The organism is [Pantoea] beijingensis (genome assembly GCF_022647505.1).
GTDB lineage: Bacteria > Pseudomonadota > Gammaproteobacteria > Enterobacterales > Enterobacteriaceae > Erwinia > Erwinia beijingensis.
Genome location: NZ_CP071409.1, coordinates 1 through 230,686 on the forward strand (window position 1 = coordinate 1; position 230,686 = coordinate 230,686).

193 protein-coding genes, 2 tRNA genes, 3 other RNA genes, 3 pseudogenes and 1 riboswitch (1 of these 202 cut by a window edge) are annotated in these 230,686 nt (G+C 49.5%); of the genes and pseudogenes, 118 read left to right on the forward strand and 83 right to left on the reverse strand.

Features of this window, described 5'->3' with window-relative positions:
• The 5 genes from dnaA to yidA all read left to right on the forward strand — a co-directional run bounded on the left by dnaA (nucleotide 1) and on the right by yidA (nucleotide 7,069).
• A complete protein-coding gene (dnaA, locus tag J1C60_RS00005) occupies nucleotides 1–1,407 on the forward strand; it encodes a chromosomal replication initiator protein DnaA (protein WP_128175237.1) in 1,407 nt (468 codons plus the stop codon).
• 4 nt (nucleotides 1,408–1,411) lie between these two features.
• A complete protein-coding gene (gene dnaN, locus J1C60_RS00010; protein ID WP_128175235.1) occupies nucleotides 1,412–2,512 on the forward strand; it encodes a DNA polymerase III subunit beta in 1,101 nt (366 codons plus the stop codon).
• Between the two features lie 157 nt (nucleotides 2,513–2,669).
• Nucleotides 2,670–3,755, forward strand: a complete 1,086-nt coding sequence (recF, locus tag J1C60_RS00015) for a DNA replication/repair protein RecF (RefSeq protein ID WP_128175234.1) — start codon at nucleotides 2,670–2,672, stop codon at nucleotides 3,753–3,755.
• A gap of 17 nt (nucleotides 3,756–3,772) precedes the next feature.
• On the forward strand, nucleotides 3,773–6,181 hold the full coding sequence (gyrB, locus tag J1C60_RS00020; protein WP_128175232.1) for a DNA topoisomerase (ATP-hydrolyzing) subunit B: 2,409 nt from the start codon (nucleotides 3,773–3,775) through the stop codon (nucleotides 6,179–6,181).
• Between the two features lie 78 nt (nucleotides 6,182–6,259).
• The gene (gene yidA / locus J1C60_RS00025; RefSeq protein WP_128175230.1) at nucleotides 6,260–7,069 is read left to right on the forward strand and encodes a sugar-phosphatase; all 810 of its coding nucleotides are present in this window, start codon (nucleotides 6,260–6,262) and stop codon (nucleotides 7,067–7,069) included.
• A 172-nt stretch (nucleotides 7,070–7,241) separates the two neighbouring features.
• Here yidA and J1C60_RS00030 read toward each other — a convergent pair whose 3' ends face one another.
• The 5 genes and pseudogenes from J1C60_RS00030 to J1C60_RS00045 form a co-directional block, all read right to left on the reverse strand.
• Entirely contained in the window at nucleotides 7,242–7,421 is a 180-nt protein-coding gene (locus tag J1C60_RS00030; protein WP_235859147.1) for a DUF943 family protein, read from the reverse strand.
• Between the two features lie 27 nt (nucleotides 7,422–7,448).
• Nucleotides 7,449–7,580 carry a DUF943 family protein gene (locus tag J1C60_RS00035; RefSeq protein ID WP_235859146.1) on the reverse strand — a complete coding sequence of 44 codons (132 nt, stop codon included), beginning with the start codon at nucleotides 7,578–7,580 and terminating at the stop codon, nucleotides 7,449–7,451.
• Nucleotides 7,573–7,686: pseudogene (locus J1C60_RS18600) on the reverse strand (DUF3289 family protein); the annotation flags it as partial. The pseudogene J1C60_RS18600 and the gene J1C60_RS00035, both read right to left, overlap by 8 nt.
• A gap of 18 nt (nucleotides 7,687–7,704) precedes the next feature.
• Nucleotides 7,705–8,094, reverse strand: coding sequence for a DUF943 family protein (locus tag J1C60_RS00040; protein ID WP_128175228.1), 390 nt, complete (start codon nucleotides 8,092–8,094; stop codon nucleotides 7,705–7,707).
• Nucleotides 8,087–9,334 (reverse strand): PAAR domain-containing protein, encoded by a 1,248-nt coding sequence (locus J1C60_RS00045; RefSeq protein WP_128175227.1) that lies wholly within the window; start codon nucleotides 9,332–9,334, stop codon nucleotides 8,087–8,089. Before J1C60_RS00045 ends, J1C60_RS00040 begins: the two co-directional genes overlap by 8 nt.
• Nucleotides 9,335–9,758: 424 nt before the next feature.
• On the opposite strand from J1C60_RS00045, the gene hdcC reads away from it, so the two are divergent.
• The 12 genes from hdcC (at nucleotide 9,759) to J1C60_RS00105 (ending at nucleotide 25,106) form a co-directional block, all read left to right on the forward strand.
• On the forward strand, nucleotides 9,759–11,105 hold the full coding sequence (gene hdcC / locus J1C60_RS00050; protein WP_128175225.1) for a histidine-histamine antiporter: 1,347 nt from the start codon (nucleotides 9,759–9,761) through the stop codon (nucleotides 11,103–11,105).
• A 33-nt stretch (nucleotides 11,106–11,138) separates the two neighbouring features.
• Complete coding sequence (locus tag J1C60_RS00055) at nucleotides 11,139–12,275, forward strand: histidine decarboxylase (protein ID WP_128175223.1); 1,137 nt, start codon at nucleotides 11,139–11,141, stop codon at nucleotides 12,273–12,275.
• A gap of 247 nt (nucleotides 12,276–12,522) precedes the next feature.
• Nucleotides 12,523–13,863 (forward strand): amino acid permease, encoded by a 1,341-nt coding sequence (locus J1C60_RS00060; protein ID WP_128175222.1) that lies wholly within the window; start codon nucleotides 12,523–12,525, stop codon nucleotides 13,861–13,863.
• Nucleotides 13,860–15,119, forward strand: a complete 1,260-nt coding sequence (gene hisS / locus J1C60_RS00065) for a histidine--tRNA ligase (protein WP_128175220.1) — start codon at nucleotides 13,860–13,862, stop codon at nucleotides 15,117–15,119. Before J1C60_RS00060 ends, hisS begins: the two co-directional genes overlap by 4 nt.
• A 266-nt stretch (nucleotides 15,120–15,385) precedes the next feature.
• Nucleotides 15,386–17,224, forward strand: a complete 1,839-nt coding sequence (locus J1C60_RS00070) for an ATP phosphoribosyltransferase regulatory subunit (protein ID WP_128175218.1) — start codon at nucleotides 15,386–15,388, stop codon at nucleotides 17,222–17,224.
• 176 nt (nucleotides 17,225–17,400) lie between these two features.
• Nucleotides 17,401–18,093, forward strand: a complete 693-nt coding sequence (locus tag J1C60_RS00075; protein ID WP_128175217.1) for a FadR/GntR family transcriptional regulator — start codon at nucleotides 17,401–17,403, stop codon at nucleotides 18,091–18,093.
• The gene (locus tag J1C60_RS00080; RefSeq protein WP_128175215.1) at nucleotides 18,090–18,968 is read left to right on the forward strand and encodes a 2-dehydro-3-deoxygalactonokinase; all 879 of its coding nucleotides are present in this window, start codon (nucleotides 18,090–18,092) and stop codon (nucleotides 18,966–18,968) included. The genes J1C60_RS00075 and J1C60_RS00080 overlap by 4 nt, the downstream gene beginning before the upstream one ends.
• Nucleotides 18,952–19,569, forward strand: coding sequence for a 2-dehydro-3-deoxy-6-phosphogalactonate aldolase (locus J1C60_RS00085; protein WP_128175213.1), 618 nt, complete (start codon nucleotides 18,952–18,954; stop codon nucleotides 19,567–19,569). The genes J1C60_RS00080 and J1C60_RS00085 overlap by 17 nt, the downstream gene beginning before the upstream one ends.
• Nucleotides 19,566–20,714, forward strand: a complete 1,149-nt coding sequence (dgoD, locus tag J1C60_RS00090) for a galactonate dehydratase (protein ID WP_128175211.1) — start codon at nucleotides 19,566–19,568, stop codon at nucleotides 20,712–20,714. The genes J1C60_RS00085 and dgoD overlap by 4 nt, the downstream gene beginning before the upstream one ends.
• A gap of 237 nt (nucleotides 20,715–20,951) precedes the next feature.
• Nucleotides 20,952–22,262 (forward strand): MFS transporter, encoded by a 1,311-nt coding sequence (locus J1C60_RS00095; RefSeq protein ID WP_128175209.1) that lies wholly within the window; start codon nucleotides 20,952–20,954, stop codon nucleotides 22,260–22,262.
• A 235-nt stretch (nucleotides 22,263–22,497) separates the two neighbouring features.
• Nucleotides 22,498–23,790, forward strand: a complete 1,293-nt coding sequence (locus tag J1C60_RS00100) for an MFS transporter (RefSeq protein WP_128175207.1) — start codon at nucleotides 22,498–22,500, stop codon at nucleotides 23,788–23,790.
• Between the two features lie 53 nt (nucleotides 23,791–23,843).
• Nucleotides 23,844–25,106, forward strand: a complete 1,263-nt coding sequence (locus J1C60_RS00105) for a YidR family protein (RefSeq protein ID WP_128175206.1) — start codon at nucleotides 23,844–23,846, stop codon at nucleotides 25,104–25,106.
• Here the strand turns inward: J1C60_RS00105 and J1C60_RS00110 are convergent.
• Nucleotides 25,087–25,455 carry a YceK/YidQ family lipoprotein gene (locus J1C60_RS00110; protein ID WP_164877259.1) on the reverse strand — a complete coding sequence of 123 codons (369 nt, stop codon included), beginning with the start codon at nucleotides 25,453–25,455 and terminating at the stop codon, nucleotides 25,087–25,089. The two genes, J1C60_RS00105 and J1C60_RS00110, sit on opposite strands and share 20 nt — an antisense overlap.
• Nucleotides 25,456–25,809: 354 nt before the next feature.
• Here J1C60_RS00110 and ibpA point away from each other — a divergent pair, with 354 nt between their 5' ends.
• Nucleotides 25,810–26,229, forward strand: coding sequence for a small heat shock chaperone IbpA (gene ibpA / locus J1C60_RS00115; protein ID WP_128175202.1), 420 nt, complete (start codon nucleotides 25,810–25,812; stop codon nucleotides 26,227–26,229).
• A gap of 69 nt (nucleotides 26,230–26,298) precedes the next feature.
• On the opposite strand, the gene J1C60_RS00120 is transcribed toward ibpA, so the two are convergent.
• The 6 genes from J1C60_RS00120 to J1C60_RS00145 form a co-directional block, all read right to left on the reverse strand.
• Nucleotides 26,299–27,216, reverse strand: a complete 918-nt coding sequence (locus J1C60_RS00120; RefSeq protein WP_128175200.1) for an EamA family transporter — start codon at nucleotides 27,214–27,216, stop codon at nucleotides 26,299–26,301.
• A gap of 21 nt (nucleotides 27,217–27,237) precedes the next feature.
• The gene (locus tag J1C60_RS00125) at nucleotides 27,238–27,738 is read right to left on the reverse strand and encodes a YbaK/EbsC family protein (RefSeq protein WP_128175198.1); all 501 of its coding nucleotides are present in this window, start codon (nucleotides 27,736–27,738) and stop codon (nucleotides 27,238–27,240) included.
• A gap of 78 nt (nucleotides 27,739–27,816) precedes the next feature.
• On the reverse strand, nucleotides 27,817–28,617 hold the full coding sequence (locus J1C60_RS00130) for a 2OG-Fe(II)-dependent halogenase WelO5 family protein (protein ID WP_128175196.1): 801 nt from the start codon (nucleotides 28,615–28,617) through the stop codon (nucleotides 27,817–27,819).
• Nucleotides 28,618–28,621: 4 nt separating this feature from the next.
• Nucleotides 28,622–29,329, reverse strand: coding sequence for a class II glutamine amidotransferase (locus J1C60_RS00135; RefSeq protein WP_128175194.1), 708 nt, complete (start codon nucleotides 29,327–29,329; stop codon nucleotides 28,622–28,624).
• Nucleotides 29,317–30,594, reverse strand: coding sequence for an ATP-grasp domain-containing protein (locus J1C60_RS00140; RefSeq protein WP_128175192.1), 1,278 nt, complete (start codon nucleotides 30,592–30,594; stop codon nucleotides 29,317–29,319). Before J1C60_RS00140 ends, J1C60_RS00135 begins: the two co-directional genes overlap by 13 nt.
• An 18-nt stretch (nucleotides 30,595–30,612) precedes the next feature.
• Nucleotides 30,613–32,082, reverse strand: a complete 1,470-nt coding sequence (locus J1C60_RS00145; RefSeq protein WP_128175191.1) for a hypothetical protein — start codon at nucleotides 32,080–32,082, stop codon at nucleotides 30,613–30,615.
• Between the two features lie 275 nt (nucleotides 32,083–32,357).
• Between J1C60_RS00145 and J1C60_RS00150 the strand changes: the two genes are divergently transcribed.
• A complete protein-coding gene (locus J1C60_RS00150; protein ID WP_128175189.1) occupies nucleotides 32,358–33,824 on the forward strand; it encodes an aminotransferase-like domain-containing protein in 1,467 nt (488 codons plus the stop codon).
• Between the two features lie 9 nt (nucleotides 33,825–33,833).
• Here the strand turns inward: J1C60_RS00150 and J1C60_RS00155 are convergent, their stop codons facing one another.
• The 8 genes from J1C60_RS00155 to J1C60_RS00190 form a co-directional block, all read right to left on the reverse strand.
• A complete protein-coding gene (locus J1C60_RS00155) occupies nucleotides 33,834–35,087 on the reverse strand; it encodes a valine--pyruvate transaminase (RefSeq protein WP_128175187.1) in 1,254 nt (417 codons plus the stop codon).
• 176 nt (nucleotides 35,088–35,263) lie between these two features.
• Nucleotides 35,264–36,238: a glyoxylate/hydroxypyruvate reductase GhrB gene (gene ghrB / locus J1C60_RS00160; RefSeq protein ID WP_128175185.1), complete on the reverse strand. Its 975-nt coding sequence runs from the start codon at nucleotides 36,236–36,238 to the stop codon at nucleotides 35,264–35,266.
• Nucleotides 36,239–36,310: 72 nt separating this feature from the next.
• Entirely contained in the window at nucleotides 36,311–37,594 is a 1,284-nt protein-coding gene (locus J1C60_RS00165; protein WP_128175184.1) for an MFS transporter, read from the reverse strand.
• A gap of 78 nt (nucleotides 37,595–37,672) precedes the next feature.
• Nucleotides 37,673–38,626, reverse strand: a complete 954-nt coding sequence (locus J1C60_RS00170; RefSeq protein WP_128175182.1) for a sugar kinase — start codon at nucleotides 38,624–38,626, stop codon at nucleotides 37,673–37,675.
• Between the two features lie 4 nt (nucleotides 38,627–38,630).
• Nucleotides 38,631–39,380, reverse strand: a complete 750-nt coding sequence (locus J1C60_RS00175; protein WP_128175180.1) for a sugar phosphate isomerase/epimerase family protein — start codon at nucleotides 39,378–39,380, stop codon at nucleotides 38,631–38,633.
• A gap of 265 nt (nucleotides 39,381–39,645) precedes the next feature.
• Nucleotides 39,646–40,677, reverse strand: coding sequence for a LacI family DNA-binding transcriptional regulator (locus J1C60_RS00180; protein WP_128175178.1), 1,032 nt, complete (start codon nucleotides 40,675–40,677; stop codon nucleotides 39,646–39,648).
• 216 nt (nucleotides 40,678–40,893) lie between these two features.
• Complete coding sequence (locus J1C60_RS00185; protein WP_128175176.1) at nucleotides 40,894–41,553, reverse strand: OmpA family lipoprotein; 660 nt, start codon at nucleotides 41,551–41,553, stop codon at nucleotides 40,894–40,896.
• A gap of 169 nt (nucleotides 41,554–41,722) precedes the next feature.
• The gene (locus J1C60_RS00190; RefSeq protein WP_128175174.1) at nucleotides 41,723–42,304 is read right to left on the reverse strand and encodes a DNA-3-methyladenine glycosylase I; all 582 of its coding nucleotides are present in this window, start codon (nucleotides 42,302–42,304) and stop codon (nucleotides 41,723–41,725) included.
• 264 nt (nucleotides 42,305–42,568) lie between these two features.
• Between J1C60_RS00190 and dnaT the strand changes: the two genes are divergently transcribed.
• A complete protein-coding gene (gene dnaT, locus J1C60_RS00195) occupies nucleotides 42,569–43,120 on the forward strand; it encodes a primosomal protein DnaT (protein WP_128175172.1) in 552 nt (183 codons plus the stop codon).
• A complete protein-coding gene (dnaC, locus tag J1C60_RS00200) occupies nucleotides 43,117–43,857 on the forward strand; it encodes a replicative helicase loader DnaC (RefSeq protein ID WP_128175170.1) in 741 nt (246 codons plus the stop codon). The genes dnaT and dnaC overlap by 4 nt, the downstream gene beginning before the upstream one ends.
• A 93-nt stretch (nucleotides 43,858–43,950) precedes the next feature.
• Here the strand turns inward: dnaC and ampH are convergent, their stop codons facing one another.
• Complete coding sequence (gene ampH, locus J1C60_RS00205; RefSeq protein ID WP_128175323.1) at nucleotides 43,951–45,033, reverse strand: D-alanyl-D-alanine-carboxypeptidase/endopeptidase AmpH; 1,083 nt, start codon at nucleotides 45,031–45,033, stop codon at nucleotides 43,951–43,953.
• Between the two features lie 226 nt (nucleotides 45,034–45,259).
• Between ampH and J1C60_RS00210 the strand changes: the two genes are divergently transcribed.
• The 4 genes from J1C60_RS00210 to J1C60_RS00225 all read left to right on the forward strand — a co-directional run bounded on the left by J1C60_RS00210 (nucleotide 45,260) and on the right by J1C60_RS00225 (nucleotide 50,993).
• Nucleotides 45,260–45,745 carry a nucleoside deaminase gene (locus tag J1C60_RS00210; RefSeq protein WP_128175169.1) on the forward strand — a complete coding sequence of 162 codons (486 nt, stop codon included), beginning with the start codon at nucleotides 45,260–45,262 and terminating at the stop codon, nucleotides 45,743–45,745.
• Between the two features lie 203 nt (nucleotides 45,746–45,948).
• The gene (locus J1C60_RS00215) at nucleotides 45,949–48,009 is read left to right on the forward strand and encodes an FUSC family protein (RefSeq protein ID WP_128175167.1); all 2,061 of its coding nucleotides are present in this window, start codon (nucleotides 45,949–45,951) and stop codon (nucleotides 48,007–48,009) included.
• A 131-nt stretch (nucleotides 48,010–48,140) separates the two neighbouring features.
• Nucleotides 48,141–48,503 (forward strand): hypothetical protein, encoded by a 363-nt coding sequence (locus tag J1C60_RS00220; protein ID WP_128175165.1) that lies wholly within the window; start codon nucleotides 48,141–48,143, stop codon nucleotides 48,501–48,503.
• 489 nt (nucleotides 48,504–48,992) lie between these two features.
• The gene (locus J1C60_RS00225) at nucleotides 48,993–50,993 is read left to right on the forward strand and encodes a hypothetical protein (RefSeq protein ID WP_128175163.1); all 2,001 of its coding nucleotides are present in this window, start codon (nucleotides 48,993–48,995) and stop codon (nucleotides 50,991–50,993) included.
• A gap of 1,044 nt (nucleotides 50,994–52,037) precedes the next feature.
• Here the strand turns inward: J1C60_RS00225 and J1C60_RS00230 are convergent.
• The 3 genes and pseudogenes from J1C60_RS00230 to J1C60_RS00240 all read right to left on the reverse strand — a co-directional run.
• A pseudogene (locus J1C60_RS00230) lies at nucleotides 52,038–52,294 on the reverse strand (transposase); the annotation flags it as partial.
• Nucleotides 52,295–52,389: transfer RNA gene (locus J1C60_RS00235), tRNA-Sec, on the reverse strand.
• 168 nt (nucleotides 52,390–52,557) lie between these two features.
• On the reverse strand, nucleotides 52,558–53,553 hold the full coding sequence (locus tag J1C60_RS00240; protein WP_128175162.1) for an acyltransferase: 996 nt from the start codon (nucleotides 53,551–53,553) through the stop codon (nucleotides 52,558–52,560).
• Nucleotides 53,554–53,885: 332 nt separating this feature from the next.
• Between J1C60_RS00240 and glyQ the strand changes: the two genes are divergently transcribed.
• From glyQ to J1C60_RS00355, 23 genes are all read left to right on the forward strand, one after another.
• Complete coding sequence (gene glyQ, locus J1C60_RS00245) at nucleotides 53,886–54,797, forward strand: glycine--tRNA ligase subunit alpha (protein WP_128175160.1); 912 nt, start codon at nucleotides 53,886–53,888, stop codon at nucleotides 54,795–54,797.
• Nucleotides 54,798–54,806: 9 nt separating this feature from the next.
• Complete coding sequence (gene glyS / locus J1C60_RS00250; RefSeq protein ID WP_128175158.1) at nucleotides 54,807–56,876, forward strand: glycine--tRNA ligase subunit beta; 2,070 nt, start codon at nucleotides 54,807–54,809, stop codon at nucleotides 56,874–56,876.
• A gap of 669 nt (nucleotides 56,877–57,545) precedes the next feature.
• Nucleotides 57,546–58,163 carry a winged helix-turn-helix domain-containing protein gene (locus tag J1C60_RS00255; protein WP_229655766.1) on the forward strand — a complete coding sequence of 206 codons (618 nt, stop codon included), beginning with the start codon at nucleotides 57,546–57,548 and terminating at the stop codon, nucleotides 58,161–58,163.
• 132 nt (nucleotides 58,164–58,295) lie between these two features.
• Nucleotides 58,296–58,535, forward strand: a complete 240-nt coding sequence (locus tag J1C60_RS00260; RefSeq protein WP_128175156.1) for a Flp family type IVb pilin — start codon at nucleotides 58,296–58,298, stop codon at nucleotides 58,533–58,535.
• A 196-nt stretch (nucleotides 58,536–58,731) separates the two neighbouring features.
• Entirely contained in the window at nucleotides 58,732–59,169 is a 438-nt protein-coding gene (locus J1C60_RS00265) for an A24 family peptidase (protein ID WP_128175154.1), read from the forward strand.
• A 12-nt stretch (nucleotides 59,170–59,181) separates the two neighbouring features.
• On the forward strand, nucleotides 59,182–60,069 hold the full coding sequence (locus tag J1C60_RS00270; protein ID WP_128175153.1) for a pilus assembly protein CpaB: 888 nt from the start codon (nucleotides 59,182–59,184) through the stop codon (nucleotides 60,067–60,069).
• 29 nt (nucleotides 60,070–60,098) lie between these two features.
• A complete protein-coding gene (locus tag J1C60_RS00275) occupies nucleotides 60,099–61,421 on the forward strand; it encodes a type II and III secretion system protein family protein (RefSeq protein WP_229655767.1) in 1,323 nt (440 codons plus the stop codon).
• The gene (locus J1C60_RS00280) at nucleotides 61,418–61,900 is read left to right on the forward strand and encodes a hypothetical protein (RefSeq protein ID WP_128175151.1); all 483 of its coding nucleotides are present in this window, start codon (nucleotides 61,418–61,420) and stop codon (nucleotides 61,898–61,900) included. Before J1C60_RS00275 ends, J1C60_RS00280 begins: the two co-directional genes overlap by 4 nt.
• 10 nt (nucleotides 61,901–61,910) lie before the next feature.
• The gene (locus J1C60_RS00285) at nucleotides 61,911–63,029 is read left to right on the forward strand and encodes a CpaE/TadZ family protein (RefSeq protein ID WP_182611427.1); all 1,119 of its coding nucleotides are present in this window, start codon (nucleotides 61,911–61,913) and stop codon (nucleotides 63,027–63,029) included.
• Nucleotides 63,026–64,306: a TadA family conjugal transfer-associated ATPase gene (locus J1C60_RS00290; RefSeq protein ID WP_128175149.1), complete on the forward strand. Its 1,281-nt coding sequence runs from the start codon at nucleotides 63,026–63,028 to the stop codon at nucleotides 64,304–64,306. The genes J1C60_RS00285 and J1C60_RS00290 overlap by 4 nt, the downstream gene beginning before the upstream one ends.
• Nucleotides 64,307–64,309: 3 nt before the next feature.
• Nucleotides 64,310–65,185 (forward strand): type II secretion system F family protein, encoded by an 876-nt coding sequence (locus tag J1C60_RS00295; RefSeq protein WP_128175148.1) that lies wholly within the window; start codon nucleotides 64,310–64,312, stop codon nucleotides 65,183–65,185.
• On the forward strand, nucleotides 65,185–66,024 hold the full coding sequence (locus tag J1C60_RS00300) for a type II secretion system F family protein (RefSeq protein ID WP_128175146.1): 840 nt from the start codon (nucleotides 65,185–65,187) through the stop codon (nucleotides 66,022–66,024). Before J1C60_RS00295 ends, J1C60_RS00300 begins: the two co-directional genes overlap by 1 nt.
• Nucleotides 66,011–66,748 (forward strand): tetratricopeptide repeat protein, encoded by a 738-nt coding sequence (locus tag J1C60_RS00305; protein ID WP_229655768.1) that lies wholly within the window; start codon nucleotides 66,011–66,013, stop codon nucleotides 66,746–66,748. The genes J1C60_RS00300 and J1C60_RS00305 overlap by 14 nt, the downstream gene beginning before the upstream one ends.
• Nucleotides 66,748–67,245: a TadE/TadG family type IV pilus assembly protein gene (locus J1C60_RS00310; RefSeq protein ID WP_128175144.1), complete on the forward strand. Its 498-nt coding sequence runs from the start codon at nucleotides 66,748–66,750 to the stop codon at nucleotides 67,243–67,245. The genes J1C60_RS00305 and J1C60_RS00310 overlap by 1 nt, the downstream gene beginning before the upstream one ends.
• Nucleotides 67,208–67,768: a tight adherence pilus pseudopilin TadF gene (gene tadF, locus J1C60_RS00315; RefSeq protein ID WP_128175142.1), complete on the forward strand. Its 561-nt coding sequence runs from the start codon at nucleotides 67,208–67,210 to the stop codon at nucleotides 67,766–67,768. Before J1C60_RS00310 ends, tadF begins: the two co-directional genes overlap by 38 nt.
• A gap of 3 nt (nucleotides 67,769–67,771) precedes the next feature.
• Nucleotides 67,772–68,143, forward strand: coding sequence for a hypothetical protein (locus tag J1C60_RS00320; RefSeq protein ID WP_128175140.1), 372 nt, complete (start codon nucleotides 67,772–67,774; stop codon nucleotides 68,141–68,143).
• Nucleotides 68,116–69,402, forward strand: coding sequence for a TadE/TadG family type IV pilus assembly protein (locus J1C60_RS00325; RefSeq protein ID WP_128175138.1), 1,287 nt, complete (start codon nucleotides 68,116–68,118; stop codon nucleotides 69,400–69,402). Before J1C60_RS00320 ends, J1C60_RS00325 begins: the two co-directional genes overlap by 28 nt.
• A gap of 474 nt (nucleotides 69,403–69,876) precedes the next feature.
• A complete protein-coding gene (locus J1C60_RS00330) occupies nucleotides 69,877–70,419 on the forward strand; it encodes a hypothetical protein (protein ID WP_128175136.1) in 543 nt (180 codons plus the stop codon).
• A gap of 61 nt (nucleotides 70,420–70,480) precedes the next feature.
• Nucleotides 70,481–70,996, forward strand: a complete 516-nt coding sequence (locus J1C60_RS00335) for a hypothetical protein (protein WP_128175134.1) — start codon at nucleotides 70,481–70,483, stop codon at nucleotides 70,994–70,996.
• A 13-nt stretch (nucleotides 70,997–71,009) separates the two neighbouring features.
• On the forward strand, nucleotides 71,010–73,583 hold the full coding sequence (locus tag J1C60_RS00340; protein ID WP_128175133.1) for a TcfC E-set like domain-containing protein: 2,574 nt from the start codon (nucleotides 71,010–71,012) through the stop codon (nucleotides 73,581–73,583).
• Complete coding sequence (locus J1C60_RS00345; RefSeq protein WP_128175131.1) at nucleotides 73,570–74,289, forward strand: hypothetical protein; 720 nt, start codon at nucleotides 73,570–73,572, stop codon at nucleotides 74,287–74,289. Before J1C60_RS00340 ends, J1C60_RS00345 begins: the two co-directional genes overlap by 14 nt.
• Before the next feature lie 3 nt (nucleotides 74,290–74,292).
• Complete coding sequence (locus J1C60_RS00350) at nucleotides 74,293–75,210, forward strand: hypothetical protein (RefSeq protein ID WP_128175129.1); 918 nt, start codon at nucleotides 74,293–74,295, stop codon at nucleotides 75,208–75,210.
• Between the two features lie 14 nt (nucleotides 75,211–75,224).
• On the forward strand, nucleotides 75,225–75,737 hold the full coding sequence (locus J1C60_RS00355) for a hypothetical protein (RefSeq protein WP_128175127.1): 513 nt from the start codon (nucleotides 75,225–75,227) through the stop codon (nucleotides 75,735–75,737).
• A 53-nt stretch (nucleotides 75,738–75,790) separates the two neighbouring features.
• Here J1C60_RS00355 and selB read toward each other — a convergent pair whose 3' ends face one another.
• From selB to fdnG, 7 genes are all read right to left on the reverse strand, one after another.
• Complete coding sequence (gene selB / locus J1C60_RS00360; RefSeq protein ID WP_128175125.1) at nucleotides 75,791–77,659, reverse strand: selenocysteine-specific translation elongation factor; 1,869 nt, start codon at nucleotides 77,657–77,659, stop codon at nucleotides 75,791–75,793.
• Nucleotides 77,656–79,035 (reverse strand): L-seryl-tRNA(Sec) selenium transferase, encoded by a 1,380-nt coding sequence (gene selA / locus J1C60_RS00365; RefSeq protein WP_128175123.1) that lies wholly within the window; start codon nucleotides 79,033–79,035, stop codon nucleotides 77,656–77,658. Before selA ends, selB begins: the two co-directional genes overlap by 4 nt.
• Nucleotides 79,036–79,048: 13 nt before the next feature.
• The gene (locus tag J1C60_RS00370) at nucleotides 79,049–79,660 is read right to left on the reverse strand and encodes a glutathione S-transferase (RefSeq protein ID WP_128175122.1); all 612 of its coding nucleotides are present in this window, start codon (nucleotides 79,658–79,660) and stop codon (nucleotides 79,049–79,051) included.
• 65 nt (nucleotides 79,661–79,725) lie between these two features.
• Entirely contained in the window at nucleotides 79,726–80,652 is a 927-nt protein-coding gene (gene fdhE / locus J1C60_RS00375) for a formate dehydrogenase accessory protein FdhE (RefSeq protein WP_128175120.1), read from the reverse strand.
• Nucleotides 80,652–81,302, reverse strand: a complete 651-nt coding sequence (gene fdoI / locus J1C60_RS00380; RefSeq protein ID WP_128175118.1) for a formate dehydrogenase cytochrome b556 subunit — start codon at nucleotides 81,300–81,302, stop codon at nucleotides 80,652–80,654. The genes fdhE and fdoI overlap by 1 nt, the downstream gene beginning before the upstream one ends.
• Complete coding sequence (gene fdxH / locus J1C60_RS00385; protein ID WP_128175116.1) at nucleotides 81,299–82,222, reverse strand: formate dehydrogenase subunit beta; 924 nt, start codon at nucleotides 82,220–82,222, stop codon at nucleotides 81,299–81,301. Before fdxH ends, fdoI begins: the two co-directional genes overlap by 4 nt.
• Before the next feature lie 13 nt (nucleotides 82,223–82,235).
• Complete coding sequence (gene fdnG / locus J1C60_RS00390) at nucleotides 82,236–85,283, reverse strand: formate dehydrogenase-N subunit alpha (RefSeq protein ID WP_164877258.1); 3,048 nt, start codon at nucleotides 85,281–85,283, stop codon at nucleotides 82,236–82,238.
• A 297-nt stretch (nucleotides 85,284–85,580) separates the two neighbouring features.
• Here fdnG and fdhD point away from each other — a divergent pair, with 297 nt between their 5' ends.
• Nucleotides 85,581–86,408 (forward strand): formate dehydrogenase accessory sulfurtransferase FdhD, encoded by an 828-nt coding sequence (gene fdhD, locus J1C60_RS00395; protein WP_375139773.1) that lies wholly within the window; start codon nucleotides 85,581–85,583, stop codon nucleotides 86,406–86,408.
• On the opposite strand, the gene J1C60_RS00400 is transcribed toward fdhD, so the two are convergent.
• Nucleotides 86,409–87,185 (reverse strand): DeoR/GlpR family DNA-binding transcription regulator, encoded by a 777-nt coding sequence (locus J1C60_RS00400; RefSeq protein ID WP_128175111.1) that lies wholly within the window; start codon nucleotides 87,183–87,185, stop codon nucleotides 86,409–86,411.
• Between the two features lie 175 nt (nucleotides 87,186–87,360).
• Here J1C60_RS00400 and J1C60_RS00405 point away from each other — a divergent pair.
• A pseudogene (locus J1C60_RS00405) lies at nucleotides 87,361–87,575 on the forward strand (transposase); the annotation flags it as partial.
• A gap of 199 nt (nucleotides 87,576–87,774) precedes the next feature.
• Here the strand turns inward: J1C60_RS00405 and J1C60_RS00410 are convergent.
• Nucleotides 87,775–88,770, reverse strand: a complete 996-nt coding sequence (locus J1C60_RS00410) for a LacI family DNA-binding transcriptional regulator (RefSeq protein ID WP_128175109.1) — start codon at nucleotides 88,768–88,770, stop codon at nucleotides 87,775–87,777.
• Between the two features lie 243 nt (nucleotides 88,771–89,013).
• Between J1C60_RS00410 and J1C60_RS00415 the strand changes: the two genes are divergently transcribed.
• From J1C60_RS00415 to J1C60_RS00455, 9 genes are all read left to right on the forward strand, one after another.
• The gene (locus tag J1C60_RS00415) at nucleotides 89,014–90,255 is read left to right on the forward strand and encodes an MFS transporter (RefSeq protein ID WP_128175107.1); all 1,242 of its coding nucleotides are present in this window, start codon (nucleotides 89,014–89,016) and stop codon (nucleotides 90,253–90,255) included.
• Nucleotides 90,256–90,273: 18 nt separating this feature from the next.
• Nucleotides 90,274–91,707 (forward strand): glycoside hydrolase family 32 protein, encoded by a 1,434-nt coding sequence (locus J1C60_RS00420; protein WP_128175314.1) that lies wholly within the window; start codon nucleotides 90,274–90,276, stop codon nucleotides 91,705–91,707.
• Nucleotides 91,708–91,826: 119 nt separating this feature from the next.
• Nucleotides 91,827–93,170 (forward strand): carbohydrate porin, encoded by a 1,344-nt coding sequence (locus J1C60_RS00425; protein WP_128175105.1) that lies wholly within the window; start codon nucleotides 91,827–91,829, stop codon nucleotides 93,168–93,170.
• Nucleotides 93,171–93,196: 26 nt separating this feature from the next.
• The gene (locus J1C60_RS00430) at nucleotides 93,197–94,150 is read left to right on the forward strand and encodes an aminoimidazole riboside kinase (RefSeq protein WP_128175103.1); all 954 of its coding nucleotides are present in this window, start codon (nucleotides 93,197–93,199) and stop codon (nucleotides 94,148–94,150) included.
• A 322-nt stretch (nucleotides 94,151–94,472) separates the two neighbouring features.
• Nucleotides 94,473–95,813 carry an aspartate aminotransferase family protein gene (locus tag J1C60_RS00435; protein ID WP_128175101.1) on the forward strand — a complete coding sequence of 447 codons (1,341 nt, stop codon included), beginning with the start codon at nucleotides 94,473–94,475 and terminating at the stop codon, nucleotides 95,811–95,813.
• A gap of 170 nt (nucleotides 95,814–95,983) precedes the next feature.
• A complete protein-coding gene (sodA, locus tag J1C60_RS00440; RefSeq protein WP_128175100.1) occupies nucleotides 95,984–96,601 on the forward strand; it encodes a superoxide dismutase [Mn] in 618 nt (205 codons plus the stop codon).
• Between the two features lie 315 nt (nucleotides 96,602–96,916).
• Nucleotides 96,917–98,422: a sugar ABC transporter ATP-binding protein gene (locus tag J1C60_RS00445; RefSeq protein ID WP_128175098.1), complete on the forward strand. Its 1,506-nt coding sequence runs from the start codon at nucleotides 96,917–96,919 to the stop codon at nucleotides 98,420–98,422.
• Nucleotides 98,419–99,417, forward strand: coding sequence for an ABC transporter permease (locus J1C60_RS00450; protein ID WP_128175096.1), 999 nt, complete (start codon nucleotides 98,419–98,421; stop codon nucleotides 99,415–99,417). The genes J1C60_RS00445 and J1C60_RS00450 overlap by 4 nt, the downstream gene beginning before the upstream one ends.
• 29 nt (nucleotides 99,418–99,446) lie before the next feature.
• Nucleotides 99,447–100,517, forward strand: coding sequence for a sugar ABC transporter substrate-binding protein (locus tag J1C60_RS00455; protein WP_128175094.1), 1,071 nt, complete (start codon nucleotides 99,447–99,449; stop codon nucleotides 100,515–100,517).
• Between the two features lie 231 nt (nucleotides 100,518–100,748).
• On the opposite strand, the gene J1C60_RS00460 is transcribed toward J1C60_RS00455, so the two are convergent.
• The 5 genes from J1C60_RS00460 to J1C60_RS00480 all read right to left on the reverse strand — a co-directional run bounded on the left by J1C60_RS00460 (nucleotide 100,749) and on the right by J1C60_RS00480 (nucleotide 106,287).
• On the reverse strand, nucleotides 100,749–101,111 hold the full coding sequence (locus J1C60_RS00460; RefSeq protein ID WP_128175092.1) for a YibL family ribosome-associated protein: 363 nt from the start codon (nucleotides 101,109–101,111) through the stop codon (nucleotides 100,749–100,751).
• A gap of 65 nt (nucleotides 101,112–101,176) precedes the next feature.
• Nucleotides 101,177–101,722 carry a mannitol operon repressor MtlR gene (mtlR, locus tag J1C60_RS00465; RefSeq protein WP_128175091.1) on the reverse strand — a complete coding sequence of 182 codons (546 nt, stop codon included), beginning with the start codon at nucleotides 101,720–101,722 and terminating at the stop codon, nucleotides 101,177–101,179.
• A gap of 63 nt (nucleotides 101,723–101,785) precedes the next feature.
• The gene (gene mtlD, locus J1C60_RS00470; protein WP_128175089.1) at nucleotides 101,786–102,934 is read right to left on the reverse strand and encodes a mannitol-1-phosphate 5-dehydrogenase; all 1,149 of its coding nucleotides are present in this window, start codon (nucleotides 102,932–102,934) and stop codon (nucleotides 101,786–101,788) included.
• 145 nt (nucleotides 102,935–103,079) lie between these two features.
• On the reverse strand, nucleotides 103,080–105,008 hold the full coding sequence (locus J1C60_RS00475; protein WP_128175088.1) for a PTS mannitol transporter subunit IICBA: 1,929 nt from the start codon (nucleotides 105,006–105,008) through the stop codon (nucleotides 103,080–103,082).
• Between the two features lie 565 nt (nucleotides 105,009–105,573).
• Nucleotides 105,574–106,287: a DUF3053 domain-containing protein gene (locus J1C60_RS00480; RefSeq protein ID WP_128175086.1), complete on the reverse strand. Its 714-nt coding sequence runs from the start codon at nucleotides 106,285–106,287 to the stop codon at nucleotides 105,574–105,576.
• Between the two features lie 603 nt (nucleotides 106,288–106,890).
• Between J1C60_RS00480 and J1C60_RS00485 the strand changes: the two genes are divergently transcribed.
• From J1C60_RS00485 to J1C60_RS00495, 3 genes are all read left to right on the forward strand, one after another.
• Complete coding sequence (locus J1C60_RS00485; RefSeq protein ID WP_128175084.1) at nucleotides 106,891–107,409, forward strand: hypothetical protein; 519 nt, start codon at nucleotides 106,891–106,893, stop codon at nucleotides 107,407–107,409.
• A gap of 300 nt (nucleotides 107,410–107,709) precedes the next feature.
• Nucleotides 107,710–109,452: an autotransporter outer membrane beta-barrel domain-containing protein gene (locus J1C60_RS00490; RefSeq protein ID WP_235859145.1), complete on the forward strand. Its 1,743-nt coding sequence runs from the start codon at nucleotides 107,710–107,712 to the stop codon at nucleotides 109,450–109,452.
• A gap of 430 nt (nucleotides 109,453–109,882) precedes the next feature.
• Entirely contained in the window at nucleotides 109,883–110,179 is a 297-nt protein-coding gene (locus J1C60_RS00495) for an HTH-type transcriptional regulator (RefSeq protein WP_128175082.1), read from the forward strand.
• Between the two features lie 67 nt (nucleotides 110,180–110,246).
• On the opposite strand, the gene J1C60_RS00500 is transcribed toward J1C60_RS00495, so the two are convergent.
• Nucleotides 110,247–110,828 (reverse strand): HD domain-containing protein, encoded by a 582-nt coding sequence (locus tag J1C60_RS00500; RefSeq protein ID WP_375139775.1) that lies wholly within the window; start codon nucleotides 110,826–110,828, stop codon nucleotides 110,247–110,249.
• Nucleotides 110,829–110,891: 63 nt separating this feature from the next.
• Between J1C60_RS00500 and J1C60_RS00505 the strand changes: the two genes are divergently transcribed.
• From J1C60_RS00505 to J1C60_RS00625, 25 genes are all read left to right on the forward strand, one after another.
• Nucleotides 110,892–111,350, forward strand: coding sequence for a MarR family winged helix-turn-helix transcriptional regulator (locus J1C60_RS00505; RefSeq protein ID WP_128175079.1), 459 nt, complete (start codon nucleotides 110,892–110,894; stop codon nucleotides 111,348–111,350).
• Nucleotides 111,351–111,466: 116 nt separating this feature from the next.
• The gene (locus tag J1C60_RS00510; protein WP_128175077.1) at nucleotides 111,467–111,895 is read left to right on the forward strand and encodes an organic hydroperoxide resistance protein; all 429 of its coding nucleotides are present in this window, start codon (nucleotides 111,467–111,469) and stop codon (nucleotides 111,893–111,895) included.
• Between the two features lie 190 nt (nucleotides 111,896–112,085).
• Nucleotides 112,086–112,709 carry a hypothetical protein gene (locus J1C60_RS00515; protein ID WP_128175075.1) on the forward strand — a complete coding sequence of 208 codons (624 nt, stop codon included), beginning with the start codon at nucleotides 112,086–112,088 and terminating at the stop codon, nucleotides 112,707–112,709.
• A 15-nt stretch (nucleotides 112,710–112,724) separates the two neighbouring features.
• Complete coding sequence (locus J1C60_RS00520; RefSeq protein ID WP_128175073.1) at nucleotides 112,725–113,345, forward strand: cytochrome b/b6 domain-containing protein; 621 nt, start codon at nucleotides 112,725–112,727, stop codon at nucleotides 113,343–113,345.
• A complete protein-coding gene (locus tag J1C60_RS00525) occupies nucleotides 113,338–114,102 on the forward strand; it encodes a molybdopterin-dependent oxidoreductase (protein WP_128175071.1) in 765 nt (254 codons plus the stop codon). Before J1C60_RS00520 ends, J1C60_RS00525 begins: the two co-directional genes overlap by 8 nt.
• 381 nt (nucleotides 114,103–114,483) lie before the next feature.
• Nucleotides 114,484–116,178: a kdo(2)-lipid A phosphoethanolamine 7''-transferase gene (gene eptB, locus J1C60_RS00530; protein ID WP_128175069.1), complete on the forward strand. Its 1,695-nt coding sequence runs from the start codon at nucleotides 114,484–114,486 to the stop codon at nucleotides 116,176–116,178.
• Nucleotides 116,179–116,272: 94 nt separating this feature from the next.
• Nucleotides 116,273–116,349, forward strand: a tRNA-Pro gene (locus J1C60_RS00535).
• Nucleotides 116,350–116,384: 35 nt separating this feature from the next.
• Nucleotides 116,385–116,514, forward strand: a non-coding RNA gene (locus tag J1C60_RS00540) — RtT sRNA.
• A gap of 35 nt (nucleotides 116,515–116,549) precedes the next feature.
• Nucleotides 116,550–116,679: non-coding RNA, RtT sRNA (locus J1C60_RS00545), on the forward strand.
• 36 nt (nucleotides 116,680–116,715) lie between these two features.
• Nucleotides 116,716–116,845, forward strand: a non-coding RNA gene (locus J1C60_RS00550) — RtT sRNA.
• A 726-nt stretch (nucleotides 116,846–117,571) separates the two neighbouring features.
• Nucleotides 117,572–119,182: a dipeptide ABC transporter periplasmic-binding protein DppA gene (gene dppA, locus J1C60_RS00555; protein WP_128176778.1), complete on the forward strand. Its 1,611-nt coding sequence runs from the start codon at nucleotides 117,572–117,574 to the stop codon at nucleotides 119,180–119,182.
• A 249-nt stretch (nucleotides 119,183–119,431) separates the two neighbouring features.
• The gene (gene dppB, locus J1C60_RS00560) at nucleotides 119,432–120,451 is read left to right on the forward strand and encodes a dipeptide ABC transporter permease DppB (RefSeq protein WP_128176780.1); all 1,020 of its coding nucleotides are present in this window, start codon (nucleotides 119,432–119,434) and stop codon (nucleotides 120,449–120,451) included.
• Nucleotides 120,452–120,464: 13 nt separating this feature from the next.
• A complete protein-coding gene (gene dppC / locus J1C60_RS00565) occupies nucleotides 120,465–121,367 on the forward strand; it encodes a dipeptide ABC transporter permease DppC (RefSeq protein WP_128176782.1) in 903 nt (300 codons plus the stop codon).
• Nucleotides 121,368–121,379: 12 nt separating this feature from the next.
• Nucleotides 121,380–122,366 carry a dipeptide ABC transporter ATP-binding protein gene (dppD, locus tag J1C60_RS00570; RefSeq protein WP_128176784.1) on the forward strand — a complete coding sequence of 329 codons (987 nt, stop codon included), beginning with the start codon at nucleotides 121,380–121,382 and terminating at the stop codon, nucleotides 122,364–122,366.
• Entirely contained in the window at nucleotides 122,356–123,360 is a 1,005-nt protein-coding gene (dppF, locus tag J1C60_RS00575; RefSeq protein ID WP_128176786.1) for a dipeptide ABC transporter ATP-binding subunit DppF, read from the forward strand. Before dppD ends, dppF begins: the two co-directional genes overlap by 11 nt.
• Before the next feature lie 458 nt (nucleotides 123,361–123,818).
• A complete protein-coding gene (bcsO, locus tag J1C60_RS00580; protein ID WP_128176788.1) occupies nucleotides 123,819–124,409 on the forward strand; it encodes a cellulose biosynthesis protein BcsO in 591 nt (196 codons plus the stop codon).
• Entirely contained in the window at nucleotides 124,400–125,197 is a 798-nt protein-coding gene (gene bcsQ, locus J1C60_RS00585; RefSeq protein WP_128176790.1) for a cellulose biosynthesis protein BcsQ, read from the forward strand. The genes bcsO and bcsQ overlap by 10 nt, the downstream gene beginning before the upstream one ends.
• Nucleotides 125,198–125,386: 189 nt before the next feature.
• Nucleotides 125,387–127,498, forward strand: a complete 2,112-nt coding sequence (bcsA, locus tag J1C60_RS00590; protein WP_128176792.1) for a UDP-forming cellulose synthase catalytic subunit — start codon at nucleotides 125,387–125,389, stop codon at nucleotides 127,496–127,498.
• 307 nt (nucleotides 127,499–127,805) lie between these two features.
• Nucleotides 127,806–129,935 (forward strand): cellulose biosynthesis cyclic di-GMP-binding regulatory protein BcsB, encoded by a 2,130-nt coding sequence (gene bcsB, locus J1C60_RS00595; RefSeq protein ID WP_128176794.1) that lies wholly within the window; start codon nucleotides 127,806–127,808, stop codon nucleotides 129,933–129,935.
• Between the two features lie 7 nt (nucleotides 129,936–129,942).
• Nucleotides 129,943–133,887 carry a cellulose biosynthesis protein BcsC gene (locus J1C60_RS00600; RefSeq protein WP_128176796.1) on the forward strand — a complete coding sequence of 1,315 codons (3,945 nt, stop codon included), beginning with the start codon at nucleotides 129,943–129,945 and terminating at the stop codon, nucleotides 133,885–133,887.
• 2 nt (nucleotides 133,888–133,889) lie between these two features.
• Nucleotides 133,890–134,336, forward strand: coding sequence for a cellulose biosynthesis protein BcsD (bcsD, locus tag J1C60_RS00605; protein ID WP_128176798.1), 447 nt, complete (start codon nucleotides 133,890–133,892; stop codon nucleotides 134,334–134,336).
• 13 nt (nucleotides 134,337–134,349) lie between these two features.
• Nucleotides 134,350–135,348: a family 8 glycosyl hydrolase gene (locus J1C60_RS00610; RefSeq protein ID WP_182611409.1), complete on the forward strand. Its 999-nt coding sequence runs from the start codon at nucleotides 134,350–134,352 to the stop codon at nucleotides 135,346–135,348.
• 235 nt (nucleotides 135,349–135,583) lie between these two features.
• Nucleotides 135,584–137,620, forward strand: a complete 2,037-nt coding sequence (gene hmsP / locus J1C60_RS00615) for a biofilm formation regulator HmsP (RefSeq protein WP_206612507.1) — start codon at nucleotides 135,584–135,586, stop codon at nucleotides 137,618–137,620.
• Between the two features lie 172 nt (nucleotides 137,621–137,792).
• A complete protein-coding gene (locus J1C60_RS00620; RefSeq protein WP_128176800.1) occupies nucleotides 137,793–139,070 on the forward strand; it encodes a dicarboxylate/amino acid:cation symporter in 1,278 nt (425 codons plus the stop codon).
• A gap of 367 nt (nucleotides 139,071–139,437) precedes the next feature.
• The gene (locus tag J1C60_RS00625; protein WP_128176802.1) at nucleotides 139,438–140,925 is read left to right on the forward strand and encodes a M16 family metallopeptidase; all 1,488 of its coding nucleotides are present in this window, start codon (nucleotides 139,438–139,440) and stop codon (nucleotides 140,923–140,925) included.
• Between the two features lie 258 nt (nucleotides 140,926–141,183).
• Here J1C60_RS00625 and J1C60_RS00630 read toward each other — a convergent pair whose 3' ends face one another.
• The 8 genes from J1C60_RS00630 to J1C60_RS00665 form a co-directional block, all read right to left on the reverse strand.
• On the reverse strand, nucleotides 141,184–141,825 hold the full coding sequence (locus J1C60_RS00630) for a glutathione S-transferase family protein (RefSeq protein ID WP_128176805.1): 642 nt from the start codon (nucleotides 141,823–141,825) through the stop codon (nucleotides 141,184–141,186).
• Between the two features lie 67 nt (nucleotides 141,826–141,892).
• Nucleotides 141,893–142,825 (reverse strand): 2-dehydro-3-deoxygluconokinase, encoded by a 933-nt coding sequence (gene kdgK / locus J1C60_RS00635; protein WP_128176807.1) that lies wholly within the window; start codon nucleotides 142,823–142,825, stop codon nucleotides 141,893–141,895.
• A gap of 829 nt (nucleotides 142,826–143,654) precedes the next feature.
• Complete coding sequence (locus J1C60_RS00640; protein WP_235859162.1) at nucleotides 143,655–146,597, reverse strand: autotransporter outer membrane beta-barrel domain-containing protein; 2,943 nt, start codon at nucleotides 146,595–146,597, stop codon at nucleotides 143,655–143,657.
• A gap of 61 nt (nucleotides 146,598–146,658) precedes the next feature.
• Nucleotides 146,659–147,219, reverse strand: coding sequence for a DUF1120 domain-containing protein (locus J1C60_RS00645; RefSeq protein ID WP_128176811.1), 561 nt, complete (start codon nucleotides 147,217–147,219; stop codon nucleotides 146,659–146,661).
• Nucleotides 147,220–147,233: 14 nt separating this feature from the next.
• A complete protein-coding gene (locus tag J1C60_RS00650) occupies nucleotides 147,234–149,642 on the reverse strand; it encodes a fimbria/pilus outer membrane usher protein (RefSeq protein WP_128176813.1) in 2,409 nt (802 codons plus the stop codon).
• An 8-nt stretch (nucleotides 149,643–149,650) separates the two neighbouring features.
• Entirely contained in the window at nucleotides 149,651–150,349 is a 699-nt protein-coding gene (locus tag J1C60_RS00655; RefSeq protein ID WP_128176815.1) for a fimbria/pilus chaperone family protein, read from the reverse strand.
• Between the two features lie 71 nt (nucleotides 150,350–150,420).
• Nucleotides 150,421–151,104, reverse strand: a complete 684-nt coding sequence (locus J1C60_RS00660; protein WP_128176817.1) for a DUF1120 domain-containing protein — start codon at nucleotides 151,102–151,104, stop codon at nucleotides 150,421–150,423.
• Between the two features lie 271 nt (nucleotides 151,105–151,375).
• Nucleotides 151,376–151,738 carry a winged helix-turn-helix domain-containing protein gene (locus J1C60_RS00665; protein WP_128176819.1) on the reverse strand — a complete coding sequence of 121 codons (363 nt, stop codon included), beginning with the start codon at nucleotides 151,736–151,738 and terminating at the stop codon, nucleotides 151,376–151,378.
• An 823-nt stretch (nucleotides 151,739–152,561) separates the two neighbouring features.
• Between J1C60_RS00665 and J1C60_RS00670 the strand changes: the two genes are divergently transcribed.
• On the forward strand, nucleotides 152,562–154,622 hold the full coding sequence (locus J1C60_RS00670) for an AsmA family protein (RefSeq protein ID WP_128176821.1): 2,061 nt from the start codon (nucleotides 152,562–152,564) through the stop codon (nucleotides 154,620–154,622).
• Nucleotides 154,623–154,668: 46 nt separating this feature from the next.
• On the opposite strand, the gene J1C60_RS00675 is transcribed toward J1C60_RS00670, so the two are convergent.
• The 3 genes from J1C60_RS00675 to J1C60_RS00685 all read right to left on the reverse strand — a co-directional run bounded on the left by J1C60_RS00675 (nucleotide 154,669) and on the right by J1C60_RS00685 (nucleotide 158,352).
• Nucleotides 154,669–155,991 carry an MFS transporter gene (locus J1C60_RS00675; protein ID WP_128176823.1) on the reverse strand — a complete coding sequence of 441 codons (1,323 nt, stop codon included), beginning with the start codon at nucleotides 155,989–155,991 and terminating at the stop codon, nucleotides 154,669–154,671.
• A 309-nt stretch (nucleotides 155,992–156,300) separates the two neighbouring features.
• Nucleotides 156,301–157,398: an inner membrane protein YhjD gene (gene yhjD / locus J1C60_RS00680; protein WP_235859163.1), complete on the reverse strand. Its 1,098-nt coding sequence runs from the start codon at nucleotides 157,396–157,398 to the stop codon at nucleotides 156,301–156,303.
• A gap of 54 nt (nucleotides 157,399–157,452) precedes the next feature.
• Entirely contained in the window at nucleotides 157,453–158,352 is a 900-nt protein-coding gene (locus J1C60_RS00685; protein ID WP_128176825.1) for a LysR family transcriptional regulator, read from the reverse strand.
• A gap of 335 nt (nucleotides 158,353–158,687) precedes the next feature.
• Here J1C60_RS00685 and J1C60_RS00690 point away from each other — a divergent pair, with 335 nt between their 5' ends.
• Nucleotides 158,688–159,683 (forward strand): alpha/beta fold hydrolase, encoded by a 996-nt coding sequence (locus tag J1C60_RS00690; protein WP_128176827.1) that lies wholly within the window; start codon nucleotides 158,688–158,690, stop codon nucleotides 159,681–159,683.
• 97 nt (nucleotides 159,684–159,780) lie between these two features.
• Nucleotides 159,781–160,404, forward strand: a complete 624-nt coding sequence (locus tag J1C60_RS00695) for a glutathione S-transferase family protein (protein ID WP_128177210.1) — start codon at nucleotides 159,781–159,783, stop codon at nucleotides 160,402–160,404.
• A gap of 282 nt (nucleotides 160,405–160,686) precedes the next feature.
• On the opposite strand, the gene mqo is transcribed toward J1C60_RS00695, so the two are convergent.
• Together mqo and J1C60_RS00705 are read right to left on the reverse strand one after the other, a co-directional pair.
• On the reverse strand, nucleotides 160,687–162,303 hold the full coding sequence (mqo, locus tag J1C60_RS00700) for a malate dehydrogenase (quinone) (RefSeq protein ID WP_128176829.1): 1,617 nt from the start codon (nucleotides 162,301–162,303) through the stop codon (nucleotides 160,687–160,689).
• A 328-nt stretch (nucleotides 162,304–162,631) separates the two neighbouring features.
• Nucleotides 162,632–162,874, reverse strand: a complete 243-nt coding sequence (locus J1C60_RS00705) for a DUF1158 family protein (RefSeq protein WP_128177212.1) — start codon at nucleotides 162,872–162,874, stop codon at nucleotides 162,632–162,634.
• A 470-nt stretch (nucleotides 162,875–163,344) separates the two neighbouring features.
• On the opposite strand from J1C60_RS00705, the gene mntP reads away from it, so the two are divergent.
• Complete coding sequence (gene mntP, locus J1C60_RS00710) at nucleotides 163,345–163,917, forward strand: manganese efflux pump MntP (RefSeq protein ID WP_128176831.1); 573 nt, start codon at nucleotides 163,345–163,347, stop codon at nucleotides 163,915–163,917.
• 372 nt (nucleotides 163,918–164,289) lie between these two features.
• Nucleotides 164,290–164,366, forward strand: a riboswitch (Fluoride riboswitch).
• Nucleotides 164,367–164,469: 103 nt separating this feature from the next.
• Complete coding sequence (crcB, locus tag J1C60_RS00715) at nucleotides 164,470–164,847, forward strand: fluoride efflux transporter CrcB (protein ID WP_128176833.1); 378 nt, start codon at nucleotides 164,470–164,472, stop codon at nucleotides 164,845–164,847.
• A gap of 53 nt (nucleotides 164,848–164,900) precedes the next feature.
• Here the strand turns inward: crcB and J1C60_RS00720 are convergent, their stop codons facing one another.
• The 4 genes from J1C60_RS00720 to J1C60_RS00735 form a co-directional block, all read right to left on the reverse strand.
• Complete coding sequence (locus J1C60_RS00720) at nucleotides 164,901–166,031, reverse strand: GNAT family N-acetyltransferase (RefSeq protein ID WP_128176835.1); 1,131 nt, start codon at nucleotides 166,029–166,031, stop codon at nucleotides 164,901–164,903.
• A gap of 141 nt (nucleotides 166,032–166,172) precedes the next feature.
• The gene (locus tag J1C60_RS00725; protein WP_128176837.1) at nucleotides 166,173–166,931 is read right to left on the reverse strand and encodes a hypothetical protein; all 759 of its coding nucleotides are present in this window, start codon (nucleotides 166,929–166,931) and stop codon (nucleotides 166,173–166,175) included.
• Nucleotide 166,932: 1 nt separating this feature from the next.
• Nucleotides 166,933–167,133, reverse strand: a complete 201-nt coding sequence (locus J1C60_RS00730) for a hypothetical protein (protein ID WP_128176840.1) — start codon at nucleotides 167,131–167,133, stop codon at nucleotides 166,933–166,935.
• Between the two features lie 131 nt (nucleotides 167,134–167,264).
• Nucleotides 167,265–168,620, reverse strand: a complete 1,356-nt coding sequence (locus tag J1C60_RS00735; RefSeq protein ID WP_128176842.1) for a cation:proton antiporter — start codon at nucleotides 168,618–168,620, stop codon at nucleotides 167,265–167,267.
• A gap of 204 nt (nucleotides 168,621–168,824) precedes the next feature.
• On the opposite strand from J1C60_RS00735, the gene J1C60_RS00740 reads away from it, so the two are divergent.
• Complete coding sequence (locus J1C60_RS00740; RefSeq protein WP_128176844.1) at nucleotides 168,825–169,715, forward strand: SDR family oxidoreductase; 891 nt, start codon at nucleotides 168,825–168,827, stop codon at nucleotides 169,713–169,715.
• Between the two features lie 77 nt (nucleotides 169,716–169,792).
• Here the strand turns inward: J1C60_RS00740 and J1C60_RS00745 are convergent, their stop codons facing one another.
• Genes J1C60_RS00745 through J1C60_RS00775 form a run of 7 tightly spaced genes read right to left on the reverse strand, consistent with a single transcriptional unit; the run spans nucleotide 169,793 to nucleotide 176,854 of the window.
• A complete protein-coding gene (locus J1C60_RS00745) occupies nucleotides 169,793–170,473 on the reverse strand; it encodes a cysteine hydrolase family protein (RefSeq protein WP_128176846.1) in 681 nt (226 codons plus the stop codon).
• The gene (locus J1C60_RS00750) at nucleotides 170,470–171,990 is read right to left on the reverse strand and encodes an ABC transporter ATP-binding protein (protein WP_128176848.1); all 1,521 of its coding nucleotides are present in this window, start codon (nucleotides 171,988–171,990) and stop codon (nucleotides 170,470–170,472) included. The genes J1C60_RS00745 and J1C60_RS00750 overlap by 4 nt, the downstream gene beginning before the upstream one ends.
• Nucleotides 171,987–172,682 carry a biuret amidohydrolase gene (biuH, locus tag J1C60_RS00755; protein ID WP_128176850.1) on the reverse strand — a complete coding sequence of 232 codons (696 nt, stop codon included), beginning with the start codon at nucleotides 172,680–172,682 and terminating at the stop codon, nucleotides 171,987–171,989. Before biuH ends, J1C60_RS00750 begins: the two co-directional genes overlap by 4 nt.
• Nucleotides 172,679–173,707 carry a formamidase gene (locus J1C60_RS00760; protein ID WP_128176852.1) on the reverse strand — a complete coding sequence of 343 codons (1,029 nt, stop codon included), beginning with the start codon at nucleotides 173,705–173,707 and terminating at the stop codon, nucleotides 172,679–172,681. Before J1C60_RS00760 ends, biuH begins: the two co-directional genes overlap by 4 nt.
• A gap of 12 nt (nucleotides 173,708–173,719) precedes the next feature.
• Nucleotides 173,720–174,640: an ABC transporter permease gene (locus J1C60_RS00765; protein ID WP_128176853.1), complete on the reverse strand. Its 921-nt coding sequence runs from the start codon at nucleotides 174,638–174,640 to the stop codon at nucleotides 173,720–173,722.
• Nucleotides 174,633–175,742: an ABC transporter permease gene (locus J1C60_RS00770; protein ID WP_128176855.1), complete on the reverse strand. Its 1,110-nt coding sequence runs from the start codon at nucleotides 175,740–175,742 to the stop codon at nucleotides 174,633–174,635. Before J1C60_RS00770 ends, J1C60_RS00765 begins: the two co-directional genes overlap by 8 nt.
• Nucleotides 175,743–175,750: 8 nt before the next feature.
• On the reverse strand, nucleotides 175,751–176,854 hold the full coding sequence (locus J1C60_RS00775; RefSeq protein WP_128176857.1) for a BMP family ABC transporter substrate-binding protein: 1,104 nt from the start codon (nucleotides 176,852–176,854) through the stop codon (nucleotides 175,751–175,753).
• 449 nt (nucleotides 176,855–177,303) lie between these two features.
• On the opposite strand from J1C60_RS00775, the gene J1C60_RS00780 reads away from it, so the two are divergent.
• The gene (locus J1C60_RS00780; RefSeq protein ID WP_128176859.1) at nucleotides 177,304–178,095 is read left to right on the forward strand and encodes a leucine-rich repeat domain-containing protein; all 792 of its coding nucleotides are present in this window, start codon (nucleotides 177,304–177,306) and stop codon (nucleotides 178,093–178,095) included.
• 196 nt (nucleotides 178,096–178,291) lie between these two features.
• Here the strand turns inward: J1C60_RS00780 and J1C60_RS00785 are convergent, their stop codons facing one another.
• Nucleotides 178,292–179,158, reverse strand: coding sequence for an aldo/keto reductase family oxidoreductase (locus J1C60_RS00785; RefSeq protein WP_128176861.1), 867 nt, complete (start codon nucleotides 179,156–179,158; stop codon nucleotides 178,292–178,294).
• 103 nt (nucleotides 179,159–179,261) lie between these two features.
• On the opposite strand from J1C60_RS00785, the gene J1C60_RS00790 reads away from it, so the two are divergent.
• Both J1C60_RS00790 and J1C60_RS00795 read left to right on the forward strand, forming a co-directional pair.
• A complete protein-coding gene (locus J1C60_RS00790) occupies nucleotides 179,262–180,167 on the forward strand; it encodes a LysR family transcriptional regulator (RefSeq protein ID WP_128176863.1) in 906 nt (301 codons plus the stop codon).
• Nucleotides 180,168–180,304: 137 nt separating this feature from the next.
• Nucleotides 180,305–181,636, forward strand: coding sequence for a hypothetical protein (locus J1C60_RS00795; protein ID WP_128176865.1), 1,332 nt, complete (start codon nucleotides 180,305–180,307; stop codon nucleotides 181,634–181,636).
• Nucleotides 181,637–181,639: 3 nt separating this feature from the next.
• Here the strand turns inward: J1C60_RS00795 and J1C60_RS00800 are convergent, their stop codons facing one another.
• Nucleotides 181,640–181,876 (reverse strand): hypothetical protein, encoded by a 237-nt coding sequence (locus J1C60_RS00800; RefSeq protein WP_128176867.1) that lies wholly within the window; start codon nucleotides 181,874–181,876, stop codon nucleotides 181,640–181,642.
• A 271-nt stretch (nucleotides 181,877–182,147) separates the two neighbouring features.
• Here J1C60_RS00800 and J1C60_RS00805 point away from each other — a divergent pair, with 271 nt between their 5' ends.
• Nucleotides 182,148–182,594 carry a nuclear transport factor 2 family protein gene (locus J1C60_RS00805; RefSeq protein ID WP_128176869.1) on the forward strand — a complete coding sequence of 149 codons (447 nt, stop codon included), beginning with the start codon at nucleotides 182,148–182,150 and terminating at the stop codon, nucleotides 182,592–182,594.
• A gap of 100 nt (nucleotides 182,595–182,694) precedes the next feature.
• On the opposite strand, the gene gorA is transcribed toward J1C60_RS00805, so the two are convergent.
• On the reverse strand, nucleotides 182,695–184,047 hold the full coding sequence (gorA, locus tag J1C60_RS00810; protein ID WP_128176871.1) for a glutathione-disulfide reductase: 1,353 nt from the start codon (nucleotides 184,045–184,047) through the stop codon (nucleotides 182,695–182,697).
• Nucleotides 184,048–184,176: 129 nt separating this feature from the next.
• Here gorA and rnz point away from each other — a divergent pair, with 129 nt between their 5' ends.
• Nucleotides 184,177–185,094, forward strand: coding sequence for a ribonuclease Z (gene rnz, locus J1C60_RS00815; protein WP_128176873.1), 918 nt, complete (start codon nucleotides 184,177–184,179; stop codon nucleotides 185,092–185,094).
• A 29-nt stretch (nucleotides 185,095–185,123) separates the two neighbouring features.
• Here rnz and J1C60_RS00820 read toward each other — a convergent pair whose 3' ends face one another.
• A complete protein-coding gene (locus J1C60_RS00820) occupies nucleotides 185,124–185,966 on the reverse strand; it encodes a 23S rRNA (adenine(2030)-N(6))-methyltransferase RlmJ (protein WP_128176875.1) in 843 nt (280 codons plus the stop codon).
• 475 nt (nucleotides 185,967–186,441) lie between these two features.
• Between J1C60_RS00820 and prlC the strand changes: the two genes are divergently transcribed.
• Together prlC and rsmJ are read left to right on the forward strand one after the other, a co-directional pair.
• A complete protein-coding gene (gene prlC, locus J1C60_RS00825) occupies nucleotides 186,442–188,481 on the forward strand; it encodes an oligopeptidase A (protein WP_128176877.1) in 2,040 nt (679 codons plus the stop codon).
• 8 nt (nucleotides 188,482–188,489) lie between these two features.
• A complete protein-coding gene (gene rsmJ / locus J1C60_RS00830) occupies nucleotides 188,490–189,239 on the forward strand; it encodes a 16S rRNA (guanine(1516)-N(2))-methyltransferase RsmJ (RefSeq protein WP_128176879.1) in 750 nt (249 codons plus the stop codon).
• 361 nt (nucleotides 189,240–189,600) lie between these two features.
• On the opposite strand, the gene uspA is transcribed toward rsmJ, so the two are convergent.
• The gene (gene uspA, locus J1C60_RS00835; RefSeq protein WP_128176881.1) at nucleotides 189,601–190,041 is read right to left on the reverse strand and encodes a universal stress protein UspA; all 441 of its coding nucleotides are present in this window, start codon (nucleotides 190,039–190,041) and stop codon (nucleotides 189,601–189,603) included.
• 528 nt (nucleotides 190,042–190,569) lie between these two features.
• Here uspA and uspB point away from each other — a divergent pair.
• Nucleotides 190,570–190,905, forward strand: a complete 336-nt coding sequence (uspB, locus tag J1C60_RS00840) for a universal stress protein UspB (protein WP_128176883.1) — start codon at nucleotides 190,570–190,572, stop codon at nucleotides 190,903–190,905.
• 92 nt (nucleotides 190,906–190,997) lie between these two features.
• On the opposite strand, the gene pitA is transcribed toward uspB, so the two are convergent.
• Complete coding sequence (gene pitA / locus J1C60_RS00845) at nucleotides 190,998–192,503, reverse strand: inorganic phosphate transporter PitA (RefSeq protein WP_128176885.1); 1,506 nt, start codon at nucleotides 192,501–192,503, stop codon at nucleotides 190,998–191,000.
• 240 nt (nucleotides 192,504–192,743) lie between these two features.
• Here pitA and J1C60_RS00850 point away from each other — a divergent pair, with 240 nt between their 5' ends.
• Entirely contained in the window at nucleotides 192,744–193,928 is a 1,185-nt protein-coding gene (locus J1C60_RS00850) for a BaiN/RdsA family NAD(P)/FAD-dependent oxidoreductase (protein WP_128176887.1), read from the forward strand.
• A gap of 179 nt (nucleotides 193,929–194,107) precedes the next feature.
• Here the strand turns inward: J1C60_RS00850 and J1C60_RS00855 are convergent, their stop codons facing one another.
• The 3 genes from J1C60_RS00855 to J1C60_RS00865 all read right to left on the reverse strand — a co-directional run bounded on the left by J1C60_RS00855 (nucleotide 194,108) and on the right by J1C60_RS00865 (nucleotide 197,208).
• Nucleotides 194,108–195,160, reverse strand: coding sequence for an aldo/keto reductase (locus J1C60_RS00855; protein WP_128176889.1), 1,053 nt, complete (start codon nucleotides 195,158–195,160; stop codon nucleotides 194,108–194,110).
• Nucleotides 195,161–195,214: 54 nt separating this feature from the next.
• Entirely contained in the window at nucleotides 195,215–195,808 is a 594-nt protein-coding gene (locus J1C60_RS00860) for an NAD(P)H-dependent oxidoreductase (RefSeq protein WP_128176891.1), read from the reverse strand.
• 473 nt (nucleotides 195,809–196,281) lie between these two features.
• On the reverse strand, nucleotides 196,282–197,208 hold the full coding sequence (locus tag J1C60_RS00865) for an AraC family transcriptional regulator (protein WP_206612508.1): 927 nt from the start codon (nucleotides 197,206–197,208) through the stop codon (nucleotides 196,282–196,284).
• Nucleotides 197,209–198,062: 854 nt separating this feature from the next.
• On the opposite strand from J1C60_RS00865, the gene J1C60_RS00870 reads away from it, so the two are divergent.
• A complete protein-coding gene (locus tag J1C60_RS00870) occupies nucleotides 198,063–198,911 on the forward strand; it encodes an SDR family oxidoreductase (protein ID WP_128176893.1) in 849 nt (282 codons plus the stop codon).
• A gap of 134 nt (nucleotides 198,912–199,045) precedes the next feature.
• Here J1C60_RS00870 and J1C60_RS00875 read toward each other — a convergent pair whose 3' ends face one another.
• The 7 genes from J1C60_RS00875 to J1C60_RS00905 all read right to left on the reverse strand — a co-directional run bounded on the left by J1C60_RS00875 (nucleotide 199,046) and on the right by J1C60_RS00905 (nucleotide 205,928).
• Nucleotides 199,046–199,750, reverse strand: coding sequence for a DUF2461 domain-containing protein (locus tag J1C60_RS00875; protein WP_128176895.1), 705 nt, complete (start codon nucleotides 199,748–199,750; stop codon nucleotides 199,046–199,048).
• Nucleotides 199,751–199,921: 171 nt separating this feature from the next.
• Nucleotides 199,922–200,887: a Csu type fimbrial protein gene (locus tag J1C60_RS00880; protein WP_128176897.1), complete on the reverse strand. Its 966-nt coding sequence runs from the start codon at nucleotides 200,885–200,887 to the stop codon at nucleotides 199,922–199,924.
• The gene (locus J1C60_RS00885) at nucleotides 200,884–203,424 is read right to left on the reverse strand and encodes a fimbria/pilus outer membrane usher protein (protein ID WP_229655771.1); all 2,541 of its coding nucleotides are present in this window, start codon (nucleotides 203,422–203,424) and stop codon (nucleotides 200,884–200,886) included. The genes J1C60_RS00880 and J1C60_RS00885 overlap by 4 nt, the downstream gene beginning before the upstream one ends.
• A 20-nt stretch (nucleotides 203,425–203,444) precedes the next feature.
• Nucleotides 203,445–204,242 carry a fimbrial biogenesis chaperone gene (locus J1C60_RS00890; protein ID WP_128176898.1) on the reverse strand — a complete coding sequence of 266 codons (798 nt, stop codon included), beginning with the start codon at nucleotides 204,240–204,242 and terminating at the stop codon, nucleotides 203,445–203,447.
• Between the two features lie 15 nt (nucleotides 204,243–204,257).
• Entirely contained in the window at nucleotides 204,258–204,800 is a 543-nt protein-coding gene (locus J1C60_RS00895) for a Csu type fimbrial protein (RefSeq protein ID WP_229655772.1), read from the reverse strand.
• Nucleotides 204,801–204,809: 9 nt separating this feature from the next.
• Entirely contained in the window at nucleotides 204,810–205,331 is a 522-nt protein-coding gene (locus tag J1C60_RS00900) for a Csu type fimbrial protein (protein WP_229655773.1), read from the reverse strand.
• 60 nt (nucleotides 205,332–205,391) lie between these two features.
• Nucleotides 205,392–205,928: a Csu type fimbrial protein gene (locus J1C60_RS00905; RefSeq protein WP_128176900.1), complete on the reverse strand. Its 537-nt coding sequence runs from the start codon at nucleotides 205,926–205,928 to the stop codon at nucleotides 205,392–205,394.
• 1,583 nt (nucleotides 205,929–207,511) lie between these two features.
• On the opposite strand from J1C60_RS00905, the gene J1C60_RS00910 reads away from it, so the two are divergent.
• Nucleotides 207,512–207,985 (forward strand): DUF2946 domain-containing protein, encoded by a 474-nt coding sequence (locus tag J1C60_RS00910; RefSeq protein WP_235859164.1) that lies wholly within the window; start codon nucleotides 207,512–207,514, stop codon nucleotides 207,983–207,985.
• Nucleotides 207,986–208,393: 408 nt separating this feature from the next.
• Complete coding sequence (gene copC / locus J1C60_RS00915; RefSeq protein ID WP_128177224.1) at nucleotides 208,394–208,747, forward strand: copper homeostasis periplasmic binding protein CopC; 354 nt, start codon at nucleotides 208,394–208,396, stop codon at nucleotides 208,745–208,747.
• A 173-nt stretch (nucleotides 208,748–208,920) separates the two neighbouring features.
• Here copC and J1C60_RS00920 read toward each other — a convergent pair whose 3' ends face one another.
• On the reverse strand, nucleotides 208,921–211,929 hold the full coding sequence (locus J1C60_RS00920) for an autotransporter outer membrane beta-barrel domain-containing protein (protein ID WP_128176902.1): 3,009 nt from the start codon (nucleotides 211,927–211,929) through the stop codon (nucleotides 208,921–208,923).
• Between the two features lie 566 nt (nucleotides 211,930–212,495).
• Here J1C60_RS00920 and J1C60_RS00925 point away from each other — a divergent pair.
• The 13 genes from J1C60_RS00925 (at nucleotide 212,496) to J1C60_RS00985 (ending at nucleotide 226,416) form a co-directional block, all read left to right on the forward strand.
• On the forward strand, nucleotides 212,496–213,146 hold the full coding sequence (locus tag J1C60_RS00925; protein WP_128176904.1) for a helix-turn-helix transcriptional regulator: 651 nt from the start codon (nucleotides 212,496–212,498) through the stop codon (nucleotides 213,144–213,146).
• Between the two features lie 4 nt (nucleotides 213,147–213,150).
• Nucleotides 213,151–214,482 carry a TolC family outer membrane protein gene (locus J1C60_RS00930; RefSeq protein WP_128176906.1) on the forward strand — a complete coding sequence of 444 codons (1,332 nt, stop codon included), beginning with the start codon at nucleotides 213,151–213,153 and terminating at the stop codon, nucleotides 214,480–214,482.
• A gap of 17 nt (nucleotides 214,483–214,499) precedes the next feature.
• Nucleotides 214,500–215,759, forward strand: a complete 1,260-nt coding sequence (locus J1C60_RS00935; protein WP_128176908.1) for an HlyD family secretion protein — start codon at nucleotides 214,500–214,502, stop codon at nucleotides 215,757–215,759.
• A gap of 24 nt (nucleotides 215,760–215,783) precedes the next feature.
• The gene (locus tag J1C60_RS00940; protein WP_128176910.1) at nucleotides 215,784–217,904 is read left to right on the forward strand and encodes a peptidase domain-containing ABC transporter; all 2,121 of its coding nucleotides are present in this window, start codon (nucleotides 215,784–215,786) and stop codon (nucleotides 217,902–217,904) included.
• Nucleotides 217,905–218,027: 123 nt separating this feature from the next.
• Complete coding sequence (locus tag J1C60_RS00945; protein ID WP_128176912.1) at nucleotides 218,028–218,342, forward strand: hypothetical protein; 315 nt, start codon at nucleotides 218,028–218,030, stop codon at nucleotides 218,340–218,342.
• Nucleotides 218,343–218,507: 165 nt separating this feature from the next.
• A complete protein-coding gene (locus tag J1C60_RS00950) occupies nucleotides 218,508–218,762 on the forward strand; it encodes a hypothetical protein (protein WP_128176914.1) in 255 nt (84 codons plus the stop codon).
• Nucleotides 218,763–218,856: 94 nt separating this feature from the next.
• The gene (locus J1C60_RS00955; protein WP_128176916.1) at nucleotides 218,857–219,393 is read left to right on the forward strand and encodes a fimbrial protein; all 537 of its coding nucleotides are present in this window, start codon (nucleotides 218,857–218,859) and stop codon (nucleotides 219,391–219,393) included.
• A gap of 62 nt (nucleotides 219,394–219,455) precedes the next feature.
• Complete coding sequence (locus J1C60_RS00960) at nucleotides 219,456–220,184, forward strand: fimbrial biogenesis chaperone (protein ID WP_128176918.1); 729 nt, start codon at nucleotides 219,456–219,458, stop codon at nucleotides 220,182–220,184.
• 31 nt (nucleotides 220,185–220,215) lie between these two features.
• On the forward strand, nucleotides 220,216–222,786 hold the full coding sequence (locus tag J1C60_RS00965) for a fimbria/pilus outer membrane usher protein (protein WP_128176920.1): 2,571 nt from the start codon (nucleotides 220,216–220,218) through the stop codon (nucleotides 222,784–222,786).
• Nucleotides 222,787–222,826: 40 nt separating this feature from the next.
• Nucleotides 222,827–223,864, forward strand: a complete 1,038-nt coding sequence (locus J1C60_RS00970; protein ID WP_164877280.1) for a fimbrial protein — start codon at nucleotides 222,827–222,829, stop codon at nucleotides 223,862–223,864.
• 16 nt (nucleotides 223,865–223,880) lie between these two features.
• Entirely contained in the window at nucleotides 223,881–224,306 is a 426-nt protein-coding gene (locus tag J1C60_RS00975; RefSeq protein WP_164877281.1) for a DcrB-related protein, read from the forward strand.
• A 639-nt stretch (nucleotides 224,307–224,945) separates the two neighbouring features.
• On the forward strand, nucleotides 224,946–225,905 hold the full coding sequence (locus tag J1C60_RS00980; RefSeq protein ID WP_242080466.1) for a winged helix-turn-helix domain-containing protein: 960 nt from the start codon (nucleotides 224,946–224,948) through the stop codon (nucleotides 225,903–225,905).
• A gap of 1 nt (nucleotide 225,906) precedes the next feature.
• Nucleotides 225,907–226,416 (forward strand): hypothetical protein, encoded by a 510-nt coding sequence (locus J1C60_RS00985; protein ID WP_128176926.1) that lies wholly within the window; start codon nucleotides 225,907–225,909, stop codon nucleotides 226,414–226,416.
• Between the two features lie 263 nt (nucleotides 226,417–226,679).
• Here the strand turns inward: J1C60_RS00985 and J1C60_RS00990 are convergent, their stop codons facing one another.
• The 3 genes from J1C60_RS00990 to J1C60_RS01000 form a co-directional block, all read right to left on the reverse strand.
• Nucleotides 226,680–227,276 carry a transcriptional regulator gene (locus tag J1C60_RS00990; RefSeq protein WP_128176928.1) on the reverse strand — a complete coding sequence of 199 codons (597 nt, stop codon included), beginning with the start codon at nucleotides 227,274–227,276 and terminating at the stop codon, nucleotides 226,680–226,682.
• A gap of 194 nt (nucleotides 227,277–227,470) precedes the next feature.
• Complete coding sequence (locus J1C60_RS00995) at nucleotides 227,471–228,121, reverse strand: hypothetical protein (RefSeq protein ID WP_128176930.1); 651 nt, start codon at nucleotides 228,119–228,121, stop codon at nucleotides 227,471–227,473.
• A 553-nt stretch (nucleotides 228,122–228,674) separates the two neighbouring features.
• On the reverse strand, nucleotides 228,675–230,686 hold the 3' portion of the coding sequence (locus J1C60_RS01000) for a TonB-dependent receptor family protein (RefSeq protein WP_128176932.1). The gene runs 157 nt beyond the window's last position; only the last 2,012 of its 2,169 coding nucleotides appear in the window; the start codon falls outside the window, past its right edge — the gene reads right to left on this strand; the stop codon is at nucleotides 228,675–228,677.

Consider the following 230,686-nt stretch of genomic DNA (forward strand, 5'->3'; position numbering starts at 1 on the left):
GTGTCACTTTCGCTTTGGCAACAGTGTCTTGCCCGCTTGCAGGATGAGCTACCTGCCACAGAATTCAGCATGTGGATACGCCCGCTACAGGCCGAACTAAACGACAACACATTGGCTTTGTATGCGCCTAACCGGTTTGTACTGGATTGGGTTCGGGATAAATATCTGCATAATATTAATGGGCTACTCAATGAGTTTTGTGGCACGGATACGCCGACGCTGCATTTTGAAGTCGGCACTAAGCCGAAGCCAGCAGCACAGCCTGTTAGCCAGCCGATTACCGCGAGTGCTCACTATAATGCGCCGCCCGTAGCCGCTGCAGGCGTCCGTCCGGCACCTTCACGCCCAAGCTGGGATACGGTACCCGCCCCGGCGGAACTCTCTTATCGCTCGAACGTCAATACCAAGCATAATTTTGATAATTTTGTTGAGGGTAAATCTAACCAGCTGGCTCGCGCGGCAGCGCGACAGGTCGCCGACAATCCTGGTGGAGCCTACAATCCACTGTTCCTTTATGGTGGGACTGGTCTGGGTAAAACCCACCTGTTACATGCGGTGGGGAACGGTATTATGGCGCGTAAACCCAATGCGAAAGTGGTTTACATGCATTCTGAGCGCTTTGTACAGGATATGGTGAAAGCGTTACAGAATAATGCTATTGAGGAGTTCAAGCGCTACTATCGATCTGTTGACGCGTTACTGATTGATGACATCCAGTTTTTTGCTAATAAAGAGCGTTCACAGGAAGAGTTTTTTCATACCTTTAACGCACTTTTGGAAGGTAATCAGCAGATCATCTTAACCTCGGATCGTTATCCCAAAGAGATCAACGGGGTAGAAGATCGTCTTAAATCGCGCTTTGGCTGGGGCTTAACGGTGGCTATCGAGCCACCGGAGCTGGAAACACGCGTGGCGATCCTGATGAAAAAAGCGGATGAGAATGATATCCGCCTACCGGGTGAAGTCGCTTTCTTTATCGCCAAGCGTTTGCGGTCTAATGTGCGCGAGCTGGAAGGGGCGTTGAACCGGGTGATCGCCAACGCCAATTTTACCGGTCGGGCCATTACTATTGATTTCGTGCGTGAGGCGCTGCGCGATCTGCTGGCGCTGCAGGAAAAGCTGGTCACCATCGACAATATTCAAAAGACGGTGGCGGAGTACTATAAAATTAAGGTAGCCGATCTGCTTTCCAAGCGCCGCTCTCGTTCCGTGGCGCGTCCGCGCCAGATGGCGATGGCGATGGCAAAAGAGTTGACCAACCACAGTTTGCCGGAGATCGGTGATGCTTTCGGGGGTCGGGACCATACGACTGTGCTGCATGCGTGCCGTAAGATCGAGCAGCTACGTGAAGAAAGTCACGACATTAAAGAAGATTTTTCCAATTTAATCAGAACATTATCTTCCTGACGCTATGAAATTTATTGTAGAACGTGAGCATTTACTCAAGCCATTGCAGCAAGTCAGCAGCCCGTTGGGAGGCCGTCCCACTCTGCCAATTCTGGGAAACCTGTTGCTGCAGGTGACTGAGGGCACTCTGCTGCTAACTGGTACAGATTTAGAGATGGAAATGGTGGCGCGTGTTGCGCTGTCGCAACCGCATGAGCCAGGTGCCACAACGGTGCCGGCGCGCAAGTTCTTTGATATCTGCCGTGGTCTTCCGGAAGGTGCAGAGATAAGCGTCGTGCTGGAGGGTGACAGAATGTTGGTGCGATCAGGTCGCAGCCGTTTCTCGCTTTCGACGCTACCCGCCAGCGATTTTCCTAATCTGGATGACTGGCAAAGTGAGGTTGAATTCACCTTGCCGCAGGCAACGATGAAGCGCCTGATTGAAGCCACGCAGTTTTCCATGGCTCATCAGGACGTGCGTTATTATCTGAACGGCATGCTGTTTGAAACCGAAGGCGAAGAACTGCGCACCGTGGCCACCGACGGTCACCGCCTGGCGGTTTGTTCTATGCCGGTTGGTCAGGCATTGCCAAATCATTCGGTGATTGTGCCGCGTAAAGGCGTGATTGAATTGGTTCGCTTGCTGGACGGCGGTGATACACCGCTGCAGATTCAGATTGGCAGCAACAATATCCGTGCGCACGTCGGTGATTTTATCTTTACTTCAAAGTTGGTTGACGGTCGTTTCCCGGATTATCGCCGCGTGTTGCCGAAAAACCCTGATAAAAACCTTGATGCCGGCTGTGATTTACTAAAGCAGGCGTTTGCCCGCGCAGCTATTCTCTCAAATGAGAAATTTCGCGGCGTTCGCCTCTATATCAGCGAAAATCAGCTGAAAATCACCGCAAATAACCCGGAGCAGGAAGAAGCGGAAGAGATCCTCGACGTGACCTATGGCGGCACAGATTTAGAGATCGGGTTTAACGTAAGCTATGTGTTGGACGTGCTGAACGCGCTGAAATGTGAAAATGTGCGGCTGCTGTTGACCGATTCTGTGTCCAGTGTGCAGATAGAAGATGCGGCCAGTCAATCGGCCGCTTATGTCGTTATGCCCATGAGATTATAATTGTCCGGGCTATCTTACTGGCTACTTTGGGATTGGGCAGTGCTCAAAATCCTCACGTACTGCGTGTACGCTCCGGTTTTTGCGCGCTTGCCGCACCCAAACTAGCTGCGACGATAACGCCCTGGATTGTAATGTTACTCGTGGGATTCAATAGAATATGGCTTTAACCCGCCTTCTTATCAAAGATTTCCGTAATATCGACGATGCGGATCTGACGCTTTCGCCGGGGTTCAATTTTCTGGTTGGCGCTAATGGCAGCGGGAAAACCAGCGTGCTGGAGGCGATCTATACGCTGGGCCATGGCCGCGCGTTTCGCAGTTTGCAATCAGGGCGAGTGATCCGCCATGAGCAGGATGCGTTTGTGCTGCATGGTCGGATTGACGGCGTAGAGCGAGAAACCACCGTAGGCTTAACTAAAAACCGTGCCGGTGATAGTAAAGTGCGCATTGACGGCAGCGATGGACATAAAGTGGCTGAGCTGGCACAGCTTCTGCCGATGCAACTGATTACTCCGGAAGGTTTTACGCTTCTAAACGGCGGGCCGAAATATCGCCGTGCGTATATCGACTGGGGCTGCTTTCATAATACGCCGGGATTCTTTAATGCCTGGAGCAATCTGCGGCGCTTGCTGAAGCAGCGTAATGCGGCATTGCGTCAGGTTTCTCGCTATCAGCAAATCCGCGCATGGGACCTGGAACTGGTGCCATTGGCCGAACAGATAAGCCAGTGGCGCGCACAATACAGTGAAGCGATTGCGGCGGATATCACCGCAACCTGTGCCCAGTTTCTCCCGGAGTTCCAACTGACGTTTTCATTCCAGCGAGGTTGGGATAAAGAGAGTGACTATGCAGAGCTGCTGGAGCGCCAGTTTGAGCGCGATCGTGCGTTAACTTATACCGCCAGTGGCCCACATAAAGCCGATTTTCGTATTCGGGCTGAGGGAACGCCGGTGGAAGATTTATTATCACGTGGCCAGTTAAAGCTGCTGATGTGCGCCTTACGCCTGGCGCAGGGTGAGTTTCTCACCAAACAGAACGGGCGACGTTGCCTGTATCTGATAGATGATTTTGCCTCTGAACTGGACGAAAGTCGCCGCCGCCTGTTGGCCGCGCGTTTGAAAGCCACTCAGGCCCAGGTTTTCGTGAGTGCCATCGGTACAGAACACGTCACCGATATGACTGACGAAAAGGGCAAGATGTTCCACGTGGAACAGGGTAAAATAGCGGTTCAACCTGAAGATTAAATGAGCGAGAAACGTTGATGTCGAATTCTTATGACTCCTCAAGTATCAAAGTCCTGAAAGGTCTTGATGCGGTACGCAAGCGCCCGGGAATGTATATCGGCGATACGGATGACGGCACCGGTCTGCATCACATGGTATTCGAGGTCGTGGATAACGCAATCGACGAGGCACTCGCCGGCCATTGTAAAGAAATTACCGTTATCATTCATGCCGATAACTCTGTTTCCGTGCAGGATGATGGCCGTGGTATTCCTACTGGTATCCACGAAGAGGAAGGGATTTCTGCGGCTGAAGTGATCATGACCGTTCTGCACGCCGGCGGTAAGTTTGATGATAACTCCTATAAAGTGTCTGGTGGCCTGCACGGTGTGGGTGTTTCCGTGGTGAATGCCCTTTCCCAGAAGCTGGAGTTAACCATCCGTCGCGAAGGTAAAGTGCATCAGCAGATTTATGTCCATGGTGTGCCGCAGTCACCTCTTGCTGTCACTGGTGAAACCGAAGCGACCGGTACGCGCGTGCGCTTCTGGCCAAGCCATGACACCTTTACCAACGTTGTTGAGTTCGAATACGAAATTCTGGCGAAGCGCCTGCGTGAACTCTCCTTCCTGAACTCTGGCGTTTCGATTCGCCTGGAAGATAAACGCGACGATAAAAACGACCATTATCACTATGAAGGCGGCATCAAAGCCTTTGTTGAGTATCTCAATAAAAATAAAACCCCGATTCACCCTAACGTGTTCTATTTCAGCACGGTTAAAGATGATATCGGTGTGGAAGTCGCATTGCAGTGGAATGATGGCTTCCAGGAAAACATCTACTGCTTTACCAACAACATTCCACAGCGCGATGGTGGTACGCATCTCGCGGGTTTCCGTGCGGCGATGACGCGTACGCTGAATGCCTATATGGACAAAGAAGGCTATAGCAAAAAAGCCAAAGTGAGCGCCACCGGTGATGATGCGCGTGAAGGGCTGATTGCTGTGGTGTCGGTTAAAGTACCGGATCCGAAATTCTCTTCTCAGACCAAAGACAAACTGGTTTCCTCTGAAGTGAAATCGGCCGTTGAGCAGCAGATGAACGAACTGCTGGCCGAATACTTACTGGAACACCCAAGTGACGCGAAAATCGTCGTGGGTAAAATTATTGATGCTGCGCGTGCGCGTGAAGCCGCACGTCGTGCTCGTGAAATGACTCGTCGTAAAGGCGCGCTGGATCTGGCGGGTTTGCCTGGCAAACTGGCAGACTGTCAGGAGCGCGATCCGGCGTTGTCTGAAATCTACCTGGTGGAGGGTGATTCTGCAGGCGGTTCCGCCAAGCAGGGCCGTAACCGTAAAAACCAGGCGATTCTGCCGCTCAAAGGTAAAATCCTCAACGTTGAAAAAGCGCGTTTCGATAAAATGCTTTCTTCACAAGAGGTTGCCACGCTGATCACCGCGCTGGGTTGTGGTATTGGTCGCGACGAATATAACCCGGACAAATTGCGCTACCACAGCATTATCATCATGACCGATGCTGACGTTGATGGTTCGCATATTCGTACGCTGCTGCTGACCTTCTTCTACCGGCAGATGCCGGAAATCGTCGAGCGTGGCCACGTTTACATTGCACAGCCACCGCTGTACAAAGTGAAAAAAGGCAAGCAGGAACAGTATATTAAAGACGATGAGGCGATGGATCAGTACCAAATCGCCATCGCACTGGATGGCGCCACGCTGCATACCAACGCCGATGCACCTGCGCTGGCTGGCGAGCCGCTGGAAAATCTCGTGGCTGAATTCAACAGCGCACAAAAAATGATTAAGCGTATGGAACGCCGTTTCCCTGTCGCGATGTTGAATGCACTGATCTACCACCCAACGCTGAGTGACTTAAGCCAGCAGGCTTCCGTTCAGAGCTGGCTGGATAGTCTGGTGGTGTACCTGAATGAGAAAGAGCAACACGGCAGTACCTATAACGGGTTAGTACGTGAAAATCTTGAGCAGCATATTTTTGAGCCTGTTCTCCGCGTACGCACGCACGGTGTTGATACCGATTACCCACTGGATACCGAATTTATGCTGGGCGGTGAGTACCGTAAAATCTGTGCACTGGGTGAAAAACTGCGTGGCCTTATTGAACAGGATGCCTTTATCGAGCGTGGTGAGCGTCGCCAGCCTATTGCCAGCTTTGAGCAGGCGTTGGAGTGGTTGGTGAAAGAGTCGCGCCGTGGTCTTTCCGTACAGCGTTATAAAGGTCTGGGTGAGATGAACCCGGAACAATTGTGGGAAACCACTATGGATCCGGATAGTCGCCGTATGCTGCGTGTCACGGTGAAAGATGCCATCGCGGCCGATCAGTTGTTTACTACGCTGATGGGCGATGCGGTTGAGCCTCGACGTGCCTTTATAGAAGAGAACGCACTGAAAGCGGCAAACATCGATATTTAAACTGTGCCACAATACGAAGAAGCAGCCCTAAGCCGGCTGCTTTTTTTTGATCAAGATGCGTAATCTGATGAGGAAATTATGGCGATAAAGTTGATTGCAATTGATATGGATGGCACGTTGCTGAACCCGAAACATGAGATTACGCCTCGTGTTAAACAGGCGATTGGTCTTGCACGCGAGCGAGGGGCCGCAATTGTGCTGGCGACAGGGCGACCTTTTATCGGCGTACAACGCTACCTGATGGAACTGGATTTACAACAGGATGGCCAGTTTTGTATCACCAATAATGGCGCATTAGTTCAGCGTGCAATTAATGGCGATTGTGTAGCCGAAGTAGCCCTGACTTTTGATGATTACCTCTATTTTGAACAACTGGCGCGTGAGCTAGGCGTTCATTTCCAGGCATTGACCAAATCGCTGTTGTACACCTCAAACCAGGACATCAGTGAATACACCGTTCATGAAGCCTGGCTCACCGGCATGCCGCTTCGTTACCGCAGCGTTGCTGAGATGGACCGAACGCTGACTTTCCCGAAAGTTATGATGATCGATCCGCCTGAGCGGCTTGATAAAGCCATTGCTCGTATTCCGCAGGAAGCACGCGAACGCTATACCATTATGAAAAGCTCGCCTTACTATCTTGAAATACTTAATAAGCAGGTGAATAAAGGGGCGGGGGTCAAAGCGCTGGCCGATCAGCTTGGGCTGTCGCGTGATGAAGTCATGGCTATCGGCGATCAGGAAAACGATATAGCGATGCTGGAATTTGCCGGCACTGGCGTAGCGATGGGGAACGCGATCGATTCAGTCAAGGCTGTAAGCCAGTTTGTCACTAAAACGAATATGGAAGATGGTGTTGCGTACGCGATTGAGACATTTGTGCTTTAAGAGCCTGTACACCATTCTGTATAACTGCCTTTTCGAAGTGGCCGCCCAGGCGGTCACCGAACTCAATAATAAAGTCGCTTATTGCCATACGCCAGTTCCTCAACGGCGCCGTCCGTTGGGAACTTCTTCTTGAAACGCGTATGGTTATCGATAAAACAGACCTGTATTTTGACTAAACCGAATCTACAGGCGAGTTTTTTTCTATGCATCGGGCATCTACGGCCATTTCGTCAAAGCAAAGCAGATTTGAATCCTGGTCTGTTCCCCCGTCGATACGATATCCCTCACCAAAGTCCCTAATGGCCACGCTGTAATCATCATCTTCCGGTATACCGTATTTAGCGTTGATCATGTCCTTATTAGCTTTCCACCAGGCTTTTCAGGTATGGAAGATACCTGGCCAGTATTGTATACCATCATGAACGGCAACAATCTCAACTGGCGTCAGGTACTGCCACAGCATATAGCCACAGGCCGCAGCGGCTACAATTCCTGTCAGTTGCTTATTCACCCCGTCTCCCGCTGATTTCTAAGGTAGCATTCATTTCAGTGATAAACGGCTTATACCTGTACAGATCCCAGCGCTGGAGAGTAAACCACAGCCGGAAGATACAAAACCTTTTCCATTTACAGTCTCACCAGTAGAACTGACCTGTATTTTGACTCCATCCAATCCAGCTAAGTGGTTTTTTTTCAATGCATCGGGCAGCAACGGGTATATCATCAAAGCATAACAAATCAGAATCTTCGTCCGTTCCGTGATCGATGCGATAGCCATCACCAAAATCCATAATAAATACTTGGTAGAAGCCATCTTTAGACTTGTGTGGAATCCCATATTTAGCTTTGATCATGTCCTTATTGGCTTCCCACCAGGCTATCTGACGGTTTTTCATGTACGGAAAATGCCTGACAAGCATAAAGTTTCTATGCACAGCCACAATCTCAACCGGCGTCAGGTACTGCCACAGCATATAGCCACAGGCCGCAGCGGCTACAATTCCTGCTATCAGTCGCTTATTCACCCCGCCTCCCGCTGATTTCTAAGGTAGCATTCATTTCAGTGATAAACGGCTTATACCCGTACAGATCCCAGTGCTGGAGAGTAAACCACAGCCGGAAGATACGAAACTCCCTGTATAGTGGGTTCTGTACATCGGCATCATCAAGTCCGAAGTGATCCTGAATACGGTAATGCACCTTTGCCCTGAAACTCTCCCCCTCAAATTCCAGCGACTCCAGCGTGATATGCGTCGACCAGGTATCATGGACGGTAATCACCAACCCGTTAGTCCGGTCGATCAGACGGTCAAATTTAGGCAACACCGCTGAATTAACTGCATCGAGATTCCCTTTTTCATCAAATAAACTGGCTTTTTTATCCAGCGGAATAAACCCATATTCATAGTTAACAGCCGTCTTTAAAGCTTTTTTAATTTTCAGCAAAGAACTCTGCTCTGAATGATCATTCAGAATCTGCTCTTTCAGCGCCCTGTCCAGCAACGAGCTGCTGTATGGTGTGCCGCTTTTCTCCTGCATGTGGTCAATCATTTCGGTAATGATATTTTTGTACAGACCCTGGAAGGAGAACAGCTTCGCCAGCTCACGGAACTCATCAAACATAATGCGCGCGCTTTCCTCCCGGCTGACCACGACCGGTGCACTTTTCGCCAGACTGCCCGGATAAAATCCGCCAAACGGGCTGGTGGGAGCTGATGGGACAAGGGTCAGCGTATTCGGGTCGACTTTCGCCGAGATATCTGTCAGACCAAAACGCCCTTTCAGCACCTCCGCGCTCAAATCGCCGTAATGCATGTCCTTCGCGTCATAGTCATCCATCATGCGCTGCGTGGCATAGATCCGCGCCGGCAAAGGCATTGGCTCAAGTCCCTTTGACTTCGCCTCACTCAGTTTTTTCTTCCGGTCAGCCTCCTCCCGCTCTGCCACCCTACCGGCATTACAGTTGCTGTCGTAGGTGTGCGTCTTGACTGACGGGATGAACCGGGCACGACACGGGCAGGAATTGTAGCTGTCCAACGAACCCGCCCACTCTTTCAGCTCTCCACCCACCTCGTAAGTATCCCCCATACCACCGCAGACACGAAACCGTCCCTCATGCTTACCGCAGGTCACCGGATCGCCCACTCTGACCCGCTGCCGCTCGATACCGCCGATTTCGTAGGTTTCATCTAGTGCGCCGGCAAGAATTCGCCCGCCACAGGTAGTTTTATCCAGATGGTAGAGAAAATAACCTTCGTTAGCCATACCAAATCCTTCTGTTTTACATGGTTATAAAGTCAGCGCATCATAGCGGGACATCACTAGTCGAGCCACATCGGAGGGAATGATTTACCATAACATCCATATTATGAACCGCTTGAAACCGACTGTAGTTGGCAACTTCATAGTGCACTCCGTCTTGCATTCTACAGGTTCAATATCTGAATACGATATTTCAGGCGGCGAGGTAACTCACAGCCTCTTTCCACGTTTCACTTTTATCGTTCAAATAAAATGGGACAGAGTCAAATACAGGACTTATGGACAAAAAACAATCAACCATCCCTTCTCTAATAGTTTACTTAACTATCAGAATTGATCTGAGTCATAAAAATAACCATTTTCGGTGATAAAAATAAATATGAATTAAGTTCAAACCTTCATTAATTTTAAATAATAGGAAACCATTATGGGAACAGTAAGCTCAGGCTCTGCTCATAAAATGGGAGTCATTGCTCTTACGTTAGTAACCGCCTCCAATATGATGGGGTCGGGGGTTTTTATGTTGCCCACTAACCTGGCAGGAATTGGCTCTATATCGATATGGGGTTGGGTATTTACCATTATTGGTGTAATTGCACTGGCTTTAGTTTTTGCTAAAACCAGTTTAGTGACGCCTCGTGCGGGCGGTATTGTTGCTTATGCCAGTGATGCATTTGGCCCCTTTATTGGATTTCAGACGACCGTTTGTTACTGGATAAGTGCATGGGTTGGTAACGTTGCTTTATTAGTTGCTGGTGTGGGTTATTTGAGTTTCTTTTTTCCGGAGCTTAAAAATCCAACCTATGGTTGTATCGCTGCCATCTTTATTTTATGGGCTTTTGTATTTCTTGCGAGCTTCGGCGCAAGGATAGCTGGCCGTGCACAATCTTTTACTGCAGTATGTGGCCTGATCGTTATTTTAGGCGTCGGCCTGATTGGCTGGTTCTGGTTTAATCCAGAGATGTATTCCGAAGTTTATAATGCGACAGGACGGAGTAACTCCTCTGCTATTGTTTCTGCAGCATCAATGGCGTTATGGGGATTCCTGGGGATCGAATCCGCCGTTGTTTCGACGGGGCAGGTTCAGGATCCGGAACGTACCGTACCACGGGCAACGGTGATGGGGTTACTGATTGCCGCCATCTGTTACGTGGGTAGCTGTACCGTCATCATGGGACTGGTCCCACATAACGTGCTGATCAACTCAGCAGCACCTTTCGCTGATGCTGCTCGTTATATGTTCGGTAATCTTGCCGGTAATATTGCCTCTGCACTCAGTATTATTGCTTGTTTTGGTTCCATTTCAGGTTGGCTGATCCTGCAATCTGAAGGCCCACGCGCGGGTGCTCAGCAAGGTCTTTTTCCTCAGTTTTTTGCGGATACCAATAAGCAAGATGTTCCAATGAAGAGCCTTATTTTTACCGGCGTCCTAATGAGCATTGTCCTGTTATTAACGGCCTCGCCAAACCTGGCTAAACAGTTTGAGGTTGTTATTTTAATGTCAGTTTTCGCTTCATTACTGCCTTATATGTATGCCTTAATTTCACTGCCTATTATCCTGGTATCGAAGAAAATGAACCGCGGTAGCTCTTTCATGTTTTATTGCACATTGGTTGTTATCGGCATGATCTACTGTATTTTTGCCTTACTTGGTTCGGGCGGTGACTCCATGTTCTGGGGCATACTGATGATGATGATTACTATTCCGTTATTCTCTTTCGTTGCTGTTGGTCGAAGTAAAAAAGGGAAGACCACGCTTTATTTAGATAAATGAAATCGTAAAAAAATGAATACAAGGAGTTAAAAAATGACATTATCTATAGCCGATCAAAACAAACTTGATGAATTCTGGTCATATTGTGTGAAAAATCAATATTTCAATATTGGTTATCCTGAATCTGCTGATTTTGATTATACGATTCTTGAACGTTTTATGCGTTTCTCAATCAATAACTGTGGTGACTGGGGAGAATACTGCAACTATTTATTAAACTCATTCGAGTTTGAAAAAGAAGTGATGGAGTATTTTGCTAATCTCTTTAAAATTCCGTTTGAAGAGAGCTGGGGATATGTTACCAATGGTGGTACTGAAGGAAATATGTTTGGCTGTTATCTGGGGCGTGAGCTTTTTCCTGATGGCACTCTTTACTACTCTAAAGATACACACTATTCAGTAGCCAAAATTGTCAAACTATTGCGTATTAAATCCTCTGTTGTTGAATCACAGCCAAACGGTGAAATGGACTACGGTGATTTACAGCAAAAAATTAAACGCGATGGCGAAAAGCATCCTATTATTTTCGCTAATATCGGGACTACCGTGCGTGGTGCTATTGATAACATCACGACTATTCAGGCGTTAATTAAAGATTTGGGCATTAAACGTGAGGATTACTATCTCCACGCTGATGCCGCACTTAGCGGGATGATTTTGCCCTTTGTTAACGATCCTCAACCGTTTAACTTTGCAGATGGGATTGATTCGATTGGTGTGTCTGGCCATAAAATGATCGGTTCTCCGATTCCCTGTGGCATCGTTGTCGCCAAAAAGAAAAACGTCGATCGTATTTCAGTCGAGATTGATTATATTTCCGCTCACGATAAAACCATTACAGGTTCTCGTAACGGTCATACGCCATTAATGATGTGGGAGGCCATTCGCAGCCATTCATGGAGCGACTGGCAGCGCCGCATTGAGCGGAGCCTGAATATGGCGAAATATGCGGTTAAACGATTCCAGGACGCTGGCGTAAAAGCCTGGTGTAACAAAAACTCCATTACCGTCGTATTCCCTTGTCCCTCTGAGGAGGTCTGGAAGAAACACTGCCTGGCGACGTCCGGTGACGTTGCGCACCTGATCGCGACGGCACATCACCTGGATTCCAGCAAAATTGATGAGCTGATTGACGATGTCATTGCCGACCTGAACAAACAGGCTGCCTGATAAAAGGGCAGTGATAAAACACTGCCCTCCAGCACGGGCGCAACCGTTGCCGAGACCAATCATTAGCGGTTGCGTTTCTCAGTCCCTGTTTTCGCGGGGACGCGCTCAGATTAACGCTTTGCCGACAGGTTGTAACGACAAATTACGTCCGGGATGTACGTCAATGGACTCAGGTGCATATGCGATAGCGTTTATTCCCCATCTTACGAGGACCGGCATGGATAAATTCCGCATAAAGAAGAATCAAATGGGCTTATTTGCCCTGACCATGATGACAGCATCAAACATGATGGGCAGCGGCGTGTTTATGTTGCCCGCTACGCTGGCGCGGATAGGTGCTATTTCCATTTGGGGGTGGGCACTGGCATTTTTAGCGATTGCCGCACTGGCGCTCATTTTTTGCAAAACAAGCGAATTATTTCCGTGTAACGGGGGCATCATTGCCAATATTACTGCCAGTTTTGGTCCTTTCGTTGGCCTGCAAATGACCCTTTTTTACTGGTTATCGACCTGGATCGGTAACTGCGCGCTCCTGCTCGCGGGAGTCGGTTATCTCTCTTATTTCTTTCCCTCTTTGCATAACCCGCTTTACGGAACCGGTGCCTGTATCCTTATTCTCTGGCTTTCCGTTATTTGGGGATTAAGGGGGGCAAAACTGGTGGGCTATACGCAGCTATTTACCGGCGGATGTATGGTGCTCGCTATCCTTAGCATCGGTGTTTTGGGCTGGGGGCACTTTGACGCTGAGCGTTATCATGCGGCCTGGAATCTCAGTGGTGTCAGTAATTATCAGGCTATCATCAATGCCGCAATGATATCGCTATGGGGGTTTTTAGGTATTGAATCTGCGTCGGTCTCTTTTAGTCAGGTTAAAAATCCTCGCCGTACTGTTCCCCTGGCAACGCTATTAGGATTAGGCATTGCCGGGCTGTGCTACGCCAGTTCAACCAACGTTATGATCGGCATACTTCCTCATCATGCACTGATCAACTCCTCTTCGCCATTTGCCGACAGCGCCTGCGCCATGTGGGGAACGAACGCCGGATTAGCTATTTCTGTTATGGTGGTTATCGCTTGTTTTGGTGCAATACCCGGCTGGCAAATCCTGCAAACGGAAGTCCCCAAGGCTGCGGCGGAAGAGGGGTTATTACCCGCATTTTTCGCCCGCACCAATCGCCATGGCGTTCCTGCTGGCGGGCTGGTATTTACGGCTTCACTGATGACCTTGTTGTTGCTACTCACGCTCTCCCCTAATCTGCAAAACCAGTTCACAACGATTATCACCCTGGCTGTCTCGGCAAGTTTGTTTCCCTACGCTTTTGCCGCGGTATCGCTGCCGGTGATGATCGCTCTAAATCACCAGAAAAAAAATACCACCTTTTATTACTATTGCTGCTTAAGCCTGGTGGCGTTGTGTTTTATTTCCCTCGCGTTCATTACCGAGAGTTCGTCAACCGTGGTATGGGGGATCGTTTTACAAATAGCCACGCTCCCTCTTTATCTCTTATACATTGCGCGGCGCCACCGACGGGAAAGTCGTGTCTCGCAGCAATCTCTCATCGGGCAATTAAACAAGGAGCTGTTATGAACAAGATTCAGGCCATACGCGGTATGCGTGACGTTCTTCCGGACGAAACCCCCATCTGGCAGTGGCTGGAGCGGAAGTTTCACCACATGGCTTTCCACTACGGATATCAGGAAATGCGTTTGCCCTTACTTGAACCTGTTGCTTTATTCGAACGTGCCGTTGGGGAAGCAACCGATATTGTATCCAAAGAAATGTATGATTTTACTGATAAAAGTGGTGAACACATAACGCTCCGTCCTGAGGGAACCAGCGGATGTATGCGTGCCGTGCTGGAAAATAATATGTGTTACAACAAATCTCAGCGTTTGTGGTATCAGGGGCCCATGTTTCGCTATGAACGACCGCAAAAAGGTCGGCTACGCCAGTTTACACAATTTGGTGTCGAGGCCTTCGGCATGTCCGGTGCCGATGTTGATGCCGAGCTGATTTTTATGGTTCGTGATCTGTTTGAGGACTTAGGTATTACGCAAAACGTTCGTCTCGAAATTAACTCGCTTGGGACGCCTGCAGAACGACTGGCACATCGTCAGCAGCTCGTGCAGTGGTTCACTGACCATAAATCACAATTAGACGACGACAGTCTGAAACGTCTGGCCGTTAATCCATTACGTATCCTGGACAGTAAAAATCCGGAAATGCAGGCGATAATTGAGCAGGCTCCGCGTTTACTCGATTTCCTTGAAGAAGAGTCACGACAGCATTTTGCGACATTGCGGAAGTTACTCGATGAAGCGGGCATCGCTTATCGCATTAACCCGCGTCTGGTCAGGGGATTAGATTATTATTCTCGTACTGTCTTTGAGTGGATCACCGATGATTTGGGGTCGCAGGGAACCGTATGCGGTGGTGGCCGTTACGATGGCCTTGCTGAGCTTTTTAATGGCAAGAAGCTGCCTGCCTGTGGTTTTGCTATTGGTATCGAGCGCTTAATATTGTTGCTGCAAGTGGTTTATGGCGACCAGAATCCACAGTGGCAAACTCATCCTGATGTGGTCATCACCAGTGAGATGGATGACGACGGTGTCTGCGCGCAACTGCTGGCCTGCACGCTACGACGTGACTTGCCGAGCTTGAATATATTAACCGACTGTAGCGATGCGAAATTAAAACGTCAGCACCAAAATGCGCTTAAAAGTGGTTGCCGCTATATTATTACCGTTAATGCGGACAAACAAATTCGCTTTTGGAATTTGCAGGATAATAGACAGGAAACATTAATAATCGAAGAGATAAAGAAACAACTGTTATCTTCATGATATAGATAAAAACGATCCATTATATCTGGGCGTTTAGCAGCAGTAAAATGGCAAGTCTGAAGGGCCCGGTAATTTGTTCAGGTAGATTGCCGGGCGGTGAATGGTGCTTCCGGATAAATTTTTAATACGGCTATTAAAATCATGGGTTGCAGAGTAAGAAGTGGGGAGTAAATTTCTTATTTTTTCTTTTATGGTTTCTGTGATTTTTAATTTTCTGATAAGCAATAATTAAATTTATTCTTTATTATAAGAATTGTGTTGTCGTTATGACGAGAAAAAGTAGATTATTTGTTGATGGCATTCCTCATCTTGTGAAACTGTCCGGTCATAATAATGGCGTTATTTTTAAGGATGAGAATGATTTCCGGAGTTTCTTTGATTGCATTGAAAATGCATTAACTATCTATGCGATAAAATTACATGCCTATAATTTGTCCGCCCGGAAAATTTTATTACTGCTCTCCGCACCAGATAAGGAACGACTGGGACGTTTTATGCAGTACCTGAGTAAGGGGTACTCTCAGGTTTTTAATCAACGCCATCAGCGGCATGGTACGCTTTGGGATGGCCGTTACAGCTGTTGCCCCGTCGAACCTAATGCCTATTTTTTATTAACGAAAAAATATGTCGAATGCCATTGTGTTGATGATTTGGGCCATCATAGTTTCGCCGGCGAGCCAGCTTCACGGGTTACTCCTCATGACGAGTATTTACGCTTGGGTGATAGCGCATCCCAACGGCTAACTGTTTATCAACGTTTTTGTCTGGGCAGGATAGGACCGGCGTTAATTACCCGTATTGAATCCGCTTTAACGCAAAACTGCTTACTTGCGACGGCGACCTATACTCAAACGCTTGAGCAGAAATACCAGCGAAATCTACGCCCACGGAAAATTGGTCGGCCAAAAAAGTACGAACATAATCCACTGGAAAGCTGGGAATGGCTGGGGAAGAAGGCCGGTTATCTGCTGCATCAGTACTGTTACCGTGAAATAAGAATCCCACTGCTGGAACAGCAAAATGAAAATACAGGCCACTCCTTTTCCGGCGAGTCTGACGCGTTATGTTTCAGTCATCAGGCACTATTGCGCGGTGATGGTACGATGGGATGTTTACGGTTGTTATCGCAACATCAGAGTTTACAAACGGAAACCCGTGTCTGGTATCAGGGCGCAATGTTCCGGCGCCAACATCAGCAAAATATAAATCAATTTCACCAGTTAGGTGTGGAAGCATTTGGCTATTCCGGCATTGGTATTGAAATTGAACTTATTTCTCTACAGTTTGATTTTTTTAAATCACTGCAAATACTGCCATTTATTGAATTAAAAATGAATACAATAGGAAGCACTGATGATTTCACGCGTTTTCGTAGCGAGTTGCGGCAATATTTTCTTCCTTACGCTTCTCTGTTTAATCCGCAGCAGCATCGCTGGTTTGCCTCGTCTCCTGAACGTTTGTTAACCGATAACGACATATTGATGCAAAGGCTGGCAGAGAAAGCGCCAAAACTGGATGACGTACTCTCTGCGCACTCACACGAGCGATTCACAAAACTTTGCACTTCCCTGACCGCATTAAATATCCCCTTTATCCACGATAAAAACCTCTTTCCGATTAATGACTACAACGATTTTCTTTTTGAATGGAATACCGATTCGCCACATAACCACGGCGTGCTGTGTCGGGGAGGGCGTTATGATAACAGCGCCAGTAGTCTCATTGGTCACCCGGTATCTGCTTGCGGCTTTGCTTTTATGCTGGAACCTATCATGCAGCTATTAAACAGTACTCAAAGAAGCAAGGGTTGCGGAAAGCAGGTTGATATAGTGCTCATTCCTGAGCAGGAGAGATCTCGGGATATTGCGCTATTGCTGGGACGCAAGTTGCGGCGCAATTTTCCTCACCTGAGTATTCTGAACGATTGTTCTACGCTACGTTTGTCCACCAGACAGAAAAACGCGCAACGCCAGGGGGCCAGATTCATCATTCTGATTGATGGCTGCGAGAATGAAGCCACATTCTGTGATGAAACCAACCATTTCTGGCAGCAGATTCCCCTTAGTGATGTTGTCGCCCACCTTAGTCACGCGCTAATGATGTAAAAAAATCGTGCTGATGTTGTTACGCTTGAATTGTCCGTTTTGTGATCTGCATTGTAGTACAATGTTATTATTTAGTACTACAATTTTGCCAACGGCCTATTCAGATTGCGTGATTTTGTCTCTCAAAGCGGTAATGTGTTGAGCAGTGTCATCTCTACTTGATGAGAAAACAGAACATGGAAAATCTCACTAAAACGGAACGCATTATCCTGACGCTTGGCGAAGAAATTGTATCCGGAAAGTATGTACCGGGTGCAGCTTTGCCCTCTGAAGCGGAGTTGTGCGAACAGTTTGGAACCTCGCGCAACATTATTCGCGAGGTTTTTCGTTCACTGATAGCCAAGCGGTTAATGGAGATGAAACGTTATCGCGGCGCTTTTGTTACTCAGCGTAATCAATGGAACTATCTGGATAGCGACGTACTGCAATGGGCATTAGCCCACGATCATGACCCGCGACTGATTGCGGCAATGAACGAAGTGCGTACGCTGGTTGAGCCCCAAATTGCACGCTGGTCAGCAGAGCGCGCAACGCCCGGAGATTTAGCGCAAATTGAGAACGCCCTGAACGATATGGTGAAAAATCATCTCGATCGTGAGGCCTTTAATCAGGCGGATATTCGCTATCACGAAGCCGTACTGGCATCAGTACACAATCCGGTGTTGCAGCAATTGAGCGTAGCAATCAGTCAGTTACAGCGTGCGGTTTTTGAACGCACCTATATGCCAGATACCGGCAATATGCCGAAGACGCTGGAAGAACATAAAGCTCTGTATGACGCCATCCGTCATCAGGACCCTGATGCTGCAGAGTTAGCAGCACAAAGTATGATTGCCAGCTCAACACAACGGCTCAAGGATATTATGTGACAAGCTATATCGCTATCGACTGGGGCTCAACGAACCTACGGGCCTGGTATTATCAGGATGGAACGTGCGTGGATGAACGTCGATCGGAAGCTGGTGTTACGCGCCTCGGTGAGCGTACGCCTGCTCAGGTATTTGCAGCTATCACCGAAGGGTGGCCAGTCAGCGACGTGCCCGTAGTGATGGCGGGTATGGTAGGCAGCAATGCGGGATGGATTAACGCTCCTTACCTCTCTTGCCCGGTTTCGCTTCGCCAACTGGCGTCACGGTTAACCCGTGTTGACGATAAAGCGTGGATTGTACCCGGCCTGAGTCTCGATCGCCCTGATAACCATAACGTGATGCGTGGTGAAGAAACACAGCTAGCAGGTGCCGTTCGTTTGGCACCCGCCACGGTATACGTGATGCCCGGCACGCATTCTAAATGGGTGCTAACGGATGGCGACAATATCAATGATTTTCGTACCGTAATGACCGGCGAACTCCATCATCTGTTGCTAAACCATTCGCTTATCGGTGCGGGTTTACCTCCCCAGCAGGCCGACGCGGAAGCTTTTCAGGCGGGGCTCGAAACGGGCGTAAATGACAGCAGTATCCTTGCGCGTTTATTCGAAGTCAGGGCATCACATGTTTTAGGCGCACGGGCGCGAGAATCGGTAAGTGATTTCCTTTCTGGGTTATTGATTGGTCATGAAGTGGCACTGATGCAGAAGCAGTTTGCGTGCGCTGAGCAACCCGTGACGCTGATTTCTGGCTCGTCACTGGCCCAACGCTACCAGGATGCAATGAATTTTACCGGAATCCCGGTACAACGACTGGACGGCGATGCGGCTTTCCAGCATGGCATGAGGAGTATTGTTGATGAGTTGGCCAACTAAAACGCCATTAATCGCTATTCTGCGCGGTATTAAACCGGAAGAGGCGAAAGCCCACGTTGGTGCGTTGATCGCTGCCGGTTTCGATGCGATTGAAATTCCGCTTAATTCTCCGGGATGGCAGCAAAGTATCGCTGAAATGGTACAGCTGTTTGGCGATCGTGCCTTGATTGGTGCGGGTACGGTACTTCATCCGGACAATGTTGATCACTTGGCCACCATAGGCAGCAAATTAGTGGTAACGCCCAACACCGATAGTGACGTCATCCGCCGTGCAGTTGCGCATAACATGATTGTTGCAGCGGGTTGCGCCACGGCATCGGAAGCTTTCACGGCACTCAAAGCGGGTGCACAGACGCTGAAAATCTTCCCTTCTTCGGCATTTGGTCCGGATTATATTAAGGCGCTGAAAGCGGTATTGCCGCCGGAAGTCCCGGTATTTGCCGTGGGCGGCGTTACGCCAGAAAACCTGAAGGATTTCATGATGGCAGGATGCATTGGTGCTGGTTTAGGAGGGGATCTCTACCGCGCCGGTCAGCCACTCTCGCGTACGCAGGAAAAAGCCGAGGCCTTTATTCGTGCCTATCAGGAGGCCGTACGATGAAAATTACTAAACTCACCACTTATCGCCTGCCACCGCGCTGGATGTTTCTGAAAATTGAAACGGATGAAGGCATTGTGGGTTGGGGCGAGCCGGTCATTGAAGGGCGTGCGCGCAGTGTTGAGGCTGCCGTACATGAGTTTTCCGATGTATTGATTGGCCAGGATCCGGCGCGGATTAATGATTTATGGCAGGTGATGTATCGCGGTGGATTTTATCGTGGTGGTCCCATTTTAATGAGCGCGATTGCCGGCATTGACCAGGCGTTATGGGATATCAAAGGCAAAGCGCTAGGCGTACCGGTCTATCAGCTACTTGGCGGATTAGTACGCGATAAAATTAAGGCCTACAGCTGGGTGGGGGGCGATCGCCCGGCAGATGTAATTGGAGGCGTTAAAAAACTGCGTGATATCGGTTTTGACACCTTCAAATTAAATGGCTGCGAAGAAATGGGGATTATCGATAATGCCCGGAAGGTCGATGCCGCAGTGGATACCGTAGCGCAAATCCGCGAGGCGTTCGGTAAAGAGATTGAGTTTGGTCTGGATTTCCATGGTCGTGTCAGCGCACCCATGGCTAAAATTTTGATTAAAGAGTTGGAACCGTATCGCCCGTTATTTATTGAAGAACCGGTACTGGCTGAACTCGAAGAGTACTATCCACGGCTGGCCGCACAAACACATATTCCGATTGCCGCCGGTGAGCGTATGTATTCGCGTTTTGAGTTCAAGCGTGTGCTGGAAGCGGGGGGATTAGCGATATTACAGCCAGACCTGTCACACGCTGGCGGTATCACCGAATGCCTTAAAATTGCCGGTATGGCAGAAGCTTATGATGTTGCGCTGGCGCCGCATTGCCCACTTGGCCCTATTGCGCTAGCGGCTTGTCTGCATATTGATTTCGTTTCACGCAATGCCGTATTCCAGGAGCAAAGCATGGGCATTCACTATAACAAGGGTGCTGAACTCCTTGATTACGTGATCAATAAAGATGACTTCAAAATGACTGATGGTCACTTCTGGCCGTTGAAAAAGCCTGGATTGGGCGTAGAGATTAATGAAGAACTGGTGATTGAGCGTAGTAAAAACGCACCTGATTGGCGCAATCCTGTCTGGCGTTATCCGGATGGTGCGGTTGCAGAATGGTAATGCTGTCTGGCTGACGTTATTTTTTGACTGGCTATGCGCATCACCGTGTAGCGTGATGGGCGTAGCCAATGCGAGTACTGTGCAAAACGGGAAGCTATTTATCCTGCCCTGTCGGTGATCTGCAGCGCGAAAGATAGCGGTTATAAAAAGTCTCTATTACGGGAATAAACACCCTCAGCGTAATAACAGGGTGTGGCGAACTGTTTTCGCTATGCCAGATCCGGAGATAACATTCTTATGAATACCGATCTGTACACCACAACGTTAAAAAAGCTTAATGCTAAAATTATCCCTTTTATTATTATTTGCTACTTTGTTGCGAACTTAGATAAAACAAATATCTCTATCGCAGCATTGCAAATGAATGCTGATTTGGGATTGTCCGCCAGCATGTATGGACTTGGCGTAAGTATGTTTTATATCTCCTATATTATTTTTGAAATACCCAGTAATGTTTTTATGACACGAGTTGGCGCACGTATCTGGATAGCTCGTATTATGGTGACATGGGGGATTGTCAGTGTCGGTATGTCTTTTGTTCATACCGCTAATCAACTCTATATTATGCGATTCCTGTTGGGTATGGCGGAAGCCGGATTCACTCCGGGTATCATATATTATATTTCCTGCTGGTTTCCGAAAAGTAATCGTGCGCGTGCGATGTCATTTTTCTATATGGGATCGGTTGCGGCTTCGATTATTGGCTTACCCGTATCCGGCTTGATCCTCAATATGCATGGTCTTGCCGAAGTGGCGGGTTGGCGCTGGCTATTTGCGCTGGAAGGCATTCCGGCGGTGATGCTCGGTCTGTTGGTCTTGCGGCGTCTGCCAGATACCCCGGCACATGCAACATGGCTGAGCCAGGAACAAAAAAACTGGCTACAGCAGCGTTTAGTACAGGATAGCGCAGGCGTTGAAATTGGGGCGAATCACTCATGGATCAGCGCGTTAAAAAATAAAACGGTGATGTTGTTAAGCCTGGTATGGTTTTTACAGGCGTTCGGATCGATTGGCATCACGTTATTTATGCCACTGATTATAAAAAGTATGGCTGCGGATGAAAGTAACTTTGTCATTAGCCTTTATTCAGCGGTCCCTTTCATATTTGCCTGCCTGTTTATGTATTTAAATGGCAGTCATTCAGACCGAACCCATGAGCGCTCCTGGCATATGGGGCTTCCTCTGATTTTATCCGGATTGTCACTCACGCTGGCGATATATTCAGGAAGCCTGATGGCTTCATATATTTTGTTGGTATTAACCGTTGGCTTTAACTTCGCATTAACGCCGATATTCTGGGCAGTAACGACGGAGAAATTGGCGGGTGTTGCGGCGGCGGCATCCATTGCTTTTATTAATACCATTGCCAATTTTGTTGGCCTTGGTTTACCCCCTGTGTTAGGGAAAATAAAAGATCTGACCAATAGTTACCATTATGGTCTGCTGATCGTTGCGGTCGCGCTCATTATCGGCGGAATCATTGGCATTTTGGTTTCCCGGCCTGTACGAACTGTGACGAATAAAACCGCCACGACTCACATTTCTTGAGGATGATGCATAAAACAGAACGGTGGGGCAGGCAGCGTATCTGCCCCATGTAACGCGTTGATTACGCATGAGCTGATGCTCTTTGCACAGTGCAGGCGATAATTTTAATCAGTAGCCAGGTCGCTCAGGCATAACAAATAAGCCTGTAGCGTAGGGTATGGTGAATTCACACCTTTTTTAACCGCAGTGCAGGGTGATGCAATTCCCTATACAAAACTTAGGAGATATAACGATTATGAGTACCTCTGTCATCGCGGAAAAACCTACACGTCGCCGTTATATAACGCTAATCATGATCTTTATCACTGTGGTCATCTGTTATGTAGACCGCGCTAACCTTGCAGTGGCATCAGCACATATTCAGGAAGAGTTTGGTATTTCTAAGGCCGAGATGGGCTATATTTTTTCGGCTTTTGCCTGGCTCTACACGCTCTGCCAGATCCCCGGCGGTTGGTTTCTCGATCGTGTTGGCTCGCGCTTAACCTACTTTATCGCTATTTTTGGCTGGTCGGTGGCGACATTACTTCAGGGATTTGCGACGGGCTTATTCTCTTTGATTGGCCTGCGTGCGATCACTGGTATTTTTGAAGCGCCTGCGTTTCCAACCAATAACCGCATGGTCACCAGTTGGTTCCCCGAACGCGAGCGTGCCTCTGCCGTTGGTTTCTATACATCCGGACAGTTCGTTGGTCTGGCATTTCTCACACCGTTGTTGATCTGGATCCAGGAGCTGTTGAGTTGGCACTGGGTCTTTATTTTGACGGGAGGAATAGGCATCGTTTGGTCATTTATTTGGTTCAAAGTTTATCAACCCCCGCGTGCCAGCAAAGGGATCAACAAAGCTGAACTGGACTATATCCGCGATGGCGGTGGATTGGTTGACGGTGATGCGCCAGCGGAAAGAAAGCAGCGTGTGGCACTGAGTGCTGCTGACTGGAAACTGGTCTTCCATCGTAAGCTGGTGGGGGTTTATTTGGGTCAGTTTGCGGTGACATCAACGTTGTGGTTTTTCCTGACCTGGTTCCCAAACTATTTAACGCAGGAAAAAGGCATTGCAGCATTGCAGGCGGGATTTATGACAACGGTTCCGTTCCTGGCGGCATTTTTTGGTGTACTGCTGTCGGGTTGGGTCGCCGATCGTCTGGTACGTAAAGGTTATTCACTGGGTGTTGCCCGTAAGACGCCGATCATCTGCGGCTTACTGGTTTCAACCTGTATCATGGGCGCGAATTATACCAACGATCCGATATGGATTATGGTGCTGATGGCGCTGGCTTTCTTTGGTAACGGTTTCGCCTCGATTACCTGGTCGCTGGTCTCTTCACTGGCGCCGATGCGATTGATTGGTCTGACCGGTGGCGTATTTAATTTTGTTGGCGGATTAGGTGGGATCACCGTTCCTCTGGTTATTGGTTATCTGGCGCAGGGGTATGGTTTTGCGCCTGCCTTAGTCTATATCTCGATTGTTGCTCTGTTAGGGGCGCTTTCTTATATTTTGCTGGTTGGAAAAGTGGAACGTGTAGGCTAAACGCATTGAATGATTTACCCTGAGGCAGTTCAACTGCCTCAGGGATTGCCACGATGAAACAACTCACATTTGACGAGCGCCATCATCAGCTCACTAACGTCAATGTCTGGACCGCCGATAGCCAGTGGCTGGTATATGATGTGCGGCCCAGCGGCGCTTCTTTTACCAGCCTGACGATTGAGCGCGTTCATGTTCTCACGGGGGAGACGGAAGTTCTTTACCAGGCAAAGGATGGTGCGTACGTTGGTGTCGTCACCGTTAGCCCCGATCTTCCCGCGCGTTATGTTTGTATCCATGGCCCGGAGCACCCTGACAGCAACTGGAAATATGACTTCCATCATCGACGTGGCGTGATTGTGCAAAATGGCCATGCCGAAAATCTTGATGCCTGCGATATCACACCACCTTTTACACCAGGCGCATTGCGGGGCGGTAGTCATGTTCACGTCTTTAGCCCGGACGGCTCGCGGATCAGCTTTACTTATAACGATCATGTGATGCATGAATACGATATCGCAGAAGATCTGCGTAACGTCGGTATCGCGCTGCCGCTTCATGCAGTTTGCCCGCCAAAGCAGCATTCGCGTGAGTATGACGGCAGTCATTTCTGTGTTCTTGTGAGTAAAACCACCGCCAGTCCAATACCGGGAAGTGATGAAATTAATCGTGCCTACGAAGAGGGCTGGGTGGGGCATCAAGGCTACCAAAAAACCGATGGTAGCCATCAGCGCTGGGCATTGGCGTTTATTGGTGACACGCTTTCCAGCAGCAGTGAAAAAGTGGCCGAAGTATTTATTGTTGATCTGCCTGAGCGCCTGAAAGATTACGCGTTGCCGGGCGTAGCGCCGCTGGAGGGGACGGAAACCACCTTGCCTGCGCCACCACGCGGCGTTGAGCAGCGTCGTTTAACCTTTACGGATAAACGACGCTTTCCTGGATTGGTGAGTCAGCCACGTCACTGGTTACGGGTATCGCCGGATGGGCGTTCGATTGCTTTTCTGATGAAAGATGATTGCGGCGTTGTACAGCTATGGACCATTTCTCCCAATGGGGGCGAGCCAAAGCAAATAAGCCAAAGTCACTATGATATACAGTCGGCGTTTAGCTGGCATCCTGACGGAAAAATGGTCGCATTTATCTGTGATAACAGCGTGATGCTGTGTGATATCGACAGCGGTGAATTGAAAAGGATAACGGCGCGGAATGAACACGCACCGTGCGGTGATGCCGTTGTATTTTCACCAGACGGTCAGTACGTCGCCTGGATGAATGATGTGAATGGCTTCCGCCAACTCTTTACTGCTGTGGTGAATTAGCGGCCAGCGGTGCAGCTTGACTCAGGCTATCCTGGGTAGCAGAAATTCTTTCGCTTTTTAAAACGCGCTCACGCGGGGAGTCTTCACTCTTATCGTCGTCAGCGCGCGCGTAGTCCCACGGAAGCAGGAGCGTGTCCATGACCGCTGAAAATGGCAGATCGATCGCCGCCAGCGGTTTGATCGCCCAACTGGTATCATCATTAACCAGCATCTCTGCGCTGGCTCGGGTGCCCGGATAATATCCCTGGCTGGCTCCAGTATGGGACATCACGCTGGAACAACCTGTCGTACTCGCTACGCAGCAGCAAGCGAACAAACTGGCTAAACGAATTTTCTTCATGGCTTTCATCATCATCATCCCTTCAGTCAAAGCATCACGCCCGGCTGGGTTTCATTACCGACGTGTAGGGCATATTCCCGGCGACTCTTTGGTCACTCGTACACGTTTACCGATAATACCCTGGTTAGCTTGTTGCAGCGGCAACGGTAGTTAACCAACGTTATATTGCCCCTGAGTGTATGACATTCAGTGCATTCTGGTTAAAAAAATTACTCTTCTGCTCTTGAAAGCCGACTGATTGTCACCATTTTTATAACACGGTCACAAAAGCGTACGCCGACAGGGTACAACTTGCGTGGCTGGCAACCTGTCCATTGTGGAAGGTTGTGCACAAATCTTGCTGAAATATCAGGAGTATTAATAATGCGTAATTTCGACCTTTCCCCTCTTTACCGTTCTGCTATTGGTTTCGATCGTTTGATTAATCTGCTGGAATCGAATCAGGGCCAGAGTAATGGCGGCTATCCTCCCTATAATGTGGAGTTGGTCAGTGAAAACCAATACCGAATTACGATTGCCGTCGCGGGATTTGCACAAAGCGAACTGGATATTACCGCGCACGACAATCTGCTGATCGTACGGGGTGCCCATGCTGAAGAGCAAACCGAGCGCCAGTACCTCTATCAGGGGATTGCGGAACGTAACTTCGAACGCAAATTCCAGCTGGCAGAGCATGTCCATGTGCGTGATGCTCGCTTAGAGAATGGTTTGCTGTATATCGATTTGGAACGTGTTGTACCTGAAGCAATGAAGCCACGTCGCATTGATATCCTCAGCGAATAGCGTCTTCAAACGTGCGCCGCGGAAAGCCGCGGCGTTTTAGCCTCTTACCGACAAGGGCGGCGAAGGCATTTAGCCTGTCCGCTCGGCAATGCGACGATGCGCAGGTGTCAGAAAGCCGCCGAAAACGTTCAACAGTAATCCCGCAATTATGATCAGTGCGCCAGCAATTTGTATCGGCGAGAGCATCTCATCCAGCAACAGTGCGGCGCTAATAATTCCCACAACCGGTACCAGTAGCGCCAGTGGCGCAACACGCCAGGTTTCATAGCGATTAAGCAAATCCCCCCAAATGGCGTAGCCAACAATGGTGGCGATAAAGGCCAGGTAAATCAGCGCCAGTATGGTTTGCGTATTAATATTCATCAGGCTCAGGATAATAGTCTGCTGTCCTTCATACAGCCACGAACAGGCGAAGAACGGGATGATGGGCACCAGCGCGCTCCACACCACCAGCGACATAATCGGTGCCTTGCTGTTACGCATGATGACCTTATTAGTAATATTGCCCAGCGCCCAGGAGAGTGCAGCGCCCAGCGTGAGCATCAGGGTTATCATGGTAATACCACCCATAGCCTGATTTTCCATACTCGCTTTTGCAAGCAGCACCATGCCGACACAGGCAATCAGAATACCGACGAAATGGTGCCACTTCAGTTTTTCCGATAACAACAATGCACCCAGCAGAAGAGTAAAAAATGCTTGTGCCTGAATCACCAGTGAGGCAATCCCTGCTGGCATTCCCAGTTTTATGGCCAGAAAAAGGAATGCGAACTGACCAAAGCTGATAGTCATGCCATAAACCACCAGCCATTTGATCGGGATTTTAGGTGGTTTGATAAAAAAGATGGCGGGAAACGCAACCAGCGTGAAGCGTAAACCGGCCAGTAAAAAGGGTGGCATATCGTGAAGTCCCAGCTTAATCACAACAAAGTTCACGCCCCAGGCAACCACCACACAGAGAGCCAGCAACATATCTTTGACAGACATTACTTTTTCCTTCTGTAACGCTTATTCAGCGTTAACCACGACGGGCGTGGAAATTTCACCCAGGCAGCTTTCGCCCACCACGCGGAAATAGTCTTCAACGTTCAGCGCGAGCGATTTGTCTAATTCGCCAGCGTTAAAAAATAGCGTGCCCACACTGCGTAAGCGATCGTCAACCAGCAGCGTTAATCGGTCATCAAAACTAAAAGGCGGTACAGCTCCCATAACACACTGCGTGAGTGCCTGCGCAACTTCTGGCGGGGCGAAGCTTGATTTCTTACCGCCGCTCCGCTTAGCCACCTCTTTGAAGTTCACCTTACTGTCGCCTGGTACGATAGCCAGCACGTAGCGTACGGGCTCTGCACCGGCAATCACCTGTAGTACCATCGCTTTGGCTGCCTGCTCGGGAGCATTGCCGCGAATGGCACTGATCAGCTCGGTTCGCCCTTCTGGCGGATGCTCGATAATCCGGTAATTCGCCTGTTTCTCATTCAGTAAGGCCAGTAATTTTTCAAAGGTTGTCATGCATAAACTCCTCTTGAGTCGCGTTGTCATTCCGGCTATAGCGTGCCGACAACGCGCATTATTTCGGCGAAAACGCGGCTAGCTCCAGGCAATGGCGTTCTTCATTTTTTTATCGGTCAAGCCAAAGAAGAAGCCCATAGTGATGCGCGTATCGCCTGAGACGCGATCAATCTCATGGTAATAAGCCGGATTGAAAATATAGATATCGCCCTGACGTGGCTTGAATTCACAGATTTCACATGCGTTAATCACATCGCTGTGATAGCCGAGTTCACCCTGAGTTTTAAATTTCTCATCCTCAGGTAACCATTTTTTCTTATAGATGCGCAGAGTTCCTCCGCTGTCGCACTCTTGCAGACAAACAACGCAACTGAGCTGATGGGCGATCTGTGTGACGACCAGTCCACTGCCGGCGGCATCGCGCACGATATGATCGTTGTGCAGCGGATTAGCAACACCGTCGGCGTGGAAACGCACAATTGAACCGGAGTATTCCCCAAGCTGCGGTTCCACAGCGGTTTCCAGCGTTTCCAACTGGAGCGCATGTTTTACCCACTGATAAACATTGTTTTTTAATATCGCTAGCGAGTCTGGTAATGCCGGTTGAATATCGCGCAGTTCGGTAAAATAATTTTCCGGTGCGGCAGTATGTTTAGCCAGATAGGGCCCGAGAGTGGTAAGGGCACCGTTAGAATAGTGAGAGACGCGAATTTTTTCGCGGCACTGGCGTAAGTTTTCTACGATGGCGTGGGTGTCATTAGGTTGCAGAAAACCGCGCATGACCAGTAGGGGTACGCGCGCGGTAACGATATCGTCAAGCCAGGTTCTTTCAATAAACATGGTGGGGTTAATGACGCGAATGTGATTAAAAATGGCCATGATTTCACTCCGCAAAGTTTACTTCATGTAGTTCATGATTATGCATACGGCGCCATTTCGACGCTTCGCCCAAGTGTGAGATGGTTTCTGATGAAATGTATGTCGTTTCCGCTGTTTGATAACAATTCAGCGTAAAATAGTGAGGATAGGGGGTGTCATCGGGATGCCATTGCCATGCCCAGGCTTTCTCTTTGGTGATAAAAAACGCGTTGCCCGCGCTGCCTCCCGGTGCGATTTGCGCCATTTTGTCGCTTAAATAACGCTGATTGAGATCGCCAGGCGTTATGTGATCAACGATGTATTCCAGATATTCCGCCGAATCAAACCGTGATTCCTTCAGCCCCAAATGTGGATAAATAGTGGGTAAAAACCCGTTATGCATCATGAACCACTCGGTTTCCCCACTGTTGCGCCGTAGCGGATGTGAAAACTGGACCCCGCTATTTTTGCTGAGCGTGGCGTGGCGAACGTGTACCGCTAAAAAACGCGTCTTGATGCGGGAGAAATCAATATCAGGTAAGGCATCAGCAAAGGTGCCGGTGCCGTGCAGAGTGCGGATTTCACCTTCATCCAGCCATAAACATCCCCAGCCGTTAGGATGTTGTTTAATCGGACCATCATGCTGCGCGGTTTCGCCACAGCTCATGGCACGGGCAGCTTGCATCACGTCGGCAACGGAAAAATCGCCGCGCGCTAAAATCATCCTGCACATTGTAAATCTCGCTGTTCCGGCAGTGGTTTAAGGGTGGAAATTACATTGAATACCGACATAACTTCATGCCGGTCGCGCGCTTCCAGACGCAATGTACCGAGGACACCGGCATGTCGTGTTAAGTCCGCATATAGCGTCGATCGGGTGGAAACGCTAAGTTGTGGCAGCTTTACCGGCGGTATGATGCATCCCTGTGGATGTTGATCTACCCACCGTTCCGCAGCGCTGAGCTGACTGGGTTGTCGCAGGCGAAGCTGGCCTATGGCTTTTTTTGCACTTCCCGGCGTTAAGCCGGTAAAAGGTTTGCCCTGCTCCAGATTAAATGCGATTTCGGCCCAGTTCAGATCCGTTACCTCTTTGACCAGATTAACAATGCCCATTCCTGACAGGCGAAATCCCATTTCAAGGAAATGCGCAACCCCATTCACCAGAATAAAATCGATATGAAATGCGCCCTGACGATAATCGAAGGCATCACAGCAGAGGTGCATTAAATCGGTAAAAGCCTTAGGCAATTCGTCGGCGGCGGTGGCGATGTGCCCGGATTCATAGAAACTGGTAATCCCTTCCGGCGTGGTGACCGGTTCAATCAGTTTCTGGCAGTAGGTCAGGGCATGGGGAACGCCATCACTGACAACACCTTGCAGCGAGTATTCTTCGCCCGGTAACCAGCATTCGACGATAAAGCCGGAGAAACTACGGCCACCGTAATTCATCGTGGTGACCAGCTTGTCGATCGCTTTATCCAACTGCTGCGGGGATTTCACCAGCCAGACGCCCAAGCCGCCGCCGCCATCAACCGGTTTAATGACGCAGGGATAAATCAACGCATCACTGGCGTCACGAATGCTCAGCGCCGAGGCGAAGAAACGGAACTCAGGCTGTGGGCAGGTTGGATTCATTTTATTCAGCGCCATACGCTGTGCGTATTTATCCGGCGGGATGAAACATTGTCTGTTGAGCGGATCGGCGAGCATTTCACGTACGCGACCAGCACTTTGGTTGTAAGCTTCGAATCCGGCCAACACAATATGTGGATGCTCAAGCAACCCCGCGTTCATATACGCTTGCATGACTTCGAACGGGCTCTCAGGGCGGTTAACGCGCAGAATCATATCGAACGGCAAGCTGAGGCAAACGGACTGGTAGTCCACGTAATCGCCCATTTCTGCCAACACGGTAAAAAAACCTTCGCGTTGTGCGACCTCACAGTAAGGATTCTGCCCGTCACGGGTTGCGCCTATTTGCAGGAAAATCTTTTTCATGGCTTTGGCCTTAGCTGATTAGCGTCCTGAAATCACTTCACTGACGGTGTCCTGAATAGCACCGTTATTAACCTGAATAATGGCCTTGTGTGGGTCATAGCGCAGCACGCGTGATAGCGGATCGTTATGCTTGCGTTCCAGCAGCGAACTGACTAACGGGCTGCGATAACACTGACGAAGCTGTTCAAGCGTTAAGCCGGACAGCGCTTCCAACTGAATGCGGAGCGCACGATCTTCATGGTTTTCATTGCCCAGCAGAGCGTGGATTGCGGCAGCGGAGCAGGGGATATCCTCTTGAGAAAGATAGTTTTCCAACAGCTTGCCTCCTTCAGTGAAGGGGGAATAGATCATGCAGACCAGCTGTTGCGTTGAGAGGCCAAAGGCGTCAACGGCAAATTGCTCAGCGCGTGCACGTTGTGCGGCAATAGCGGAGTTATCCTGATAACGTGCGGCCATTTCGGCGATCAGATGTGCGGGGAAATCTTTCTGCTGCATCAGTCCGAGCGCGAAGCGTACATATTCGCTCACGCCTTCGCTGTAGCTGCGCTGCAGCCGTGTTTCTGCGCGCAAACCGCGAATATGCGCCATTAGCGTGGGGTTACCGCAGTCAGATTCAGAAAAGCTGAACATTAATTCGTCAAAACGAAAATGCATAAATTCGCTCAGTAGCGCCCAGTGCTCGCCAGCTTCATAAGCGGTATCCTGATAGATATTGAAAAACAGAGGATCGCGTACCAGCTTGCAGGTAATACGGTGAGCCGGCATTACGTTGTCAGTCCCATAAATATGGCCGAAATAACGTGTTGCCACGCCGTCTAAGGTTTCAAGAAAGCCAGAGAAACCCCGGCGGTTTGCGGTGTCAGGGGCGTCAAACAGACGCGCAAGATGACGTGCCCAGGCGATATAAGCTGTCTGTTCTTCGGGGGAGTCACCGGTGATGATAATATCCACGCCGCCCTCGTAATGTGCGGCAAGGCCGAAAGAATTGACCATACTGAGGTTGCAGGCGTTGCAAAAGGTAGATCGTGCATCAGCCTGGAAGCGGTGCCCGTTCATCAACACATCAGTACGGTTTTGGCGGCGAACAGCGTTGGGCATAGGAAGCTGTGCGTCAAAAGGGCGAATAATCGGCCCGTCGGTCAGTAAGCATTCAACAAATGGATCACCGTATATATTCAATGCCTGATACACACGATCGATATTTTCCATCACGCGGTCGTTCATGCCGGCGTGGCGATTAGTGCTGATGCGCAGGCGGAACGTTTCGCCCTTTTCCTGCCATACCAGCCCCTGAATATAACGCACCCAGGCAACCATATAGCTGCTGTCTTTGCCGCCACCGTAAGCCAGCAATACTCGGTTATCGCTAATATTCTGCTGATTGGGCAAGGAAGTGATTAATCGCTGAGCGCATTGTCGCGCTGAATCAATAACGGCCTCCGAAAGCCAGACCTCCATATCTTTCATCATTTTCGAAAGATTATTCATTGTCACTTTTTCCTTTAGTCCATAGATATAAGATTACCCGGTGAAAGGTAAGTAAGAAGAATGACCTCATTGGAACGGCCGAAAAAAGAAAGAACAAGATACTGGCAATGAAATATCAGGATCTTATGATTATTTTTATCCCTAATAATTCGAGTTACAGCACGGTCAATAAAACTGCAATTCGCGATATGACGGCTATAAGCGCTTGATAGGTAAACTACTATCAAAGTAACCTGTTGAACACGCACAGATCAGAACGATATAGGGTGTAACAGATGTCCATTGCGGGAACAGATCGGGACAATCAAGCCAGCCGTTACCGACAAATAGCAGAGCAAATAAAACAGGCGATTCATGCCGGTACGCTCCTTCCCGATACGCGCTTGCCCTCTGTACGTACGTTGGCGACGCAGTACAACGTTAGCCTCACAACGGCGCTAAAAACCTTACGCACGCTGGAAGATGAACACTATGCTGTCGCCCGCCCAAAGTCGGGTTTTTTTGTTGCGCCTTTGCAGCGACCACAGCACGATCTTCTGGTGCCGGTCGAGCAGTCGAAGGAAGTGGCACCGCTTGATGAACAGACCGAACTGCATCTGGCGATGGTGGGGACCGATTGTCGGGTCAGGCTCGATCTGGCTAATGGTGCTTCCTCGCTTTATCCGGTGAAGAAAATGGGCCTGTTAATGCGGCAGTTGGGATATACCAAACCCTTTTTGTTAGGTGATACGGTAAAAGGCACCGGCTATTCACCGTTAAAAGCCGAAATAGCTCGCCGGGCGGTTGATTATGGCTGCAATATAAATCCCGATGATATTTTGATTACCAACGGTTGTATTGAAGCCCTATCGCTTTCACTGCGTGCGACGGTAAAACCTGGCGATGTAGTGGCCGTTGAGTCACCCTGTTATTTTGTGTTATTGCAAATGCTGCATAATTTAAATCTACGGGTGATTGAAGTCGAAGCTGGTCCGGAAGGGTATATCCACGTAGAGAAATTAACCGGATTGTTTAAGCGAAAAGCGGTGCAGGCGTTTGTCACGCTGGCGAATATTAATAATCCGCTGGGGAAAAGTATCCCTAATGAAAAGAAAGCGTATATTGCTCGCCAGGCTGATGAAAATGATGTGATCGTTATTGAAGATGATATTTTTGGTGATACGGCATTTGGCGAACGACGCCCTTTTCCGATGCGTGCCTTTAGCCCAAATGCGATTCTGTGCAGTGGCTTTTCGAAAACTGTGGCCCCAGGCATGCGTATTGGCTGGGTATGCAGCAGCAACTACATGCGTAAGATTGCATCGCTGAAATATACCTCGACGATGGGGACATCGGTGCTTTCGCAGGCGGCTATCGCGGAACTGCTGCGTAATGGAGGTTACGATGCACATTTACGCAAGCTGCGACGTGAGTTGTGCTGCCAAATTGGACAGATGCGCAATGCCGTGCTGCGTTATTTTCCTGCGGGGACACGGGTGTCTGATCCTGAAGGAGGCTATGTATTGTGGGTCGAGATGCCTGAACGGTCACTGAATGTGCGCACGTTATTTATCAAGGCACGCAACGCCGGCATTGGTATCGCACCGGGGCATATTTTTGCCACCGACCAGCGTTATGATCGCTGTTTCCGGCTGAACGCTGGTTTTGGCTGGAATGAAGAGGTCCATCAGGCGATAAAAATGCTGGCGCAGTGGTGCGAGCAGTCACTTATTGAACCTCCACCCCAGCAGGATAGCCGTTAACCTGCGGCCCTACATACCCTCGGCGTGCGCACGTTCAATCTCTTCAGCAAGAATTCGCACGCCCTTCTCAATGGTTTCACTGTCTGGCACATAGTTCATGCGCATGCACTGATGCGTATGTGCCCATTCATGTTCCAGGCCGGGGAAGAAAACATGGCCTGGAACCATCAGTACGCCCCGTTTTTTCAGTCGCTCGTACAGGACTTCGGTGGTTATGGGCAGATCTATGAACCACAGCCACAGGAAGATTGCTCCCTCTGGTTTATGAATCAGGCAGCGTTCTTCGGAGAGATAGCGACGAATAACCGCGATCGTCTGGCTTACGCGGCGCTGGTAAAATGGTTTTATTACCTCTTCGGATAAGCGCAGCAGATCGCCACGGTTAATCATCTCGGTGGCGATAGCAGGGCCGATGCTGCCGGGTGCCAGACTGATAATCCCATTCATGTTGCCGATGGCGGAGATGACTTTCTCGTCACCAATAATAATACCGCAGCGTGAACCTGGCAGGCCCAGTTTGGAGAGGCTCATGCACAGGATAATATTAGGATTCCAAAGTGGTCGGGCATCACTAAAGATAATACCCGGAAAAGGCACACCGTATGCGTTATCGATAAGTAGGGGGATACCGTGCTGCTGCGCCAGCAGATCAAGTTTCATCAGCTCATCATCGGTGATGACGTTTCCGGTTGGGTTTGTCGGACGTGATACGCAAATCAGCCCGGTATCGTCAGTGATCTTCAGATGTTCAAAGTCAACGTGATACTTAAATTGCCCTTCGGGCAGAAGCTCAATGTTAGGTTTTGCACTGACGAATAACCCTTCATCCAGACCTGCATCAGCGTAGCCGAGGTATTCCGGTGCAAGCGGAAAAAGGACGCGTTTTTTGCTGCCGTCGGCGCGGCGGCCGGCATAGAGATTAAACAGATAAAAAAATGCGCTTTGACTGCCATTGGTTAACGCGATGTTCTGAGGCGATATTTGCCAGCCCAGATGTTCACGTAACAGAGATGCAAGGGCATCCAGCAGCACAGCCTTACCCCGTGGGCCATCGTAATTACACAGTGCGTCAGTCAGCTTGCCTTCTGTATGCATCTGCTGCAAAAGCTGATGAAAATAATCATTCATCTCAGGGATCTGTGCCGGATTTCCTCCGCCCAGCATGACGGTGCCGGGCGTACGTAACCCTTCACCCATATCTTCCATCAGGCGTGTAATACCTGAATAGCGTGTAAATTTGTCGCCAAATACGGAGAAACTCATAGCCTGTTGATCGTTTGTTAATGGTAAATGAAGTCCCACCTTAACGTCCCTAAAAATGTGGCGCAATCGGAATATACGCTCATATATTCAGACGTCGGGAAGGATAGTGAGGTGGTGACCGGGCTGGCGATGGACGAGTGCAGAGGAAACTCGCTTCCTCTGCACTTGGTATGGCGTTACTTCAACAGTTGCGGGTTAACACAGTTTTTCTCAACGTTGCCGTTCAGGGCGGCAATCAGATTATCCACGGCATCACGGGCCATACCGTAGCGCGTTTCATGAGTTGCAGAGCCGATATGTGGCAGGGCCACAACGTTAGGTAATGTCAATAACGGCGAATCGGCGGGAAGGGGTTCCGTTTCGAAAACGTCCAGGCCTGCCGCATGGAGGGTGCCTTTCTGTAGCGCCGCGATAAGCGCTTGCTCATCAATGACGGCACCGCGGCCTGCGTTCACCAGGACCGCACTGGGTTTCATTTTTGCTAACTGCTCGGCACCAATAAGATGATGGGTTTCCCGGGTCAGTGGCAGACTGATGCAAAGGAAATCAGACTCTTTTAGCAGCGTATCAAGATCGCAATAGCGGGCATCGAAACGGCTCTCTGCTTCTTCATGATGCTTGCGTGCGTTGTACAGAATCGGCATGCCGAAACCGAGGTGCGCTCGCTGTGCCAGTGCCAGTCCAATGCGACCCATTCCCAGGATCCCCAGTTTTTTATGGTGCACATCAATACCAAACCAGGCCGGGCCGATGCTTTCTGTCCATTCCCCGGCTTTCACCCGTTCAGCAACTTCCACGACGCGGCGGGCGGAAGCAAGCACCAGTGCCATCATGGTATCGGCAACAGTCTCTGTTAACACGGTTGGCGTATGCATTAACAACACGCCACGCTGGTTAAGCGCATCAACGTCAAAATTGTCATAACCCACAGAAACGGTAGAAGCGGCTTTTAAGCGAGGCGTTTTTGCCAGAAATTCGCCGTCTACCTTGCCGCCAGAACCAAGAAGCCCCTCGGCGCTGTTAAAGGCATCCGCATATTTCGCCATATTTTCTGGCGTCAGACCGTCGATTTCAGTCACGGTGAAATGTTCATCCAGACGCTTACGTAAATCGTCGGGTAAAGATTTATACAGCACCACTGAAGGTTTCATGCGTTTCTCCCTGTCGAACTTTACTTAATCGTGAATTGCTGATGGCGGCTGGTTACCGCCACGAGTAATGTTTCAGGCATGCCTGGTGCCATTTACAGCGGATGCGCGTTTGTTATCCGCAGGCTTAACAATCAGTGTCAGCCACACCGCAACCAGCAATGCCGCACCCATAAAAACATAGGAGGCCGCGGGCGTACCGGTAGCACCGTTCAGGTAGCCGACAAACCATGAACCCGTAAATGAACCCAATGCTCCCATGCTATTAATCAGCGCCATGGCCCCGCCCGCAACGTTACGGGGCAGCATCTCCGGCACGATGGCGAAGAAGGGGCCATAAGGTGCATACATGGCGGCACCCGCGATCACCAACAGCGCATAGGACAGCCAGAAGTTACCGGAACCTACAAGGTATGAACCTAAAAACGCCAGCGCGCCAATTAACAGTAACGGCCAGACAAACAGTTTGCGGTTTTGTAACTTATCTGACGCCCAGGAGACGATAATCATTGCAATCGTTGCTGCCAGATAGGGCACTGCCGAAAGCCAGCCGGCTTCCACCATCCCCATTTCCGTGCCATTACGCAGAATCGAAGGTAGCCACAGTACAAAACCATAGACACCAATACTCCAGGCAAAGTATTGCAGGCAAAGCAGGATAACATTGCGCGATTTAAAGGCTTCACGGTAGTTAGGTACTGCCTTGATCCCTGCCTGCTCCTTCTGCAATTCGGCCTGTAAATCGGCTTTTTCTTTATCGCTCAGCCACTTCGCCTGCGTGGGTTTATCCTGTACCATAAACCACCAGGCAATCGCCCAGATAATGGCCGGGAAGCCTTCAATGATAAACATTTCCCGCCAGCCCAGAGCATCAATCAGATATCCCGATACCACCGACATCCACAGCACGGTCACTGGATTACCCAGTATCAGGAAGGTGTTAGCACGCGAGCGTTCGGATTTGGTAAACCAGTTACTGATATAAATCAGCATAGCGGGCATCACCGCAGCTTCCACGATGCCGAGGATAAAGCGGATTGCGGCCAGCATCGGGATATTACTGACCACTCCGGTTAACGAGGCGCAGCCGCCCCACAGAATTAAACACCAGAAGATTAATTTCTTCACGCTGCGGCGTTCGGCATAAATCGCGCCGGGGATTTGGAAGAAAAAGTAGCCGAGAAAAAATAGCGCGCCCAGCAGGGAGGACATGCCTTTAGTAATGCCTAAGTCATCGTTTATCCCGGCAGCGGAGGCAAAACTAAAATTCGCTCGATCGAGGTACGCCAGGCTGTAAGTAATAAACACGATGGGCATGATGTACCACCAGCGTTTTGGTGCAATGGTCTGTTTCATAATTGCTGTCCTCTGTTCCCCGTAATACTTCAGGCTGCAGGTTTATTGCCGGTGCCCGTGGGTCCGGTGTTCAATATCGGATTAGTCTTCGCCCAGTTCGGCACGCGTCGGCAGCCCTTCGCTATCGCCGATGACCTGAATGGCCAGAGAGCCGATTTTATTGCCGCGTTTAATCGCCTGCGGTAAGGATTTACCTTCCAGTAACGCGCTGATGACGCCAACCGCAAAGCCATCGCCTGCGCCAACGGTATCTACAACATTATCGACTTTGATGGCTGCAACCTGGCCCTTTTCGCCTTCGGCGGTTTTAAACCAGGCTCCGTCGCTACCGGTTTTAATAATGACCGCTTTGACACCCTTATCGAGCCAGAAATCGGCCATGGCTTCCGGCTGGCTGTATCCGGTAAGAACTTTTCCTTCCTTTTCACCGGGTAGGACCCAATCGGCATATTCAGCCAACAGGTTTAATTGCTTCACCATCTCACGCTCGCCAGACCACAGCACCGGACGTAAATTAGGATCGAAAGAGATAGTTTTTCCCAGGGAACGCATCTCTTTCGCAGCATACTTCGCTAATGCCAGCGAGGAGTCAGAAAGCGCGGCAGAGACACCGCTCAGATGTAAATGTCGCGCCGAACCGAAATAATCATGATTGAAATCGTCGATGGAAAGATGGCTGGCGGCAGAGCCTTTACGGAAATACTCTACGCACGGATCGGAGCCATCATCGACCTTTGATTTCAACTGGAAACCTGTCGGATAGTGGCTATCGATCGTAACCTGGCGACGATCAACGTTTTCTTTATCCAGTTGCTGGCAGGTAAAACGACCAAAAGAGTCATCGCCTACCCGGCTGACCCAACCCACTTTCAGACCAAGACGGGCAAGACCGATGGCAACATTAAGTTCCGCACCAGCAATACGTTTAATAAAACTCTCCGCTCTGGCCAGATCGCCGGTTTCACGGGCAACAAACATTGCCATGGCTTCACCAAGAGTGACGGCATCCAGCATGTTGTTTGCATCGGTGGTCATCAAATTACTCCTCTCGCAACAGGTTAACGTAATGGCGCGTTACGGCGACCAGATCGTCACCTTCTAACGGAAACTCGATACCGCGTGGCACATCTGTCGGCAACTGCCGCAGAAGGTCGCGCCAGAGGCGATCGGCATCATCCAGCGCGATAGCGCGGAAGGTATCATGATGCGGTATGGCCGCTTTGACATGGATATAGCTGACAACGTGTTTCAGGCTGCTGGCTGCTGCCGTGGCGTCCTCACCTGCCCATAACCAGTTGGCCATATCAAAGGTCATGCCGATCGGCATACGTATTTCACTGCTTTCAGCGAAAAACGCGTTGATGGCCTGCTGTCTGCCGCAAACGGTTTGGTCATTCTCGACCACCAGATGAACCCGATGCCCCGCAAGCTGCTGGCGCAGCGGTGCAAAATCGAACCCGGGTTGATAATGGCCGAGAGAGAATTTCAGGATCTGCGCATTCAGTTGCTGTGCTTCATGAAGATAATTGTCGAGATCCGGATTCAGACGGCCCTCCTGACTAAACAGGGGGGCAGGCACTGAGTAGAATGCGGTAAGCTGATGGTCAGCAATTGTCTGGCCCAGCGCGCTGCACTGGCGCAGTTCTTCTTCGCTCATCAATTCACGCCGTATTTCGACGCCATCGGCACCCGCTTCAGCAATAATCGGCAGCAGTGCCTGCTGACCTCCCAGCGCCTGAACCGTCTGGTGGCCGTAAGCGGCTGTCACTACAATAATTTCGCGTGTCATTCCTTTTTCTCCGGAACCAACCGTATCGAACAGAGCAAAACGTTAAATGGAACCGGTTCCAAAACAAAGCGCCAGAGTGTTGTTTTATGATCGTGCTCACGATGTCAATAAACGGTTGGATTGGGTGTAGGCCTTTTTCATCCTGATGATGTGGATTATTTCAGCGCCGCTGTTCAGCAGTCGACTAAAACATCTTAGCGCCACAGGTCGTCCGATCTCATCTGGCTTGCGGGCTATCAGTATATTGGGACACGCGACGTTCAGGCTAACGAGTAGAGTTGAACAGGGTCGAGCCGCGGACGATCAGTTCGCCGGAGAAAAGCTGTTCCCGTACCGGAGCGTTATCGCCCTCAATGCGTCGGATCACCTGCTCAAGTGCGGCATAACCAATTTGCCAGGTGGGCTGTTTTAGCGTGGTGATACCTACGCCGGCCAGTTCAGCCCATTCCAGTTCGTCAAAGCCAAGCAGGCCAACATCTTTACCCCATTGCAAACCGATACGACGCATTGAACGGGCAACCTGAAGTGTCAGTGCACCATTTGCCACCAGTACGGCGCAGCGCTTGTGATGATGGCGGCGAGTAAACTCCGTGAGTAAGATATCCAGCTTTTCACTCTGGTTTAGGGCTGTTTCCGCCTGTTCGCTCACTACGGAAGGACGGCCCTGAGTGGTATGCAAAAAAGCCTGTAAACGTTCCAGTCTGGTATTAACCTGCGCTAGCGGCTCACTGATAAACAGAATTGCCTCACAGCCGTTTTCCAGCAGGTGTTCGGTGGCGGCTGCCGTCGCCTCCTGATTATTCAGAGCAACAACATCACAGGCGAAGTCCGGGATTTTGCGGTCAATCAATACCATGGGGAGTTGTGATTGTTGCATGGTATTCAGTGCCTCTTCACGCATTCCCACGGCATTCACCACGATGCCCTCCACCTGATAACTACTGAGTAAATGCAGGTAATGTCGCTCCTGGTCTACTTCATTATTGGTATTACAGACCAGCAGGGTAAAACCCTGAGCACGACAGGCCGCTTCAATGCCACTTAGCACATGGACGGAGTAGGGGTTGGTAATATCGGCGATGATAAGGCCGATTAATCGCGTACGGCCACGTTTGAGCCCCCGAGCCATTTGATTGGGACGGTAGTCTAAGGCTGAAATTGCCTGTTCAATACGTTGTTTAAGATCCGCTGAAAGTGCATGGTATTCACCGTTTAAATAGCGTGAAACACTGGTTTTACCGGTTTTAGCTGTTTTGGCGACATCACTGATAGTAACTCTTGCGGCCTTGCGGTTCATGGCTTTCCCTTTATTCCGGTTTTGCCAGAGACTAGCACAGCTTTTTTCACTGGGGGTAATGCTGAGGCGTTTTACCATTTACCCCGTTGGTAGGGACAAGAGTGGCCTGCGGGGGAAATACCGTGTCATTTGGTGCCTCTTTTCCAACGTTTTGCACCAACAATGGAGGCAGGAGATAAATGTGGGGGCAAACATGTTGCCCCTGTTATAACGGCGTTACAGAGGGCTCAGCGTGATCTCTACGCGACGATTCTGTGCCTTTCCGGCTTCGGTGCTGTTGCTGGCGATAGGGTTCTCAGGCCCCATACCGCGGGTACGGATACGACTGGCGTCTACGCCCTGCGTGATCAGGGAACTGCCGACGCTGTCAGCACGCTGCTGAGACAGCGACATATTCAGCTTACGCGTACCGGTGCTGTCGGTGTAACCGATAATATTAACCGCTGTTTTCGGATACTCTTTCAGTACCATGGCAACGCCGGTCAGGGTGTTAGCTCCAGCAGGTTTTAGCGAACTGCTGCTGGAGTCGAAGGTCACGTTGCTTGGCATATTCAAAATGATGTTATCGCCATTACGCGTAACGCTCACGCCGGTTCCTTTCATCTTGTCACGCAGTTTAGCTTCCTGCACGTCCATGTAGTAGCCGATGCCGCCACCGAGCGCTGCACCTGAGGCGGCACCGATCAACGCACCTTTGCCACGATCTTTTTTCGATGAGGAGAGCACGCCGATACCTGCTCCTGCAAGTGCGCCAAGGCCAGCGCCAATCCCGGATTTCCCGGCTTCAGATTCGCCAGTGTAAGGGTTAGTGGTACAGCCTGAAATGGCAAGCGTACCGCACAACAATGTGGCAATGGCGATAATGTTTTTGTTCATGAGTATTCTCTCAAAATATATCCGTGAATGCATTTCCCGCATAAGCTGACGTAACAATCATCAGCTTCAAGAGACTTGGCCGCGAGCTCCATAGCGGTATGCGGGAATAATGTGCGAAAGCGGCATGATTATGCCGCCAGATGGTGAGAAAAATAGTTAGGATTAAGTCTTAAAATGTAACCTTCAGCGAATTATTATTATCGGGGTGACAAAAGCACTGAATAATATGATCGTTTACCAGACCGCACGCCTGCATAAATGAGTAGCAGGTGGTGCTACCGACAAACTTGAAACCCCGCTTTTTCAGTGCCTTTGACATCGCGTCGGAAACGTCTGTTGTGGCGGGAACGTCAGACAGGGTAGTGTGATGATTGATCTGCGGTTGATTATCAACAAAATCCCAAACGAAGCGGGCGAACTCTTCACCGCGGGCCTCCATGGCAAGATATGCTCTGGCATTAGCAATGATGGCGCTGATCTTACCGCGATGACGAATAATACCGCTGTCCAACATTAATTGCTCAATACTGGTTTCGTCGAGTAATGCGACGGATTGTGGATCGAAATTGTTGAACGCGCGGCGGTAATTCTCACGCTTTTTAAGCACCGTAAACCATGACAGCCCCGCCATTTGACCTTCGAGGCAGAGCATTTCAAACAGCGACTTTCCCTCAGTAACGGGGATACCCCATTCTCGATCGTGATATGCCATGTAGAGTGGATCCTGTGATACCCAACCGCACCGTTGCATTTTTTAAATTCCTTATTCCGGGATGCCTGGCATTGATATGGAAAATATTGAACAGTCACAATGGATGCAACATAACGCAAAAAATAAGACTAACATCGTGTTGTTTTTAGGTTCTATCCGGCACTGTTTTACTGTGAAGAGGCGAGCGAAAAATCGTTCTCGCTGTTTTATGCGATCTCTCTCGCTAATATTGTTAGAATCAACGGAAGATGGAGCATCGTACTCCACGTTGTATCGCCTGAAAAAACAACCAGAGATCGAATCATGTCTGTCAAACTCTTAACGCCTAACATCATTGCTCTCGACGCGTTTCACCACGATCCATCGGGTGCTCTTGCAGCGGCCGAGCGTGGGATGGTGGCGGTTTTCGACAATAATGCGCCTGCATTTTATGCGTTAACGCCCGATCGTCTCGCGCAGTTGTTGGCGCTTGAGGACGTTGCTGGCCGCGCCGTTTCTGATGTCGCGTTAGAGGATGGCCTGTTTAACGATGAACTTGCTCATCCTGCGGCGATTCCCGTGCCGTCGGGTAAATTTGTTATGTATGATGGCTGGCAACCGGATGATGACTTTATTCGTTTGGCCGCCGTCTGGGGCGTCTCATTAAATACAGCTGTTTCACCTGCTGAACTGGCCTCATTTGTGGCCTACTGGCGGGCTGAGGGCCGTGTATTCCATCATGTGCAGTGGCAGCAAAAACTGGCGCGTAGCGTGCAGTTAAGTCGAGCAGCCAGCGGCAGTCAGCAAAAACGCGACCTGAACCACATTCCTGAGCCAGACCAAGAGATTCCTAAAGGATTCAGAGGGTTAAGATGAAAAACAGTGCCGATTTGCTCAAGCGTATGCAGCGACTGATGCCTGCACACATCAAACCCAAGTTTACCAATGGTGCCGATCTTTTCGCCTGGAACCAGGAGCAGGGTCGGTTACGTTCTCAGGCTATTGACCGTGAAAACCGTGCGATGAAGATGCAGCGGATTCTGGGTCGCTCCGGTATCCGTGAGTTACATATCAACTGCTCGTTTGATAACTATCATGTGCAATGTGAAGAGCAGCAGTATGCGCTGGATTGTGCCCGACAGTATGCTGCTGATTTTGAAGGAAGTATATCCAGCTTTATCTTCACGGGTAGGCCCGGCACTGGAAAAAACCACCTTGCCGCCGCAATCTGTAATGACCTGATTCACCGCGGTAAAAGCGTGTTAATTGTTACGGTGGCGGACCTTATGTCGAGTATGAAAGGAACGTTCAGCGGTGCCAGCGGTAACACGGAAGAGAGCCTGATCAACGATCTGAGTACGGTCGATTTGCTGGTGATTGATGAAATCGGGATGCAGATTGAATCCCGCTACGAGAAAGTCATCATTAACCAGATCGTTGACAGGCGATCGTCGTCTAAGCGTCCGACGGGCATGCTCTCCAATCTTGATAGTAAAGGAATGGAGTCACTATTGGGTGAGCGTGTGATCGATCGTATGAGCCTGGGAACCAGTCTGTGGGTGGCATTTAACTGGGAAAGCTATCGTAGCCGGGTAACGGGTGAAGAGTATTGATATGTGCCGGGCGCTGAAGGAGGGCCAGTTGCAGAGCCCCTCCTGCGCGCATTTCAGCCGCCCGGCTAATCAATAGCAAAATTGTGTCTGGTCTTAGCCTTTAGTATTTGCTACCAAATCGGTCAATAAATCATTTACGCCATCGCTCATTGCTGTAAAACGACTTAGTGGAGAGCGGGTCACCACCACGAAAACCCCAACATTATATTGCGGTACCATCGCAATATAGGTGATAAAACCGCCGCCGCCGCCCGTTTTCTGGATGATTCCAGGGCGCCCTTCTTTTGGTGCCATGTAAACCCACCCCATCCCTAACGCATCAGCTTTGCCGGGAACATCCATGCCATCAAGGCGTGTTAACTGGCTACGTTTGTAAATGAGCGTCTGCAGACGATCTGCCTGTGCGCTACGGTGATGAATGTCAGAAGAAAGGAACTGCTGCATCCAGCGGCCCATATCATCCGGCGTGGAGTAAACGCCCCCGCTACCAATGGCCGCCAGCGTATTAATACAGGGGCTGGCTCCTTTTTCCGCGACCATAAGGCGCGAGCATTGCTCCGGAGAAGGGGTAAATGTGGTGTCCTTCATCCCCAGTGGACGGGTAATCTTTTCCTGTAACAGCGTGGGATAAGCTGTCGCTGAAGCACGAGCGAGCGCATCAGCGAGTAAATCATAAGCGAGGTTGGAATATCCTGCGCGTACTCCCGGGGGGACGGCAAGCCTGGCCGTTTGTAACCAGGTCCAGCGTTCAGCACGTGTCGGCCAGACAAAAACTGGACGGCTTGGCGCCCCGCCCGGTTGCTCCCGTGGTAAGCCGCTGGTATGCGTAGCAAGATTAACGAGTGTCATTGGCTGGCCAGCATAAGCTGGAACCGTTTTTCCTGGCTGCGCATATTTACTGAGTGGATCGTCTAAGCGTATACGACCTTCTTCCGCCAGTTTTACCATTACTTCACTGGTCATCAGCTTGCTTAACGAGGCGATACGGATCAGTGAGTCTTTTTGTGGACGAATGTTATTGCCCGGTCGTGTATCGCCAAAGCTGGCGAACACCCGCTGATTGCCGTCAATCGCAACCAACGCCATGCCCGTCGCGGCTGTTCCGTAAAAAATATGTTCTGCATAGCGGTCCACAATCTGTGAAGCCAGCAAAGGATCGGGTGAATTTAGCGCCATGGTGCGTAGCGGAAATGCAGCAACAACCAGTAGCAGTAAAGAAAAGAGTCGTGAGTTCAACAGGCATCCATCCAACGATTTAGCGAGATTAACTAGCAGTGTAATCAGTTCTTTTGTTGCTGGCACTAACGAGTTTATGACTTGAGTTACATAAATTGCTAGCTTGATTGCTAGCAATTTAAGCGCTAAGGTAATTGTGATTTTTAGCACAGTAAGAGAGGATATTATGGATTTCATTAAGCGGACAATTGCGCTGGCGATGGAGAATGTGGAAAAAGGTGGAAGGCCGTTTGCGACCGTTATCGTTCGCGATGGAAAGGTTATCGCAGAGAGTGCAAACCAGGCGGCACAAAGTCACGATCCCACTGCCCATGCTGAGATACTGGCAATTCGCGAGGCCTGCAAGGCATTGCAGACCGAAAATCTTTCCGACTGTGACATCTATATTCTCGCCAGTCCCTGTCCAATGTGCCTGGGCTCACTCTATTACTGTAGTCCACGGCAGGTGATTTATATCACCACGCGTGAAGAATACGCGCCGTTTTATCGTGACGATCGTAAGTATTTTGAGCTGGAAACTTTCTATGATGAATATCCTAAAGCGATTGCTAATCGTCGCCTGCCGATGAAGCACCAACATGATAATGAGGCGCTGGCGGTATATAAGCGCTGGCAGGATTTGAATGGGAATCAGAACAGCGAAAACGCCTAAAGGATAATGGAGATGTAAACCGCATCAGCGTCGGTGCGGTTGCATTCGATAAACGGATTTATGTTGTATGGTTTTCGGCTGGCGATTAATGATGCCGGGACAATTCCTTAGCACGGTAATAATTTGTATTAAAAATTAAAATCCCCGGTTAGGGGACTTCCGTTATCATGAGAAGAAAGGGCCGCGTGATGGATTAGTAGTATATGAAGTGGTTGTCTAAGAGTGCGGTTTTATTTTCTCTTAAAACCTGTTTTGCTGCGTTTTTGGCGTTATATATTGCTCTGGAGCTTAATCTTGACAGGCCTGCATGGTCGTTAACGACTGTATACGTGGTTTCACAGCTTTATTCCTCGTCGACGGTTTCCAAATCAGTGTTCCGCTTTCTCGGCACCGTGCTTGGTGGACTGTTCGTTTTCCTTATCTATCCTGCCACGGTACTTAACCCAATACTGTTTAGCTTCTGTGTATCAGTTTGGGTCGCGGGATGTCTGTATCTTTCTCTGCATGACCGTACTCCCAAAAGTTATGTTTTTATGCTGGCGGGCTATAGCGCAGCGATCATGGGTTTCCCTGATGTTGAAACGCCGCTTTCGATTACTTACACAGTCATCTCACGTATTGAAGAGATTACCGTCGCGATTATTTGCAGTAGCCTGGTGCATAGACTTATTTTCCCGGTCTCGATGCGTAATGTCCTCGAGAATAGCGTCAGTAACTGGTACACCGCCGCGCGAAAGCTGTGCCGTGAATTGCTGACGGTAGAAATCAAAGAAGACTCTTCGGAGCGGGAAGCGATTCTTATCCAGATGGCGGGCTATCCGGCGAATGTTGAAACCTTAATTACCCATTGCGTATTTGAGGGTGATGCTGCGCGGCAGCTTATCCGTCTGGTCACGGTTCAGTATCAGCACCTTTCTTATCTTGTCCCGACGTTGACCGCGATTGAGATTCGGCTTCGGCAGTTAACCGATCAAGGTATTGTTCTTCCTGATTTTGTTGAGATCACCTTTCGCCGGTTTCTAATATGGCTTAATGAGGGGGGAACGGATGATACTCAATCTGTCCAGCAGGACATCGCGCTGACGCAGGCAAATATCCGGCGTGCCTACCTCGATCATGCTCTTAGCGCGGAAGAGAACTTGCTGTTAGGCGGTTTGATGGAGCGTTTAGGTAATTTCGTTAAAATTACCGATGCTTATGCCAGCGTGGGTAAACGGGTAGATAATTTTGAGGAAAATACGCGTCGGATTAAACGCACTCGCGCGCATTGGTATGTCGATAAAGGCCTACTGATGCTCTCATCGTTTACTGCATTTCTCGCGACTTTCGTCACCTGCCTTTTCTGGATAGGGACGGGCTGGAGCGATGGTTCAACCGCGCCTATGATGGCGGCGGTGCTGTGTTCCTTTTTCGCAGGCATGGATAGTCCTATTGCGCCGATGAAGCTCTTTTTGAAAGGTGTCATTGTCGCTATCGTTATCAGCATCCTCTATTCGGCGTTGTTTATTCCGGAAACGGTATCCTTTGAGTCACTGATTATTTGCCTTGCTCCCGGATTATTCACGCTGGGATTGGTCATTGCCAACCCGTCAACTAACCTGCTTGGGCTTATTATTGCCACCCAAATTCCGGGGTTAATAGGTATGAGCCATCATTTTAAACCCGATCTGCTGCTGATTGTGAATGGGGCGATCTCAAGCCTGGTGGGTATCATCATTGCGGTTGTTATTACCGCATTAATTCGCAGCAAGCGACCTTCCTGGATTGCTCGCCGGGCATTTCGTCAAGGGATACGGGATCTGATTCAGTTCCTTTCCGAGATTCGGTTGAATAGCGCTTCACTCCGAGCACGTCAGCGATTTGTGGCGCGTATGCTGGATAAAGTGAACGTTATTTTACCCCGCAAGAAAATTGATCCGGCGCCTGATTTAGTCTCTGGAGGAAATTTAATCACTGAAGTGTGGATTGGCGTCAACTTTTACGATTTTTATGTAAAACATCAATCGTTGCTGGCTGTTCATGGTGTAGATATTGAGCGCTTATTTTATGAGCTGAATCGTTTTTTGAAAGCACGTTTAAAATCACTCCATGCTATGCCGCAACCTACATTGCTCAGCGAAATAAACCATCTGTTAATTCAGTTGGAAGGTTTGTGCGCCACGGACAACCAGCTCTATTCCCCTATGTTTTACTTATTCAATGTCCGCCTTTCGCTATTTTCCAGCCAGCGATGGCCAGAGATTACGGCGAGGGATGAGGCATGAATACGAGGCTCGGGAGTGTTATTCCGACTACATTCTAACCGCAGGCAACATATTGTGCGGTGCTTCTTGAATTTATGCGTAATCCTACTTAACTACATGTCTGTAAGTTAATACAAAAAAGGAAGTTAGTGATGAAAAAGACGATTATTGCGTTGTCCCTGGCGTTGATGACTTCTGGTGCATTGGCGGCTGAAGTGGTTCCACATGCAACGGACAAAACGGTGGAAAGCGCACAGCGCGGCGCGGATACGGCTAAAGAAAAGTTGCATCAAACGGAGCACCGTATTTCAGAGCATAAATCAAAAGCTGAACATAAGCTGAAAGATGGTGATACCTCAACCAGTGATAAAGTGAAGGAAGATGGTCAGAAAGCGTGGAACCGCACCAAAGAGGGTTCAGAAAAAGCGTGGGATAAGACCAAAGAAGGCAGCAAAAAAGCCTGGGACAAAACCAAGCAAGGCGCTGGCGATCTGAAAAAGAAAGTCACTGAATAACCGAGCCTTGCACAAGATCTATCCCCCCTCAGGGATTGAGGGGGAACCTTGTCATCCGTACCTGACACGCCATTCCTTGCCATCTCTGGCAAACAAAGAAGTCCTCTACCTTTCTATGCAACCAACAAAGCCTGAAAAAGCATAGAAACAGGAACCAATTACTCCCGTGAGATACTTAAGTCTTTTCTGGGACCAGATTGCCTGGCATTTGGCATTCATTATTCAGTCCTTTATTCGTGACTTTAGAGTCAACACCAGAACCATTTTTTATGATATTGCATAGCCAATAATCCGATATCGTCGCGGATTATAGCTGAGGATCGTGCGAGTTCAATGGTGAAGGCGAAAGAGCAATAAGCAGCTTTCCGCCGGGCGTTATCGTGATCCGGTGACAAAACCCCCGGCCGCTGGGTATATGCGGTGGGGAGTGACACAGCCGGGTACATGTTGTACCGGAAAACGTATCTGACTTTATCGACAGGAGCAACCATGCAGCCCATCTCATCCGGCCCGACCCACTTTACTTATCCGATCCAGCAGCCTGCAGCAGATGCAACGGCACATGCATCCGGCAGCAGCGGTGCCGGGAGACCCGAAGCTCAAAATGACACCTGGCCGCCCGCAGCATCACGCCCCCGCGGGCTGCTGCAACAAATTGCCGGGCTAAATAGCCTGGCTGGCCAGATGGAAACGCATGAAGGCCTTAGCATTGTAAACCGGCAAGTTGGGGTACTGCAGGCCGCACTTTCACAGGCTATTCCCCGGGAAATTGCCGACCTTGAAGGGCAAAGAGGCAGCATAGCGAACATGGACGGCAGCCTTGAGCGCCATATACAAACTTTGCGTAGTTATATGCCGCCTCTGTCTCAGCAGGCATATGACGCCACGCCTCAGCCCCCTCTTTCGTTGCAGTTGGCCGCCCTGACAACGCAAATAGGCCTTAATGGTTCCGTAGACAAACAGATACGTGATCTACAAAAGATCATCGTGTTTCAGCAGACGGGTACCGCTTCTTCAGGTAGGGAGGGGATGGGGGTGAACCTGTCATGGCAGGGGCCACCCCAGGCCCGTGTCGCCGCACCGCTGGCTCGACAGCAGGCTTCCGGTTCCACTCCGTCGTGGCAGGGTGCAGAATCGTCCCAGGCCGGCTCATCACGGACCCGGGGAGCTACGGATGATGACATCAGGAGACATCTGCGAACCCCGAATGGCACGCTGAGGTCTCAGGCTGTGATCCGCCAATCAATGAATGATGCCGGGCTTCCTGTCGGCCCGAATCGTATCAATGACCTGAGGAGAATGGAGCCGGATTACGTATCACGCAGGCCGGGGGCAACGGATGATCAAATCAGGGCGCATCTGCGCACCCCGAACGGCAGGCTTAAAAGCTGTGATGAGATTGTCCAATCACTGAATCAAGTCGGACTGGGTGCAGGTGACCGTCGTATTAATTTCATACTGACAGCGGCACCGGATTTCGTGCCGGCATCCATGAAGAGAGCAACGGATGATCAAATCAGGGGGCAACGGTTGAATCCGGACGGTTCGCTGAGAAGTGCTCCGACTATCGCCAGCAATCTGCGCGCGGCCGGGTTTGCTGTAGATGACCATCGCATCAGTGCTCTGCGGCACAATGAAGGAGGGGCAACACCTGCACAGACTTTGCCGAGGGCAGCGGACGCCCAAATTATGGCTCATCTGCGAACCCCGGACGGCGACATTAAAAGCCGTAAGGATATCGCCCAGGCACTGAACCAGGCCGGATTAGGTGCAGATTCCCATCGTATTGATTCACTGCGGCAAAGCCAACCGGATTTCGGGCCAGCATCCAAGCAGAGTGCAACGGAAGATCAAATCAAAGCGCATCTGTGGAATCCGAACGGCTCACTGAGAAGTACCGCTGCTATCAGCGCAGCAGTGCGTGCGGCTGGATTTGGTGTAAATGACCCTCGTGTCCATGAATTACGGAACGAGGAAATCAGAAAAACATCTGCACAGCCCCCGACCCTTCAGAGAGCTACGGAAGCGCAAATCAGGGAATATATGCGACGTCCTGACGGCTCGTTGAGAGGTGTTGATTCTATTGCCACACGTCTGCGTACGGCCGGGCTGACTGCAGATGAGGATAGCATCAAGGCCCAGCGGCGCCAGGCAGTAGAGGCAACACGTACAAATCTTTCGCAGGCAACGGAGGCTCAAATTCAGCAGCATCTGCTAAATGCGCAAGGTCTACCGAGAAGTACGAGGGAAGTCATCAGCGAACTGAATAAGGTTGGATTGAGTTCGGGTAAAAATCGCGTCGACAGCCTGCGACAAGCGGCAGGAAGCCGGAGGGCAACGGAGGATCAAGTCAGGCAGAATCTACGTAATCCGGATGGCTTATTGAAAAGTGCTACTGCTATTGCCTACGAGTTGCGTGCAGCTGGCTATTCTGTGGATAACAACATGGTCTCTCAACTGGTCAATAGTGAAAAGGCGAAACGGAGATAAGCCACTTTCCGTCGGGCGTTATCGTGACCCGGTGATGAAGCTCCGGCCGCAGGGTATGTGCGGTCGGGTGTGACACAGCCGGGCACATATCGTACCGGAAAACGCATCTGACTTTATCGACAGGAGCAATCATGCAACCCATATCCTCCGGCCCGGCCCACTTTACTTATCCGGTTCAGGAACCTGTGGCAGGCGCAACGGCGCATGCATCCGGCAGCATCAGTGATGGAAAACCCGCAGCGTCACGCCCGCGCGGGTTGTGGCAACAAATTGCCGAACTAAATAACTTGCTTGTCAGATGGAAACACCTAAAGGCCTTAAAATCATAGGTCGGTAGGTTGAGGTTTTGGAGGCCGGACTTTCACAGGCCATTCCCCGGGAAATTGCCGATCTTGAAAGGCAAAGAGGCAGTATTGGCGACTTCGACGGTTCCGTAGAAAAACAGCTACGTGATCTGGAAAGGATTATTTTTTTTAGCGGGCGAGTACGGTCTCTTCGAAAGGCGGGGGCGTGACTCCGTCGTGGCAGATACGACCACAGTCCCTTTTCAACACACCGCAGGCTTCCGACTTCGACTTGATTCCGTCGGAAGTAAGAGTGGGCCAGCGGAGGGCAACGAAGGATGACATCGAGGCGCATATGAGAAACCAGAAGGGCAATCTGAGAAGCCGTTCAGAAATCAACGCATCAATGCGTGCTGCCAATCTGGCTGTAGCTCCCCAGCGTATTGATGAGCAGTGAGTACGTGCGGATACGCAAAAAAGGGGCAAATGATGAGCAAATTAAACCGTATTTGCGTAATCCGGACGGTTCGGTAAAAACAACCCGGAACGCTATTGCTTCGTTGCATGCTGCCGGGCTGGGTGCATCCTCAGATCGCGTCCACGCTCTGCTGAGTAAGGAAAGGAATAAAGGGTGATAAGCCGCTTTCCCGGGCGTTATCGTGTCCTGGTGACTAAGCCCACCGGTCGCAGGGTATGTATGGTCGAGAGTGACACTCCGGGTATATATCGTACAGGAAATGTATCTGACGTTTCCGCTTCTTACCGCGTCCTGTGCCATCTGTTTTCCATGCGATGGCTTCATCACTTTTTTGCCATGGTTTCCTGAATAATTTCTGCTTTGAGGCGTTCCCCAGCATACATTTTTTTGAGACGGCGATTTTCGTCTTCCAGCTCTTTCAGGCAGGTCATCATCGAGGTATCTATACCGCCAAAACGTGAACGCCACGTGCAGAAACCGGCGTTGCTCATGCCATGTTCACGACACAGCTGCGCGACAGGTGTTCCGAAGAGATCGATTGGCGGAAGATCACAGGAGTCGAACCTGCCCGGGGCCGCTGGCGGTCCCAACTGGATTTGAAGTCCAGCCGCCTCACCGGAGACGACGATCTTCCATGATAGAAGAGGCCGGGAGTATACCATCGGTGGTAGAGACGTACCAAGCACGTCGCCGATTCGGTTTATAAAACGAATCGGCTATTAGGGTGAACCAGCATCAGAGCTCAGGTTTATTTATATAAGCTACAGGCCTGAATAGCTGGCGAGCCATGACACCGAAGGTATTAGCTCACCAGACGATGTTTGTCCAGCCGCTGCAGGCCCATCGCCAGCAACAAACTGCCGCCAAGCGTGATGGCAAAAACCAGTGGGATATCCAGCAGCGGTTGATTGACATGATCCCAATGCCGGGTGCGGATAAAATGGATAAACAGCGCGTGAAAACCATAAATGGGGAGTGAATAGCGTGAAATAAAAGCCAGACCGGGCAAGGGACGCTGATTGAGGCAATTTTTAAACAGGATCATCAGGCTTAGTGCAGCAATAAACACCAGCGGCCCGCAATAGAGATACCAGGTATCGGCAAAGGCGCCGTTAATCTGTAACGCCTTTTTGGTCCCGATAGAGATACCTGATATACAAACCAGGAACAGTAATCCTGCCAGCCCAGTGACACCACGCCTTTCCGTTTCCATGATGCCTAATGCGCGGCCCAGCAATGCATACAATACGTAATAAATGCTGTCACCGCTGATATAAAGGTTAACTGGCAACCAGTGAAACGAACCCAGTCGTTGATCAACCGTATTCGGATTGGCGATAATCCCCAGAATTAACACCAATAGTGCGGTATAGCCGGCCGTGATCGGCTTAACCTGAATCAGCGGTGATAGTAAATAAATCAGGATAATGGCGAAGAAAAACCATAGATGATAAAAAACGGGCTTTTGCAGCAAATGTTTAATAGAAATCCATTCGCTGATTGGTGTCATCCAGGTTATGTAGCTCAATGCCACGGCACTGTAAAAAAGTAGGCAGAGGACAATACGCAGGAAGTGACGTTTCTTCGCGCTGCGCTCACCGAAGAACAGGTAGCCTGAAATCATAAAGAAGAGAGGCACGCAGACGCGTGATGCTGAATTGAGTAAATTGGCAAAATCCCACTGATACTCGGCGAGTTGCGGGCTGTGATTAATATACCATGACGTGGTGTGAATCATGATGACCATCAGGCAGGCAACCGCGCGTAAGTTATCAATCCAGCCAATCTTTTGCGTCATTATTTCCTCATATTTGTCTGCACTTCAATTCATGAAAAAGAGTAATCAGCTAACGAAGAATCAACAACCACTGTGAACAGGAATCAGAATCGACCGAAGGCCTTCGCGTTGAGAAGCTCTCCTTAATCATGAGTGCAAAACAGGGAATGCGCAGGCGGTGGTATGACAAAAAAGGATAAGCCACAGGCCCGGAGAAAAAATGCTCTGCCGACTTGCGGCGAGTATTTTACGCTGATGGCGGGCGAATCAATATCACGGGCTGCATAACTGACGGTCAAAGGGTATACTGGCGCACACTTTTTTAACCCACTCGTATCGCGTGCGAACTCATCATGCAAAAGTTTGATACTAAGACCTTCCAGGGCCTGATCCTGACCTTGCAGGATTACTGGGCGCGCCAAGGCTGCACCATTGTTCAACCACTGGACATGGAAGTTGGCGCTGGCACCTCTCACCCAATAACCTGCCTCCGTGCGCTGGGGCCGGAGCCCATTGCTGCCGCTTACGTACAGCCGTCACGCCGTCCTACAGACGGGCGCTATGGTGAAAACCCAAACCGGTTACAACACTATTATCAGTTCCAGGTAATCATCAAACCGTCACCAGACAATATCCAGGAACTCTATTTGGGTTCACTGAAAGAGCTGGGTATGGACCCTACTATTCACGATATTCGCTTTGTGGAAGATAACTGGGAAAACCCAACGCTGGGCGCGTGGGGACTTGGCTGGGAAGTGTGGCTTAACGGTATGGAAGTCACGCAGTTCACTTACTTTCAGCAGGTCGGCGGTCTTGAGTGTAAGCCGGTTACTGGGGAGATTACCTACGGTCTTGAGCGTCTGGCGATGTATATTCAGGGCGTGGACAGTGTGTACGATCTGGTATGGAGTGATGGTCCTCTGGGGAAAACCACCTACGGTGATGTGTTCCACCAGAACGAGGTGGAGCAATCCACGTATAACTTTGAATACGCCGACGTCGACTTTCTGTTTACCTGTTTTGATCAGTACGAAAAAGAGGCTCAAAGCCTGCTAACGCTGGAAAAACCGCTGCCATTACCGGCCTACGAACGGATTCTGAAAGCAGCGCACAGCTTTAACCTGCTTGACGCACGCAAGGCAATTTCAGTTACAGAGCGCCAGCGCTATATCCTGCGCATTCGTACCCTGACGAAAGCCGTGGCTGAAGCCTATTACGCGTCCCGTGAGGCGCTGGGCTTCCCGATGTGTAATAACAAGAAATAAGAGGCAGCCATGACTGAGAAAACATTTTTGGTTGAGATCGGTACCGAAGAGCTGCCGCCCAAAGCGCTGCGTAGCCTTGCCGAATCTTTTGCTACCCATTTTACCGCAGAGCTGGATGCTGCCGATCTGACACATGGTGAAGTGAGCTGGTTTGCTGCACCACGGCGTCTGGCACTGAAAGTCGCTGGGTTAAGCGCCGCACAGCCGGATCGCGAAGTGGAAAAGCGGGGGCCTGCGATTGCCGCCGCCTTCGATGCCAGCGGCGTCGCGACTAAAGCCGCTGAAGGCTGGGCGCGAGGATGCGGTATCACCGTCGATCAGGCGGAACGTCTGAGTACGGACAAAGGCGAATGGCTGCTGTATCGCGCAAAAATGAAGGGTGAAAGCGCCCAGACGCTGCTGCCCGCGATGGTAAGCAACGCACTTGCAAAGCTGCCGATCCCAAAGTTGATGCGCTGGGGTGATAAAGAGACGCAGTTTGTTCGCCCGGTCCATACCGTCACGCTGTTGCTGGGCGATGAGTTAATTCCTGCCACAATTCTTGGTATTGAATCAGCCCGTGTCCTGCGCGGTCACCGTTTTATGGGTGAACCCGAATTAACGATCGACAATGCTGATCAATATCCGCAACTCCTGCTGGATCGCGGTAAAGTGGTTGCTGATTATGAAGCGCGTAAGGCAAAAATTAAAGCCGATGCGGAAGAGGCCGCGCGTGGCATTGGCGGACAGGCCGACCTAAGTGAAAGCCTGCTGGAAGAGGTGACGTCACTGGTTGAATGGCCGGTGGTTTTGACGGCAAAATTTGAAGAGAAATTTCTCGCGGTGCCGGCAGAAGCGCTGGTTTACACCATGAAGGGCGATCAGAAATATTTTCCTGTCTATGACAAAAACGGCAAATTATTGCCGCACTTTATTTTTGTCACCAACATCGAATCGAAAGATCCGCAACAGATTATTTCCGGCAATGAAAAGGTCGTTCGCCCGCGTCTTGCTGATGCGGAGTTCTTCTTTAATTCCGATCGTAAAAAACGTCTGGAAGATCATCTGCCACGTCTGGAAACAGTACTGTTCCAGAAAGAACTGGGCACGCTGCGTGATAAGACCGATCGTATTCAGGCACTGGCGGGTTGGATTGCTGCGCAGATTGGCGCAGATGTTAATCATGCGACGCGTGCCGGTTTACTTTCCAAGTGCGACTTGATGACCAATATGGTCTTTGAGTTTACCGATACTCAGGGCGTAATGGGCATGCATTATGCGCGTTTTGACGGTGAGGCAGAAGATGTTGCTGTTGCGCTGAATGAGCAATACCAGCCGCGTTATGCGGGTGACGATCTGCCCTCGAATCCGGTGGCTTGTGCGCTAGCGATTGCCGATAAAATGGATACGCTGGCGGGTATTTTCGGCATCGGGCAGCATCCAAAGGGTGATAAAGACCCGTTTGCGTTACGTCGTGCGTCGTTAGGTGTTCTACGGATTATCGTAGAGAAAAATCTGCCGCTTGATCTGCAAACGCTGACTGAGGAAGCGGTTCGTCTCTATGGCAGTAAGCTAAGCAATAATCATGTTGTTGATGATGTGATTGATTTCATGCTGGGCCGTTTTCGCGCATGGTATCAGGATGAAGGCTATAGCATTGATACGTTACAAGCCGTATTGGCGCGTCGTCCAACGCGACCTGCTGATTTCAATGAACGTATGAAAGCGGTTTCGCATTTCCGTACGCTGGAAGACGCGGCGGCGCTGGCTGCTGCGAATAAGCGCGTCTCTAACATTCTGGCAAAATCAACGGAAACGTTGAACGATAGCGTGCAGGCTTCGCTGTTGAAAGAAAATGAAGAGATTCAACTGGCCACTTTTGTTACGGCGCTGACCAGTAAGTTACAGCCCTGGTTTGCCGAAGGTCGTTATCAGGATGCGTTGATTGAGCTGGCCCAGTTGCGCCAGTCAGTGGATAACTTCTTCGATAAAGTGATGGTTAACGCTGAGGAACATGATGTGCGGATTAACCGTCTGACGCTTTTGGCCAAACTGCGTGAGTTGTTCCTGCAGGTAGCTGATATTTCGCTTTTGCAGTAACAATTACAGGATTAATAAAGGCTTTATAAGATATGCGGATCAGTAACGGCTACATTTGCTGGTACTGATTCGCACGCTTTTAATCTTTACAGAATAACGCCTACCGTACTCTCATGCTTTTCCTCTGCTTATCATTGCCACAAAATTTCAGCGAGTCTCATGTTGCCCCCTTCATCATAGATAATCCTTACTTAACGTAGAACAGCATCTCGTCGTTTGAACGCTGCGCTTTAATGAGATAGGTGATATCCCGGCGTATACGGGGAGATTCTTATTGCTGCACGCTTTTCAGTTCTCTACTGATACATTCATTATTGTTTGTGCATCAACCTTTCTTATTAATGGTATTCATTTTTTTTTAATATTAACAAAGGGATTGATCGGAAAACTCATAACATGATGAGGTAATAACCTAAGAAAATTACCTGTATATGAAACTTTTCATTTCATATATAAAGTAAAAAAATTCCTAAAATTATCTTATACGGCAATTAAATGAGATTTATTGTGAGGTGTTGAGGTTTTTTGTGAAATAATTGAGATGACCTGCCTTGTTAATTTCCTGTTCTCAGGGGTAGTATGGCTTTCCTTAAGAATTATCATGTTGATATATTATTCATATAAGTAAGAAAAAAAGTAGCGTGGTGAATTTTATGAAAGGGATTTTTCATGACAACGAAAGGGAACGATAAGGATGAGCAGGAAAGGGTCACTTTTATTCTGAACGGAAAAGTAAAATTCTTTCCTTCGCGGCGCTGTCTGGCAGCGGATGATGGCACTATTGTTGAACTGTCAGAAAATAGCTATCGCCTCTTATTCCTGTTGCTTAAAGGTAAAACAGATAAGCAAACATTAATAAACGAAGTATGGAGTGAGCAGCGTGGCTCGGTCAGCGAAAGTAGCTATTATGGTCAGCTCTATCTTTTACGTAAAGCATTCAGCCTCGCGGGGTTACCTAACTCACTTATTAAAACTATTCCACGTAAGGGCGTTAAGTATGTGGGGAATGTTTCTGAGGAAAGGATGACCGATGATGGGGAAAAAACCGATATGGCCGCCGGTGATCGCCCGGTAAATGAATGCGAGATGATAAAAGATGATGAGCCCGGTGTAATCCATGTTGATGAAACGGAAGCGATTATTGAAAGCAAGAGTCAGAATCCGGAATGGTATAACTCTCGCAGCTGGAATATCCTGGTTTCTTCGCTAGCCGTGCTGGCCGTTTGTTGGCTAACAACTCTGATTTTTGCCTTTGTCTTCTTCTTTATCGGCAATGGTAAACTATGAAAGTCTCGTAATGAAAATTGATAATAATTGAGAGTCAATTGAATGACTTTATCCTGCCGTTGCTATTCAATGCATCGGCTGACCCAGGAAGGGCAGTTTAATTTTAAAACTTAAACAGGATTAGAGGATAATATGAAAAATTACTTATTGGGGTGTTATATTTCGGCGCAGTTGAACATGGAAGAGCGTATTAAAGAGTTCGCGAAGAACCAGCGTGGTGTAACGGCGATTGAGTATGCGCTGATCGCGGTAGCGATGGCGACGCTGTTAGCCTCTGTACTGGGAGACAAAGACAAGGGATTCCTTGGTGCGCTGAACCATACGTTTGAGGCAATTGCTGCGGCTATTAGCAGCGTAACGATTGCGAAGTAATCGTGTTCTGGCAGAGGTGAGTACCTCTGCCTAACCTCAAAATATTAATAACGGCATCGCAAAATTTGGCATTGCAACTGATGGTAAGGTACTAACATCGACATGCTTACCCAGGCTGGTAGATCGTTCTGATGTGATAATAAAACCAGTACAGATGCAGCGGTGAGTATAACGGATACAGTAACAAGGTTGCAGGATGCACAGCTTACAAGTAATAAATTTTATAGCAGTTTGTGGTTTGCTCTTTTTTGTTAGCTGTAGCGATATTTTGCACAGAATCATTCCTAACCGAATTTTATTTTTTCTTGCCCCTTTAGTCTGCACACTGGCTTTGCTATCTGATCGCATGCCAAACCTCCTACTTTTTGTGTCTACACTCCTGGCTGGTTTTTTACTTTTTGCTCTCAAAGTATTCGGTGCGGGTGATATTAAGTTAGTCTCTACTCTTGCGTTAGCATGTACCCCGACGTTAATGGGGGAGTTTCTGATGCTGATGGTTATTTCTGGTGGAGTAGTCGCGCTGGGTGGATGCGTTTTCTTTTTTAAAAATGTAAAAAATAATGGTGTACCCTATGGCGTTGCTATTTCTTTCGCCTTTATTCTAACTTTTGCTATGGATGTTATTTTTATTTAAGGGAATATAAAAATGAATCAGAGGATTCTTTTTTTTCTCTCCATTACCATCATTGCCGTTGGTATCGTGGGGATCGCTTTACAGAAAAAGCCACAGCCTGAAGAAGAGGCTGTGGTTCCTTCGTCATCTCAACCGGTTGAACATACAATACTCATTGCTAAATCTCTGAGAAGCATAAAGTCTGGAGATACCTTAGAGCGTTCTGATTATCAAATGATACCTGTAAAAGTATCATCAGAGCTTAATGATCCTCGTGATATCTCATCTTTATCTGCATCTGATGGGTTGCGCGGATTTATGGTAAAAAACGATCTCAAAAAAGATGAAGTTATTATTCCTTCATCGGTAGTTTCTCCCAATAGTCCTGATTTTATGAAAGAAATGCTGAGTGAGAATGAAATGCCTTATGCTTTTCCAGTAAAGGAGATTGATGACTACCTACTTTCTACATTGCGGGTAGGGGATAAGGTTTCTTTATACATAAAAATAAAAGAAACAGATCGCTATAAAGAGTCACGTGTTGTTCTTGATGAAACACCATTTAACAATGAAGGGAGTGGTAGCAGGCGTACAGATAAAAATACACAGCCGTTATATACCATCAATCAGATCTTCGAACAGCTCACAGTACTGGAAAGTAAGCGTAAAGAGAAAGATGAGAATTCTAACGAATCACGTTATGGCACTAATTCTTCTTATGCGGGCACAATTATCCTTCGGTTAAATAAAGAACAATTGGCAAAGCTGAGAGTAATAGAGAATGTTGGTGAGATCTTCCTGCTCCCGGCAGGAAGCAGAACGGACAAATCATTAAAACGCATCAGAATGGACGAGGTATTACCGATGCTGCGTTCGAAAAGGGAAATACGATCGTTGAAGGAAGTAAGGGGACAACAGTGATTTCACGTAACGTCATACAAGAAAGAATAATGAAGAAAACGTTTCAGAAGATTATTTGCTTAATCGCTTTTTTATGTCCTTTGTTCTCTTTTGCCAGTGAAATCTATATGGCACCGGGCGACACACGAGTGATTCAGGTAAAGGATAACGTTGAAACCGTCTATATCTCCTCACCTGATGTGGCCGATTATGAGCTGATTAGCGATAAAAGCCTTGTCGCCTATGCAAAAAATCAGGGGCGTGCCGATCTGATTGTGTTCGATAAGAGTGGCGACCAGGTACTCAAAATGACGATCGTGGTTGACACTGTCTTGAGTGATATTGCTAAGAAAATTAATCAGGAGTTTCCTGACAGCACGGTTAACGTGTTGAAAATGGGCAAAAGTTATGTGGTTTCGGGCATGGTTCCGACTGAACAAGCAAAAGATCGTATTTATCAAATTGTTGGTGAAGGTACCGGGGCTGAGCGGATAGAGCACAAGAAGGCGGGAATGGGGCAGACAACCCCCTGGCTGAATGATGCTGAGTATAGGAATGTGGTTAATAAACTGGAATTACCGGTGACTAATCAGGTTAACGTAAAACTGTCAGTCGTTGAAGTGAGTAGAACCTTTGTTGATAACGTTGGGATCGACTGGGGAACTAACGGGGGAGGCGGCAATGGATTTGCGGCTGGTACTTTTCGTTTCGTAAAATTTAATGCTGATACGTTGACCAGCCTGGTTCGCGCTATCCGCAATGATTCGGTTGCTCGTGTGCTGGCAGAGCCTAATTTATCGGTTCTGTCGGGCGAAACGGCTGATTTTCTGGTCGGCGGTGAGGTGCCCGTTGTGACCTCTTCCCAGAATGGTAGTAACGTTGATTATAAAACCTTTGGTATCAAGCTAAATGTGGGAGCGAGGGTCAACAGTAATAAAAATATCCGCCTGACCCTCAGTGAAGAAGTCAGTAACGTTGATGAAACATATAAAATTGGCGTTGATAATAATCTGCCTTCTTTCCGAACCCGTAGTGCCAGAACCACTATCGAATTAGCCGATGGTGAAAGCTTTTTACTGGGTGGATTACTGAGTAACAACGATAAGGAATCGCTGAGAAAAGTTCCGTTCATTGGTGATGTACCCTTACTGGGTGCCTTATTTCGGAATGCATCCACTTCGCGTGAAAAGACCGATTTGGTGGTTGTGGCCACGGTAAATCTGGTTAAACCGATCACGCCGCGTGAAGTCGTGCTGCCGGATTTCAAAAGAACATCGACTCTGGCGCGCTTCTTCAATCTTGACGGTATTACCGATCGACGTGACAGAAAGCGTGCGCAGCAATTCATTGAAGATGGTGGGTTTATCAAATGAAGATATTTAATCTGTTTCTGGGGTGGTGGTTGACGCTAGCGGCCGTAGTAATGCCCTTTCCGCTATATGCTGAGCAAATAAGTGAGGGATTGCCGTTCCTTAAACCAGATGTCGTGCTTAGCACACCTGATACCATTACCAGAGAAGTCGCTGTAGGAAAAATAATGTCCCAGGTTAAGGGTGATTTTCGCGGTAGAATACTACTTATCTGGAATAACTCTCGTTTCAACGAAAGTGCGAATAAATTGCGGAGTGATTTAATTCAGCGAGGGATTGCACCTTATCGTATTGAGTTAGTTCAGGATGTTGGCGGCTATCGAAAATATAATAATAGCGGCATAAAAATTCATATCCAGCAAATGATAAAACAGCAACGTGAATGCCAGGACAAAAATTATAACTATAAATTTAATCGCTATAGCGATCAGGGATGTGCACTTGGTAACCTCCTCGATCGCTCATTAGTCGATATCTATTAAGGAAGATAAGGTGTTGCTATTTCAGTCAGATAAAGGACTTGGCTATCACTCACCAAAAAACCTGTTTTACGTTGTGTCATCGCGTAAGAACGTGGGCGAGACGCTATGCGAACAATTCCGTATGGCTGGCGTTGAGGCGGTTGAGCAGATTGCTATCGATATTACGCAGGTTGATGTGCTAAACATACCGACAAATGCGGATGGCGTCGTCATTGATGTTGGTAATAATGAAGATGTGAGCAATATTATTAATGCATTACGTGTTCATATTCCTCGGACTGTCTGGTGCTGCGTTGTTGGGGACAGTGATTCAATTTCAGTCGCGCAAAATTTTGCGGTTAACGATCTTCATTACTTTAACATCAATACACAATACGAAGCGATTATACATAATGCCATCGCTAAACGTGGTGCCGTGGTTAGTCGCTCTGCGGTTCATATCAGCATTCTGGGATGCAAAGGTGGGGTAGGAAGCACGACGATTGGTTACCAGCTAGCCAGCGCTATTTCTAGTCTGAAACGCTCTCCTGGGCTCTTTATTCAGGGCGCTGGCGGTTCAGTAGATCTTGATCTTGTGGTGGGCAAGAAATTGCTCAAAGAAATCACGCAGGTGCAAAAACACCTGGACGTCATCGGTGGACAGAGTGCCTGCTTCCCTGAGGTGTCAGAAGGTATAATGAAAGGATATAACTTCATCTTTTTTGAGCAGTCTATCCATTCAGCAAATAAAGAAAATTTACGTCAGGTTATCGAGAATTCTCATTGTATTGTACTGGTGATCGACCGTTCTATGTCAGCCATTCGGGTCGCTAAGAATGTCATTGAGAATATTGAGCAATTGCAAAAAATACGCAATATTTCACGGCGGCTCGTGATATGCCTTAACGATTCCCGTCCCGTAACGATGGGCGGATTGAATCAGGACGATATCAACTCGTTAATTAGAAATCGCATTGATACTCATTTTCCCTACAATAAAGCTACGCTTAATGGAAAATTAGAGCGTCTCTTAAGGACGCAATCCCCCCAGGAAGATTTAGTGAAAATTGTTCTGGGTAAGGCAAGGAAGAATAAATACACTTCTGCAACACCCAGTCTCTTCTCTCGAATCGCACGGAGAAAAGCATGAGTATTGCTATTGATGTTCAGGAAATCCTGCGCGAAGGTGTATTAAAAAATATCGAGCTCGATAAAATAGAGCAGTTAATTGACGATAGGATACAGTTGATCACGGAAATCAACCACGTCCTTGAACGTTTTGTTGAACAACAAAGAATTTATCTTGCGGGTAACAGTCAACAGTTGTTTGCAGAACAAATGGCTGATGAGATTGCCGGTTTTGGACCGCTACGTACTTTGCTTGATGACGATACGATCAGTGACATTTTAGTTAATGGCCCTGAACATATTTTTATTGAGCGTTTTGGCAAACTGGAACCAAGCACGGCGCGCTTTATCAATAACACTCAACTTACGGATATTGCGAAACGGTTAGTACAGCGTGTCGGGCGTCGACTAGATACGGGAAGTCCACTGGTCGATGCACGCTTGCCGGATGGTAGCCGCCTGAACGTTGCTATTCCTCCTATCTCATTAGATGGAACTGCTATTTCAATTCGTAAGTTTGGTAAGCACAATTTACAGTTCAGTGATCTTATTAGTTCTAATGCACTCAGCAGCCAGATGGCAAATTTCCTGATTATTGCCGCTCGTTGTCGTATGAACATCATTATTTCAGGCGGGACAGGGTCAGGGAAAACGACGCTCTTAAATGCGCTTTCAAAGTACATTGATGAAAGTGAGCGAATTATCACTATGGAAGATGCGGCAGAATTACGCCTAATGCAGCCCCATGTATTACGTATGGAAACTCGTTTAGCAGGCGTGGAAAATACGGGCCAGGTTACTATGCGCAACTTGCTTATTAACTCACTGCGTATGCGTCCTGATCGTATTATTGTAGGCGAGTGCCGAGGGGAAGAGGCATTTGAGATGTTGCAGGCAATGAATACCGGTCACGATGGTTCAATGTCGACCCTGCATGCTAATAGCCCACGTGATGCTATCTCACGCTTAGAAAATATGGTGATGATGGCCGGCATGAATATTCCGATGGAAAGCATCCGGCGAAATATCACCTCAGCGGTTAATCTGGTTATCCAGGTCTCGCGTCTGAACGATGGTTCCAGGAAAATAATGAATATCAGCGAAGTTATGGGAATAGAAGGAGATCGCATTGTTATGGAAGATATTTTCTATTTTAAAGGCGATAATGATCGTGATGAGTCCGGTAAGATAAAAGGTAATTTTATTTGTAATGGCCTGCTCATGCGTTCTTCAGTAATGAAAAATGCACAACTATTTAATGTTATTAATGAGTTGAAGCAAGTTTTTGGGATGGAGTAGAGTATGTTCTATTTTATCTTGTTAGCTGGATTGTTTTTCCTTGTTATGCATTATTTACGCATAAAACGGATAAATAATATTTTTCTCTCTGAGGTTAAAGACGAGCGCAGAGAGTCTGTCCTGATACGCTACTTTTCCGAGCTGTTTAATGAGTGGAGGAAATATGTCCTTGCTGACCGCTCAGCCAAGGGGAAACGAAAAAACATTATTACAATTTTTATTGTAGCAGGCATGATGTTCGTTAACTATAACTGGCTTTCCCTCAATTGGGGTGTCTTTATATTGCTTCTGGCTATCTGCATGTTTTGGGGGCAGATACAGCTTGGCAGGTTATCGCATATCCGCCATTTTGAGAAAGAATTTCCTAATGTGTTAACGATAATTAACTCGGCCGTCTCAGCAGGAAACAGCATTCACCAGGCTATGCATCGTTGCGGTAAGGAAGTGGGCGGTAATTTAGGGAAGACATTTAATCGTATTGACAGGCGTCTTAACGTTGGTGAGGACACCGAACGCGTTATGCTGGACGCATGGACTGCGTATCCCTATCGTGAATTTTATTTTTTTATCGTCGTAATGCAGGTCAGTATTGAGCGAGGGGGGCAAATTCGTTCTTTGGTAGGGCGCCTTTCACGTTCAATTAATAATGCGCGAAAGATGGAGCGTAGAAAGAAATCAATGACGTCAGAGGCTCGAGCTTCAGCTAAGATTGTCGCGATGATCCCGGTCCTTTTTTTTCTTGGGATGAAGTATCTCAGTCCTGAAAACTTTGATTTTATTATTCATGATCCTATAGGACGCTATATATTATATTACGTCATCATTAGTGAAATCATTGGCATGTCAATCATCTGGCTTTTACTTAAAAGGGCGGTCTAATGATTTTATTTTATCTGCTCATCTGTGCTGCAGGGATATTGATTTCTGTGTCTATTCTGTTTCATTCCAGACGTGTTTCTCATGACAGAAGAATCATTGAACATACGGAAGTTATTGATGGCAAAAAAAATATTACGGCTATTGATTATCATTCACTGATCGTGAGTAACTCACCGTATCTTACAGTACTGAGAAAAATTGATAATGACCTGCTAATGAAAATGAAGATAGTCGGTGTGATATTAATTTTTATGCTGGTAACAAATTGGCTATCAGGAAGTGATTTTTCCCTACGCGCGCTTTCACTTACTACATTGATTCTATTTGTTTTGGTGATTATCATTCCTTCTTTGTTATTGGGGCCAGGAATAAAAAGAAAAGCTAAGGAGATGATGGATGTTCTACCCTATTTTATTGAATTGGTAGCAGTATGTATTCAGTCAGGCATGACGGTTGAAAGTGCACTGAAATTCGTCAGTGAGCGTTTCTGGCACCTTAATCCCGATCTCTCGGCTCTCATGGGATTATTGGTTAAACGCGCTGAAATAGGCGGATTAGAAGAATCATTACATGAACTTTATAACTCTATGGAGATGACCGAGTTAAGAATGTTCTGTTCTACGTTACAACAGAGTGTACATTACGGGACATCGCTTTATGAACATCTTATGGATCTGTCACTTGATATTCGTGATCTTCAATTATTAAATACAGAAGAAAAAATTGGTAGTCTGTCGGCAAAAATGAGTATACCACTTATTATTTTTATTATGTTTCCTATTACCGTATTGATTGCTGCTCCGGGAATTTTAAGGATTGTTAAAAATGGACTTTTTTAAAAAAACATTGCTATTCATCACCTGTATGGTGTTTTTGGCTGCTTGCCAAAGCCCTAATTATAAAAATCCCGCCCAACAGAGTGAGCAGGAGGATATCCTGTTGAAATCCCAAAACTACACCGGTCTAATTAATCTTTATCGGGGTTATTTGAAAGAAAAAGATGACCCTGCAGTGAGATTAAAATTGTGCCAATATTATTATCTTGCTGGGGATTATAAGAGTTCGCTTTACTACTTGCAGCCGCTTTCAACTAAAGCCGATATCAATGTTTATACATTGCAGGCCAGAAATATGATCTCGTTAGGGGACTACAAGCAAGCGGTGCGCGTAACTGACCGGATGCTGCAGGCCAGCCCGCAAAGCGCGGAAGCCTATAATTTACGCGGAATAGCACTGGCGCTGTCAGGCGATTTGGCCGGTGGCGGTAATGCTATTCAAAAATCGCGAGAGTTCTTTATTGCGGACGATGTTGCAATCAATAATTTGGCGATGGTCGCATTACTTGATCAGCGCTATCAGGATGCTGTTGGGCTCTTGCTACCTTCCTATTTGCGCGGCCGCAAACAACCCCGATTATTACATAATCTTGTACTGGCTTTAGTGAAAAGCGGCGACTCGCGGTACGCTAAAGATATCATCAGAAATGAAAAACTTTCTGATTATCCAGATGAAGTGGTTGAGTCACTTGGCTATGTGGACACACTGAAACTGGGAGGTGCTTAATGCGGCTAAGCAAAAATTTTACTCAGGACCAGCGTGGGGTAGCGACCGTTGAGTTTGCACTACTCGCCGTAGTGTTTTTTATGATCCTTTTTTTCACCGCTGAAATTTCTCGTGTTGCTTATGTTTCCTCTGTTATCGACCTGGCGCTTTCTGAATCAGCAAAGTCAGCCAAGAATGAGCATGCTATATCAAAAGATGGCACAACTGATAGTAGCCGTTTTCAGCAACGATTATTACAGGATGGTGGGAGGTTATGGGGTTTTCTCCGCAATAACGATATGGTCAATATTGAGATTACCTATGCTGATTCAGTTGCCGAGATGATTGCCAGTGGTGGGCATCAGGGGAATGGTACTAACCAGGCATTAGCACGTTATCATTTGATCTATCAGTACAAGGCTATGTTTTTTCCTTTTCCTAAGAGCTGGGTTAATAGTTTATTAAACAGGGAGGTGATTTTTGTTCAGGAATATGAGCGTTCGAAATTTATGGATTGATCAGCGTGCTTCTGTAGCCGTCGAGTTTTCATTGATTTCTATTTTCCTTTTTATTTTTATTTTCTTTCTGGTGGATTTGGTACACCGGCAGGCGATGGTGGGTAAGCTTGATCGTGTCTCCTATTCTGTCGCCAGCGTCTTACGTGAACGGATCCAACTGTACGATCGGCGAGATAGAATATCGGTTGAAGAGTTTGAACAGGGGAGAGAACTGGCAAAAAAAATGTTAAAGGACATGAATCCAGATGCCGATCTTTCATCAGTTATTACTTCCATGCAGGTATGGTATCCCCCTTCTACGCCGGGCACTCCCCAGATTCATTTCTCTCATGGGGGAGACTGCGGCACAGGCTCTTCTTTTAACGATGCCGTAAAACTGGCGCCGGAGGGGAGTTACGGACGTAAAGTGCCCGTTTATCGTTTTAGTGTTTGTATGAAAAGCAATAGCTGGTTTCGGCGTCTTACCGCGGGCATAAAAGAAGAACCATTGCTGTCTTCAACCTCTATTGTCATGATTCGATAAGATATGCGAAACCTTTACTTTGTGCTTTATTTCATTGTTTGTTTCTCTCTGGAGGCGAGTGAAAATCATGCCATTATCTTTATTGACTCTTCATTTGCTAACCAGGCAAAGCTAGTTGAACAGATTAATCAGTCGCTGTTCTACAGTCCAACCTTACGTGAATCACTTGATGTCACGGTATTTGATACTAATAGCCAGCCCATGGTGTTTAACGGTGAAATAAATTATGTCCATGATGCTCAGGGAAAGCATATCGCACAATATAGACCAACCAGTCTGCCCGCTCTTTACTGTCAGTCAGCTGGAAAAGTGGTGCTAAATCTCACATTACAAGAAAAGGATCAGATATGTCTCTGTATCAAAAAGGATGCATGATACTTCGACAATTTTATCACGAGCAGCGAGGTGCATTTGCGCTCAGTTTTGTCATGTTATCCGGTTTTATGTTATCTCTGGCAGCGCTGGCGATCGACGGTTCACATTACATTACTGAACGTGCCCGCTTATCGGATGCGCTTGAACAAACATCCCTTGCTCTGTCTGCAGAGGATAACGGTGAAAACTCTCCCCGTAATCAGCAGTTAGCGACCTACTGGATCCAGGCCTATATGGTGCGAAGCAAAACGGTCTATACGCCCAAGGTAATTGTTAAACAGGGTAGCTCACTTAATAATAAATCAGTGAAATATGTTGAATACCGCGTGAGTGCACAAACCCTGCATAACTCCTGGTTTTCTTCCTCTTTTTTCCCCAGTTTTGAAAAAAATGTTGTGGTGGGTGACAATGGCGCCGCACGTAAGTTTCGTTCTAACCTTGACGTCGTATTCGTGGTCGATTTTTCCGGCTCAATGAATAATCCCATTAGTACCGGGCAAGGATCTAAACTTGATGAAGCGAAGAAGATCGTGTTGGACCTCGCCGACCAGCTCTATTCTTATAATGTCGATAACTCTGTTGCTTTTGTTCCTTTCGGGTGGGGAGTCAGGCGTGGAGATCAATGCCGCTTACCTTTTCAATTTAATGCTTCTTTTCCTGAAGTCCTCCCAATGGTTAACGATAACCTCGCGAGAGGAATTGATATAGATATAAATTATCGCGCGACGGTTAATGCTATTCCTGATGCGCATTTCGGCAAATATTTCCCGATGGATAAGGTGGCCATGGATTTTTGCCTGAATTTCATCAGATATAATCCGGGGCAGTTTCCTGCCACAACGATCCCGCTAAAAGGACGTAAAGATGCGGCGGATCTGGCACGAATCAAGACGATGACGGCCAGTGACCGGACCCTGGTAAGTGGTGGAATGTTAGATGGTATTAGTGTACTGGCAAAAGGGGATGCTGCACGAAAAATTATGGTTGTCGTTTCCGATGGGGAAGATTTCCCGAATACAAATATTACGCCGAATTTGGTCAATAATGGCATGTGCGACAAAATCAGAGAAATTTTAGCGACGCCTTTCTCTCAGGGGAAAATTGCATTTATCGCACTGGATTATAATCCAACATTTGACTGGACTGCGTGTGTTGGTAAAGGGAATTTTTATGAACCTAAAACGTTAAATGATTTTAAAGATGCAATGAACCATGCGGTATTTGAAGAAGTAGGGCATAACACTCTGAAAGACCGTTAATTAGATAGAGCAATGTTTTATCTCATGTTTGGGCAAGCGTCGGGGTTGGGCTGAGAATGGGGTTTTGCCCGGACAGAAAATAAGTCATGTTGATGTATCTCGCAATTATATAACTCGATTATTTATTAATAATATTTGATATTATTGAGAATGTAATTAAACACGTTACTTATTATATTAAAAATAAAAGTTACGGCAATGCGCCATCGTGGCATAGATACGTGTCCTTTTTTTGAAGGATAGGCATTCGATGATAAAAAATAAGGAATGATTGAGGATTAGCGAGATAGTTGAGGGTAGGCTGTGCGGCCTGTAGTCATTGTCATTATGGTAACGGGAATGGTTTCTCATTTTCTAACCGATGATGCCTGCATGCACAACGTACATCTTGCTAGTTCTCTCATGGAACGGGACGGCAGAAGTGCGGTGAATACGTAAATAAAAGTGAATTTTATATTATCTCAAGGATTGCGAATGAAAACTAAAGTAGCTCTTTCTGTTATTGCCGGTTTAGCATTTTCTGCGACTGCGTTTGCCAGTACGCCTGCCAGCTATGACACTAAGTTCAACGTAAGTGCAAACGTGCCGGATAGCGCGCACATCACCGATCCAGATGGCAAGCCTGTTACTGAAGTTGATGTAGTACTGGTTGCTTCGCCAAGTGGAAAGATGGAAGCGACCGTTGGCGATCTGTATCTGTGGAACAATGACGTTAATAAACTGGATGTTTCTCTGATATTAGACGATGCAGGTGTTGGCGCTGGCGCTCCGTTTACGCTGAAAAGCACCCAGGGCGGCACGCTGAATAAAATGACCTATAGCATCGAAACGATTGATAGCGCGGGTACTAAAAAATTCGCAACGTCTGGTGCTTCACAGGACTATACCCTGACTGCTAACGGTACTCATGGCGAGCACGAAGTTGCGTTCCACTTCATCTCTGATGAAGATTACGACAAATTGGGACAGGGCCATTATACCGGTGTTGTATATGCCAATGTGAATGCAAAAGCGTAATTCTCTTCGCTAATAATAATGACCGGTTAATTTAACCGGTCATTTTAAAACCGGAATTATTATGACCAAAGTTATTCAAGCGTTAATAATCTTCTGGCTTATGGCATGGCATAATGCTGCTCTGGCTGCTTATTCACCCAACGTGAACGTTGAGGTAGATGCTGAATCGATTGCTAAGATCGTTGTTTATTATCGTAACACCGCGATAATCAGCGGTGCAGAAGTAAATTTCCCCCTAGTGGTTAATGGTGTATCACAGCATTTCGAACGTACGTCCGATTTTTTTTATGTAGTAGGTAATGTAGAACAGGCAGACGTTACATTTACGGATACCTCGTTCGAGCTTTATGCCAGTAATGGCTCTGCTAATAAAATAAACCTTGCAGGTGATTTTATTTTTAACGGTAGCACGACAAACGCATTAGATACGTTGCGAGTGCCAGTGTTAAATAATATTAATGAAGCGAAAGTATCAAATGGTTTTAAAGTACATTTTAAATCGGAGCTGTTAGCGGGAAATTATGCCCAGGATCGTTATGCTAATACATTCACATTACTGATAAAATCTATACTATAAGATACAGGGATGTATGAACAAGAAAATAATCTTCGGTGCCATATACCTGGGAGGGGTGGCCTCGATCGCGCCTTATGCATTTTCTGCCAGCGATGTTATTTTGCCATCCGGGTTTGAAGATATATTCAACCAAAAGCAGAATGGTGTCTTCAGTGTTATCTATAACGATATCTCTATTGGTACGCTTAGCGCTGACTATGATTTAGAAAGCGTTACATTATACACGCCTCGGGTTATTGCCGAGCAAATCACAGCAAAAGATATGCCTGAGCTGAAAGAGAGCAAGCAGGCATTATTACATCAGCTCTCTCAGCCGTTAAAGCGAGTCAAGAAGCGGACCGTGCAGGATGATGGCATTGTTGTCTGGGTCAATGAGAAAGATGCCAGCCTGCATCTTGTGTTACCCGCAGCGATGTTTAAAGATCCAAGTGCACTGAACGATCGCACCTTTATTCGTTATACGCACCAACCCGGGTTTGTTCATAGCCATAATTTAAATTTTTTATCGGATAGTTATAGCGACAGCTTCAGTCTTTCCTCCGATGATACGCTTAATTTAACCGGTAACAGTTACGTTAAGGGATCGTGGAGTTATTCAGACGATATTAATTTTAATCTGGATGAGCTTGCGCTGTATCTTGAATATAACGCTAATCGCATGAAACTGGGACGACAGCGGCTAAGTGATGCACTGCTGTATAGTACACCTTCGTTAACGTACAGTTTCTTTAATCCAATGAGCTATGATGGCGTTTCATTGGGATACATGACAGATAACTATTTACAACCGGTTGAAGGTGCGGCTTCTCCAATACCACTTTATATGCCGATGGCAGGGACTGTTGAGGTGTATCGCAACGGCCGGATAATCGATCTGCAGCAGTTTCCCGCGGGTATGCAGCAATTGAATACCAATAGCTGGCCGGCTGGCGGTTATGACGTGGTGCTCGTATCAAAATTCGCCAACGGTAGCCGTGAAGAGAAGCATCTGCCCTTTTTTAAACGCAACGGTATGTTTCGTTCGGGCGACCTTGAGTACAGCATGCAGTTAGGTCGCTATGACTTACGGCAGGGGCACTTATTATCAAAGCGGAATAATGATTGCTATGACTGTAATCCGGCATTTCAGGATAGCAAAAAACGCGTTAATGATAACTACCTTGCTGGCGTGATGCTCGGCTATACCACTTCTTCGGCACTTTCCCTGGGAGGAGGTGCACTGCTGGACCATACTTTTGACTACTATAATGCCAGCGTTGATATTCCGCTCAACTATTGGTTTGCCGAGCGTCTCTATTCTGATGCGATCGTGGGCGGTGATGGTAGCTATGGTTACCAGGTTGGCGTCAGTAAAAATCTTTATGATCTGGGCGTGAACGTAAGTTACCGCAGTAATCGTTATAAAGGTAAAGAGGAAAATTATCGGCGTTTTGGTCTTGTGCCGGCTTACGATTTTGAGTATCTGCAGTTTGGTGTCAGTACTTTTCTGCCTTTCGATACCAATTTATCCGTGTTATATAGCATGAACTCGCTCTATCAGGATTATGGCCGTCAGGATAAGAGCAATTACCGGACATGGGATGTCACGTTGAACCGTGATTTTATTATCGACGATAATATCAACTTACGTGTTGATTTGGGCTATCACCAGGGAATTAACCGTTTTAATGGCAGTGGACAATACTCCTCGCGTCAATATACGGACGACCAGGTTTTTGCTCAATTAACTTTGGGCATGCGTGAGAAAAGTTATAATCATTACCAGTCCTTATACCTAAAATCCCGGCTTAGCGATAAAGGTGCCGATAATAATATCTATTCGGCGGATTATTCTCTTGACGTAAAAAATCCTGCATTCGACCGCGGCGGAAAGTATGCATTATCCGGCTCACTATCTAATGGCCCGAACTATCAGACTTCCAGCAATATTGGCGGCACTGTTGATAACAGCTTGGGTTATACCTCTGCGGGAATAAGCCGTTCGTACGGTAAGGGTAATTATCAGCAGTATTACCTGTCACAACGTAGTGGGTTCGCCGTTAGTCATGAAGGCGCTGCATTCGGCAAGATTGACAACAGTACAGCGCTGGTTGTTGATGCGACCGATCTACCTGAAGATCAGTACTTTGAAGTTCGCAATCAAAACTCAGGCTCTGTCATCGTCAAAGGTGGCAGGAAAACCACGCTCCCTGTTCAGCCTTATCAGAAGGTTGCACCGACTACTGAGCAAGTCTTCACCGGTGAGACTAACGCCTTCTACAACCTTGCTACCAAGTCCACATCAACATGGGCGTTACCAGGGCAGGTTTACAACGTCAAACTCGAGGCGAAGAAGAATCAAACGGTGACGGGCCGTATTTATTACGACGGGACACCACTAACCCATGCTCGCGTGGTGGGAGGAAATACGGTGACGGACGAAGAAGGGCTTTTTGTGGGTGATTTTGTTATCGGCATAAAAGACAAATTAACTTCGTTAAACGTAAAAAAAGATAGCCAAAATTACATATGTCCTCTGGATGATAAAAACATCAAGATGACACAAGGTATTATGCAAATTCGTGAGGTAGAGTGTGAAATTGAATAAGAAAATATTAGCGATATTGTCTCTTGGGATTGCGATGTTAACCGGTGCGAATAGCGCATCTGCAATAGAGGTTTATCCCATTATTAAAGATGTCAAAAGTGACTCACCAAGAGATAACTTTATCACGGTACGCTCGGCTTATCGCGCGAAGGACGATGTGAATAATCAGCGTTCAGAAACTCAGCAATATGAATTTGTCACGCTGGAAATGTTCGAAATAAAAAACCCGGGAGAAAATAAAGAGATCTTTGAAAAGGAGTTGGGTAAGACCGATCCTATCCTGATGTTTTCACCAACACGGTTGGTTATTCCCTATGGTGAAGAGCGTAAAGTAAGGCTGATGCCATTAAAAAATGTAGATAAAGAGAAGGTTTATCGCCTGCGAATTCGCCCCGCCTATCCGGAACAGGCATTAGAAAAAGGAAAAGTCCGTTTTGCGATTGGTTATGACGTTCTGATTCGTTATCTCCCTGCAGGCAAACATGAGCAGGGGATTAGTATTTCCTGTAACAGCAAAGAATGGACAATAACTTCGACGGGTAATGTACGCAGCGAGATGCGCAATCTGGTCATTGATGGGCGTAAGGGTGCGGTTAATTTTAACGTTTATCCAGGAACGGCGCGTAGCCTTCCGGTTAGCCGCACTCTGGCCTTCGAAATGGACAACAAAATGTATACCTATGATCAGTGCAAATTAAAGGAATAAGCGATGAAACGCATTATTTTGTCGATAATATTGCTCTTTAATACAGGCATTGCGAGTGCTGGAGATTGGGTACTACGCCCTGATGGCTCAGGAGGGATGCATATTCAGCAGGAAGGCGGTGGGCAAGCTTCCGCGCCTGACACGCTTTCCTGGCAGCAGACTACCGCCGGGGATGTTAGCCTGCAGATTATTCCTGCAGGGGCTGGCCGCTGTGAAGGCGGCGAGTTGACGGCTGCACCACTGAAAAATGTTCGAATTGCATTTAAGGCATCTTTATACGGTGTTTCTCAACGTCGTCAGGACATTGCCTGTGGAGAAACCGTATTAGTCCCGGCACAGAGCGTAGCCCAGCGTATTAATATACAAGCGATACCGGGTCACGAAAGATCAGGGGTAGCCAAATTAAGAGCGGCGTTTTCAACGCCTCGTGTGCTATTAGGTTATGCGAATTTTATTGGTGCAGAAGGGAGCGTTAATTCGAATGCTATCTACCTCGATTTAACGACCGTTCAGGCGAGTAGTGTCGTTGTACAGGCGAGCTTTAGTCCTGCTGCCATCTATTTCGGTCAGATTGTTGCTCAGAAAGACTTTCAGCAAAACACCACGCTGACCATTCGTAAAACTATAGATGCGGATAGTGCAGCATTACCTTATGAATTGCAGTTTGAATCGAGTCAGGCGAAAAACAATAGCTTTCAACTGAAGCCTTCAAATGGCGGTGAGTCAGTTCCTTATCAGATTACGGTAAATAATCAGTCGATGTTGCCGGGTTCAATTTATTCAGGAGTGATTCCTTCGGGGGCAGGGACGGCCGATGCTGTTAACGTTCTTTTTTCATTACCGGGGAAGAGCATTAATGGATTAAAAGCAGGTGTCCGCCTCAAAGATACGCTAACCGCTGTAATTACACCGAAGAGCTAGCCAGGGAAATGAAAATGGATAAATTTATGGTAAAAAATATTTTAGCATTGACGCTGTGTCTGTTAACAACTTCTGGTTATGCAGCTGTGCCGGTTAAAACGGATATTAATGTTGAAGCAGAAGTGAGCACCAGCGTACGCATTTATGTCGAAGGTAAGGATGTCACCGATGGCAGTTTTGGTGTCAAACTGGAAGATAAAAATGGATATATGAGTGCGATTACGCCACCCTTTTATTTTATCGGCAACGCGTCTACGGTTTCGATAAAGTTGTCCGGACCTAAAGCATTAACCTCTACGGAGGGTAATTTGATGAATGTGTCTACGCTTTATGTGGATAAAAGTAGCAACTCCGGTGTTTCGACCGCTTTTCCTTATAATAATATCGCGGTTTTCTCTTCGCTGGCGACCGTTCCCAGTAGTTACAATGGTCCAATGATAAGTTTTAAGTCCACCGACAAAACAGAAGTGATACCACTGGGAAAATATAGTGGAACCTATACTTTAACGGTGACACCTTCAACCTGATTTCAGTGCGGTCGGATATTATCTCCGCCAGACATCTTTTCACAGGCCGGTCATTATTGAGAGGCCTGTTTGCTTTCTGACTGGAGTGGGAAAAGAGCGCTGTCGCGCAGGCTGTGCTCGTTTCCCTTCCGCCGGGTAAAACCAATACGATCGAAATGCTCAAGGATTTGTATGGCCAGTTTGCGTCCAATATTGAGTTGGCTACGAAAATCCGCAGCGTTCACACTTCCCTGCTCTGCACATTGCTTACGAATAAGATCGGCGAAGATCGTTATCTGCTCACTGCGGTAATAGCGATCTTTGACGATCGCGACAATATCTCCCCGCTGGGCTGCGATGCGTAACACCTCTCGTACACGTAACTCTTCTTCCTGTAATGCATTAGCGATATCGCGTACCCAAAGAGCTTGGTCGTCAAACAACGCCAATGCATGCTGCCATATCTCTGCTTCGTTCTCAGCGAAATGTATTTCGAAACCAGGCAAATGTAACCAGCCAGAGCGGTTAATGATTTTACCGCTGATAACAAGTTCATCAATGAGTGCCAGTACAAGAGCTGCGGGTTGGTTTGGTAGTGCGATACGCCGCAGGCGGTCTCTTCCTGGTCCTGGCTGATCGTTATGATTCAGATGGAATGTTGTCAGCGCCGCCAGCAAGCTATCTCGCCATGTAGCTGCAGTCTGTTGTGAAAGTAAGTATTCATCGGCAACGATCGGCGCAACCTCAACGAATAACTCTTCCATCGCATGTGCAGTCAGCTGTCTTGCCCAGCCCAGTTCGGCAACCTCGCATGGCTGCTGATCCAGTCGCAGCTGGAGCGTCTGAGCATCATCTCCGACACTGGCTAATTGCCGTAGCCAGCGCAGATAGTCGGGCTGGCGCTTACCTCGATTCCTGGCGCGTAGCAGCACAACGCGAGCGGCGCCTAAGGTTTGCTGCGCGCCAATGTCGCGCAGGATTAATCGGTCGTTATCTGCCAGCCACAATGGTGCATCCAGCACCAGTTCCGCGAGCCCGTCAGCCAATAAAGACACCCGGCCCGTGATATGGCGTGCCGCATGATGAATATGCAAAGGTTGCCACTGTTTAAGCGGTTGTGTGTGCTCAATGGCTACGATAACCCGGTCAAATGGGTTCTGTTGACGTTCTTCAAGCAGCCAGTCACCGCGTGTTATATCTGATTTTTCCACGTCACCGCTAAGGTTTAGTGCAATGCGTTGACCTGCCTGCGCGTGTTCCGTTGGCTGATTTTGCGCGTGTAGGCCACGCACTCTTACGGACTTATTTGCTCCCGTCAGCCACAGTTTATCGCCTTGTTTAACCTTGCCGGCGAGCGCCGTTCCGGTCACGACCAAACCAGCGCCTTTAATACTGAAAGCCCGATCGATTGCCAGACGAAAACGTAGCGATGATTTGCGAGCAATGGATTTAAGGTCACGCAGATGATCTCGAAGCTCCGCGATGCCTCGTCCATCTTCAGTGCTGGTCGTAAAGCAGCGGAGGTCCTCCCACCCAAGCTGCTGCGTCAGAGCCAGCACTTGCTGTTCAACCTGCGCCACGCGTTCGGTATCTACGCGGTCAGCTTTAGTCAGCGCTACGCTCAGTGCAGGACGACCGATAAGCTGCAGGATAGTCAGATGTTCACGGGTTTGTGCCATGATGCCGTCATCGCAGGCGACAACCAGTAGAGCGTGGTCGATACCGCCGATACCGCTTAGCATGTTAGCAAGAAACTTTTCGTGGCCTGGTACATCAATAAAACCTGTCACCGTACCATCAGGCTGCGGCCAGTAGGCATAGCCAAGATCGATAGTCATCCCGCGCTGTTTTTCTTCCGGCAGACGGTCGGCATTGACACCGGTAATTGCTTGCAAAAGTGTCGTTTTACCATGATCGACATGGCCAGCAGTGGCGATAATCATGGTGCTAACATCCTGATAAGGTGGGCCTCGTCCTCCAGGCAGCGTAAGTCCAGCCAGAGGCGCCCTTCCTGGATACGGCCAATAACGGGTGTGCTACCCTGACGCCAGCGCTGTGCCAGCGCCTCCAGTGTGCTGCCACGACCATCTTTGGGGCTAAATGTGATGGCGACGCTGGGCAGACGATCTACTGGCAGTGAGCCGCTCCCGATTTGAGATAAGCAGTTGACGGCTTCAAGAGTGAAACGATCGCCCAGAGATTGACGCAGAGGGGGTAGCAGACGCTCAGCCTGCTGTGCGATATCGTTTTGGCTACGTGTTAGCAGGCGCAATGTCGGTAACGTTTGCACCAGCGTTTCTGGATGGCGATAGAGCTTTAACGTGGCTTCCAGTGCCGCCAGCGTCATTTTCCCCACGCGCAGTGCGCGCTTAAGAGGGTGCTGCTGTAACTGTGCAATAAGGGCTTTTTTACCCACGATAATACCGGCCTGCGGGCCGCCAAGCAGTTTGTCGCCCGAAAAGCTTACCAGGCTGACGCCTGCGGCAATCAGTGCCTGCGGCATAGGTTCTGCCGGTAAACCGTATTGACTAAGGTCAATCAGCGAGCCACTACCCAAATCGGTAATCACCGGTAACTGATATTCATTTCCCAGACCGGCCAGTTCGATTTCGTCTACCGCTTTGGTAAAGCCCTGCAGCTGATAATTGCTGGTATGGACTTTCATCAGCAGGCCGCTGTTTTCACTAATAGCCTGACGATAATCTTTCAGATGGGTACGGTTGGTGGTACCGACCTCAACCAGATGGCAACCGGCTTGTCGCATTACATCGGGAATACGAAACGCGCCACCGATTTCTACCAATTCGCCGCGAGAAACAATGACCTCTTTGCCGGGAGCGAGTGCGGCAAGCATTAGCAGTACCGCCGCTGCGTTATTGTTGACGATGCAAGCATCTTCCGCACCGGTCAGCTCGCAAAGTAGGGCAGCAATGGCACGATCGCGATGCCCGCGTCCGGCATCATCCAGCGCATATTCCAGCGTGACGGCACTACTCAGGCTGGCGGTTACCGCATCAATCGCAGCTTCGGCGACCAGTGCGCGTCCCAGGTTGGTGTGCAGTACGGTCCCGGTCAGGTTAAATACCGGCTGTAGCGCGCTACATTGCTGACGAGCCAGTATCGCGAGTGCCTGTTGTGGCCAGTCGCTATGCCATATCGGAAGTTTACCCTGTTGCGTGATGGTAGCGCGTGCTTCATCCTGCATCTGGCGTAGAACTTTTGTGACGGCGCGGTGCCCACACTGCTGAAGCTGTGTCTGCAACGCGGGCTCGCGCAGCAGACTATCAATGGAGGGAAGCTGGCTGAAAAGCGTATTCATAGAAACCGATGACTCAGGCTGTGGGTGGCACTGTGCGGGCAAAGCTCTCGCGCTGGAACATTTTCTCCACCAGTTTGACTAGCGTGGGGCGCCCAACGCACCAGTTCGGTGCCACATGACGAAAGTTAAGATAACCGATGGCACAAGCGGTGGCGATATCTGCCAGGGTTATGTGTGTGCCATTCAGCCACTCGCTTTTTGCCGCCTCATGCTCCAGAGCATCAAGGCCGCGACGAATTTTTTCACGTTGGCGTAGCAGCTCATTTGTCGATTGCTGGGCTGGAGGTAACATCTGATGGCGTACAATGACCAGCGCGGCATCACAGACGCCATCCGCTAATACCTCGATTTGACGAACCCGCAATGATTGTAGCGTGTCACGCGGAATGAGTGCGGGCGCGATATCCAGCGAATCGAGATATTCTGCAATGATAGCGGAATCAAACCAGGTTTGATCGTCGTTGACTACCAACGCCGGCACTTTACCCAATGGATTGTACTGTGGTACAGGGCTCTCTTCATGCCAGGGGGATTCATTGACAAATTCAAAAGTGATTCCTTTTTCCAGCATAATAACGGAGATTTTACGTGCAAAAGGGCTGGTGTAATTGCCAATCAGTTTCATAACGCGATCCTTTTAAAGAGGCCGGGATGATCGGATGGGTACAGGTACATCGCGTAATTCTGCAATTATTCTCCCGGAAACAGAAAGGGGTTCAGGCTGCTGCGGGCAAAACCTTCTTGCTCCATTCGAGCATCCAGTACCAGTGAGGCAAGATCGTCCGCCACAGGTTCGACAGCGGGATCCTTCTCCTGATAAAGCGTTTTCAGGTAAGTGCCGCAGTCGCCACAGCTTTCGGCTTTCACTGCTGCATTCTCGCTGTCCAGTGACCAGTAATGCAGATCACCCGTTTGTTCGCAATTACTGCATTTCGCACGGACCACATACCATTCACTCTCACAAAGATTGCAGTGAAGATAGCGTAAGCCGCCGTGCTGTACGCCCATATGAATGATACTGGTGACGGGCACGCTACCGCACACCGGGCAAAACTGGCGATGCTCACCGTATTCCGCGCGCGCTTTGCCTGGAATCAATGCTGCCATCTGCGCCCAGTAAATTGACAATGCTGCCCAGATAAAGGGCGCTTTATCGCTACTAACCTGGCTAAATTCACTTTCAAACATCGCAGCCGCCATGGCTTCCAGCTCCGATGACGACGCTTTTTCAAGGTTCTCCAGTACGGCCAGCGCCTGGCCGCTCATTTCAGGCTTCAGCTCGGCAATCAGTGAGTGCAGCAAGCGCTGCCAGTGTACGTCTCGCGGCAGGGTATGAATATCAAGTGGCGGTTTGCCACTGGCTGCCGTTTCAACCAGTCGGGCATGCAGATCCATCTCTAAGGGATGGTCATAAAGGACAATTTCTTGTGCCTCTGCGATGGCGGCGGCGAAGCGCAAATAATCGCCGAGTGGATTTTTGGCGGCCAGATCGCGTAGACGCGCTGCGCGTCGGCTGTATAAATTCTTTAGCCTGGGGAAAAGTAACGGCGGAATGATATCCGCCGTTTTTTTATCGCTTTTCTCCAGCTGTTCCTGCGGGATTATGCGGATGCTCATCAGGGGCGTTTTTCCTGTTGTTTCGGGCGTTGTTGTTGCGCGCGTACGGCGCGATACCAGCGTGGGTGATGATGTTTAGCCCATGCGGCAGGAACCCAACCTTCTACCATCGCCGTAATTGTACCTTTCACCCACAGCGCTGCGTAGATATGAACCATAATCACAATGATCAATCCCACGGCGGCCAGTGAGTGCACGACTAACGCCAGCCGTATTACCGGGATGGCAAAGGCGCCGGCAAAGTAAGGGCGCCAGATAACGATGCCACTCGCTAACAGCAATAATAAGCTGATAATAGCAGCCCAGAATACGCACTTCTGCCCAAAATTATAGCGTCCAGTGTCACCCACCTCCTGATTCATGGCAACTTTATGGATGTTTTTTGCCCAAATCAGATCTTCGCGGTTGATCAAATTGTGTTTCCAGTAACGGAAAAACATGATGATAAAGGAGGCAAACATTGCCACCCCGACGAAGGGATGCAGAATTCGCGCCAGTTGCGGCGTGCCTAATACGTGCATGAGCCAGTTGAACGAGGGAAAGAAGAACCCAAGCCCACTCAGGGCTGCGAACACAAAACAGAACGCGACAATCCAGTGATTGATACGTTCAGGCGCGCTGTAGCGTTGGATGCGATCGTGCTGTTTCATGACTCGCGTTCCTCCTCGTTATGGCGGGTCGTATCCTGATGCTCATCATCATGCTCTTCCTCTTCTTCAACCCGATTCGGGCCAACGCCGACATAGTGGAAGATACTGGCAGCAAAAGTGGCAGCAAAGCCGATAGCGGCCAGAGGTTTCCAGATGCCTTTCCAGAAGGTTACTGCCGGGCTAATACTGGGGTTGTTCGGTAACCCATGATATAGCTGTGGACGATCGGCATGATGAAGTACGTACATAACATGTGTACCGCCGACGCCTTCCGGATCATAAAGACCTGCGTTGTCATAACCGCGCGTTTTCAGTTCTGTGACACGGTCAGAGGCCAGCTGTTTCATATCTTCTTTGCTGCCAAAGTGAATAGCGCCTGTCGGGCAGGTTTTCACACAGGCAGGCTCCTGGCCAACGGTCACGCGGTCCACGCACAGCGTACATTTGTACACGCGGTTATCGTCTTTATTCAGTCGAGGCACATCAAACGGACAACCGGCAATGCAATAGCCGCAGCCGATGCACTGTTCCGACTGGAAATCGACGATACCATTGGCGTACTGGATAATGGCGCCTTCTGATGGGCAGGCTTTCAGGCATCCGGGATCCGCGCAGTGCATACAGCCATCTTTACGGATTAACCACTCAAGGCGTCCATTCTCTTCGACTTCAGAGAAACGCATCACCGTCCAGGATTTGGCCGTCAAATCGGCCGGGTTATCATAAACTCCGACGTTATGGCCGACTTCATCACGGATATCGTTCCATTCTGAGCAGGCCACCTGACAGGCTTTACAGCCAATACAGGTGGTTACGTCAATCAGCTTCGCCACTTCTTCCTGATGATTTCGCGCCTGCGGAGCAGGCGTGAAACCGTTAGTCGCGGAGCGGCGGATAATGTCTTGCGATTGATAAGGCATAAATAAATCTCCGCTACACTTTTTCCACGTTAACCAGGAACGCCTTAAACTCTGGCGTTTGCGTATTGGCGTCGCCGACGAATGGCGTGAGGGTATTAGCGATAAACCCCTTCTTCGCCACGCCCTGATAGCCCCAGTGAATCGGGATACCGATGGTGTCAACCTGCTTACCATGCACATCCAGCGTGCGAATACGCTTGGTGACCACCGCTTTGGCTTTAATATAGCCACGCTTCGAGCTCACCTTCACCGTATCGCCCTGAACAATGCCCAGTTTGTTTGCCAGCTTCTCACCAATTTCCACAAACTGTTCCGGCTGTGCGATAGCATTCAGCAACGCGTGCTTCGTCCAGAAGTGGAAATGCTCTGTCAGACGGTAGGTGGTGCCGACATACGGGAACTGCTCCGCTTTACCCATCGATTGCCGATCGCTTTCGAAGATACGCGCGGCCGGATTCGAAACGACATTAGGATGCAGCGGGTTGGTTCCCAGCGGTGTTTCAAACGGCTCGTAATGTTCCGGGAACGGCCCTTCCGCCATTTTATCAATCGCGAACAGGCGCCCCATCCCTTCCGGCTGCATAATGAAGGGGCCAACATCACTTCCTGGTGCGGCAGTGCTGTAGTCAGGGATATCTTGCCCATCCCATTTGGCACCATCCCAATGCAGTAGCTCGCGTTTAGGGTCCCACGGTTTTCCTTGCTGGTCTGCCGAAGCGCGGTTGTAGAGGATGCGGCGATTCAGCGGCCATGCCCATGTCCAGTTAAGAGTATTGCCCAGGCCTGATGGATCGGTATTGTCACGTCTGGCCATCTGGTTGCCCTGAGGCGTCCAGCTACCTGCAAAAATCCAGCAACCACTGGCGGTGGTACCATCATCACGCAGATGGGCAAAGGTACTCAACTGCTGGCCTTTTTTCACCAGCACGTTACCCTTGTCATCCAGAATATCGGCCAGCGCTTTACCGTTGCTCTCCATCGCCACTTCTTCTGAGGCGGGGTTTTCCGGTGTCAGATAATCCCAGGTCATATTCAGCACCTGTTCTGGCACAGCTCCGCCTTCACGCGCATACATCTCACGCATACGCGAATAGATGCCTGACAGGATCTCACCGTCATTGAGCGCTTCGCCCGGCGCATCTTGCCCTTTCCAGTGCCACTGTAGCCAGCGCGCGGAGTTAACGATGGAACCATTCTCCTCTGCGAAGCAGGTGGACGGCAGGCGGAATACCTCCGTCTGTATTTGTGACGGATCAACGTCGTTAAATTCGCCGTGGTTCTGCCAGAAGGTTGAGGTTTCGGTGTTGAGCGGATCGATCGTCACTAAGAACTTCAGTTTCGACAGCGACGCAATCACCTTCGCCTTGTTAGGGAAAGAGGCGACGGGATTAAAGCCCTGGCAAAGATAGCCATTAACCTTGCCTTGCGACATCATCTCGAAGTACTGCAGGACGTCGTAGCTTTTGTCCCATTTCGGCAGCCAGTCAAAGCCCCAGTTATTTTCTTTCTGCGCTTTATCACCGAAGAACGCTTTCATCATGCTGATAAAAAACTTGGGATAATTTCCCCAGTAGTTTACCTGGCCTGGTAATGTCGGTTTAGGCGTATTGGCCGCGAGATAGGTTTCCAGCGTGGTTTGTTTTTCCGACGGTAGCGTCATATAGCCTGGCAGGCTTTGTGACAGCAGACCGAGATCGGTCAACCCTTGAATATTAGAGTGGCCACGCAGCGCATTAATACCACCGCCCGCCATCCCCATATTGCCAAGCAGCAGCTGGATCATCGCCATAGTACGGATGTTTTGCGCACCGATGGAGTGCTGTGTCCAGCCTAGTGCATACAGGAACGATGCAGTGCGGTCGTGCACGCTGGTTTCTGCCAGCAGCTCACATACCTTGAGGAAGTCGGCCTGTGGCGTACCGCAAATATTACTGACCACGTCCGGCGTATAGCGGCTGACGTGTGTTTTTAGCATATTCCATACGCAGCGCGGATGGGTTAGCGTGGTATCTCGTTTGGCGTAGCCATTTTCATCCAGCTCGTAGTTCCAGCTGGTTTTATCATAACTACGTTGGGATTCGTCGTAACCGCTGAATAAGCCATCGTCAAAGCCATAATCTTCACGCACGATCAGGCTGGCGTTAGTATAAGCCTCGACATATTCACGGTTAATTTTATTGTTGGTGATCAGATACAGCAGAACGCCTGACAAAAAGGCGATGTCAGTACCGGAACGAATTGGCGTATAGAAGTCCGCCACCGATGCAGTACGCGTAAAGCGTGGATCGATGACAATTAATTTAGCCTTGTTATGGATTTTGGCTTCCATCGCCCAGCGGAAACCCACCGGATGCGCTTCTGCCGCATTACCGCCCATAACGATGATCAGGTTCGCATTTCGGATGTCAACCCAGTGGTTGGTCATCGCACCGCGACCAAATGTTGGAGCAAGACTTGCTACCGTTGGTCCGTGTCAGACGCGCGCCTGGTTATCGACGGCAAGCATGCCGAGCGAACGCGAAAATTTTTGGGATAAATAACCCGTTTCATTACTGGAAGCGGAAGCGCACAGCATACCTGTACTCAGCCAGCGGTTTACCGTTACGCCCGCATCATTCTGTGCGATAAAATTGGCGTCGCGGTCAGCTTTCATCAACTTAGCAATCCGCGTGAAAGCATCATCCCAACTGATACGCTGCCATTGATCGGAGCCTGGCGCGCGATATTCCGGGTATTTCAGGCGGCTTTCGCTGTGGACAAAATCGAGCAGGCCAGCCCCTTTCGGGCAAAGTGCACCACGGCTTACTGGATGATCCGGGTCACCTTCGATATGGAAGATGGTTTCTTTTGCATTTCTTGCGCCATCGCCGAGGCTGTACATTAACAGTCCGCAGCCGACCGAGCAGTAAGTACAGGTATTACGGGTTTCACGGGCGCGCAGCAATTTATATTGCCGTGTTTCCGCGAGCGCGACTTCAGGCGTAAAGCCGAGTAGCGCCGCCGTTGTTCCTGCCATACCGCCCGCGCAAACTTTAAAAAACTTACGTCTGCTTAGTTGCATGGGGAATCCTGATTTCGACATTGTTCAAACCCATTGGCCACAACCCGACAGGCATGATGCTCTATCGTCTTGCGGCACAGGGCGATCGTTTTATTTGGGCGTGCGCCCTTTATACCTTCACGTCGCCGGTATATTACGTCTGACGTACGCTTTTTCTACCGGCGTTTGCTGCCTAATCGCGACAAATTATTTTGCGCTGCGGCAGTCACCGGTCCAAAATTATGCGGTAGCCGTCGAAAAAACGCGACTGATAATACCATTAGTTTCGTACGGTTGTTTCTGTAAGGTGGCTGAAAAGTGAAAAACAAGATGCAGGGAACGGCCCAAAATGTGAGCGACATCGCAGGAATAAGTCAGGCACGGATATGGCAACGACCAGCTTTGCAGGAGGAACAAGCGGACTGGTTGGCGGATGAAATGCCGGTTGCGCTGGTTTATAACGGCATTTCACATGTAGTAATGATGGCAACACCAAAGGATCTTGAAGCGTTTGCGATAGGATTTTCGCTGTCGGAAGGCATTATCGATTCACCACAGGATATCTTTGGCATAGATGTCGTTCCGTCATGTGACGGCATTGAAGTGCAGATTGAACTTTCCAGCAGACGTTTTATGGGGCTGAAAGAGCGTCGTCGCGCGATGGCGGGTCGAACGGGGTGCGGCGTATGTGGCGTCGAACAGCTTAATGAGATCGGTAAACCCATTGCGCCACTGGCGTTCACACAGACGTTTCACCTGGATAATCTTGATAGTGCGTTGCACCAGCTAAAAGATTTTCAGCCTGTAGGACAGCTAACGGGCTGTACACATGCTGCGGCCTGGATAGCACCAGGCGGGCAGCTAAGCGGCGGCTATGAAGATGTAGGACGACACGTCGCGCTGGATAAGCTGCTCGGTTATCGCAGCCAGAATGCGTGGCAACAAGGTGCGGTACTGGTTTCCAGTCGGGCTAGCTATGAGATGGTACAGAAATCGGCGATCTGCGGCGTGGAGATCTTGTTTGCTGTTTCTGCGGCAACCCGATTAGCCGTTGAGGTTGCTGAACGCAGCAACCTGACGCTGGTGGGCTTCAGCAAGCCGGGGCGTGCCACTGTTTATACCCATCCGCAGCGTCTGATTGGATAGCTATCCGACAATAACTTTTGGCAATCGCTTCTGTAGCAGGGCGAACGCAGGCTGTTTTATTGCACCACAATCGGTTACCAGCACATTGATTTCGGTGCATGCCGCATAGGCCATGCGGCTGGTGATCCCGAGTTTACTGTAATCCGCCAGCAATATTCGTTGTGCCGACTGCCTGACCATCGCCTGAGCAATGGCCGCTTCATGAAGATGAAAGCTGGTTGCGCCATTTTGACTGTCGATACCAACCGGCGACAGCAGCGCAATGTCTGCCCGATAGCGATGAATTTCATTTACCGTAAGATCGCCGCGCGTCTGAGACGCGCCTGACATCATACTGCCGCCCAATAAAATCACCTCGTTATTCAATGCCTCATACTCTTCCGCGGCGCTAAGCTTGAGTGCCGCGTTCAGACTATTGGTGATGATCGTCAAGCCAGACATGGAACGCAGCTCATCCGCTAACATTGTGGTGGTGCTACCTGCGTCAAGAAATAGCGTTTGGCCTGGCGATAGCAGGCGTACAGCCGCGCGGGCAATTGCCCGTTTTTCTTTTGCCCGTACGGTATTACGGATAGTGAGTGGCGGCTCGGGTTGCGTATCGATGGCAACCAGTCCGCCGTGTACGCGTCGTGCCAGACCTTGCGCAGCCAGTTCAATAATGTCTCGCCTTGCGGTTTCGCGGGAAACGCCAAGCTCTTTAATGATACGTTCTGTACTCACCTGGCTGAGCGTGGCGAGCAGTGCCCGGATGCGATGTAAACGCTTTTCCTGCAGCATATTGATGTCCTTTGTACTGAAACCTTTATCCGTTATTTTCGGCCGCGTTTACGGCCCTCTCAATCTTGTTCCGCTCCGCAAGTTTACGACCAAACAGAGGCTTTGTTGAATAAATCGAACTTTTACGCAATGACAGGATCAGATCACACATCATCCTGACAAGACAGGCAATCCCGTGGTAAAGCAGAAGTCCAGAATTACCAACTGGCGCATTTACAACCAGGCTCTTATCAACCACGGCTCCATAACTGTCTGGCTGGAGGATGAAGCCATTCAGACATGGTATGAAACAGCAACGCCCTCATCATGGGGGAAGACTGCAGCACTATTCTGACCTCGCTGTCATGACGGATGGTCCTGATGATTAAGCGCGACTTCCGGCTGCCCTTGGGTGACGGCGCTGACCATGGCCAGCACGCTGAATAAAACGACAACGGCAGGTATACCCGAAAGCGCGCACATCGCCTGACAGCCTCCCCGTTACGGGGAGACTTATCCAGAATCTGATTTATTTAACAAAGCCGATATACCTGGTCAGGCCGCAGGGTTTATCTGCGTGTTCCAGAACAGACCTGCCGGCTGCGTATCTTTAGATTGATTCGCGCAGCAATAGCGGGCTTTCGACGCGAATGATATCGCTGTGCGTTTTCTGATTGATGATATGCAGTGCGCTCAGGCGGCCGATTTCATAATGTGGCAGCTGTACCGTTGATAGCGGCGGCAAGAACAGATCGCCGATGCCCACCATATTGTCATAGCCCACCACCGCAACGTCCTGCGGAATGTGCAATCCCTGTCCCAACAGAGTCTGATACACCATAAATGCAATGCGATCGTTACCGCAGATCACTGAGTCGAACAGCGGTTTGCTATGGTGCATGTGCGCCAGCAGCAGGGCGGGCATATCACGGTAGTGCTCATCGCCAAACTCCATATAAATATGGTCGAACGTGCCTGAATCAATCCCGGCCTCGCGGCAGGCGCGCTCCAGCCCCTGATAGCGACGAATGGTCGCCAGATGCTTCTCGGGTAAGTGCAGGCAGAGTGGACGACGGTATCCCGCGGCCAGCAGTGCCTTAACCGCGGTGTACTGGCCTTGCTCATCATCCGGGATGTAGCTCGCTACGGGATGGTTGAGGCTTTCACAGTTAGCCAGCACGCAAGGCAGGGTCAGCAGTTTGGCGGGTAATGGCACCTGACGCAAACCCATTGTGGTATAGATAATGCCGTCCGGACGGTGGGAGAGCAGCAGATCGACCATCGTTTCCGGGCTATCGTCAGAAAACATGTTGACGACAAAACTGTTCCAGCCATGGGCACGGGCGGTTTCTTCAATGGAGAGCGTGATTTCAACCGAGAAAGGCGTCGTCACGGTATCCAGCGCCAGCACGCCAATGGTGCTGGGGGAGGCATGGGCGCCACGGATCTTCTTTGCAGACAGATCCGGCACGTAATGAGTCTGCTCGATTGCCCGTTGCACGCGAGCCAGGGTTTCTGGTTTCAACCGCTCCGGGCTGTTCAATGCGCGGGACACGGTCATCAGCGAAACGTTTGCCAGTCTTGCCACATCTTTCAGGGAGGCCATTTGTCTTATTCCATCCTTACCGCGTTGCTCAGGGCAGTATAACCAACTTGCTGATGTAAAAGGATCATACGCAGTTCTTTTACCGGCGTGTCGCGAGGCGTTAGCCAGAAAGTTTGATCATGATCTCATCTTTTCAATGTTAACGTTAACCTTTGTGATTAACATCATAAATCTTAGCAAAATGGCATGAGCACTATTTTTGTTAACGTTAACATTTAATCATTACTCCGAAATGAGATCTGCATGATGAAAGTTCGTCGTTCTCACAGCTACCCGATACTCAGCGCTTTGTTGTTTTTCTTTTTTGTTACCTGGTCCTCCTCAAGCTCACTGCTTTCCATCTGGTTACACCAGGATGTTGGGCTGAAAGCAGGGGATACAGGGATTATTTTCGCGGTGCTGTCTGTCTCGGCTCTGTTTGCGCAGATCTGTTACGGCTTTATTCAGGACAAACTCGGCTTACGTAAGCATCTGCTGTGGTATTTGACTGCGATGCTGATCCTCTCCGGCCCTGCCTATCTGCTATTCGGCCATTTGCTGAAGATCAACATCCTGCTGGGCAGTGTATTTGGCGGTATCTTTATCGGCCTGACTTTTAACGGGGGCATCGGCGTGCTGGAATCCTACACCGAGCGTGTGGCACGTCAGAGCCAGTTTGAGTTTGGCAGAGCGCGGATGTGGGGATCGTTGGGCTGGGCGGTGGCGACGTTCTTTGCCGGTATGCTGTTTAATGTTGATCCGAAGTTGAACTTCGCGGTGGCCAGCGGCTCCGGTCTGGTGTTCCTGGTTCTGCTGGCACGGCTGCGGGTCTCATCTGCTTCCCATGCCATGCAGGAAGCGGTGTCGGGCGGTAAAGTGACGTTACAGGACGCACTGCGTTTGCTGAATCTGCCACGCTTCTGGGCGCTGGTGTTCTTTGTCGTCGGCACCTGTATTTACAGCGTGTACGACCAGCAATTCCCCGTCTACTTCTCATCGCAATTTGCCACACCGCAGGAAGGCAACGCAATGTACGGCTATCTGAATTCATTTCAGGTGTTCCTCGAAGCCGGCGGTATGTTTTGCGCTCCGTGGCTGGTGAATCGCGTTGGGGCTAAAAATGGCCTGATATTCGCCGGGATGGTTATGGCGATGCGTATGATCGCCTCCGGGCTGGTGGAAGGTCCCGTGCTGATCTCGATTACCAAACTGCTCCACGCCGTCGAACTGCCTGTGCTTCTGGTCGCCATCTTCAAATACAACAGCCTGAATTTTGATAAGCGCCTGTCATCCACACTTTATATGGTGGGCTTCGCCTGCACCAGCTCGGTCATCGCCTCTGTGCTGTCGCCGTTGGCAGGCTACAGCTATGAAAAATATGGCTTCCCCGAAACCTATCTGTTTATGGGATTGCAGGTGTTTGGCATCACCTTAATCTCGATGTTTTTACTGCGATCCGATAACCAACCGGCGAATCCGCAAGTGCCTCAATTTTCCGCGACCTGAATGAAAAGAGTGAAGATGATGACCAACTTAATAGCTGACGCTGAACAGGAACTGAAAACGAAGCGCGAGGCGCTCAACCTGCGCTGGTATCCGCGCTACCATCTCGCCGCCAGAGCAGGCTGGATGAACGATCCCAACGGACTGGTGTGGTTCGACGGTTGGTATCATGCGTTTTACCAGCACCATCCGTACTCCCCCGAATGGGGGCCGATGCACTGGGGGCATGCGCGCAGTCAGGACCTTGTGCACTGGGAACATTTGCCGGTGGCGATCGCGCCGGAAGGGCCGGAGGATAAAGACGGTTGTTTTTCCGGTTCGGCGGTGGTGGATGGCGACACGCTGGTGCTGATTTACACCGGACATAAATTCCATGGCGATACTGATAATGAAGACAATCTCTATCAGGTTCAGTGCATGGCAACCAGCCGCGATGGCATTCACTTTGAGCGGCAGGGCATTGTTGTGGATACGCCGCCGGGCATTCATCATTTCCGTGATCCGAAGGTCTGGCGTGAGGGGGCTAACTGGTACATGGTCGTTGGCGCCCGGACGGGCAACACCGGGCAAGTACGTCTGTATTGCTCTGCGGATCTGCGCCAGTGGGTGTATGGCGGGATCCTCGATGAAGCGGAGACCGGGATGGGGTTCATGTGGGAGTGTCCGGACTTCTTCAACTTAGGAGACAAGCGCGTGCTGATGTTCTCTCCGCAGGGTATGACCGCACACCGCTTCAAAAATCGCAATCTGTTCCAGAGTGGTTATCTGGTGGGTGACTGGCAGCCTTGCCAACCTTTTATCCGCAGTGGTGAGTTTGTCGAAATGGATCACGGGCATGACTTTTACGCGCCGCAGAGCTTCCTGACTCCGGATGGACGGCGCATCGTGATTGGCTGGCTGGATATGTGGGAATCACCGTTACCCGAGCAACAGGACGGCTGGGCAGGGATGCTGTCACTGCCGCGCGAGTTGAGTTTGGGTGTGGACAACCGCCTGCAAATGCGTCCAGCTAAAGAGGTGGAAAGTCTGCGTCAGGCATGGTTCCCGTGGCCGGTCAGCTCGTTGAACAACCAGCAGATTAACGTGGTGGAAAACGCTGTGGCCATGGAAGTGGTGCTCAACTGGAAAAGCGCTGACAGCAACGCCGAACAGTATGGCTTGAGTCTGGGTGACGGTTTGCGGGTATATATCGATGCCCAGATGCAGCGCCTGGTGCTGGAACGTCACTATCCGCACCATGGTTTATGTGGAACACGCAGCGTGCCCGTCACCCTCGATCGCGATCTGCATCTGCGTCTGTTTATTGATAGCTCATCTATTGAGGTATTTGTAAACGATGGCGAGGCGTGCCTCAGCAGTCGGATATATCCGGACACGGAACGCCGGGAATTAGGTTTATTTGCCTGGAGCGGTTATGCGTCATTATCTGATGGCGGAGCCTGGCAGCTTAAATAATTAAAAGATGCATTGTGAATAACCTGTCTCAGTGACAGGCAGGTTATTACTGCCCTAATTACCGCTTTGTCCTCTACCTGATTAATGATTGGTTAACGCAATAATAAAAAGGTTTCTCGATGAAAATAATCTGGGTCGGATGTATGTTGACGTCTGTATTCAGCAGCGTGGTCTGTGCGCAGGATAAACTTTCTCTTGAAGATCAACTGGCACAGATTGAAAACCGACTGAAAGCCACTGAAGCGCGTGCCGCCAGAGCGGAAGCAGAGATTCAGACGTTAAAACAGCAACAGATATCCCATATGGCTGTCAGCCCTGCGCCAGCAAAAAACACACTACAGGTTAATCATACTGACGAATTAAAATTCTATGGTGATGTTGAATTTAATATGGATAGTGCCAGCCGCACCGGTGGACTGACATCTCTTAAAACCAGCGCCAATAAAAACTGGACGCCAGGACAGAAAGAACGCTGGGATATTAATGGACGAATTCTTCTTGGTTTTGATGGAATACGAAAGAGTGAAAACGGGAAATATACAGGTTTTAGCGTGCAGCCGCTGGCGGACATGAACGGTAAAATGAATCTCGACGACGCGGCTTTTTTCTTTGGCCAGCAGGATGACTGGAAAATTAAAATTGGCCGTTTCGAGGCCTGGGATATGTTCCCACTGAATCAGGATACCTTTATTGAGTATTCCGGTAATACCGCTAACGACCTTTATAGCGATGGGTACGGCTATATCTACATGATGAAAGAGGGGCGTGGGCGCAGCAACAGCGGTGGAAATTTTCTGGTCAGTAAAAATAGTGGTAACTGGTATTTCGAGGTTAATACGCTGGTTGAGGATGGCAGTTCGCTATTCGTCGATCAGCGTTATCACGGCAACGCGCTGAATAATCGTAAAAACGTGGTGTATATGCGCCCGGTGGCTGCGTGGCAGTCCGGTCCGTGGTCGGTAGCCGCCGCGCTGGAGAGCAATCTGGTGAATAACGCCTACGGCGAACAGTCGGAGAATGGCCGCTTCCACGATCGGTCTAACCGCAACGGTTATGGTATGACCATGAGCTGGAATACGCTCAGAGCCGATGCAGAAAACGGCTCGGTGGTTAATGTGAGTACGGCCTACCTTGATGCGGTAGACGAAAAAGACTTCAGCGTTGGCATCAATGCGTTATGGCGCCGCATCGAGCTGGGCTATATCTACGCGCATAACAACATCGACCAGTTCAATATGAAAGGTATAAGCGCCAATTGTGACAGTGACTGCATGATCCTCGCGCCGGGCCGCTACGACATTCACACTCTCCATACTTCATGGCAACTGCCGAACATCATGGATATGCCCAATTTTAATATTTACCTCGGGGCTTACGCTTCATGGATGGATTCATCGGCGACGCAGACTGGCCGTAACGACGAACGCTACGGCGGGCGGGTTCGCTTCAAATATCTGTTCTGATTGTTTATTTATATCAAAGGGCGTTTATGAAAATCTGGACATTAGGAGATGCGGTGATTGACTTGTTACCGCATGGGAATATGCAGTACACCGCTTGTGCGGGCGGTGCGCCAGTGAATGTCGCCGTCGGAGCAGCGCGCCTGGGGTGTGATTGCGGATTTATCGGTAGAACGGGCGATGATCCGTTCGGTCATTTTCTGCGGAACACGTTGGCAGAGCAGGGCGTTGATACGCAGCATATGCAGTTTGATACGCAACACCGTACCAGCACGGTGCTGGTTTCACTCGGGGATGAGGGCGATCGCAGTTTTACCTTCCTGGTCGCGTCTTCAGCCGACCAGTTTTTGACCGCAGACAATCTCCCGGAGTTTCGTAACGATATTTTGCATTTTTGCTCGCTGGCTCTGGTCGCACCGACCTGCCGCGAAACGCTGGTACGTGCGATAAGCCGCATCAAACAGCGTGGAGGTTTGTTGAGCTTTGATATCAATCTGCGTGCGCAGATGTGGCCGGATGCGCAGGAAATGTCAGAGACTGTACGTCATTTTGCACAACAGGCCGATATTCTCAAGCTTTCGCTGGAGGAACTGTACTGGTTAGTTGGCACCACGCAGTATGAAAAAGCGCTGAGTATCATACGCGACTATCCGTCACGTCTGAAGGTTGTGACATGCGGCTCTGACGGGGCGATAGTGCTATGGCAGGAGCAGAGGGTTCAGGTGAGCGCGTTTAATGTTGAAAGTCTGGATACAACCGGTGCTGGCGATGCTTTTATGGCAGGGCTACTGGCAAGCCTGGCACAAGGTAATACGTTAGGTGAACTGGCACAGCTCAAGCAGGCCATGACGCAAGCCAGTGCCTGTGGCGCACTGGCAACCACTGCGAAAGGTGCGCTGGCCGCGTTGCCTGATGCGCAGGGCGTACTGGCGTTCAGGGAATTAGCACAGGCGCTGCTGTTTGATATAGAGGAAATATGCTAGCCCGCAGGCTATGAAAAATGGGGTGCCTTGTACGGCTCCCTGAGTGCCCAACATGTCAATGCTTACTTATTTGAGTAAATCAGGTTGCCCTTTATCTGTTAGCGGCTCCCCATGTCCTGATGCCACTTGATAGCTGGACGTAATCACCCTCAATTGTCCGGCGACAGGCTTTTGAATTGAGCGTCTTCAGGATGGGACAGTCGGCAAAGATTGTATTTTATTGCATATGTGTATTTTATTGCATTTTTAGCGCATTCCTCCATGATGAGCACATCAGCTACGTAATGCATTTTTTGCGCCTTATCTCGTAACGGGAGTGATCATGGCAACACGTTCTACCATCATGGATACCAATAGTTTTCGTGCGGAACACGCCGATGCGTTGGACAGTGACACACGCAAACTGACGGATAAGCGCAGCAAAGTGCTGGGCGAATCCTATCGGCTGTTTTACCGCCGGCCGGTGCATCTGGTGCGGGGTGAGGGCCAGTATTTATGGGATGCCGCCGGAGAGAAGTATCTGGATGTTTACAACAACGTCGCCAGTATTGGTCATTGTCATCCCGCGGTTACCGAAGCGGTACAGCAGCAGATGAGTATGCTGAATACCCATACCCGCTACCTCCATGAGCGCATTCTTGATTATACGGATGAGCTACTGACGACCTTACCTACTGAAATCGATCGGGCGATGTATATGTGTACCGGTTCAGAAGCCAATGATCTGGCGATCCGCGTGGCGCGTGCTTACAGCGGCGGTACCGGCATTATCGTCAGCCAGGAAGCCTATCACGGAACCAGTGATTTGACGTCCGGGGCTTCGCCCGCGTTGGGAAGTGGCCAGGCGCTGGCGGCGACAACGCGTCTGGTGCTATCGCCGGATCGCTATCGCGTAGAAGCGCCCGATCTGGGTGAATGGTTTGCGCGTGAAATTCAGAAACAGATTGATGATATGGCGGCGCATGGCATTAAATTTGCGGGCTTTCTTGCGGACTCGATCTTCTCTTCCGATGGCGTGCTGCCCGGACCTAAAGGGTTTCTGCAGCCCGCTATCGACGTAGTACACCGCAATGGCGGTATTTTTATTGCCGATGAAGTACAGCCAGGATTTGCCCGAACGGGCGAGGCATTCTGGGGCTTTGCTCGTCATGGCGTAGTGCCGGACATTGTGACCACCGGCAAACCGATGGGTAATGGCATTCCGGTTTCAGGTCTTCTGGCGAAAAGCCACGTTCTGTCCGCCTTCAGCGATGCGATCCCTTATTTTAATACCTTTGGGGGGAATCCTGTCGCTATGGCCGCCGCACAGGCTGTGCTGACGGTGATTAAACAGGAACAATTACAGGAACATAGCCGCGTGGTGGGGGCGGCACTGTTGGCAGAACTTCGCACGCTGATGGATAAATATGAATGTATTGGTGATGTACGTGGAGCGGGGTTATTCATTGGTTTTGAGCTAGTGAAAGACCGCGAGTCCAAAACGCCGGACAAAGCATTAGCGCTTGATCTGACCGAACAACTGCGTGAAAGGCGCGTATTGACGTCAGTCGCTGGACCTTATGGCAATGTGCTGAAACTGCGTCCGCCTCTGGCTTTCCAGCAGCACGATATTGACTGGCTGGTGGGGGCGCTGGATGCCTCACTGGCGGCGTTAATTTCCTGATCCCGTTTGCTCTGGCTATCCTGTTACGACGGATTAAAAAATAACCTTAGCAAAAGAAGGGCATTGATAACCATTTGCAAGAACATTTATTTAACTATAATGATCCGACTGCTTACGCGGTGCTAACTCAAACTCAGAGTGCCGCTTTACTGATAATGGAGATGATGAACATGAGCTATTCACTACCATCCCTGCCTTACGCCTACGACGCACTGGAACCGCATTTTGACAAGCAGACGATGGAAATCCATCACACTAAACACCATCAGACCTATGTCAACAATGCGAATGCCGCACTGGAAGGTACTGAATTCGCCGATCTGCCGGTTGACGAGCTGATTACTAAACTGGATCAGGTTCCGGCGGATAAGAAAACCGTACTGCGCAACAACGCGGGTGGCCACTCAAACCACAGCTTTTTCTGGAAAGGTCTGAAAACCGGCACTACGCTGCAGGGCGACCTGAAAGCGGCGATCGAAAAAGATTTCGGTAGCATTGACGCGTTCAAAGCTGAATTCGAGAAAGCAGCAGCGACCCGTTTTGGTTCTGGCTGGGCGTGGCTGGTTAAGAAAGGCGACAAACTGGCAGTGGTCTCTACCGCAAACCAGGACAGCCCACTGATGGGTGAGGCGATTTCTGGTGTTTCAGGTTTCCCAATTGTGGGCCTGGACGTATGGGAACATGCTTACTACCTGAAATACCAGAATAAACGCCCTGATTATATCAAGGCGTTCTGGGAAGTGGTTAACTGGGACGAAGCTGCTGCGCGTTTTGCTGCGGCAAAATAAGATTTCGATATCACGTTATTTTTCGTGATAAAAAACCGACGAGGTTTGCTTCGTCGGTTTTTTTACGTCTGCCGTGAATAATAAAGCAGGAACAGATAAACGCTAAATTAGCACAGCCTTCTGCATACCGACGCTTCCTCCCCTAATCATTCTGCTTATCTGCTTGCATTGCAGGTACTTCCGCTGCCTTATATGGATGTCTGGATGGCTAATAATTTTTTGTGTTAGCTTATACCCTTTCGTTCGTTGCCCACTTGGTTAATTACGATAAAAATGCGGCAAATCAATCTTTGAATTTCATGAGATGACATTTCCATGGACGCGTTAAATCGCCTCGAAATGCACGATATTTCCATCGCTTTTGGCGGGTTTGCAGCACTGAGGCAGGTGGATTTCACCCTTGAAGGTGGTTCTATCCATGCGCTAACTGGTGCAAATGGTGCGGGTAAATCGACGCTGATGGCAGTGTTATCTGGTGCCCACCATGATTATCGCGGTGATATCCTGCTGGATGGCGAACCGGTGGCGATAAACAGCCCACGTGATGCTAAACAGCTCGGCATTCATTTGGTGCAGCAGGAGGTGGATGTTGCGCTGATCCCCGGGTTGAGCGTAGCGGAAAACATTATGCTGGACCGACTCGCCGAAGAGGGGCAGCTGTATCGCTGGAAGCAGGTCCGCCAACAGGCGCGTGAATTGCTCGCACAATTAGAGGTGCAAATCGATGTTCGTCGCCGTATCGACAACTGTTCACTGGCCGAGAAACAGCAAATCTTGCTGGCTCGTGCGCTTTCTCATCATTGCCGTTTTCTGATCCTCGATGAACCCACTGCGCCGCTCGATCAATATGAAAGCGAACGGCTGTTTCGCGTGGTACGTCGACTAAAAGAGAGTGGTATTGGCGTGGTATTTATCTCCCACCGTATTCATGAGTTGAAAGCGATATGCGATCGGCTGACGGTGCTGCGGGATGGTTGCCTGGTTGAAAGTACCGCTATGGATAATTTGAGCGGCGAGCAGATCGTTGAAAAAATGCTGGGACATCAGTTGGAGGATATCTGGCCTCCCCGCCGCGCTGAACCATACACTGAAACGCTGTTGCGTATTGAAGGCTTACATGACGATACCCTTTTGCGGGATATCTCATTATCGCTACGAAAAGGCGAGGTCCTGGGGATCGCCGGACTTGCTGGCGCGGGGAAAACCGAGTTATGCAAGGCGTTGTTTGGTGCCAGCCCGAGTCGTATAAGGATCGGAGAGCTCCACGGTAAGCCCTGGAAGCCACAATCGCCACATGCATCAGTCGAACAAGGGTTGGCACTGGTCCCGGAAGAGCGCCGTAAAGAGGGGATTTTTATCGATGAATCAGTCGCGACGAATCTCAGTATCACCGCGGATAACAGCTTCTCCCACTTTGGGCTGTTTAACCACCGGCAGGCCTGGCGCTGGGCCGAGGAGATTATCGGTAAGCTTGGTGTCCGTACCACGGGACCGCAGCAGACGCTGCGTCGCCTTTCCGGTGGAAACCAACAAAAAGTCGCTATTGGCAAATGGTTACGCAATGACGCTGATGTTCTGATTTTTGACGAGCCGACTAAGGGGGTTGATATCAAAGCGAAAACCGATCTTTTTGTTTTAATCGATAAGCTGGCCCGGCAGGGAAAGGGGGTGATCTACGCTTCCGGCGAATTTGCCGAATTGGTGGGATTATGCGATCGCATTTGTGTGCTGTGGGATGGCCGTATTGTCGCTGAGATGGATGCTTGTAACGCCGACGAAGAAACGCTTTTACTCTATTCCACCGGAGGAACGCCGGCTTGAGCAGCAAAGAACAGTCCCTGAAAGCAGCGCCGTTGGGGCGGCACCAAATTTTTGAATTTCTTTATAAGTGGGGCATGTTACTTACAGTTGTAGTGTTGATCGCCGGTTTTGGTCTGGCCTCGGATAGTTTTCTTGATACGAACAATATCATCAATATCTTGCGCTCTATCGCTATTGTCACGGTGATTGCCATTGGCGTCTCGGTTTCACTCACCGTTGGCGGATTCGACCTGTCGGTGGGTTCAACTGCATCGCTGGCCTGCTCATTGGTCATTTCCCTGTTTGTCTGGTACGGCTTTGGCACATCCGGAGCGATTATTATCACTCTGTTGCTTTGCACGCTGGTGGGATTATTCAATGCGTTTTTAATCGTGGTGCTGAAAATCCCGGATATGCTGGCTACGCTAGCTAGCCTGTTTGTGGTACAGGGCGTGGCAATGACCTACAGCTTTGGCGGATCCATTACTGAAAATATGGTATTGCCGAGCGGTGACATGGCTGAAGGTACGGTTCCGGCGGACTTCTCCCTGTTGGGCCAGGTTCCGACAATCGTCATTATTATGCTGGTGGTGACGGTGATCGCGCAATTGGGTCTATCGCTAACTAAACATGGACGTCGCATGTATGCCATTGGCGGAAATGCGGAAGCGGCACGTCTGTCCGGCATTCGTACTACACGCTATCGGGTTGCGGCTTATATTATCGCTTCACTGTTGGCGGGATTGGGTGGGATTCTGCTGGCCTCACGCATTGGTTCTTCACAGGTGAATGCGGGTGGGGGTTACCTGATGGATGCTGTCGCGGCGGCGTGGATCGGCCTGTCGCTGGCAGGCTCTGGCAAACCTAACGCATTGGGCACCCTGGTTGGTGCAGTCATTCTTGGTGTGTTGCAGAACGGCCTGGTAATGCTTTCCGTCCCTTACTATGCCATGGACATTATTAAAGGGTTAGTGCTGGCAGTTGCGCTGGCAATCACTTATATCCAGCGCCGTTAATGCGCTGTTCACGAATAACAGGGATTACCATGAAAACATTTACCGTATCACTGCTGGCGTTGAGCCTGTTGGGGGCCACACCCGTCTTCGCAGCTGAAGCACTGGCACCCGTACCGGCGGCGATTGCGAATCATAATGGCCCGATACGTATTGCGATTATTCGTAATCTGGGTTCTGACGATAACACTACGCAGTTTGTTGCCGGTGCAATTAAGCAAGGCCGACAGTTGGGTTTCAAGGTCAGCACCTTTCTGAGTAACGGTGACGATGCGCGTTTCCAGGATTTTGTTAATCAGGCCATTGGCCAAAAATATGACGGCATCATTCTGTCCCATGGACGCGATCCCTACTCGACGGAATTGGTAAAACGAATTACCGATGCCGGTATTAAGGTGACGGTTTTTGATACGCCCGTGAAAGGTGATATTGCCGGCGTAACTGTTTCCCAGCAGGATGATGCATCATTGACCCAGCTTTCCATCAATCAAATCGCGAAGGATTTCAACGGTAAAGCCAATATCGTCAAGCTATGGGTTGGTGGATTTCCGGCAATGGAACGTCGGCAGGCGGAATTTGAAACGTTACAAAAGAACTGGCCGGAGATCCATCAACTGGAATCTATTGGTGCCGTTTCTTCGGATGTGCAGGGTGACACCGCCAATAAAGTGGGGGCGATTCTTGCGAAGTATCCTAAAGGAAAGATCGATGCCATTTGGGGAACCTGGGACGCCTTTAGTCAGGGGGCTTATAAAGCATTGCAGGAAAATGGGCGTACTGAGATTAAGCTCTATAGCATTGATATTTCCAATCAGGATCTGCAACTGATGCGTGAGCCGAAAAGCCCTTGGGTCAATAGTGTGGCGGTGGATACCGGGCTGATTGGTGCGGTGAATATGCGTTTGATCGCCAATAAAATTGCCGGTGAGGCCACGCCAGCCAGCTATGAGTTTAAGGCTGCGGCGATTCCTCAGACACTGTTAACCAGCCAATCCGGTGGTGTTAACGTTGCTTCATTGAGCAAAATCATACCCGGCTGGGGACAGAGCAATGATTTTGTTGCCCCGTGGTTTGCAACTTTAGAAGCGAAATATAAGAAGTAGCATCAGGGGCTGCACGCGTGCCGGCCCTGCTAATGCAGATTTAATGGCAACGTCGTTCGCAAGTAAGATTACCGAACTCTCTGTAAATAAGCCTTTTCGGCTGAGTCCGTGGAGGGGGAGAAGGTGGTCGAAGAGTGCGGGTGCAGGGCCAACGCTAACTGGCCCTGCCTGGTTATCTGTAAGGCGGAACAGAATGCTAAGCCCGGCACGGACCTGGGCGATTACTGCACCTTAAAATGCTTTTTTGGCGAAGCCTGTCATCTCTTTCAGGCCCATTTCACGGCCTAGTGCCGTCATAGGGTGCACGACTACAATACCGCGTACGCTTTTCTTCAGGGTACCTAAATCAGCCTGTTCTTTTTTGGTAATTGCCCGGCTGAACGGTAACTGTTGTAACTTCTGGGCTTCTTTACTCAGCTTCTGTTCACGGGCATCCTTCAGACGCTCGATCTCACTCACCAGCTTCTCTTTTTCTTTCAGCAATTCGCCGAGTTTTTCTGCATCGCCGGATTCCAGCAGCAGAGGCTCTTTATGATTGAGGGCATCAAGCCGATCGCTTAGTCGTTTGATTTCCGCTTTTTCCAGCTCTTTCATGTTAATTATCCAGTAAATTGACGCTATGCGGCAAAGGATACACGAAAATGGTTCATTTCGCGGCGTTACTTTTTGAAAGCCTGTTTAAGGCTAATGCGAGAGATGAGTTCAGTGAGAGAAAGCACCATGGTTGAGCGGACGACCTGCTGATAGCGCTGCCGTTGCATAGCAAGCAAATCGGCATCTTCGCTGATAAACTGCGGCGGTGACGGCAGTTCAGCAACGCAATGCAGTTCGCCAAAAGGCCCGAGAATCTCGTCGTCAGTGAAATGATAGTCGTTGCCGTCGTGGTTTAACTCCTCACGTAGCGCCATCAATAATTCGCAATCTTCATATTCATTACGATTGATCACTCCCAGCCCGTAAATCAACTTCAGGCGAACCGAAAGTTCTCCCAGCGGGCCATCACCCAGTAATAACGGCTCAACAGCGTATTTCACTGCATAATCGTCCTTGCGAAACACCTGAATCACCAGGATATTAACCGCTTCTGCCAAAAGCTCCACTGCGGCGATCAAAAAACTTCTCACCGAGCCTCCGGCATTCAGGCGTTCAAGCACCTGATTTTCAAAAGCCTGCTTCTCTTCCATTATTGCCTGCATATCTGTCATCACGCTCAGGGCACGGCAGAGCCGTGCCCTTTATGCTCACCGAAGGCGTCGGAAGCGCGCGCATTATGGCATGGCGTTGTAGGCCTTCACCACTGCGGCAACAACGTCGCTATTTGCATCCAGACCAGAAATCTGGGCCAGTGTGGCCTGTGGTCCCTGCTTCTCCAGCAGTTCCACTAATTCCTGTGCTTGCGGGTCCTGGGTACTACGGTAGTGCATGGCTGCAGCGATACCCTGGACCAGATTATCGTGTGGTAAGTCATACTCGAGCGTACCTAAGATCGGTTTGATCAGGCGATCGCCCGCGCTCAGCTTGCGCAGTGGCTGCCGTCCCACGCGTTCAACATCATCATGCAGATACGGGTTTTCAAAACGGCTGAGGATTTTTTCGATATAGGCGGCGTGCTTAGTGGCATCAAAGCCATAGCGCTTAATCAGTACTTCACCGCTCTCCTGCATCGCCCCTTTTACCACTGCATGGATGTTTTCATTAAGAATGGCATCGCGAATAGTCTGATGGCCCGCTAACTGGCCAAGGTAAGCAGTGATGGCATGCCCGGTGTTAAGGGTGAACAGCTTGCGTTCAACAAAGGCCATCAAATTATCTGTCAGCTCCATACCGGCAATCGTCGGCAGCGTGCCTTTAAACTGTGTTTTGTCCACAATCCATTCGCTGAAGGTTTCCACGGTCACTTCCAGTACATCAGTGGTTCCGGCGGCGGAGGGTGGCACGATACGATCGACGGCAGAGTCAACGAAGCCGATATTTTGCTCAGCCCATGCGTGGTATGTTTCCGGCAGGGCTTTGAGTACATGCTGTTTCAGTTGGCTGGTGCCGCGCACCATATTTTCACAGGCGATGATATTTAATGGGCGGGTATTACCGTTATCACTGCGTTTGGCCAGCCCTTTGGCAACGCTTCCGGCGATGCGTTCCAGGATCTGTGGGCCAACCGCCGTGGTAACGATATCAACCTCAGCAATCAGGGCAATCACGTCATCGCTTGTACTATTGACGGCGCTAACGCCTTTCACCGTCTCAACCTGAGCATTTTCACCCACCACATGAACCGGATACTCATGGCGGGCGTTAAGTGCATCCAGCACCGCCTGATTGACATCGGCGAACACCAGTTCGATACCAGCATCTGCCAGCAATTTACCAATAAAGCCTCGGCCAATATTACCTGCGCCAAAATGTAGAGCTTTCATAATGATACCTATAGACATTACGCAGGGATCAGGTATGCCTGACCCGAAAAAAAGGGCCGGGCATTCCCGGCCCCTACGAATGGATAGCTACCCGGTCTGCTTCAGGCTGTGGCCCATAAAGGACAGGCTGAAGCAGGGGGTGAGATTAGGCGGACGGTTTACCTGCCAGCAGGTCCAGTACTTCTTGTACGCTGGTGGTGCTGGCCAGTTTCTCGATCACGCTTTCATCATCAAGTGCATTAGTCAGGCTGGTAATTACCTGGATATGCTCGTTATTTCGTGCCGCTATACCGATTACCAGTCGGGCAATGTCATCTTCATCTTCACCGAAGCGAACGCCTTCAGGATACTGGCAGAACACTACGCCGGTTTTCAGCACGCGATCTTTTGCTTCAATGGTGCCGTGTGGTACTGCGATAGATTCACCGAGATAGGTTGGCGTTAGCTTTTCACGATCCAGCATGGCTTCAACATATTCCGGCTCAACGTAACCGCCCTTAACCAGTTGCTCACCGGCGAAGCGGATGGCCTGCTCCTTTTCGGTGGCGTGTTGGCCAAGGAAAATATTGCTTGCCGTTAATTTAAACAGGTGATCCTGGCCGTCATCAAAACTGTCACCCAGTGCAGCGTCAACTTTCTGACGATTATCTGCGCTGCGGTTGGCTTCTACCAGACGCGCAGTGAGGTCGGTGTAAAGTCCGCTATCCAGAAAATTGCTCAGCGAAATATGCTGTGCGTGTGGTGCTTGACGCATCGCACGTTCAGTAAGGTCACGGTGTGTAATCACCAGGTCAACGTCACCGGGTAAGCTGTTGATCGCAGAGTTGGTGACGGAAATATTGCTAAGGCCAGCATCGTTGACTTTTTTACGCAGCACGCCAGCACCCATGGCACTGGAACCCATCCCGGCATCACAGGCCACAATGATTTTACGTACGTGGCTCAGATCGCTGTTCAGGCCGTCAGCCGTTTGGCCTGCCACAGGGCTCTGACCTTTTGCGGTTGCTTTCATATCCTGCATGCGGCGGGTTGCTGCTTCAATATCATCCTCATCTTTGACCTTGCTGGTTTTCAGCAGGATACAGGAGATGACAAAGGAGACGGCAAAGGCAGCGACGATAGCGGCAATGTTAGCGAAGTAAGCCCCTTTTGGCGTCATGGCCAGCACCGCCAGGATAGAGCCTGGCGAGGCCGGAGAAACCAGGCCGCCGTTTAACAGCGTCAGGGTAAAGACGCCGGTCATACCACCTAAAATTACCGCAATAATCAGACGTGGGCTCATCAGAACATAGGGGAAGTAAATCTCGTGGATGCCGCCCAGGAAGTGAATAATGGCAGCGCCACCCGCAGATTGCTTCGCATTACCGCGACCAAAGATCATATACGCGATCAGCACGCCTAAACCTGGACCTGGGTTAGCTTCGATCAGGAAGAAGATCGACTTACCGGCTTCACTCGCCTGTTGAATGCCCAGCGGAGAGAAGATACCGTGGTTTATCGCGTTATTGAGGAACAGGATTTTTGCCGGTTCGACAAAGATTGACGTTAGCGGTAACAGATTGTTCTGCACCATCAGGTTCACGCCAGCAGCGAGCAGGTGTGATAACCCTTCAACTAATGGACCAATGGCAAGGAAGGCGAGGATAGCCAACAACATACCGATGATTCCGGCAGAGAAGTTGTTAACCAGCATCTCAAAGCCGCTTTTGATTTTACCGTCAACCACACGGTCAAAAGACTTGATGGCCCAGCCGCCTAATGGCCCGGCAATCATGGAGCCAAGGAACATCGGCATGTCGGCACCCACGATAACCCCCATCGTGGTGATGGCACCCACTACGCCGCCACGATCGCCACCGACTAAACGGCCACCGGTAAAACCAATCAGTAACGGTAGCAGGTAGGTAATCATTGGACCAACCAGTTTTGCCATACTTTCGTTTGGCAGCCAACCGGTTGGAATGAACAGTGCTGTGATGATACCCCAGGCGATAAACGCCCCGATATTTGGCATCACCATGTTGCTCAGAAAGCGACCAAAGCTCTGAACTTTGACCTTCACTGATGAAGACATAAAACACACCCCTTATTGTTACGCGCTGACAAATAAGAGAGCGCGTTGATTTTTGTTTGCGATGTCACGGCGGGGAGCCGTCGATATGACTGTTGTACGCGGACTTTAGCATGCCAATATGACGCTGCGTAGTGAGGTGGTTTAGTGTGATTCATATCACACTATTGCGTGGCACTATGGGGGGTATTTAGTGACATTGATCACATAAAAATAGTGTAAAAAAACGACGCTGATTATTATTTGCGCTTAAACAAGGCCTAAATGTGATGTTAGTCACCTTTTCATCTTTCCTTTTTGTTATTGAAATGTGATGTGTGTCACAAAATATTTTTGGTTGAAAATGCGGCGAATCACAAATTGCCGATTTGGGGACGTCGTGAAATGATGCACTGTAATTTTCTTACGCGCTTTGTAGCAAAAACCACGCAGAATGAATAAGAGCCGATGACGTTCGGCTCTGTGATCGTTCGCGAAAATAACGCGTTTATCGGTCGGAAGTGCGTACGCTCAACCGCCGCCGTTATCAGTGGTCAACATGGCGGCGGATGACGTTACGATGGAAAGTTTAAAAACCGTTTTGCAGTGCGCGTTGCGCCTGAGCCAATGCATCACCCTTTGTCGAAAGATTGCTCATAATCGTATTGTACTGAGCGACCTGATCGCGCGTCTGGAATTGAATGCCGCCATTGTTAAAACTGACATTCGATCCCTGTTGCTGTAGATAATCACCGGCCTGGATAACATCCTGACTCAGCGATTGCAGCGCTGGAAGTAGGGGTGTCAGTGCATCTGCAGGTTGCGTTACCACGCGCGTATAAACGTTGTTATAGACCGATTGTAGATCTTCCGGCTGTTTAAGCGCAGCTTTACTGGTATCTGCCTGACTTTTGGCGCTTTGAATTTGCTGCGCCAGTACGTTCAATGAACCACTGGCCTGACGCAGGCTATCACGATGCGACAGATAATCCTGTGGCATACGGATTGCGTTAAGCTCATCAACAACCGGTTTTAATCCGGCCTCAACGGCTTTGTTAGCCTGCTGTGAGAATCCATACAGGATTGCATAATCACTGACGTAATTGCCAAATTTCTGCTTCTGATCTTCGCTGAGGCTGGGTAAATGTTCGCCGCTGCGCATCACGGTATTCTGCAGAAAATCAATAAAGGCTTTACGCTGATCCGGCTCTTTATCACCACAGCCGGTAAGCTGGAAAACCAGCAATAGTGCCGTCAATGGCACCCACAAACGTGTCCATACGCGGGAGATTCCTGCCGCCATAAATAAACTCCTGTCATTGAGAAGGCCTAACCACCTGAAAAAGCTTATCAACAGCACCGTTAGCTGCCGCTACAGGATAGTCTATTGCATTGGCTTATACTCGTCATATTTCACGTTGCAGGTGTCTCATGGGGTTGTGTGAGCGTTCCGATATTACTCAGTAAGTGAGTCTGTATGCCACAAATGACAGAGGTGTTTTTATTTCTTGACTCATACTTTTTATAAAAATGCCACTGCTGATGTTTCTTTCTTTGATTTATGTCAAATTTCACCGCTTTTGAAAATCCACAAGGACAAAGTAAGTAAAAGGAGCGCTAAAAACACTTACCGATTATCACTAAAAATTATGAGGCTATTTTTCGGGTATACTTCCTGCTGCGGGTGTATTGATTTTGCTTCTCATCTGCTTATGAAAAAATACTAATTAAACAATAGCTTACCATTTAAGTCTGTACCTACAGATTCCCCCGTCTTAATTTTTCCCTGCAAGCGTCTGGGTAATTCGTTGTGCAATATTTTCAGCGAAGAGAAATTGAGATGGATATTTAGATATTTCTGTAGCAGTCACTATACACAGTAAATAATTATTCCTGGAATATTAGAATGTTAGTTTTAAACAGCAACGTTATAAACAAAAGAAAAAGAAATACTATTGCCTGCCTGGTTTCCCTTGCCTTATCGGGTGGTGCGGTTGCAGCGGATCTACCTTATACCGTAAACGATGGAGAATATACCTTTCTGTCGGATTCGGATGCAGGCGGTCTTGCAGTGCTGACGTTTTTTGGTGAAGACGTCAAGGCTATTAATAATGCCTTTTCCCTGAAGGGGGGGTCGGCTATCTCCAATGAGTTAGGCTTTGATCCTGGCACGGGTGAAGTTACGGTCGGAAGAATCGGTGTTATTAATAATAATAAGTCCGGCCATATCATGGGTACTGACTCAGGAATTTATAACGGAGCTGTGATTGACACGATTAATAATGATGGCGTTATTATTGGTGAATTATCAGGAATCAACTCGCTGGGCGATACTATCACTTTTCTTTCGGATAAAAGCACCCCAACAATTCATCATATAAATAACAATGGCGTTATTCGCGGAAATAAACATTATGGCATTTAATTATATGCCTTTGATTTAATTGAAAATAATGGTGAAATAAATGGAAACGTTGCCGGGATTGTTACTTCTGAGGATAAAGCCCATCCGGCTGTAACTGCAGGAAATATCATCAATAACCAGTCAGGCCGCATCATTGCTAAGACCGCCGGTATATCGAATGCTGTAACGATTGGCTCGATAAAAAACACGGGAACTATTCAAGGTAATGTAAGCGCTATTAATAACCAGAATGGCGTTATCACCAATGGTATTGATAACGCCGGCTTACTGGCTGGAAATGTTTTACTGAACGATGCCAGCTTGACTTTGCATCATTCTGATGCCGCCGTAACAGCGAACCCGGAAGTCAAAGGGAATATCGACGGTAGTGAAAAATCGTCGATCACCATCGGAGAGGGTAGCACTGCTACGTTATTTAGAAATGAAGGTGATGCGCATGTTGGTGACATCAATATTTTAGCATCCAGTACATTAGCATTACGTGATGGAAGCAATTGGATTGCTGACAAAGATATAAGAAATGACGGTGTTGTTTCATTGTTACCTTCGGCTCGCACTGCCCGGATGGAAGGCAATTTTAATAACGCTGGCGCTCTGGTATTAAGTGATTGTAATGATTGCGGAACCCATGTGTTGACGCTTACGGGTGATTATACCGGGAAAGATGCTGACCTGATTTTATCAACGACGTTAGGAGATGATAATAGTCCGACCGATCTGCTGCAAATTACGGGGCATGCATCAGGCAAGACGAATGTCACGGTGAACAATAATCAGGGAACGGGTGCGAAGACTTTAGAGGGAATTAAAATCATTGAAACGGGGTCTTCTACCGAAGATGCCTTTATTCAGAAAGGACGTATCGTCGCGGGCGCTTATGAGTATCATCTACAAAATGGCGATGCTTCAGGGAAAAATACAAATAATTGGTATTTAACCAGTCTCTTAGGCACCCCTTCGCATCCTAATCCTGAAACCGGGCCAACTGAGCCGACGAAACCAACCGAGCCGACGAAACCAACTGAGCCAGTTAAACCAACTGAGCCGGGTACGAAGACCCTGAGACCGGAACCAGGCAGCTATACTGCCAACCTGGCTGCGGCGAATACCATGTTTATTACTCGTCTGCACGATCGTCTGGGTGAGCCTCAGTATATTGATGCACTGAGCGGAGAGCAGAAAGTAACCAGTATGTGGATGCGACAGGTCGGCGGTCATAATAGCTGGCACGATAGTAGCAGCCAGTTAAAAACCACGGGAAATCGTTATGTCGTACAGTTAGGTGGCGACATTGCTCGTTGGGGCGATGATGGTCTTGATCGTTGGCACCTTGGCGTGATGACGGGCTATGGGCATAACAGCAGTAACACCGACTCATCGGTATCAGGTTATCGTTCTAAGGGATCGGTCAAAGGTTATAATGCTGGCCTGTATGCTACCTGGTATCAGAATGATGAAACTCATCAAGGTACCTATCTTGATAGCTGGGTGCAGTACAACTGGTTCCGCAATACGGTAAAAGGCGATGGGATTCAGAGTGAATCCTACAATTCTAAAGGGATCACAGCTTCACTGGAAACCGGGTATACCAGTAAACTCAACGAGTATACTGGCAGCAAAGGCACGACTGTTGAATGGTTTATTCAACCTCAACCTCAGGCAATCTGGATGGGTGTGAAGGCTAACGATCATCAGGAAGCTAACGGAACGCGCGTTACCGGCAAAGGGAATGATAATGTACAAACCCGGCTCGGTGTTCGTACCTTCCTTAAAAGCCATGATGCGACGGATAACGGAAAAGGAAGAACGTTTCAGCCGTTTGTTGAAGTCAACTGGATCCATAATACGCGTGATTTCGCAACCCAAGTTGATGGTATGACGATTCGTCAGGCGGGCGCGAAAAATACAGGCGAACTGAAAACCGGTGTGGAAGGCATGATTAACCCTCAGTTGAATGTGTGGGGTAATGTGGGCACGCAACTCGGTAATCATGGTTACAATGACTCGGCTGCGATGATCGGTATTAAATACAACTTCAAATAAAATCCATGCGGTCTATGGGTTTGCGGTACCCGTTATCATGAGCTGGACGAAGTCAGCCAGCGGTAATGAGTACCGCTCTCCTGGATGGGGATTCATCCCCATCCATTATCCCTGCAGCATACCCACCTCTTCCTTTATCCATGTGGATAATTTGTCTGGTGAGTTCCCCCCGACAGCGAATTAGCCGTATCTGAGCTCGATCAATTACTTAAATAATCAACGTCAGGCAGTATTAAAAAATAGTCAAAAAAACTGGCGCAAAACGCCGCGTTTCATCTAATACTTAGGATCCTGGTGTTTTTTTGCGCTGTCATGGCGACGTCAATAACGTAAATTTTTCAGCGCGGCTCACCAGTATTCCGAGTCTACCTTTTTGACTCTTGCCTCTGCCCCGATCACATTATTCATTGTGAGTTGTGAGGAGTTCTCGATGGAAAATAAAGATCCTATGTTTGAGCTGTTGAATAGTCTGGAACAGATTGTTTTGAAACGCAGCGTTGTCAGAAACTCATCCGCCGTACAGGCAAAGCCAGTAGAGATCCCGGAACCGCAACGGCTACGCGAAATTACCGGCATGCAGATCGAAGAATTTGCGCGGGTGATGGGAGTCAGTGCATCTTCGGTAAAAAGTTGGGAAGCTAAGCGCACCAAGCCCTCAGGCACTGCGCAAAAGCTAATGCGTTTGCTCCACGCTAATCCAACGCTGGGGCGACAATTACTGGAATAAGGTATTAAGTAACCCGCCGCGCTGGCGGGTTTATTTATTGTGGCAAAGCATTGTTCTCGGTCGGACCTCAACAATATTTAGCGGTCTGGCGCTCAAACCACGCTGGCAACATATTGTAAGGTGGCAAAGTCAGCTGCCGGATGCCTTTTTCAATAATGGTGTTAGCCTGCCGCCATAGTTCAGCATTTCCTGCCGTTAATAGCGTTAACTGCACGCGTTTCTCAACCAGATAGATGCGTGCAAAGCTGGCATCGTAATAAATAATTGAGCGAGTATTATCAATGATATCAGCAAGTTTAATGGTTTGTGCCGCTGGTGAAGCCGTTGCTGTATGGCGAAAATGGGCCACTTTACGCGCAGCGCGATTTTTCGCGGCAGGCTGCGGATTATCCGTCAGCATTTCTACCAGTTGCGCGACTTCATGGCCAAAGTGGCTCTCGATATCTCCCAATGTGCTGGCAGTATCCTCGACCGTATCATGCAGCCATGCAGCCGCCAGCATCGTTTCGTTATCGGTCACGCTGCGTACCAGTTCGGCCACCGCCGCCGGATGTACGATATAGGGTTCGTCAGTGTATTTTCGGCGTTGGTTAACGGCAGAATGGGCCTTTGTCGCATAGCGGCGCGCTTGATCTTCCAGTGGTTGCATCAATACTCGTCTCCTGCGCAAAAAAACTTGCAATTATATAGCGCGCTATTTATGTTGAACCGTATGACTACTTACCAAGATGGCAAAAAAGAGAAAGACGCGCCACTGTTGCTTGATCAGCAGCTCTGTTTCGCACTTTACTCGGCTAACCTCAAGTTGCATAAGCTATATCGGCAACTGCTGGCACCGCTTGAACTCACCTATCCGCAATATTTGGTGATGATGGTGCTGTGGGAGCGTGATGATGTTACCGTTTCAGATATTGGTGAACGGCTTTTTTTGGACTCTGCAACTTTAACACCGCTATTAAAACGGCTTGAGAGCGCCGGACTGCTGCAGCGGCAGCGTTCGCGCCAGGATGAGCGTCAGGTGATTGTGACGTTAACGGCGGAAGGGCGAACGCTGCGTAAAAAAGCGCGCGGCATTCCTGATTCTGTGCGTTGTGCATCGGCTTGTGATAGCGATACGTTGATTAACTTAAAAAAACAGTTAGAAACACTGCGCGATAACCTTAGCGAATAGTCACATGTTTTGATGCTCATTCATGAATGCTGGTTTACGCTATAAAAGTAGTTCGCGATTTAATCGCACTAAATTATGCCCGTAAGGGCTATCCACTTACAGAAAGGAAATACGTTATGTCACTAGAAAAAGTTGTATATCGTGCAAAAGCTAAAGCAACCGGTGGTCGCGATGGCCGCGCGATCTCTTCAGACGGTGTACTGGACGTTAAGCTGGGTGTGCCAAAAGAGATGGGCGGGGCCGGTGGCGAAGTGACTAATCCGGAGCAGCTTTTTGCTGCGGGTTATTCAGCCTGTTTCCTCGGTGCGCTGAAGTTTGTGGCTGGGCGCGATAAATTTAACATTCCTAAAGATACGTTTATTGAAGGTGAAGTCGGCATCGGTCCATTGCCAACGGGTTTCGGTATTGAAGCTACGCTGAATATCCATCTGCCTGGCATGGACAAAGAGGACGCGCGTAAATTGGTGGATGCGGCGCATATCGTTTGCCCGTACTCTAACGCTACGCGTAATAATATCGATGTCACCTTGAACATCATCAACTAAGTTTGCAGGGGCCAGCGTGCTGGCTCCGTCTCATGATGTTCAGGTCTGCTTTCCCTAAGATTCAGAGGCGTGAGTGCCGTCTGTCCGGAAATGTTTTATCACACTCTTTTCAGCTATTTAACTCGCCATTTTTCTGCACATTATTATTCTTAATTAGCATGCTAAGTTTTAGCACACTCCGGAGAGCCAAATGATTAAGCATCGTTTCACCCATTTATTAATGGGCACGTTATTACTGAGTTTTGGCGCGGTCGCTGCGGCGGCACCCGCTGATTCAATTATTAAACCCACGCGCGCGACCATTGATTCGGTTACCGACAGCGCTCTGCAAATTACGACTCGGCAGGGTGAGAAAATGACGGTAGGCCTGACCGATCAAACTAAAGTTAACAGCATCAGTAAAGCCACCATGAGCGATATCAAACCTGATAGCTTTATTGGTACAGCGGCGGTGCCGCAGGCCAACGGCACGCTGAAAGCGCTGGAAGTGCATGTATTTGCGCCCAGCTTGCGTGGCTCAGGTGAAGGTTTTAACCCGTTTGAATCTGCTGACGGAAAAGTGAATACCATGACGAATGGCACCGTAGGCAAGCTGGTTAATACCAATGGTAGAACGCTGACGGTGAAGTATCAGGATAAAGAAAAAACGGTGGTTGTACCGGATGATGTGCCTGTGGTGCTGATTGAGCCGGGTAATAAGGCATTACTGAAACCCGGCACCAAAGTGGTGTTGTTTACCATGAAAGACGATAAAGGTGCGTTGGTTGCTCGCGGTATCTCTGCGGGTAAAGATGGCTTGACGCCACCGATGTAATCACGGGAGTCCATCATGCGATCATCCGCTAAAAAGGTGCTGCATCCGTGGCCATTGAGAGTGTGTCACTGGATTAATGTGCTAGTGATGGTTGGCATGATGATGAGTGGGTGGGGCATTTATAATGCCTCGCCGCTTTTTGATTTCACGTTCCCGCAAGTAATGACGGTGGGAGGCTGGCTGGGGGGCAATATCGCATGGCATCTGGCGGTGATGTGGCTACTGGCGGCAAATGGTCTGATTTACCTGCTCTGGGGACTCTGTAGTGGTCATTTCAAAGAGCGTTTTTTCCCCGTTAGCGTTGCTTCAGTATGGCGTGATATGCGTCAGGCATTAACGTTCAGCCTGGTACACCGGGCAGGACACTATAATGCGGTGCAGAAAGTCATGTATCTCGGCGTACTGCTGCTGGGATTGTTGTTGGTGCTTTCTGGCCTGTCAATATGGAAGCCTGTACAGTTCAGTGGGTTAGTCATGTTATTGGGAGGTTTTGATATCGCGCGCTATGTCCATTTTTTTGCCATGAGCGGTGTGTTGCTTTTTGTCATTGTGCACTTACTGATGGTGTTACTGGTGCCGAAAACATTGCCCGCGATGATCACCGGCGGACGACGCAAGGAACCCGCAGATGAGTAAGCAATCCAGGCGTCCCAAAATAATCCTTGAACCTGCACAACGCAAACAACTGGTAAATCTTGAACGGCGTTTCCTGCTGCGATCCGGGCTGACTCTCGGCGCGGTATCGATGCTCACTGGCTGTAACCTACAAGATGGCGACCAGGTTGATAAGGTGCTGTGGGCGATGTCGCACTGGAATGATCGCGTACAGGCGTGGTTATTCAGCGGTGAAAAGCTGGCCCAGACTTACAGTGAAGATCAAATCACCCGCCCGTTTCGCTTTAATGCTTTTTATCCTGAATACAATGTACCGGAAATTGATATCCCCAATTACCGGCTTGAGGTATCAGGAAAAGTAGCCAAGAAATCGTCGTGGACACTGGAACAATTGCAACGACTGCCGCAAAGTAGCCAAATTACGCGCTTAATTTGTATTGAAGGCTGGAGTGCGATTGGCCAATGGAGTGGTGTCCCACTCAAGATCCTGTTGCAGCATGTGGGGGCTGATTTAAAGGCAAAGTATGTTGGCTTTAAGTGTGACGATCGTTACTACTCCAGCATCGATATGGCTACGGCGTTACACCCACAAACGATTCTTGCGCTGGATTTTGACAACAAGCCACTGCCACCTGATTTCGGTTATCCACTACGTTTGCGAGTTCCAACAAAGTTGGGTTTCAAGAACCCAAAACATATTGCGGCAATTTTTGTCACGGATCAGAATCCGGGTGGATACTGGGAAGATCAGGGCTATAACTGGTTTAGCGGTATTTAACTTCATTCTTGCCGATATGATACGGTTCTAATCGGAGACAAAATGGGTTCGGTTGAGTTTTTTGCCATTGCCATTGCCATTGCCATTGCCATTGCATGTCCTGTGCAAAGCATTTTCTGTTGATTTCCCTAACGGGTGAGCGCAACCTTTCCAGAGATTTCACCGGTTTCAGCAGGGGTATCGCCCTTTTTTTGGCATAATCACGAAAAATACCCGCCATTTTCGACGAATTATTGTTATTACCTCAATATCATTCATTTTCAGTCTTGTCTGGAATAAGCCGTTCCGAGTGCTTAATTACCGTCTCTTCCGAACTCCGTGGCAACAATACGGTCTGATTATCGGTTAGAAACTGTTTAAGCCATGCCAGGAAAAGGTTGAATGAATTATATTAAATCGTTATCGCAGCAGAAACTGTCGTTACTGCTGGCTCTTTATATTGGCATTTTGCTAAATTTGCCCATTTTTTACCGACGCTTCGAGCCTTTTCTGACGAAATCTACGCTGACCAATTGGTTCTCTGTCGTCGCTGAAGTGGTGGCGATCGTGCTACTGACATTCTTCCTGATGCGGTTGCTTTCGCTAGGCGGGAAGATATTTTGGCGTATTCTCGCGACATTGTTGTTACTAATCTCAGTCGCTTCCAGTTACTACATGGCTTTTTTCAATGTGGTCATTGGCTATGGCGTTGTTGCCTCGGTTATGACAACGGATATTGACCTATCGAAAGAGGTGATTGGCTATCAATTTGTTCTTTGGATGGTGCTGGTCAGCTTGATACCGATGCTGATGATTTGGCGCAATACTCTGAGCTTAACGTTACTTGAACAGCTGAAAACCCCGGGACATCGGGTGAAGCCGTTGGTGATTTTAGTGGCGGCCGCGGCGATGGTTTATCTGCCTCTGCGTTATATCGATACGTTGCAATCGGCACACGAAAAGGTCACCAATATTGATTTACCCAGTTATGGCGGTGTGGTTGCCCATTCATATCTCCCGTCTAACTGGCTAACCGCGCTGGGGCTGTTTGCCTATACGCGCGCCGATGAGTCACTGGATAGCCAGGAACTGCTGGATCCTGCTAAGAAGTTCACTTACGTGGCTCCGCCCGGTATTGATGATACTTATGTGGTGTTTGTGATTGGTGAAACCACGCGCTGGGATCATATGGGCATGCTCGGTTACGATCGTGATACCACGCCAAAACTGTCAAAAGAGAAAAACCTGGTCGCTTTTCGAGGGGAGTCCTGTGATACCGCGACTAAACTCTCACTACGCTGCATGTTCGTGCGTGAAGGCGGCACGATGGACAATCCAGGGAGGACGCTGAAAGAGCAAAATGTCTTTGCCGTTATGAAGGAACTGGGGTTTAGCTCTGAGCTGTTTGCCATGCAAAGCGAAGCCTGGTTTTACAACAATACGGATGTGGATAACTATGCTTTCCGCGAGCAGATTGGTTCTGAGAAACGCAATCAGGGAAAACCCGTCGATGATATGTTGCTAATCCCGGAGTTGAAAGCTTCTCTCGATCGACATCCACAGGGTAAACACTTAGTCGTGCTGCATACGAAAGGTTCACACTATCTCTATTCGCAGCGTTATCCGCAGGCGTTTGCGCGTTATCAACCGGAGTGTAAGGGCGTTGACGATTTTTGTAGTAAAGAGCAGTTAATCAATGCCTTTGATAACTCGGTACTGTATACCGATACCGTGCTGGATAACGTATTCGACCAGTTGCGTGATAAGAAAGCGATTGTTTTCTACGCTGCCGATCACGGTGAATCGATCAGCGATAATATGCATCTGCATGGCACACCGCGTGATATGGCACCGCCGGAGCAATTCCGTGTGCCACTGATTGTGTGGGCTTCGGATAAATATTTGCAGGACAGCAATCATCAGCAGGCGTTTGAGCGGTTGCAGGCCCAGCAGCGTGTCGGTAAGACTCACAGGCAGGTTGAGTTATTTGATAGCATTCTTGGATGCTTAGGCTACACCTCGCCTGATGGTGGGATTAAAGCGGCAAATAACTGGTGTCAGGCACCGGCATCGGGATCTGCGGAAAAGGCTGAGTGATTTCTGCTTTGCTGGCTGCTTTCCAGGCGCTTGTGAGGATATTCACAGAAAGTCATTGACGCTCTAAAACCGTAGCAGTAACATGCGCCCCCATCGGCGAGTAGCGCAGCTTGGTAGCGCAACTGGTTTGGGACCAGTGGGTCGGAGGTTCGAATCCTCTCTCGCCGACCATATTTAAGAAACCTGCTTTTTAAAGCAGGTTTTTTTTCGTCTGGAATATAAAGAGGATGAGAACCTCCGAAGGAGGTTTGAGCCGAGCGCAGCGAGACAACGTTGCTTCAGCAACGGCCCGCAGGGCGGCTCTCGAAGAGAGCGGTCATCCTCTCTCGCCGACCATATTTAAGAAACCTGCTTTTTAAAGCAGGTTTTTTTTCGTCTGGAATATAAAGAGGATGAGAACCTCCGAAGGAGGTTTGAGCCGAGCGCAGCGAGACAACGTTGCTTCAGCAACGGCCCGCAGGGCGGCTCTCGAAGAGAGCGGTCATCCTCTCTCGCCGACCATATTTAAGAAACCTGCTTTTTAAAGCAGGTTTTTTTTTCGTCTGGAGTATAAAGAGGATGAGAACCTCCGAAGGAGGTTTGAGCCGAGCGCAGCGAGACAACGTTGCTTCAGCAACGGCCCGCAGGGCGGCTCTCGAAGAGAGCGGTCATCCTCTCTCGCCGACCATATTTAAGAAACCTGCTTTTTAAAGCAGGTTTTTTTTCGTCTGGAGTATAAAGAGGATGAGAACCTCCGAAGGAGGTTTGAGCCGAGCGCAGCGCTCCCGGCTTAGCGGCAATTCTGTCATGTGAATTATTCAGCTAATACGGCCGGATAACACACTGTAATCTGGTTTATCCCTTAAAGATGGCAGCGACCCCTTGCTACGCTTGCGCTTGTGGCTTAATTCGTCATGCGAACAATTATGCCTGCTCTGATGTTTATGCCCCCTTTCTTATGCCATGCCTGCAGAATATTTAGCTGCTTCTCAGTGAGTTCGCAAAATTAATCGTTCATTCCTTCAGCATTTAGCGACCATTTTTCAATGATTTTTAATGAAGTAAAAAACTGGTTACATTTTTAAAAGCACTGTGTTTGTCTGGTTTTTTTGTCTCATAGCAAACTTTTTCGCTATTTTTGTTATTAAGAGGTTTTTTTTATGTTTGCTTGCTGTTTCTCACACTCTGTGTAAATACATGACAGTTGTATTGACGTTGCTTGAATCTGTTGACAAATTGATGCCTCAATGAGGCGAAAGGAAGCGGATTCGTCTGCTTGATTTCATGGAGTCAGACTTTCATCAGTTATCTGTTCGCATCATTCATGCCTACGGGCATTCACGTATCAGCCGCATTAAAAAAACACAGGCTGGGCGTAACGCACACAACAACACATCACAATTGGAGCACACGCATGAGTATTTCCTTGGCTAAATCAGGGGTGCTGAAGGTTGGTCTGAGTCTGATCGCTATGACCGTTGCCGCAGGTGTCCAGGCGAAAACCCTTGTTTATTGCTCAGAAGGTTCGCCTGAAGGTTTTAACCCGCAACTGTTCACATCAGGCACCACCTATGACGCCAGTTCCGTGCCGATTTACAACCGCTTAGTCGAATTCAAAATTGGCACCACTGAAGTTCAGCCTGGCCTGGCTGAAAAATGGGATATCAGCCCTGACGGTAAAACCTACACTTTTCACCTGCGTAAAGGCGTGAAGTGGCAGAACACGAAAGATTTTAAGCCAACGCGTGATTTCAATGCTGATGACGTGGTGTTCTCCTTCGAGCGCCAACTGGATAAAAATAATAAGTATCACAACGTTTCCGGCGGCAGTTACGAATATTTTGAAGGCATGGATATGCCTGCATTGATCAGCAAAATCGAAAAAGTTGACGACTATACTGTCCGTTTCACGCTGACGCGTTCTGAAGCGCCGTTCATTGCCGATCTCGGAATGGATTTCGCCTCCATCATGTCTGCTGAATACGCTGACAATATGCTGAAGGCCGGTACCCCAGAGAAAGTCGATCTGAATCCGGTCGGAACGGGGCCGTTCCAGCTGCTGCAATATCAGAAAGATTCCCGCATTCTGTACAAAGCTAACCCGGATTTCTGGGGCACCAAGCCAAAAATCGACCGCTTAGTGTTCTCCATTACGCCAGATGCGTCAGTCCGTTACGCTAAGCTGCAAAAAGGCGAATGTCAGGTAATGCCGTATCCGAATCCGGCTGATATCGCCCGCATGAAGCAGGACACGAATATTAACCTGATGGAAAAACCGGGCCTGAACGTTGGCTATCTCTCTTTTAACGTTGAGAAAAAACCGCTCGATAATGTCAAAGTCCGTCAGGCACTGACCATGGCGGTGAACAAGAAAGCGATTATTGATGCGGTTTATCAGGGCGCAGGCCAGGCCGCGAAGAACCTGATTCCACCGACCATGTGGAGCTACAACGATACCGTTGAAGATTACCCTTATGATGTGGAAAAAGCGAAAGCCCTGCTGAAAGAAGCGGGTATGGCGGATGGTTTCTCTATTGATCTGTGGGCAATGCCGGTACAGCGTCCATATAACCCAAATGCGCGCCGAATGGCTGAGATGATCCAGGCTGACTGGGCGAAAGTGGGTGTGAAAGCCAATATCGTGACTTACGAATGGGGCGAGTACCTGAAACGTGCGAAAGCAGGTGAGCATCAGTCGGTCATGATGGGTTGGACGGGTGATAACGGGGATCCGGATAACTTCTTCGCCACGCTATTCAGCTGCGCGGCAGCGAAAGACGGGTCTAACTATTCACGCTGGTGCTATAAGCCGTTTGAAGATCAGATCCAACCCGCACGTGCGGAATCCGATCAGAACAAACGTATCGCTTATTACAAACAGGCTCAGGTCGTAATGCACGATCAGGCACCTGCGCTGATCATTGCCCACTCAACGGTATTTGAACCGGTCAGCAAGAAAGTTTCTGGCTATGTGGTTGATCCATTAGGTAAACACCACTTCGAAAACGTTGATATCAGCGAATAAGTCGATCTCCTGAACGCTGAAGGGCGACAACAGGTGCCCTTCAGTCGTTTGACATGTGCGATGCTGCTGGATACGGCAACCGTTATTCGCAGCATTGATGGGTTGAGGTTCCCTCGGCCCTTTTCCGGGATGAAAAAACGGTAAAGGCGCAATGTAATTGCGTCGCGTTAGGGTTTACCCTGACGCTGGATGTGAGCAAATAGAATCCTGTTCGCTACGGGCGACAGGAGATTACAGAGAATCCGGATTATGTTGCAGTTCATACTCCGACGTTTGGGGTTAGTTATCCCAACGTTTATTGGTATTACCCTTTTAACTTTTGCATTTGTACATATGATTCCTGGCGATCCGGTACTGATTATGGCCGGTGAACGCGGGATGTCTCCTGAACGTCATGCCGCATTAATGGCTCAGCTTGGGCTGGATCAACCGCTGTGGAAGCAATATCTCACCTATATCAACGGGGTATTACATGGCGACCTGGGCATTTCACTGAAAAGCCGCATTCCGGTTTGGGATGAGTTTGTGCCGCGCTTTAAAGCCACGCTGGAGTTGGGCATCTGTGCCATGATTTTCGCCGTGGCGGTGGGCATTCCCGTTGGTGTTCTGGCTGCGGTTAAACGCGGGTCTATTTTTGACCATACTGCTGTTGGCATCTCACTGACCGGCTATTCCATGCCGATCTTTTGGTGGGGCATTATGCTGATCATGCTGGTATCGGTGCAGCTCAACCTCACGCCGGTGTCCGGCAGGGTAGGCGATGCGGTCTTCCTTGATGATTCGATGCCGCTGACCGGTTTTATGCTGATTGACACCTTCATTTGGGGTGAGCCTGGCGACTTTAAAGATGCCGTGATGCATATGATTCTGCCTGCCATCGTGCTGGGCACCATTCCACTGGCCGTTATCGTACGTATGACGCGCTCTGCGATGCTGGAAGTGCTGGGCGAGGACTATATTCGGACTGCCCGCGCCAAAGGCTTGACGCGTATGCGCGTGATCATCGTCCACGCGCTGCGTAATGCGATGTTACCGGTGGTGACGGTTATCGGCCTTCAGGTGGGGACATTGCTGGCAGGCGCCATTCTGACAGAGACCATTTTCTCCTGGCCGGGGCTTGGACGCTGGCTGATTGAAGCTTTGCAGCGTCGTGATTATCCGGTTGTTCAGGGCGGTGTGCTGATGGTCGCTATCCTGATTATTCTGGTTAACCTGCTGGTTGATCTGCTTTATGGCGTGGTTAACCCGCGCATCCGTCACAAGAAATAGAGGGGCTCACGGAATGTCTCAAATTAATCCGGGCAGCATAGTGGCTGCGCCAAAGCCGATGACCCCTTTTCAGGAATTCTGGCACTACTTTAAGCGTAACAAAGGGGCTGTGGTTGGTCTGGTTTACGTCATATTAATGCTCCTTATTGCGATTCTGGCGGATGTCCTGGCGCCCCACGGCCCGGCTGAGCAGTTCCGCGACGCACTGTTGCATCCGCCGGTATGGCAAGACGGGGGCAGTTGGCAATTCCTGCTGGGTACCGATGATGTCGGGCGCGATGTGTTGTCCCGTCTGATGTATGGCGCGCGTCTGTCATTGCTGGTGGGTTGTCTGGTGGTGGTACTTTCACTGGTCTTTGGCGTGATTTTTGGTTTGGTTGCTGGCTATATCGGCGGTGCTGTTGATGCGGCTATTATGCGGCTGGTGGATATTATGCTGGCGCTGCCAAGCTTGCTGCTGGCACTGGTATTGGTGGCCGTTTTTGGCCCATCCATCGTTAACGCTTCCATCGCACTGACCTTTGTTGCGCTGCCGCACTATATTCGTCTGACGCGTGCAGCGGTACTGGTTGAGGTGAACCGCGACTATGTAACGGCCTCTAACGTGGCGGGCGCGGGCGCGATGCGTCAGATGTTCGTCAATATTTTACCAAACTGCCTGGCCCCGCTGATTGTTCAGGCGTCGCTTGGCTTTTCTAACGCTATCCTCGACATGGCCGCTTTGGGCTTTTTGGGTATGGGTGCGCAACCGCCCACGCCGGAGTGGGGCACGATGCTCTCCGACGTATTACAGTATGCGCAAAGTGCCTGGTGGGTGGTCACCTTCCCTGGGGTTGTGATCCTGCTGACCGTGCTGGCATTTAACCTGATGGGCGATGGCTTACGTGATGCCCTTGACCCGAAACTCAAGCAGTAAAGAGGCACCGAGATGGCGTTATTAAATATAGACAAACTATCGGTGCATTTCGGCGACGAAAAAGCACCGTTTCGTGCGGTTGACCGCATCAGTTACCAGGTTGAACAAGGGCAGGTTGTTGGTATTGTCGGGGAGTCCGGATCGGGTAAATCGGTGAGTTCGCTGGCGATTATGGGCCTGATCGATTACCCCGGCAAAGTGATGGCGGATAAGCTGGAGTTTAACCAACGTGACCTGCAAAAGATCTCTGAAAAAGAACGTCGCCAACTGGTGGGTTCCGAAGTTGCGATGATCTTTCAGGATCCGATGACCAGCCTGAACCCCTGCTATACCGTGGGTTTCCAGATTATGGAAGCGATCAAGGTTCATCAGGGCGGCAACCGGCGCACGCGTCGTCAGCGCGCAATCGATCTGTTAACACAGGTAGGTATTCCCGATCCGGCATCGCGGCTTGATGTTTATCCGCACCAGCTATCCGGCGGGATGAGTCAGCGCGTCATGATTGCGATGGCCATTGCCTGTCGCCCCAAATTGTTGATTGCCGATGAGCCGACGACTGCGCTGGATGTGACGATTCAGGCACAAATAATCGAGCTGCTGCTCGACCTGCAGCGTCAGGAGAATATGGCGCTGATCCTAATCACCCACGACCTGGCACTGGTTGCCGAGGCGGCGCAGCACATCATCGTGATGTATGCCGGGCAGGTGGTTGAAACCGGGAAAGCGGTCGATATCTTTAAGGCACCGCGTCACCCTTATACTCAGGCGTTATTACGGGCGTTGCCGGAGTTTGCCGCAGATAAAGCGCGTCTGGCCTCATTACCGGGCGTTGTGCCGGGTAAATACGATCGCCCGAACGGCTGTTTACTCAACCCTCGTTGTCCGTACGCGACCGATCGCTGCCGCACTGAAGAGCCTGAATTACGTGATATTCCGGGGCGTCAGTCCAAATGTCATTTCCCACTGGATGATGCCGGGAGACCAACTTATGAAGCCTGAACAAGCTAATGCATCGCTGCTGATGCAGGCGATAGATTTAAAAAAACATTATCCGGTTAAAAAAGGCCTGTTTGGCCAGGAGCGATTGGTCAAAGCGCTCGACGGTGTCTCTTTCGATCTGGAACGCGGTAAAACGCTGGCCGTGGTGGGGGAGTCCGGTTGTGGAAAATCCACGCTGGGCCGTCTGCTGACGATGATTGAAACGCCAACCGAAGGACAGCTGTTTTATCAGGGGCAGGATCTGTTAAAACCGGACCCGGCTGCGCAGAGTCTGCGTCGTCAGAAGATTCAGATCGTGTTTCAGAATCCTTATGGTTCGTTAAATCCGCGTAAAAAGATCAGCCAGATCCTCGAAGAGCCACTGGTGATTAACACCAACCTGAGCAAGGCCGAGCGGCGTGAAAAGACGCTGGCGATGATGGCGAAAGTTGGCCTGAAAACGGAACACTACGATCGTTACCCGCATATGTTCTCGGGCGGTCAGCGTCAGCGTATTGCTATCGCGCGTGGTTTGATGTTGGACCCTGATGTATTGATTGCCGACGAGCCGGTATCCGCGCTCGATGTTTCGGTCAGGGCACAGGTATTGAACCTGATGATGGACCTGCAGCAGGAAATGGGACTGTCTTACGTCTTTATTTCTCACGACCTGTCCGTGGTGGAGCATATTGCCGATGAAGTGATGGTGATGTATCTCGGGCGCTGTGTGGAGAAAGGCAGTAAGGAAGCGATATTCTCGAATCCGCGTCATCCGTATACCCAAGCGTTGCTCTCTGCAACTCCACGCTTGAATCCGGACGAGCGTCGCCAGCGTATAAAGTTGACGGGGGAATTACCCAGTCCGCTGAATCCGCCACCGGGCTGCGCATTCAATGCGCGCTGTCACCGCCGATTCGGGCCTTGTACGCAATTACAGCCCCAACTGAAAGACTATCGTGGGCAGCAGATTGCCTGCTTTGCTGTCGATCAGGATGAGCAGCAAAACGCCGGATAGTATCGGCGAAGCCACGTCAGGATCGATTGAGGGTGCCCGGCGCCCTATATTTCAAATAACGTGTTTTTCCTGCCATAAAGGCCGATGCAAATCGGCCTTTTTTATCTGTTCTTGCCCAACTTAACGCTGAAAATTTATTGGTTTTATCATTGATCGTTCCCTCTATGTATCCCTCCTGTGAACCATGTTGATTCTCTCAGCGGCTCGGACTATTCAGGATATATATAGTTGGGGTGTTTTTTTTTATTTCCGCTGAGAAATTATTTTTGCCAATGATATTTTAGGTGAGATAAAGAAATGATTAATAATAATTTGATATGGGTATCATTTATTTATTGAATCGAGGGGATAGAAAACTTCATTGGCACGGGTACGACATATTGTCGGAATAATCTGAACGGACAGAAATTAATATGCTATATTTTGCTAAATTCACGCCTGAAATGTTTTAACATCTTATGAAAAGTTATGATGATTTGCAGCGTTTTAAAGAAAAAACTCAAACAAATGATATCAAATTCAAGGATATGTCTGAGCAGGCAGGCGAATCTGATATCACTCATTGGGCAATCATCAGGCAGCTCTTAAGTCACGATACGCTTGAACCCGTGCTGGGTCAGGGACAAAGCATCGACCTGATTCACCCTCAGCCGGTAGATAAATATACGTTTAGCGCTCCCCTTTCAGCACCTTCCTCGGGCACGAGTGGAAAGCCTGCCTTTTCCGTGGCGCCATCTGCAGCAGCTCCGGCTCGCGGGTCGCTGCTGGACAGCATTGCTGCAGAGCTTAATACGACACCCGCAGCCGTCTCTCAGAGTGCGGCAGTAGAGCAGCCACCGGCGATGGAACGGCCGGATAGCGTAGCCTCAGCGCCGATCTCCAACGGGCAGCAGCGCCCCGTCGCGGCGGCTGTGGCGCCGACTAAACATGCTGAGCCAACGCCACGGTATTCTTCCCTGTTCAGTGCAACCGGGACGGCTAATCGCGTGGTGATGACCAAAGATACTCTGTTAAAACCTTTGTTAGAGAAGATTGCTTTATGCCGTTAGTCTGCGTGTGTTCACCGAAAGGTGGAGTGGGTAAAACAACCGTGGCGGCAAATCTGGCCTATGCGCTGGCTCGCGGTGGCAGCAAAGTGTTGGCAATAGATTTTGATGTACAAAATGCGCTGCGTTTGCATTTTGGTGTGCCTTTAGCGGATAGCCGTGGCTATGTTGCCAACGCAAGTGACAGTGCTGACTGGAGCCAATCGATTCTTACTACGGGCGGAAATATTTTCGTCTTGCCTTATGGTGATGTCACAGAAGAGCAACGCATTGAATTTGAAAATAATCTTTCCCGTAATCCGCATTTTCTTCAGCGGGGTTTGGGCACAGTATTAAACTATCCCGGGCTGGTCATCGTGGCGGACTTTCCTCCAGGCCCCAGTTCTGCGTTAAAAGCCATGACCGAAATTGCCGATTTACATCTGGTGGTGATGCTGGCGGATACCGCCTCACTCTCACTGCTGCCGCAAATAGAAAATGAGCGAATGATAGGTACGGCGTTAAACAATAAGCATGGTCATTACTTCATGCTTAACCAAAGTGATACGCGGCGAAATATAAGTCGTGACGTCACCGCTTTTATGCAGCAGCGCCTGGGTGAACGCCTGGTGGGCGTGGTTCATCGCGATGAAAGCGTTGCGGAGGCGAATGCTTCACAGCGTTCTGTTTTCGATTTTAACCCGGTATCAACCGCGGCGTTCGATATCGAACTGGTGAGCAAACGCATTGCCGGATTGCTGAATATTAAGGTGGGTGATGGTGAAGTGTATGCCGCGTTACGCTCACAATAAACCTGGCGATATTAATCTTCGTATGTAATCAGTATAAGCCCTATCCGGCATAAGGAACGGAGTGGTTGGTTAACCGAGGGCTGCCATGGCTCTATCGCGTTGACTACCGTCTCTTACGCGACTTAAGGGCAAAAGAAAGGCCAGGCGTATTCACCCCCAAAATATTAATCCCTGCTTTCAGGATGCCCCATGAATAAAGTTTTGTTTTATGTGCTGCTACTGATGTTATTTCCAGTTGCAGCAGTGGTTATCATCACGCCGATGGATAGTCAGAAACAATACATATTTGGTTTGATCAGTATCACAATTATGTTTTTATTGGGATTCAGTAAAAGCAAGCACATCTCTGTTGTGATGGTAATACTTTCCGCACTGATGTCGACACGCTATATTTATTGGCGTGCGACAGAGACATTGCACTTTAATTCTGAAATTGAAGCGATTCTCGGGACTGGCTTATTTATCGCAGAACTTTATGTCTGGCTGATCCTTATCCTGGGATTTCTGCAAACCAGCTGGCCGCTTAAACGCACTATTGAGCCTCTGCCTGATGATATTAGCCTGTGGCCGAGCGTCGACGTCTATGTTCCGACTTACAATGAAAGTTTGAGCGTCGTGCGCGATACGGTGCTGGCTGCGCAGTGTATTGATTACCCGCGCGATAAATTAAAAATATACCTGCTTGATGATGGCAAGCGTAGTGAATTTGCCGTTTTTGCAGCCGATGCAGGCGTTGGCTATATTACGCGTGAAGATAATTCGCATGCTAAAGCGGGTAATCTTAACCATGCGCTAAAAATTACTAAAGGTGAGTTGATCTGCGTATTTGACTGCGATCACGTTGCCACTCGTGCTTTTCTACAAGCTACGGTAGGACCGTTCCTGAAAGATCCTCGCCTGGCACTGCTACAAACGCCGCACTACTTCTATTCACCCGATCCGTTTGAACGTAACTTGCGTGCTGCTCGCCATATTCCTAACGAGGGAGCCCTGTTTTACGGCCCCGTACAGCAGGGTAACGATAACTGGAATGCGACTTTTTTTTGCGGCTCCTGTGCGGTGATCCGCCGTTCGGCCCTGGAGGAAATTGGTGGCTTTGCGGTTGAAACGGTAACGGAAGATGCGCACACCGCACTAAAAATGCAGCGCCTTGGCTGGGGTTCTGCCTTTCTGGCACTGCCGCTGGCTGCAGGGCTGGCCACAGAGCGTTTAGGCTTGCATGTGATACAACGTACTCGCTGGGCGCGAGGGATGACACAGATTTTTCGCGTTGATAACCCACTGTTTGGTCGTGGTTTAACATGGCAGCAGCGGCTCTGTTACCTGAATGCAATGCTGCACTTTCAGTTTGGTCTTCCCCGCGTGGTATTTCTCACCGCGCCTTTAGCTTATTTGCTGTTTAATCTTAATATCATTCATTCATCGGCCTCGCTGATCTTTGCCTATGTGCTGCCGCATCTGGTGATGTCACTCTATGTTAACTCGCGTATGAATGGGCGTTTTCGCTACACCTTTTGGGGTGAGATTTATGAAACAGTCATGGCATTTCACCTGGTCATCCCCACGCTGTTAACCATGATTTCACCGAAACATGGCAAATTTAACGTGACGGATAAAGGTGGGCTGCTGGACGTCGGCTTCTTTGATTTTAATATCGTACGTCCGCATGTTATTACCGCGATATTACTGCTCATTGGGGTCACCGCCGGTATCGTTCGCGCGGTGGCGCATGATTATTTTGGTGTCGACCCCTATGTGATTGCCCTTAACGTCGGATGGGCGATATTCAGCTTGATTATTTTGATGGCGGCCATTGCTGTCGCACGCGAAACCAGACAGACGCGTAAGACTATCCGTATTGATGTTGAAATACCGATGATCATCCACTATGCCAGCGGCATTGCATCGCGGACTAAAACAGTGAATCTTTCGATGGGCGGTGCGCAGGTCATTGCGCCGGACAACCGCCATGAAACTGACAATATTGAAGCGATTGAACTGCTGCTCTCATCAGGGGCCATTACCATTCCGGTTCATACTATTGCCTCAGCCGAAGGTGTTATTCGCTTAGAGTTCGATGAGATCCCTCTCTCACGTCGTCGTGAATTGGTACGCGTGGTGCTGGCTCGCGCTGATGCCTGGATCCAACCACCGCATAAGCCAGATAATCCGCTGCTGTCATTGTTGACGATCATCCGTACCGTGTTCGAGTTGTTCTGGCTAACCTGGAAATCACGTCATGACCGACGCGATGCCGCGCGTGCTGCAGAGAATAAGACGCAAGAGGACCACGCAGCATGACGCAGGCCGTGATGAAGTTTTTATTCGCGTTTTGCCTGGGCACGACGTTGATAATGCAGGTTGCCCATGCGGCAGAGCCGGCCGTAACCCAGGACAGCGAAGCGCTATCGCAAATCCCGCCGCCCGAGGATGTTGAGCAGGCGAGGGGCGCGTTGCGCGCGGTAGCTGGAGAAACGCCTTACGCGCCGATGAACGGCGGCGCTACGCCGGAGAGCAGCTCAGCGCCTGAGATAGCACCATCGAGGGTGCCCCCGTTGCTCCGCCGAGCTTCTTTCAGCCGATCTCCAGCCAGATTACGGTTGCGCAAATGGGGCAACGGGCGGGGATTGTGCTCAGCGGTGGTCAACTACAATCAGGGATCGTTTTTACCCTACCCAACGATCAGGTTGTTACGAATGCGCGTCTTGAGCTGGCGCTGCGTGTTTCACCGGCGCTTGCTGAACGCAATACATCGCTGCAACTGATGCTCAATGGCCAGCCGCTTGGTACGCTGCCACTGAGTGCGACGGACAGGGATAATGCGACCTACCAGTTAGATATTCCTGCGGCAATGATTGTTTCCAGCAACAACCTGAGCTTTAAAGTTAATGATGCAGATCAGCTACTCTGTGAGCGGGACAGCATCGACCGCTATCAGGTCATTGTTTTGCCACAGACCAAGCTGTTTCTGGAAGGCCAGCAGCTCAATATGGGCAGTAATATGCGCCATTTCCCACGCCCGTTTATCGATCCGCTGCAGATGACCACCGCCAGCATTACCCTGGCGTTCCCTGAAAAGATTACACCTGCGCAGCTTAGCGCCGCCGCCATTGTGGCGTCATGGGCAGGCATTCAGGCGGATTACCGCGGTGTCAATTTCCCGGTTCTGCGCGATCGTCTGCCGGAGAAAAACGGTATTGTTTTTGGCCCTCCTGGAACAAAAGTGGGTAACCTGACGCTACCGCAAGTGGCGGAGCCTACGCTACAAATTATTGATAACCCAGATAATCCTACGTATAAGCTGATGTTAGTCGTGGGGAAAGATGAGCATCAACTGCGGCAGGCTGCCTGGCGTCTCACTAATGTCCCCTTAAATGAGGATGTCTCGCGGGTGAATGTGCCTGAGCAAACGATCCCCTTGCGTAAGGCCTATGACGCGCCCCGCTGGATTAATACCGATCGTCCGGTACGGTTGAGTGAGCTGTTGCGTAAAGATCAGAGCTTAACCACGAACGGTATCTGGCATGATGCGCTCCACGTTAACTTCCGTGCAGCACCTGACTTGTTCTTATGGGATGGTGATTCGATCCCGGTACAGCTCAATTACCGTTTTCCGTCAGAAAGTTGGATCGATGAAAATAACTCGGTGCTTAACGTATCGCTGAACGGAACATTCCTGCGTAACCTGACGGTGAATAAAGTTGGGCTGCTGGAAAATATCTGGCGGCGATTAGGGGGAGATGCACGGCAGGAGCAGTATCAACTGAGACTGGAACCCTATTTGATTTATGGCGACAACCAGTTACAGCTCTATTTTAATATCAAGCCGAAGGCGGATGCGCCTTGTAGCGTGTTATTGAATAATAATATTAAAAGCAGTATTGAAGATGATGCCTATATCGATCTTAGCAATACGCGCCACTTTACCTTATTGCCCAACCTCTCCTATTTTGTCGGCGCATCCTTTCCTTTTTCACGGATGGCAGATTATGCTCAAACAGTGATGCTTCTGCCGGAAAAACCAACTGATGCTGAAGTTAGCGCACTGCTGGATATGGCCGGCCGGTCCGGTAATGCAACCGGCGTCACACTGAATCATAACCGCGTCATGTTTGGTATCCCTACAGGCGGCGCGGCGCTGACTCGCTTGCATAACAGCGATGTGCTGGCCGTTTCTACCATGGGGCAGGCGGCATTTAATCAGAGCATGCTGGCCCATTCTCCGTACGATATCAGCAATCAGACTTTGGGAGTAAAAGCCCCGGATACGCTGGAAAAAGTGCGTAGTTGGTTAACCGGGGACTGGTATCGTCAGCAACTGGATGCCGATCGCTACTTCTCATCAAATGCATCCTGGCGGGGGTTTGTTAGCTACCGTTCGCCCTGGAATCCTGATCGGTTGGTGGTCATGAGCATTGCCAGTAACGATCAGCAGCTATTGCGGCTGCATAGCGATCTCGGTTCGGCACGTATTAACGCCGGTATCCGTGGCGATACCGCAATTATTACCGATGAAAATGGTATCCGAAGCTTTCGTGTCGGACCACAGTTCCCCAGCGGTCAAATGCCCTGGTACATGATGGTGGTTTGGTATGCTAACCAACATGCGGTGCTGATGGCGTTGTTGGCGCTGGTGTTAGCGGTGATTGTGGGTACCGGTGCTTACCTGATGTTGAAACAGCATGCGTGGAAACGTCTGCACCCGAACGCTCCTGGGTCTTCTGGCGATAATAAGTGATAACACGATGAAAATACCTCTTTTAACCGCCAGAATTCGTTACGCTCTGTTGCTGAGCAGCACGTTATCAAGCGCCTTTTTTAGCGGCATGCTATCAGCGGCAGAAAATAATCCCGCTCTGCAGGCACTATTCGACCAGGCTGCATGGTGGCATCAGCGTGCACATGACGATCTGGCAAAAGATGCGCTGCAAAAAGTCTTAATGGTTGACGCCAGCAATGCCCAGGCGCTGTATCTGATGGCGCTTTATGCACAGCAAAACGGTGATAGCACTGACGCTGACCAGTGGCGTGCTCGCCTGGCTCAGGTTTCACCGCAGGATCCACGCCTGGGCGAACTGGATAATGCTAAACAGCTGCAATCTATCCCTCAGGCTCAGCTTTCGCTGGCGCGCCAGCAGGCACGCAGCGGTAATATCAGCGCCGCGCTACAAACGTGGCGTAATACCTTTAGCGGTAATGAGCCACCCGCCAGCGTAGCGGCAGAATACTATTTGACGATGGCTGGCGATCGTACGTTGTTGCCGCAGGCTATCGATAACCTGCGGCAGTTTGCGGGACAACACCCCCAGGATAATGGTGCTCAACTGGCGTTGGGCAAGGCATTAACGTATCAAGAGTCCACGCGACGCGAAGGATTACAGGTACTGGGCGGAATGGCGAGTGGCAGTGCTGATGCCGATCGGTCATTGCGTCAAGCTTTACTGTGGCTTGGCCCACAGCCTGATGATGCGCCACTTTATCAGGCATATCAGCAGCGCCACCCGCAGGATAGCGTGGTGATGGACTATTTCCGTAAAAACGTCGGTGGGGCGGAAAAGGGACAGGGATTTACCGCGTTGAACAGCGGCGACGTGGCTGGTGCCCAGCAGGCTTTTGAAACGGTGCTACAAAACAACCCTGAGGATGCCGATGCACTCGCCGGTTTGGGGTATGCCGCACAGCGTCGTGGTGATTACACAGCGGCAGCAGACTATCTTGAGCGTGCGGCAAAACGGGGTGGTTCACAGGGGGAAGAACATCAGCGTCAGGCCGCTGATGCGCGCTTTTATGCGCAGTTAGCCGATGCACAACAGGCACTAAAATCGGGCGACAGCAGCCAGGCGCTGGCGATGAGTGAGCCATTAATCCAGGCTGAAGGGGAAAAGGGAACGGCTGCCAAACTGTTTCGTGCCGATGTGTTACGGCGTACCAATCAACCGGAGTTGGCAGAACAAGCGTATCGCGCGGTATTACAAAATGACGCGGATAATCGTAACGCCAAAGAAGGGCTGTTCTACGTATTGCGCCAGCAAAATCGTAGCGCGGAAGCGAATATGTTGCTCTCCTCTTTACCGGATAGCGTACGCCAGAGCGTCACGCCACGTCCGGTCAGTACCAGTGAGCCACTGCGGCGTCAGGCAAAGCAGGCACTGGAATCAGGCGATACCGCACGAGCTTCAACCATTTTGCAGCAGGGTCTGGATCGTTTCCCCAGCGATCCCTGGCTACGTCTCGACCTGGCTCGTCTCTATCGTCAACAGGGCGATAACGTTGCCGCCGCGAATATTATGCAACCGGTATTAGGGCAGAGCGCCAGCGTGAATGCGCGCTTCGCAGGCGCAATTAATGCCAGTGAAAGCGGAGCCTGGCAGCAAGCGAATACGCTGTTGGCTCGCATTCCTGTCCGTAATCAGAGCAGCGAGATGCGGGCGTTGAGCCAACGGGTTAATTTTAATTTGCAGATGGCCGTGGCGGATAGCTACCTGGCCCAGGGGGCGAATGCCGCGGCGGCGAATACGCTGAAAGCGCTGGCATCAAACCCGCCAGCAAACCCTAATGATGCTGGCAAGCTGGCGCAAAACCTGGCGCAGGCGGGGGATATGACCTCGGCAGTGGCGGTGGTGCGGGATAACCTGCAGCGAGGCGTTCAGGGAAACGCGGGGGACTACGCCGCACAGATTAGTGTTCTGAATCAGGCGGGATTAACCGCTGAAGCGCAACGCTTCCTGACAACTCCGGCACTACAGGCCCGAAGTACGCCAACCCAACTGGCGGGGATCCGTAATGGTTATCTGATTAATGAGGTTGACCGCCTGCGTGAGCAGAAGCAGTACGCCGCGGCTTACGATAAATTGATTGGCGCACTGCAAACCGATCCACAAAACAGCGATCTGATGTTTGCCATGGCGCGCCTGTACCAGTCCGGCAAAATGAACAAAGAAGCGGGCGTGGTATATGACTATTTACTGACGCGTGACACGCCTACGCAGGACGCGCGCGTCGGGGCGATTGATGTTGCGCTGGCCGAACATGATGTTGCTAAGGCGCGTGCGTTAACTCGCGGATTACGCGGCGCGCAGACGCCGGAGCGACTGCTTACGATGGCGCGAGTATCCGAAGCTGAGGGCGATCACAATCAGGCGCTGAGCTATTTGCGCACCGCGCGTGGACAGATGATAGGGCTACAGGGCGCGGAAACAGGCAGGACACCAGCCATTGCGGGTCTGGCGTTGGCGGATAATCCTTTTATTAATCGTAGTACGCCTTCGGTACGCCGCTCATCCTCGACCTACGGTAGCGTGATGCCCTGGCAGCAGCGTCCGGATGCCACTGATTATCGTGACATGGGTGAGCAGACGGCCCGGATCGATATCCCATCGCAGCAAAGCCGTACACTGAAGCAGATCGACGACATGATGGATGATTTGCAGCAGCGCACCGGTACCTGGGCACAGGCAGGGGTTCAGGTTCGTGGACGCGATGGTGAGTCTGGTCTCAGCAAATTAACGGAGGCCAGAGCCCCCCTGACCTGGTCCAGCGTGCCGTTCGGTGATTCCCGTTTTGAATTTACGGTAACCCCGGTTTCGTTAAATGCGGGCAGCGCTGACGGACAAGCCAGCCGGCGTTTTGGCACCGGTGCGCTATCGCAGGCAGTCTCTGCTGCGGTGCAGACATTGAAAAATGAGAAGGTCAAGAAAGCAGACGGCACTGATTTCAGTTTTGACGACCTTAATCCTCTGACGACTAAAGGGCTGGCAACGCTACACAGCGTGCAGGGCGCGCTGAGTTCAGCGACCGATAAGGCAGACCTGAATGAAGTCACCGTCGATTCTCCTGGCTCGCAGAGTGCTTCCGGCGTGGAGTTGAAGCTGGCATTGAGTGGCGATCAATACAGAATTGATCTCGGCAGCACGCCGCTGGGACAGGATCTTACAACGCTGGTCGGTGGTATCCAGTGGTCACCTAAAATCACCGATTATTTGACGCTGATCCTGACCGGTGAGCGCCGCCCGATAACCGATAGTCTGCTCTCTTATGTTGGTGCAAAGGATAAGCTTTCAGGTGAACGCTGGGGCCGTGTCACAAAAAATGGCGGGAATGCGCTGCTAAGCTATGATGACGGCGACGCCGGGTTTTACGCGGGTGCAGGCGCATACAGTTACCTTGGTGAGAACGTGGCGAGTAATAACAGCCTGAGCGCCAATGCTGGCGCCTATCTTCGTCCTTTCCATTACGACGACCGCGAGCTGAAAACCGGTATTAGCATGAGTTGGATGGATTTCTCGAAGAACCTAAGTTATTACAGTTATGGCCAGGGCGGCTATTTTAGCCCGCAGGATTACGTTAGCGTCTCTTTCCCGATAGAGTTTAGCCAGAAATATAATGACTTAAACGTCAGAATCGGTGGTTCGCTCGGCTATCAATCCTACTCGCAGGATCGCAGTGCATATTTCCCTAACGATCCGCAATGGCAACGCGAGCTGGAGAATGCGGTGGCTAATGGATACGCCAGAGAGGCTTTCTACTCTGGCGGGAGTAAAAACGGTATCGGTTATAACCTGCATGCGGGAGCGGATTATAAGGTGAATAAAGATGTTACGGTCGGTGGGCAGTTGGGTTATGACACCTTCGGCGACTTTAACGAAAGTACTGCGCAACTCTATTTCCGCTATATGCTGGGGGATAAATAACCATGTCAGAATCACGATCTTACCCACATCCATCGGGCTGGTTTGAGCTGCTGGGGGTCATCGTTAGCGGCATGTTGGAAAATGCCGGTGAAGCGGAAAGCCATGGTTTCCTGCAGAACATGGGAGACCGCCTGGCACGTCTTTATCCGTTGAATAGCGCGCTTACCGTGGGCGAACTCGAAATTCAAATCAATATGATGTTGGCACGATTTGGCTGGGGATTTATCGACCTACAGCCGCATGATAACGCGCTGGTTTTACAGCACCGTGGATTGCCTGCCGGTGAGAGTATGCTGGACGCGAACCAATGGCGTCACGCGCTGGGTGCGGTGCTCTGCGGACTCTATGCCCGCTGGTTGCGTGAACAGGGCGGGGCGGAAACGGTGTCTCTGGTCTGTGATGCGATCTCTGACGATGCGTTATTGCTGTTCCGTTATCAAAACGGTTAGTGGGGAGTGCCTGATGAGTTCAGTGCTGCGTAAAGGAATACTGTTGCTGATGATGCTAGTGTGCAGTACACAAGCTGTCGCCGGAAGCGGGTGGGAAAGTTATAAAAGTCGTTTCCTGGCTCCTGACGGACGCATTATTGATACCGGCAATCAGGGTGTGAGCCATACCGAAGGGCAGGGCTATGCCATGCTGTTGGCGGTACAGAATGACGATCGTGACAGCTTTGAACGGCTGTGGCAGTGGACGCAGTCTCATTTAAGCAACCCGCAAAACGGCCTTTTCTATTGGCGTTATAATCCGGCTGAAACCCATCCCGTTACCGATAAAAATAATGCCTCTGACGGCGATGTACTCATTGCCTGGGCACTGCTTCGCGCTGGTGAGCACTGGCATGAGCCGAGGTACTTACAGCAGTCAGATAAGATTCAGCAGGCCGTCATCAGCCAGAATGTAACAACCTATGCGGGCAAAACGCTGATGTTGCCCGGGGCGCAGGGCTTTAATAAAACCACTTATATCGTGTTAAACCCATCCTATTTTATATTCCCTGCCTGGCGTGACTTTGCGCGCCGCAGCCATCTGCAAGTGTGGAATAAACTGATCGATGACGGTATGGACGTGCTGGGTGACATACATTTTGGCGCTACGGATCTCCCGCTGGATTGGGTGGTGCTGAACGCTGACGGTACCTTGGCTCCGGCGACGGCCTGGCCCCCACGCTTTAGCTATGACGCTATCCGTATTCCTCTTTATGTCTGGTGGTACGACGCACACAGCCTGCGTATGGTGCCTTTTCAGCGTTTCTGGGCCAATTATTCACGGAAAAATACTCCCGCCTGGATTGATGTGATCAGCAATATGCCAGCATCCTATTCAATGGCCGGGGGAATTTTAGCGGTGCGGGACCTTGCTATGGGGGATATCGCTCAGCTTAGCGATCGGCTGGAGGGGAACGAAGATTACTATTCTGCCAGCCTGAAATTACTGGTGTGGGCAGCAAAACAGGATTGATTATCGGTTATAAGCGGCTTCGGGATTCGTCCCCCGCGGGATGATTTATGACCGACATCAGAGCATCATTTAGCGTAGCATTCTGTCGGGTTCTCTTTTTTATCGGCATTTTCCTCGGAAAACACTTAAACATGCAGCTTACGCCTGTTCACTGCGCATAAAAAACTGCGCTCATACGATATACTCAGTGCAGTTTTTTGCCCATCATTCCCGGTATCGGGCATGGAGAATAGTTTTGCGCGTCAGTCGGTCGCTTACGATCAAGCAGATGGCGACGGTATCGGCAGTGGCGGTGATTACCATCTGCATTTTTATCGTCATCCAGCTTTTCCATTTTGTGCAGCAGCGCAGGATTGACTACGCCCAGCAAATGGAAAATATCGCACATACCGTTCGTCAACCTCTTTCTGAGGCGGTACTAAGGGCGGATATTTCGCAGGCTGAACGTATTCTGAACTCACTCAAACCCGCAGGTATTTTGACCCGTGCCGATGTGGTGTTACCTAACGCGTTTCAGGCGTTGCATACTGATTTTGATCCGGAGAGGCCGGTTCCACGGTTTATTGCTCGCGTATTTGAATTGCCGGTGCAGATTACGGTACCGCTGTATTCGATCGAGCGCACCGCCACGCCGAAACCGTTGGCGTATCTGGTGTTGCAGGCGGATTCCTGGCGCGTATACCAGTTTATCCTGAGTACCATTGCCACCATGCTAACGACCTATCTATTGCTGGCGCTTATTCTCTCAATTGCTATTAGCTGGTGCATCAATCGGCTGATTGTTCATCCCGTACGTGATGTCTCTGACGAGCTGCAGGCGCTGTTGCCGCAGGATATTTTGTCGCACAAACTCAGCATCCCGCTACTGCATCGGGATGATGAAATTGGCATGTTGATCCGTAGCTATAACCGCAATCAACAGGTATTAAGAGAGCTGCATGATGATTTAAGCCGACAAACGACGCATCATGAGCTGACAGGGCTGCCTAACAAAATGCTCTTTCTGGCGCTGCTGGAACAGTATCTGAGATCTTCCGGTGAAGCTGGCACCTTTTCAGTGATGGTATTGCGCATTGAAACGCTGCAGGAAGCAACCGGTGTGGTAACCGAAGAACAGCGCGATACATTGGTATTGACACTGGTGGAGAAGATGCGCCATTGCCTTGACGACCATACGGTGTTGGCGCAGCTTAGCGCGGGTGATTTTGTGTTGTTAATGAAGCGGGCGAATAATCCGTTCCGTGCCATCAGGTTGGCCCGAACGTTAACGCTCCGGCTGACTCAGCCAGTGAGCCTGCAGCATATGCAACTGCGTCCCACGCTGAGCGTCGGTATTGTGCAGCATGAGGCTGGCTTGCAGGCCAGTGACATACTGGAGCGCGCGATATCAGCGATGATGTCGGCACGGCATCAGGGAAAAAATCAGATTTTATTCTTCGACCCGCTACTGGCTGAGCGGGCGCAAAAGCGCCTGACACAGGAGCATGATATTTTGCAGGGGCTGGAAGAGGAGAAATTTGCGCTTTTTTTGCAGCCGCAGATCGACATGAAAAATGGCGAGCTGGTGGGTGCGGAGGCGCTGTTGCGCATGCGACAGTCCGATGGCAGCTACAGCTTGCCGGATGACTTTATCAGTGGTGCCGAGGAAATTGGCGTCATTGGTGCGCTGGGACGCTGGGTTTTTGAAGAGTCGTGTCGCATATTGGCGGGTTGGCAAACGCGTGGCATAGATCTGCCGCTAAGCGTCAATATTTCTGCGATTCAGTTGCGCGATCCCGGTGTGGTCGCGCATTTGCAGGATTTGTTGCAGCGCCATCGGATTGTCCCCGGCAGTTTTGTATTGGAGATTACCGAAACATCACAGATTGGCGATTCGCAGCAAGCTATCGCGTTACTCAGCGATCTCCGTTGCCTGGGCGTGTCCGTTGCGCTGGATGATTTTGGTATGGGGTATTCCAATCTTCATTACCTGCATCAGTTTAAATCATTACCTATCAACACGCTTAAGGTCGATCGTAGCTTCGTCTCGGTATTGCCTGGTGATGATGCCATGGTGAAAATCGTGGCGGCGATTGCTGATATCATCAATATCGACGTGGTAGCGGAAGGCGTGGAAACCGTAGAGCAGCGGGACTGGTTGCTGGCGCGAGGCATTACCATCGGGCAGGGGTATCTTTATTCTGAGCCATTGTCGCTTGATGTTTTTAACCGTTGGTTGCCCCAATCCTGCCCGGTTCAGCGAGAGAAACCGACCAACATTAACCTGTCGTAATGGTTATGAAACCTCAAGCTGAAGCGTTTCAGTTCATAAAAGTAGATTATGCATTCCCCAGACGATGTCAGAATATACCAATCTTGTTAATCGGGTGTTATTTTCGCGCAGTCGTTTGATAAGAACTACCGCGACGTAACTTGCATTCCCGCCCGTTAACGGATTCGCCTTTATGAAAACTTCCTTATTCAAAAGCCTCTATTTTCAAGTATTAACTGCTATCGTCGTCGGTGTTTTGCTTGGCCATTTCTATCCAGAATTGGGCGCGCAAATGAAACCGTTTGGTGATGCTTTTGTTAAATTGATCAAGATGATCATTGCCCCTGTCATTTTCTGTACTGTGGTCACGGGCATTGCCGGCATGGAAAGCATGAAGGCGGTTGGCCGCACTGGGGCCGTCGCTCTACTCTATTTTGAAATTGTCAGTAGCATCGCGCTAGTTATTGGCCTGGTGGTGGTTAACGTTATACAGCCTGGAGGCGGAATGAACGTTGACCCGGCCTCGCTCGATGCCTCTGCGGTAGCAGTATACGCCCAGCAGGCAGAGAAACAGGGCGTTATCCCGTTCCTGTTGGATATCATCCCTGACAGCGTCATCGGCGCTTTTGCCAGCGGTAATATTCTTCAGGTACTGCTCTTTGCCATTCTGTTTGGCTTCGCGCTGCATCGACTGGGTGATAAAGGGACGATGATTTTTAACGTCATTGAAAACTTTTCCAGAGTTATCTTTGGCATCATCAATATGATCATGCGCCTTGCACCCCTGGGGGCTTTCGGGGCAATGGCGTTCACCATCGGCAAATATGGCGTGGGATCATTGGTTCAGCTCGGCCAGTTGATCATCTGCTTCTATATCACCTGCGTACTGTTTGTGGTGATAGTCCTGGGACTGATTTCTCGGTATGTCGGCTTTAACATTTTCAAGTTCATCGGCTATATCAAAGAAGAGCTGCTGATCGTGTTGGGGACCTCGTCATCAGAATCTGCGTTGCCCCGCATGCTTGATAAAATGGAGAAGCTGGGTTGTAAGAAATCGGTCGTGGGGCTGGTTATCCCTACGGGATATTCATTTAATCTCGATGGAACCTCGATCTATCTGACGATGGCCGCGGTGTTTATCGCACAGGCAACCAACAGCCATATGGATATCGTCCATCAGATCACCTTGCTGGTGGTGCTGCTGTTGTCTTCGAAGGGCGCAGCAGGCGTAACCGGCAGCGGTTTTATCGTACTGGCAGCGACGCTTTCTGCGGTAGGCCATCTGCCGGTTGCGGGACTGGCGTTGATTCTCGGTATCGACCGCTTTATGTCTGAAGCCCGTGCCTTAACCAATCTGGTGGGTAACGGCGTGGCAACGGTATTTGTGGCGAAGTGGGTCGGTCAGTTGGATGAAAATCAGATGAGAGAAACGCTTTCCTCTACTAAGAAGCAGCCTGAAACGTCTATCTAACCAACTTTTTTAGCAAAAACGTATCACAAATGCCCGCAGCAGCTTGCCCTTGCTGCGGGCATTTGCATAATAATCCCCACTTATATTCAAAATACCTGACGTTGCAATTCGCCCTGGCCGCTTTTTTGCCTGAATCACTTACTGATGTAAGCGGATCCGGATTCGTTCTCTTGCCGCCTTGATGCAACACCGGTTAGTTTGTATATGGCTTTTTTATTATATTTCACTTCGTTGCGCGACATCTTTACCTTTGCGTGGTCTAACAAAAAGTTCCGAATTATGTAGCGGCTTTCCGGAAAATCGGAAAGATAACGGCGGACCGCGACGCGCCAGTGTTTTTTTGGTTTGTGATTGAGTAGGGGTTCACATGCAGGGCACCAGAATACGTCTTTTGGTTGGAGGGTTATTACTGGCTGCGGCCAGTTATACGGTGCAGGCTGAAACACTACAACCCGATCCTGCCTGGCAGCAGGGAAAATTAGATAATGGATTCAACTGGCAACTGCTTGCGACGCCACAGCGTCCCAGCGACCGTATTGAGATTCGTTTGTTGGTGAATACCGGCTCGCTGGTGGAGAGTGCCCAGCAGGTTGGATTCAGCCATTTATTACCGCGTCTGGCGCTGGTGCATAACGCTGCGTTGGATCCGGCGCAGCAGCGTGCGCTTTGGCAGCAAAGTATTGATCCTCATCGGCCGCTTCCACCTGCGGTAACATCATACGATTTCACCATTTATAACCTGAGTTTGCCGAATAATCGCCCTGAAGTGCTGAAAGAAGCGTTGAGTTGGCTGGCGGCAACGGCGGGTAAAATGACGATCAATGAGCAGGTGGTGAACACGGCGGTAGGCGCTGACGATCCTGTGGCAACTCATCCTGCGAATTCACAGGATGCATGGTGGCGCTATCGCTTGAAAGGATCGGCACTGCTTGGACACGATCCGGCAGAACGGCCGAAAGTGCCCATTGATATTGAGCAGTTGAACCATTTTTACCAGCAGTGGTATACGCCGGATGCGATGACGCTCTTTATTGTGGGGAATGTGGATAGCCGCAGTCTTACTGAGCAGATTAATAAAGCGTTTTCACCGCTTGAAGGCAAACGTGACACGCCTTCACTTTTGCCGACGCTCTCACCTTTACCGCAGCAGCCGATAAATTTGGTTAATAGCGGTGTAAGCCAGGACCGGCTGTCGCTGATCTGGGATAATCCCTGGCAGCCTATCCGCGACTCACGTAATTTGCAGCGTTACTGGCAGAGTGATTTAGCCCGTGAAGCACTGTTCTGGCATGTACAGCGTAGCCTGAGCGAAAGTAAAGTGCAGGGCGTTCAGGTAGGGTTCGATTGCCGCGTCCTGTATCAGCGTGCGCAGTGCGGGATCAATATGGATTCCAGTAATGCAACACTAGAAACCAATATGAATTTGGTCGCGCGTGAACTGGCGAATATTCGCGATAACGGTTTACCGAAGGATGAATTTGATGCGCTGATGGCGCAAAAAAATGCGGAGCTGAATAAGCTGTTTGCCACTTATGCCCGGACGGATACGGATGTATTAATGAGTCAGCGTCTGCGGTCACAGCAGAATGCGGTAGTGGACATTGCGCCTGAGCAGTATCAAAAATTGCGGCAGGAGTTTCTGTCTGAGCTGACGTTGCCGATGCTCAATCAGGAGCTACGCCAGCAGCTAACCCAGCAGTTAACGATGGTGTTAATGCAGCCGCAGGGTGAAGTGGAAACCAATGTCAAAGCGCTTGAAGAGAGCTGGCAGAAGGTGATGGCTCCGCCTGCCGTTCCCGCAGTAGTTGACGAGATTAAGCCTGAGGCCACGGATACTTCGGCACCACAGTCATAAGTCATCCCAAACATCCCGTGGGAGTGAGGTGATGATTTAGGGGTTCCACGCCGGAACCCCAGATTCTTTTGCCTACACATTGCCTTTCTGTCTGTAAACGTCCAGATAACTCTATAAAGGCTACGGCATATAGAATGTAAGTGTTTACTTACTCCTTGGGCCGTTGATGACGAAATGAGGTACGGTGAGACATGTTGTATGGCGAAAAATGATGACAACCTGTTGGTGCAGATTGCCTGGAGGAGGTTGATATCCGCTTTAAACGACGCGCAGCTCGTCCCAGGAAACCATAACGTGTTCACGCCAGGCGGGACGCTGCGTGAGTTGCTGATAGTAACGCTCAATAGCCGGTAAATCGGCGCGCTCAATATCAACGCCATAATAGCGGTAAAGCAGGTGACCAAACTGAATGTCGGCCAGCGTGAAATGCTCTCCCGCTAAAAAGGGGCGATCGGTAAGACGGCTTTCCGCAATCCGTAAGAAATGCGTCAGCCGCTCTGTTGCCGCTTTGATAGCAACCGGATTACGATCTTTTTCCGCAACTCTTATCATTTGCCAGAAAATTGGCACAGTAAACTGCAGTGAAATATTAATTTTTGCCCATTCGGCCCACATATCCACCTGGGCACGCTGCGCTGCATCGGCAGGCCAGAAATCGTCAGGCGCATAGCGAGTGGCCAGATAACGCAGAATAGCGCCCGTTTCAAACAGCGGTGCGCCCTCGTTATCGGTTAACACCGGCACCAGGCCATTTGGATTCATTGCCAGAAATTCAGGCGTATCATTACCGCCATAGCGCTGCCCAACATCGTATCTCTGGTAAGGAAGTGCTAACTCACCAATGCACCACATTAATGCCTGAACGTTTGATGAGGTTTTTCTTCCCCAAACTTTTAACATAGCCACGACCTCCACAGGAAAAGGTTAGGCTGCCAGATTACCCTGTCCGCAGCCTGGACCCCAAACGCTATTTCGGCATGGCGGAAGAAGGGATAATGGCCCCGCGGTGCTGAATAACGGTACTGGCAACCAAATGTCCGCGCGCCGCGGCGTCTTCCACGCTGCCGCCGGTCAGGCGTACGGCTAAGTACCCGGCGCTGAAAGAGTCACCCGCTGCCGTGGTATCAATAACTTTTTCTTTCGATAAGGTGATTGCAGGCACCTCAATGCGCGGCGCCTGGCCTACGGCAACCAGGCACGGTTCAGCGCCACGCTTAATCACAATTTCTTCAACGCCGGCTGCCTGGGTACGGGCAATCACGTTATCAAGGCTATTTTCGCCCCACAGCAGCGTTTCATCATCCAGCGTGAGAAAGGCGATGTTAGTGCTCGCTAACATGGTGAGGTAGGCCTGCTGTGTCTCTTCCCGGTTTTGCCACAGGCGTGGGCGATAATTGTTATCAAAAATCACTTTACCGCCGTTACGGCGACATGCCGCCAGCAGCGCCATCAGTTTCTCACGGCTCTGCGGGCTCAAAATGGCCAGGCTGATACCGCTCAGATAGAGATAGTCGAATCGGGAAAGTTGCTGACAAATTTCTTCGGCCTGCTCGCTCTCCAGCCAGAAGCGGGCCGCGGCTTCATTACGCCAGTAATAGAATGTGCGCTCGCCATGTGCATCGGTTTCAATCACATACAGCCCGGGCAGTTTGTTATCCATTCGTTGAATCAGATCGGTCTGCACCCCTTCATGTTGCCAGGCTGCCAGCATTTGATCGCTGAAGGTATCGGTGCCCAGCGCGGTAACGTATTGCACATTAAGTTGTGCAGCGGGAACCTGACGTGCGATATAAACCGACGTATTGAGAGTATCGCCACCAAAGCCCTGGCTCAGGCCGTTATTTTGTTGGGATAATTCAATCATGCACTCGCCGATCACGGCGATATTTTTAGGCGTCATGGCGTCCAACTCATTGATGAAATAAGATCTAGTCTCGCTTTGCTGTTGCTGTCAGTCAATATTTTAAAACGCTGTTTTGTTTTTATTATCGGGCTAAATAGCCGTACCCGATAGAGCTTTCCCTTTTCAGAGCATCGACTGAGGCCATATATCATACAAACACGGCGTGAAACCGGTCCGGAGCGGCCAGGTGCGCCAGCCTTCCTTCACGTTCTGCTTATCTGCATAATCCCATCTGCGCCTATTCAGCGCATTTGTTGCGGTTATAGAGGAGGACGGAGTTAAGGACACGAGTAGCAGCAAAGTGGGGATTTCTTCAGCTCACAACTCACAACATGGAGATAAGCGTCAGTGGATGATTATTGCTGAGCTTAGTTATGATTCTTTAACATAAAAAGATAGTCATCTTTATTATTAGTGAGCGGTCTGAGCTTTATCTTTTCTCGTTCGCTAATGACCGATAAAAATCGGAAAGCGTCTTTATCGGCCAGGACGATAGATTTTGCAGTATCAAACTTTTTTAGTGTGTGAATGAACTTATTAAAGCCGATGCATGTAATCGAGATATCTTTTTCTTTCTCATAATGATGTTTAATCAGTGACTGGATGCCAACGAAAAGATAATGATTATTTGTAATTACGATAACGTCCATGCTTAGAGAATCTCTCCTTATGTGTTATAGGTCCGGGCAGTTTTGAGCGCGGCTTGCTGGTGAGCAGCGCCGGTTTCATCCCATCGCACCGTGAACAATGTTTCCGGGATTCACCGGCTTACTTCCGTGCTGCAAGCCTAATGGTTAGTGAGTCAGTAGCCAAAAGAGATGGTGTTTCAGAAATTCATTTTTATCCCCAGCATTGCGCCAGTATCGCTATAGCCCTCGCTGCCGATTTGCTGCGATATATTTCCCCATATGTTCAGGCCGCGGCTAACCTTTCCTTCAACGCCTGCTTTCAGTTCTCCGATGTTGCGGGTTCCAGCCTGATCGATGCGAACCGCGTTCAGCGAAGCGCCAAATGACGCAGTATTATGCAGCCAGTTTGCCTCAACAAAGGGTTCAAAGGTTCTTTCTTTGTCATCATCTATCTTATTGTGGCCGTTAAGAAACGCCCGAACTCCAAGCCGTGTTTGAAGATTACCGTCACCATGTCCCTGGATATATGTACCATTATGTTCACGATGATCGTCTGCTTTTACTCCCATCCAGGTCAACTGGGCGACTGGCTGGATATAGTAACTCTCGCGAGCGTGTTTCTCTCCGACTTTCCAGGCGTAGCCTGTTTCAACAGAAGCCGTCACTCCTCGTGAGTGATAGCGTTCAGCAGAGAGTGATTCACCTTTTACCGTGTTGGTAAACCAGCTGTACTGGACCCAGCTGTCTATATAAGCCCCGGTATGTTCAGTATTATCCTGTAACCAACTGCTATAAACACCGACGCTATAGCCCTTTACGCTGCCCTCAGCACGGTAGCCAGTCGTTGCGTGACGCGTATTGTTCTGTTGCCTTGCAAAGCCTGTCATCATCCCAAGATGAAAACGATCGTTTTGTGAGGAAGACCACTGGGCCAAATCCCCACCTAACTGCAAGACGTAACGATTTGACTGTGTTTTTAACTGACCGCTGCTGTCGCGACTGCGGTTATGGCCACCCAGATGACGCATCCATACGCTGGTTACCTGTTTTTGACCGGTGAACGCATCCACATAATGCGTTTCACCCAGACGATCGTGCAGGCGGGTATTGAATAAAGTGTTTGCTGCCGCCAGATTTGCGCCATAGACACCCGATTCTGGTCGGGTATCTGGTGTGGCCGGTTTTGGCGAAGGTTCTGGTATCGGCGTTGTTTGACCGCTGACCAGATACCAGTTTCCAGCCTTATCTGCGTTGCCACGCACCAGCGAATAGTCGTATGCCCCGGCGACAATCCGTCCTTGTTGGGTGAATTCGCCCTCTGATTTGCCGTCTACGTGGATAAGTTCAATGCCGTTCAGGGTTTGTGCGCCTGTACCGCCTGCATTACTGACGGCGACAGTCGTTGTGCCGCGCGTATCACCCTCAACGCGCAGTTTATCCGTCAGAGAGTCGTCACCGCCCAATACGGTGTTAAGTTGTAGCCAACCGTTATTACCGAGATAATTCCCTCTTACTGTTACAATCGTGCCCGGGAGCGCGCCAGCGGACAGTGAAGATATGGCGATGGTGCCACTATGATGCAGATTTTCCAATGCGGAATTACCGGTGACTGTCCACAGACTATCCGTATCCACATTTACGTTGACCCGTCCCGTGGTGGAGTCAACGGCACCGGTCAAAACCGAATGACCCGTTAATCCGAGTGAAAACCGCGTACTTTCATTCCGCGGATGTACCACAACGTCTCCATTAATGACCGTGTCGGCATCCGCGATGATATTGATTTCTGGTGTGTTATTAATCGGTAATTCGTCATCCTCTTTCACCCGCAAAGCGGTACGCGAACCCGTTGTTATTCGGCTGTTTTTCAGGCTCAGAAATAAGGGACTTCGCGCATTGCCATCCAGTTCAATGGTCGCTGTATTTTGTGCTGCCAGCTGACTATCGACTATGTTGAATTCACCGCCGTGCTTAAATACCAGCGCGGCGGAGCGTTGGCCTGTCGTCATGATCTGTGACTGGAGCATTTCTCCACTGGCTTTGCTTAGTCTCAGGCCTGCTGAATCATCCTGACGAGTATTTAATGAGGTGTTATCAAGATGGAGCCTGCCGGCCTCGACATTGATGGCATCAATGCCGTTGCCATCAGTGTCGACCGTTCCACCGGTCATTTTGATGTTGCTGCCCGGCCCGGCATAGATACCGGTAAATGCTGCTGCGGGCAGGCTTGCTGCGCCAACAATTCTTACTGCGGTATTCTGCAATGTGGCCTGACTATTCTCACCGGTGACATACACGCCAAAGCCTTCTGCTGCGACATTACTGGCTTCAATAGTGCTGTCGAACATGCTGGCCTGGCTGCCACCCAATACCGAAAGACCGGCGCCTTTATTCTCAACCTTTAGCGTTGTCTCTGTTGCAGAGAAATGAGATTGGCCATCCGCCCAGGCCGCGGAGAAATAACCGATTTCATCTTTTGTTGGCGCGGTGCTTAGCTTGCTTTTTTCCAGCCGGGTTGTGCTTTGCTTATCGATTTTTAATACCGTGCTGTCTCGGGCGACCAGTGCCGTGTTTTGTATATCGATATGTGCGTTATGATTTCCTCTAACCAGTGCCGCGCCTGTACGGGAGGGGGCGGCATTGAACTGAACATCATTCAGCTTTAATGAGGCGCCATCACTGATATCAAAGGTGCTTCGCGTATCGTCAGGTGCAGAATGACTCAGCGAGAGTGCGCTGCCTCGCCCGCTTACATAAAAGCTCTCATCGCTATTGAGAATGATCCCCTCCAGATGAGCTTGCCCACCATTCTCAATGCGGGCCAGCGGGCCAAAACTTTTACCCAGGCTCACATCAGAAAGCGTGATGACACCTGCTGAAGTGGCCCGCAGGAGCGTCCCTGACCGGCTTGATAAACTTATGGCCTTGGCAGAAATTTCCCCTCCATCATGGGCATACAGGGCATCTTCGAGGAATTTTATGGCTCTGATATCGTCGGTGGCGACTTTTTTTTCTTCCATGCCAGCCTCAAGGCTGGCGGCACCGTAGGCCATAAAGCAGCCGGAGCTTAACGCGAAGGCTATTGCGCGGCTAAGACATGTGCGACGCGATGTGGGCAAGATGGTGGTTTTATATAACATAAACATTGTCCTGATAGTCCATTATAGGGTTATGTTTTGGGGCTGCCGTTTTAGCGGTGAGTCATTCAAGCCGAAGGGACAACGCAGATTGCCAGTCATAACGTTGGTTCAGCCTCGTGCGGCTATCGTCCAGCTCTGGTTTAATAACCAACATAAACGTTAGCTGTTTACCGGATACGGGCTGGCCACTGCGTATGGGGGTAAAGGACGCTCCTGGGTGAACGGCCAATACTGGTGAGATGACAGAGCCATTCCGGTCTCCCTGAAGCGATCGCAGTATCACAGGCTGGTTATCCAGATTCGCATCGCGTATTTCAAGGCGTAATTCACTACCTTCCCCCCAGGAAAATAGTTGTCCGGCGGTTTTTCCGGCCACGCTCAGTACCATTCTTTTGGGATAACGGCAGGTAATGCTGATCGTTAAGAATTGCTGGCCTGGTGAAAGCTTTCCCCACTGATTCAGCGTGAGCTGCGCCCGAGTACGGGTCCCAAAATCCAACGTATTCTGGCTACCTGTTACCTGGCAGTTCTGCGGTAGTGGCTGCAGTGTTGGGGGCGACGCCATCGCATAGCCACCGAGTAGTAACAGCCCGCCGCCGATGATTGTACGCCGCAATTTCATGATGATTTTTCTCGTTAAGATAGTGGCTGGCATACTGCACTTGCCGTTTCATAAAGCCCTGGGGTATCCGCAGCGCGTTCTGGTAAATCAGTCAGCGTAATGGCACAGCTATCCTGCGTGGGCAGTTCCACCTCTAACTGCATTCCTGGGTGAGCATCGGGAATAAATAGCGTGCCGTTTTCGCTGGTTACGGTAATAAAACTGCCCGTTGAGTCATACACACCCGCCCGTGCTGGCAGGAAATTACCCAACGAATCGCGTACGGACAGCAGTACCCGCCGAGTCGACACGACTGAAAAATTGACCTGACTTACTGAACCCCGGGCGACTGAGAGTGATTCCCACGCATTATTGACGTCCGTGGTTTTACCCAGCGATGTGGTATCCAGCTGCAGAGATGAGGTGCCCCAACCCTGCAGCGACGGCAGCACGGCATAGCCTTTTTGATTCGTGCGAACACGACCTGCGGTAGTTTCAATGCGGACATTTTTCTGCTGGCCAACCCGTACGACGCCAAAGGTATCGGCTACACGCCAGGGAGACAGCAATAACCCGCTATTATGCAGAACCACGGCACCGCTACTTTGTATTGCAAGGCTGCGGTGCTGTTCACTGTCATAACTTATATTGCTGCTTAACTGGCTCCACGGCGTGACCTGATTCACCGCAGCAGAAAAAGCGTTACTGTTCTCATTGCGGCTGTGTTCGACCGACATGTTCCAGTTGGTATCGGCGCTTTCCCGGCGGTTGAAGCGACTGCCGTAGCGGGTATTCTGTCCCGTATAGTTCATCCAGTTGCTTACACTGGTGTTCTCAGCCAGCGGGATTTGCAGACTGACATACAGCGAGTCTTCACGACGATTATTCAGACCGCTATTGTTTCTACCCGCCGTCACACTCAGATAGCTTTTGCTAATCTGCCTGCTCCATCCCAACTGGGCATAATCGTTATGGCTGCCGTCGCTTTGCGTGCTACGCGTCCACGAAAGGGAAAAACTACCCAGATTCTCGTGATACCCGCTCAGCACCGGGCCATATTGAGCACGGTTGCGAGCGCCAGAGTCGGCACGCATAATGCTTTCACTAAATTCCCGGTAACCCATATTCTGGTATGAAGCATTAACGCCGAGATTCACGTTATCTCCCAGCGATTGGCTGATCGATAGCGTATTCAACATGCCCTGATGGCTGGGGGCTGATGTCAGTGATGACGCCAGAGCAAGTGCTTGCCCCGTTGGTAATGACGTATTGCTGCTAACACCCAGCGCCCGGTAGTGAGGAGAGTAGAGGACGTCAGTTTGTACTCCGAGACGAGGAAGCAGCTGCCAGCCTTTTGACAAACTGGCTAAAAAGGGATGTGCATTGCTGCCTTCCTGATCCCAGCGTCCAATGCCCCAGGCGATGCCGGATGTTACCGTCGTTCCATTGGTCAGGTAGGCCGCAAAAGGCACGGTGTACTGACGAGATTTGCCGTCGGTACCCGTCTGGGTAACGTGTAGATCGGTATGGGCATTCAGTAAGGAAAATCCCTTCAGGTTGAACGGTCCGGAAGGAACGGTGGTGCTATACAGCAGTATATTTTGCTGACGGATCTCAATAACAGAAGGGGTATCGGCAATCCCTGAAACCACTGCAGCTCCGGCATTTTTATACAAAGCAGCTTCCGGCGTCATTTGAACGCCCTGGATTCTTCCTACCCCCAAGCCGCTGCCTGTCAGCGTAAAGCGCCCGATACGTAGCAGCGATTTGGCGTTATAGAGGGTGTGCTGGGCCCAGGCACTCTGATGGCGGAAGCGACCCGACTCACTAAATTGATTCCAGCTCTGACTGCTGCGTACAATCCAGTCATCGGTATTAAAGCCTGCTTCCGTTTGCATTAGCCAGAAATCAAAGTTCCCGGAAGGTGAACGGCTGGTCATATATTGACCGTTGTAATTGAGTACGCCACCGCTACCGCCATGTTCCCAGGCGGCATAATCAGTGTTATCCAATATGGCATCGGCCGGTATAACCAGCGACAAACTATTTTCTCCGGGTTGAAGCGTTATTGTACCCTGCGGCCATACCTCATTAACGGTAGTACAGGACCCGCTATCGTGAGTTTCACGGCGAAGTCGTGCGGGCGCTTTTAGCTTTGCCTGATGCAGAAAGACATCCGTTACGCAGAGTTGGCCTCGTTCATCAAATTGAGCGGTGACCTTGCCGTAAACGCGCCCATTTACCGTCAGTAAAACGCGGGTTTCGCCAGCTGGGAAACGCGCGCCATCCTTGAATTGGGCGGCAATGCGCGGATCGAATCCACGGGCACGAATAATGTCCAAATCGAATAGTGTTTCGTCTGCCCGTGCGCAAGTGGCCATGCCTCCCAGCATCAGTAGCGCCATCAGAGGAGTACAGCAAGATCGTCTCAGATTCAGGAGCATCGATCGTTTCACCGCGCCAATGGGGCATCCCAGCTATCAACAGAGAACCCCCAGGTTGTTGCCGGGGAGATGTGTACCTGTTGCGGCGAGGCCGGAGGCGTTCCGCCCTGCCGGGACAGCGTCAGCGTTTCTGCGGGTAGGATATAGGTCTGTCCCAGTTGCCATGGGGTATTATCCGGGCGTGTTTGTACCATCTGAGCGAGGCGTACGACGTAGGGAGAAGGATTCGAAACCGTCAGTTGACCGTTGCGATAGGACCATTCCAGCAGTTTCCAGGGGACATTATTACGCGCCAGCCCGGCCGGACGGATCACGACGGGTAAATTCTGGGTGATATTGACCTGTACCCGATTGTCACTCTTTGTTTTCGGTGGCACGCCTTCAAAAATCACTCGACGCAGGCGTTCGGTTTTTAACGGTGAAGTGCTGGTAAGGATAAAACGTACGGTCTGCTTCTTACCACCTTCAACGCGAATGGCGGGTGGGGATACCTGTACAATATCCTCCGAATCGGCGGGGATCCCCTCCAGAGTCGTGAGTAACAGTACCGGTTCTTTATCGGTGTTGGTTATGGTAATCACGGCTTCACGCGTGTTTTCTTCAAGAACAACCACGGAGGTCGCGGGTAATACGCCGGTTGCCAGCGCGGAGGATGTCATCAACCACAGGCAATACAGCGCGCCGGCTTTAGCAGGAAATAGTGTCATTATGGTGGCCCGAAATCAGAGGAGAAAGGCGGGCTGGATAGCCCGCCTGAAGCTTTATCTAACTCGTTAAATTAGAGGTAGAAGAGCTGTACGGTAGCCGAACCATCCAGTTTGACCGGTTGGGTGAGATCCAACGTGGAAGCCGGAGAAATAGCCGCCTGAACCTGAAGGGTGCCAGTCATGGTGGAGAAGGCTTGCGGTACCAATTCACCGGTTTTAGCCCAGGTATATAAAGGACTCGCTGTGGTCATAAAGATCCGGGGAACTTTGCGCCAGGTTGCACCTTTATCATCGGAGTTAATGCTATCCACATTATCCGCCGTATCCAGCGTCACCGTATCGGTTGGGATTGCCGCCAAATAAGCCCCGATTTTATTGCCTGCTGGGTCAAGACCCAGCCCCATAGTGCCGGTGTTAGCCTGTAATGGCGCACTTCCGACCAGGACCTGACCAATAGGGTTGTTTTTAGTCCCCATGCGGTTATCGACAGTTTTCAGTGCCAGTTTGGCTGGGGCATCGCAAACGATGGTGAAACCGGTGTCTTTTTGTTCCAGTATGGTGAAATCATCTTTATTCAGTGAATTGGACAGAATATTTCCGTAATCAAAGACGTTTCCGCCGGAAATAGTGGCTTTACAAGCCGCAGGGGTAATATTGCCGATAACACTGAAGTCAAATGAGTCGTCGGCCACCGCGGCAGACGATGCAGTAACCATCAGCGTGATTAAGGACAGCTTGGTAATTGATTTTTTCATTTTTTAAACATCCGTTTAAAGTTAACAAATTCACCATCTGGTGATGTCATAATTTTCGGCTAAGTAAAAAATTCTACCTGACCACAGCATTATGAGACTGTTTGAATACGTATTTGTAATTATTCTTTCTGTAAATAATGAGAAAATAATTGTCTGTTCTTAGTTATTCAGTTTTCAACTGTATTCTAAAATAATTGCGCTTTTTGCACGTTCAATAGTTATTTGGTTATAAATATATCAGAGTAAATAGTAACAATTGAGATAGTTCGTTTTAAGCAGAATAAAAGAACAGTGTCTTAATATTTTTTTCGTTAAAGGCAAAGCCGCACTTATCTACACGTGAAAGTAGGTTCGTGCTTAAACCACATTTATGCAAAGTAAGTTGTAAGGTATTCATCGCTTTCCATAGTCTTTGTCTGGAACAGCGAAGCCCATGGCACTCAAAGACTTCAGTCATGATGGCTGTATCGCTTATTATTGTAGCTTCATGATTTTCAAGTAAAAAGCAAAGTAATCTTGCCATGGTTTTTCTTAAGCGAATGCTATTTCCATTAAGCACATTCACTAACAGAGCGGGGGATAGTCTGAATTCAAGATTGTCATTGATACAATACCCATAAATGTTCAGCTCCATGCATTCTGGCTCCATACTGCTATATAAGTGAGGCGATTATACTCATCACTCTTTACGTTATAGGTTCAGTGCGCTTCCTTCGCGTTCCCGAACACTTACCTGAATAGAGTTCCGATAAGTTTTACGTTACTACCTTACTGCATTTTTAATCGTTAAGGGTATATAAATTTTATCATGACCCATTAGCCTGACTTGAGGGTATTCTAATTAATATCTTACAAAGCTCAATAGGACTAAATTGTGACAACTATTTTATGAAAACAATGATTTTATTACTGTTTTATTCCAAAATGGAATGGATTTTAGTTTTATTGTCCATTGTGTTGTGATAGGTCGACTTGTGATTTGCGTAAAGTTAGGCGATTGCAATAAGAGTGCTCAGTGTTTTTTTAAATTGGAAAAGTTTTGAAGTGATTAATTAAGGCAGGATTTTCTTTTGTGATTGTTTTTTGAATTTTATTAAGCTTTGATTTTTTCAATGTATTGTTTTCAAATTTCAATCAGATAAATAAGATTTTTTATTGGTTGCTATAAATATTTTTAATAACCGTGGGGACATGCCATGTAGCTAAACGCCGCTGCTAAGAAAACAGTCGTCCTTTTGCATTGGTCGCGGCGATTATGCGGTGAGTACCGTCTCGACTGACCTCAATAATTCGCAATGTTACTTTCTGACGGCATCATCCCGTCTTGTGCGCTAAGCGAACCCGTTCTGATCGTACCGAGATCGACAACTTAGAATAGCAATGACAACTCGCCTGATGCCGATCTTTACCGTCTCGACTATCTTTAAAAGAGATATCGGATTGGTAAGGAGTCGGGGATGTCGCGTACGGGGAAAATGATAAGCTGGGCCGTTGGAATTTTTTTATTGCTGATTGTGGTGGTGGTTATCGTTATTGCGACATTTGACTGGAATCGTCTGAAACCCACCATCAACCAAAAAGTCTCCACCGAGTTAAATCGGCCTTTTGCTATTCGTGGCGATCTCGGTATTAGCTGGGAACGTAACCGTGATGAACCCGGCTGGCGGAGTTGGGTGCCCTGGCCTCATGTGCATGCCGAAAATATTATGCTGGGTAACCCGCCGGACATTCCGGAGGTTTCTATGGTGTATTTGCAGCGCGTGGATGCCACGCTGGCTCCCTTAGCGCTCCTTGGCAGGCAGGTCTATATTCCGTGGGTTAAGCTAACGCAGCCTGATGCCAGATTGATTCAAACAGCAGAAAGAAAAAATAATTGGACCTTTGATCTTGCTGGAAATGAGGAGGCTGATGCCGACAAAAAACCTTCTCCCTGGTCATTTCGGCTCGACAATATCATGTTTGATCGCGGGCAAGTTGATTACCGCGATGCCATTAATAAAGCTGATGTACGCGTTGTGATAGATCCCTTAGGAAAGCCCGTTCCCTATGCACAGCTGGCGGGAGGGAATAGCAATCAGCAGGGTGCAGCTGATTTTATTTTCGGCTGGAAAGCGAGCGGTACTTATAACCGTGAGCAGCTAAGCGGAGAAGGTAAAATAGGTGGCATGCTCTCACTGCGTAGCCAGACAACACCATTTCCGATTCAGGCGGATGTCCGTAATGGTTCCACCCGCGTGCGCGTCGCTGGCAGCCTGCAGGATCCTCTCAATCTTGGTGGACTCGATCTGCGTCTGCGCTTTTCTGGTGATACGCTGGCCAACCTGTATGGACTGACCGGGGTGCTCCTTCCTGATACTCCGCCCTATGAGACGGACGGTCATCTGATAGTGAAATTCCAGCAAAAAGGGGGGCCCCAATTCCGCTATGAAAATTTCAATGGTCATATTGGCGACAGTGATATCCACGGTTCCCTGACTTATACCCAGGGTCAACCTCGTCCGAAGTTAGCAGGAACGCTGGAATCGCGTCAGCTTCGAATGGCCGATCTGGGGCCATTAATTGGCGTTGACTCGGGTAAAGGGAGTGAGAAAACACGGCAGGCAAAAGCGAAAAGGGGCGAGGCGAATACCCAGCCAGGCGATCGCGTATTACCCCACGATAAATTCGACACTAAGCGCTGGCAAGCGATGGATGCCGATGTCAAATTTAGCGCTAAACGCATTGAACACAGCAATTCCTTGCCGCTCAGTGACCTTTACACGCATCTAGTGTTAAACAGTGGAGATTTACTGCTCGACCCGCTGCGGTTTGGCATGGCGGGCGGCAATCTGAACTCGACTATTCGTCTGGAGGGGAATCGGACGCCGATGCGTGGACGGGCCGATATTCATGCCCGTAATCTGAAATTACGTCAGATTTTGCCCGATGTAGAAGCAATGCAAAACAGCCTTGGGCAGTTAAACGGTGATGCGACACTCAGTGGCCGTGGCAATTCGGTGGCCGATCTGTTAGCGACCAGTAACGGCGAGTTGAAAATGCTAATGAATGACGGCTTGATCAGCCGGAGTTTAATGGAAATTGTCGGATTGAATGTGGGTAACTACGTGGTTGGCAAATTGTTTGGCGATGATGAAGTTCGTATTAATTGTGCCGCAGCGGATTTAAACGTGCGTAATGGACTGGCTACTGCCCGCCTGTTTGTCTTCGATACGGAAAATGCCATTATCAATATTACCGGTACCACTAACTTTGCTAATGAACGCATGGACCTCTCGATCAATCCTGAAAGTAAAGGTATTCGTATTATTACGTTGCGTTCTCCACTTTACGTACGCGGTACTTTCAACAGTCCGGATGCGGGAGTAAAAGCTGGGCCGCTGATTGCTCGTGGTGCCGCTGCCGTTGCGCTGGGCGCGGTAGTTGCTCCGGCTGCCGCCCTCCTGGCCCTGATTTCACCCAGTGATAACCAGGATAATCAGTGTACGAATGTGTTGCAACAAATGAAAAATAAGAAGTGAGACAGAGCCCATCCCAGGGATGGGCTCTGTATTTTTGCCCGCGTTATTACAGCGTCTGGTGCCGCGTCTCTTTACAGGCAATGAGTGCAATCAGTGTCAGGCAAGCCATAGCAGCAAGATATAACCCAACCGCATACAGACCATAGGTGGTGTTGAGCCACGTTGCGATATAAGGTGCTACCGATGCGCCGAGAATGGATGACAGATTGTATGAGAATGATGCGCCGGTGTAGCGGACTTCCGTTGGGAATAATTCGGGCAACAGGGCCCCCATTGGACCAAAAGTCAGGCCCATGATACTCAGCCCCAGTAGCAGGAACGCCATCACCACCAATTGATTTCCTGAACCCAACATGGTTGGAAACAGCAGCGAAAAGACAATAATCATCAGGGTAATGGTAATCATGGTCTTACGGCGTCCGAAGCGGTCTGCCAGCAGGCCCGCAATCGGTACCATCACGCCAAAGCCGATCACGGCCACCATCAGCATCCACAGGAAACTGTTACGTGAATAGCCGAGCCCGACAGGCATCGGTGCCGTCCCATAACTCATTGAGTAAACGGTCATAATATAAAAAAGCGTATAGGTTGCCAGCATAATAAAGGTGCCGAGGAGGGTCGCCGTCAGATGCTTGCTCAGTAGCGTCCCAATCGGTACTTTTACCTGCTTATTCTCTTTTTGTACTTTGGCAAATACCGGTGTTTCATGCAGCGAAACGCGCACGTAAAGGCCAATAAGGACCAGTACCGCAGAGAGAATAAAAGGAACACGCCAGCCCCATTGCATAAACTGTTCGTCACTGAGTAACCATGAGAGCAGCAGGAAAGTGCCGTTGGCAAAAAAGAAGCCAATAGGTGCGCCTAATTGGGGGAAAGATCCGTACAGTGCACGCTTTTTCGCCGGGGCGTTTTCTGTGGCCAGCAGTGCCGCCCCGCCCCATTCACCGCCTAGTCCCAGTCCCTGACCAAAGCGTGCGAGTGCCAGCAGCATTGGAGCAAAAACACCGATGGTTTCATAACCCGGCAGCAGCCCGATGACCACCGTCGAGATCCCCATCGTGAGCAGTGAAGCGACCAGCGTGACTTTACGTCCTACACGGTCGCCAAAGTGACCAAATAGCGCAGATCCTATGGGCCGTGCAACGAAGGCGATAGCGAAGGTTGCCAGAGACTGGAGTGTGGCGACGGTGGCATCACCCTGTGGGAAAAAGATATGGGGGAAAACGATCACTGCCGCGGTAGCATAAATATAAAAATCGAAGAATTCGATAGCGGTACCGACCAGCGAAGCAACCACGACTTTACTGCGTGAGTTTACGGGGATGGCATCATGTTCGGCGTCGAGAGTTGGAGCGATGGAAGCTTGCATAATTGTTTCTTATTTGTAAAACATGAAAAGGGATATTACGCACAGCAAAAGACGCATTCAATGCCGAAACCCGGCCCAATAGCGGGCGTGAGTCCCTAAAAAGTGGATAATTTCTGTGAGGAGCGGTTTAGTAGATAATGCCAGCGTGATTACCATATTGTTTGGCGTTAATCACTAAAAATTAGCTAAATAAAAGTTATGCACTAGCGTTTCATGCTGATGTCTGGCCTATCTTTACGCAGCGTGCGAGATATTTAACTGGCAGGCACCGATTTTCAACTGCTGGCCGGCAGTCCGGCCAGCAGTCGATTATGCAGAGTGTGAATCAGCGTTTAGCGTGCTCTTGTCGTCTTTATACTCCGCTGTTGCAATCCATGCAGCGCAAAATAGCGTCAGACGTGCAAAGAAGTAAAAGAAAGCCATCAGGCCAAGCACGGAACCAAAGGCTGCACCTGAGGGTGATGAAGCCAGCTTAGGCAGCGTGAATGTCATAATAAACTTAATTGCTTCAAAGCCGATTGCGGCCAGCAGCGTACCGCGGAACAGCGCTTTTTTACGCGGTTTATGGCGTGGCAGAATCCAAAATATCCAGAGAAATAACAAATAATTAGCCAGTATTGAAATGGACAGCGCAATAATGGTCATGGCGGGACGCAGCCATTCAATATCTTGCAATCCCAGAGCGTGCACAATTGCTGCCTGTGCAGAACCCGCCACCGAGGTAAGTGAAAGCGTAATAATTAGCGCTATTACCAACCCGGTCAGAGAGATGAAATCACGCGTGTATTTAAAATAAATCTTCTCTTTGTCCGTCGGGTTACGTTCCCATACGTCGCGCGATTGTGCCCGGATCGCCTCGCGTAGGTTACCCATCCAGCTAATACCTGAATAGAGTGCGATCAGTAAACCGGTCAATCCTACGGTGGTACGCTGCCTCACGGCGGTATTAACGGTATTTTTTAACGTCGTCGCCAACATGGGATCGCTGATGTTACTGACCATCTTATTAATCAGGCTGGTTAACAGGTCTGGGTGTGCTGCCAGCACAAACCCCACTGCTGCGAACGAAACCATCAAAATAGGGATGAGCGACAAAAACGAGAAATAGGTAATAGCGGCACCAAACTGATTGCCCAGACGATCGGTAAAACGTTCGCCCGCGCGGATAAAGTGCGCCACAGAAGGGATTGACTGGAACCAGCTCACGCAGCGCGAAATGCGAGTAATTGAGGCATCGACGGTTTTATTACCGGTTTTAATATTGATCAGCGGCGACGCTTCTTCAGTATTCAAGGTGTCGCCTGCGGGGCCGCATGAGTTGTCGGAGCGATTGGTTTGAATATTGATCAGCGGCTTCTCATCCACTGGCTTAAGATCGTGAGGTTGGTGCTGATGTTTGTCCGTCATTAACAAGTTTCATCCCAGAGATTGTGGTCCAATATAGCAATTATAGTCTGGCTCTCATCCAACGTAACCTTCCATCGTCTGGGACAGCCATTCCATAAAAACACGCACACGGCGAGCAAGGTTACGGCGATGCGGATAAAGCAGCGACACCGGCATCGGCTGTGCCGGGAAATCGGGAAGGATCTCGATCAGGGCTTTTGTTTTCAGTGCGGATTGTACGCCGATACGTGGAACCTGGATGATCCCTAATCCGGCCAGGCATGCCGCGCGATAGGTTTCGGTGCTATTTACCGTAATAATGCCACCGGTTTGAATGTGATGGCACTGCTTGCCATCAAAAAATTCAAAGCCTGCAGGCGGGCTGCCAAACTGAAGGTTGTAGTGCACCATGGCATGTTGCGATAGCTCGTCCAGCTTTTGTGGTGTGCCAAAACGGGCAAGATAATCCGGGCTGGCGCAATTAGCTAATGAGAGATGTCCCAAAGTACGGGCAATTAACCCGGAGTCTTTCAACTGCCCGACGCGTACCACGCAGTCAAAACCTTCACGAATCACGTCAACCAGGCGATCGCTACTACCCAGCTCAACTTCAATTCCCGGATACTGTTGCAAAAATGCGGGCAGTTGGGGTATGACAAAACCAATGGCAAGATCGACGGGCATATCAACGCGTAGTTTACCACTGAGTGTGGTGGGATCGTGTTGAAATAGCGAGTCCATCTCTTCCAGCGTTGCCAGCAGATCCCGGCAGCGCTCGTAATAGACCATGCCATCCTGGGTCATCTGCACCCGGCGCGTGGTTCGATGTAGCAACCGAACGCCCATCTGATTTTCCAGCGACTGCAGCAGGCGCGATACGCTGCCTTTTGGCACCCCCAGGCTTTCGGCTGCACGGGTAAAACTCTGCATGTCTGCCACGGTGACAAACACCTGCATCGCCTGAATTTTATCCACTTTTTCCCCTATTGTTATCTTTAATGAAACAATTGCGGCTGATTTTTTCTTTTATGCGCTAAATAAAACGCAATATTGCATTTTTTGTCCAGATAATTTGCTAAGGAAGCCCAAATTGTGAGGAATAGACTATTCATTGTTAACCGCGGGGCGGTCTGACTGCTGAAATGCGTTTAAAAATGCAAAAAACCGAAAGAGCGAGCGTAAAGCGAAGTGATGGATTGATAGAGGTCGGGTTACGTGAAATGTAACAATTCGTCCAAATAGCCGATGTAGATGAGCGTTCCCCTAAGTGTATGCTAGGTTTTATGCATGTATTTTTTTAAGGAACGTTCATGAAACCGCTCGCGTTACTGTTTTCTCTCAGCCTGCTAATACCGGTAAGCGCGTTGGCCGCTACACCATCTTATAACGGGACCCTGGATGAGTTTACCTATCCATGGCCGGTGAAGCATTATGCGTTTCAGTCACAGGGACAGTCATTACAAATGGCGTATATGGATGTGCAGCCGGCACAACCGAACGGCCAAAGTATTATGTTGCTGCATGGAAAAAACTTTTGCGGGGCGACCTGGGAAGCAACCGTACGTACGCTGAGTGCCGCCGGATATCGCGTGATAGTCCCCGACCAAATTGGCTTTTGTAAGTCCTCTAAACCGCGGCAGTATCAGTTCTCACTGCATCAGTTGGCGCAAAATACTGACGGACTCGTTAAGCAACTGGGCATCAAACAACTCACCGTTATGGGGCACTCCATGGGCGGTATGCTGGCGACACGTTTCGCTCTGATGTATCCCCAACAGACCGCACGATTGGTGTTGGTCAATCCTCTGGGTCTTGAAGACTGGCGGGCGCTGGGTGTGCCCTGGCAAAATGTTGATGCGGCTTATCAACAGGAACTGAAAACTGACTTTAATTCGATTAAGAAGTACCAGCAATCCACCTATTATGCCGGAACCTGGCAGCCTCATTACGATCGCTGGGTGAATATGTTGGCCGGTATGTACAACGGACCGGATAAACAGAAAGTTGCATGGGATCAGGCACTGACCACCGATATGATCTATACCCAACCCGTGGTTTACGAATTGCCACAGCTTAAAATGCCGACGTTATTGATGATTGGTGATAAAGACAATACCGCGATCAACAAGGCACTGGCATCCGCTGAGGTCAAAGCCAACATTGGTCATTACCAGGCGCTCGGCAAACGTACCGCGCAGGCTATCCCTCAGGCGACGTTGATCAACTTCCCTGAACTCGGCCATTCGCCGCAGATTCAGGACCCGACGCATTTTCACGCTGCGCTGATGGAGTGGTTGAAAAAGTAAAAAGGATCCCTGGCGAGAGCATTAACCCCAACGTTCTGGAGTGATCCGCCAGTACGGGTAAAAAATGACAGACATCGGACGCAAAAGTGAAACGTTTATGCTGAAAATCCTCGGTCGTGCTTCATCCATCAATGTGAGAAAGGTGCTATGGGTCTGCGATGAACTGGATATTGCTTTTCGCCGGGAAGAGTGGGGCGAAGGATTTAAATCGACGCATGAGGCTGCTTTTTTGTCGCTCAACCCTAATGCTATGATCCCGGTGATCCAGGAAGGGGATTTCGTGCTGTGGGAATCGAATGCGATTATACGCTATCTGGCAAATGCCTACGGGGGCGAGTGGCTCTATCCGGATAATCCCCGAGCACGGGCGCCTGTCGATCAGTGGATTGACTGGCAATCGACGGAGCTGAATACCTCGTGGCGTTACGCGTTTATGTCGTTGGTACGTCATTCACCCGCGCACCAGGACCCGCGCTTGCTGGCAGCCGCCTGCAAAGGCTGGACGCACACCATGGGGATACTGAATCAGCAACTGGAAACGACAGGACGTTACGTGGCGGGTAAAAACTTTTCGCTGGCGGATATTCCGGTAGGACTGTCGGTAAACCGCTGGTTTGAAACGCCATTGGATCACCCCAACTTCCCTGCGGTACGTACCTATTATGAGCGTCTGACCGAACGCAACGGCTACGTGATTTACGGACGCAATGGCACGCCCTGATATGTCTCGAACCGAGGGCAGGCGGTGGCCGGGAAGCAAGATTCCACGCGAAAACGCTGCTGCAAACGTTTCATCGAGTTGAAGATAGCGCGTATTTTCTTCAGGGCTCTCTTATTCCGCCAGCAATCGCTTGGGTTCTCATTCACAAATAGCGTGGAAATTGCATGATTTTAATGGAGGGATGGGGATTTCAGTGCTGCTCTCTGTGCTGTATATGCTGGCCGAAGCGCTGAGCGGGTCGGATAGCGGGCGAAGAGGCTTCGCCCGCCATTATCGAGAGGATTAGTTGTTTACCGCGGCTGGCGCAGGGGCTGCGCTGTCATCATTCGCGGCGGCTAACGGCGTGTAATCCAGTTGCAGAATACGGCTGGTATCACGCAGTTCGCGTTCGGTCGCTGCGACGTTGCCGTTCAATTGCTGACCGTATGAAGGGATGATTTCCTTCAGTTTTGTCTGCCATTCTGGCGTAGCAATCTTATCCTTAAACATTTTGTCCATCACGGACAGCATAATGGGCGCAGCGGTAGATGCGCCAGGCGAAGCGCCTAACAGAGCAGAGATAGTACCATCCTGAGAAGCGACTACTTCAGTACCCAGGCGCAGCACACCGCCTTTCTCCGCATCTTTCTTGATGATCTGTACACGCTGACCGGCAATTGCTAAACGCCAGTCCTCTTTCTTCGCCTCCGGGAAATACTCTTTCAGCGCGGCGTAGCGATCGTCGTCGGTCAACATCAGCTGGCCGATCAGGTATTTCACCAGATCGAAGTTATCCAGGCCAACATGCACCATCGGCATGAAGTTTGAGGTGGTCAGGGAGCCAAACATATCCCACAGTGAGCCATTTTTCAGGTACTTAGTAGAGAATGTCGCGAAAGGCCCGAACAGCAACACGCGTTTGCCATCCAGCATACGGGTATCCAGGTGCGGCACGGACATCGGCGGTGCGCCAACGGAAGCTTTGCCATACACTTTTGCAAGATGACGTTCCACGATTTCAGGCTTGTCAGTGACGAGAAATTCGCCGCCAACCGGGAAGCCAGCATAATTTTTCGCTTCTGGAATCCCGGATTTCTGCAGTAGAGGCAGAGCGGCACCGCCCGCACCAATAAAGACAAATTTCGCCTTAACGTGCGTTTCCGCTCCGGCGTTTTTCAGATCGGCGATAGTGACATCCCAGCCGCCATCATCATTACGCTTAATGTCATGAACTTCATTGTGCGTCTGCAGCGTGAAGTTGCTATTTTTAATCAGCGAATTCACTAATTGATGCGTAATCTCACCAAAGTTAACGTCAGTACCAATCGGAATACGCGTGGCGGCTACTTTCTGGTTAGGATCGCGTCCTTCCATAATCAGCGGCACCCATTTTTCAATTTGCTGATGATCTTCTGAATATTCCATTCCACGGAACAAGGTGCTTTTCTGGAGCGCCATGTAGCGTTTGTGCAGGAAATTGACGTTATCGTCGCCCCAGACAAAACTCATATGTGGCGTACTATTGATAAAGCTGCGCGGGTTGGTCAGCACGCCTTTTTGGACCAGCGAGGCCCAGAACTGGCGTGATACCTGGAATGATTCATTTATTTCGACTGCTTTTGAGATGTCGATATCACCCGCTTCATTTTCCGGGGTGTAGTTCATCTCGGCCAGCGCGGAGTGGCCCGTGCCTGCGTTATTCCAGCCGTTTGAGCTCTCTTCCCCTACGGAATCAAGACGTTCTATCATCTCGATGGACCAGGTTGGCTCAAGTTGCTGGAGGTAAGTGCCCAGGGTGGCACTCATGATTCCACCGCCGATCAGTAATACATCGACGTTTTTTTCCTGTTCTGCGGCTGCATGCTGGCTAAAGCCAAGAGCATTCATACACAGCGCCAGAAGTAATGCTGTTTTGCGCATGAGGCGATATCTCCAACTGTCGATTTCTCAACATTTCTTTTGCAGGTGAAATAGTCCAGCTTCTGATGAGTGGTCCAGCTATTCCAAAATGAGACCCACGAGGAAAACCCACTATCATATAAAGGGTTAACCACAGGTTATAATATGCGGGTGAAATATAACATTTTAGCGATTAATTTAAACATTTTGTTTAAAATTTAAAAAAGGCATAGTAACAACGGGGATAATATCGCGATCGGTATGCGTGGCGAGCATTAAACGGGCACACCGTGAGGTAATAATGCCAGCACGCCGTACGAAGAGCGCGCTGACTTCGTGCAGAACACGATCAAACTTTGATAAAACGGCGATAGATAAAGCGAATAATGATAAATTCCAGCGCGCCCAATAGTAAAAACCACAGGCAAAAAACCAGCGTGTAAAGCTGACCTATATCCGCAAGATGGAAGAGCTCAACCAGTCGTTTGGTTAGGGCGATGCCGAACCAGGGAGCGGGTAGCAGTAGGGCAGAGAGAAATCCCAGCAACAGCGTGCTTAACGGGAACATAAAGGTTTCAAAAGTGCTTTTCATCGGTTCTGGCTTATCAGACAAAGAGAACGGCATTGTCAGTGAATCTGCTGTAGGCTTCAACCGCTACTGCGGCATGAGAGACCTGCTGTCGTTGGGATTCTCTTCGTGAAATTTACCTGTTCTTTATCTTTCGCCGCTTTTCCCCAGACTTTAAATAGATGATTTATCTTTAACTGCACGCTATCCATCATATTTAACCCCCTGATTTTAAGTTTTTTTTCGCGTATGGCACGACAGCATGATGCGACTCACCATACCGTTTATAAAATCACGAAGTTAGCAGGCGTTAACATTTATAGCCAATGCTATACTTAAATCCATGATTTTATTGTCTTTTTATATTTGCCAATGCATGTTAGCATGCAGCCTCTCCTGATGATTTTCCAATGAGTAATGGACGATTCTTCCCACATGGAAGAATGCTAAGTGCCTGCTCTCAGCCTGTATTTGAAGTGTGACGGACATACGACATGAACCTGTATGCAATGATTATTCTCGCCTTCGGCATGTCCATGGATGCTTTCGCCGCAGCCATGGGTAAAGGTGCTGCGCTGCATCGGCCCACATTCAAAGAGGCAATTCGTACTGGCTTAATTTTTGGTTGTATTGAAGCACTAACCCCCATTATCGGCTGGGCCATCGGCCAGGCAGCCAGCCAGTTTGTGATGGCATGGGATCACTGGGTAGCCTTTGTCCTGCTGTTTATTCTTGGTATGCGTATGATTGTTGAAGGTCTGCGCCACGGCAAGCAAGAGGATGTTGCGCCACTTCAGCGCCACGGTTTCTGGCTACTGGCGGCAACGGCGGTAGCAACCAGCCTGGATGCGCTGGCAATTGGTGTAGGGTTAGCCTTTCTCCAGGTTAATATTATTACTATGGCACTCACTATTGGCGCGGCTACAACGGTAATGGCGACCGCAGGTATTTTGCTGGGACGCTGTATTGGACCTGTGATGGGTAAATGGGCTGAAGTGCTGGGAGGGATTGTGCTGATTGGCATTGGTACGACCATCTTAATTGAGCATCTTGGCGTGCTGAACTGACTTATCACGTACCGCGTTTTGCTAAATTTTGTGATCTGCTTCAAAAAAATTGTCTGAAAAACACGCGCAAGTTATAATATTTTTTGTGTTTTTCAAAAAAATAGCAGGTTTTCCAATGAAAAAATTCTTTCGCTATGTATTCCGCGCCTATGTTGAAACCTATCAGCATGTTCCGCCGGGTGCGATGAACTAATTATAACGTTTTCTGTAGCCACGCTTGCGAGGCTGGCCGTTTAGCCTTGATCCCCTCAACGTCCCCCTGTAAGCGTTGCTCCATATTGGCTATTCGATGCGGCCACCTCTTCCCCGGCGTAATTTGCACAAAAACTTTTCCCGGATGGATTGTTTTGTTACGTAAGAGCGCCTATGATTTTTGCGCGGGGTGATGGCGTTCCACCTCTCCCAACCGCCAGCTTGATAGTTAAGCGGCTGATGACGCCTGGCATACTTATCCTCTTTGTGGGGGAGCGGGGTGTGTCAGGAGTTCAGCATATTATCTCTTCTCCTGTATCCCTCGCTCTGAACCTCTGTAATTATGATGGAACTGTTTGAATGGTAAAATCTCTGCTGGCGGTAATGATAGGGGGTGCTGCGGGTTGCGTGCTGCGCTGGCTTATTTCTTTGCGTTTTAACGCCTTATTCCCAAATCTCCCGCCGGGAACGCTGATAGTGAACCTGGTTGGCGGATTAATTATTGGTATGGCACTGGCGTGGTTCATGAAAAACCCACAGATAGACACCGTGTGGAAACTGCTGATCACCACCGGATTGTGCGGCGGAATGACCACGTTCTCCACCTTTTCCGCCGAGGTGATGGTGTTACTACAAAGCGGCAAATATCTGTGGGCCATGGCCAGCATCATGACGCATGTGATTGGCTCCCTGCTGATGACCTTTGCCGGATTTGCTTTAGTGACCGCGCTGGGCTAACGCTGGCAGACGCTGTATTTCCCCGGAAATGAGTGCCAGCCCCCGGTCGGCATTCATTTCGCTTCATTTTTGCGATAGGGCAGTGCATCACGTGCTTCCTGCGCCCACCCTTCTACTGCGATCCGTTCCTCTTGCAGATAATCGGCAACCGCTTCGCGCAGGCCTGGATGGCAAAGATAGTGCCACGAATGAGTCAGAACCGGTTCGAAGCCGCGGATCAGTTTGTGTTCACCCTGAGCGCCAGCGTCAAACCGATTAAGTCCATTGGCAATGGCATAATCCATTCCCTGGTAAAAACAGGTTTCAAAATGGAGTCGATCAAATTCGGCAAGCGATCCCCAGTAGCGGCCATAAAAAGTGTTACCGCTGACCAGACTGAACGCCATTGCGACCTGATGCCCGTGTTGACTGGCGATGACCACGCGAATGTTCTCCGGCATTCGCTCAGCCAGCAGACTGAAAAAGTGGCGGGTGAGATAGGGACTTTGGCCGCGGACCGCATAGGTATTTGCATAGCAGGTATAGACGAAATCCCATTGCGATTCGTTAAGCTGCGCGCCTGTAAACCACTCAAATTCGATGCCTGAAGTCGTGACCAGCTCGCGCTCTTTCCTGATCTGCTTACGTTTGCGCGACATTAAGGTATCAAGAAAGTCCTGGAAATCACGGTAACCGCGATTATGCCAGTGATACTGACAGCCCAGCCGCGATAGCCACGCCGGTTCCGCGGCAAGAAGCGTATTAGCCTGTGTGTCCGTAAAATTAATATGGGCTCCGGAGAGCTGTTGATGGCGTAAAAATTCGGGAAGCTGTTCCAGTAGCTGCGCGACTGCTGCGCGCTCTCCAAGCAACCGCGCACCCCCTACCGGGCTGAAAGGGATCGCCCCCAGCCATTTGGGGTAATAGGCAATTCCGGCGCGATGGCAGGCATCGGCCCATGCGTGATCGAAAACGTATTCCCCACTGGAATGGCTCTTACGATATCCCGGAACTGCGGCACGAATTTGTCCCTGGTGCTGCCAAATCAGATGCTCTGGCTGCCAGCCCGATCGCCCCCCTACACAGCCGCTCTCTTCAAGCGTGCTGAGAAAAGCATGGCGCAGAAACGGATTATCATCGCTAAGCAGGGCATCCCACTGGGCGGCGGGCAGTTCAGACAACGAAGAGAGTGACGAAAATGACATCGTTTTGCTCCGGTAGGAAATGCCGTTAAGGGCCCTGGTACATCGGCAAGCGGTGTCAAATTATACCCGTGCATAGAGCGCCGTGCATCTGTTGTTGAAGCACTTGATGCGGTATCCGGACCGCTAGCTCAATATATTCAATCAGTCCCTGTTTATCTGTAAGGCCAGGGCGCTGGCGGGATCGAATAACGATAAACTTTCAATCTGATCGAGCAGAATGACCTTGCGAAACATCATTGCGGATTTAGGTTCCGAGGTTAACGTTATACCGTGCTCGGCATACCATGCGCTGTAGTTATGTTCAATACAGAGCTCCAGTGATTTGCTGCTGCGATAGCCACTCAGCATCGGGATAACCACCACGTTATTGGCTGAGGTATTGTCAAATGACGCGGTATGGATCATACCGATATAGATTCGGCGAGATTTCAGCGTTATCCATGCTAGTTCCCCCTCTTCCATACATTGATACAGCAGCCCTTCGACGCCGTTGGCGCGCGTTAGCCGCTTATACAGCGTCTGCCGCCCGGTGCTATTCAAGCGTGCACTGGGAGCCCAGTTTGAGCGATATAAACAGAAAATTACCGAGAATGACAGCATGATCACCACAGGAGCCTGTATGCCCAGAAAACTCCAGGTCATAAAATCAATCTGGTAATGGTGATGTGTTCCGCTATCAAACAGCGGCAACGCGTTCATCACTGCGGAGGTACTAAGCAGCAGTAGCCAGATAATTCCTGTGGCCGCTACCCCTTGCAGTACGAAAATACAACCATAAAGCGCGACCAGAAAATAGACATCCCAGCCGAACGTACGCTTTATTTTCAATCGGGTAGAGAGATCGCGACTGGTATACCAGTAACCGCATACCATCAGTACCATAAAAATGGCGGTTCCCATATCATTGCGCTCGCTTCAGGACGTTAACGTGATAATCGAAGTCGCGTTGCACCTCTTCATTGAGGTTATTAACCATCGCGTTACCATCTTCATCAATAATGATGCGCTCACCATCGGCAATCGATTCCTCAATATCGCTACGACTCATCACCTGTAATAACTCTTCGGGGCTGTAAAAAAGTGAACGTATCAGTTTAAACATGGTGTTTTCCTCGTGGGTTTTTATCAGTTTAGGAAGCATTACCGATACCGCGTAGGGGGATCATTCTGTTTTTTATCAACGGCGGCGTGCCGTCTCGTGAGTCTGCTTCTGTCATGGGGACAGGGTGATGCTCAGGATTGGTCATCCTGCTGCCGCTGGGCCAGCAAGCGGGCTTCTCTTCTGTTAAGCAACGGCGTAACGGTCATGCCATGCACCACAATGCTGGCAACCACCAGCGTAAAGGCCATATCCACCATGCGCCTGGCATCGGCGCCAACAACGCCATGCATCCAGGCATAGGCAATATAGTTAATGCTGCCGATACCGCGTATCCCTAGCCAACCGATCAGCATTCGCCTTCCTGACGGCATCTTGCTCCCCATGGTTGCGATATAAACGGCGAGTGGACGGATAACGATAAACAGGATTGCCGCGAGCAATAAGCCGGTCAAATCCCAGTGATGGGCCAGTGTAATACCGAGGACAACCACCATCACCGCAGCCAGCAGGCGTTCAACGGTATCACCAAAAGAGAGTGCATCACCGACCACCAGACCGACGGACTTTGTCAGGCCTTCACCGGCGTAATGGTGACGCTGGTTAATATTCACCAGCGCTTCAGCGGGTGGGTGTTGATCGTTCTCCGGTAAGTTCTCTGGTGGATGCCGCGCAATTACACGCAGCTCGGCACGTCGCAGGCCAACGCCAGCAGCAAATGCCGCGAGGAAACCGGATGCGTCAAGCGCCTGAGCCGCCGCGTAGCTCAATGCAATCAGCGCCAGTGCCAGAAAATCGTTCGGAGCAATATCCTGATGTACGCTGCGTAAATGGGTGGCCAGCACGCCAATCGCACTTCCCAATGCAAAACCAATGGCAACACCGCCTACTAGCGCCCACAAAACATCAATTGTCGCCCAGTGGGCGAGCATACCGGGTGAAACCGGCGTTTGGCTGGTAATGAGCAATACGGCGAGCATTAATAGTGGTAGCGCGGAACCATCGTTCATGCCCGCTTCACTGGAAAGCGCAACGCGTAATGAGTCATCGTCCCGGGCGTCATTGACTGATATCAGGCTGGCAAGCACGGGATCGGTGGGAGCGACGATGGCGCCGAATGCCAGCGAAAGCGGCCACGAAAACCCGGCGAGGTAGTGCGCGGCGATGGCAATCCCCGCGACGGTCATCAACATCGCGGGAAAGGCTAACATCAGCCCAATGCGCCAGCTATGAGCGCGAAAGGGTAAGCGTAGTTTAAGGCCGGTGATAAACAGCGATGCTGCCATCGCAATTTCGGTCAGGCGTGCCGACAGATTGGCATGTTCAACGATGTCTATCCGTAATAAATCCAACACCCATGGGCCACAGATCACGCCTGCAATAAGGTATAGGCTAAATGAGGTGATAGGGCCGCGATGTATCCATCCTGATGCCAGTGACATCAATAACAACAGGCCGCCAATTGCTGCGGTCCAGCCAAGAAAACCCATACAATGTTTGCCCTCATAGTGTGTTAACAACGAACGAGTACTCTGTTAAGCCTGGCATATTGCGCAAAACATTCACTTTTATCTCAAGTCTGCGGGTGTGGTAACGGGAGAGTCCCGACTCGCCATCACAGCAGGTCGATGTGACATTCGTCACATGTGGACTATGCTTTATTACTCCGAAGTTAATTACCGAAGGAGCACAGCATGAGCGAACACAACAAACTGCTAGCCGCTGGCGACTATCCCGTCCCCCCTTTTCCTGAGCAGCCACAATCCGCACCGGGCCTGGCCAGTAAAATGATCCCGGTCCCCGACCATGGTGAAAAAAGTTATCGCGGATCGGGAAGACTGGCGGGCAGGAAGGCGCTAATCACCGGCGGTGATTCCGGTATCGGCCGCGCGGTAGCCATCGCCTACGCGCGTGAAGGGGCTGATGTGGCCATTAACTATCTGCCGGAAGAGGAATCGGACGCGGTAGAAGTGATTAAGCTGATTGAAGCCGAAGGACGTAAAGCGGTTGCCATTCCTGGCGATATTCGCAGCGAATCATTTTGCCAACGGCTGGTAAAAGAGGCGGCAGAGAAATTGGGTGGCCTTGATATCCTGGTTAACAATGCCGGCCGGCAGCAGTTTGCAAAATCGATCCGCGATCTGAGCACCGAAGATTTTGACGCGACCTTTAAAACGAACGTCTATGCGTTGTTCTGGATCACCAAAGCGGCGTTGGAGCACCTGCCGCGCGGGGCTTCGATCGTTAATACGTCGTCGGTGCAGGCTTATAAGCCCAGTGAAATTCTACTGGATTACGCGCAGACCAAAGCGGCGATTGTGGCCTTCACCAAATCGCTGGCTAAGCAACTGGGCGAAGAGGGTATCCGCGTTAATGCGGTGGCCCCCGGACCGTACTGGACACCGCTGCAGTCCAGCGGCGGACAGCCGCAGGAAAAAGTGATGCAGTTTGGTGCGTCAACGCCGCTCGGACGCCCCGGTCAGCCCGCCGAAATTGCGCCGCTCTATGTGACGCTGGCTTCACATGAGAGTAGCTTTACCTCCGGCCAGGTGTGGTGTTCAGATGGCGGAAACGGTACCTTGTAAGGCCGTATCGTGTGGTCGATATCTCGGTGTGGCCTGCGCGGGGCCGTCGAGCTCCGCACGTCGTACATGCTGATATCTTATTGGGCAATATGACCGGATAACAGGGCGGCGCGCAGCGATTCAAGCGTCGCCGTTTTCCCCACAATACCGCCCTGGGCCGCGATCATCGCCAGTGTTGCCTGCTTAAATTCAGGAAAGTAACTCTCTGTGGCGTCCTCAATCAGCAGGTTTGCGTAGCCGCGGTCATTCGCTTCGCGCATGCTGGTTTGTACACAGACTTCGGTGGTGACGCCTGCAAAAATCAGCTGAGTAATACCTGCCGACTGCAGGCGTGAGTGGATATCGGTATGATAAAACATCCCTTTTCCCGGTTTATCAATCACCCATTCGTCCTGCCGGGGGGCGACCGCATTAATAATTTGGTTTCCGGGTTCACCGCGGATCAGTATGCGTCCCATTGGGCCCGGATCGCCGATCTGTAAACCGCTGTCCCCTAAACGACGTTTTCCGATCGGGCAGTCGCTGAGATCCGGCAGATGTGATTCCCGGGTGTGGATCACGCTGATGCCGTGTTCTCGCGCCAGCCCCAGCAGTGTAGCAACCACAGGGATAATCTTTTTTAGCGGCGTGACGTCATTACCCAGCGCAGCACCAAATCCGCCCTCTTCAATAAAGTCCCTTTGCATATCAATAATAACCAACGCCGTCTGGGCTGGAATAAAGGTGAATGTAGCCGGATATGCAGCAACGGCGATCATGCTTCGCTCCCGGCCATATGGCGGCCTAACTCAGCACGATCCGCGCCCTGTGTTTGCGTGGAAAAGTGTATCTCTCCATCGTGGATCACCAGAATGCGATCCGACAGCGAAAGCAATTCGTCCAGATCCTCACTGAGTATCAGCACCGCCGTGCCACGATTACGGGCATCGATAATTCGCTGATGGATTGCGGCGATGGAGGTAAAATCCAGTCCAAAAACAGGGTTAGAGACAATCAGTACCGCAACGTCATCACTCAATTCTCGTGCCAGTACGGTACGCTGCACATTCCCTCCGGACAGGGTTCCTACGGGACGTTCAGGGACGGCGGGGCGTACAGTAAACTCAGCGATGCGTTCTTGTGCGTGGGCGAGGATAGCGCGACGGTTAAGCATCCAGCCCATTTTACGCATCGGAGGGCGATCATAATTGCGTAGCGCCAGGTTATCCGCCACGCTCATGGAGGCAATGCAGGCGTTACGCAGCGGCTCTTCAGGCAGGCTGAAGACTTTCTCTCGCTGCATCTCTTTGCGGGTGGCGTGATAGCGTTTGCCGTTTATGCGAATTTCACCTGCGCTGGCCTTACGCTGGCCGAGCAGCGCTTCGGTAAGCTCGCGCTGACCGTTGCCGGATACGCCAGCAATACCGATTATCTCGCCGGGTCTGACCTGTAACGAGAGATTTTTGACTGCCAGCGTACCTTTATCGCCGGGAACATCCAGGTGGTGCACCTCAAGTATTGCCGGCTGGACCTCATCCACAGCGACGTGCTGAGTTTGCTGCTGACCCATGGGGGCCTGTCCCATCATCCAGGTGGCCATTTCACTTTGATGCGTGTCGTGCACGGCGGCGCTGGCAACATGACACCCCTTGCGCAGGACGGTTACGTCATCTGCATAGTGTTCTACTTCACGAAATTTATGGGTGATCATCAGGACGGTGATATCTCCCGCGTGTGCCATATCACGCATCAACCCCAGTACCTCATCGGCTTCCTGTGGTGTAAGTACTGATGTCGGCTCGTCCAGAATAATAAAGCGGCGCGCCAGGTAGAGCTGTTTAAGAATCTCTAGCTTTTGTTTTTCACCCGCCGCCAGATGACTCACCGGACGGGTGATATCCAGTGAAAATGGCATCTGCGCCATAAAGTCCTGCAACCGCTCGCGCTCTTGCCGCCAGTTGATCCGCCAGGGAAGATCGTCACGCGACAGTACCAGATTCTCCGCGACGTTCAGGCCTGGGGCGACGGTAAAGTGCTGATAGACCATACCGATACCCAGTGCATGCGCCTCTTTTGGCGTACGAACCGACTGCTCGCGATCGTTAATGAGAAGACTACCCTCGTCCAGCGGGTCATAGCCAACCAGCCCTTTAACCAGCGTGCTTTTACCCGCCCCGTTTTCACCCAGTAACGCATGGATAGTGCCCGCGCGCACGTTAAAGGACACGGCATCCAACGCTCTGAAACTGCCAAAATTCTTAGTCGCCTTCCAGATTTGCAGGCCAGGCGCCTTCATTGGACGCCTCTCTGTAACCACTCAAGCAGCATTGACGAGTGTCCTACTGCACCGAACACGCCACCTTGCATTTTTACCATATTCAGTGCGGCCAGATGATTGTTGTAATCGGTAGCCGCGCAGCAATCTTCAAGGATCAGACACTCAAATCCGCGATCGTTAGCTTCGCGCATGGTGGTGTGTACGCAAACGTCGGTGGTGATCCCGGTTAAAATCAGGTTTTCAATGCCGCGCGTACGCAGTATTAGCTCAAGATCGGTGGCATAGAACGAACCTTTTCCTGGCTTATCAATAATGACCTCATTAGGGAGTGGTGCGAGTTCATCAATGATTTCCCAACCGGGCTCGCCGCGGATCAGCACTTTGCCGCAGGGACCTTCATCACCAATACCTGCACCCTTAGTCCGTGAGCGCCAGCGTTTATTGGCGGGTAAATCGGAGAGGTCCGGACGATGCCCTTCGCGGGTATGAATAAGGGTAAAGCCATGTTGTCGCATTTCCGCCAGTAGCTGTGCAATCGGCGCGATAGGCGCGCGCGTCAGGGAGATGTCATAGCCCATGGCATCGACATAACCTCCTGGTCCGCAGAAATCGGTCTGCATATCAATAATTAGTAGTGCGGTATTACCCGGATGCAGGTTGCCGTTCCACGGCCAGGCGTATGGGGCGCTGGGAAGAAAGACGTTATTCATTTTTTTTCTCCTGTTACCGTATTTGGCGATAAAGGTTGATAACGGCGCACAGGACGGGGCATCCCGCAGGATGTGCCATCGGTATGGATCACCTCCTGCTCCCATGGCAACACGTAACGTCCCGCGGCTAAATCAGTCATATAACTATAAGGACAGTCCTGCGCGCCACCGGCGACGGCGGAATACCCACGATGGCCAAACTGATAAATATTATTTTCCACCCCCCAATGCAGGCGGGCTTCACGTACCAGATCGGGACGTAGCTCACAGCAGATAATTTCGTCGGCCCGGCCGCCGCCTTCTGCAAGGGTGACGCCATCAAAATTGACAAACATTGCTTCACCCATGGAATCAAAAGTACCATCTGAGCCGCACATACAGACGCTGGCGGTCTGCATCAGGTTGGTGAAAGCGTTCACCTGGTTGGTGATTTTCCAGGCGTGCCGGATTGGTGGGGTATAACCCGCGGTACGCAGCATGATATCTGCGCCTTTATAGGCACACTCACGCGCCATTTCCGGGAACATCCCGTCGTGACAAATAATCAGCGCCAGTTTGCTCCCGTTCGGGCCATCGCACACCGGGATCCCTAAGTTACCCGGCTCCCAAGGCTCAACCGGCACCCAGGGATGAAGTTTGCGGTAATAAAGACGAATTTCGCCGGTATCATCAACGATAAGGCCGCTGTTGTAAGGGTTACCCTCGGGATTTGCTTCCATAATGGAAAAACAGCCCCAAAGTTTATAGGTGACACAGGCAGCTCGCAGTGCAGCGACTTCCGGCCCATCCAGCGTACACAGGATCTCAGGGGAGGTATCCATCGACAGGCCATGCAGCGAATATTCCGGAAACACGATCAGATCGAGCGAAGGCATACTGCGACGCGCTTTAGCCATCATTGCGATCACTTTTTCCGTCTGTTGCCAGAGTGCGGCACGCGTGTGAGGATCGGGCAAGGCGAGTTGCGCCAGGCCAACAACGACCCCCTTCGGTGATTTATTTAAACCGCCAAGTCCACCAGACATTATTTGTCTCCTCTACCTTGTAAGACTGAGTTCACCGGGGGCGCCACTCAGCGTATGGTTCGGCCGGCAGGTGATGATCATCACCAGCAGCGTCAGAATGTAAGGTGCTGCTGAAAACAGGTAATAACCGCTGCTGATGCCGACGGCCTGAAGCGCCGGGCCGATCGCCCCGGCAGCGCCGAACAGCAGTGATGCCCACAGGCAGTTAAGCGGCTTCCAGCGGGCAAAAATCACCAGCGCTACAGCCATCAGCCCCTGGCCGCTGGATAAGCCCTCATTCCAGCTGCCGGGGTAATAAAGCGACAGATACGCGCCGCCAACGCCCGCGAAGAATCCACCGACCGCCGTAGCCATAATGCGAACGCTGACTGGGCGATAACCCAACGCCTGAGCTGAGTTGGCGTGATCGCCGACCAAACGGATGACCAATCCCCAGCGCGTGCTGCGTAAGCCCCAGTGCAACAGAAACGCCAGCAATACGCCGATAAAAAACAGCGCGTTGATATTGAGTGCGGAACGAACACGCTCATCGGAAGACCAACTGCCTAAGCTGATGCCGGGCAACATGGGTGCCTGGGGTTGGATAAAGGGTTTGCCGAGAAAAAAAGCTAAGCCGCTACCCAGTAAGATCAGTGCGATGCCAAAGGCAATGTCATTCACTTTTGGCAATGAACAGATGATACCGTGGAGTAAACCGGCCGCCAGACCTGCGATGCCAGCCGCCAATACACCGAGCCACGGAGATCCGCTGGCGTAAGACACGGCATAGCCTGTCATGGCACCCAACACCAGAATGCCTTCCAGACCGAGGTTAATGCGTCCACTTTTTTCTGTCAGACATTCGCCAAGGCTGACAAACAGAAAAGGGGTGCCAACGCGTACCGCCCCAGCCAGTAACGCCAGCAGGAACGTGGAAAACTCGACTTCAGACATGAGAAATCACCTTGTTGTGTCCGGAATAACGCGCCTCCGCCAAACGGGTACGCCAGCGTGTGACATGTGGGCCGAGGGCTTCCCAGGCCAATAGCGAGGTAAACAGCAGACCTTCGAGGATAAGCGTGGTGGCATCCGGTAGATCGAGACGCCTTTGCAACAAACTGCCGCTGGCTTCAATACCGCCGATGAGTGTGGCGGTCAGCAGGATCCCCAGCGGATGATGACGTGCGGCAAAGGCCACCAGAATACCGCTGGTACCATAACCGGCGATCAAGGCGGTATTCGCACTGCCCTGAACGGCGGCAATTTCAAACATGCCAGCCAGCCCCGCCGCTGCGCCACCGAACAGGCACATCAGCAACACCAGCTTATCGACCGGTAATCCCATCATGCGTGCGGTTCTGACATTCCCGCCAACAATTCTCAGCGAGAAGCCGGTCACGCTATAGCGCAGAATGATCCAGGCAAGAAGACAGGCGACAATTCCAGCGACGAAACCCCAGTGAACCTGAAAGTTGTCGCTAATGCTGCCGATGAGATAGGCATCGTCCAGCGGTGGCGTTGAGGGTTTGTTCAGGCTGGCCGGGTCACGTAGCGGCCCTTCCACCAGATAGCGAAAAACGGCGAGGGCAATGTAGGAAAGCAACAGACTGCTGATGGTTTCGTTAAGCCCGCGTTTTTGACGTAACAGGCCGCTGATACCAATCCATACGCCGCCGACAACAGCAGCGCCAAGCGCCATGATGATCCACATCAACGCAGGTGGCAGGGACGGGAGCCAGGTCGGCAGCACGGCAGCAGCCAGTCCGCCCAGCACTAATGCCCCTTCACCCCCAATAATAATCAGTCCCACGCGCGCGGGCAGCGCTACGCAGAGCGCAGTCAGCATCAACGGCGCCGCCCGCTGCAGCGTATTCTCCCAGGCGAAGGAGGAACCGAATGCGCCCTCAATAACCAGCTGACATGCATCCAGCGCAGGTTTTCCCTGAATAGCCAGAAACAGCACAAAGAGCAGTGCTGCGGTGATAAAAGAGAGCAGCACAGGGAGGGCCGCCAGTAATGCCCGGGCCAGCCCGGGCAGCAGTATTTTAGGATGCATAATGTTACTCAAATTTGACCGCGGACGCCTTCAACCAGATAGTTCATGCTTTCCAGAGCAACATCGGTTTGTATTTTTTTCGTTCCTGCGGCAATAACCACATTGCCCTTGTTGTCTTTGATTGGGCCGTTGTAGATGACAAATTCGCCAGCAAGCATGCTGGCTTTGATTTCATCAGCCTGTTTTTTGGCGGCTTCGGTCACAGAAGCGCCGTATGGCGACGTTTTTACAAAACCTTCTTTCAGGCCGCCGCGCATGAAGTTATTCATCGGGGTTGCTTGCTGTTCGGCACTAACATGTGTTTTGTACGGGGTTTCCCAGTTCCATTCCGCGCCGGTCAGGTAGCCTTTCGGTGCCAGCGCCGCCTGGCTGACGTGGTATCCACAGGTCATTACGCCACGTTTTTCAGCAATTTCGGTCAGCACTTTTGGGCCATCTACGTGGCAGGTCAACACGTCGCAGCCCTGGTCAATCAGGCTGTTAGCGGCTTCGGCTTCTTTAACCGGCAGCGACCAGTCGCCGGTAAAAATCACGGTGACGGTAATGGTTGGGTCGACTGCGCGCGCACCCAGCGTAAAGGCGTTTAGATTGCGCAGAACTTGTGGAACGGGCTTGGCAGCAACGAAGCCGAGTTTTTTCGATTGGCTCATATGGCCGGCGACAATACCGTTCAGATACTGGCACTCATCGATATAACCGAAGAAACTGCCGGCATTTGTGGGATCGCCGGATTTCCACAGTCCACCGCAGTGAGCGAAACGGATATCGGGATATTTTTTAGCAATTTTAATGACGTGCGGATCGTAATAACCGAAGGAGGTTGGGAAGATCAGCGTGGCACCATCCTGACGGATCATCGCCTCCATGGTTTTTTGAACGGCGACCGTTTCCGGCACGTTCTCTTCTTCTATCACCTTGACGTTGGGCAGCGCTTTGATGATTGCCGCGGCTTGGGCATGCGACTGGTTATAACCAAAGTCATCCCGTGCGCCAACGTAGATAAAGCCGACAATCAAGGGCCTATCTGCAGCCCAGGCGCGCGTTAAGGGCAGAGCAACACTCAGGCCGAACAGGCTGGCCAGCTTGATAAAATCACGACGATCGAGCGACATAAGTTTTCCTCTGGTGTGCAAAAAAGATGGGTCAATCACCGTGCCTTTTACACTCAGGAAGCGCCAGAGGACGGTATGTCACGCGCTAATGCGGCGTTGAATTCACTCTTGTGTACAAGAATGCAGATAGGGAAGCAGGTTTCGTGCCAATGATTATATTTATGATAATAAAGGATTTTATTCTAATTTGAGGAGTCTGGTGCTTCATCCCGGTGCGATTTTACGCAGATTGGTTCATGGTAGTGCGTGTGGCTGACTGGCGAATAGCCGGAAAAGTAGGGTCCCGCTGTTGCGGACAAACTGGTTAATCCTTTCAGAGAATATCAATTCGGCAGGAACTCTCAGGTGTTTCGTTCCACCTAGTGGTATTTTCAGGCGGGTAATGACTTATGCATGTTAATTTTTCGGGGCTGCGCCCCACAAATATGCTACCTGGGACAGAAACGGCTTTGTTATCCACTGATATTAAAGCTGCTGCACCCGGTATGCACTTAAGCGACCTTCATGCGGATCTCAAAAGCTGGGCCGCGGCAGCACCCACTGCGGGAGAAGCTACAGTGCGTGCTTCGGCAAGCCATGTTATTTCAGACGCCTTTCAGTGCCGCGGTGAGTCACTCGATCTAAGCGGACGCGGGCTAACGTCGCTTCCCGATTCACTGGGTGGGCTGACGCAGCTTAAACAGCTGAATGTGTCCGACAACCCGTTGCAAGCTTTTCCGACGAAGGCATTACTCACACTGACGTCATTGCAAACGCTGCAACTGGGCATGAACAAGCAAAACGATGGAGTTCCTTTTCGTCGCTCCCATGAACGCTTTGCCGATGAAGGTTATAAGTTGCAGTTTTTTGCCCAAGGGAATAACCGGGCGCAGATTATGCAGCAGCCGCCACGTCAGAAAACAGCACTGTTCACCACCGATCTCGCACCTTGCCTGGCGGCAATGATTGTCCAGGACGGAAAAAGCATCGCGTTACATATGGATAACCCGAAGCGCAGCGGTTCTGGCGGCCTGCCGCTGGAGGATGCCTTTGCCCGCCATCTCCTTCGTTCAGCACAAGACACCCAGGTTTTCCTGGTGGGTGCGAACGATCAGGGGTCGGCCGGTAATGTGCGGGCAATGCTTTCCACGCTGGATAAGCATGGTCTGGCGAACAACATTAGTATGGCGAGTCTGGGGAATGGGCATACTTCAGCAACGCTGGATGTGAATAACCGGCAGGCGTGGGTCGGGTTTGGCTAGGGAGATTGAGTAAAGCAGTAAGTTGCGTGTGACGTGTACGCCTGCCAAAGGATAGAGAGAGACGTCAACCTTTTCGCGTTCCAGCGACAGGCTGCCGTCAGCCTTCTTCATCACGTCAAGCCGCGTCTCTACAATCACTGGCCTCCGACGCGGATTTTATGGCTGCGTTGTGCCGCACGCAATGACGCGGTGTATTCTATTCGCCAAGGGTGTTAAGAATCTGGATATCCTCGTCGGAGAGCTGTAATGTCGCCGCTGCCAGGTTTTCATGCAGGTGTGCGACTGATGAGGTGCCGGGAATGAGTAAGATGTTAGCGGAACGCTGGAGCAGCCATGCAAGGGCGACTTGCAAGGGTGTCACATTCAGCCGTGTCGCTAACGCACTTAGCTTTGATGACTGGATGGGCGTAAATCCACCGAGCGGAAAGAAGGGCACATATGCGATACCATCCTCCGCCAACATATCGATCAGACTATCATCCTGTCGCTGAACCAGATTGTAATGGTTCTGCACGCAGGCAATTTGACAAATCTCCCGGGCTTGTTTGACCTGGTTCAACGTGACGTTGCTTAAGCCAATATGCCGTATCAAACCGCTTTTTTGTAGCTCTGCTAGCGCCCGTAGCGGTGTTTCAAGGGATCCCTCTGCTGGCTGGTGGACCCCAAACATTAGCCGTAAATTGACGACCGCCAACTGTTCCAGACCCAGGTTACGCAGATTATCTTCCACTGCCTGACGTACTTCCTCCGGGGAAAGTGCCGCCAGCCATTTCCCCGTTTGTGAACGGCGCGCACCAATTTTAGTCACAAGGACCAGATCGTCTGCATAGGGTGCAAGCGTCTCATGAATTAACTGATTGGTGAGATGTGGACCATAATAATCGCTGGTATCAATATGATTGACTCCGGCATCTATCGCTGCCCTGAGCACCGCTCGCGCGGCTTCGACATCTTTAGGTGGCCCAAAAACGCCCGGACCGGCGAGCTGCATCGCGCCGTAGCCCATACGGTTAACCTGGTGATCGCCTAATTGAAAACGATCGTTATGTATCGTGCGTGTCATTGTCCGTTCCTTTTTTTGTGAGCAACACCTGACAATAATCCCTTCTATGGGGAATGATAATCCGACACAATCGGTATGGGTTGTACGAAATGGCGAACAATCAATGAAAAGTGAGTTGAGCGATTTACGCGCGTTTGTCGCGGTGGCAAAAGCGGGCAGCTTTCGGACCGGTGCTCGTGAAAGTGGTGCCAGTGCGTCAGGTTTTAGCGAAGCTGTCAGACGGCTGGAGGCGCAAACCGGTGTACGTTTGCTGCATCGTACTACCCGCAGCGTGGTGCCAACTGAGGCAGGACGGCTGTTACTGTCGCGGCTGTTGCCCGCGTTGGGAGAGGTCGAGGCGGCGTTAGATTCGGTAAACCAGTATCGCGATAAGCCAGTCGGTACGCTAAAACTTAATGTTCCTATTAGTGCCGCACGGCTAGTATTGCCCGCGATATTGCCTTCTTTCCTCAATGCTTATCCTGATATTCAGATGGAAATCATCACCGAAGAGAGTTTTGTGGACATCTTTGCCGCTGGCTGTGATGCGGGGATCCGTTACGATGAGCGCCTGGAGCAGGATATGATCGCCGTGCCTATTGGCGAGCGCGTACAACGCTTCGCGCTGGCGGCTGCGCCAGCGTATCTTGAACGCCACGGCCATCCAACCCACCCGCATGAATTAATGAACCACACATGTATCCGCGGACGTTTTCCCGGCGGCAACACACCGGTGTGGGAGTTTGTAAAAGATCAGGAAACCATACTCATTGATGCACATGGCCCGTTGATTGTTCGTATCGGTAGCGCGGTTGATCTGGGCGTAGCGGTTGCCGTTGCAGGCTGTGGTTTGGTCTATCTGTTTGAGGAGTGGCTGCAACCCCAATTTGCCAGCGGTGAGTTGGTTCCGGTACTGGAGCCGTGGTGGCCCTCTTTTTCTGGCCCTTTCCTCTATTATTCCGGACGGCGATTTGTACCTGCACCACTCAGAGCATTTATCGATTTCATAAAACAGACGGCACCCGATTGAGCAATCCATGAGCAGAGAGACGCGCGACGGTTCGTTAACCCTCTTTTCGTATGATTTAACATGACATGAGACGGAACCCCTTACGCCATTTTGCCACTCATCTAACTCATTAGAATTTCTTTAGGATGATCGTTTATATGGCCAATTCCATTAGCTTAGTACATAACCCTGCCGCAGGATCTTTCCCATTACCGGAACATACCGCAGAATCACGTCCGGCTTCGATTGCTTCGGGCAATTCGGTGGCGACGTCTGCGGCGGTTAGTGCGTACGAGAGCTTGCATTTTGCGAAAGACAGCGTCTATGGCTCGGCAAATGAAGCGGCAATTCATCACAAACTTGATAATCTGTTTGGCCATTGTATCAATGGCGATAACTATGCTGAGATGCGGACTCTGATTGAATCACGCACTCGGGAGTTGCATAAAATGGGTGAGACGCCGGCCTCAATTGAGGCGGTGTTAGCCAAAGGCCAGCAGCTGGACAGATTGGGCCAGGTGGCACGCGGCACCGTGCGGGCAATTCCGTTTGCCGTGGCATCCGTGTCTTACGATAAAATACCCTTGCTAAGTTCATTCGCCCACAGCGCCGCAGAAGTAGGTCTGCATGCGGGGCTGCAGGCGGGTATTGTGGATAGTATTGGAAGTTCGTTGCTGGACCGTGCGACGGCGACCCGCCCCTGGCTTTCTGCCAAAGATGATGAGCTACATCCACTGATACGTGACGCGGTGAAAGAGTTAAAGCCGAGTCTGTTGACGACAATGGTGGAAACCGGGGTTGCATCCCAGGCTTATTCCGTGCGTAACCTGGTCCGCCTTGCTACAGCTGCAACGGTAACGCATTTTGCGGGAGCGAAAGCTGCCGGAGAAACAGACACCTGGCTCTCTGCTGCAGGAGGTTTGGCATCGGGTGGGGCGATGAATGCGATTTTACATGCAGTAGATGAAAACAAAGGGCGTACCGGGCCGGAGTATTTGTTAGGGCGGGAGGACTGGCAACAGCAATTTACCGCGCTTAAAAATACTCACGTTGTCAGTGATACGCTAAAAAATGCGGCACACCGCGTTGCCAGGCTACCGCTGGATATTGCGACCGATAGCCTCAGAGCCGCCAACAGTGTGCTGTCTGCGCCGAGCATCGGGAAAACTGCGGTTTTGGCCGGAGGTTTTGCCGGAGTAATTTCCCTGCGCAGTGCGATTAGTGGAGCACTTGCCAGCCAGGGTTTTAATGCTGCTGCGATAAGCGCGATAAGCCATGCGGCCAACGTTGTGTCATCTACTCCGGTATTCTTTGCTGCTCCTGCCGCAGAGGTCGTAGGCTCAGCCGTCGCGGACAAAATGACGCAAACGCTACAGGAAAGCGTTCCGGCGGCGATCAACTCGGCAGCGGGTTGGCTTGGGCATCAGTTCTATGCCGCGTTAAACCGGCAGCCATCTTCGGCGTTGAATGCAGCAGAGCAGCAGGTTTGATGATTAATAAGGCGGGCGAGAACGGGTAGCCGCCTGTGTCTCAGGCCGTTCAATAATGAGAACGGCCTGGGCATATCCTTTTGCGGTACTGCGTCCCGCGACGAGATTAAGGACAACTTTACGTATCCGCGGCCGATTGCTTGAACTGAGCGGATGCAGATTATTCAGCCGCTGCCGTACCAGAAAATCGCACCCTTCATCAACGAACTCGCACCCTAATAATTTATGCAGTGCGCACATAAAACACGTCCTGTCGCGCTGGAGCATTTTTTGTGTGCCGAACGATATAAATACTTAATCCTGTGTTGTGTTGCTAGTGAGAATGTACTGAAAAAATAACCCTAAATAAAACGCCGCGTCATAATTAATATATTTTATTAAATTGAAACAATGTTTCATTTTTATGTTTTTGGTCTCGGTAATATGACGCGGATCACGGATGAACCTAATTTGATTCGCTAGTATTCGACGACCTTAACGTTTTATACCTAACATTACAGGACAACATCAGATGAAAAAATTACTGGCAGGCGTGGCGCTGTTAACATTGTCGCTAAGCAGTACCTGTTTTGCACAGGCTCAGAGTGCAGATACCAAAGCGGTTGGCGATGCAGTAGAAGTGATGCGCCAGGCGATGCTGAATGTTAATCAAGGGGTCCTGGAAAAAGTCAGCGCGCCAAATCTTACCTACGGACACTCCAGTGGGAAGCTGGAAAATCGTGCTGAATTTATTGACGACCTGGTTACCGGTCGTTCTGATTTTAAAACGCTTAACCTGAATAATCAGACCATTGATGTTAACGATGATGTTGCCGTCGTCAGGCATACGCTGGAAGCGAAAACCAACGATAGTGGTAAACCCGGAGAAGTGAAAATCGGGGTAATGCAAATATGGAAAAAAGATAAAGCCGGGGAATGGAAATTACTGGCTCGACAAGCCTATAAATTGCCAGAATAATAAATTTGGCAATCACCGTTCATTCATTTGTGTGAATAAAAAAACTGGCCCGTTATGGCCAGTTTTCACGTTCAGGAAAATAAAAAAATACTTTCCCGAATTAACGCATAGTCACGAACTCTTCAGCGCCGGTAGGGTGGATCGCAACGGTGTTATCGAAGTCTTTCTTGGTTGCGCCCATTTTCAGCGCCACGGCGAAGCCCTGTAGCATTTCATCCATCCCGTAGCCAATGCCATGGATACCGACAATTTTTTCATCTTTACCCGCACACACTAACTTCATACGGCACGGCTGACGATGCTGTGTAACGGCAGTGTACATGGCGGTAAAGGATGATTTGTATACTTTGACATCGTCATCGCCATATTTTTCGCGTGCTTCTGGCTCGGTCAGGCCAACGGTACCAATCGGTGGATGGCTAAATACCACGGTTGGAATATTGCTATAGTCCAGATGTTCTTCAGGTTTATTGTTAAAAAGACGTTCTGACAGGCGACGGCCGGCAGCAACCGCAACGGGTGTTAGCTCTACTGCGCCAGTGTTATCACCCACGGCATAAATGCCTTTAACGTTGGTGTTCTGATATTTATCGACTTCAATGTAGCCCTTCGCGTTGGTTTTTACGCCGGTGGCTTTCAGATTGAAGTTATCGGTTTCCGGCTCGCGACCAATTGCCCAAACCAGACTATCGACCTCGAATGTCTTGCCGTTTTCCAGTTTCAGCGTCAGGCTGCCGTCAGCATTCTTTACCACTTCTTTTGGAATAGATTCAGTATGCAGCGTTGGGCCTTCCGTGTTCATCACTTCAAGCAGTGTTTCCACAATCAGCGGATCGAAAGTACGCAAAGGCGCGTGTTTACGCACGAACAGATGTGTTTCCGCTCCCAGTGCGTTCATTACACCGGCAATTTCAACGGCAATATAGCCTGCACCGACTACGGCAACGCGCTTTGGCATCTCGGTCAGATCAAAGAAGCCATCTGAGTCGATACCGTGTTCTGAGCCAGGGATATCGGGATGGCTTGGGCGGCCACCGGTAGCGATCAGAATATGATCGGCAGTGATTTTCTCACCATTCACTTCTACGGTGTGATCGTCAACAAAGCGTGCATAGCCCTTAATCACATCGACGTTATTTTTGCCTAATACGTTTTCGTAAGAAGTATGTATACGGTCAATGTAGGCGCTGCGGTTTTTAATCAGGGTAGCCCAGTTAAACTGGTTAACGGTGGTATCAAACCCATAATCCGGGCCGTACTGGTGGATCGCTTCTGCGATCTGAGCGGCATGCCACATCACTTTTTTTGGCACGCAACCGACATTCACGCAAGTGCCGCCCAGATCTTTAGCTTCGATCAGTGCACATTTTTGTCCGTACATAGCCGCGCGGTTAATCGATGCAATGCCCCCGCTACCGCCACCAATTGCCAGGTAGTCATAATGTTTGGTCATCGAATGTATTCCATAATTAATAAAAGTAAATTGGCATAGAGTGTAACGCTACTCGACAGATTGCCGCAAAGTTTGCATCTATGGTTGTGATAGGGTGAAGGTAATTAATAAAGCCTGGAATTGCTAATAATGGAACTCATTTTTCTTGGTACCGGTGCCGGCACGCCCAGCAGAGAACGTAATGTGAGCGCGATTGCACTCACGTTGGATAACTGCCGTAGCGGTGCTATCTGGATGTTTGACTGCGGTGAAGCGACGCAGCATCAATTTATGCGTAGCCCACTCAAACCGGGCAAACTGGATAAAATTTTTATTACGCATCTGCATGGCGATCATATCTTTGGCCTGCCGGGTCTGCTAACCAGTCGCTCAATGGGTGGAGTGATGACGCCGTTAACACTGTATGGGCCAAAAGGACTGAAATCTTTTGTGGAAACGAGCCTCAGTCTGAGCGCCTCTTATGTGACTTTCCCGCTGGAGATTATTGAGATTGAGGCGGGGGAGGTGTTCGATGACGGGCACTATATTGTTACGGCCTGGCCGATGGCGCATGTCATTGAGTGTTATGGCTATCGCATTCAGGAACATGATAAACCCGGGGTACTGGATGCCGAACGTTTAAAAGCTGAAGGAATTGCGGCAGGCCCGTGGTTTCAGCAGCTCAAACGCGGGGAAACCGTGATAATGGACGATGGCCGTGAGGTTTGTGGGAAAGATTACCTTGGCACCTACACCAAAGGAAAATCGCTGGCGATCTTTGGCGATACTGCACCGACGGCGGTTGCCAGTGAGATGGCGCGGCAGGTTGATGTGATGGTACATGAAGCAACCTTAGAAGCGGCGATGCAGGAAAAGGCCAACGGGCGCGGGCACTCGACGACGCATCAGGCCGCTACAGCGGCAAAACAGGCTGGTGCGAAACGCCTGATCGCGACGCATTTTAGCTCGCGTTATGGCTATGCCGATATGGAAAGGTTGCTGGCTGAGTGCCGGGACATTTTCCCGGCAACGGAATTCGCGCGGGATTTTGCCGTTTTTACGCTGTAATCAACGGGCCGGATACCGGCCCGCATGGTTTATTCTGGTACGATCCAGCTCACACTAGTATGTCCGGTACCGGAAGGGACCAGCGTGTTATGCAGCCATGGCAGTAAGTCACGCATTTGCTGCTCCAGCTTCCACGGTGGGTTCACGACGATCATACCGGAAGCGGTCATTCCAAACCGATCGCTATCCGGACGTACCCCCAACTCAATTTGCAGAATGTTGCGAATGCCAGTCCCTTCGAGCGCTTTGCTCATGCGTTTGATCTGCTGACGCAGGACGACCGGGTACCATAGCGCAAACACACCAGTACCAAAACGTTTGTGTCCTTCCTGAATGCCGCTGACGACCGCCTGATAATCGGTTTTCAGTTCGTAAGGCGGATCGATAAGAATCAAACCCCGGCGCGACGGTGGCGGCAATTTGGCCTTCAACTGCTGATAGCCATCTGAGCGGTCTGTGCGCGCACGCGTATCCTTCAGAAATTCACCGCGCAGCAGCGGGTAATCGCTGGAGTGCAGCTCGGTGAGCTGAAGTTTGTCATCTTCACGCAGCAGATGGCGCGCAATCAATGGCGAGCCAGGATAAAAACGCAGCTTTCCATTTGGATTCAGCGCCTTAACGGCGTCGATGTAAGGTGTCATCAGCGTGGGTAGATCGTCCTGTTGCCAAATGCGGGCGATCCCCTCCAGATATTCACCGGTGCGCTCGGCGTGTTCTCCGCTTAACTGATAGCGGCCCGCACCAGCATGCGTATCCAAATAGAGGAAAGGTTTCTCTTTCTCTTTCAGGGCCTCAATGATCAAGCTCTGGACCGTATGTTTGAGAACATCGGCATGATTGCCGGCATGAAAACTGTGGCGATAACTGAGCATTTTACCTATCCTGTTGAATTTATAAGGTTTTAATTGATATTAAGTCAATTTTTACAATTATTACCTCACGGATTACCCACAGAACGGCGCACAGCAACGGATGCAGGAAAAAGCATGAGAACCTTTAGAAGCGCATGATTATATCAGGGATGATTGCCGGATGGGGTGAAAGCATGACACCAAATCGAGGCTTTTATCATTTTACCGGGCGAGTGATAGATGCGCCCCGTCAATATGACGAAAATAAGCGATTTGAGTCCGATGTTCTGATGTCCTCACCGACTGTGATGCGACGCGCCCAAGGGCTTATAATACGGCGTCACCGGTATCGCGCTTTTCTGGAGAATGGGTTTTAATCGCCAGCGAACGACAACAAAGTCCCCGTTGCCCCCATTGATTTCCGTTACACTTAGCCGCATGTTAAAAAGATTGCGCGAATCGCTGCGCCCACTCACAACCATAAAGGGACTGTGTCATGACCAATCCGTTACTTTCTTCGTTTACCTATCCGCCATTCTCCGCAATCAAGCCAGAGCACGTGGTGCCAGCTGTACAGGCCGCACTGGATGATTGTCGCGCGGTGGTTGAAAAAGTGGTTGCTCAGGGCGCACCTTATACATGGGATAACCTTTGCCAGCCTTTGGCAGAGGTCGATGACCGTTTGAGTCGTATTTTCTCTCCCGTGAGCCATCTAAACGCCGTTCAAAACAGTTCCGAGCTGCGTCAGGCTTATGAGCAGGCGTTGCCATTGCTCTCAGAATACGGTACTTGGGTAGGGCAGCATGAAGGGCTGTATCAGGCGTACTGTAACCTGAAAGAGAACAGCTATCTGCAGCTTAGTGTGCCGCAGAAAAAAGCGGTTGATAACGCACTGCGTGACTTTGAGTTGTCCGGTATTGGCCTGTCGAAAGAGAAACAAAAACGCTACGGTGAGATTGCGGCGCGTTTGTCTGAACTGGGTTCGACCTACAGCAACAACGTGCTGGATGCGACCATGGGCTGGAGCAAGCTGATTGCCGATGAGAGCGAGCTTGCCGGTATGCCAGAGAGTGCGCTGGCGGCGGCAAAGGCACAGGCCGAAGCCAAAGAACAAAATGGATGGTTGCTGACGCTGGATATTCCCAGCTATCTGCCGGTGATGACCTACTGTGATAATCCGGCGCTGCGCGAAGAGATGTACCGCGCCTATTCAACCCGCGCGTCCGATCAAGGGCCTAATGCCGGGAAGTGGGATAACAGCGAGGTGATGGCGGAAGAGCTGGCACTGCGTCACGAGTTGGCACAGCTGCTAGGTTTTTCCTCATATGCTGATAAGTCGTTGGCGACAAAAATGGCAGAGAACCCGGCACAGGTGACCGACTTTCTGACCGATTTAGCCGTACGTGCACGGCCACAGGCCGAAAAAGAGCTTGAGCAGTTGCGTGCTTTTGCCAAAAAAGAGCACGGTGTTGACGAACTGAACCCGTGGGACCTGACGTACTATGGGGAAAAGCAAAAGCAGCACCTGTACTCAATCAGTGACGAGCAGCTACGCCCCTATTTCCCGGAAGAGCGTGCGGTTAACGGCCTGTTTGAAGTAGTGAAGCGTATTTATGGCATCACCGCGAAAGAGCGTAAGGATATTGATGTCTGGCATCCCGAAGTCCGTTTTTTCGATCTGTTTGATGAGAGCGGGGAATTACGCGGCAGTTTCTATTTGGATCTCTATGCGCGCGAGCACAAACGCGGTGGTGCATGGATGGATGATTGCGTAGGCCAGATGCGTCGCGCCGATGGCTCACTACAGAAACCGGTTGCTTATCTGACCTGTAACTTCAATCGTCCGATAAATGGTAAGCCTGCGCTCTTTACGCACGATGAAGTGACCACGTTGTTCCACGAGTTCGGCCATGGTTTGCACCATATGCTGACCCGTATTGAAACCCCGGGGGTTTCAGGTATTAACGGTGTACCATGGGATGCCGTTGAGCTGCCAAGCCAGTTTATGGAAAACTGGTGCTGGGAGCCGGAGGCGCTGGCGTTTATCTCGGGGCATTATCAAACGGGTGAATCGTTGCCTCAGGCATTGTTGGATAAAATGCTGGCCGCAAAAAATTATCAGGCCGCACTGTTTATCCTGCGTCAGCTAGAGTTTGGCCTGTTTGATTTCCGCTTGCATGCGGAGTTTGATCCGGCAAAAGGTGCGCAGATCCTTGAGATGTTGCAAGAGATTAAAAAGCTCGTTGCGGTGGTACCCGGCCCTTCCTGGGGACGCTTCCCGCATGCATTCAGCCATATTTTTGCAGGCGGCTATGCTGCAGGGTATTACAGCTACCTGTGGGCCGATGTGCTGGCGGCTGACGCATATTCACGCTTTGAGGCTGAGGGGATTTTCAACCGCGAAACCGGGCAGTCTTTCCTTGATAATATCCTGACGCTCGGGGGTTCCGAAGAGCCAATGGATCTGTTCAGGCGTTTCCGTGGACGTGAACCGCAGCTTGACGCCATGCTGGAACATTACGGCATTAAGGGATAATCCTTAGCGTGAAAATCTGTTTACTCAATGAATCAGGCGCCGGTGACGGCGCCTTATCTGTTTTGGCTGACCGTTGGCAGTTACAGCATGAGGATGATGCGATAATGGCGCTGGTAATGACGGCCACGCATCTTGAACTGCGTAAGCGTGACGAACCCAAACTTGGAGGCATTTTTGTTGACTTCATTGCAGGTGCAATGGCTCACCGCCGTAAGTTTGGCGGCGGGCGTGGGGAAGCGGTAGCAAAAGCGGTAGGTATTAAGAGTGGTTATCTGCCTGATGTGGTCGATGCGACGGCGGGCTTGGGACGGGATGCATTTGTACTCGCTTGCGTAGGCTGTCGAGTGCGTATGCTTGAGAGAAATCCCGTAGTCGCGGCGCTGCTGGATGATGGTCTGGCGCGGGGTTATCAGGATGCGGAAATCGGCGGCTGGTTGCGCGAGCGGCTAACATTACTTCATGCCTCAAGCCTGACCGCGCTCACCGATATTACGCCACCGCCCGACGTAGTTTATCTCGATCCAATGTATCCCCATAAGCAGAAAAGTGCGCTGGTGAAGAAGGAAATGCGGGTGTTTCAGTCGCTGGTGGGGGCCGATCTTGACGCCGATGGCTTGCTGGAGCCCGCCCGTCAGCTGGCAAAAAAACGCGTTGTCGTGAAGCGGCCTGATTATGCGCCCCCGCTAGGGGATGTCGCGACGCAGTCAGCGGTAGTGACTAAGAGTCATCGCTTTGATATCTATCCCCGTCATCCTTGACGCTGCCTCGGCGTTGGCTGCGCTTACTTACCCGAATCACTTACTGATGTAAGCTCGTCGGGATGCGTTCGCTTGCCGTCTTGATGCAACGCCAATGCTTTAGGGGATACCCGTTACCCCTGACGCTGCCTCGGCGTTGGCAGCGCTTACTTACCCGAATCACTTACTGATGTAAGCTCGTCGGGATGCGTTCGCTTGCCGTCTTGATGCAACGCCAATGCTTTAGGGGATACCCGTTACCCCTTGACGCTGCCTCGGCGTTGGCTGTGCTCATTCATCCCCGGTCACTTATGTAAGTTCCCGGGGATTCTTCCGCATGCAGAGCCGGATAAGCATTCGGTAGGTTTAGCCGGGCGTAGCGTTACGCGTCATCATCCTCATCGCGCAGCGGTATAATCAGCATATCGATATGGACGGTGTTGATAAGCTGTCGGGCAGAAGACATCAGCTTGCTCCAAAAATCCTGATGGTGCCCGCACACCACGAGGTCCACCTCGTATTTTCGAATGGCATCTACCAGAACCTGGCCTAAATCGCCGCTGCCGCTCAACGTTTCGCTGATGGTATAGCCCGCGTTTTGAGAAAGCTCAGAGAGCGCGCTGTGGGTCTCCTCGGAAATACGCTTTTGCATATCGCCCAGGTTTACATCAATTAAGCCAGTATAGAGATCGGAATAATTCACATCGACATGGATCAGTGACACTTTTGCATCGTAAGGACGTGCCAGCGAAACTGCTTTTTCTACCAGCAGTTTACTTTCGGGAGAAAGGTCTACTGCAATCAGGATGTGTTTGTAAGCCATGATAATACTCCTTCCGTTGGTTACCCACCATACTTCAAGTCGTAGCGGTGTTGGCTGTACCTGCGCAACCCGGTCATTCCGGGTCGTTACAGCCTTGCTTCTCGAATTATTTAGGGCATATGCGATCTGGTTGGCAGAACGCTTTTGCAATATCACAACGTGCCGAAATCTATTGCGAGGATTGCGCGATGGTCGCCGTAGATTTCATCATACCGTTTCTTTAAGCACGGGTAATTTTATTATTATGATAGTGAGTATAGCCCCGGCTGTTAAGCGATGCTGACGTTTGCAGTTTCCTTTGCGACTGCGATCAACATGAATTTTCTGCCGCCAGGTTAAACATCGCTGGAAAAATTTTGACCAAATCTCCTACACTGGATAAAGATGGCCTCAAATGTGTTTGTGATCGTCATCTTCTTGCAGAAAAACAATTCGGTCCGATTCAATAGTGGTTGATAATTGATCGTGGGGCGTGTTCGGCGTTATCCCGCCGGAACCGTTGCCGTGGTGATAAGCCAGGAGGGGATCATGATAAGCACCATCGCGCTTTTCTGGGCTTTATGTGTGATTTGTTTAGTGAATATGGCGCGTTACTTCTCTTCTTTGCGCGCGCTGCTTTTTGTACTTCGTGGGTGCGATCCATTGCTATATCAATATGTTGATGGTGCAGGTTTTTTCACCTCACATGGACAGCCAGGCAAACAAGTACGGCTGGTGCGCTATATCTGGACTCAGCGTTATCGCGATCATCATGATGAAGAGTTTATTCGTCGTTGCGAACGTGTACGCGGGCAGTTTATTTTGACTAGCGCGCTATGTGGCCTGGTGTTGATCAGCCTGATAGCTCTTGCCATTTGGCACTAAAGGATAAAGAAGGGCAGGTAAGGCTGTTGAATCCATCCTTTCTGACCGAGCTGGGGTCAGTAAACCCGGCCAGAAAGGATGACGATGCGGCGTTAGTTAATGAATTGCAGTGCAACCCAGTAGAGTGCGCCTGACAGCATGATGGAAACTGGTAAGGTAAATACCCATGCGAGCACGATATTTTTAATCGTCCGGCTTTGCACTCCACCACCATCGACCAGCATAGTACCTGCGACGGATGAAGAAAGGATATGCGTGGTGGATACTGGCATACCCGTATAGCTGGCCACGCCAATGGAGACCGCAGAGGTCATCTGTGCTGCCATACCTTGCGCATACGTCATGCCTTTTTTACCGATTTTCTCACCAATGGTGGTTGCAACACGACGCCAGCCGACCATGGTGCCCAGCGACAGAGCTAATGCCACTGCCACGATAATCCATATCGGTGCATACTCCACTGTGCTGAGTAGATCGCCTTTCAGCTTCGTCAGGAAGCGTTTATCGTCTGGAGTGGTTTCCGCTAACTTCGCAGCTTTATCGGCGGTATCTGCGATACACATCAATAAGCGACGCATTTGTGCACGTTGATCAACACTCAGACTATCGTAGCTTTGCAAATTATTCAGCAAACTTTGCGCATGCTGTATGGCGGGTAGCGCGCGGGCACTATCACAGTGGAACTCTTCCGGTTTTTTACCCGGCGCTTCTTCTGGTGTGGGCACCGCTGGTGGCGCTAACTGAATAATATGTGGCAAGGTATCACTGCGCTGTTGGTAATATTGTTCCAGATGATTTACCGCATCGCGGGTTCTGGCAATATCGTATCCGGTGGAATTCATATTGACAACAAAGCCCGCTGGCGCAACGCCGATCAATACCAGCATGATCAAACCAATGCCTTTTTGCCCATCATTGGCTCCGTGGGAATAACTCACGCCGATAGCGGAAACAATCAGTGCGATGCGAGTCCAGAACGGGGGTTTCTTTTTACCATCCAGCTTTTCGCGATCGGCGGGTGTCATGTGAATCCGACGGCGTTTCGTGGTTCCACTCCAGCAGCGTCGCAGCAGGAAGATTAAGCTACCAGCAACCACCAGACCGAGCACAGGAGAGATGATTAGGGACATAAATATGCCGATCATCTGTGGGATATTTAGCGCATCGACCACGGAGGAGCCAGTCAATAAGGCATTTGTCAGGCCAATACCGATGATGGCACCAATCAGCGTGTGGGAGCTGGAGGCCGGTAGACCAAAATACCAGGTCCCGAGGTTCCAGATGATGGCGGCGAGAAGCATTGAAAAAACCATCGCCAGCCCGTGGGCCGAACCAACATTGAGCAGTAGGTCGGTTGGGAGCAGGTGAACGATAGCATAAGCGACGCTTAAACCGCCTAACAATACGCCAAAGAAGTTAAATACGCCGGCCATAACAACCGCTAATTGCGAGCGCATTGCACGGGTATAGATAACTGTAGCCACTGCATTGGCGGTGTCGTGGAAGCCATTGATGGCCTCGTAGAACAGTACGAATAGCAGTGCGAGTACTAATAACAGGCCAGTGTTGAAATCAAGACCGGCAAACAGATGTAGCATAAGCGTTACGCCATTTTGGAGGACATGAACGCGGCGCATTATCAGCGAGAAACTGTACCAGGGGAAAGTGAAATATAAATTTTTTTGAAATATAAACGTAATGAACCAGACTTTTGTGTGATATTTTTATTGAAAATTAATAAGTTACATGATGTAACCTTTGCGTCACTTTTGTTACGCTAGCATCGCTGCGGGCTACGCTCTACAATCAGCGTTTTGCCCGTCGGGCCGGAGTCAGCAGTGGAAAAATTTGACGTTATCATCATTGGGGCAGGGGCTGCGGGCCTGTTCTGTGCCGCGCAGGCGGGCCAGCGAGGACGTCGCGTATTGGTGCTTGATAACGGGAAAAAACCGGGCCGGAAAATCCTGATGTCCGGCGGTGGACGCTGTAACTTTACCAATCTCTATACCGAGCCTGCTGCCTATCTTTCACATAACCCCCATTTTTGTAAGTCTGCGTTGGCGCGCTATACCCAGTGGGATTTTATCGATCTGGTTTCGCGACATGGTATTGCCTGGCATGAAAAAACGCTGGGTCAGCTGTTCTGTGATGAATCCGCGCAGCAAATTGTTGAACTGCTGATGAAAGAGTGCGATCAGGGCGGTGTGACACTGCGCTTACGCAGCGAAGTGCTCAGCGTGGTGCGTGATGGCGATGGTTATACCCTGCAACTGAACGGTGCAGAGGTGCGAGCTGAAAAATTGGTTATTGCCAGCGGTGGGTTGTCGATGCCCGGGTTGGGCGCTTCACCGTTCGGTTATAAGCTGGCACAGCAGTTCGGGTTGCATGTACATCCTACCCGTGCCGCATTAGTTCCGTTTACGTTGCATAAGCCGCTGCTGGATCATCTGCAAGCACTCTCTGGCGTATCCGTGCCCACCACGCTGATGGCTGAGGATGGAACGATGTTTAAAGAAGCGATGCTGTTTACCCACCGAGGGCTTTCCGGTCCGGCAGTGTTACAGCTTTCCAGCTACTGGCAGCCGGGCGAGTTCGTGACGATTAATCTTTCGCCTGAGCAAGCGCTGGATGCGTTTATTCATGATGAGCGTAACGCGCACCCTAACCAGAGTCTGAAGAATACGCTGGGGAAAGCGTTACCCAAACGATTGGTCGAAGTACTGCAAACGGTTGGTATCGTACCGGATGTAACGCTAAAGCAGCTCAATAGCCGGGAGCAAAACGAATTGGTCCAGACGTTACATCACTGGCGTATTCAGCCAAATGGCACCGAAGGTTATCGCACCGCCGAAGTGACTCAGGGAGGAGTCGATACCACACAGCTTTCCTCCAAAACTATGGAAGCGCGCGATGTACCGGGCTTGTACTTTATTGGTGAGGTCGTGGACGTTACCGGCTGGCTAGGCGGCTATAATTTTCAATGGGCATGGAGTTCCGCATGGGCATGCGCGCAGGCGTTGTGATTGGCGAGTCAAGATTGTTAACGACCATTCAGGATGACAAATAGCCAGATCAAAGAGAGAGCAACTCACGTTGCTCTCTCTTATCGCATCAAGGTACATCCACTAACCCCAGACCCAGGCATTAAGGCTGGTCAGCGAAAGCAGATCCTGGCTGCATTTTTTTGATCGCTATGCAAATATCAGGATGATGCTTTTGCCCAAAGATCAACAGGCCCTAAGCGGTCGGCACCTTGGGTATCCAGCATCCAGCCTGGATATTCAGGTGGTAAAGTACTGACAGCATCAAGCTTGGCAATGTCTTCTTCAGTCAGTTGTAATTCAACTGCTGCTAAGTTGTCTTCAAGCTGACTGATTTTCTTCGCGCCCATGATAATGGAAGTCACAACTGATTTAGACAGCAACCAGGCTAGCGCAACGCGGGCCGGAGTACATCCATGTGCATTTGCGATAGGGACCAGCACATCAATGATGTTCCACGCACGTTCCATATCTACGATCGGGAAATTGAATTCTGAACGACGTGAGTCTTCTGGCTTCTGGTTATCGCGAGTGAATTTCCCGGAGAGCAAGCCACCAGCAAGTGGGCTCCAGACCAGAAGTCCCATTTTCTCAGCTTCCAGCAGTGGCGCGATTTCACGTTCGATATCGCGTCCGGCAACGGAGTAATAAGACTGTACGGTTTCAAAACGCGCTAAGTTTTTATGCTCAGAGATGCCAATAGCACGGGCCACTTTCCAGGCCTGCCAGTTTGATACGCCCACATAGCGCACTTTACCCTGCTTGACTAAATCATCAAGCGCACGAAGCGTCTCTTCAATCGGCGTGATGGTATCGTTGGCATGTATCTGATAGAGATCAATGTGATCGGTTTTTAAACGTTTCAGGCTGGCTTCTACCGCATCCATGATATGGCCACGTGATGCACCAACGTCGTTGCGTCCGTTGCCCATACGGCTGTACGCTTTCGTTGCCAGCACGTAGTCACTACGCTTCAGACCCAAATTTTTGAAGGATTGACCAAGAACACTTTCGCTTTGTCCGTTTGAATACACATCAGCGGTATCGAAAAAGTTAACGCCTGCATCAAATGCAGCACGAACGAGTTCATCCGCTTCCTGCTGACCAGAGTTACCGATGTGCTTATAAATGCCGCTACCATCACCAAACGTCATGGTTCCTAAGCACAATCTTGAAACAATAAGACCTGTATTTCCTAGCGTTTTATACTGCACGGTGTTCTCCTGTAATAATTTCCGGGAAAGATTGATGTTTGACCAACGAAAAAATTATTGAATGAATTTTTTCAGATGTTCTTTAATACCATCAATGTAATCCGCAATTTTTGGGTCTTTAATCACGTTGTAACAAGAGTATGAAGGAAGTATTTCTGCACCACAGAATCTGTAATTGGACGTATTAGCAAGCAACACTTCGTCTGCGCTCATCCCCTGGAACAGGTACTGATCTTTATTATTAAAGGCTTCTTCCGGAGCGTTCCATGTCAGAGAAAGCATATATTTCTTGCCCTGCATCAGCCCACCGGTACCGTACTGTTTAGTGGGGTCTGCGCGCGTACGTCCGTCATCCACGATTAATTTCTGAGCAAGCAATCCTGAAGTGAACACTTCATCAGCATATTTTTTATAAATCCACGGTGCACCAAACCAATGAACTGGCGTCTGCAGAATGATTAAATCAGCCCAAACGTGTTTTTCCACTTCATCTTCAATAACATAACCACCTTCAATGTTTGTGGTTTGCACCTCATAACCCATTTCTTCCAGGTTATCTTGAATGATTTTAATCATTGTGGTGGTCAGTTCCCCTTTGGAGAAACCTTCATACATCTGGAATCCGTTGATGATCAGAGCATTTTTCATAGAAAACTCACAAAATTAATTAGTTTTAATAATCGGCGGAGAAATGAAATCCTGGAGACTTAAGAGTCCATCTTCCAAATATTGAAAGACCTTATCTACCTGGAATTCTACATGATAAAGAATGGTGCAAGGTATACGATGCTACAATAAAGGTGCACGATACTACAAATACAAGCAGCTGCGTGATATGGAGTGGCTACGTCTAAAAGTCATGAAAAATCAGTTTATTAACCATGATTTTTACAAAACCCAAAACGGCTAATCGCCGTCAGGAAACAATGGAGTCAATATGGCACGAATACGCATTCATAACACGATAACGCTGTTTTAACACTTTAACCTGTACGCCAGAAAAGCATTATTTTCATCAGGCATGCATCCTGGCATAAAACAGGTCGTCATAGTTATCTACGATTTTATGAATATTTTCCAGCAATAGCGTTTACCATTCCGTGTGGTTTTCCGCTCCCGCGCTAAATGTCATTTCTCAGACGTCTTGCATCCTGGACCGGTGGTGCGCCAAATAGCTTTTTATATTCACGATGAAACTGGGAAATATGTTCATAGCCCACCGCTGAAGCAACAATACCAACATCACTTGCGCGCTCCAGCAGTCGCGACCTGGCTTCCATCAACCGCAGACGCTTTTGATATTGTAAGGGACTAAGAGCCGTAGCCTCTCTAAAGTGCTGATAGAGAGATGAAGTGCTCATATTCACATGTCTTGCAAGAATATCAATGCGAATTGGCTCGTTATAGTGTTCTTTCAGCCAGCCAATTGCCTTGGTAATTTTGTATGAGCTGCTATCTTTTACCAGCGATTGCCTGAGGCGAGCTCCCTGGCTGCTCATCAGAATACGATAGATGATTTCTTGTTCGATTAGCGGCGCCAGCACGGGTATATGTTTTGGCGTTAGCAGTAATCTTGTCAGGCGACAGGTTGCCTCCAGTAACTCCAGAGATAACTCTCCTGTACTGATACCAAGACCGGCCGAAGATTCATCAGGTTTTGGAAATTCTTTCGAGGACACCAGGTCTGCGACCAGCTTCATATCAATCTCGAAAGAAAAGCAGAGATATGGCTTTTCCGGCGTTGCCTCTACAACACGACCACTGACGGGCATGTCCACAGACGTGACTAAACAGCGCCTGGAATCATAGTCGTAATATTCCTCACCGGCTTTAATCGTTTTACTGCCCTGTGCCGCGAAAATAAGCGCCACTTTACTGAGAGCAGCCTCTTCTACCGAAGGGGATGAAATGCGATAGAAAGTCAGCGAAGGAATAGCAACCTTATGCTCTCCTTCAATCGGAGAAAACCGTTTGATAATAGAGGTGAGCTCATTAGTTAGCGTTTCTCTGGACGGCATTTCAGTAGAGAAATCATTCGAAGTGTTCATAGCGACATATCCAGTATAGTCTCCGGCATCATTAATTACGTCGACGATATTCTAACAACCCTTAAAGCTAACGCAATAGAGAATTGTATATATGTGGCAATGGAAGCTGGAAGTGCGATGGGGCCGAAAAGCCTCTGTAAATGATATTTGAGCGTGCGTGTGAAACGAAGGTGTTTCACTTTAAATGCGCCCGTCGATACACAAAAAATCAGACTGTCATGTCAGGCGATATGTTCTGAGTCTGGCCGCTCCCTTTTAACGCTCTATGTCTTTGCTTCTCTTTTTCTCACCATTTCATTCCTGGCATACCGATTCTTGTTATGACAGGTGCGTTGCCGGGTGTGATGGTAATAAAAAATTAATATTATCATAATCAGTAGGTTATATTTTTATTTTGCCGATGTGACGATTGCTTACTGACGCATTTATTGTTTGGTGTGTACAATCACCCATCCCATCGAAGATGGATTGCCCGGAGGCAACGTCGGTTGCATGCAGGGCTATCCGGACCAGAAGAAGTATTCTGCTTAACGGACTGTGACTGAGCTCAGAATGTCTGAAAAGGGTGTTTTAACTTGTCGCTTAATCAGCTTCCCTCCATGTGAACGGTCCTTATCATCGCTATTGTTCTGTAGATGCCAATTATGAGGGTTTGTATTTTTGTGCACTATAAATGGTTGATTGTGCATTGTGATAGCGCTGCTGAAAGATGATACTGGGTTAACTGATGCCGCAGTGACATCTTCTGGTGCCCACTTGTCATTATGCTGGGCGTACAGCGGCACTACCGTGACAGACTCGCTGTGGTTTGCATGGTTATTATTTAATAAACCTCCATTTTAGGGTCACACATCATGAGTCAAATTGCTAAAACTTGGTACATCACCGGCGCGTCTAAAGGTATTGGCCAGTCACTTGTACGTTCTCTTCTGGACAACGGTGCCAATGTGGTCGCGACTTCACGTACTCTGTCTTCACTCGTTGATCAGTTTGGACCGGCTTCCGATACCTTTCTGCCACTGCAGGTAGATCTTGTTGATGAAAGCAGCGTTAAAGCGAGCATCGAACAAACTATTGCCCGGTTTGGCCGCATTGATGTGATTGTCAATAACGCTGGTTACGGCTTGCAGGGTACCTTAGAAGGGATTACTGACGCAGAACTGCGTAATAACTTCGAAGTTAACGTATTTGCTCCGGCACATGTGCTCCGTCATACGCTGCCACATCTGCGTAAACAACGTTCTGGCCACTTCTTCAATGTGGGCTCAATCGCTGGTTTCCAGGGTGGCTACGCAGGCTGGGGTGTCTACGCGGCAACCAAATTTGCTATCGCTGGTCTGACTGAAGCACTGGCGGCTGAAGCGGCGGAATTTGGTATCAAATCCACGCTGGTTTACCCAGGCCCTGTTCGTACAGAATTCCTGTCTTCTGGCTCATTAGTTATTTCTGAGAAACGTATCCCAGAATATACCGCCGCACAAGACTTGCTGGACCTGCATATGAATGAAATCGCAGGTACACAGGCAGGCGATCCAGACAAACTGGCGTTAATGATTATTCAGGCAGCTGAAGCACCAAAAGCGCCTGTACACCTGTTCGCTGGCAAGATCGCTAACGATCTGGCTCTTCAGAAGCTGGCGGCAGTAGAGAAAGATATAGCTGAATGGCGTGAAGTTTCGGATGCAACCGACTTCCCAGAGTAAGCTTTGTCGATAGGCTAGGGCTAAAGCGGCTAAGTAACCTCCGTTTACCGTGCTTGTCCTCTTAATGATGTTTGTTGTTCTGAGCAGCCGCACGATATATTTTATTGTGCGGCTGTTTCTTTATATCAATCTACCTAACTAAATGACGTGAGCTGCTGGTTTTTTTTCTCGACTTCAATTTGCATCAAAAACTGGTATAAGGGTGAAAGTTTTTTAAAATCACCGGCTAGCATAGCTATCAGGTCGGACGAAAACAGGGTATCCATATTCTGATGGTTGCTAATCAGCGCCAGGGATTTTTTGTTATACCACAGCGCCAACTCTTCTGGCATATCCTTGATCAGTGGTCGCTTATAGCTTTCCCCATCAACCTCAAAAGTTGATAAGACAGGATTAACCCGTTGAAAGAAATCGGTGGGATTGTTGGCCAGCTTTTCCCGGAAAAGGTTCATGGTATTACGAGACGCGCTGTAATAACCTAGCCCATAACGCCACCAGTCAGGACCAATTTCAAAAAAATAGGTTGGTGCATCCGTCCAGTTTTTTCGCGCTCGTTTAAACGTCAGCCAGATATTACTGCGATAAGGTGATTTATCGTGTGAGAAGCGAGTGTCTCTGTGCATCCGGGAGAGGGTTTTACCGACCGCCGGGCTGACCTCGAACAGATCATCGATCGCGATCATATCATTGCTAAGAGCCGTAACCAGTTCACGGAAAGGCTTAAGCAGTTCCTTTTCATAGATGTGACGATGTTCTTCAAACCATTCTTTATCATTATTGCGGCTGAGCTGTTGTAAGAAAGTTAGCCCCTCCTGATTAAACCCATTGAACATACTCATATTTTTCCTTAGCGCGTACCCCAGACAAATGCTGCCAGGGATAAATAACGGCGGCTGCCTTCTTCTTATTATTATGTATTTTATTACATTTGGCAGCTCGGTAATCTCTGATCGATGTGTTACGCACGGTTAACCGTGCGTATAAGAATGGCCGCAATACCTGTGGCCAGCTCAGTAGGCAACAGTAACTGTAACGGTATCACTATAGCTGCCCGAGGGAACATTGGTCTGAGTTGGATTTACCGTCGCGGTATAGCCAATATTTTGTGACAGCCCGGTCCCTTCGGCTGAGTAGCTATTGGTTGGCCCCCATACGGTTGTATCTGCTTTAAATAATTGATATTGCAAATAACGGTTGGTGCCATTGATCGTTGCAGACATTTGCCGGTACTGAGTGCTGAGCGGGTTGCTGCTGGTTAAATTCACATTATAGTTAGCGCCGCGGGTACACCGTACGCTAAGCGCGTTGCCGGTAACGCGGGCAAAAGCGGCAGGGAAAGCGGCAGAACCGAAATTGACATCAGGGGCGTTATCGATATAGCAGTAGTTCATGATGTTCATGGTGACGGCGATATTAGTGGTGGCAGTACCGTCCGTATAAATACACAGGCCGGCGACGCCAACAAAGCAGATGTGATAACTCCAGTTAATCGTGATGTTGTCTGTATAGGTACCGGCTTTCAGGTTGGCACCTGCGGTTGTTTTGAGGTAGAGCGGTAAACTCCCGCCGCTCCCGTTGAACAGACCCAGCAATCCGAGCAGACTGGTACTACGCCAGGTGACAGAACTGCCTACGTTGACGGGGGTAGCGCAGGCGCTATCCTGGCAAATGATATAGGGTAGATACTCATTATTGGCGGCGCTAAACAGTCGTGCAACACTGCCGCTGGCATTGGTGGTTGAGACTATTGTTGCCGTAACGGTATTGGTGGAGAGTAGCGATAGCAGACTCCCTGTACAGACAAAGCCACTACCCGCCGTCACTTGCTGGGGCGTGCTGCCTACGGCAAAAGACGTTGGTGTGCCAAAATCTGCAGCACCGGATGTGCTGGTGCAGTCTGCCAGTGCACTTTGCATCCCGACAAGAAGCAACAGCAGGGCAGTGAGTACGCGTAATAAGCGTTGCAATAGATTCATTTTCCTTCTCTCTCTTTTGGCCCTTCATCCGGACGGCATACCAATGGACCGACCTGCTCAATGCTGTGATGATCCAGGCTTAGATCAAAACCTATATGACAAATTGAATGGTCATCCTGCTGAATCATCAACACGTTGTGTTGCTGCAGATTCGTGAAGTACACCAGTCCGTCATAGCCGACAATGCTGGTTTGATGGCTGTTTTTCTCGGTCACTGGCGTGCCGAGTTTCAAGGGCTGTTGCCGGGCGTCGTAGATCGTGACGTTGGCGGAAAGCATTCTTTTCACCGGGAAAGAGATCAGTGCACCGCTGCCTTCACGTACGGCAACATGGTCGGATACCCGACTTGCCATGACATCCGCAGGCAGTGACATCGTATCAATTTCAATTTTGGCCGGATAATAGGAGCTGACGGTCGGGACCAGTAAATGGCCGTTTTTATCGGTTTTCCCGAACGGCTGATTTTCATATTTCACCGGTACGTCAGCATAGTTTCCGGTATCCACCAGGATAAAAGCATCGTTAATTTTGTCAGACAGGAACAGGTCATTATCCATCGCAATAATGGAGCCGCTTAGGTCAGCCCATTGCGTATAGTTACCGCTTTCACCATAGAGCCCGCCTTGTAAGGTCGCGTAACGGGAACGCCAGGTTGCATCTGCCTGTTGATAGGGGTTATGCCCGGCACGATAAGCCACGTTCCAGCCTAAACCACCGTCAGTAGGTGCACTTTTACTGGTACCGATTTGCGTCTGGTAATCACCCGCATTATTACGCTGAACACCCGTACTAATGTTGGCACCTGAACTGAGAGGTAAAATGAATTGTAACTGTGCGCTATATCCGTTATCGCTCAGCGTTTTATTCAATGACAGAAACATGCTGCTCTGTCCCCAGAGTGAACGGCTATAAGAGAGGTTCATCAAGCGGGTATGGGTGTTATCGTATGCTTCCACATCATAGTAGCCGACACCCACCGTGCCGTTGCCCGTGCCGAAGGGCGTAGTGCTCAACGTTGCCTGATCGGCCTGGCGGCTGAGCCGCGTATCGCTGGTATAAGAGGAAAGGTCCTGGTAACCCGCTGTGCGTGATGAACGCAGAACGGCCAGGTTAAAACGCCTGGCGTACCAGGAGTAACCTACGGTGTACTGATTACCGCTTTTCTCATCGCTGGCACTTTCCGGGCGGGAAGGTGTGGTGATGGGATCGCCGTCATGCACCGGGAGGTTACCCGATGGGAACCTATGATATCCCGGCTGATAAACAGGACCGTGATCGGCACGGCTCTGGCTGCCGGAAAGGCTGAATGTTCCCCAATGACCTACGGCAAAATCCGCGCCGACTCCACCGAGTACCAGACCTTGTGTTGTTTCGCCGTGCGTAGAAAGCGTCAGTCTGTTGGTCAGACCATAACGATATAATCCGCTGAACGCGACATCCGAATAGTTGCCGCTATCGATGCCATAATTTCTGCGTAGTGTGCCCAGTGAAACGTCAAAATCCGTTAATCCTTGACGCAATAGGGTGTTAGATACATAAAAAGGAACACTGGTCGAGACTTGCCTGCCGAGCGCATCTGTCGTCACAATCGTCGCTTCACCTTCCCCGTTAATATAGGGCACGTTGGTCAGGGTAAAGGGACCAGAGTTGAGCTGATTGCTGCTGACTTTATAGCCGTTAAGGAAGAGGTCCACGGTAGAAGGCACCGCTGCCGTGCCGCTATATTGCAGCAGTGGATAGGTCACTAAGTCCGGACGCACGCTAAAGTTACGGCTGATACGTAAGCCACCCATGCGTGCCGAATTGCTCCAGGTCAGCGAGTCGCTGACGAAGTCACCAATCTGGTAGCTGAGCGCATTTTCTTCGTCACTATAACGCCAGAATGTATCGTAGCGTATGTATCCCTTTTGCAGGGCGTATTGCTCCTGACTCGCAGAGTTTTCACTGTAACGTAACGTGCCAGTATTGGTAAAAATGCCTGCGTTGCTGAATAGCCGTTGTTCTGTCCAGGTTGCCAGTGAGCGAGGCCCTTGATGAGGATCGGTATACCAGGCATCATAGTTTAGAAGCAGCCCGGTGCCACTCTGCGCCGGGGAGTAACCGGAAGCATGAGTTTCGCCAATGTTTTGTTGTGGCAACCAGCTATCCGGTACCGTTAAGAGTAATTGTTGGCTGGCGGCGTCATAGTTAACCTTTACCTCAGGCAACGTGCCGACGTTAACCAACCCTTGTGTTTGTCCGTTAAGATGTACGCGCTTTCCCGCCAGTATACCGGCTTCAACGAAATAGCTATTGTTGCGATATACCACAGGGACTATCTGATTATCGTTCTGGCCGTTCACCGCAATCGATAAATAATAAGTGGCATCGGACATAACCGGCATGGCATGTGGTGCATCGGGTAATGCCCCGTATTCTTCCGCATACGCTGAGAATATTGTCAGACTCAGGCTACCTGCATAAATCAGATAAGCACTCTTCCGGGTAACGCAGCGTGGGCAGGTTTTACTTAACACAGCAATGTGTTTCATCAGCATTTGGCGCGGCTCCTGAAGTATTATTCGCCGCGAGGGATGACAATAGGCTGAGTATTATCGGCAATTTGTGCATTGAGCTGTCCACCTGCAATGACCCCAGCGGGGACGGCCCAACGCATCTGTTGTCCGGGGAGAACATATCCCATAAAACCTGGCATCATGATTTTCACGCCTTGTTTATTATTACCAGCGGCAGACCAAAACACGTTGCTGAGCCGGGCATGTACCACACCGTTATTGCGTATGCGAAGGAATGTTTTGCCATCTACGTTATCAAGGCTCCAGTGCAGTACGGGTTTGCTGGCTGTGCTGATGTCGCGTTTAACATCGCTACGTTCATTGGTCCAGATACCTTCGCCGTCGACGAACAGCGGGAGTAAATAGCGCATTTGTAATTGCAACCCGACCACCGCTTTATCCCCATTCTGTTCGGGAGCTGCCATTGGGGAAGGGACTTCATCAATAATGATACGAAAAGCTTTTTCACTCCCCGGACTGACCGGCGTATTACGCATAAGACGGATAAGCTGGCGTTGTCCGGCGGCGATGGTCGCAAAAGGTGGACTGGCAACGACATCCGTTTGGTTGGCATAACGGTCGTCAAAATTTTCCTGTTTCCAGGCGAGTACGCGGACCTGTAAAGAGACCGGCTCCGCTCCGCGGTTTTCCAGCCACAATGCCGAGCCATTTTGGTCCGCTTCAATAATTTGATAGATCGGCCAGACCAATACTGAGCTGGCCGCCCAGGTGGGTGAAGCGATGGAGAGTAAGCTGATGACAAGCAGTGATGATACTATGCGCAGGACAGTACTGATCATTTAAACATCCATCTTTCAATAGGTTAGTGTGACGGTGACGGTGTCGCTATAGCTTCCAGCCGTGGGGGACGGTGTGGCTGCAAATAAGCGTGCGTATACCGGCCAGACTTGGGTGGTCGCAGGAAAATTATTCACCGTTTTCGCCAGGTTGCCGGTTCCCCATACCTGACTGCGCGCGGAGTCCTGATAAAGCTGATAAGCCAGCGTTTGTGTTGCGTTACTGCTATTCGCCATAAAACGCCGGGTTGCACTACCGCCATGGCTGCCATAATCCATTGCAATCGCAACCGTCGCGCCGGGGGTACAGCTCACGACTACGCTACCTGCGCCTACGCTGCTGACCATATCGAGATTGTTTGGAAGCGAAGAAAGTGAACCGAAATTAATGGTACCGAGGTTATCGATCGGGCTGGTAAGTGAGTTACCAAATGCGCAGCCAGCCGTAATGGTCGCTGCCACGGTAAACGTTTTCGTCGTAACGCCGGCTTGGGCGGCATTGAGCGACAAAAGTAAGCTGGTCAGAATGGTGTAATACACAGGAAATCGGTTAGACATCATCTCACCCCGCTACCAGCTAACGGTTACATTAACCGTATCCTGATAAATGCCCGCCGCAGGCGTGTTTTGTACCGGCACACGTCCATATACCGTATGCCATTGATCGGCACCGTTACCGACGTCACTCACACCCGTTGTGTTATCCCAAATGGTGGTACGGGAGGCGGTGGTATAAAGGTTATACAGCACGGTTATCGCGCTATTGGCGGTATTAACCATATTACGTCCGGCGGTATTGCCACTGTTTCCGCCATCCATCAGAATTTTATAGCTGAGACCGTTAATGCAATTGACGCGTATCGATCCTGCCTGTTGAGCGCTGGCCGCGTTAATGATGCTGGATAAGTTGGCATAATTTCCGAAATTCAATGTACCGAAACGGATGTTGCCACCCACGTCCGAACCTGCCGTACAAGCCGGGAGAATCGTGGCAGAAACGCCCAGTGTAGCCGCGTCACATAATGAGAACATCGCAGTGATTGCCAGAGCGGGTAGCGCAGGAAATATTAATAATCCATTGAGGCTCATCATATGCCTTCCTTGAATAACCGTTTAATAAGGGCCTTAGAAAGGCCCAGTCATGATGAAGGGTTACCAGGCCAGTGTAGCGACGACGGTGTCGTTATAGGTTCCTGCTGCAGGAGCAGGAGTGGTCTGGTCTGCTGGCAGTACGCGACCATAAATAGGGATATTTTGTGCGGTGCCATCAGCAGCTAACGGGATCTGTCCGTTGATCGCGATAGCTTGTGTTCTTGCCGTATCAGAATAGAGACGGTAGGCAATATTGCCGCCGTTGGCGGTCATATTTCGAACCCCCTGGTTAGCCGACAGTCCACCATTTAATGCAAGAGTCGGCGTCAGTCCTTCACTACAGATGATAGACACGCCATTGCCACCAGTACCGGTTACGCTTCCGTCAATTGCGTTGCTTAAATCGGCATAATTGCCGAAGTCCAGTGTTCCCCAGTGGTTGACTCCATTCGCAGAGGAACCATTGGAAACGGTACAACCGGTGCTGAGGGTTAATTGAACAGCGACTTGTCCGTTCAGGGTCCCGGCGAACACCGGTGTGGAAAGGATGAAGGTTGCTGCTGTTAATGCGTAAATAGCTTTACTTTTTATGTCCATGATAACTCCCGAATAACAACTGATATAAACCACGCGATACACGCAGCGGAAAGCCACATGCGTAAATCTTCCGGTGATTGATAAAAAATCATGCTGATCTGCGATACGCACGATTTGGGAGATAAGGGACTGATGGTGCCAGCCTTACTTCTGTCGTTCGGCGTCAATCTGTGACTGAGATGGTCAGCAGATTGTGCAGTGGGGCTAATATAAATTAAGTCATATTGCTTAAGTAATGATATTTTTATCTATCGCTAAAAAAGTTTTAAATTCTGATACTCAGCCATAAAGTTGGATTTTTATCCTGAAATAAATGGGTTATATTTATTTTTATTCTAATTTGTTTATTTTTTTAATTTTGGAAATGTACTATTTTTCTTTGGTATTAATAAATTTCTAATGTCAAATTGAGCCTTTGTTAACAGCTGTTGCGTTTGACGATCGTGGACAAGCAGTTGTTGTTTTTGTTACCAAATAATATGTATCGCTCAGCGCTATTTTGTTTGTTTATATAGGAAAAGTCTGAACTTTTGATTGGGCTTTAGTGGGTTCTGGCGGGCGGTCTTTTATACGTTAACGGATACCGTATTGAGCGAATATGGATGCAATAATAAGGTTGTTTAGCGAGGCGCTTGCAATGGCTTAATGGCGTAAACAGTGGGGAATTTCTTATAAAATACTTCTGTGCATTCTTATGGATGACCCCCGTGATTTTTTGCTGGAAATATTCTTTAAGTGAGGATAAAAATACAATAATTTTTTATTGTTGCTATAGAATATATCGGATACTCCATTGATAATGGCTGGAATGGTCTGTGGATTTCCGTTCGTGAGCGTTGATGGAATAAGATAATTCCTAGTGACAGGACGTTAGCCTGTGTTATCCATATTTTTATGGTTTAAACTTCTTCCTCTGGGGTTAAAAATTACGGTACCTGCTGTCAAATTGCGTTTCATATTGGGATAGAAACTAAAAAGTATTTTTGAGCATAATAATCAGAGCTGCTGAAGCTCTCTGAAAGGGGAGTGTTGGCCGAAAATTTTATGTATAAATAATCGATACAGGGCCGCTCTATTTGTTTACTGAGGATGATTAATGACCTCAGTTACTCCAGGTGTGAAACCCTGAAAACCGAAGCTAAGCGTCCCCGGCGTCCGGCGGCTATAGGCCTGTGGCGGCTGAAGCGACTGACTGGCCGATGTCGCCTCGGGATGCATTGCAGTCTTGTTACCGCGCAAGATACTGAAGGCATATAAAATGAATGTCTCATCCCGCGCGGGACGGTAATATTATATAAGCAGCATTAAAGTTATCTGATTCGCTAATTTATATGAGAATAACGTTTCTGCTGAGGCATGGCGTCTTGTGCTGCTTTAGTATGTTGTGATTTTGTTATAAATAAGTGCGTAATAAGTAGCACGCAGCGGCTGGATACATTATTTAAGCCCCAGGGGATGACGATTTTTTACTTTGCGTGCGAGATCCTGTTAAAAAGTATTTTTATTTAAATAACCTTTTAACATTGGTAATAAAAATCGTTAAACTCCACGTTAATCGTTTCTCATACACTGGATTGTCCAATTTGGTCACTCTGTTTCGTCTGTCAACGCGTCGATTACCTGCTCTGGTTGGCGTATGGGCAATTTTGATGTTGTTTGTTGCTCCGGGTGTTTCTAAAGCCCTGGAGTATTGGCATCTATCAGGAAAAGGCGAAGCGACAAGCCATACCATGGCCGCGATGGGGCATATGGACAGGGGCACAATGGCGGTGTCTCACCATGTAATGCAGACAGAGCACTCCGCCAGTGACAGGACTCTCCGAAACGGCGGGAGTAATGGCCATACTGCTATGCCTGGCACCATGAGTATCATGGATGATTTTGCTTGCGGTTACTGCCAGTTATTGGTGCATTTCCCCTTGCTGGCGTGGGTTTTCATCCCGCTAATCTGGCTGATACGATTCTCTTCCCCCTCGCCGCCATCGCAGATTATTCCTGCTTATCCAGTCACCTTCTTTGCTGGCATTCTACAGCCACGCGCTCCCCCAATCGCATAAAATACTCGAAAAATTCAAGCTTCAGCGTTGTTGATTACGACTGCCCACGTTATTGGGAACGCAATCAATTAAATAAGCTGTACCCGAATGATGCAGGGTATAAATCATACCATCAGATGATGTTGCTTATTATTCGGATTCTGGTGGTGATAATAAAATGTAAAAAAATATATGCGCTTTGCGTAGCGTCCCTTGCGTTTTTAAATAAATGATTACGATGCTACACGGGGCTTGTAGATATTCACTTTTTTTGCATTCTTTCCGTCATTACTCCTTTCGGATGAATATGAAAAAAGGAATAGGGACTAAGACTGACTCATTTTGTGGTGATCAAACACGTATCCCGACAATCCTGTTGGAGCGTTCTGTTATGCAAGGAGAATTACTGTGTTAAATCAATTGCAAAAAATGGCAGGAGCAACGGCGATCCTCGCCACTCTTTTTCTCTCTCAACACGCGCTTGCGCACGCGCATCTTGCGAGCGCAGAACCTGCCGATCAAGCGACTATTAGTGCATCACCAACCACGTTAACCTTAACCTTTACGGAAGAAGTTGAGCCGTCATTTAGCGGTGTGAAGATGGTTAACGCTGAGGGTAAAGAGATTGCGACCGGTAAAACGGTAGTGGACAGTACAGATAAAAAGGTACTGCATATCCCGCTGAGTACACCGCTCGTGGCCGATGCATATCAGGTTGACTGGCATGTGCTTTCGGTTGATGGTCATAAAACCAAAGGGAGCTATCGCTTTACGCTAAAATAGCGCTCTTATTGGTCAGTGTCACATACAGCCTGTATTGTCGTGGTCGACTGGTGTTGACCACGACAAATATCGTCAACAGGGCTGGGGTATAGGCAGTGAGGCCGATCAAAATAACCAGAACAGCGCTATTATGACCGCCATCTTAGCAATAAATTGCCATTGCTCCAGCAGCCTCAGAAACGATAACGGGCACCGAATAAGACGCTGGTATCGTTAAAGGCGTTATCGCCAACCTGAAGAGTAACGTTTCCCCAGATATCAAGGTGTTCCTGTATCTTACCTTCAACACCCGTTTTTACTTCGGCCATGTCACGGGTCCCGGCGATGGTGTTGGCAACGTCATCCATTTTCACCCGATAGTCACTGGTATTGTGGATCCAGTTGGCCTCGATGAAAGGCTGAAATTCACGCCCTGTTTTATCATCAAGGACGCTGTGGCCCTTAAGTGACGCACGAACACCAAGGCGGGAGAGCAGGTTACCGGATAGCGGCTCTGAAACCCATGTGCCATTCAACTCACGACGGCCATTGGCATTGACATCCATCCAGATGAGCTGGAATTTAGGCTGTAACCAACCGCTCTGGCGCTGACTTGCCGTCATTGGTAATGTGTAGCCTCCTTCAATCGATGCCGTGAAGCCCTGAGAGTGATAGTTCTCTTTGGGCAGGGCCTGGCCACTGATGGTATTATCAAACCAGTTATACAAAACCCAACTGTCCAGATAGGCCGTGCTTTTATCTTCCTCGGAAGCAAACCAACTGGCATACAATCCCGCGCTGTAGCCTTTAACACTGCCATCTGCACCATAGCCGGTGATAGCTGAACGCGTGTTGCTCTGAGAATGACCGTAACCAACCATTGGACCAACGTGCCAACGGTCATCACCGTTGTTGCTCCAGTCAATGAAATCCTTACCTAGCTGAACGATATAGCGATTAGAGCGAGTTTTGAGCTGATGACTCCCGTCATTAGAACGCGTGTGCCCACCAACCTGCCTTAACCACAGGCCATCAGCGCTCTGGCTGCCTGATGCGTGTGTGACAAAATCGGTTTCGCCCATGCGGTCATGTAACCCGGTATTAAACATCGTATTTGCGGCCATCATATTGGCCAGCAGCGCACCTGATTCAGGGCGGTACACCGCAGACTGCGGAGGGACAATATCTGAACCCGAATCATCCTTCTCATCCGGCGTTGGAACGGGAGTTGGCGTTGGATTAGGCTTAGGGGGCAATTGGCTGGTGAGAAACCAGCTCTCATTTTTTTTCACCAGGCTGTAATCATAGCTCCCGGCGACGATGCGCCCTGACGAGGTAAAGGATCCATAAGACGTCCCATCCACTCTTACAAGCTCAATACCCTCAATGGTCTTTGCTCCACGTCCACCGACGTTATTGATTGTCACCCGTGTTTCGCCCGCTTTAACATCACCCGAGACGATCAGTTTATCGCTTGCTGAATCGTCACCATCTAAGACGGTATTCATCGTCAGTCTACCGCCATTGCTCAGATAGTCACCTTCAACGGTCAGTGTTTTATAGCCGGTGTTGTTTGGTGCGGTGAACGCAATGTCACCATGATTATCCAGCGATTTAACATCTGAATTTGCTGTTATTGCCCACCGGCTGCTGCTATCAAGGGCGAGCTCGCTAATGCGCTGGCTGAAGCCGGTTAGAGAAGTGTTCTGGCTTAATGCAACACGGGTAAAATTTTCTGTACTGTCAGAGATCAGTGAACCGTTCAGCACGCTATTATTCGTTGCATCCAGGATAACGTTGCTCACCAGAGGATCGCCACTGGCGTTCCGACGACTTTTCACGTCCAGAACCTGGCCCGTGCTGCTGTCAAGGAATGTGCTGGCAATGTTCATATTCAGCCGCGCGCTATCTGATGTCACCACGGCTCCCTGATGCGGCTTCACTTTGACGGCATCAAACGAGATTATATTGGGTTGCGTATCCACGTTTCCCGCAACGTAAATGGCCGCACTTTTTCCTGTCGTCACAAGGTCGGCCCCCACCAACGTTAGACTACCGTTAACCAGGCCAGCGGCATAAGCATTATCACCTTTTGTGGTCACCTGCAGGTTCGAACCGGTGATTATCGAATCCGGGTAGGCTATTAGCCCAAAGCTTCCCTGACCAGAGGTCGTTACCGTCGCGTCCGTCAGGGAAATATTGCCGCCGCGCGCGGCAAACACCCCTGTTGCCCCTTCACCTGACGTCTTGATAGTCAGGCTTTCCCCGGCGATTGATTGTTCGCTATATAGCGCAGTAGACTGTTTTCCGGATGTCTCCAGCAGACTATTGTAAAGGTTTGCTGGTCCATTCTGAGCGTTAACGGCAAAGGCTCTGTCACCGGAGGAGGTAAAGGTGGCATCTTTCGCGACCAGGGACGAGTCGTCAGAGGCGATCCATATTGCATCGCCGAAATCACCGGAGGTCTGATAGCGCCCGCCATTAATCGTGACGTGAGCGCCTGCGTTGGCATTTATCGCGTAGGTGTAGATGCCAGAACTGCTGATAATACTGTTATTGAGTTCGATATCACCGTTCATAATGCGAATAGCATCAGCGTTCTGAGCAAAAATCGTACTGTCAGAAATAACGGCGCGGCCTTTATCTGAAAGGGCGCCCGCCTTCAGGCTCAGGCCCATTGCTTTGTCTGTTGCCACAATCTGAACATGCTTCGCCTCCAGTTGGCTGAGGGAGCCTAACAGAATGCCACCATTGGCAGAGTGAGCCGCGTTAACTATCGTCCCCTGTAAAGCGATGAGTGACGCGTTTTTCCCGGCAATTCCCCAGGCCGCTGTTCCCGTGGTACTGATATTCCCCTGCATGGCGCGCACTATTCCCTTGTCCAGGGTTACGGTATCTGCCGCTGTCCCCGTACTGGCCAACGTCGCATTGAATAAATTAAGTTCGCCCTCTTTTTCAACCAACGCCGCGCCCGTTGAGCTACTGCTGGTGAACATCAATCCACTCGCGTCTGTTTTAATTTTGCTTTCGGCCCCAGAGACATAAAGGGGATAATCACCGGCATCGCTGGACGTGTAGTTTTGGGTGACATTTATGCTTTCCCCATTGATAGCCTGAAAGGCGATAGCAGGAACTAAAGGGAGTGATAATAAACATAATCCAGTTATCAAATTATAGTAAACGGTTGTTCCGTGTCGCGACATAGTATTTTCCTTAATAGAAACGGTGACGTCTCTGAAGTTTCCGTAGCTATCGAAGTCACGATGTTTCTTTCGCCTCTCAACGGTATTTGTGCTTACGATGCCAGTAAATCTGGAGTAAAAAGATAATGAACAAAGATAAAATATCTTCCAAAGGCGATCGGTATTCTGAGTCTATCCAGTACGTTAAAAATGGATATCATTATCACGTAGGGAAAATTATTTAACTGCTAGCATAAAACTGTGTCGTGACCAGTAAGTTATTGCAAGCACATTATTTCATAAGATTATAATGAGATATTTTTATTTTGAGAAGTTAGGATATATCCAACATTATTGATGCTGTTTTTTTAAAATTCTTATATCTGTATTTTTATATCAAAGATAGAGAAAATCCTAATTGATATTTCATTGCAATGGTTATTTGGATAATTTACTATCCGTGAAAATTACGGTTCAAAACGTTCTGATGCCAGGACTGATCTATATTATCTATTTTTTATTTTTATTCGTCGGGTTTGAAAAGGGATATGCCTGAAGATAGTGCACACATATAAAATGGAATAATTATGAAGGATGGGAAACTAAAGGTCGCAGTATTTTATGATTTTTCTATATTTCAAAAGGTGATAATTCATTATCTTAAGGTAGAGACAAAAGTCAGCAATGTTGACGTACTTTTTTATCGCTCAATGCACACGTTGCTTACCGCAATAGATGATGGTCAAGTTGATGTTTTATTTACAGAATTTACCTTTTTGTCAAACAATAAATCATGGAGTGTTGATAGCAAAAAGTTCAGCAGGTTGTGCCTCGATCATAATGTAAAAAGAGTGATGGTGGTTGCTAATCAACATCCCTATTTATTACGACATATTGTTGATATGAAATTCGAGGCCACGATAGGCTTGAATGAAGGAATCGCCGGATTCCGTAACATCCTTGAGATGGCCAGCCTGCAAAAAAAAATACCGTCTGTTTCAGAAAAATTAATGCAAAACCTTATTAAAACAGACAAGCGGAAATACCCACTTTCACCAAAAGAATCGGAGGTGCTGTATCTGGTCGCTCAGGGATACTCGATTTCGGAGATTGCTGATAGAAAAAATAGATCAAAAAGTACCGTTGCGACGCAAAAGCAAAGCGCAATGAAAAAGCTCAACTTATCCAGTAATAGTGAGTTAATCAGGTATATGTATGTTACCGGAATGATGGAATAACATAATGCAATATAAAGGATTATTTAAATTCATAATAGTATTGCTGCTGGGGCTGGTATGCCAGAAGTGTACGGCCTTAACACTTCAACAGGCTATTCTGGCTGCAGACAGTTACGATTCCGGCATCCGTGCAGCGCGTGAACTTAACAGCGCAGAGCAGCAAAAGCGTCTGGAAGGCTTCTCTGGTTTATTACCTCAGGTGAGTTTGAATGGCGGAATGTCTAAACAGGACCAGCCTGGCGCCTCTTACGCTGCGGGCGTCACGCGGCATAATTACAGCTTCAATTTGACCCAGCCGATTTTTGATGTTTCAAAGTTTGCCACCTGGAGACGTGCCGAGGCGATGGCCGATCTGGGGCAGATCAATTATATGCTGGCCCAGCAACAGTTAATTAGTGACGTGAGTGAGGCCTGGTTTACCGCTGCTTATGCTTCGCAGGTTCTGAAGAATGCCGAACGCACCCGTGCAGCATTCAGCCAGCAGCTACGCCAGGCGCAGCGGGGATTGGATCTTGGTGAACAAACCCGGCTGGAGGTCGATGAAGCCCAGGCCAATTATGATAGCGCCGCAGCGGAGGTAATTGCTGCTGAAAGCGATCTGAATAATATCAAAATCCGCTTTTCGAAATTAACAGGCTTGTCCGGCAGTCAAATTCCATTGAATACCATGGAGTGTTTCACACCGAAGCCTCTTCTGGCATTGAGCAAGGTTAAAGCGAAATCCAGTACCCAAAATCTTAATGTCCAGGCCGCCATGTTTAGCCTTAAACAAAGCAATGCTGATGTTGTTGCCAGTGCGGGTAATCATTTACCCATTGTCACCTTCCAGGCTTCGTATGGTAATAACTGGAGCAGAGGAGAAGATGAAAACGTCATCGATAGCCTGTTCGGTACGACGTCAAAAACGCGAAATACTAATATCGGCATTAACGTGTCAATTCCAATCTTTGCGGGAGGCAGCCATATGGCGCAAAGCATCGAGGCCGCGCACCGTAAGGAACAATCCAGGCAGTTACTGGTCGATGCCCAACGTAAAGCGCGGGAAGACGCGGAAAGTGCCTGGTATAGCATGATGGCCGGAAGCGCCAAAGTTCGTGCTTACCAAAAAGCCATTATTTCCGCTAAAAAGCGTATGGAATCGACCGAATATGGAAGGGATATTGGTCAGAGAACGATCCTTGATGCGTTGAACGCCGAAAGTGATTACTTCAAATCATTGAAAGAGATCGCCAAAGCGCGGTACGACTATATTACTGCCAATATTCAGCTCGCCAGAGCGACTGGGGAACTCGACTATTCCTACCTGAATAAATTCAGCTGCCCATCACACATGTAGTTTTGTAGAAGATCATTATGCCTAATTCATTATTTCGCAAGGAAGCCCTTGAGGCGAATAAAACAAAATCCATTGGCAGTGTTGCATTATATTGCCCGCCCTACCGCTGGGTGATTATTAGTTTGGTTGGTCTTGTAACCTTCGCTACGCTATTGCTGATTTTTTTCGGCAGTTACACCAAACGGGAAACCATGAGCGGAGCGTTGGTACCGGTGGATGGCGTGATGGATATCGTTGCTGTCAGTTCGGGTACCATCGTGGATCTTCCTATTCATGAGGGGCAAAACGTCCAAAAAGGGAGTGCGCTGGTAACCCTCTCTTCAGAGATCGCCACCAAGTACGGCCAGACGCGCGCGAGTATTGCTGAGCAGCTTGCGCTGCAAAATGAGGCCCTGGCCCAGGAGCGAAAAAACCTCGACAAACTTTCAGCTGAAACTCTCCGGGGCTATGAAAATCAGAAAACCTTTTTAGAACAGCAACTGAAAAAGTTGGACGGCATTTATGCCAGCCGTATTCAGCAGGCCCGGCTTACCAATGCCCAGTTGAAAAAGCTGAAACTGATGCGTGATGAGGGATATGCATCAAATCGCCAGGTTGAAGAGCAGGAAGTCTCACGGCTGGAGGCGGAGTCCAGGGCGCAGGATGTTGCCCGACAGCAGATCGATCTTCAGCAGCAACTGACCCGTACGCTGCAGCAACTTCGCGAGCAGCCACTCAATAAACTCAATCAGGCCAATGACATAGACAGGCGCCTTTCTGAGCTGAAACAGTCGATGATGGAAAACGAATCTCGTCGCTCAATCGTGTTCACTGCGCCGCAAAATGCAACGGTTGCATCTGTGCTAATCAAACGGGGACAGATGGTGAATGCGGGACAAACCCTGGCATCGCTGCTGCCGGAAAACGCCACTCTTCAGGCCCGGATCATGGTCAGCAGCCGGGCAATTGGCTTCATTGTTCCGGGGCAGAGGGTGACTCTGCGCTATCAGGCTTATCCATGGCAGAAATTTGGTCAGCAGTATGGCGTGGTGTCTGAGGTATCCCGCGTTTCACTTTCCCCTCAGGAAGTCTCTGTGATCACCGGAAATTCTCAGGTTCATGAGCAGCACTACATGGTAAAGGTCAAACTCGATAATCAGTTTATCCACGCCTATGGGCAGCAGGTCAAGCTTCAGCCGGGAAGTGGTCTTGAGGCCGATTTTCAGATTGATAAACGCCGACTCTACGAATGGGTATTAGAGCCGCTTTACGCTCTGAGCCATAGCAGTACTCTCTGAAGAAAATAAAACCAAGGTTATATTATGAATTTGCTAGAAAAACTGGACTTTTCCTGGCGTAAACGGCTGCCTGTCATTCAGCAAACGCAGGCGGCGGAATGTGGCCTTACCTGTGTGGGAATGATTGCGAACTATTACGGCTACAAGATAGACATGATCACGTTGCGCCGTCGCTTCTCCACCTCGCTGAAAGGCGCGACGCTTGCCGATATCATGCAGTTATCTCAGCAGTTGGGAATGTCTTCACGCGCACTGCGTCTGGAAATTGACGAACTGCATAAGCTTAAAATGCCCTGCATTCTGCACTGGGATATGAACCACTTTGTGGTACTAAAAGAAGTTACTAAAAAGAAAATTGTCATTCACGACCCCAGTCGGGGAAGGAGAGACGTGGCACTGGATGAAGTATCCAAATCCTTTACAGGCATTGCGATGGAGCTTATCCCGAACGCGGATTTTGTGAAAAAAAAGGAGAAAGAAACCCTCTCAATGCTGAAACTCATTGGTAATGTGAGTGGTATTCGTTCTGCGTTTATCCAGGTCATGATCCTCTCTATAGGGCTTGAGGTCTTTGGTCTCCTGACTCCGTTTTATAGCCAATGGGTGATGGACCAGGTGCTGGTGTCAGCCGACTACGATCTCCTTACGTTATTAGGCTGTGCGTTCATTACGGTGGCAGTACTGCAGAATATCCTGTCGGCGATACGTTCCTGGGTCACGACGTGGTTTTCAAGCATGCTGAGTGTTCAGTGGTCAGCTAACGTCTGCTCCCACCTGCTGGGGCTGCCAATGGCCTGGTTCGAAGAGCGACACATCGGCGATATTATCTCACGCTACGGATCGATTGGCACGATTCAGAACACCTTAACCAGCCGCTTTATCTCTTCCATCCTGGATGGCGTCATGGCCATCGTGACGCTGTTCGTACTGTTTGCCTATAACGTCAGGCTGACGTTCGTGGTACTGGGCATGCTACTTATTTATATCCTGATCCGCTGGGTTTCATTCCGGCCGTTCCGTCAGGCAAATGAAGAGCAGCTTATCGCTTCTGCACGTGCGCAGTCTCAGCTCCTTGAGTCCATCAGGGGCGTACAGGCGGTCAAGCTGAATAATAAACAGGAGATGCGCGTTTCAACGTATGCAAACGAATTGGTTGAGGCAACCAACAAAGGGATACATATTCAGCGTCTGTCAATTAGCTTCAGCACGCTGCAGGGGCTTATCGCCAGCGTCGGCCGCATTGTGCTTTTCTGGATGGCTGCTCTGCAGGTATTAGAGGGGAACTTCTCCGCGGGTATGCTGCTTGCTTTCACCAGTTTTGCCGATCAGTTCACCGGGAGAGCGACGGGGCTTATCAACGCGGTTATTGAGTTCTGGATGTTACGCCTTCACGGTGAACGCCTGGCGGATATTGTCCTGACAGATAAAGAGGGTGATATGGATAATACGGTCGCACTGCCCACGAACGATGCCGCACTGCCGATTGAAGTAAAAAATATTACTTTCCGCTATGCCGCTACCGAGCCTTGGGTCTTCCAGCGTTGCTCCCTGACTATTCAGGCGGGTGAGTCAGTCGCCATCATCGGGCCGTCCGGGCAGGGGAAATCAACGTTGGCGAAACTGCTGCTGGGCTTGCTTAAACCTGAAGAGGGAAGTGTTGAAATTAGCGGCCATGATATTCGAAAGCTCGGAATGACTTGGTATCGGGAACATGTGGGCAGCGTCATGCAGGATGACATTCTGTTCGCCGGTTCAATCATGGATAACATCTGCTTCTTTGATGCGCAGTTTACTCATGAGCGCGTGGAGGCGGCGGCAAGGCTTGCTCAGATCCATGACGATGTTATGGCGATGCCTATGGGATACAACAGCCTGGTCGGGGATATGGGATCGTCTCTTTCCGGTGGGCAAATTCAGCGCGTTCTACTGGCAAGGGCGCTGTACCGCCAACCCAAAATTCTTATCCTTGATGAGGCAACCAGCCATCTTGATATTGCACGAGAGAAAGGAATTAATGATGCAATTAAAACGATGGATATTACGCGTATTATTATTGCTCATCGGCCCGAGACAATTCGTAGTGCAGATAGAATAATCTTATTAAATCAGGGTGGTGTTACTGAAATATCCCATAATTCATTTTAAACGGAATAAATGGATTTTATTCTATTGTTTTTAAATTGTCTTGTAATTAACATTAAACTCGGTAAGTAAACGTTACCTGATGTAATTTAACCAAGTATATTATTTTCTTTAAGGAATAAAGTAATGCGCGAGCTACAGGTTTATGAGATCAAGGAAGTTTCGGGTGCTGGTTTTTTTAGTCAGTTAGGTGCTGGTGTTATTGGCGGTTTGGTACTGGGTACGACAGGCATGATGAAAGTCGGTATTGCCGGTGGTAATACAGGGGGTCTTCTCGGTGTTGGCGTTATTGGCGCACTGGTTGGTGTTGCGCTTGGTGGCGTATTTGGCGCCATTCAGGGTGCCGTTTACGGTGTCATCAATGACTGGGATAAAACTGTGAAGTTATTCAACGAAACGACTGAGCAGTGGCTTGACCTAACGTTAAATAATCCGAAGTAAGACAATAATATTGAGCTTATCGCTATGTTATGAAATTGGCAGCGCGGCATGTTCTGTTGATTATATTTCGCTATCAAATCTACCTGTGAAATTTTTTAGATGAGAGCATTTATCGCAGAATGCGGTGCTATTCAACCTTAAGAAAATCCATTAACGGTGATTTTTATGAAAGAAATTAAAGGCGATGTATTAAAAGAGATCTCAGGTGGTAATTTAACTACCACTATTCTTGACTACTTTCGGAACTGGGGTTCTGACAATAATTCAGAACATCAGGAGTGGCACTCAGGTTCTACCATTGAATCTCCTGCCTTAGGGAAAGGGGATCAATATGGTAAGGCTATTGCAACCGGTCTTGCTGCTATTGCCATCTTCTCGATCTCTTTAGTAGGCGGGTTTGCTAAAGGTCTATTTCGCTGAGTTCCTGCATTATGTGTTTCATACACATATTATTTTTGTACATTAACTGAATTGCCTTTTATCGGATAAAGGCACTATGCAAAAAGGATTTTTTATGAAAAAAGTACTTCTTTCTACTCTGGTTGTCATGGCGATGGGTTCGACTTCAGCGATGGCTGCTAACGGTACCATCACTATCAACGGTAAACTGACCAGCGCAACCTGTACCGTAAAAATTGACGACAGTGCTACCGGTGACGCAGTTGTAACACTGCCGACCATACCGACTTCTATGCTTGTAGAAAAGGGCGATACTGCCGGTGCAACCAACTTTACCATGAAGCTGACCAACTGTACTCCTACCAGCGGTAAGGTGCGTGCGTTCTTCGAAGCCGGTGCTGACGTTGATGCAAGCACTGGTCGACTGAACAACGCCCTGAAAACTAAGGATGCAAAAAACGTTCAGGTAGAGCTACGTAATGAAGCTGATGATGTTGTGCAGGCCGGTAATACCAACCAGCGTAAAAACAAAGCAACGGATCTGTCTTCTGGTGCGGCCACTCTGAGCTACTCCGCGCGTTACTACGCAACGGGTGCGACCGAACCGGGTGATCTGCAGTCTGCTGTTACCTACTCTATTGATTACGAGTAAGACCAGACCTTGTTTTAAAAATACAGGGAACTTCGGTTCCCTGATATCGCCGGAGAAGTGTAATGATCCCCCACAGTCGTGTTTTTTTTTTCATTTTTAGCCTTATTTTTTCGTCAACCCAAGTATTCGCCAGCGTTGTAATTAATGGTACGCGAGTGATTTATCCATCCAGTGAAAAGGAGATTACGCTTCGGCTGGAAAATAAGGGGGATAAATCATCATTAGTACAGGTCTGGATTGATACGGGTGACAGCTCCGCGAAGGTCAGCCAAATTGATGTTCCCTTTATTATACTTCCGCCTGTTTCCCGCATTGAGCCATCACAAGGTCAGACGCTACGTATTTCCTATACCGGCACTGGCAGTAATTTACCTCATGATCGTGAATCCGTATTCTGGCTCAATGTTCTCGATATTCCACCAAAGCCTGAACAACAGATTGGAAATAGTATACAGATGGCATTTCGTTCGCGAATTAAGCTGTTTTATCGTCCGGCGGAGCTGAATATGTCCTCTGATGAGGAGCAAATAGATAAATTAAGCTGGTCAACCAAGTCGTGCGGAAAAATGCAGTGTGTTGTTATTAATAATCCAACACCTTTATTTCTCACTGTGTCAAAGCTGGAATTAATGTCCGGCGATAAAGTGCTGTCAACACAATTAGGAAGCATGATTTCGCCCTATAGCACCGACTCCTATCCGTTGAAATATCGTTCAGGCGATAATTCGTTATCTATTGATTATATCAATGACTTTGGCGCATCCGTTAAGGCTCAGATAAAGCACGAATAACCGATCGGCATTGCCATACACGGACGTAACTATGTACTATTTAAAACTTAAGGGATTTAAACTTTCTCCGGTATCCGGCAGTATTATTTTAGTCATGGGGGGATTCGTCTCCTGCAATTCTCTGGCCGACGTCAGTTTTAATCCGGATTTTCTGAACAGTACCGTTGGTCAGAGCGTGGATATCAGTCGTTTTAACGGCGAATACCGTGTGCCGCCAGGGGACTATACGCCGGATATTTACCTTAACGGCAGGCTTATCGATCGCGCACCGGTTTCCATGCGCGGTGATAGCGGAAAATCACATCTGTGCTTCAATGAATCACTTCTGACCCGTCTTAATTTGAATACCGCTCGGCTGTCGAAAGAGAGCCTGGCGTCACTCAATAGCGAAAACGCATGCAGTGAACTGGAATCGCTTGTACCCGGGGCCCACGCACGTTTGAGCCTGTCGGATATGCGTCTTAACCTGAGTATTCCTCAGGCTTACCTGAATCAAACTGCGCATGGGTATGTCCCACCAGCCATGTGGTCGTACGGGGAAAAAGCACTTTATCTGAGCTACAACACCACCTATTTTGAGCAATATAACAAGAGTAACATTTATAAATCTTTCTACGGTGATGTTAAAGGGAGTCTGAATCTGGGTGCCTGGATGCTCAAACATTCAGGGGCTTATCGCTGGGACGATCGGTATGGTGGCCAATATAACGACTTCTCTACAGCCCTGCAGCGCGATATTCCGACGTGGAATTCACGCATTTTGTTCGGCGATGCAAATACCTCAGGCGAACTTTTTGACTCTTTCTCCTTCCGCGGCGTACAGCTTGCGACGGCAGATCAAATGCTGCCTGACTCCTTGCGGGGTTACGCGCCCGTTGTCCGTGGGATCGCACGCACTAACGCGAAAGTCTCTATCAAACAGCGTGACCGTGTTATCTACGAAACGTCTGTTCCGCCAGGGGAATTTGCTATTCAGGATCTGTACCCAACGGGCTACGGCGGCGATCTTCAGGTTACAGTGACCGAAGCTGACGGTTCCCAGAACATCTTTTCAGTTCCCTTTTCATCGGTGGCGGAGCTCCTGCGGCCCGGACGCATCACCTATAACCTGGTGATGGGGCGTTTGCGTAATGTTAGCGTTTCTGAAGAGCCCTATGTATTTCAGGGAACCTGGAAGCAGGGGGTCAATAACATCATCACCTCTTATACCGGGGTAACGGCAACGGATTACTACTATTCGGGTATTGTGGGTTCGGCGTTTGGCACGCCGGTGGGGGCGTTTGCCTTTGATATTACCGGTGCCCGTTTTAACAAAGACGGTCGGTCTCAGAATGGGGTTAGCTTGCGTGCAAGCTACAGCAAATATATTACGGCGACCCGCAGTAGTTTTTCATTAGCAGCATATCGTTTTTCGTCTTCCGGCTATCTCGATCTGCATAACGCCGTCTATGTAGCTGACAATATAAAACATCACGATTTCAATGCCGGTTACGACACCATCAGCCGTCCCCGTAACCGTGTCTCTCTGACGTTAAGTCAGGATCTGGGAAACGATTTTGGTCAGCTGTACATTTCGGGCTATCGCGAGAATTACTGGAATGATGTTGGCAGCAATACGCAGTACCAGGCAGGGTACAACAATAGCTATAAGTGGTTGGGTTATGGATTAGCGGTCAACCGAACGGAAACACGCAATCGGGAAAAAGAGACGCAATATTTGCTTAATTTCTCAGTTCCACTGGGAAGCGGACGCAATACGCCGAATTTGAACAGTTACACCACGATAGAAAAGCGTGGGGTGACTTCACAGCTTGGCGTGGGAGGAACGCTGGGTGAGCAGGGTCAACTCAGCTATAACGTATCCGCCGGACGGGATGCCAGCGATAACTATTCCGGTAACGTCAGCGGGGCCTATAAATTCCGCGACGCAACGTTAAATGGCAGCTTCTCTAAAGGCAAGTCTTATCACAGTTACTCTGCAGGCTTAAGTGGCAGCGTCGTGGCATTTTCCGACGGAATCGTCACCAGCCCTTATGACGGTTTGGACACAATGGCGATTGTCTCAGCAAAAGATGCCGCAGGTGCCAGCGTGGAAGGATATTCGGGCGTCAAGCTTAACCGCTGGGGGTACGCGCTTGTGCCTTATCTCACTCCTTATCGTATTAATAATGTGGCCATTAATCCAAAGGGGCTGCCGTTTGACGTTGAGCTTGATGCCAGCAGCAAGCAAATTGCCCCGGCGCAAGGCGCAATCGTTAAGTTGGATTACGCGACCCGCAAAGGCCGCATGGTACTTATTCGCGCGACCATGCCGGAGGGCGATGCATTACCGTTTGGCGCGGCGGTGACAGACAGCCATGGCGAGAATGTTGGGGTAGTCGCTCAGGGAGGCCAAATCTATGCGCGGCTTAATCTGGGGAAAGATCGTCTTAATATTCATTGGGGGGGCAAACAGCAGTTTACGTGCGCTTTTGATATCAACCTGCGAGAAACGCCATCGGATCAAGGTATTGAACGTGTGAATACCGTTTGTGATGGTGACGATCCAGGCATGCGGCAGAATCTGGCTTTCGCTCAGGGGACTTTTTCGAAGAACAGTTGAGTCAGGAATGTCTCTGATAAATGCGAAAAGGAATAAATTTATGTTTAAGCTAAATGTCTGTCTGTTAGTCTTCGTTGCGGTAATCGTGTCCGTGACATTTCCGGCGTATGCCAGTTTAAAATGCGGGACTGATTCGCCTTATTTTAATAACTCCGGGTTGAATTTTAACACGGATTTGCCAAATGGTATCAATGCCAGTGCACCAATAGGAACGGTCCTGTTCAGGAAAGATATGGAAATTACCGTATGGTGTGGCAAAGATGCCACTAAAAGTGGTTCATGGACAAAAGAGCCGGAAGAAATATTTATTACGCGCGCGAATATTTCAGATGCTTTGGGCCGCAACAGTGGCTTGACCGTTTATGTCACGGTCAATGGCGATCGGGGAACAACAAGAAAAGCCTTTGGGACTGGGATCAAAACGATTATTCCCTGGGTCGATGGAAGCATAAATAACAGTTACCTGGATCGAGCAGTTCTCAATGTTACTGTTGAACTGGTTAAGACCGGAGAAAATAAGGAAATTAGCACTAAAAATGATAGGGTAATTTTTGAAGTTGGTGATGCTTACAGTGGCGATATACAGTATTTCATGAAAGGCGCTAAAAAATTAGAATTTACTACACAAACCTGTGAAGTAAAAGATAGCGGGAATTTTTCAGCTACGCTTGACTCACTTAGTATAAATAATATTCGTTCTGCTGGCCCTGTTGAAACGCCTGAGAGAGATTTTGTCGTTAGTATCATTTGTAACTCTAATCTATGGAGTACACAAAATATTATGATGAAAATTACAGGTGATAGTATACCGGAGATGGCTAAACAGGGGCTTTATTACTGGAAGGATATTCGTACAGGGGAAAAAGCCAGGGATATTGCGCTACAGTTGCTTCAGGGGGCAAACGGAGCTAATTATATTCCTGTTGAACCTGGTAAAAACTTTATTGTCGGGAACTTTGAAAAAAGAATGGAAGAGGTAAGTATTCCTCTGCGTGCCAGATATTATGCTACCGGCACGAAAGATTTATCTCCTGGCGAACTCCAGACAGTGCTGTTTTATAATATTGATTATGAATAATAGAGGGGTAATTTTAATGACACAGCATTATAGATGTCCTGAAGGCGTTTTTTATCTTCCTGATAATGTCAGCACTCAGACAATAAATATCATCACGTTTGCTTCTGGACAGGTCGTTAATGTAAACCGCGACACCCCAGTACCTGGGGTGGTTTTTGAACAATATCTGCAAGACCAGATTAGAATACTGGAGCTGAATTGTAAGAACTATGAGCAAATTTCGTTGTTGATGTCGGAGTCAATCGGAATATTTTCTAAAGTCGCGATGTTGGCTTTTTCTTTCATGCCAACAGAAGGTATTACCTGTTGGCAATATATTGTGCTGGCAGAAAGGCTACCGGGTCATATTATGTTATTCTCTTCACTCTTCAAAGATGAGACTTCGCTGAATAGCGGCAGTAGTCAGGTGAACACCTTGTTTGAGAACATTAAAGCGTATTAATTATCAATCCAATGGATACCGTCCATTGAAGAATATTCTGATTTCCGGGTGCGTGAACAATAATAAATGACGGCCTGTCCTGGGCGTTGTAATAATTATTGTGTCAATATTTTAATTAAGTATCTCTGTGATTGGAGACTTTCTTATCACTCTCCCCGGTTCCCACCGACAGTAGTCGTATGCATTAATCGGAAATCCCAACGTGTATTTTCCTGCCCGCATCATTTCTTGCTGTAACGACGCCATTATGCCCGTACTTGCGACCTGCTTGATGAACGTGAAAACCGCCAGGCTTCCAGGAGGGGAGGTTAATCGGCATAAAATACCTCAGGAGGAGGAGCGCCTTTTTGCATTATATTCCCTGTGTTATGAATTGCTGCTTTGTAAAACGAAATTTGAAACAGAAGAGTCCCACGATAGTGTGTCGCTCACAAAGTAACAATATGATCGTCAGTTTATAAATACGATGAAGAAGGTGACATCGCACGCATTCCAACACTAAATCTTTGTACAGGTGTTAAAAGCCTCTCCGCGGTTTTCAATGATCTCGCTGAAAGAGCGTGGTGGGCTATTAACGCAGCAGGTAATATTAGCTTTTAAGAGGCAAAAGTGGTTAGAGATGACGATTCAAGATTAGATATGCATAAAAATTATGTCATAAAAGGGGTTGTTGAGTTTCGTCCGGCGACCAGTACGCTACATGATCTGACTCATCCGGATGACGTAGTGGTGTTAAATTCTCCCGCGGGTCGCTGCTTATTGCTACTTATTGAACGGGCCGGAACGATTGTCACTCAACAGGAGTTTATGGATATCGTCTGGCGTAAGAGAGGAATGCTGGTTTCACCGAATACTTACTATCAGAATATTTATATTCTTCGCAAAGGATTGAGGGAAATTGGTTTTGTTGATGATCCGATTGTGACCATTCCGCGCATTGGTTTAACACTGGCAAGCGATACGCATATACAAATAAAAGAATCGGTATGCATGCCTGTTGTTGCAGCAGAAGAACAAGAGAGCAATCAGCCGCCATTGATTTCACCACCTTGTTTTATACCTCAGGATAGTGTCTGTGCCGAGGATGATATTGACTTGACACCGACACCGACACCGACACCGACACCGACACCGACACCGACACCGACACCGACACCGACACCGACACCGACACCGACACCAACGCCGACATCAACGCCAAAGGTGTTAACGAAAGTTAATGTCGCGAGCGATTCTTCAGGGTTATTCTTTTATTCTCCGCTGTTCCTGAGCGCTACGCTATTTCTTGTTGCCCTCATGCTGGCTGGTATTGGCGCTGTACGTTTACATGTATATAAGAAGGAACATTTTTTTGATAATTATCATTTTGCCATTTCGGCCGCCGGTTGCCATTTCTATCTACCAACGTATATCAAGGCGGAATCCGAACGTGACACAATGCTGACCTACGGTAAGCGATTCAGTGCCTATTGCGGAAGTTATCCCTGGGTATATATAAGTGGGACTGCTATGCGGCCACGGGTTTCCGTTATACGGTGTGATGAACCCATGAGCAAACCTAATCGATGTATTTCCGACTATTTTATTGAGGAACGTTAATATGACGAAATACCATAAAGTGCTCGTTTTTTTTTGTGGCTGTATTGTTCTGAGTACTGTACTTACGGGGTATTATTTATGGCAATATTCCAGCGACCGAGAATTTTCCTGTCAGGTAAACTTTGTTCAGCATCATTCTGATGAAACGCTTAATCTCTGGATGCACTATAACTTTAATGGGAGTCACGGCATGCTTAGTATGAGCGGATATGCACAAAGCGACCCACACAAAACCTTTAACCGAAAAATATCCTTCCGAGTGACGAGGGAAGGACACGTCTATTCTTTACACTCAGAACTGAGCATCAAGTTTCCCGATGACCATGTCAGTGATGAGTGGCTGGAAAAATACGAACCGTTATTTTTTGTTTATCCGGATGAAAACCTCTATATACGTATTCGTAAGCTACAGAATGGCAATTACCTTTTCCTTTTTGATTCTCCTCCAACGTATATCTGCTCGGTTCCTGCTATACAAGAAGGCGGTGGAGTAATAAATTTTTCGACCTGAATTGAGATGATATCATTACCCTGCAGACAAAACAGTGAAAAGCAATATCTTGCATTTTGGATCATGGATTGGCTTTGCCGTCGCCTGGTTTGTATTCAACCGATATGTCTTGTCACCGCCTTGCAGTGAACCTTAGCAAAGTCAGCGTTACGCCACTGGCGAAACGTAGGTGCGGGCTTATGCGATAGCCTGCACCTACGTCAGAGAAAAAGCAGTGCATTCTTGAGTTGATATGATGAGAATATCTTTAGGGAAATAGTCGATTAAAGGAAAACGATAACGACAGCGACGAGTATAAATAGGAAGCAAAATAAGACATATCTAATAGGATGCCGTTGTTCCTTAGCCCCACGCGTTAACGAAAAAAATCCTGGAACTCTCTTCTCCTTTTTGATTGCCAGAACCGGTATTTTTTCAACATTCGGTTGAAGATGGTTTTCTGAAAGTTTCTCCGCGCTAAGATCGGAAATAGCAGCGTGATAGCTTTTTTCATGATCGCAATCCACTGCCGCTTCGAACACCCGTTTTCTTATACGCGTTCCGGTCGCCAGCGTCAGGCCGATACGTGGCAGCGTGACGATAATCTCTTCACCTAATCCGATACGCTTAAGGCCTTTTCGCAGTATAGAGATGTTTTGATAATAGGCGTTTGGGGTGACCTTTATACCACTTTTCTTCCAGACAGTATCCATTAGCTCATGCCGTGTAACAACGGTTCCGATCCGATTAATTAATAACAGTAGACATCGACCTGCAGGGGAATTAAGAGTGACAACGATATCAGGGTGATGAATATCCCTTAAGGTACTGGTTACCGGATGGAACTCTACTGTTTCATTAATGATGTAATAGTTGTGCATACAATATCTTAAGCCTTGTTGTCATTTCCCTTTATTTTTTAGCACGATTTTTCTGCCAGAAAGCGCTCCGATCCAATGTCATAAAACCCAATATTCAAAACAGTTTTATCGAGCAGTCGGATTATCCCGGATAGAGCATATACTCTTTTCCCTGTGTGATACGGGATGCAGAGGGACGCTTATCGCGGGGTAAATTAGTTCATAAAACGGCGAGCACTGCTGTAAAATGGTGAAGAACGCAGGTTTTCAATTTTATTGATTGCCGTTCTTCTATAATAGTAAATTTTTTTTATGTCACTGCCCATGTAGCTGGCGATTTGTTTTGTTTTAAGATTGGCGGAGTACCCTCTTAATACGGAGATCTCTCTATTGCTTAAATTAGATGTGCATTTTCCCGCCGTCGTTAGGTTCACGTTAAAACGTCCCCCCAGCGCCGTGATTTTGTTGATAATGATATCCCATAATAAACTTAAATCGCTGAGGGATATTTTTTTACTAAACATGCCATCGATCTGCTGAGGGGGTTTTACAAAGTCTGCTGCTGTAGAAAAAAGGAAAACTCTTGAGTGGGGATTTCGTGCTTTTATCGATAAGACATCTTGATTGATATTGATGATGATATCAGTGCTATTAAGGGGGTCATAAATGATAATATCATGTAATAGTTCGCTATTGTTTAGGTCCTTTACATTAGAAAAGTTTGATATATTAATGTTGATATTGTCATTTTGTGCAAGTAACATTAATTGAGACATACCGATTCTCGTAAATTCGCAGAAATCGATTAAAGCAACATTTATGTTTTTCCTGGTTATATCCATTTTGTCTTCTTCCTTATTTTTCATTTTTTACTGAGCACATCAAACGCATCAATCTGATGCGGCTTACTCTCCAAAGCAGAGGTGCAAGTTTTTTCGTATTCCTGTTCTCATTTGAATATTGAGGTTCGCTAATAAATCACCGAAACCGTTAGACATAAAAGTATAACGTGCCGTCACAGTCATTCAATATCATGTTTTTTTAATTGCTATTAGTTAATATTAACTTATCTTAATTCCATCTTAATAAAATGCTTAAATTAACCCTCTTTTCCTTTTGAACGTAATGGAATACAAGTGGGTATTAGAATTAGTTAATAATATTCGTCTACAGGATGTGCCGGTAAAGCGTGCTGGTGTGGGCAGGGCAAGCATGCCTGAGGAGAAAGAAGGCGTGTGTAAGGGACAATTAATTTAGAGGGAAACGTGGTCGGCAGGAAAACGGGAAATATATGGCACTAAATGTGCTGTCTTCTTATCACACACACGCTATGCAGTGAATAACGGTGCACCTTTCATAAAGAAAGGTGCGGTTTGTCCAGTCAACTGCCTGCAACTGAATTGCAGGCAGTGGCAGGAATTAGAACGACATTGATGCCTGAACAAAGAAGGTCCGAGGTTCGCCCACATACTTGCCGGCGTTATTGTCGGTAGAACGTGTGTAATAACGCTGGTCAGTGATGTTTTTAATACCCGCGCCTACGGTCAGATTGGAAAGGCTTGGACCGAAGTTATATTCGCCACGCGCATTCCAGACCATATAGCCAGCGATATCGCCGAACTGGCCGTCCTCACTCTCATCAGTGATATAGCCGTTTCCTGAATCAGCAGAACCAGGAGAACGCTGTCCTGATTGTGCAAAGCTATCGACATTCCATACCCAGTTACCCGTTGCATAACGGGCGCCCACGGTAAATACCTGGCGAGAATAGAAGGGCAGATCTTTATCGGTGAATGCACCGCTAACGGATGTCGCTTTGGTGTAGGTATATGACGTGTATACGCTTGAGCCGTCAAGTATCGGTGCGAGATCACTCAGGTCATAGCTGAATGCCATCTCAATACCTTTATGCTTGGTGGCACCCAGTGAGGTCCAGCCGATGGTATTGTTGATGTACTGCAACTGATTACTGAAGTCGATATAAAACGCCGTCAATTCCGCTTTGATCACGGTATCGTCATAACGTGTACCGACTTCATATGTGTGCGCTTTTTCTGGTTCCAGTCCCGGAGCGGGCTGGCCATGGTTACCACCGCGTGTCAGCTGGAAATATTGCAAGCTACCAAAGGAAGTATTAGCGTTAGCAAAGAGTTTCCAGGAGTCAGAAAGGTGGTACATCACGTTCAGTGAAGGCAGCGGTTCGCTGTATTGCTTCTCACGCGAAATATTAGCGAAGCTATCGTTTACGTGAGTGCGGATGCTTTCATAACGTATCCCCGGTGTTACCGTCCAATTACCGATATTGATGGCATCATCGATATAAGCTGCGTGAGCGGCTGTACCGCCGGAGGTATGTTGATAGTACTCAAGCTGCGAGTTGGGTGCTGTGAACGTGTTATCCGGATTGTACCAGTCTGAACGTAAACCCTTTTCATCTGAGGTTTCATTCAGATAGCGATAGCCCAGCGTCACTTCATGAGCGGTACCCCACAGGCGGAACAACTGCGAGTAAGTCGGCTCAATCGCATAAGTGGTGTAGTTACGTGGTGCGGACGCCAGGCGAGTTTCACCGATATGGCTCCCTTCGGTGGCTGTCCGGTTAGCGATATCACTGCTGCGGAAGCTTTTCGTAAAATAGGTCAACAGTTCAAATTGACTATTATCTTCCTGATGGCGATATTTGAATGACATATCCTGGCGACGGCCTTCAAACTGATCGAAGCGACGTACGGACTGGAACGGGTTGTCAGCATACTGTGATTTAGACAAACCTCCTGGCATACCAGCGCTGGCGGTGTAATAGTGAAAGTTTGCCAGTAATTCATCTTTATCGGTGAAGCTGTATTTGGTTTTCAGCATAAAGTCATCGATATCCGTGTTGTCATTATGCTCACGATAACCCTGCCCATGTAAACCTGAATACAGCAACTCTGCACCGAAGCCGTTGTCAGCCGTGCCGCCTACGGAGGCGCTGGTCAGCGTTTTAAGTCCGCCGTGTGAAGCACCTTCCGTCTGAGCGCTGACTGCGCCGCCAAAAGTATCAGGGATGTCTTTGGTGACAAAGTTAATGACGCCGCCCACGTTTTGTGGTCCGTAACGTACTGCGGCACCACCACGAATAACATCAATAGACTGAATATTGCCCATTGATAATGGCGCCATAGAAAGTTGTGGCTGACCATATGGTGCGACTGATAAAGGAACGCCATCCTGTAGGATGGTTGAACGTGGTGATAAACGCGAAGTCAGCCCGCGTGTGCCGACGTTAAGAGAGATATCGCTGCCTCCGGTCCCGTTACTTTCCTGGACTTGCAAACCAGGCGTACCGCGCAGGGCCTCACTGATCGTTTCGCCCCCTTTTTCGCGAACTTGTTGTTGCGATATGATGGTCCGGGCACCTGGATGATCCAGCACCACGGTATCGCTGTCGG

Coding starts and splice junctions, on each gene's coding strand:
- dnaN (WP_128175235.1), top strand. CDS start 1,412: ATGAAATTTATTGTAGAACGTGAGCATTTACTCAAGCCATTGCAGCAA.
- recF (WP_128175234.1), top strand. CDS start 2,670: ATGGCTTTAACCCGCCTTCTTATCAAAGATTTCCGTAATATCGACGAT.
- gyrB (WP_128175232.1), top strand. CDS start 3,773: ATGTCGAATTCTTATGACTCCTCAAGTATCAAAGTCCTGAAAGGTCTT.
- yidA (WP_128175230.1), top strand. CDS start 6,260: ATGGCGATAAAGTTGATTGCAATTGATATGGATGGCACGTTGCTGAAC.
- J1C60_RS00030 (WP_235859147.1), bottom strand. CDS start 7,421: ATGATCAACGCTAAATACGGTATACCGGAAGATGATGATTACAGCGTG.
- J1C60_RS00045 (WP_128175227.1), bottom strand. CDS start 9,334: ATGGCTAACGAAGGTTATTTTCTCTACCATCTGGATAAAACTACCTGT.
- hdcC (WP_128175225.1), top strand. CDS start 9,759: ATGGGAACAGTAAGCTCAGGCTCTGCTCATAAAATGGGAGTCATTGCT.
- J1C60_RS00055 (WP_128175223.1), top strand. CDS start 11,139: ATGACATTATCTATAGCCGATCAAAACAAACTTGATGAATTCTGGTCA.
- J1C60_RS00060 (WP_128175222.1), top strand. CDS start 12,523: ATGGGCTTATTTGCCCTGACCATGATGACAGCATCAAACATGATGGGC.
- hisS (WP_128175220.1), top strand. CDS start 13,860: ATGAACAAGATTCAGGCCATACGCGGTATGCGTGACGTTCTTCCGGAC.
- J1C60_RS00070 (WP_128175218.1), top strand. CDS start 15,386: ATGACGAGAAAAAGTAGATTATTTGTTGATGGCATTCCTCATCTTGTG.
- J1C60_RS00075 (WP_128175217.1), top strand. CDS start 17,401: ATGGAAAATCTCACTAAAACGGAACGCATTATCCTGACGCTTGGCGAA.
- J1C60_RS00085 (WP_128175213.1), top strand. CDS start 18,952: ATGAGTTGGCCAACTAAAACGCCATTAATCGCTATTCTGCGCGGTATT.
- dgoD (WP_128175211.1), top strand. CDS start 19,566: ATGAAAATTACTAAACTCACCACTTATCGCCTGCCACCGCGCTGGATG.
- J1C60_RS00095 (WP_128175209.1), top strand. CDS start 20,952: ATGAATACCGATCTGTACACCACAACGTTAAAAAAGCTTAATGCTAAA.
- J1C60_RS00100 (WP_128175207.1), top strand. CDS start 22,498: ATGAGTACCTCTGTCATCGCGGAAAAACCTACACGTCGCCGTTATATA.
- J1C60_RS00105 (WP_128175206.1), top strand. CDS start 23,844: ATGAAACAACTCACATTTGACGAGCGCCATCATCAGCTCACTAACGTC.
- J1C60_RS00110 (WP_164877259.1), bottom strand. CDS start 25,455: ATGAAAGCCATGAAGAAAATTCGTTTAGCCAGTTTGTTCGCTTGCTGC.
- ibpA (WP_128175202.1), top strand. CDS start 25,810: ATGCGTAATTTCGACCTTTCCCCTCTTTACCGTTCTGCTATTGGTTTC.
- J1C60_RS00120 (WP_128175200.1), bottom strand. CDS start 27,216: ATGTCTGTCAAAGATATGTTGCTGGCTCTCTGTGTGGTGGTTGCCTGG.
- J1C60_RS00125 (WP_128175198.1), bottom strand. CDS start 27,738: ATGACAACCTTTGAAAAATTACTGGCCTTACTGAATGAGAAACAGGCG.
- J1C60_RS00130 (WP_128175196.1), bottom strand. CDS start 28,617: ATGGCCATTTTTAATCACATTCGCGTCATTAACCCCACCATGTTTATT.
- J1C60_RS00135 (WP_128175194.1), bottom strand. CDS start 29,329: ATGTGCAGGATGATTTTAGCGCGCGGCGATTTTTCCGTTGCCGACGTG.
- J1C60_RS00140 (WP_128175192.1), bottom strand. CDS start 30,594: ATGAAAAAGATTTTCCTGCAAATAGGCGCAACCCGTGACGGGCAGAAT.
- J1C60_RS00145 (WP_128175191.1), bottom strand. CDS start 32,082: ATGAATAATCTTTCGAAAATGATGAAAGATATGGAGGTCTGGCTTTCG.
- J1C60_RS00150 (WP_128175189.1), top strand. CDS start 32,358: ATGTCCATTGCGGGAACAGATCGGGACAATCAAGCCAGCCGTTACCGA.
- J1C60_RS00155 (WP_128175187.1), bottom strand. CDS start 35,087: ATGAGTTTCTCCGTATTTGGCGACAAATTTACACGCTATTCAGGTATT.
- ghrB (WP_128175185.1), bottom strand. CDS start 36,238: ATGAAACCTTCAGTGGTGCTGTATAAATCTTTACCCGACGATTTACGT.
- J1C60_RS00170 (WP_128175182.1), bottom strand. CDS start 38,626: ATGACCACCGATGCAAACAACATGCTGGATGCCGTCACTCTTGGTGAA.
- J1C60_RS00175 (WP_128175180.1), bottom strand. CDS start 39,380: ATGACACGCGAAATTATTGTAGTGACAGCCGCTTACGGCCACCAGACG.
- J1C60_RS00180 (WP_128175178.1), bottom strand. CDS start 40,677: ATGAACCGCAAGGCCGCAAGAGTTACTATCAGTGATGTCGCCAAAACA.
- J1C60_RS00185 (WP_128175176.1), bottom strand. CDS start 41,553: ATGAACAAAAACATTATCGCCATTGCCACATTGTTGTGCGGTACGCTT.
- J1C60_RS00190 (WP_128175174.1), bottom strand. CDS start 42,304: ATGCAACGGTGCGGTTGGGTATCACAGGATCCACTCTACATGGCATAT.
- dnaT (WP_128175172.1), top strand. CDS start 42,569: ATGTCTGTCAAACTCTTAACGCCTAACATCATTGCTCTCGACGCGTTT.
- dnaC (WP_128175170.1), top strand. CDS start 43,117: ATGAAAAACAGTGCCGATTTGCTCAAGCGTATGCAGCGACTGATGCCT.
- ampH (WP_128175323.1), bottom strand. CDS start 45,033: ATGGCGCTAAATTCACCCGATCCTTTGCTGGCTTCACAGATTGTGGAC.
- J1C60_RS00210 (WP_128175169.1), top strand. CDS start 45,260: ATGGATTTCATTAAGCGGACAATTGCGCTGGCGATGGAGAATGTGGAA.
- J1C60_RS00215 (WP_128175167.1), top strand. CDS start 45,949: ATGAAGTGGTTGTCTAAGAGTGCGGTTTTATTTTCTCTTAAAACCTGT.
- J1C60_RS00220 (WP_128175165.1), top strand. CDS start 48,141: ATGAAAAAGACGATTATTGCGTTGTCCCTGGCGTTGATGACTTCTGGT.
- J1C60_RS00225 (WP_128175163.1), top strand. CDS start 48,993: ATGCAGCCCATCTCATCCGGCCCGACCCACTTTACTTATCCGATCCAG.
- J1C60_RS00240 (WP_128175162.1), bottom strand. CDS start 53,553: ATGACGCAAAAGATTGGCTGGATTGATAACTTACGCGCGGTTGCCTGC.
- glyQ (WP_128175160.1), top strand. CDS start 53,886: ATGCAAAAGTTTGATACTAAGACCTTCCAGGGCCTGATCCTGACCTTG.
- glyS (WP_128175158.1), top strand. CDS start 54,807: ATGACTGAGAAAACATTTTTGGTTGAGATCGGTACCGAAGAGCTGCCG.
- J1C60_RS00255 (WP_229655766.1), top strand. CDS start 57,546: ATGACAACGAAAGGGAACGATAAGGATGAGCAGGAAAGGGTCACTTTT.
- J1C60_RS00260 (WP_128175156.1), top strand. CDS start 58,296: ATGAAAAATTACTTATTGGGGTGTTATATTTCGGCGCAGTTGAACATG.
- J1C60_RS00265 (WP_128175154.1), top strand. CDS start 58,732: ATGCACAGCTTACAAGTAATAAATTTTATAGCAGTTTGTGGTTTGCTC.
- J1C60_RS00270 (WP_128175153.1), top strand. CDS start 59,182: ATGAATCAGAGGATTCTTTTTTTTCTCTCCATTACCATCATTGCCGTT.
- J1C60_RS00275 (WP_229655767.1), top strand. CDS start 60,099: ATGAAGAAAACGTTTCAGAAGATTATTTGCTTAATCGCTTTTTTATGT.
- J1C60_RS00280 (WP_128175151.1), top strand. CDS start 61,418: ATGAAGATATTTAATCTGTTTCTGGGGTGGTGGTTGACGCTAGCGGCC.
- J1C60_RS00290 (WP_128175149.1), top strand. CDS start 63,026: ATGAGTATTGCTATTGATGTTCAGGAAATCCTGCGCGAAGGTGTATTA.
- J1C60_RS00295 (WP_128175148.1), top strand. CDS start 64,310: ATGTTCTATTTTATCTTGTTAGCTGGATTGTTTTTCCTTGTTATGCAT.
- J1C60_RS00300 (WP_128175146.1), top strand. CDS start 65,185: ATGATTTTATTTTATCTGCTCATCTGTGCTGCAGGGATATTGATTTCT.
- J1C60_RS00305 (WP_229655768.1), top strand. CDS start 66,011: ATGGACTTTTTTAAAAAAACATTGCTATTCATCACCTGTATGGTGTTT.
- J1C60_RS00310 (WP_128175144.1), top strand. CDS start 66,748: ATGCGGCTAAGCAAAAATTTTACTCAGGACCAGCGTGGGGTAGCGACC.
- J1C60_RS00320 (WP_128175140.1), top strand. CDS start 67,772: ATGCGAAACCTTTACTTTGTGCTTTATTTCATTGTTTGTTTCTCTCTG.
- J1C60_RS00325 (WP_128175138.1), top strand. CDS start 68,116: ATGTCTCTGTATCAAAAAGGATGCATGATACTTCGACAATTTTATCAC.
- J1C60_RS00330 (WP_128175136.1), top strand. CDS start 69,877: ATGAAAACTAAAGTAGCTCTTTCTGTTATTGCCGGTTTAGCATTTTCT.
- J1C60_RS00335 (WP_128175134.1), top strand. CDS start 70,481: ATGACCAAAGTTATTCAAGCGTTAATAATCTTCTGGCTTATGGCATGG.
- J1C60_RS00340 (WP_128175133.1), top strand. CDS start 71,010: ATGAACAAGAAAATAATCTTCGGTGCCATATACCTGGGAGGGGTGGCC.
- J1C60_RS00350 (WP_128175129.1), top strand. CDS start 74,293: ATGAAACGCATTATTTTGTCGATAATATTGCTCTTTAATACAGGCATT.
- J1C60_RS00355 (WP_128175127.1), top strand. CDS start 75,225: ATGGATAAATTTATGGTAAAAAATATTTTAGCATTGACGCTGTGTCTG.
- selB (WP_128175125.1), bottom strand. CDS start 77,659: ATGATTATCGCCACTGCTGGCCATGTCGATCATGGTAAAACGACACTT.
- selA (WP_128175123.1), bottom strand. CDS start 79,035: ATGAATACGCTTTTCAGCCAGCTTCCCTCCATTGATAGTCTGCTGCGC.
- J1C60_RS00370 (WP_128175122.1), bottom strand. CDS start 79,660: ATGAAACTGATTGGCAATTACACCAGCCCTTTTGCACGTAAAATCTCC.
- fdhE (WP_128175120.1), bottom strand. CDS start 80,652: ATGAGCATCCGCATAATCCCGCAGGAACAGCTGGAGAAAAGCGATAAA.
- fdoI (WP_128175118.1), bottom strand. CDS start 81,302: ATGAAACAGCACGATCGCATCCAACGCTACAGCGCGCCTGAACGTATC.
- fdxH (WP_128175116.1), bottom strand. CDS start 82,222: ATGCCTTATCAATCGCAAGACATTATCCGCCGCTCCGCGACTAACGGT.
- J1C60_RS00400 (WP_128175111.1), bottom strand. CDS start 87,185: ATGCTGCAGGAAAAGCGTTTACATCGCATCCGGGCACTGCTCGCCACG.
- J1C60_RS00410 (WP_128175109.1), bottom strand. CDS start 88,770: ATGGCCTCCCTGAAAGATGTGGCAAGACTGGCAAACGTTTCGCTGATG.
- J1C60_RS00415 (WP_128175107.1), top strand. CDS start 89,014: ATGATGAAAGTTCGTCGTTCTCACAGCTACCCGATACTCAGCGCTTTG.
- J1C60_RS00420 (WP_128175314.1), top strand. CDS start 90,274: ATGACCAACTTAATAGCTGACGCTGAACAGGAACTGAAAACGAAGCGC.
- J1C60_RS00425 (WP_128175105.1), top strand. CDS start 91,827: ATGAAAATAATCTGGGTCGGATGTATGTTGACGTCTGTATTCAGCAGC.
- J1C60_RS00430 (WP_128175103.1), top strand. CDS start 93,197: ATGAAAATCTGGACATTAGGAGATGCGGTGATTGACTTGTTACCGCAT.
- J1C60_RS00435 (WP_128175101.1), top strand. CDS start 94,473: ATGGCAACACGTTCTACCATCATGGATACCAATAGTTTTCGTGCGGAA.
- sodA (WP_128175100.1), top strand. CDS start 95,984: ATGAGCTATTCACTACCATCCCTGCCTTACGCCTACGACGCACTGGAA.
- J1C60_RS00445 (WP_128175098.1), top strand. CDS start 96,917: ATGGACGCGTTAAATCGCCTCGAAATGCACGATATTTCCATCGCTTTT.
- J1C60_RS00455 (WP_128175094.1), top strand. CDS start 99,447: ATGAAAACATTTACCGTATCACTGCTGGCGTTGAGCCTGTTGGGGGCC.
- J1C60_RS00460 (WP_128175092.1), bottom strand. CDS start 101,111: ATGAAAGAGCTGGAAAAAGCGGAAATCAAACGACTAAGCGATCGGCTT.
- mtlR (WP_128175091.1), bottom strand. CDS start 101,722: ATGACAGATATGCAGGCAATAATGGAAGAGAAGCAGGCTTTTGAAAAT.
- mtlD (WP_128175089.1), bottom strand. CDS start 102,934: ATGAAAGCTCTACATTTTGGCGCAGGTAATATTGGCCGAGGCTTTATT.
- J1C60_RS00475 (WP_128175088.1), bottom strand. CDS start 105,008: ATGTCTTCATCAGTGAAGGTCAAAGTTCAGAGCTTTGGTCGCTTTCTG.
- J1C60_RS00480 (WP_128175086.1), bottom strand. CDS start 106,287: ATGGCGGCAGGAATCTCCCGCGTATGGACACGTTTGTGGGTGCCATTG.
- J1C60_RS00485 (WP_128175084.1), top strand. CDS start 106,891: ATGTTAGTTTTAAACAGCAACGTTATAAACAAAAGAAAAAGAAATACT.
- J1C60_RS00495 (WP_128175082.1), top strand. CDS start 109,883: ATGGAAAATAAAGATCCTATGTTTGAGCTGTTGAATAGTCTGGAACAG.
- J1C60_RS00500 (WP_375139775.1), bottom strand. CDS start 110,828: ATGCAACCACTGGAAGATCAAGCGCGCCGCTATGCGACAAAGGCCCAT.
- J1C60_RS00505 (WP_128175079.1), top strand. CDS start 110,892: ATGACTACTTACCAAGATGGCAAAAAAGAGAAAGACGCGCCACTGTTG.
- J1C60_RS00510 (WP_128175077.1), top strand. CDS start 111,467: ATGTCACTAGAAAAAGTTGTATATCGTGCAAAAGCTAAAGCAACCGGT.
- J1C60_RS00515 (WP_128175075.1), top strand. CDS start 112,086: ATGATTAAGCATCGTTTCACCCATTTATTAATGGGCACGTTATTACTG.
- J1C60_RS00520 (WP_128175073.1), top strand. CDS start 112,725: ATGCGATCATCCGCTAAAAAGGTGCTGCATCCGTGGCCATTGAGAGTG.
- J1C60_RS00525 (WP_128175071.1), top strand. CDS start 113,338: ATGAGTAAGCAATCCAGGCGTCCCAAAATAATCCTTGAACCTGCACAA.
- eptB (WP_128175069.1), top strand. CDS start 114,484: ATGAATTATATTAAATCGTTATCGCAGCAGAAACTGTCGTTACTGCTG.
- dppA (WP_128176778.1), top strand. CDS start 117,572: ATGAGTATTTCCTTGGCTAAATCAGGGGTGCTGAAGGTTGGTCTGAGT.
- dppB (WP_128176780.1), top strand. CDS start 119,432: ATGTTGCAGTTCATACTCCGACGTTTGGGGTTAGTTATCCCAACGTTT.
- dppC (WP_128176782.1), top strand. CDS start 120,465: ATGTCTCAAATTAATCCGGGCAGCATAGTGGCTGCGCCAAAGCCGATG.
- dppD (WP_128176784.1), top strand. CDS start 121,380: ATGGCGTTATTAAATATAGACAAACTATCGGTGCATTTCGGCGACGAA.
- dppF (WP_128176786.1), top strand. CDS start 122,356: ATGAAGCCTGAACAAGCTAATGCATCGCTGCTGATGCAGGCGATAGAT.
- bcsO (WP_128176788.1), top strand. CDS start 123,819: ATGAAAAGTTATGATGATTTGCAGCGTTTTAAAGAAAAAACTCAAACA.
- bcsQ (WP_128176790.1), top strand. CDS start 124,400: ATGCCGTTAGTCTGCGTGTGTTCACCGAAAGGTGGAGTGGGTAAAACA.
- bcsA (WP_128176792.1), top strand. CDS start 125,387: ATGAATAAAGTTTTGTTTTATGTGCTGCTACTGATGTTATTTCCAGTT.
- bcsB (WP_128176794.1), top strand. CDS start 127,806: ATGGGGCAACGGGCGGGGATTGTGCTCAGCGGTGGTCAACTACAATCA.
- J1C60_RS00600 (WP_128176796.1), top strand. CDS start 129,943: ATGAAAATACCTCTTTTAACCGCCAGAATTCGTTACGCTCTGTTGCTG.
- bcsD (WP_128176798.1), top strand. CDS start 133,890: ATGTCAGAATCACGATCTTACCCACATCCATCGGGCTGGTTTGAGCTG.
- J1C60_RS00610 (WP_182611409.1), top strand. CDS start 134,350: ATGAGTTCAGTGCTGCGTAAAGGAATACTGTTGCTGATGATGCTAGTG.
- J1C60_RS00620 (WP_128176800.1), top strand. CDS start 137,793: ATGAAAACTTCCTTATTCAAAAGCCTCTATTTTCAAGTATTAACTGCT.
- J1C60_RS00625 (WP_128176802.1), top strand. CDS start 139,438: ATGCAGGGCACCAGAATACGTCTTTTGGTTGGAGGGTTATTACTGGCT.
- J1C60_RS00630 (WP_128176805.1), bottom strand. CDS start 141,825: ATGTTAAAAGTTTGGGGAAGAAAAACCTCATCAAACGTTCAGGCATTA.
- kdgK (WP_128176807.1), bottom strand. CDS start 142,825: ATGACGCCTAAAAATATCGCCGTGATCGGCGAGTGCATGATTGAATTA.
- J1C60_RS00640 (WP_235859162.1), bottom strand. CDS start 146,597: ATGTTATATAAAACCACCATCTTGCCCACATCGCGTCGCACATGTCTT.
- J1C60_RS00645 (WP_128176811.1), bottom strand. CDS start 147,219: ATGAAATTGCGGCGTACAATCATCGGCGGCGGGCTGTTACTACTCGGT.
- J1C60_RS00650 (WP_128176813.1), bottom strand. CDS start 149,642: ATGCTCCTGAATCTGAGACGATCTTGCTGTACTCCTCTGATGGCGCTA.
- J1C60_RS00655 (WP_128176815.1), bottom strand. CDS start 150,349: ATGACACTATTTCCTGCTAAAGCCGGCGCGCTGTATTGCCTGTGGTTG.
- J1C60_RS00660 (WP_128176817.1), bottom strand. CDS start 151,104: ATGAAAAAATCAATTACCAAGCTGTCCTTAATCACGCTGATGGTTACT.
- J1C60_RS00665 (WP_128176819.1), bottom strand. CDS start 151,738: ATGGAGCTGAACATTTATGGGTATTGTATCAATGACAATCTTGAATTC.
- J1C60_RS00670 (WP_128176821.1), top strand. CDS start 152,562: ATGTCGCGTACGGGGAAAATGATAAGCTGGGCCGTTGGAATTTTTTTA.
- J1C60_RS00675 (WP_128176823.1), bottom strand. CDS start 155,991: ATGCAAGCTTCCATCGCTCCAACTCTCGACGCCGAACATGATGCCATC.
- yhjD (WP_235859163.1), bottom strand. CDS start 157,398: ATGACGGACAAACATCAGCACCAACCTCACGATCTTAAGCCAGTGGAT.
- J1C60_RS00690 (WP_128176827.1), top strand. CDS start 158,688: ATGAAACCGCTCGCGTTACTGTTTTCTCTCAGCCTGCTAATACCGGTA.
- J1C60_RS00695 (WP_128177210.1), top strand. CDS start 159,781: ATGCTGAAAATCCTCGGTCGTGCTTCATCCATCAATGTGAGAAAGGTG.
- mqo (WP_128176829.1), bottom strand. CDS start 162,303: ATGCGCAAAACAGCATTACTTCTGGCGCTGTGTATGAATGCTCTTGGC.
- J1C60_RS00705 (WP_128177212.1), bottom strand. CDS start 162,874: ATGAAAAGCACTTTTGAAACCTTTATGTTCCCGTTAAGCACGCTGTTG.
- mntP (WP_128176831.1), top strand. CDS start 163,345: ATGAACCTGTATGCAATGATTATTCTCGCCTTCGGCATGTCCATGGAT.
- crcB (WP_128176833.1), top strand. CDS start 164,470: ATGGTAAAATCTCTGCTGGCGGTAATGATAGGGGGTGCTGCGGGTTGC.
- J1C60_RS00720 (WP_128176835.1), bottom strand. CDS start 166,031: ATGTCATTTTCGTCACTCTCTTCGTTGTCTGAACTGCCCGCCGCCCAG.
- J1C60_RS00725 (WP_128176837.1), bottom strand. CDS start 166,931: ATGGGAACCGCCATTTTTATGGTACTGATGGTATGCGGTTACTGGTAT.
- J1C60_RS00730 (WP_128176840.1), bottom strand. CDS start 167,133: ATGTTTAAACTGATACGTTCACTTTTTTACAGCCCCGAAGAGTTATTA.
- J1C60_RS00735 (WP_128176842.1), bottom strand. CDS start 168,620: ATGGGTTTTCTTGGCTGGACCGCAGCAATTGGCGGCCTGTTGTTATTG.
- J1C60_RS00740 (WP_128176844.1), top strand. CDS start 168,825: ATGAGCGAACACAACAAACTGCTAGCCGCTGGCGACTATCCCGTCCCC.
- J1C60_RS00745 (WP_128176846.1), bottom strand. CDS start 170,473: ATGATCGCCGTTGCTGCATATCCGGCTACATTCACCTTTATTCCAGCC.
- J1C60_RS00750 (WP_128176848.1), bottom strand. CDS start 171,990: ATGAAGGCGCCTGGCCTGCAAATCTGGAAGGCGACTAAGAATTTTGGC.
- biuH (WP_128176850.1), bottom strand. CDS start 172,682: ATGAATAACGTCTTTCTTCCCAGCGCCCCATACGCCTGGCCGTGGAAC.
- J1C60_RS00760 (WP_128176852.1), bottom strand. CDS start 173,707: ATGTCTGGTGGACTTGGCGGTTTAAATAAATCACCGAAGGGGGTCGTT.
- J1C60_RS00765 (WP_128176853.1), bottom strand. CDS start 174,640: ATGTCTGAAGTCGAGTTTTCCACGTTCCTGCTGGCGTTACTGGCTGGG.
- J1C60_RS00770 (WP_128176855.1), bottom strand. CDS start 175,742: ATGCATCCTAAAATACTGCTGCCCGGGCTGGCCCGGGCATTACTGGCG.
- J1C60_RS00775 (WP_128176857.1), bottom strand. CDS start 176,854: ATGTCGCTCGATCGTCGTGATTTTATCAAGCTGGCCAGCCTGTTCGGC.
- J1C60_RS00785 (WP_128176861.1), bottom strand. CDS start 179,158: ATGACACGCACGATACATAACGATCGTTTTCAATTAGGCGATCACCAG.
- J1C60_RS00790 (WP_128176863.1), top strand. CDS start 179,262: ATGAAAAGTGAGTTGAGCGATTTACGCGCGTTTGTCGCGGTGGCAAAA.
- J1C60_RS00795 (WP_128176865.1), top strand. CDS start 180,305: ATGGCCAATTCCATTAGCTTAGTACATAACCCTGCCGCAGGATCTTTC.
- J1C60_RS00800 (WP_128176867.1), bottom strand. CDS start 181,876: ATGTGCGCACTGCATAAATTATTAGGGTGCGAGTTCGTTGATGAAGGG.
- J1C60_RS00805 (WP_128176869.1), top strand. CDS start 182,148: ATGAAAAAATTACTGGCAGGCGTGGCGCTGTTAACATTGTCGCTAAGC.
- gorA (WP_128176871.1), bottom strand. CDS start 184,047: ATGACCAAACATTATGACTACCTGGCAATTGGTGGCGGTAGCGGGGGC.
- rnz (WP_128176873.1), top strand. CDS start 184,177: ATGGAACTCATTTTTCTTGGTACCGGTGCCGGCACGCCCAGCAGAGAA.
- J1C60_RS00820 (WP_128176875.1), bottom strand. CDS start 185,966: ATGCTCAGTTATCGCCACAGTTTTCATGCCGGCAATCATGCCGATGTT.
- prlC (WP_128176877.1), top strand. CDS start 186,442: ATGACCAATCCGTTACTTTCTTCGTTTACCTATCCGCCATTCTCCGCA.
- uspA (WP_128176881.1), bottom strand. CDS start 190,041: ATGGCTTACAAACACATCCTGATTGCAGTAGACCTTTCTCCCGAAAGT.
- uspB (WP_128176883.1), top strand. CDS start 190,570: ATGATAAGCACCATCGCGCTTTTCTGGGCTTTATGTGTGATTTGTTTA.
- pitA (WP_128176885.1), bottom strand. CDS start 192,503: ATGCTACATCTGTTTGCCGGTCTTGATTTCAACACTGGCCTGTTATTA.
- J1C60_RS00860 (WP_128176891.1), bottom strand. CDS start 195,808: ATGAAAAATGCTCTGATCATCAACGGATTCCAGATGTATGAAGGTTTC.
- J1C60_RS00865 (WP_206612508.1), bottom strand. CDS start 197,208: ATGAACACTTCGAATGATTTCTCTACTGAAATGCCGTCCAGAGAAACG.
- J1C60_RS00870 (WP_128176893.1), top strand. CDS start 198,063: ATGAGTCAAATTGCTAAAACTTGGTACATCACCGGCGCGTCTAAAGGT.
- J1C60_RS00875 (WP_128176895.1), bottom strand. CDS start 199,750: ATGAGTATGTTCAATGGGTTTAATCAGGAGGGGCTAACTTTCTTACAA.
- J1C60_RS00880 (WP_128176897.1), bottom strand. CDS start 200,887: ATGAATCTATTGCAACGCTTATTACGCGTACTCACTGCCCTGCTGTTG.
- J1C60_RS00885 (WP_229655771.1), bottom strand. CDS start 203,424: ATGCTGATGAAACACATTGCTGTGTTAAGTAAAACCTGCCCACGCTGC.
- J1C60_RS00890 (WP_128176898.1), bottom strand. CDS start 204,242: ATGATCAGTACTGTCCTGCGCATAGTATCATCACTGCTTGTCATCAGC.
- J1C60_RS00895 (WP_229655772.1), bottom strand. CDS start 204,800: ATGATGTCTAACCGATTTCCTGTGTATTACACCATTCTGACCAGCTTA.
- J1C60_RS00900 (WP_229655773.1), bottom strand. CDS start 205,331: ATGATGAGCCTCAATGGATTATTAATATTTCCTGCGCTACCCGCTCTG.
- J1C60_RS00905 (WP_128176900.1), bottom strand. CDS start 205,928: ATGGACATAAAAAGTAAAGCTATTTACGCATTAACAGCAGCAACCTTC.
- copC (WP_128177224.1), top strand. CDS start 208,394: ATGGCAGGAGCAACGGCGATCCTCGCCACTCTTTTTCTCTCTCAACAC.
- J1C60_RS00920 (WP_128176902.1), bottom strand. CDS start 211,929: ATGTCGCGACACGGAACAACCGTTTACTATAATTTGATAACTGGATTA.
- J1C60_RS00925 (WP_128176904.1), top strand. CDS start 212,496: ATGAAGGATGGGAAACTAAAGGTCGCAGTATTTTATGATTTTTCTATA.
- J1C60_RS00930 (WP_128176906.1), top strand. CDS start 213,151: ATGCAATATAAAGGATTATTTAAATTCATAATAGTATTGCTGCTGGGG.
- J1C60_RS00935 (WP_128176908.1), top strand. CDS start 214,500: ATGCCTAATTCATTATTTCGCAAGGAAGCCCTTGAGGCGAATAAAACA.
- J1C60_RS00940 (WP_128176910.1), top strand. CDS start 215,784: ATGAATTTGCTAGAAAAACTGGACTTTTCCTGGCGTAAACGGCTGCCT.
- J1C60_RS00945 (WP_128176912.1), top strand. CDS start 218,028: ATGCGCGAGCTACAGGTTTATGAGATCAAGGAAGTTTCGGGTGCTGGT.
- J1C60_RS00950 (WP_128176914.1), top strand. CDS start 218,508: ATGAAAGAAATTAAAGGCGATGTATTAAAAGAGATCTCAGGTGGTAAT.
- J1C60_RS00955 (WP_128176916.1), top strand. CDS start 218,857: ATGAAAAAAGTACTTCTTTCTACTCTGGTTGTCATGGCGATGGGTTCG.
- J1C60_RS00960 (WP_128176918.1), top strand. CDS start 219,456: ATGATCCCCCACAGTCGTGTTTTTTTTTTCATTTTTAGCCTTATTTTT.
- J1C60_RS00965 (WP_128176920.1), top strand. CDS start 220,216: ATGTACTATTTAAAACTTAAGGGATTTAAACTTTCTCCGGTATCCGGC.
- J1C60_RS00970 (WP_164877280.1), top strand. CDS start 222,827: ATGTTTAAGCTAAATGTCTGTCTGTTAGTCTTCGTTGCGGTAATCGTG.
- J1C60_RS00975 (WP_164877281.1), top strand. CDS start 223,881: ATGACACAGCATTATAGATGTCCTGAAGGCGTTTTTTATCTTCCTGAT.
- J1C60_RS00980 (WP_242080466.1), top strand. CDS start 224,946: ATGCATAAAAATTATGTCATAAAAGGGGTTGTTGAGTTTCGTCCGGCG.
- J1C60_RS00985 (WP_128176926.1), top strand. CDS start 225,907: ATGACGAAATACCATAAAGTGCTCGTTTTTTTTTGTGGCTGTATTGTT.
- J1C60_RS00990 (WP_128176928.1), bottom strand. CDS start 227,276: ATGCACAACTATTACATCATTAATGAAACAGTAGAGTTCCATCCGGTA.
- J1C60_RS00995 (WP_128176930.1), bottom strand. CDS start 228,121: ATGAAAAATAAGGAAGAAGACAAAATGGATATAACCAGGAAAAACATA.